The organism is Streptomyces sp. NPDC015127, assembly GCF_043080095.1.
Classification (GTDB): domain Bacteria; phylum Actinomycetota; class Actinomycetes; order Streptomycetales; family Streptomycetaceae; genus Streptomyces.
The window spans coordinates 161,534-389,295 of the sequence record NZ_JBIBVE010000005.1; the positions used below are offsets into that span (position 1 = coordinate 161,534).

General features: G+C 70.7%; 210 protein-coding genes, 11 tRNA genes, 1 other RNA gene, 5 pseudogenes and 1 riboswitch (2 of these 228 running past the window's edge). Of the genes and pseudogenes, 108 read left to right on the forward strand and 119 right to left on the reverse strand.

The window, feature by feature from the left end:
• The 5 genes from pstC to ACF08N_RS11915 form a co-directional block, all read left to right on the forward strand.
• Positions 1-701, forward strand: the 3' portion of a protein-coding gene (pstC, locus tag ACF08N_RS11895) for a phosphate ABC transporter permease subunit PstC (protein WP_392324457.1). Its footprint begins 250 nt before the window's first position; only the last 701 of its 951 coding nucleotides appear in the window; its start codon lies beyond the left edge, outside the window; its stop codon occupies positions 699-701.
• Positions 698-1,612: a phosphate ABC transporter permease PstA gene (gene pstA, locus ACF08N_RS11900; protein ID WP_392324458.1), complete on the forward strand. Its 915-nt coding sequence runs from the start codon at positions 698-700 to the stop codon at positions 1,610-1,612. The genes pstC and pstA overlap by 4 nt, the downstream gene beginning before the upstream one ends.
• 68 nt (positions 1,613-1,680) lie before the next feature.
• Entirely contained in the window at positions 1,681-2,529 is an 849-nt protein-coding gene (pstB, locus tag ACF08N_RS11905; RefSeq protein ID WP_392324459.1) for a phosphate ABC transporter ATP-binding protein PstB, read from the forward strand.
• A 55-nt stretch (positions 2,530-2,584) separates the two neighbouring features.
• Positions 2,585-3,376 carry a response regulator transcription factor gene (locus ACF08N_RS11910; RefSeq protein ID WP_392324460.1) on the forward strand — a complete coding sequence of 264 codons (792 nt, stop codon included), beginning with the start codon at positions 2,585-2,587 and terminating at the stop codon, positions 3,374-3,376.
• 14 nt (positions 3,377-3,390) lie between these two features.
• A complete protein-coding gene (locus ACF08N_RS11915) occupies positions 3,391-3,681 on the forward strand; it encodes a hypothetical protein (protein ID WP_392324461.1) in 291 nt (96 codons plus the stop codon).
• A gap of 188 nt (positions 3,682-3,869) precedes the next feature.
• Here the strand turns inward: ACF08N_RS11915 and ACF08N_RS11920 are convergent, their stop codons facing one another.
• Positions 3,870-4,541 carry a three-helix bundle dimerization domain-containing protein gene (locus ACF08N_RS11920; protein WP_392324462.1) on the reverse strand — a complete coding sequence of 224 codons (672 nt, stop codon included), beginning with the start codon at positions 4,539-4,541 and terminating at the stop codon, positions 3,870-3,872.
• Positions 4,542-4,689: 148 nt separating this feature from the next.
• Here ACF08N_RS11920 and ACF08N_RS11925 point away from each other — a divergent pair, with 148 nt between their 5' ends.
• A complete protein-coding gene (locus ACF08N_RS11925; RefSeq protein WP_392324463.1) occupies positions 4,690-5,061 on the forward strand; it encodes an ArsR/SmtB family transcription factor in 372 nt (123 codons plus the stop codon).
• Between the two features lie 170 nt (positions 5,062-5,231).
• Here ACF08N_RS11925 and trxA (ACF08N_RS11930) read toward each other — a convergent pair whose 3' ends face one another.
• From trxA (ACF08N_RS11930) to ACF08N_RS11940, 3 genes are read right to left on the reverse strand one after another with little or no spacing between them, the layout of a single operon-like run.
• A complete protein-coding gene (trxA, locus tag ACF08N_RS11930) occupies positions 5,232-5,558 on the reverse strand; it encodes a thioredoxin (RefSeq protein WP_392324464.1) in 327 nt (108 codons plus the stop codon).
• A gap of 21 nt (positions 5,559-5,579) precedes the next feature.
• Complete coding sequence (gene trxB / locus ACF08N_RS11935; protein WP_392324465.1) at positions 5,580-6,563, reverse strand: thioredoxin-disulfide reductase; 984 nt, start codon at positions 6,561-6,563, stop codon at positions 5,580-5,582.
• Positions 6,560-6,973 (reverse strand): arsenate reductase ArsC, encoded by a 414-nt coding sequence (locus ACF08N_RS11940; protein WP_392324466.1) that lies wholly within the window; start codon positions 6,971-6,973, stop codon positions 6,560-6,562. The genes trxB (ACF08N_RS11935) and ACF08N_RS11940 overlap by 4 nt, the downstream gene beginning before the upstream one ends.
• A 92-nt stretch (positions 6,974-7,065) precedes the next feature.
• Here ACF08N_RS11940 and ACF08N_RS11945 point away from each other — a divergent pair, with 92 nt between their 5' ends.
• The 3 genes from ACF08N_RS11945 to ACF08N_RS11955 are packed head-to-tail and all read left to right on the forward strand — an operon-like array spanning position 7,066 to position 9,523.
• Positions 7,066-7,374, forward strand: a complete 309-nt coding sequence (locus tag ACF08N_RS11945; RefSeq protein ID WP_392324467.1) for an ArsR/SmtB family transcription factor — start codon at positions 7,066-7,068, stop codon at positions 7,372-7,374.
• The gene (gene arsB / locus ACF08N_RS11950; RefSeq protein WP_392324468.1) at positions 7,371-8,462 is read left to right on the forward strand and encodes an ACR3 family arsenite efflux transporter; all 1,092 of its coding nucleotides are present in this window, start codon (positions 7,371-7,373) and stop codon (positions 8,460-8,462) included. Before ACF08N_RS11945 ends, arsB begins: the two co-directional genes overlap by 4 nt.
• Positions 8,459-9,523, forward strand: coding sequence for an ArsO family NAD(P)H-dependent flavin-containing monooxygenase (locus tag ACF08N_RS11955; protein ID WP_392324469.1), 1,065 nt, complete (start codon positions 8,459-8,461; stop codon positions 9,521-9,523). The genes arsB and ACF08N_RS11955 overlap by 4 nt, the downstream gene beginning before the upstream one ends.
• A 30-nt stretch (positions 9,524-9,553) precedes the next feature.
• Here ACF08N_RS11955 and pstS read toward each other — a convergent pair whose 3' ends face one another.
• The gene (gene pstS, locus ACF08N_RS11960; RefSeq protein ID WP_392324470.1) at positions 9,554-10,672 is read right to left on the reverse strand and encodes a phosphate ABC transporter substrate-binding protein PstS; all 1,119 of its coding nucleotides are present in this window, start codon (positions 10,670-10,672) and stop codon (positions 9,554-9,556) included.
• Between the two features lie 135 nt (positions 10,673-10,807).
• Here pstS and ACF08N_RS11965 point away from each other — a divergent pair.
• Positions 10,808-10,984, forward strand: a pseudogene (locus ACF08N_RS11965) (FAD-dependent monooxygenase); the annotation flags it as partial.
• A gap of 97 nt (positions 10,985-11,081) precedes the next feature.
• Here ACF08N_RS11965 and ACF08N_RS11970 read toward each other — a convergent pair.
• The 6 genes from ACF08N_RS11970 to ACF08N_RS11995 all read right to left on the reverse strand — a co-directional run bounded on the left by ACF08N_RS11970 (position 11,082) and on the right by ACF08N_RS11995 (position 13,866).
• A complete protein-coding gene (locus tag ACF08N_RS11970) occupies positions 11,082-11,396 on the reverse strand; it encodes a hypothetical protein (protein WP_392324700.1) in 315 nt (104 codons plus the stop codon).
• Positions 11,377-11,820 carry a MerR family transcriptional regulator gene (locus ACF08N_RS11975; protein ID WP_392324471.1) on the reverse strand — a complete coding sequence of 148 codons (444 nt, stop codon included), beginning with the start codon at positions 11,818-11,820 and terminating at the stop codon, positions 11,377-11,379. Before ACF08N_RS11975 ends, ACF08N_RS11970 begins: the two co-directional genes overlap by 20 nt.
• Positions 11,820-12,155 (reverse strand): hypothetical protein, encoded by a 336-nt coding sequence (locus ACF08N_RS11980; RefSeq protein ID WP_392324472.1) that lies wholly within the window; start codon positions 12,153-12,155, stop codon positions 11,820-11,822. The genes ACF08N_RS11975 and ACF08N_RS11980 overlap by 1 nt, the downstream gene beginning before the upstream one ends.
• A gap of 296 nt (positions 12,156-12,451) precedes the next feature.
• Positions 12,452-12,811, reverse strand: coding sequence for an ArsR/SmtB family transcription factor (locus ACF08N_RS11985; protein WP_392324473.1), 360 nt, complete (start codon positions 12,809-12,811; stop codon positions 12,452-12,454).
• A 69-nt stretch (positions 12,812-12,880) separates the two neighbouring features.
• Positions 12,881-13,393 carry a hypothetical protein gene (locus tag ACF08N_RS11990; RefSeq protein ID WP_392324474.1) on the reverse strand — a complete coding sequence of 171 codons (513 nt, stop codon included), beginning with the start codon at positions 13,391-13,393 and terminating at the stop codon, positions 12,881-12,883.
• 8 nt (positions 13,394-13,401) lie between these two features.
• Positions 13,402-13,866, reverse strand: coding sequence for an FAD-dependent oxidoreductase (locus ACF08N_RS11995; RefSeq protein WP_392324475.1), 465 nt, complete (start codon positions 13,864-13,866; stop codon positions 13,402-13,404).
• 189 nt (positions 13,867-14,055) lie between these two features.
• Here ACF08N_RS11995 and ACF08N_RS12000 point away from each other — a divergent pair, with 189 nt between their 5' ends.
• The 5 genes from ACF08N_RS12000 to ACF08N_RS12020 all read left to right on the forward strand — a co-directional run bounded on the left by ACF08N_RS12000 (position 14,056) and on the right by ACF08N_RS12020 (position 18,668).
• Positions 14,056-14,229 (forward strand): hypothetical protein, encoded by a 174-nt coding sequence (locus ACF08N_RS12000; protein WP_392324476.1) that lies wholly within the window; start codon positions 14,056-14,058, stop codon positions 14,227-14,229.
• 31 nt (positions 14,230-14,260) lie between these two features.
• The gene (locus tag ACF08N_RS12005) at positions 14,261-15,616 is read left to right on the forward strand and encodes an NAD(P)-binding domain-containing protein (protein ID WP_392324477.1); all 1,356 of its coding nucleotides are present in this window, start codon (positions 14,261-14,263) and stop codon (positions 15,614-15,616) included.
• A 33-nt stretch (positions 15,617-15,649) separates the two neighbouring features.
• Positions 15,650-16,114, forward strand: a complete 465-nt coding sequence (locus tag ACF08N_RS12010; protein WP_392324478.1) for an ArsI/CadI family heavy metal resistance metalloenzyme — start codon at positions 15,650-15,652, stop codon at positions 16,112-16,114.
• Positions 16,115-16,121: 7 nt separating this feature from the next.
• Positions 16,122-17,378 (forward strand): MFS transporter, encoded by a 1,257-nt coding sequence (locus ACF08N_RS12015; protein WP_392324479.1) that lies wholly within the window; start codon positions 16,122-16,124, stop codon positions 17,376-17,378.
• Positions 17,379-18,215: 837 nt separating this feature from the next.
• Positions 18,216-18,668: a hypothetical protein gene (locus ACF08N_RS12020; RefSeq protein ID WP_392324480.1), complete on the forward strand. Its 453-nt coding sequence runs from the start codon at positions 18,216-18,218 to the stop codon at positions 18,666-18,668.
• 259 nt (positions 18,669-18,927) lie between these two features.
• Here the strand turns inward: ACF08N_RS12020 and ACF08N_RS12025 are convergent, their stop codons facing one another.
• Positions 18,928-19,224, reverse strand: coding sequence for a multiprotein-bridging factor 1 family protein (locus ACF08N_RS12025; protein WP_392324481.1), 297 nt, complete (start codon positions 19,222-19,224; stop codon positions 18,928-18,930).
• A gap of 111 nt (positions 19,225-19,335) precedes the next feature.
• On the opposite strand from ACF08N_RS12025, the gene ACF08N_RS12030 reads away from it, so the two are divergent.
• Positions 19,336-20,256, forward strand: coding sequence for a hypothetical protein (locus ACF08N_RS12030; RefSeq protein ID WP_392324482.1), 921 nt, complete (start codon positions 19,336-19,338; stop codon positions 20,254-20,256).
• Positions 20,257-20,315: 59 nt separating this feature from the next.
• The gene (locus ACF08N_RS12035) at positions 20,316-22,067 is read left to right on the forward strand and encodes a hypothetical protein (protein WP_392324483.1); all 1,752 of its coding nucleotides are present in this window, start codon (positions 20,316-20,318) and stop codon (positions 22,065-22,067) included.
• A gap of 199 nt (positions 22,068-22,266) precedes the next feature.
• On the opposite strand, the gene ACF08N_RS12040 is transcribed toward ACF08N_RS12035, so the two are convergent.
• A tRNA-Leu gene (locus tag ACF08N_RS12040) sits at positions 22,267-22,353 on the reverse strand.
• Positions 22,354-22,688: 335 nt separating this feature from the next.
• Here ACF08N_RS12040 and ACF08N_RS12045 point away from each other — a divergent pair.
• The 6 genes from ACF08N_RS12045 (at position 22,689) to pknB (ending at position 30,780) form a co-directional block, all read left to right on the forward strand.
• A complete protein-coding gene (locus tag ACF08N_RS12045; RefSeq protein ID WP_392324484.1) occupies positions 22,689-23,528 on the forward strand; it encodes an FhaA domain-containing protein in 840 nt (279 codons plus the stop codon).
• A 10-nt stretch (positions 23,529-23,538) separates the two neighbouring features.
• On the forward strand, positions 23,539-24,051 hold the full coding sequence (locus tag ACF08N_RS12050) for an FHA domain-containing protein (protein WP_392324485.1): 513 nt from the start codon (positions 23,539-23,541) through the stop codon (positions 24,049-24,051).
• A gap of 141 nt (positions 24,052-24,192) precedes the next feature.
• Positions 24,193-25,683: a Stp1/IreP family PP2C-type Ser/Thr phosphatase gene (locus tag ACF08N_RS12055; protein ID WP_392324486.1), complete on the forward strand. Its 1,491-nt coding sequence runs from the start codon at positions 24,193-24,195 to the stop codon at positions 25,681-25,683.
• Positions 25,684-25,709: 26 nt separating this feature from the next.
• On the forward strand, positions 25,710-27,137 hold the full coding sequence (locus ACF08N_RS12060) for an FtsW/RodA/SpoVE family cell cycle protein (protein WP_392324487.1): 1,428 nt from the start codon (positions 25,710-25,712) through the stop codon (positions 27,135-27,137).
• Complete coding sequence (locus ACF08N_RS12065) at positions 27,134-28,594, forward strand: peptidoglycan D,D-transpeptidase FtsI family protein (protein ID WP_392324488.1); 1,461 nt, start codon at positions 27,134-27,136, stop codon at positions 28,592-28,594. Before ACF08N_RS12060 ends, ACF08N_RS12065 begins: the two co-directional genes overlap by 4 nt.
• Positions 28,595-28,761: 167 nt before the next feature.
• Positions 28,762-30,780, forward strand: a complete 2,019-nt coding sequence (gene pknB / locus ACF08N_RS12070; RefSeq protein WP_392324489.1) for a Stk1 family PASTA domain-containing Ser/Thr kinase — start codon at positions 28,762-28,764, stop codon at positions 30,778-30,780.
• 142 nt (positions 30,781-30,922) lie between these two features.
• On the opposite strand, the gene ACF08N_RS12075 is transcribed toward pknB, so the two are convergent.
• The 6 genes from ACF08N_RS12075 to ACF08N_RS12100 are packed head-to-tail and all read right to left on the reverse strand — an operon-like array spanning position 30,923 to position 35,506.
• On the reverse strand, positions 30,923-31,600 hold the full coding sequence (locus ACF08N_RS12075; RefSeq protein ID WP_392324490.1) for a class E sortase: 678 nt from the start codon (positions 31,598-31,600) through the stop codon (positions 30,923-30,925).
• Positions 31,601-31,639: 39 nt separating this feature from the next.
• Positions 31,640-33,121 (reverse strand): class E sortase, encoded by a 1,482-nt coding sequence (locus tag ACF08N_RS12080; RefSeq protein WP_392324491.1) that lies wholly within the window; start codon positions 33,119-33,121, stop codon positions 31,640-31,642.
• On the reverse strand, positions 33,118-33,756 hold the full coding sequence (locus ACF08N_RS12085) for an aminodeoxychorismate/anthranilate synthase component II (protein WP_392324492.1): 639 nt from the start codon (positions 33,754-33,756) through the stop codon (positions 33,118-33,120). Before ACF08N_RS12085 ends, ACF08N_RS12080 begins: the two co-directional genes overlap by 4 nt.
• On the reverse strand, positions 33,753-33,929 hold the full coding sequence (locus tag ACF08N_RS12090) for a hypothetical protein (RefSeq protein ID WP_392324493.1): 177 nt from the start codon (positions 33,927-33,929) through the stop codon (positions 33,753-33,755). The genes ACF08N_RS12085 and ACF08N_RS12090 overlap by 4 nt, the downstream gene beginning before the upstream one ends.
• Before the next feature lie 56 nt (positions 33,930-33,985).
• Entirely contained in the window at positions 33,986-34,687 is a 702-nt protein-coding gene (locus ACF08N_RS12095) for a class E sortase (protein ID WP_392324684.1), read from the reverse strand.
• Positions 34,688-34,738: 51 nt separating this feature from the next.
• Positions 34,739-35,506 carry a DUF881 domain-containing protein gene (locus ACF08N_RS12100; RefSeq protein WP_392324494.1) on the reverse strand — a complete coding sequence of 256 codons (768 nt, stop codon included), beginning with the start codon at positions 35,504-35,506 and terminating at the stop codon, positions 34,739-34,741.
• 141 nt (positions 35,507-35,647) lie between these two features.
• On the opposite strand from ACF08N_RS12100, the gene crgA reads away from it, so the two are divergent.
• On the forward strand, positions 35,648-35,905 hold the full coding sequence (gene crgA / locus ACF08N_RS12105) for a cell division protein CrgA (RefSeq protein WP_392324495.1): 258 nt from the start codon (positions 35,648-35,650) through the stop codon (positions 35,903-35,905).
• Between the two features lie 263 nt (positions 35,906-36,168).
• On the opposite strand, the gene ACF08N_RS12110 is transcribed toward crgA, so the two are convergent.
• Entirely contained in the window at positions 36,169-37,074 is a 906-nt protein-coding gene (locus ACF08N_RS12110) for a rhomboid family intramembrane serine protease (RefSeq protein ID WP_392324496.1), read from the reverse strand.
• 96 nt (positions 37,075-37,170) lie between these two features.
• Positions 37,171-37,704: a peptidylprolyl isomerase gene (locus ACF08N_RS12115; RefSeq protein ID WP_392324497.1), complete on the reverse strand. Its 534-nt coding sequence runs from the start codon at positions 37,702-37,704 to the stop codon at positions 37,171-37,173.
• A gap of 273 nt (positions 37,705-37,977) precedes the next feature.
• On the opposite strand from ACF08N_RS12115, the gene ACF08N_RS12120 reads away from it, so the two are divergent.
• On the forward strand, positions 37,978-38,658 hold the full coding sequence (locus ACF08N_RS12120; protein ID WP_392324498.1) for a DUF5324 family protein: 681 nt from the start codon (positions 37,978-37,980) through the stop codon (positions 38,656-38,658).
• A 55-nt stretch (positions 38,659-38,713) separates the two neighbouring features.
• On the opposite strand, the gene ACF08N_RS12125 is transcribed toward ACF08N_RS12120, so the two are convergent.
• Complete coding sequence (locus tag ACF08N_RS12125; RefSeq protein ID WP_392324499.1) at positions 38,714-39,223, reverse strand: DUF6344 domain-containing protein; 510 nt, start codon at positions 39,221-39,223, stop codon at positions 38,714-38,716.
• 211 nt (positions 39,224-39,434) lie between these two features.
• On the reverse strand, positions 39,435-40,079 hold the full coding sequence (locus ACF08N_RS12130) for an Lrp/AsnC family transcriptional regulator (RefSeq protein WP_392324500.1): 645 nt from the start codon (positions 40,077-40,079) through the stop codon (positions 39,435-39,437).
• Positions 40,080-40,193: 114 nt separating this feature from the next.
• Between ACF08N_RS12130 and ACF08N_RS12135 the strand changes: the two genes are divergently transcribed.
• Positions 40,194-40,319, forward strand: a complete 126-nt coding sequence (locus tag ACF08N_RS12135) for a hypothetical protein (protein WP_392324501.1) — start codon at positions 40,194-40,196, stop codon at positions 40,317-40,319.
• A gap of 78 nt (positions 40,320-40,397) precedes the next feature.
• Here the strand turns inward: ACF08N_RS12135 and ACF08N_RS12140 are convergent.
• A tRNA-Ala gene (locus ACF08N_RS12140) sits at positions 40,398-40,470 on the reverse strand.
• 189 nt (positions 40,471-40,659) lie between these two features.
• Here ACF08N_RS12140 and ACF08N_RS12145 point away from each other — a divergent pair.
• Both ACF08N_RS12145 and ACF08N_RS12150 read left to right on the forward strand, forming a co-directional pair.
• Positions 40,660-41,208 (forward strand): helix-turn-helix domain-containing protein, encoded by a 549-nt coding sequence (locus tag ACF08N_RS12145; RefSeq protein ID WP_392324502.1) that lies wholly within the window; start codon positions 40,660-40,662, stop codon positions 41,206-41,208.
• A 46-nt stretch (positions 41,209-41,254) separates the two neighbouring features.
• Positions 41,255-42,580: a protein kinase gene (locus ACF08N_RS12150; RefSeq protein WP_392324503.1), complete on the forward strand. Its 1,326-nt coding sequence runs from the start codon at positions 41,255-41,257 to the stop codon at positions 42,578-42,580.
• Between the two features lie 30 nt (positions 42,581-42,610).
• Here ACF08N_RS12150 and ACF08N_RS12155 read toward each other — a convergent pair whose 3' ends face one another.
• From ACF08N_RS12155 to dnaA, 11 genes are all read right to left on the reverse strand, one after another.
• Entirely contained in the window at positions 42,611-44,095 is a 1,485-nt protein-coding gene (locus ACF08N_RS12155; RefSeq protein ID WP_392324504.1) for a hypothetical protein, read from the reverse strand.
• 371 nt (positions 44,096-44,466) lie between these two features.
• Entirely contained in the window at positions 44,467-44,601 is a 135-nt protein-coding gene (locus tag ACF08N_RS12160; protein ID WP_003958712.1) for a DLW-39 family protein, read from the reverse strand.
• A gap of 177 nt (positions 44,602-44,778) precedes the next feature.
• Positions 44,779-44,852: transfer RNA gene (locus ACF08N_RS12165), tRNA-Ile, on the reverse strand.
• An 82-nt stretch (positions 44,853-44,934) separates the two neighbouring features.
• Positions 44,935-45,489, reverse strand: coding sequence for a DUF3566 domain-containing protein (locus ACF08N_RS12170; protein ID WP_392324505.1), 555 nt, complete (start codon positions 45,487-45,489; stop codon positions 44,935-44,937).
• 87 nt (positions 45,490-45,576) lie between these two features.
• The gene (gene gyrA, locus ACF08N_RS12175; RefSeq protein ID WP_392324506.1) at positions 45,577-48,171 is read right to left on the reverse strand and encodes a DNA gyrase subunit A; all 2,595 of its coding nucleotides are present in this window, start codon (positions 48,169-48,171) and stop codon (positions 45,577-45,579) included.
• 44 nt (positions 48,172-48,215) lie between these two features.
• Entirely contained in the window at positions 48,216-50,285 is a 2,070-nt protein-coding gene (gene gyrB / locus ACF08N_RS12180; RefSeq protein ID WP_392324507.1) for a DNA topoisomerase (ATP-hydrolyzing) subunit B, read from the reverse strand.
• Between the two features lie 375 nt (positions 50,286-50,660).
• Positions 50,661-51,206, reverse strand: a complete 546-nt coding sequence (locus ACF08N_RS12185; RefSeq protein WP_392324508.1) for a DUF721 domain-containing protein — start codon at positions 51,204-51,206, stop codon at positions 50,661-50,663.
• Positions 51,203-52,351 (reverse strand): DNA replication/repair protein RecF, encoded by a 1,149-nt coding sequence (gene recF / locus ACF08N_RS12190; protein ID WP_392324509.1) that lies wholly within the window; start codon positions 52,349-52,351, stop codon positions 51,203-51,205. Before recF ends, ACF08N_RS12185 begins: the two co-directional genes overlap by 4 nt.
• A gap of 57 nt (positions 52,352-52,408) precedes the next feature.
• Positions 52,409-53,287: a phosphogluconate dehydrogenase (NAD(+)-dependent, decarboxylating) gene (gene gnd / locus ACF08N_RS12195; protein ID WP_392324510.1), complete on the reverse strand. Its 879-nt coding sequence runs from the start codon at positions 53,285-53,287 to the stop codon at positions 52,409-52,411.
• A gap of 201 nt (positions 53,288-53,488) precedes the next feature.
• Positions 53,489-54,619, reverse strand: coding sequence for a DNA polymerase III subunit beta (gene dnaN, locus ACF08N_RS12200; protein WP_177149470.1), 1,131 nt, complete (start codon positions 54,617-54,619; stop codon positions 53,489-53,491).
• Between the two features lie 891 nt (positions 54,620-55,510).
• Positions 55,511-57,328 (reverse strand): chromosomal replication initiator protein DnaA, encoded by a 1,818-nt coding sequence (gene dnaA / locus ACF08N_RS12205; protein WP_392324511.1) that lies wholly within the window; start codon positions 57,326-57,328, stop codon positions 55,511-55,513.
• 360 nt (positions 57,329-57,688) lie between these two features.
• Here dnaA and rpmH point away from each other — a divergent pair, with 360 nt between their 5' ends.
• The 9 genes from rpmH to ACF08N_RS12250 all read left to right on the forward strand — a co-directional run bounded on the left by rpmH (position 57,689) and on the right by ACF08N_RS12250 (position 64,566).
• Positions 57,689-57,826, forward strand: coding sequence for a 50S ribosomal protein L34 (gene rpmH, locus ACF08N_RS12210; protein ID WP_018846094.1), 138 nt, complete (start codon positions 57,689-57,691; stop codon positions 57,824-57,826).
• Positions 57,827-57,844: 18 nt separating this feature from the next.
• Positions 57,845-58,216 carry a ribonuclease P protein component gene (rnpA, locus tag ACF08N_RS12215; RefSeq protein WP_392324512.1) on the forward strand — a complete coding sequence of 124 codons (372 nt, stop codon included), beginning with the start codon at positions 57,845-57,847 and terminating at the stop codon, positions 58,214-58,216.
• On the forward strand, positions 58,213-58,572 hold the full coding sequence (yidD, locus tag ACF08N_RS12220) for a membrane protein insertion efficiency factor YidD (protein ID WP_392324513.1): 360 nt from the start codon (positions 58,213-58,215) through the stop codon (positions 58,570-58,572). The genes rnpA and yidD overlap by 4 nt, the downstream gene beginning before the upstream one ends.
• Before the next feature lie 3 nt (positions 58,573-58,575).
• Positions 58,576-59,862 carry a membrane protein insertase YidC gene (gene yidC, locus ACF08N_RS12225; RefSeq protein WP_392324514.1) on the forward strand — a complete coding sequence of 429 codons (1,287 nt, stop codon included), beginning with the start codon at positions 58,576-58,578 and terminating at the stop codon, positions 59,860-59,862.
• Between the two features lie 14 nt (positions 59,863-59,876).
• Positions 59,877-60,389: a R3H domain-containing nucleic acid-binding protein gene (locus tag ACF08N_RS12230; RefSeq protein WP_177149321.1), complete on the forward strand. Its 513-nt coding sequence runs from the start codon at positions 59,877-59,879 to the stop codon at positions 60,387-60,389.
• Between the two features lie 112 nt (positions 60,390-60,501).
• On the forward strand, positions 60,502-61,218 hold the full coding sequence (rsmG, locus tag ACF08N_RS12235; protein ID WP_392324515.1) for a 16S rRNA (guanine(527)-N(7))-methyltransferase RsmG: 717 nt from the start codon (positions 60,502-60,504) through the stop codon (positions 61,216-61,218).
• A gap of 251 nt (positions 61,219-61,469) precedes the next feature.
• Positions 61,470-62,543 (forward strand): ParA family protein, encoded by a 1,074-nt coding sequence (locus tag ACF08N_RS12240; RefSeq protein ID WP_392324516.1) that lies wholly within the window; start codon positions 61,470-61,472, stop codon positions 62,541-62,543.
• Positions 62,540-63,640, forward strand: coding sequence for a ParB/RepB/Spo0J family partition protein (locus tag ACF08N_RS12245; RefSeq protein WP_392324517.1), 1,101 nt, complete (start codon positions 62,540-62,542; stop codon positions 63,638-63,640). Before ACF08N_RS12240 ends, ACF08N_RS12245 begins: the two co-directional genes overlap by 4 nt.
• 308 nt (positions 63,641-63,948) lie before the next feature.
• Positions 63,949-64,566 (forward strand): GNAT family N-acetyltransferase, encoded by a 618-nt coding sequence (locus ACF08N_RS12250; protein ID WP_392324518.1) that lies wholly within the window; start codon positions 63,949-63,951, stop codon positions 64,564-64,566.
• Between the two features lie 77 nt (positions 64,567-64,643).
• Here ACF08N_RS12250 and trxA (ACF08N_RS12255) read toward each other — a convergent pair whose 3' ends face one another.
• From trxA (ACF08N_RS12255) to ACF08N_RS12285, 7 genes are all read right to left on the reverse strand, one after another.
• Positions 64,644-64,976: a thioredoxin gene (gene trxA / locus ACF08N_RS12255; RefSeq protein WP_392324519.1), complete on the reverse strand. Its 333-nt coding sequence runs from the start codon at positions 64,974-64,976 to the stop codon at positions 64,644-64,646.
• A 49-nt stretch (positions 64,977-65,025) separates the two neighbouring features.
• A complete protein-coding gene (gene trxB, locus ACF08N_RS12260; RefSeq protein WP_392324520.1) occupies positions 65,026-66,000 on the reverse strand; it encodes a thioredoxin-disulfide reductase in 975 nt (324 codons plus the stop codon).
• Between the two features lie 124 nt (positions 66,001-66,124).
• Positions 66,125-67,024: a zf-HC2 domain-containing protein gene (locus tag ACF08N_RS12265; RefSeq protein WP_392324521.1), complete on the reverse strand. Its 900-nt coding sequence runs from the start codon at positions 67,022-67,024 to the stop codon at positions 66,125-66,127.
• Positions 67,021-67,725: an RNA polymerase sigma factor SigM gene (gene sigM / locus ACF08N_RS12270; RefSeq protein WP_392324522.1), complete on the reverse strand. Its 705-nt coding sequence runs from the start codon at positions 67,723-67,725 to the stop codon at positions 67,021-67,023. The genes ACF08N_RS12265 and sigM overlap by 4 nt, the downstream gene beginning before the upstream one ends.
• A gap of 30 nt (positions 67,726-67,755) precedes the next feature.
• Positions 67,756-69,492 (reverse strand): protein kinase family protein, encoded by a 1,737-nt coding sequence (locus ACF08N_RS12275; protein WP_392324523.1) that lies wholly within the window; start codon positions 69,490-69,492, stop codon positions 67,756-67,758.
• A 120-nt stretch (positions 69,493-69,612) separates the two neighbouring features.
• Positions 69,613-71,766: a murein biosynthesis integral membrane protein MurJ gene (gene murJ, locus ACF08N_RS12280; RefSeq protein WP_392324524.1), complete on the reverse strand. Its 2,154-nt coding sequence runs from the start codon at positions 71,764-71,766 to the stop codon at positions 69,613-69,615.
• Between the two features lie 45 nt (positions 71,767-71,811).
• The gene (locus ACF08N_RS12285; RefSeq protein WP_392324525.1) at positions 71,812-74,211 is read right to left on the reverse strand and encodes a DUF6049 family protein; all 2,400 of its coding nucleotides are present in this window, start codon (positions 74,209-74,211) and stop codon (positions 71,812-71,814) included.
• Positions 74,212-74,393: 182 nt separating this feature from the next.
• Here ACF08N_RS12285 and ACF08N_RS12290 point away from each other — a divergent pair, with 182 nt between their 5' ends.
• On the forward strand, positions 74,394-75,860 hold the full coding sequence (locus tag ACF08N_RS12290; RefSeq protein ID WP_392324526.1) for a CCA tRNA nucleotidyltransferase: 1,467 nt from the start codon (positions 74,394-74,396) through the stop codon (positions 75,858-75,860).
• 97 nt (positions 75,861-75,957) lie between these two features.
• Here ACF08N_RS12290 and ACF08N_RS12295 read toward each other — a convergent pair whose 3' ends face one another.
• The 3 genes from ACF08N_RS12295 to ACF08N_RS12305 all read right to left on the reverse strand — a co-directional run bounded on the left by ACF08N_RS12295 (position 75,958) and on the right by ACF08N_RS12305 (position 79,160).
• Positions 75,958-77,226, reverse strand: coding sequence for an MFS transporter (locus ACF08N_RS12295; protein ID WP_392324527.1), 1,269 nt, complete (start codon positions 77,224-77,226; stop codon positions 75,958-75,960).
• Positions 77,227-77,301: 75 nt separating this feature from the next.
• Positions 77,302-78,384, reverse strand: coding sequence for an inositol-3-phosphate synthase (locus ACF08N_RS12300; RefSeq protein ID WP_392324528.1), 1,083 nt, complete (start codon positions 78,382-78,384; stop codon positions 77,302-77,304).
• 59 nt (positions 78,385-78,443) lie between these two features.
• Entirely contained in the window at positions 78,444-79,160 is a 717-nt protein-coding gene (locus tag ACF08N_RS12305) for a helix-turn-helix transcriptional regulator (protein ID WP_392324529.1), read from the reverse strand.
• A 372-nt stretch (positions 79,161-79,532) separates the two neighbouring features.
• On the opposite strand from ACF08N_RS12305, the gene ACF08N_RS12310 reads away from it, so the two are divergent.
• Positions 79,533-82,211 (forward strand): transglycosylase domain-containing protein, encoded by a 2,679-nt coding sequence (locus tag ACF08N_RS12310; RefSeq protein ID WP_392324530.1) that lies wholly within the window; start codon positions 79,533-79,535, stop codon positions 82,209-82,211.
• A 123-nt stretch (positions 82,212-82,334) separates the two neighbouring features.
• Positions 82,335-83,906 carry a glycosyltransferase family 87 protein gene (locus ACF08N_RS12315; RefSeq protein ID WP_392324531.1) on the forward strand — a complete coding sequence of 524 codons (1,572 nt, stop codon included), beginning with the start codon at positions 82,335-82,337 and terminating at the stop codon, positions 83,904-83,906.
• A 40-nt stretch (positions 83,907-83,946) separates the two neighbouring features.
• Here ACF08N_RS12315 and ACF08N_RS12320 read toward each other — a convergent pair whose 3' ends face one another.
• The 3 genes from ACF08N_RS12320 to ACF08N_RS12330 form a co-directional block, all read right to left on the reverse strand.
• The gene (locus ACF08N_RS12320) at positions 83,947-84,978 is read right to left on the reverse strand and encodes an alanine racemase (RefSeq protein WP_392324532.1); all 1,032 of its coding nucleotides are present in this window, start codon (positions 84,976-84,978) and stop codon (positions 83,947-83,949) included.
• Positions 84,979-85,072: 94 nt separating this feature from the next.
• On the reverse strand, positions 85,073-86,191 hold the full coding sequence (locus tag ACF08N_RS12325; RefSeq protein ID WP_215182361.1) for a peptidoglycan bridge formation glycyltransferase FemA/FemB family protein: 1,119 nt from the start codon (positions 86,189-86,191) through the stop codon (positions 85,073-85,075).
• 142 nt (positions 86,192-86,333) lie between these two features.
• Positions 86,334-86,648 carry a hypothetical protein gene (locus ACF08N_RS12330; RefSeq protein WP_392324533.1) on the reverse strand — a complete coding sequence of 105 codons (315 nt, stop codon included), beginning with the start codon at positions 86,646-86,648 and terminating at the stop codon, positions 86,334-86,336.
• Between the two features lie 271 nt (positions 86,649-86,919).
• On the opposite strand from ACF08N_RS12330, the gene rpsF reads away from it, so the two are divergent.
• The 4 genes from rpsF (at position 86,920) to rplI (ending at position 88,618) form a co-directional block, all read left to right on the forward strand.
• Positions 86,920-87,210, forward strand: coding sequence for a 30S ribosomal protein S6 (gene rpsF / locus ACF08N_RS12335; RefSeq protein WP_004950685.1), 291 nt, complete (start codon positions 86,920-86,922; stop codon positions 87,208-87,210).
• Between the two features lie 75 nt (positions 87,211-87,285).
• Positions 87,286-87,873 (forward strand): single-stranded DNA-binding protein, encoded by a 588-nt coding sequence (locus ACF08N_RS12340; RefSeq protein ID WP_392324534.1) that lies wholly within the window; start codon positions 87,286-87,288, stop codon positions 87,871-87,873.
• A gap of 43 nt (positions 87,874-87,916) precedes the next feature.
• Positions 87,917-88,153 carry a 30S ribosomal protein S18 gene (gene rpsR / locus ACF08N_RS12345; RefSeq protein WP_005315025.1) on the forward strand — a complete coding sequence of 79 codons (237 nt, stop codon included), beginning with the start codon at positions 87,917-87,919 and terminating at the stop codon, positions 88,151-88,153.
• An 18-nt stretch (positions 88,154-88,171) separates the two neighbouring features.
• Positions 88,172-88,618, forward strand: coding sequence for a 50S ribosomal protein L9 (rplI, locus tag ACF08N_RS12350; RefSeq protein ID WP_177149300.1), 447 nt, complete (start codon positions 88,172-88,174; stop codon positions 88,616-88,618).
• 94 nt (positions 88,619-88,712) lie between these two features.
• On the opposite strand, the gene ACF08N_RS12355 is transcribed toward rplI, so the two are convergent.
• Complete coding sequence (locus ACF08N_RS12355; RefSeq protein WP_392324535.1) at positions 88,713-90,050, reverse strand: MATE family efflux transporter; 1,338 nt, start codon at positions 90,048-90,050, stop codon at positions 88,713-88,715.
• A gap of 426 nt (positions 90,051-90,476) precedes the next feature.
• Here ACF08N_RS12355 and dnaB point away from each other — a divergent pair, with 426 nt between their 5' ends.
• Positions 90,477-91,949 carry a replicative DNA helicase gene (gene dnaB, locus ACF08N_RS12360; protein ID WP_392324536.1) on the forward strand — a complete coding sequence of 491 codons (1,473 nt, stop codon included), beginning with the start codon at positions 90,477-90,479 and terminating at the stop codon, positions 91,947-91,949.
• A 305-nt stretch (positions 91,950-92,254) separates the two neighbouring features.
• Here the strand turns inward: dnaB and ACF08N_RS12365 are convergent, their stop codons facing one another.
• On the reverse strand, positions 92,255-92,818 hold the full coding sequence (locus ACF08N_RS12365) for a dihydrofolate reductase family protein (protein ID WP_067385690.1): 564 nt from the start codon (positions 92,816-92,818) through the stop codon (positions 92,255-92,257).
• Between the two features lie 198 nt (positions 92,819-93,016).
• Here ACF08N_RS12365 and ACF08N_RS12370 point away from each other — a divergent pair, with 198 nt between their 5' ends.
• The 3 genes and pseudogenes from ACF08N_RS12370 (at position 93,017) to ACF08N_RS12380 (ending at position 95,144) form a co-directional block, all read left to right on the forward strand.
• Positions 93,017-93,193 carry a hypothetical protein gene (locus tag ACF08N_RS12370; protein WP_392324537.1) on the forward strand — a complete coding sequence of 59 codons (177 nt, stop codon included), beginning with the start codon at positions 93,017-93,019 and terminating at the stop codon, positions 93,191-93,193.
• Between the two features lie 86 nt (positions 93,194-93,279).
• Positions 93,280-93,598, forward strand: a pseudogene (locus tag ACF08N_RS12375) (alpha/beta hydrolase); the annotation flags it as partial.
• Positions 93,599-93,767: 169 nt separating this feature from the next.
• Positions 93,768-95,144, forward strand: a complete 1,377-nt coding sequence (locus tag ACF08N_RS12380; RefSeq protein ID WP_392324538.1) for a serine hydrolase domain-containing protein — start codon at positions 93,768-93,770, stop codon at positions 95,142-95,144.
• Between the two features lie 89 nt (positions 95,145-95,233).
• On the opposite strand, the gene ACF08N_RS12385 is transcribed toward ACF08N_RS12380, so the two are convergent.
• Both ACF08N_RS12385 and ACF08N_RS12390 read right to left on the reverse strand, forming a co-directional pair.
• Complete coding sequence (locus ACF08N_RS12385; protein WP_392324539.1) at positions 95,234-95,686, reverse strand: GNAT family N-acetyltransferase; 453 nt, start codon at positions 95,684-95,686, stop codon at positions 95,234-95,236.
• Between the two features lie 10 nt (positions 95,687-95,696).
• Positions 95,697-96,155 (reverse strand): MarR family winged helix-turn-helix transcriptional regulator, encoded by a 459-nt coding sequence (locus ACF08N_RS12390; protein ID WP_392324540.1) that lies wholly within the window; start codon positions 96,153-96,155, stop codon positions 95,697-95,699.
• Between the two features lie 138 nt (positions 96,156-96,293).
• On the opposite strand from ACF08N_RS12390, the gene ACF08N_RS12395 reads away from it, so the two are divergent.
• A complete protein-coding gene (locus ACF08N_RS12395) occupies positions 96,294-97,511 on the forward strand; it encodes an MFS transporter (protein WP_392324541.1) in 1,218 nt (405 codons plus the stop codon).
• Positions 97,512-97,644: 133 nt separating this feature from the next.
• Here ACF08N_RS12395 and ACF08N_RS12400 read toward each other — a convergent pair whose 3' ends face one another.
• Positions 97,645-98,499 carry a GNAT family N-acetyltransferase gene (locus ACF08N_RS12400; protein WP_392324542.1) on the reverse strand — a complete coding sequence of 285 codons (855 nt, stop codon included), beginning with the start codon at positions 98,497-98,499 and terminating at the stop codon, positions 97,645-97,647.
• A gap of 4 nt (positions 98,500-98,503) precedes the next feature.
• The gene (locus ACF08N_RS12405) at positions 98,504-99,049 is read right to left on the reverse strand and encodes a DUF2269 domain-containing protein (protein ID WP_392324543.1); all 546 of its coding nucleotides are present in this window, start codon (positions 99,047-99,049) and stop codon (positions 98,504-98,506) included.
• Positions 99,050-100,083: 1,034 nt separating this feature from the next.
• On the opposite strand from ACF08N_RS12405, the gene ACF08N_RS12410 reads away from it, so the two are divergent.
• On the forward strand, positions 100,084-101,454 hold the full coding sequence (locus tag ACF08N_RS12410) for a globin domain-containing protein (RefSeq protein ID WP_392324544.1): 1,371 nt from the start codon (positions 100,084-100,086) through the stop codon (positions 101,452-101,454).
• 20 nt (positions 101,455-101,474) lie between these two features.
• Here the strand turns inward: ACF08N_RS12410 and ACF08N_RS12415 are convergent, their stop codons facing one another.
• From ACF08N_RS12415 to ACF08N_RS12430, 4 genes are all read right to left on the reverse strand, one after another.
• On the reverse strand, positions 101,475-101,954 hold the full coding sequence (locus tag ACF08N_RS12415; protein ID WP_392324545.1) for an NUDIX domain-containing protein: 480 nt from the start codon (positions 101,952-101,954) through the stop codon (positions 101,475-101,477).
• Between the two features lie 62 nt (positions 101,955-102,016).
• Positions 102,017-102,907 carry a LysR family transcriptional regulator gene (locus ACF08N_RS12420; protein ID WP_392324546.1) on the reverse strand — a complete coding sequence of 297 codons (891 nt, stop codon included), beginning with the start codon at positions 102,905-102,907 and terminating at the stop codon, positions 102,017-102,019.
• Between the two features lie 240 nt (positions 102,908-103,147).
• Positions 103,148-104,281 carry a cystathionine gamma-lyase gene (locus ACF08N_RS12425; protein WP_392324547.1) on the reverse strand — a complete coding sequence of 378 codons (1,134 nt, stop codon included), beginning with the start codon at positions 104,279-104,281 and terminating at the stop codon, positions 103,148-103,150.
• A 51-nt stretch (positions 104,282-104,332) separates the two neighbouring features.
• Entirely contained in the window at positions 104,333-104,710 is a 378-nt protein-coding gene (locus tag ACF08N_RS12430; protein ID WP_392324548.1) for a phage holin family protein, read from the reverse strand.
• A gap of 47 nt (positions 104,711-104,757) precedes the next feature.
• Here ACF08N_RS12430 and ACF08N_RS12435 point away from each other — a divergent pair, with 47 nt between their 5' ends.
• The 4 genes from ACF08N_RS12435 (at position 104,758) to ACF08N_RS12450 (ending at position 107,214) form a co-directional block, all read left to right on the forward strand.
• Positions 104,758-105,075 carry a cupin domain-containing protein gene (locus ACF08N_RS12435; protein WP_392324549.1) on the forward strand — a complete coding sequence of 106 codons (318 nt, stop codon included), beginning with the start codon at positions 104,758-104,760 and terminating at the stop codon, positions 105,073-105,075.
• Positions 105,076-105,391: 316 nt separating this feature from the next.
• A complete protein-coding gene (locus tag ACF08N_RS12440) occupies positions 105,392-105,613 on the forward strand; it encodes a DUF5326 family protein (RefSeq protein WP_392324550.1) in 222 nt (73 codons plus the stop codon).
• A gap of 254 nt (positions 105,614-105,867) precedes the next feature.
• Positions 105,868-106,638 (forward strand): IclR family transcriptional regulator, encoded by a 771-nt coding sequence (locus ACF08N_RS12445; protein ID WP_392324551.1) that lies wholly within the window; start codon positions 105,868-105,870, stop codon positions 106,636-106,638.
• A gap of 141 nt (positions 106,639-106,779) precedes the next feature.
• Positions 106,780-107,214 (forward strand): SsgA family sporulation/cell division regulator, encoded by a 435-nt coding sequence (locus ACF08N_RS12450; protein ID WP_392324552.1) that lies wholly within the window; start codon positions 106,780-106,782, stop codon positions 107,212-107,214.
• 14 nt (positions 107,215-107,228) lie between these two features.
• Here ACF08N_RS12450 and ACF08N_RS12455 read toward each other — a convergent pair whose 3' ends face one another.
• Positions 107,229-108,557, reverse strand: coding sequence for a YibE/F family protein (locus ACF08N_RS12455; RefSeq protein WP_392324553.1), 1,329 nt, complete (start codon positions 108,555-108,557; stop codon positions 107,229-107,231).
• 71 nt (positions 108,558-108,628) lie between these two features.
• Positions 108,629-108,761, forward strand: a riboswitch (TPP riboswitch).
• Here ACF08N_RS12455 and thiC point away from each other — a divergent pair.
• Both thiC and ACF08N_RS12465 read left to right on the forward strand, forming a co-directional pair.
• A complete protein-coding gene (gene thiC, locus ACF08N_RS12460) occupies positions 108,754-110,529 on the forward strand; it encodes a phosphomethylpyrimidine synthase ThiC (protein WP_392324554.1) in 1,776 nt (591 codons plus the stop codon). (Overlaps the previous riboswitch by 8 nt.)
• Before the next feature lie 117 nt (positions 110,530-110,646).
• Positions 110,647-111,756, forward strand: a complete 1,110-nt coding sequence (locus ACF08N_RS12465; protein WP_392324555.1) for a hypothetical protein — start codon at positions 110,647-110,649, stop codon at positions 111,754-111,756.
• 21 nt (positions 111,757-111,777) lie between these two features.
• On the opposite strand, the gene ACF08N_RS12470 is transcribed toward ACF08N_RS12465, so the two are convergent.
• The 3 genes from ACF08N_RS12470 to ACF08N_RS12480 form a co-directional block, all read right to left on the reverse strand.
• Positions 111,778-112,602 (reverse strand): hypothetical protein, encoded by an 825-nt coding sequence (locus ACF08N_RS12470; RefSeq protein WP_392324556.1) that lies wholly within the window; start codon positions 112,600-112,602, stop codon positions 111,778-111,780.
• A 148-nt stretch (positions 112,603-112,750) separates the two neighbouring features.
• Complete coding sequence (locus ACF08N_RS12475; RefSeq protein WP_392324685.1) at positions 112,751-113,848, reverse strand: metallophosphoesterase; 1,098 nt, start codon at positions 113,846-113,848, stop codon at positions 112,751-112,753.
• 159 nt (positions 113,849-114,007) lie between these two features.
• A complete protein-coding gene (locus ACF08N_RS12480) occupies positions 114,008-115,120 on the reverse strand; it encodes a LacI family DNA-binding transcriptional regulator (RefSeq protein ID WP_392324557.1) in 1,113 nt (370 codons plus the stop codon).
• A 359-nt stretch (positions 115,121-115,479) separates the two neighbouring features.
• Here ACF08N_RS12480 and hisC point away from each other — a divergent pair, with 359 nt between their 5' ends.
• Positions 115,480-116,559, forward strand: a complete 1,080-nt coding sequence (gene hisC, locus ACF08N_RS12485) for a histidinol-phosphate transaminase (protein ID WP_392324558.1) — start codon at positions 115,480-115,482, stop codon at positions 116,557-116,559.
• Between the two features lie 450 nt (positions 116,560-117,009).
• Here the strand turns inward: hisC and ACF08N_RS12490 are convergent, their stop codons facing one another.
• Positions 117,010-117,393, reverse strand: a complete 384-nt coding sequence (locus ACF08N_RS12490; protein ID WP_392324559.1) for a cyclophilin-like fold protein — start codon at positions 117,391-117,393, stop codon at positions 117,010-117,012.
• Between the two features lie 200 nt (positions 117,394-117,593).
• Between ACF08N_RS12490 and ACF08N_RS12495 the strand changes: the two genes are divergently transcribed.
• The 5 genes from ACF08N_RS12495 (at position 117,594) to ACF08N_RS12515 (ending at position 126,830) form a co-directional block, all read left to right on the forward strand.
• Positions 117,594-119,099 carry a cytochrome ubiquinol oxidase subunit I gene (locus ACF08N_RS12495; protein ID WP_392324686.1) on the forward strand — a complete coding sequence of 502 codons (1,506 nt, stop codon included), beginning with the start codon at positions 117,594-117,596 and terminating at the stop codon, positions 119,097-119,099.
• A gap of 21 nt (positions 119,100-119,120) precedes the next feature.
• The gene (gene cydB, locus ACF08N_RS12500) at positions 119,121-120,122 is read left to right on the forward strand and encodes a cytochrome d ubiquinol oxidase subunit II (protein WP_392324560.1); all 1,002 of its coding nucleotides are present in this window, start codon (positions 119,121-119,123) and stop codon (positions 120,120-120,122) included.
• 15 nt (positions 120,123-120,137) lie between these two features.
• The gene (gene cydD / locus ACF08N_RS12505) at positions 120,138-123,692 is read left to right on the forward strand and encodes a thiol reductant ABC exporter subunit CydD (RefSeq protein ID WP_392324561.1); all 3,555 of its coding nucleotides are present in this window, start codon (positions 120,138-120,140) and stop codon (positions 123,690-123,692) included.
• 10 nt (positions 123,693-123,702) lie between these two features.
• Complete coding sequence (locus tag ACF08N_RS12510; RefSeq protein WP_392324562.1) at positions 123,703-125,304, forward strand: GAF domain-containing protein; 1,602 nt, start codon at positions 123,703-123,705, stop codon at positions 125,302-125,304.
• A gap of 146 nt (positions 125,305-125,450) precedes the next feature.
• On the forward strand, positions 125,451-126,830 hold the full coding sequence (locus tag ACF08N_RS12515) for a peptidoglycan DD-metalloendopeptidase family protein (RefSeq protein WP_392324563.1): 1,380 nt from the start codon (positions 125,451-125,453) through the stop codon (positions 126,828-126,830).
• A 36-nt stretch (positions 126,831-126,866) separates the two neighbouring features.
• Here the strand turns inward: ACF08N_RS12515 and ACF08N_RS12520 are convergent, their stop codons facing one another.
• On the reverse strand, positions 126,867-127,730 hold the full coding sequence (locus tag ACF08N_RS12520; RefSeq protein ID WP_392324564.1) for an HAD hydrolase family protein: 864 nt from the start codon (positions 127,728-127,730) through the stop codon (positions 126,867-126,869).
• A 115-nt stretch (positions 127,731-127,845) separates the two neighbouring features.
• Between ACF08N_RS12520 and ACF08N_RS12525 the strand changes: the two genes are divergently transcribed.
• Positions 127,846-128,745, forward strand: a complete 900-nt coding sequence (locus ACF08N_RS12525; protein ID WP_392324565.1) for an LLM class flavin-dependent oxidoreductase — start codon at positions 127,846-127,848, stop codon at positions 128,743-128,745.
• A 112-nt stretch (positions 128,746-128,857) separates the two neighbouring features.
• Here the strand turns inward: ACF08N_RS12525 and ACF08N_RS12530 are convergent, their stop codons facing one another.
• The 3 genes from ACF08N_RS12530 to ACF08N_RS12540 all read right to left on the reverse strand — a co-directional run bounded on the left by ACF08N_RS12530 (position 128,858) and on the right by ACF08N_RS12540 (position 132,371).
• On the reverse strand, positions 128,858-129,430 hold the full coding sequence (locus ACF08N_RS12530; protein ID WP_392324566.1) for an RNA 2'-phosphotransferase: 573 nt from the start codon (positions 129,428-129,430) through the stop codon (positions 128,858-128,860).
• 128 nt (positions 129,431-129,558) lie between these two features.
• Positions 129,559-130,536 (reverse strand): MerR family transcriptional regulator, encoded by a 978-nt coding sequence (locus ACF08N_RS12535; RefSeq protein WP_392324567.1) that lies wholly within the window; start codon positions 130,534-130,536, stop codon positions 129,559-129,561.
• On the reverse strand, positions 130,533-132,371 hold the full coding sequence (locus ACF08N_RS12540) for an SDR family oxidoreductase (RefSeq protein ID WP_392324568.1): 1,839 nt from the start codon (positions 132,369-132,371) through the stop codon (positions 130,533-130,535). Before ACF08N_RS12540 ends, ACF08N_RS12535 begins: the two co-directional genes overlap by 4 nt.
• Before the next feature lie 269 nt (positions 132,372-132,640).
• Here ACF08N_RS12540 and ACF08N_RS12545 point away from each other — a divergent pair, with 269 nt between their 5' ends.
• From ACF08N_RS12545 to ACF08N_RS12565, 5 genes are all read left to right on the forward strand, one after another.
• Positions 132,641-133,606 (forward strand): ABC transporter ATP-binding protein, encoded by a 966-nt coding sequence (locus ACF08N_RS12545; protein ID WP_392324687.1) that lies wholly within the window; start codon positions 132,641-132,643, stop codon positions 133,604-133,606.
• The gene (locus ACF08N_RS12550) at positions 133,603-134,505 is read left to right on the forward strand and encodes an ABC transporter permease (protein WP_392324569.1); all 903 of its coding nucleotides are present in this window, start codon (positions 133,603-133,605) and stop codon (positions 134,503-134,505) included. Before ACF08N_RS12545 ends, ACF08N_RS12550 begins: the two co-directional genes overlap by 4 nt.
• 76 nt (positions 134,506-134,581) lie before the next feature.
• Positions 134,582-135,493 carry an ABC transporter ATP-binding protein gene (locus tag ACF08N_RS12555; protein WP_392324570.1) on the forward strand — a complete coding sequence of 304 codons (912 nt, stop codon included), beginning with the start codon at positions 134,582-134,584 and terminating at the stop codon, positions 135,491-135,493.
• 17 nt (positions 135,494-135,510) lie between these two features.
• Entirely contained in the window at positions 135,511-136,230 is a 720-nt protein-coding gene (locus ACF08N_RS12560) for an ABC transporter permease subunit (protein WP_392324571.1), read from the forward strand.
• A gap of 182 nt (positions 136,231-136,412) precedes the next feature.
• A complete protein-coding gene (locus ACF08N_RS12565; RefSeq protein WP_392324572.1) occupies positions 136,413-137,033 on the forward strand; it encodes an NADPH-dependent F420 reductase in 621 nt (206 codons plus the stop codon).
• Between the two features lie 367 nt (positions 137,034-137,400).
• Here ACF08N_RS12565 and ACF08N_RS12570 read toward each other — a convergent pair whose 3' ends face one another.
• From ACF08N_RS12570 to ACF08N_RS12610, 9 genes are all read right to left on the reverse strand, one after another.
• On the reverse strand, positions 137,401-138,207 hold the full coding sequence (locus ACF08N_RS12570; RefSeq protein WP_392324573.1) for an HAD family hydrolase: 807 nt from the start codon (positions 138,205-138,207) through the stop codon (positions 137,401-137,403).
• Positions 138,204-139,481: a serine--tRNA ligase gene (gene serS / locus ACF08N_RS12575; RefSeq protein ID WP_392324574.1), complete on the reverse strand. Its 1,278-nt coding sequence runs from the start codon at positions 139,479-139,481 to the stop codon at positions 138,204-138,206. The genes ACF08N_RS12570 and serS overlap by 4 nt, the downstream gene beginning before the upstream one ends.
• Positions 139,482-139,962: 481 nt before the next feature.
• Positions 139,963-140,904 carry a prephenate dehydratase gene (gene pheA, locus ACF08N_RS12580; protein WP_392324575.1) on the reverse strand — a complete coding sequence of 314 codons (942 nt, stop codon included), beginning with the start codon at positions 140,902-140,904 and terminating at the stop codon, positions 139,963-139,965.
• 61 nt (positions 140,905-140,965) lie between these two features.
• Positions 140,966-142,195, reverse strand: coding sequence for an iron uptake transporter deferrochelatase/peroxidase subunit (gene efeB / locus ACF08N_RS12585; RefSeq protein ID WP_392324576.1), 1,230 nt, complete (start codon positions 142,193-142,195; stop codon positions 140,966-140,968).
• Between the two features lie 7 nt (positions 142,196-142,202).
• Positions 142,203-144,104 carry a copper resistance protein CopC gene (locus tag ACF08N_RS12590; RefSeq protein WP_392324688.1) on the reverse strand — a complete coding sequence of 634 codons (1,902 nt, stop codon included), beginning with the start codon at positions 144,102-144,104 and terminating at the stop codon, positions 142,203-142,205.
• A 22-nt stretch (positions 144,105-144,126) separates the two neighbouring features.
• On the reverse strand, positions 144,127-144,576 hold the full coding sequence (locus tag ACF08N_RS12595) for a copper chaperone PCu(A)C (protein ID WP_392324577.1): 450 nt from the start codon (positions 144,574-144,576) through the stop codon (positions 144,127-144,129).
• On the reverse strand, positions 144,573-145,232 hold the full coding sequence (locus tag ACF08N_RS12600; RefSeq protein ID WP_392324578.1) for an SCO family protein: 660 nt from the start codon (positions 145,230-145,232) through the stop codon (positions 144,573-144,575). Before ACF08N_RS12600 ends, ACF08N_RS12595 begins: the two co-directional genes overlap by 4 nt.
• Before the next feature lie 33 nt (positions 145,233-145,265).
• Entirely contained in the window at positions 145,266-146,012 is a 747-nt protein-coding gene (locus ACF08N_RS12605; protein ID WP_392324579.1) for a YcnI family protein, read from the reverse strand.
• Positions 146,013-146,107: 95 nt separating this feature from the next.
• Positions 146,108-146,890, reverse strand: coding sequence for a hypothetical protein (locus ACF08N_RS12610; protein ID WP_392324580.1), 783 nt, complete (start codon positions 146,888-146,890; stop codon positions 146,108-146,110).
• A gap of 203 nt (positions 146,891-147,093) precedes the next feature.
• On the opposite strand from ACF08N_RS12610, the gene ACF08N_RS12615 reads away from it, so the two are divergent.
• Entirely contained in the window at positions 147,094-147,546 is a 453-nt protein-coding gene (locus tag ACF08N_RS12615; protein WP_392324581.1) for an ATP-binding protein, read from the forward strand.
• A gap of 42 nt (positions 147,547-147,588) precedes the next feature.
• On the opposite strand, the gene ACF08N_RS12620 is transcribed toward ACF08N_RS12615, so the two are convergent.
• Positions 147,589-149,085: an aminopeptidase P family protein gene (locus tag ACF08N_RS12620; RefSeq protein WP_392324582.1), complete on the reverse strand. Its 1,497-nt coding sequence runs from the start codon at positions 149,083-149,085 to the stop codon at positions 147,589-147,591.
• A gap of 101 nt (positions 149,086-149,186) precedes the next feature.
• Positions 149,187-150,731, reverse strand: a complete 1,545-nt coding sequence (locus tag ACF08N_RS12625; protein WP_392324583.1) for a PP2C family protein-serine/threonine phosphatase — start codon at positions 150,729-150,731, stop codon at positions 149,187-149,189.
• A 496-nt stretch (positions 150,732-151,227) separates the two neighbouring features.
• On the opposite strand from ACF08N_RS12625, the gene ACF08N_RS12630 reads away from it, so the two are divergent.
• Together ACF08N_RS12630 and ACF08N_RS12635 are read left to right on the forward strand one after the other, a co-directional pair.
• Positions 151,228-151,968 (forward strand): bifunctional DNA primase/polymerase, encoded by a 741-nt coding sequence (locus tag ACF08N_RS12630; protein ID WP_392324584.1) that lies wholly within the window; start codon positions 151,228-151,230, stop codon positions 151,966-151,968.
• Positions 151,969-152,341: 373 nt separating this feature from the next.
• Positions 152,342-152,971 carry a hypothetical protein gene (locus ACF08N_RS12635; protein ID WP_392324585.1) on the forward strand — a complete coding sequence of 210 codons (630 nt, stop codon included), beginning with the start codon at positions 152,342-152,344 and terminating at the stop codon, positions 152,969-152,971.
• A 193-nt stretch (positions 152,972-153,164) separates the two neighbouring features.
• On the opposite strand, the gene ACF08N_RS12640 is transcribed toward ACF08N_RS12635, so the two are convergent.
• From ACF08N_RS12640 to ACF08N_RS12650, 3 genes are all read right to left on the reverse strand, one after another.
• Positions 153,165-154,148, reverse strand: coding sequence for a DUF5926 family protein (locus ACF08N_RS12640; protein WP_392324586.1), 984 nt, complete (start codon positions 154,146-154,148; stop codon positions 153,165-153,167).
• A gap of 155 nt (positions 154,149-154,303) precedes the next feature.
• Positions 154,304-154,888, reverse strand: coding sequence for an ATP-binding protein (locus ACF08N_RS12645; RefSeq protein WP_392324689.1), 585 nt, complete (start codon positions 154,886-154,888; stop codon positions 154,304-154,306).
• Positions 154,889-154,956: 68 nt separating this feature from the next.
• Positions 154,957-155,757, reverse strand: coding sequence for a glycerophosphodiester phosphodiesterase (locus ACF08N_RS12650; protein ID WP_392324587.1), 801 nt, complete (start codon positions 155,755-155,757; stop codon positions 154,957-154,959).
• A 247-nt stretch (positions 155,758-156,004) separates the two neighbouring features.
• On the opposite strand from ACF08N_RS12650, the gene ACF08N_RS12655 reads away from it, so the two are divergent.
• Both ACF08N_RS12655 and ACF08N_RS12660 read left to right on the forward strand, forming a co-directional pair.
• On the forward strand, positions 156,005-157,501 hold the full coding sequence (locus ACF08N_RS12655) for a trypsin-like peptidase domain-containing protein (protein WP_392324588.1): 1,497 nt from the start codon (positions 156,005-156,007) through the stop codon (positions 157,499-157,501).
• A 96-nt stretch (positions 157,502-157,597) separates the two neighbouring features.
• Positions 157,598-157,682: transfer RNA gene (locus ACF08N_RS12660), tRNA-Ser, on the forward strand.
• 180 nt (positions 157,683-157,862) lie between these two features.
• Here the strand turns inward: ACF08N_RS12660 and ACF08N_RS12665 are convergent.
• From ACF08N_RS12665 to ACF08N_RS12675, 3 genes are all read right to left on the reverse strand, one after another.
• Positions 157,863-158,234, reverse strand: a complete 372-nt coding sequence (locus ACF08N_RS12665; protein ID WP_392324589.1) for a hypothetical protein — start codon at positions 158,232-158,234, stop codon at positions 157,863-157,865.
• Between the two features lie 88 nt (positions 158,235-158,322).
• Entirely contained in the window at positions 158,323-159,615 is a 1,293-nt protein-coding gene (locus ACF08N_RS12670) for a peptidase (protein ID WP_392324590.1), read from the reverse strand.
• A 241-nt stretch (positions 159,616-159,856) separates the two neighbouring features.
• Positions 159,857-160,759 carry a bifunctional DNA primase/polymerase gene (locus ACF08N_RS12675; protein WP_392324591.1) on the reverse strand — a complete coding sequence of 301 codons (903 nt, stop codon included), beginning with the start codon at positions 160,757-160,759 and terminating at the stop codon, positions 159,857-159,859.
• A 325-nt stretch (positions 160,760-161,084) separates the two neighbouring features.
• Here ACF08N_RS12675 and ACF08N_RS12680 point away from each other — a divergent pair, with 325 nt between their 5' ends.
• From ACF08N_RS12680 to ACF08N_RS12705, 6 genes are all read left to right on the forward strand, one after another.
• Positions 161,085-161,393, forward strand: coding sequence for a hypothetical protein (locus ACF08N_RS12680; protein WP_392324592.1), 309 nt, complete (start codon positions 161,085-161,087; stop codon positions 161,391-161,393).
• Positions 161,394-161,487: 94 nt separating this feature from the next.
• Entirely contained in the window at positions 161,488-162,504 is a 1,017-nt protein-coding gene (locus ACF08N_RS12685) for a bifunctional MaoC family dehydratase N-terminal/OB-fold nucleic acid binding domain-containing protein (RefSeq protein WP_392324593.1), read from the forward strand.
• Complete coding sequence (locus ACF08N_RS12690) at positions 162,501-162,905, forward strand: acyl dehydratase (protein ID WP_392324594.1); 405 nt, start codon at positions 162,501-162,503, stop codon at positions 162,903-162,905. The genes ACF08N_RS12685 and ACF08N_RS12690 overlap by 4 nt, the downstream gene beginning before the upstream one ends.
• The gene (locus tag ACF08N_RS12695; RefSeq protein WP_392324595.1) at positions 162,902-164,071 is read left to right on the forward strand and encodes a lipid-transfer protein; all 1,170 of its coding nucleotides are present in this window, start codon (positions 162,902-162,904) and stop codon (positions 164,069-164,071) included. The genes ACF08N_RS12690 and ACF08N_RS12695 overlap by 4 nt, the downstream gene beginning before the upstream one ends.
• A gap of 319 nt (positions 164,072-164,390) precedes the next feature.
• Positions 164,391-164,945: a SigE family RNA polymerase sigma factor gene (locus ACF08N_RS12700; protein ID WP_392324596.1), complete on the forward strand. Its 555-nt coding sequence runs from the start codon at positions 164,391-164,393 to the stop codon at positions 164,943-164,945.
• A gap of 225 nt (positions 164,946-165,170) precedes the next feature.
• Complete coding sequence (locus ACF08N_RS12705; protein WP_392324690.1) at positions 165,171-166,829, forward strand: long-chain fatty acid--CoA ligase; 1,659 nt, start codon at positions 165,171-165,173, stop codon at positions 166,827-166,829.
• A gap of 87 nt (positions 166,830-166,916) precedes the next feature.
• Here the strand turns inward: ACF08N_RS12705 and ACF08N_RS12710 are convergent, their stop codons facing one another.
• Both ACF08N_RS12710 and ACF08N_RS12715 read right to left on the reverse strand, forming a co-directional pair.
• Entirely contained in the window at positions 166,917-170,978 is a 4,062-nt protein-coding gene (locus ACF08N_RS12710) for a PAS domain-containing protein (RefSeq protein WP_392324597.1), read from the reverse strand.
• A 168-nt stretch (positions 170,979-171,146) separates the two neighbouring features.
• Positions 171,147-171,590, reverse strand: a complete 444-nt coding sequence (locus tag ACF08N_RS12715; protein ID WP_392324598.1) for an SSI family serine proteinase inhibitor — start codon at positions 171,588-171,590, stop codon at positions 171,147-171,149.
• 233 nt (positions 171,591-171,823) lie between these two features.
• On the opposite strand from ACF08N_RS12715, the gene ACF08N_RS12720 reads away from it, so the two are divergent.
• The 9 genes from ACF08N_RS12720 to ACF08N_RS12760 all read left to right on the forward strand — a co-directional run bounded on the left by ACF08N_RS12720 (position 171,824) and on the right by ACF08N_RS12760 (position 179,859).
• Positions 171,824-171,917, forward strand: a tRNA-Ser gene (locus tag ACF08N_RS12720).
• A 230-nt stretch (positions 171,918-172,147) separates the two neighbouring features.
• Positions 172,148-172,220 (forward strand) — tRNA-Arg (locus tag ACF08N_RS12725).
• A gap of 74 nt (positions 172,221-172,294) precedes the next feature.
• Entirely contained in the window at positions 172,295-173,161 is an 867-nt protein-coding gene (locus ACF08N_RS12730; protein WP_392324599.1) for a DUF2797 domain-containing protein, read from the forward strand.
• Between the two features lie 98 nt (positions 173,162-173,259).
• Positions 173,260-173,595 (forward strand): antibiotic biosynthesis monooxygenase family protein, encoded by a 336-nt coding sequence (locus ACF08N_RS12735; protein ID WP_392324600.1) that lies wholly within the window; start codon positions 173,260-173,262, stop codon positions 173,593-173,595.
• A 76-nt stretch (positions 173,596-173,671) separates the two neighbouring features.
• A complete protein-coding gene (locus ACF08N_RS12740; protein ID WP_392324691.1) occupies positions 173,672-174,535 on the forward strand; it encodes an amidohydrolase family protein in 864 nt (287 codons plus the stop codon).
• Between the two features lie 273 nt (positions 174,536-174,808).
• On the forward strand, positions 174,809-175,546 hold the full coding sequence (locus tag ACF08N_RS12745; RefSeq protein WP_392324601.1) for a response regulator transcription factor: 738 nt from the start codon (positions 174,809-174,811) through the stop codon (positions 175,544-175,546).
• On the forward strand, positions 175,539-177,275 hold the full coding sequence (locus ACF08N_RS12750; RefSeq protein ID WP_392324602.1) for a hypothetical protein: 1,737 nt from the start codon (positions 175,539-175,541) through the stop codon (positions 177,273-177,275). The genes ACF08N_RS12745 and ACF08N_RS12750 overlap by 8 nt, the downstream gene beginning before the upstream one ends.
• A gap of 72 nt (positions 177,276-177,347) precedes the next feature.
• On the forward strand, positions 177,348-178,994 hold the full coding sequence (locus ACF08N_RS12755) for an MFS transporter (RefSeq protein WP_392324603.1): 1,647 nt from the start codon (positions 177,348-177,350) through the stop codon (positions 178,992-178,994).
• Positions 178,995-179,073: 79 nt separating this feature from the next.
• Positions 179,074-179,859, forward strand: a complete 786-nt coding sequence (locus ACF08N_RS12760) for a TetR/AcrR family transcriptional regulator (RefSeq protein WP_392324604.1) — start codon at positions 179,074-179,076, stop codon at positions 179,857-179,859.
• 17 nt (positions 179,860-179,876) lie between these two features.
• On the opposite strand, the pseudogene ACF08N_RS12765 reads toward ACF08N_RS12760, so the two are convergent.
• From ACF08N_RS12765 to ACF08N_RS12775, 3 genes and pseudogenes are all read right to left on the reverse strand, one after another.
• Positions 179,877-180,017 (reverse strand): annotated as a pseudogene (locus ACF08N_RS12765) (YceI family protein); the annotation flags it as partial.
• A gap of 74 nt (positions 180,018-180,091) precedes the next feature.
• A pseudogene (locus ACF08N_RS12770) lies at positions 180,092-182,634 on the reverse strand (MFS transporter).
• Positions 182,635-182,642: 8 nt separating this feature from the next.
• Positions 182,643-183,107, reverse strand: coding sequence for a MarR family winged helix-turn-helix transcriptional regulator (locus ACF08N_RS12775; RefSeq protein ID WP_392324605.1), 465 nt, complete (start codon positions 183,105-183,107; stop codon positions 182,643-182,645).
• 203 nt (positions 183,108-183,310) lie between these two features.
• On the opposite strand from ACF08N_RS12775, the gene ACF08N_RS12780 reads away from it, so the two are divergent.
• The gene (locus ACF08N_RS12780) at positions 183,311-183,526 is read left to right on the forward strand and encodes a hypothetical protein (RefSeq protein ID WP_392324606.1); all 216 of its coding nucleotides are present in this window, start codon (positions 183,311-183,313) and stop codon (positions 183,524-183,526) included.
• Positions 183,527-183,543: 17 nt separating this feature from the next.
• Here the strand turns inward: ACF08N_RS12780 and ACF08N_RS12785 are convergent, their stop codons facing one another.
• The 9 genes from ACF08N_RS12785 to ACF08N_RS12825 all read right to left on the reverse strand — a co-directional run bounded on the left by ACF08N_RS12785 (position 183,544) and on the right by ACF08N_RS12825 (position 188,650).
• Positions 183,544-184,242: a hypothetical protein gene (locus tag ACF08N_RS12785; RefSeq protein WP_392324607.1), complete on the reverse strand. Its 699-nt coding sequence runs from the start codon at positions 184,240-184,242 to the stop codon at positions 183,544-183,546.
• Positions 184,243-184,303: 61 nt separating this feature from the next.
• A complete protein-coding gene (locus ACF08N_RS12790) occupies positions 184,304-185,161 on the reverse strand; it encodes an RNA polymerase sigma factor SigF (RefSeq protein ID WP_215186686.1) in 858 nt (285 codons plus the stop codon).
• 234 nt (positions 185,162-185,395) lie between these two features.
• On the reverse strand, positions 185,396-186,268 hold the full coding sequence (locus tag ACF08N_RS12795; protein ID WP_392324608.1) for an RNA polymerase sigma factor SigF: 873 nt from the start codon (positions 186,266-186,268) through the stop codon (positions 185,396-185,398).
• 187 nt (positions 186,269-186,455) lie between these two features.
• Entirely contained in the window at positions 186,456-186,749 is a 294-nt protein-coding gene (locus tag ACF08N_RS12800) for a Dabb family protein (RefSeq protein ID WP_392324609.1), read from the reverse strand.
• 51 nt (positions 186,750-186,800) lie between these two features.
• Positions 186,801-186,962, reverse strand: a complete 162-nt coding sequence (locus tag ACF08N_RS12805) for a hypothetical protein (protein ID WP_215186683.1) — start codon at positions 186,960-186,962, stop codon at positions 186,801-186,803.
• 141 nt (positions 186,963-187,103) lie between these two features.
• A tRNA-Ser gene (locus tag ACF08N_RS12810) sits at positions 187,104-187,188 on the reverse strand.
• Positions 187,189-187,267: 79 nt separating this feature from the next.
• Positions 187,268-187,753, reverse strand: a complete 486-nt coding sequence (gene tadA, locus ACF08N_RS12815; protein WP_392324610.1) for a tRNA adenosine(34) deaminase TadA — start codon at positions 187,751-187,753, stop codon at positions 187,268-187,270.
• A 10-nt stretch (positions 187,754-187,763) separates the two neighbouring features.
• Positions 187,764-188,306 (reverse strand): hypothetical protein, encoded by a 543-nt coding sequence (locus tag ACF08N_RS12820; protein ID WP_392324611.1) that lies wholly within the window; start codon positions 188,304-188,306, stop codon positions 187,764-187,766.
• A gap of 161 nt (positions 188,307-188,467) precedes the next feature.
• Positions 188,468-188,650, reverse strand: coding sequence for a hypothetical protein (locus ACF08N_RS12825; RefSeq protein WP_307714646.1), 183 nt, complete (start codon positions 188,648-188,650; stop codon positions 188,468-188,470).
• A gap of 114 nt (positions 188,651-188,764) precedes the next feature.
• On the opposite strand from ACF08N_RS12825, the gene upp reads away from it, so the two are divergent.
• Positions 188,765-189,400 (forward strand): uracil phosphoribosyltransferase, encoded by a 636-nt coding sequence (upp, locus tag ACF08N_RS12830; protein WP_392324612.1) that lies wholly within the window; start codon positions 188,765-188,767, stop codon positions 189,398-189,400.
• Positions 189,401-189,541: 141 nt separating this feature from the next.
• Here the strand turns inward: upp and ACF08N_RS12835 are convergent, their stop codons facing one another.
• Complete coding sequence (locus tag ACF08N_RS12835; RefSeq protein ID WP_392324613.1) at positions 189,542-190,162, reverse strand: LytR C-terminal domain-containing protein; 621 nt, start codon at positions 190,160-190,162, stop codon at positions 189,542-189,544.
• A 111-nt stretch (positions 190,163-190,273) separates the two neighbouring features.
• Complete coding sequence (locus ACF08N_RS12840; RefSeq protein ID WP_003955420.1) at positions 190,274-190,570, reverse strand: type II toxin-antitoxin system VapB family antitoxin; 297 nt, start codon at positions 190,568-190,570, stop codon at positions 190,274-190,276.
• Between the two features lie 96 nt (positions 190,571-190,666).
• On the opposite strand from ACF08N_RS12840, the gene ACF08N_RS12845 reads away from it, so the two are divergent.
• Entirely contained in the window at positions 190,667-192,280 is a 1,614-nt protein-coding gene (locus ACF08N_RS12845) for a helicase HerA-like domain-containing protein (protein ID WP_392324614.1), read from the forward strand.
• Between the two features lie 37 nt (positions 192,281-192,317).
• Here the strand turns inward: ACF08N_RS12845 and ACF08N_RS12850 are convergent, their stop codons facing one another.
• The 6 genes and pseudogenes from ACF08N_RS12850 to ACF08N_RS12875 form a co-directional block, all read right to left on the reverse strand.
• The gene (locus ACF08N_RS12850; RefSeq protein WP_392324615.1) at positions 192,318-193,877 is read right to left on the reverse strand and encodes a M28 family metallopeptidase; all 1,560 of its coding nucleotides are present in this window, start codon (positions 193,875-193,877) and stop codon (positions 192,318-192,320) included.
• 141 nt (positions 193,878-194,018) lie between these two features.
• A complete protein-coding gene (locus tag ACF08N_RS12855; RefSeq protein ID WP_392324616.1) occupies positions 194,019-194,618 on the reverse strand; it encodes an HhH-GPD-type base excision DNA repair protein in 600 nt (199 codons plus the stop codon).
• A 52-nt stretch (positions 194,619-194,670) separates the two neighbouring features.
• Positions 194,671-195,903 (reverse strand): RNA polymerase sigma factor, encoded by a 1,233-nt coding sequence (locus ACF08N_RS12860; protein ID WP_392324617.1) that lies wholly within the window; start codon positions 195,901-195,903, stop codon positions 194,671-194,673.
• Positions 195,900-196,313: a YciI family protein gene (locus tag ACF08N_RS12865; RefSeq protein WP_392324692.1), complete on the reverse strand. Its 414-nt coding sequence runs from the start codon at positions 196,311-196,313 to the stop codon at positions 195,900-195,902. The genes ACF08N_RS12860 and ACF08N_RS12865 overlap by 4 nt, the downstream gene beginning before the upstream one ends.
• Before the next feature lie 116 nt (positions 196,314-196,429).
• Positions 196,430-196,672, reverse strand: a complete 243-nt coding sequence (locus ACF08N_RS12870) for a hypothetical protein (RefSeq protein ID WP_392324693.1) — start codon at positions 196,670-196,672, stop codon at positions 196,430-196,432.
• A 109-nt stretch (positions 196,673-196,781) separates the two neighbouring features.
• Positions 196,782-197,246, reverse strand: a pseudogene (locus tag ACF08N_RS12875) (ATP-grasp domain-containing protein); the annotation flags it as partial.
• 92 nt (positions 197,247-197,338) lie between these two features.
• Here ACF08N_RS12875 and ACF08N_RS12880 point away from each other — a divergent pair.
• Positions 197,339-198,331, forward strand: a complete 993-nt coding sequence (locus ACF08N_RS12880) for an aldo/keto reductase (RefSeq protein WP_392324694.1) — start codon at positions 197,339-197,341, stop codon at positions 198,329-198,331.
• Positions 198,332-198,340: 9 nt separating this feature from the next.
• Here the strand turns inward: ACF08N_RS12880 and ACF08N_RS12885 are convergent, their stop codons facing one another.
• From ACF08N_RS12885 to ACF08N_RS12910, 6 genes are all read right to left on the reverse strand, one after another.
• On the reverse strand, positions 198,341-199,156 hold the full coding sequence (locus tag ACF08N_RS12885; protein WP_392324618.1) for an SDR family oxidoreductase: 816 nt from the start codon (positions 199,154-199,156) through the stop codon (positions 198,341-198,343).
• The gene (locus ACF08N_RS12890; protein ID WP_392324619.1) at positions 199,153-200,814 is read right to left on the reverse strand and encodes an FAD-binding dehydrogenase; all 1,662 of its coding nucleotides are present in this window, start codon (positions 200,812-200,814) and stop codon (positions 199,153-199,155) included. Before ACF08N_RS12890 ends, ACF08N_RS12885 begins: the two co-directional genes overlap by 4 nt.
• Positions 200,811-201,485 (reverse strand): TetR/AcrR family transcriptional regulator, encoded by a 675-nt coding sequence (locus ACF08N_RS12895; RefSeq protein ID WP_392324620.1) that lies wholly within the window; start codon positions 201,483-201,485, stop codon positions 200,811-200,813. The genes ACF08N_RS12890 and ACF08N_RS12895 overlap by 4 nt, the downstream gene beginning before the upstream one ends.
• Before the next feature lie 97 nt (positions 201,486-201,582).
• Entirely contained in the window at positions 201,583-202,356 is a 774-nt protein-coding gene (locus tag ACF08N_RS12900) for an SDR family NAD(P)-dependent oxidoreductase (protein ID WP_392324621.1), read from the reverse strand.
• A gap of 83 nt (positions 202,357-202,439) precedes the next feature.
• On the reverse strand, positions 202,440-202,985 hold the full coding sequence (locus ACF08N_RS12905; protein ID WP_392324622.1) for a cupin domain-containing protein: 546 nt from the start codon (positions 202,983-202,985) through the stop codon (positions 202,440-202,442).
• A complete protein-coding gene (locus ACF08N_RS12910; RefSeq protein WP_392324623.1) occupies positions 202,982-203,509 on the reverse strand; it encodes a dihydrofolate reductase family protein in 528 nt (175 codons plus the stop codon). Before ACF08N_RS12910 ends, ACF08N_RS12905 begins: the two co-directional genes overlap by 4 nt.
• A 413-nt stretch (positions 203,510-203,922) precedes the next feature.
• On the opposite strand from ACF08N_RS12910, the gene ACF08N_RS12915 reads away from it, so the two are divergent.
• Positions 203,923-204,150 (forward strand): hypothetical protein, encoded by a 228-nt coding sequence (locus tag ACF08N_RS12915; protein ID WP_392324624.1) that lies wholly within the window; start codon positions 203,923-203,925, stop codon positions 204,148-204,150.
• A 166-nt stretch (positions 204,151-204,316) separates the two neighbouring features.
• Here the strand turns inward: ACF08N_RS12915 and ACF08N_RS12920 are convergent, their stop codons facing one another.
• Positions 204,317-205,783, reverse strand: a complete 1,467-nt coding sequence (locus tag ACF08N_RS12920) for an MFS transporter (RefSeq protein WP_392324625.1) — start codon at positions 205,781-205,783, stop codon at positions 204,317-204,319.
• 136 nt (positions 205,784-205,919) lie between these two features.
• Between ACF08N_RS12920 and ACF08N_RS12925 the strand changes: the two genes are divergently transcribed.
• A complete protein-coding gene (locus tag ACF08N_RS12925) occupies positions 205,920-206,813 on the forward strand; it encodes a LysR family transcriptional regulator (protein ID WP_392324626.1) in 894 nt (297 codons plus the stop codon).
• A 7-nt stretch (positions 206,814-206,820) separates the two neighbouring features.
• Here the strand turns inward: ACF08N_RS12925 and ACF08N_RS12930 are convergent, their stop codons facing one another.
• Positions 206,821-207,036, reverse strand: a complete 216-nt coding sequence (locus ACF08N_RS12930) for a DUF5988 family protein (protein ID WP_392324627.1) — start codon at positions 207,034-207,036, stop codon at positions 206,821-206,823.
• A gap of 279 nt (positions 207,037-207,315) precedes the next feature.
• On the opposite strand from ACF08N_RS12930, the gene ACF08N_RS12935 reads away from it, so the two are divergent.
• On the forward strand, positions 207,316-210,252 hold the full coding sequence (locus ACF08N_RS12935) for a SpoIIE family protein phosphatase (RefSeq protein ID WP_392324628.1): 2,937 nt from the start codon (positions 207,316-207,318) through the stop codon (positions 210,250-210,252).
• A gap of 89 nt (positions 210,253-210,341) precedes the next feature.
• Here the strand turns inward: ACF08N_RS12935 and ACF08N_RS12940 are convergent.
• Positions 210,342-210,429, reverse strand: a tRNA-Ser gene (locus ACF08N_RS12940).
• A gap of 98 nt (positions 210,430-210,527) precedes the next feature.
• Between ACF08N_RS12940 and ffs the strand changes: the two genes are divergently transcribed.
• The 6 genes from ffs to ACF08N_RS12970 all read left to right on the forward strand — a co-directional run bounded on the left by ffs (position 210,528) and on the right by ACF08N_RS12970 (position 218,992).
• An RNA gene (gene ffs / locus ACF08N_RS12945) (signal recognition particle sRNA small type) lies at positions 210,528-210,626 on the forward strand.
• Between the two features lie 60 nt (positions 210,627-210,686).
• Complete coding sequence (locus ACF08N_RS12950; RefSeq protein ID WP_392324629.1) at positions 210,687-212,933, forward strand: DNA polymerase III subunit gamma and tau; 2,247 nt, start codon at positions 210,687-210,689, stop codon at positions 212,931-212,933.
• Between the two features lie 60 nt (positions 212,934-212,993).
• On the forward strand, positions 212,994-214,244 hold the full coding sequence (purD, locus tag ACF08N_RS12955; protein WP_392324630.1) for a phosphoribosylamine--glycine ligase: 1,251 nt from the start codon (positions 212,994-212,996) through the stop codon (positions 214,242-214,244).
• A gap of 406 nt (positions 214,245-214,650) precedes the next feature.
• Positions 214,651-216,312, forward strand: a complete 1,662-nt coding sequence (locus ACF08N_RS12960) for a hypothetical protein (protein ID WP_392324631.1) — start codon at positions 214,651-214,653, stop codon at positions 216,310-216,312.
• Positions 216,313-216,537: 225 nt separating this feature from the next.
• On the forward strand, positions 216,538-217,998 hold the full coding sequence (locus ACF08N_RS12965) for a N,N-dimethylformamidase beta subunit family domain-containing protein (protein ID WP_392324632.1): 1,461 nt from the start codon (positions 216,538-216,540) through the stop codon (positions 217,996-217,998).
• Between the two features lie 94 nt (positions 217,999-218,092).
• On the forward strand, positions 218,093-218,992 hold the full coding sequence (locus tag ACF08N_RS12970) for a phosphoribosylaminoimidazolesuccinocarboxamide synthase (protein WP_392324633.1): 900 nt from the start codon (positions 218,093-218,095) through the stop codon (positions 218,990-218,992).
• 64 nt (positions 218,993-219,056) lie between these two features.
• Here ACF08N_RS12970 and ACF08N_RS12975 read toward each other — a convergent pair.
• The 4 genes from ACF08N_RS12975 to ACF08N_RS12990 form a co-directional block, all read right to left on the reverse strand.
• Positions 219,057-219,129 (reverse strand) — tRNA-Gly (locus tag ACF08N_RS12975).
• Between the two features lie 289 nt (positions 219,130-219,418).
• Positions 219,419-219,491, reverse strand: a tRNA-Gly gene (locus tag ACF08N_RS12980).
• A gap of 81 nt (positions 219,492-219,572) precedes the next feature.
• Positions 219,573-219,644: transfer RNA gene (locus tag ACF08N_RS12985), tRNA-Gly, on the reverse strand.
• Positions 219,645-219,781: 137 nt separating this feature from the next.
• Positions 219,782-220,117, reverse strand: coding sequence for an Lsr2 family protein (locus ACF08N_RS12990; RefSeq protein WP_392324634.1), 336 nt, complete (start codon positions 220,115-220,117; stop codon positions 219,782-219,784).
• Between the two features lie 277 nt (positions 220,118-220,394).
• Between ACF08N_RS12990 and purS the strand changes: the two genes are divergently transcribed.
• From purS to purM, 7 genes are all read left to right on the forward strand, one after another.
• The gene (gene purS / locus ACF08N_RS12995; protein ID WP_189887244.1) at positions 220,395-220,640 is read left to right on the forward strand and encodes a phosphoribosylformylglycinamidine synthase subunit PurS; all 246 of its coding nucleotides are present in this window, start codon (positions 220,395-220,397) and stop codon (positions 220,638-220,640) included.
• Positions 220,637-221,317 (forward strand): phosphoribosylformylglycinamidine synthase subunit PurQ, encoded by a 681-nt coding sequence (gene purQ / locus ACF08N_RS13000; RefSeq protein ID WP_392324635.1) that lies wholly within the window; start codon positions 220,637-220,639, stop codon positions 221,315-221,317. Before purS ends, purQ begins: the two co-directional genes overlap by 4 nt.
• Positions 221,314-223,587: a phosphoribosylformylglycinamidine synthase subunit PurL gene (purL, locus tag ACF08N_RS13005; RefSeq protein WP_392324636.1), complete on the forward strand. Its 2,274-nt coding sequence runs from the start codon at positions 221,314-221,316 to the stop codon at positions 223,585-223,587. Before purQ ends, purL begins: the two co-directional genes overlap by 4 nt.
• A 104-nt stretch (positions 223,588-223,691) precedes the next feature.
• A complete protein-coding gene (locus tag ACF08N_RS13010; protein WP_392324637.1) occupies positions 223,692-224,483 on the forward strand; it encodes a sterol carrier family protein in 792 nt (263 codons plus the stop codon).
• Between the two features lie 48 nt (positions 224,484-224,531).
• Positions 224,532-225,332 carry an META domain-containing protein gene (locus ACF08N_RS13015; protein WP_392324638.1) on the forward strand — a complete coding sequence of 267 codons (801 nt, stop codon included), beginning with the start codon at positions 224,532-224,534 and terminating at the stop codon, positions 225,330-225,332.
• 456 nt (positions 225,333-225,788) lie between these two features.
• A complete protein-coding gene (gene purF / locus ACF08N_RS13020; RefSeq protein ID WP_392324639.1) occupies positions 225,789-227,306 on the forward strand; it encodes an amidophosphoribosyltransferase in 1,518 nt (505 codons plus the stop codon).
• Between the two features lie 33 nt (positions 227,307-227,339).
• Positions 227,340-227,762 carry the start of a phosphoribosylformylglycinamidine cyclo-ligase gene (purM, locus tag ACF08N_RS13025; protein WP_392324640.1) on the forward strand. 678 nt of this gene lie beyond the right edge of the window, so the window shows 423 of its 1,101 coding nt (coding positions 1-423); the start codon lies at positions 227,340-227,342; the stop codon falls past the right edge of the window.

Consider the following 227,762-nt stretch of genomic DNA (forward strand, 5'->3'; position numbering starts at 1 on the left):
GCGTCCTGCCGCTCGTCGGCGGCACCCTGATGGTCACCCTGATAGCCCTGCTGGTGGCCGTCCCGCTGGGTCTCGGCGCAGCCGTCTACCTGAGCGAGTACGCCAACCGGCGCGTGCGCAAAGTCTTCAAGCCGCTGCTCGAGGTGCTCGCGGGCATCCCCACCGTCGTCTACGGCTTCTTCGCGCTCAAGGCCATCACCCCGCTGCTTCAGGGAATCTGGCCCGCGGGCGACGGTCCGCAGATCTTCAACGCGCTCGCCGCGGGCTTCGTCATGGGAATCATGATCATCCCGACGATCGCCTCGCTGGCCGAGGACTCCATGAGCGCGGTGCCGCGCGCGCTGCGCGACGGGGCGTTCGCCCTCGGCTCCTCGCGCATGCAGGTCTCGACACGCGTCGTGTTCCCCGCTGCCCTTTCCGGCATCGTCGCCGCCGTCGTGCTGGGCATCTCCCGCGCCCTGGGCGAGACGATGATCGTCGCCATCGCGGCCGGCGGACAGCCGAACCTGTCCTTCAACCCCCTTGAAGGCATGCAGACGATGACCGCGTTCATCGCCGCGGCCGGCATCGGCGACCTCCCCACCGGCTCGACCGGATACCAGACGATCTTCGCCGTGGGCGCGCTGCTGTTCGTGATGACCCTGGTGATGAACCTGCTCAGCATCCGTCTGGTGCGCAAGTACCGCGAGGTGTACGAATGAGTTCCAAAGTCATCGACCGCGATGCCCCCGTACAGAGCATCCCGGACCTGCCTCGCCTCAAGGGGAAGGGCACCCCGCTGCGGGAGCGGTTCTTCCACCTGAGCCTGTGGGCCTCGCTCGCCGTCGCCGTCGTCTTCCTCGTCTCCCTGCTCGCCTACGTGCTCGCCGAGGGCTGGTCGCGGCTGGACCCGCGGCTGTGGATGAACTTCCCCGACTACATCGACCCGACGCAGGGCGGCGCGCAGTCGGCGATCATGGGCACGGTCTGGGTCATCGGCTTCACCGCGCTCTACTGCCTGCCGACCGGCATCCTCACGGCCATCTACCTGGAGGAGTACGCCGACCCCGACCGGTGGTGGAACCGGGCGATCGAGATCAACATCCAGAACCTCGCCGCCGTTCCGTCCATCGTCTACGGCATCCTCGGCCTCGGCATCATCTCCCGCGGCCTGGGCTTCGGGCAGACCGTTCTGACGGCGTCGCTGACGCTGTCGCTGCTGGTGCTGCCCGTGGTGATCATCTCCTCCCGTGAGGCGATCCGCGCCGTGCCGCAGTCGATCCGTCAGGCGTCCCTCGCGCTGGGCGCCACCCAGTGGCAGACCATCTGGCGCCAGGTGCTGCCGGCCGCCGTGCCCGGCATGGCCACCGGCTCGATCCTGGCTCTCTCCCGCGCCATCGGTGAGGCGGCACCACTGCTGCTGCTCGGCGGTCTGACGTTCATCACGTTCAACCCCACCGGCGTGCAGAGCCAGTTCACCGTCCTGCCCATCCAGATCTTCAACTGGATCAGTCAGTCCCGAGCCGAGTTCGTCTCCCTCGCCTCCGCCGCGATCGTCATTCTCCTGGCCATCCTGCTCGCGATGAACTCCCTGGCGATCTGGCTGCGCAACCGCTACTCCCGCACCTGGTGACCGCCATGACCTCCGCGACCGAACACCTCGAACCGTCCGCCGACTCTCCGAATCCGCAGGAGACCGCCATGACCCCTCCCTCCGACGCCGCCGGCGGAACCAGGACCCCGCAAGTCGCCTTCCGTAGCGCCCCGTCCCTGGTCAGCCCTGTCTTCGAAGTCGGCGGCCTGTCCGTCTTCTACGGCGACCACGAGGCCGTCCGCGACGTCAACATGACCATCGGGCACCGCCAGATCACCGCGATGATCGGCCCCTCGGGATGTGGCAAGTCGACCGTTCTGCGCTGCTTCAACCGCATGAACGACCTGGTCCCGACGGCCCGTGTGGAGGGCAAGGTCCACTACCACAACGAGGACCTGTACGGGCGCGACGTCGATCCCATCGAGGTCCGCCGCAGGATCGGCATGGTCTTCCAGAAGCCCAACCCCTTCCCGAAGTCGATCTACGACAACATCGCCTACGGGCCCCGCGTCGGCGGCTTCAAGGGCAACCTCGACGACCTCGTCGAGGAGACGCTGACCCACGCCGCGCTGTGGGACGAGGTCAAGGACAAGCTGAAGACCTCCGCCCTGGCCCTGTCCGGTGGCCAGCAGCAGCGGCTGTGCATCGCCCGCACCATCGCGGTCAAGCCCGAGGTCATCCTGATGGACGAGCCCTGCTCGGCCCTGGACCCGATCGCCACCGCGAAGATCGAGGACCTCATGGAGCACCTCGCCCAGGAGTTCACGATCATCGTCGTCACCCACAACATGCAGCAGGCCGCTCGCGTGTCCGACCGAACCGCCTTCTTCACCGCGGACGTCGACGACCAAGGCGTGCGGCACGGCCGTCTCGTCGAGTACGACGAGACCGAGCGCATCTTCGGCAACCCCTCCGACCAGCGCACCGAGGACTACATCTCGGGCCGCTTCGGCTGACATGCCTCCGTCCACGTCCGTCCCTTTGCGCGCACCACGTGAAGGAGTCACCCGGGTGAACCCCGACGCACAGCGATCACCGCGCACCACCCCCGTCTCGGATGTGGACAGCGCAGAAGAGAGCAAGCAGCCGGCGCTCCTGCTGGCCGAACCCGACGAGAAGCTGGCAGCCAGGGCCATGGCACGCTTCGCGGCTGCCGGCGTCACCGTGATCACCTGTCACGACGGAGCCGAGGCCCTGCTGCACGTCGGGGCCCAGCACCCCTCCGCCGTTCTGCTCGGCGCGCCGCTGCCCGTGGTCGGAGCCGCCGAGGTCACCCGGCTCATCGGACGCCTCAGCCCCGTGCCCGTCATCGTCGGCACCGGTCCGGACGGGGCGGAGGAAGCCACCGCAGCTCTCGCCGCAGGCGCGGTGGCCTCCGTGGCCCGGCCCTACCGCGTCGAGGAGGTGCTCCCGCTCCTCAACAGCCTGACCCGGGGCGACGATTCACAGGACACCCTGGTCGTCGGTGACATCGAGCTTGATCCCGCAGGGTTTCACGTCTACGTCCAAGGACGCTCGCTCCAGTTGCCGGTGCGTGAATTCATGCTCCTGCGCTACCTCATGGAGAACGCCAACCGTCTGGTGTCCAGGAGCGAGCTCACCCGCGCCCTGTGGGGAACCGAGTCGCTCGACAGCAACACGCTCACGGTGCACGTGCGCCGCGTGCGCAATCGCCTGAGGGAAGGCCCGGGCAGCTGCTGCACCATCGACGCGATCCGCGGGATGGGGTACCGCCTGGAGTGCGGCTCCTCGTGCCCCGCGGTGGCACACGCGGAGCCGTCGAGCCCGACGCCCACGGCGTAAGACAGGGGCGGGGCGTGGCTGAGGGGCCGGAGGAGGACTCGTACATCGACCTGCCGGCGTGGGCCACGCGATATCCGCGGTGGGGCGCCGTCCATGGGCGGCACCACATACCCACGGTCGGCACGCTCTTCCACCGCAAGCGCTGGTACTCGGCGAAAGTCCGCGTCCGATTCCAGTCCGCCGGTCAGACGTGCTGGCAGACGTTCACCACCGACTCACGGACTCTGATGGAGATCATCACCGCCCGGACCCTGGCAGAGGCGCGCACGCTGATCTCCCTCTGCCTCACCGACGCGGACTCGTAACGGGTGCGCGTCCCTCAGACGCCGGCCGGCGGGCTGCATGGCGGTGCCCCGCCGGCCGGTCCATTCCCCTGCGGTCCGGGACGCCTGCTCACGGCGTCGTGCGACCCTCAGCCCCCGCCGCGAGCCGGCGCACGGCCTCGTCGATCACAGTTCCGAGGTACCGCGAGGCTTACGTCGCAGACAGCGACTCAGTCGGTCGATTCTTCAGTCGGCACCAGTTCAGCCACCAGTCGCTGCACACGCGCCTCGAGCGTGTCCCGCACGGAGCGCGCGCTTTCGATGTCCAGGCCGCTCAGGTCCGGGAGGTCCCAGTCCAGGTAGCGGCGGCCCGCCCGCACCGGGCAGGCGTCGCCGCAGCCGAGGGTCACCACGACATCCGCGGCGTCAACGGCTTCCGACGTCAGCGGCTTGGGGAACTCCTCGCCGATGTCGAGGCCCTGCTCCGCGAGCAGCCGGAGCACGACGGGTGAGATGTCGGTGACCGGCCCGGACCCTGCCGTCATGGCGACGACCGCTCCGTGGGCGTGGCGGCGCAGCAGCGCACCGGCCAGCTGGGACCGTCCCGCGTTCTCGGTGCAGACGAACAGGACGGCGGGGACGGACTTGGCGGTGATGCCCCGGGCACGCGCCAGAGCGCGCAGTCGGTGGTCCGCGAACCGTTCGATGAGGACGGGCAGGTGCCGGTTCGTACGGGAGCCGCTGTTCAGCAGGGCGGCGCACTCGTTCACGTACTGCGCGACGGTGGCCTGGGAGAAGGCTCGGCTGTGGCGAGCCGCGAGCCGGGCGGCGATGCGTGCGAGCACAGCGCCGGTGTCGCGCAGCGGCGGTGTGGCAGGACCAAGCGATGGATGCTCGTTCATGGCGTACCTTCCCGCAGGCCGAACCCATCATAGGTGTCCATCTATGTTTCGGGATACACGCGCGAGCGAAAGTGAACGGTCGGTGAATTCGGGGTGGTGGGGCCGCTCGGAGCCGGGGGCGGCATCGCTCCGCGCTTAAGGTGAATAGATGGCTATCACTGCATACGAGGCGACGGAGACGGTCCCGGAGGAGGAAGCGGGCACCTGCGGCTCACACCTGTCCTGCCTGCTGATCGACCGCGAAGAAGCCGAGCGCATGGCCGCCACACTCAAGGCCATAGCCGACCCCACCCGGCTGCAAATCCTGCGGCTGATTGAGCGCGCCCCCGCCGGCGAAGCGTGCGTGTGCGACCTGACCGACTGCCTCGGGCTGCGCCAGCCCACGGTCAGCCACCACCTGAAGATCATGACCGATGCGGGCCTGCTCAGCCGTGAGCGGCGAGGGACCTGGGCCTGGTTCTCGGTGAATCACGAGGGTCTCCGGCGGATCCGGGACATCCTCGAGCCCGTGACTGTCTGACCCGGCCGACGCCGTATGCCGAGACGCCATGCGTTCTCGGCGGACCTGCCTCCGCGTGGCCCGGCGCCACTGCCTGGCAGATGAAACCGGCTCCCCGCGCGCTGCCGGTGAACCGCAGCGGCATGGGAGCCGATGATCGCTCGTGGAGGGTCGTTGCCCCGCGGCGCTGTTCAGTTGGTGAGGAATTCCTCGAGCTCGCGCTCCAGGGCCGCCTTGGGCTTGGCGCCGACGATGGTCTGGACGACCTTGCCGCCGACGTAGACGTTCATCGTGGGAATGGACATCACGCCGTAGTTCGCCGCGGTGGCCGGGTTCTCGTCGATGTTCAGTTTGACGATCTCGATCTTCTCGCCGTGTTCGGCAGCGATGGCTTCCAGCGAGGGAGCCAGCTGGCGGCAGGGCCCGCACCATGCTGCCCAGAAGTCGACGAGAACGGGCTTGTCGCTGGTGAGGACGTCCGACTCGAACGAGTCGTCGGTCACGTTCTTGAGGGCCATCGCGGCCTCCTTCCGAGATGCTCAGGCGCTGACGGCGACCGGGGTCTTCTCCGGTTCCGCGTTCTCCTCGTGCGCGAGGGCGGCGAGGTAACGCTCCGCGTCCAGGGCGGCGGCGCAGCCGGACCCGGCGGCGGTGATGGCCTGGCGGTAGGTGTGGTCGACGACATCGCCCGCGCCGAAGACGCCGGGGATGTTCGTGCGGGTCGAGGGGGACTGAACCTTCAGGTAGCCCTCGTCGTCCAGGTCGAGCTGGCCCCGGAAGATCTCGGTGCGCGGGTCGTGGCCGATGGCGATGAACAGGCCGGTGGCGTCGATGTCCCGGGTCTTACCGGTGAGCGTGTCGCGCAGGACGAGGCCGGAGAGCATGCCGCCCTCCTCCTTGATCTCCGCGATCTCGCTGTCGAACGCGAAGGAGATCTTTTCGTCGGCGAACGCCCGGTTCTGCATGACCTGCGAGGCCCGCAGGGTGGAGCGCCGGTGCACGACGGTCACGGAGCGGGCGAAGCGGGTGAGGAAGGTGGCTTCCTCCATCGCGGTGTCGCCGCCGCCGACCACGACGATGTCGCGGTCGCGGAAGAAGAATCCGTCGCACGTGGCGCACCAGGACACGCCCCGCCCGGACAGCTCCTCCTCGTTCGGCAGCCCGAGCTTGCGGTAGCCGGAACCGGTGGCCACGATCACGGCCCTGGCCCGGTGGACGGTGCCGGCCGAGTCGGTGACCTCCTTGATGTCACCGGTGAGGTCGACGGAGACGATGTCGTCCTCCACGATCTCGGCGCCGAACCGCTCGGCCTGCGCCCGCATGTTCTCCATGAGAACCGGGCCGTCGATGCCCTCGGGGAAGCCGGGGAAGTTCTCGACCTCAGTGGTGGTCGTGAGCGAGCCGCCTACGAAGATCGCGCCACCGAAGACCAGGGGTTCGAGCTGGGCGCGAGCCGCGTAGAGCGCGGCGGTGTAGCCGGCAGGTCCGGAGCCTATGACGATGACGTTCCGGATCTCGCTCATGCGGTCTTCTCCGGGGCGATCTCCTCGATCAGGCCCTCGACGAGCTTCTTGATCTCGTCGCGGATCGGGCGGACGGCCTCCACGCCCTGGCCGGCCGGGTCCTCCAGCTGCCAGTCCAGGTAGCGCTTGCCGGGGAAGACGGGGCAGGTGTCGCCGCAGCCCATCGTGATGCAGACGTCCGACTCCTTGACCGCGTCGACGGTGAGGATCTTCGGCGTCTCGGCGGAGATGTCGATGCCGACCTCGCGCATGGCCTCGACCGCGGCCGGGTTGACCTGGTCAGCCGGGGCGGAGCCGGCGGAGCGGACCTCGACACGGTCCCCGGCCAGGTGGGTCAGCCACGCGGCGGCCATCTGGGAGCGGCCGGCGTTGTGGACACAGACGAACAGGACGGAGGGCTTCTCGGACATCAGAGGGTCTCTCTTGTCTCACGACGACATCAGGCACGAATGACTTCAGTACCCGGTGGTGTCATCCACCACTGATGTGAGAGTATCAGTACATGATGACGTCAGTCGACACTGAGCTGATCCGAGTCCTGGGTGATCCCCTGCGGCTCCGGATCGTGACCCTGCTCGCCCGGGAGATGCTCTGCACCACCCACCTCGTGGAGGAGACGGGTGCCAAGCAGACCAATCTCTCCAACCATCTGAGAGTTCTGCGCGAGGCCGGGGTCGTGGAGACCGAGCCGTGCGGCCGCTTCACCTACTACAAGCTGCGCCCCGACGTCATCGCTTCCGTTGCCGGCCAGTTCGCCGACCTGGCCGAGTCCGCCCGTACCGCCGCAGAGAACAAGAGGGCCTGTCCGTGACCCGCACCGAAGCACCCGCGACGACCGAGGAGACCTCGGTCGTCGCGAAGCTTTCGACGCTCGACCGCTTCCTCGCCGTCTGGATCCTGCTCGCCATGGGCCTCGGCCTGGGCCTGGGCCGCCTGATCCCCGGTCTCAACGACGCCCTGGCCAAGGTCGAGATCGGCGGCATCTCGCTCCCGATCGCCGTCGGCCTGCTGATCATGATGTACCCGGTGCTGGCGAAGGTCCGCTACGACAAGCTCGACGCGGTCACCGGCGACAAGAAGCTCATGGTGTCGTCGCTGGTCATCAACTGGGTCCTCGGCCCGGCGGTGATGTTCGCGCTGGCGTGGATCTTCCTGCCGGACCTGCCCGAATACCGCACCGGCCTGATCATCGTCGGTCTCGCCCGCTGCATCGCCATGGTCATCATTTGGAACGACCTCGCGTGCGGCGACCGCGAAGCCGCCGCCGTCCTCGTCGCCCTCAACTCCGTCTTCCAGGTCATCGCCTTTGGTGTCCTCGGGTGGTTCTACCTCGACCTGCTGCCCGGCTGGCTGGGCCTCGGCGACGGCGAGAGCCTCGACATCTCGATGTGGAAGATCGCGCTGAACGTCGTCATCTTCCTGGGCGTGCCGCTGCTGGCCGGCTTCCTGACCCGCCGCATCGGCGAGAAGAAGCTCGGCCGCGAGTCCTACGAGAGCACCTTCCTGCCGAAGATCGGCCCGTGGGCGCTGTACGGCCTGCTCTTCACGATCGTCATCCTCTTCGCTCTGCAGGGGAAGACGATCACCTCGCAGCCGCTCGACGTCGCCCGCATCGCGCTGCCGCTGCTGGTGTACTTCGCGGTCATGTGGTTCGGCACCTTCCTGCTGGGCAAGATGATCGGCCTGAACTACGAGCGCACGACGACACTGGCGTTCACCGCGGCGGGCAACAACTTCGAGCTCGCCATCGCCGTCGCCATCGCCACCTTCGGCGTGACCTCCGGCCAGGCCCTGTCGGGCGTGGTCGGCCCCCTCATCGAGGTCCCCGTCCTCGTGGCGCTGGTCTACGTGTCCCTGGCCTGGCGCAAGAGGTTCACGGCCGCCCGGCTGGGTTCATGACGCAACGCGTCGACGTGGTGGTGGTCGGCGGCGGCCAAGCAGGGCTCGCCGCCGGCTACCACCTGCGCCGCCAGGGCCAGGACTTCGTCGTTCTCGACGCCCAGTCCACGCCCGGCGGCGCCTGGCAGCACACGTGGGACTCGCTGCGCCTGTTCTCCCCGGCCGCGTACTCCTCGCTGCCCGGCCGCCTCATGCACCCGCAGGAGGGCGAGACCTACCCCGACGCGCAGCACGTCGTCGAATACCTCGCCGACTACGAGAAACGCTACGAACTGCCCGTCCAGCACGGTGTCGAGGTGCGGAGCGTCCATCGCGACGGACCGGGTCTGCGGGTCATGACCGACTGCGGCGAGTGGCAGGCCCGCGCAGTCGTCAGCGCCACCGGCAGCTGGTCGCGACCCTTCCTGCCCGCGCTGCCCGGCGGCGACCGGTTCTCCGGCGCACAACTCCACACCGCGGCGTACCGCCGGCCGCAGGACTTCTCCGGTCAGCGGGTGGTCGTGGTCGGCGGGGGCAACTCAGGCGCGCAGATCGCCGCGGACCTCGCGTACGAGGCGGAACTGACCTGGGTGACGCAACGCCCGCCCCGGTACCTCGCCGACGACATCGACGGCCGTGTCCTCTTCGACGTCGCCACCGCACGCCGCCGCGCCCTCGACGAAGGCCGCACCGACGTCGGCGGTGTCGCCTCGCTCGGCGACATCGTCGCCGTACCGCCCGTACGCGGAGCCCGCGACGCCGGTCTGCTCAGGGCCGCGCCCATGTTCGTGCGCCTCACCCAGCGAGGGGTCGAATGGGCGGACGGGACCCGTGCGGAGGCGGACGCGATCATCTGGTGCACCGGCTTCCGCCCCGCGCTCTCGCATCTCGCCCCGCTGGGGCTGAGGGGGACGCGCGGCCGCATCGCCACCGACGGCACCCGCGCCGTGGCCGAGCCCCGCCTGCACCTGCTCGGCTACGGCGACTGGACCGGGCCGGCCTCCGCCACCCTGATCGGCGTCGGCCGCCCCGCCCGCGAAGCAGCACGCGAGATAGCGGCGCTACTCAGCTCGGGGGCGTAACTCCGCAGCCTGGCGATGGCTCTCGGGGGCTCACGAGAGAGTGCTCACCACGTGTCGAACCCTGGCGGCCACCCTGTCCGGCAGCGGGGCGTAGTGGATCCGGGAAAGATCCTTCTGTCCTTCCTCGCTTGCCGTGTAGGTGAGGAAGGACTTGAGCGCGGGCAGGACGTCCGGGCGGTTACCGGTGGCGCAGACGATCTCGTACGTGACGAGCACGATCGGATACGCCCCGGGGGCCTTGGTCCGGTAGTCGAACTCCAGCGTCATGTCCTTGCCGCTGCCGGCGACCTGGGCCGCGGCGATGCCTGCCGACGCGGACTGCGCGGAGACGACCACTGGCTCCGGTGCGCCGGTGTCCAACCTGACGGTCGGGATGTTCTCCGCCTTGGCGAAGGACAGTTCGAAATAGCCGATCGCACCGTCCGTACCGCGCACAGCCGAGACGATCCCGTCGGATCCGGCGGCGGAGTGGCCGCCCTTGGCCTGCCACGCCTTCTCCTTCGGGTACGGCCACTCGGCCGGCGCCGCCTCGGCGAGATAGGCATTGAAGTTCTGCGTGGTGCCCGAGCCGTCGGAGCGGTGCACGGCGGTGATTTCGGTCGCCGGCAGCTGGACGCCGGGATTCAGGCGCTGGATTTCCTCGTCGTTCCACGTGGTGATCTGCGAGTCGAAGATCTTCGCGAGGGTCGGAGCGTCGAGGACCAGGTCCTCCACGCCGTCGAGGTTGTAGCCGATGGCGATCGGGCCGCCGACCATGGGCAGGTCGATGGCCCTCCCACCGGGACACACCTCACGAGTGATCTCGAACTCTTCCTCCGTGAGCGGGGTGTCCGTTCCGCCGATCACCGTCGCTCCCCGCAGGAACTGCGCGACGCCGCCGCCGGACCCGATGGGCACATAGCGGATCTGCACGCCGGGGCAGGCCAGTTGGTACTGCCCGATCCAGTACTTCATCGCGTTCTGCTGCGCGGTCGAACCGGAGGCCGCCAGCTTGCCTTCCTTGGCGCAGGCGATGCCGCTCGACGTGGCGGTGGGCGGCGCGTCGTCCGCTTCGCCACCGATACCGCAGGCCGACACGAGCATGACGCCCGCCGCGGCGGTGGCGCACACGGAAAGCAGACGTCTGCGGTTCGCCCTTTGATGCTGCACCAGTTGGTCCTCTCCGAAAGGCAGGTACATAGATGCTTGCCTATGTACCTGGCTCTGGGGTGACGAACCGACGAACATCTGTTGTCGCCATGTCGCTTGCTGGGCGACCAGCAGCTGACGCGGCACACTGCTGTCATGAGTGCCGAGCCACCGCTCGACGTTCTGGTCGTAGGTGCCGGCCCGACCGGTCTGGCCCTCGCGGCTCAACTGCAGGCGCATGGGGCCAGGTTCCGCATCGTCGACCTGCATCTGGGCCGGGCCAGCGAGTCACGCGCGCTCGCGATCCAACCGCGCACGCTGGAGGCTCTCGCCCCGTTCGGGATCTCGGAGGAGCTGATCCGCCGCGGGAACCCGGCGGTGCAGCTGAGGATGCATCTGCCAGGTCGTAGCGACAACCGTGCAGGCGACCCTATCGGCGGCCGGTGCTGGCGATCTTCACAGGGTTGGTGGACGCCTTGCAGCCGCATCCACCCTCGCCTGCGGTCTTCGGCCCGCAGGAGCAGGAGCGGCGGCGCTGTCCGAGCCACCAGGTCCCGCCGGCGAGCACGGCCAGGACGACGGCGAGGGCAGGCAGCCAGCCCACCACCGCCCCGGCACCGGCGCCCAGAACGCCCGCGGTGATCAGGACGGGCAGTGCGCAGCACGCCACGCAGGCCAGTGCGGCCAGGCCCGCGAGCGCCTTCGGGGTCTTTTGCGGGCGCGGGTCAGCAGCAGGGTCCGGCATGGCGGTTCTCCTCGGCGAGATCGGTGAAGGGGATGGGACAGCAGGCACTGGAGGCACAGACGGTCAGGTCGTCGCAGCCCGCCTCGACAGCCGCGGCAAGCGCGGTGCGGATAGTGGTCAGGTCCGCGATCTTCGCGTCGACCTCGGCGAGCTTGGTGGCCGCGCGCTCCTGCAGCCCGGCCACCGGGCGGCCGTGGCGGTGGCGGCCGGCCTCCAGCAGCTCGGCGACCTCATCCAACGTGAAGCCCAGCCGCTGGGCGGCTTTGATCACGCGCAGCGTGGTCACCGCCTCACCCCCGTACAGGCGGTGACCGCCCAAGCTGCGTTCCGGCTCGGGGAGCAGGCCGCGCCGTTCGTAGTAGCGCAGCGTCTGGATGTTCACCCCGGCCGCCTCGGCGACCTGACCACTACGCAGGCCCGCCATCACCGTGGCTCCCCGGCGAAACCGGTGCGCGCGGCGATGGCCTCCAGAACCGTCTCGTGTGCCGCGTCCACCGAGATGTCCAAGTGGATCCGTTCCTGGCCGGGGGTGATGGTGAAGGTGAAGAACGAGCAGCAGCCGCCCTCGCGCTCCACCAGGTCACGAACCCGGTCCTCGACGCTCGGTCCGTCGGCCAGGTCGAGGCGCAGACGCAGCGGCTGGGGACGGGACAGTGCGGTCAGCCGCTCGGCGAACAGCGCATCCCACTCGGCGACCCGCAGGGGCCGCTCCTCGGTGGGCAGCGTGCAGGACTGCGGCACCCAATCCAGATCGCTCATCGTGCTCACTCCCGTCGTCAGGTCCCCGCTGGTGGGGACATCTCCGACGGTAAACCTGTACCTAGGTACCGGATGCAAGTCGTCCCCCGGGGGTCCCGGCCCTGCTCAGCACACTGCCGGGCCCGGCGGTGCGGCATTGGCCGGGGCCGGGGCCGGGGCGGTGACGATGCTGCAGATTTCGCCCTCGGCGCAGGTGTCTGGGTCGATTGCGGCCGCCCGCTGGGCCAGAGCCCGTAGTGCCGTACGGGTCGCGCGGAGCTCCGCCAGACGCCGGTCGATCGCTCAAGCCCCGACGGTCAGGCGGCGTACCGGCCGAGGATGTGACCCATGGCTGCGAGGACTGACGGCTCCACCCGGTAGTAGACCCAGGTGCCGCGCCGCTCGGAGGTGAGCAGGCCCGCTTCCTTGAGCTTCTTCAGGTGGTGGCTGACAGTGGGCTGCGAGACGCCGACGTCGGAGATGTCGCAGACGCACGCCTCACCGCCCTGGTGCGAGGCGACGGCCGAGAACAGCCGCAGCCGGACCGGGTCGCCCAGCGCCTTGAACATGGCTGCTGTGCGCACCGCCTCGTCCGCAGTGAAGGGCCGCTCGGTCAGCGGCGGGCAGCAGGGCTCGACCTCCGACTCCAGCAGCGGCAACACCTGCGCATTCGACATGTGCCTATGTTGACACATGTCGAATCAATGGGCGAGGGGTGCCTCGACAACCGGGACACCGTCATCGGCTCAGAGTCCGGCCGCGGCCGGGGCCTTCCGGACGAAGGCAGCCAGCGGAGGAATCACGTACTCCGCGTCCCCGGTCACCCCCCGCAGGGTGTTGGAGGCGAATGATCGCTGGAACTCCAGCCCGAGGTAGACCACCCCGGGATGCGTGAGGGAGATCCCGCCGCTGTGGAGGGGCGAACCATCCGGACCGAGGGCGCCGAGCGGCTGCAGGTACCCGAGATTCGGCCGGTAGCCCGTGGCGAGCAACACCACGTCGACGGGCTCCCTGGTGCCGTCGTCCCACACGACAGCATCACCGTCCAGCGCGGTGAACATCGGCCGTCGTTCCAACGAGCCCGTCTCGATGGCGGCCCGGTACCGGCCGTCATCGAGGACGAGCGTGCCGCCGACGAAGTGCACGAGCCACTCAGGAGGCAGGTGGTCGAAGCCCGCACCGGTCAGCCAGTGGTGGATGTCCTTGCCGTCCCGCAGCTGCGGCAGGAACCGGATGGGGGCCCGGCTCGCAAGCGTCACCTCGGCCGTCAGCGCGAGTTCGTAGCCGACCTGGACGGCTGAGTTGCCGCCGCCACGACGACGACACGCTTGCCTGCGTACGCCTTGGGCTCGCGATAGTCGGCGACATGCAGGAGCTCGCCGGTGAACCCCTCCTGCCCGGGGAAGGCGGGCCGCACCGGATTGCCGGAGGCTCCCGTGGCCGCGACGATTCCTACCGAGGTGAGGGTGCGGCCGTCCGCGGTGCGCACGACGAAGGCGCCGTCCGCCTTCTCGACAGCTTCGACCCGTGTGTTGGTACGGATCTCGACGCCCAGCCGCTCCGCGTAGCGGGTCAGATAGTCGACGACCTCGTCCCTGCGCGGGTAGCGGTCGCAGTCGCCGGCGAAGGGTGCATCCGGGAAGGCGCTGAACCGTGCGGGGGAGAACAGGGTGAGGCTGTCGTAGTAGTGCGGCCACGCCCCGGCCAGCTGGTCCGATGCCTCGAGGATCACCGGCTCGATCCCCTGCTCACGCAGGGCTCCTGCCGCGGTGAGCCCCGACTGTCGGCGCCGATCACCGCGACCTCTACGTGCTCCATCGCCATCCCTCCAGATTTGATGAATGTCTATGTTGACGCACATCGAAACAGGTGCCATGCTGATCACACAAGACATCGACAGATCTCAAACCAAGGAGTTCGGATGGCCTCCCTGCTGACTCAGGTGCGTGCCGCTCTGGCCGGCGTCGCGTCCCGGCGTCCCTCCATGGCGGAGTTCTGTGACAGCTGCTCCCAGGTGTGCGACCAGGCCTGCCGCACGGCGGCTCACCGCTCCCGCCTTGAGCAGTCGATGCTCACCGCCGGCTTCCGCGCCTGACTCACCCACGCCAAGAAAGAGGCCCAGACCCATGAACGCGCAGTCCTCCCCGCTTCCCGTCGTCGTCATCGGCTCCGGGCCGATCGGCCTGGCCGCTGCTGCCCACCTCGTCGACCGCGGCATCGAGCCGCTGGTCCTGGAGGCCGGAACGGCCGCGGGCAGCGCGGTGCGCGAGTGGAGCCACGTCCGGCTGTTCTCGACCTGGGCCGAGCTCGTCGACCCGGCGGCCGAGAAGCTCCTCGCTCCCACCGGCTGGACGGCGCCCGACGGGGCCACGTACCCCACGGGGGGTGACTGGGCCGAGCGTTACCTTCAGCCGCTGGCCGACGTCCTCGGCGACAAGGTCCGCTACGGAGCCGAGGTCACGGGTGTTTCCCGTCTCGGCCGTGACCGCATCGTCGACGCGGACCGTGAGCAGCAGCCCTTCGTCGTGCAGGTGCGCAGCGCCGACGGCACCGAGGAGCGCCTCCCCGCCCGCGCGGTCATCGACGCCTCCGGCACCTGGTCCACGCCGAGCCCGCTCGGCGGCAACGGACTTCCCGCACTCGGCGAGCGCACGGCGGCCGACCGGATCTCCTACCGGGTCCCCGACCTCAAGGACCCCGCCGTCCGCGCCCGTTACGCGGGCAAGCGCACCGCCGTCATCGGCTCCGGCGCCTCCGCCTTCACAGCTCTCGCGTACCTCGCGGACCTGGCCAAGGACGAGCCCGGCACCCACGGGGTCTGGATCCTGCGCCGCGGCATCAGCGGCTCCACCTTCGGCGGCGGCGAAGCCGACCAGCTCCCCGCCCGCGGCGCGCTGGGCCTGGCGGCCAAGGCGGCCGTGGACAACGGGTACGCCGACGCGGTCACCGGCTTCCGCACGGCAGCAGTGGAAAAGGACGGCGAACAGCTGGTCCTGGTTGCCGAGGACGGCCGACGCCTCGACGCGGTCGACGAGGTCATCGTCCTCACCGGCTTCCGCCCCGACCTGTCCTTCCTGGACGAGCTGCGTCTCGGCCTCGACGAGCGGCTCCAGGCTCCCGTCGAGCTGGCCCCGCTGATCGACCCCAACCAGCACTCCTGCGGCACGGTGTACCCGCACGGAGTGAACGAGCTCTCCCACCCCGAGCAGGGCGTCTACCTCGTCGGCATGAAGTCCTACGGCCGCGCGCCGACCTTCCTCGCGAGGACCGGCTACGAGCAGGTCCGTTCCATCGCCGCGTCTCTGGCCGGGGACCAGGAGGCCGCCGAGCGCGTCGAGCTGACGCTCCCCGAGACCGGCGTGTGCGGAGGGGCTGGGCTGTTCGACGAGCCCGAGACCGCGCAGGCCGGAGGCGGCTGCTGCGCGGCCCCGGCAACCCTCCAGATCGGCGTCGGCGCCCCGGCCACCTCCGGCGGCTGCTGACGCTCACCCACCCACCCCAGCAGGAGGACCGCCATGTCCCGCATACAGCTCGCCCTGCGCGTCCCCGACCTGGCTGCATCCGTCGCCTTCTACACAAAGCTCTTCGGCACCGAGCCTGCCAAGCTCCGTGACGGCTATGCCAACTTCGCCATCACCGAGCCCCCGCTCAAGCTCGTCCTCATCGAAGGCCAGGGCGAAGACACCCGGATGGACCACCTCGGCGTAGAAGTCGAAAGCACCGAGGCCGTCCACGCGGCCGCCACCCGCCTGAGCGAGGCAGGCCTGGCGACAGCGGAGGAGAACGACACCAGCTGCTGCTACGCCCTCCAGGACAAGGTCTGGGTCCACGGGCCCGGCCAGGAGCCATGGGAGGTGTACGTCGTCAAGGCCGACGCCGACAATCTGACCAAGCAACAGGGCAGCACATGTTGCACCAGCCGGGGGACCACCGCCGACACCGATGCGGGGGCCCCTGTCACCGCCGGCGGCTGCTGCTGAACCTGCGATGACCAGCCTTCGCACCCAAGAGGCCGCGACCGGGACAGGGGACCGGTCGCGGCCTCGCGCTGTCCTGCCCGCGCTCTGCGCCACCCAGATCACCAGTTGGGGAATCGTCTACTACGCCTTCCCGGTCCTCCTGCCGCGCATCACCGCGGAGACCGGATGGTCTGCGGGCGCGACGACCGGTGCCTTCTCCGTGGCCCTGCTGATTTCGGCAGCCGCTGGGATCCCGGTCGGCCGCATCCTCGACCGCCGCGGCCCGCACGCCGTCATGACCGCCGGCTCCGTTCTCGCGACCCTTTCGATCCTGGCCGTCGCCACCGCCTCGAACCTCGCGGTGTTCTTCGCCGCGTGGATCGCAGCCGGTGCCGCCATGGCGGCGACGTTCTACCAACCGGCCTTCGCAGCCGTCACCCGCTGGTGGGGCACCGCCCGGGTACGCGCCCTCACCGTCATCACGCTCGCCGGCGGCCTCGCCAGCACCGTCTTCGCCCCACTCACCGCAGCCCTCGCCGAGCACCTCAGCTGGCGCGCCACCTACGTCGTACTCGCCGCCATCCTGGCCGCCGTAACCATCCCTGCCCACGCCCTCGCGCTGCGCGCCCCGTGGCCGCCGGCACCGACTGCCGCCACCCCGCACATCTCCGACGGCCGGCGCGTGACCCGCACGCGCCCCTTCGGTCTCTTGGCCGCCGCCTTCACCCTCTCCGGCTTCGCCATGAGTGCCGTCGTCTTCGGCCTGGTCCCCCTGCTGACCGAACGCGGCGCAGACGCGACAACTGCCGCCTGGGCCCTGGGCCTCGGCGGCGCCGGACAGACCCTCGGACGGACGCTGTACGCCGCCCTGGCCGGCAGGACCGGCGTTGCCGCACGCACCACTGCCCTGATCGCAGCGGGCGGCGCGACCACTGCGGCCTTCGCCCTGGTCCCCGGGCCGATCCCGCTGCTGATCATCCTCGCCGTGCTGGCCGGAGTCGTACGCGGCAACCTCACCCTCCTCCAGGCGACCGCTGTGTCGGACCGCTGGGGGACCAGCGCATACGGGCATCTCTCCGGCCTTCTCGGCGCACCTGTCATGGTCGCGGCAGCGATCGCACCGTGGGCCGGTGCCGCCGCAGCCGACGCACTCGGCGGCTATCCGACCCTCTTCGCCGGGCTTTCCGCCGTGTCAGGAATGGCTGTCGTCCTTGCACTCGGCACAGGTGTCGGGCGTCCTGGCCGACGTGGTGCCGAGGAGCACGTGGCAATCGATAGCCGCTGAAGTGCGCGGCCCCGACGCCCTTGCCCGGGGCCGGCCGGTCCTCGCCAACCGCGTTGACGCGACAGGCCTGGCAATCCTGGGTAGCTGCATAACCCGAGTTACCCCTGGCTCGTACGGGCTGCGGGGCCATCCCCTGTCTCCCTACGGCGACAAGCCGAGCTTCGTCTGGGCCGCACAGGGCCGCAACAGCCCTGCACCCCGTGCCTGTGCGCACTTACCTCTCCCTTCGCGCCAACTGCAGCCAGGGGGAGAGCCCTTTTCCATCGATCCAGGCGCACTCTGTGCCAGACAGGGCTGTACTCCTGCCTGCCACAGCGAGCAGGGGTCGTGCTGTGCATGCCGCCCACTGTCGAGGCCATCCGCCTGTTACCCGTCCGAGCCATACAAGCGGCAACGGCCTTGCCTCCCCTCCTACACCGGGTAACGGCTCTCTCCCCTCACGGGGGACCGATCGCGGCGTAGGCCCTTAGCGTCCGCCCCCCTATGCCGCACAGGGCTGGCTCGACGCACGGCCACGCGAAGGCACCAGCGCCATCTATGCCGTCCGATGCCCCTGGCTTCCCGCCGGACAACGCCCCCCTTCACACCCCTACATATCAAGGCACGCCTGGAAGACAGCCCGCTGCACGCTCTTGAAATATCCCCGCTTACAGGCCTGCTTTCCACGCATCCCCAGAAAAACGTTCCTCCACAGAGACAGGCCTTTCCTCGAAAAAGACAGCATTCGAATCAGTTCGACTCGCTCGCGACATAGGTAATTGATCATGTCGCTACTTCGAGTGAAGTACCCCTTGCGGGCAAGGCAAGTTATGCCCTCTCATAGGTAGGGTTCTGTAAATGATCGAGACCATTCCTTGGGAAAAATTGGCCGGTGACCCCGAAGAGCAGCTCCGTCTCCTGGAGGAGAGAGAGGTTGAATTGCAGCAGGAGCTCTTCAAGGTGCGACAGGAGGTGAAGCTCATGCGTCAACTGTTGAAGGCCAGGCACACGTTCGAGGAATGGTGCCGCTCCGGCATCCCTGAGCAGCGCAAGTCCCCGGACGACCACCACGCCGACGCCGACTCCGGCTCCACCAGCAGCTTCCAGGCCCCGACCCGCAAGGTCCGCATCCTGGCCCTCCTCGGCCAGGACCCGCAACGCCACTGGAAGGTTTCCGACGTGGCCAGCGCTCTTGACGAAGTAGCGAAGGTCAAGAGTGTGCGGGTGGCCATGGACGAACTGGCCAAGGCCGGCTCCTTGGCCAAGCTTCCGAATGCCTTTTACCAGTACGTGACAAAGCACCAGCCCTGAATCGACAAATGAGAGAGGCCGCCACCAAGGAGTCCAGGCCGAGGTGGCGGCCAACAGTGACGAACCCAACCGAGAACCTTCCAGGGAGCCGGATCAGTTCGCCGTGTTGCATTTTACGAGCGGCCGAGCGCCGCCGGTAGCACGCGACGAAATACGGTCCTGCCCTTCGCTCGAAGGGATGACCCAGCACGTGCTCAGCATCGAACAGCCCTTCCGCGGACCGCTGCCCCTTGCGCACCTCGTCCCCGACCCGCACCTCTTACACGTCGCGCCCCGGCCAGAGGTCGCACTCCAGCGCTTTCTCCAGGTTGGCAATGGTCAGCAGGTCCGGCCACGCCTCACCGGCGAGCGCCTTGGCGATGGTGTAACGACCGACGCCACTGATACGGGCCAGGTGTGCGATCGACCAGCCCTTGTCGTCGACGGCGGCCTTGAGCCGGGCAGCCATGGCCTGGGCGACGCGCGCGCCGTGGTGCTCCGCCATGACGGCCTCAGGCCAGACACCGTCGGCGCAGTAGGCGCGCGGCGGCAGTCGTCGGGCATCTCCTTGAGGCATGAGGTGAAGTCTGACCCATCCGGTCCTCCCCGGTCGCATGCGGTCGCCACTACGGATAGATGTTATTCGAATAGCACCCCGCCTGCTGGGGTGCTGGTCTGGCGGCATGTGATGACTCAGCGGATCAACTCGTATCGACCGGCCGGTTCCCCCGCGGGGTGGAGCCGCGTCGGCGACGAGGTACGCCGTGTCGTCCTGGTCGCCGATCCCCTCGTCCCGTACCAGGCGCGTGAACTTCTCAGCGCTCTGTCCCAGTTGGCGCTCTTCTGCGTGGGCGAGGGCCTGCCGTCGAGTGCGGAGGTGTGGCTGTCGCGAGAGGTCATCGAGCGGTTCATCGCGGTGGGTTGCCCGCAGGCATCCGAAGGCACCCGGGGCAACTACCGTTCCCGGCTCCTGCGTTTGCGCGAGGTCGTCATCGGCCCCGAGTGCCGCACGGGCAAGCCGGCAAAGCTCTCGGCCGCCTCCCCGAACCGGCCCTACACAGCCACGGAGATCGCCGACCTATGGGGCTGGGCCGGCGGCCAGCCCACCGACGAACTCCGCTGGGGATGCCGGACGTTGCTCGCACTGGGTCTCGGTTGCGGCCTTGATTCGCCCGAGGTCATCCCTCTCCGCGTCCACGACGTCCGGCGGCCACCCGGCAGTCAAGGGCCGGTCGTCGTGGCAACCCGGCCGCCGCGCGAGCGCGAGATCCTGACCCGGCGCCGCTGGGAGCCGGTCCTGGCAGCGGCCGCCGAGCGGCTCGAAGCCCCTGGCACGGCCAGTTATCTGTTCCGTCCCGCGTGTCACAGCAGAGGCACCAACACGGTGACGAACTTCCTCGCCCGTACCAAGCCCAGCCAGGGCGTCCCGAAACTGGCGATGGGACGTCTGCGCTCCACCTGGCTCGTCGATCTCTTCAACGCCCGAGTTCCGATCACTGTGATCGTCGCGGCCGCTGGGGTCGACACGTTCCACGGGCTCTCGCGGATTCTGCCGTTCCTCGCCGGTATCCCCGCCGCCGAGGCTGCCGCACTTCTGCGAGGCGACTGATGGCCAGTCCCTGCGCTCCCCCTGCGGCGTCCAACGAGCGCCATGAGCGACTGCTCGCCATGCGAGCGGAGCGTCGGCTCCTCTCGGACGACGATGTCGCGGCCGCTGCTGAGGAGGTCGACAGCAGCGACCTCGTCCCGTTGCTCCAGGAGTTCGTCCACCTCGGCAAGGGGCGCCCCCGCAACCTCGGTCTCCGGACCCTGCTGATCGGCCTCCATCTGTGCACCCAACTGAACGCGGGAAGGATCGTCCTGGAGCGGGTCACCGACATCCTCTTCTTCAGCACCAGTCCGCAAGCCCGCCAGGATCTGGGCGTCCCTCCCTACCCGGACGACGACCGGGGATTCGAGGCCAGTTACGCCGTGGTGCGCCGGCTCTTCCACGCGATGCGTGAGGCCATGGACCCCTCCCCGCTCCCCGCCAACAAGCGCCTGGCCCGCGAGGAGGCACAGCGGCTCACCGCCGCAGCCGACCCACAGACGCTGGCTGCCCGCGAGCACCGCCTCGCCCTGTTCACCGAGTTCGTCCTGGACGCCTCCGTACGCCCCCTGAAGGGCCTTCTCGCCGAGCTGTCCGATGGCTCCCTGGCCGTGGACGCCACACCCATCCGCACCTTCTCCAGAGGCCGCAAGACCAACGGCCCCGAACTCGCCACCGACCCGGACGCGGGCTGGTACGTGCGCGACGGCGACCACCGTGACCCGGACACCATTCCGGTCGCAGACGCCATGCGCGCCCGCGCCAAGAGCGACAAGCAGGCAAAGCGCTCCACCAAGGGGAAGCGCCAATCCCTGAAGAAGCGGGCCAAGTACCTGTTCGGCTTCGACGCCGCGCTGGCCGTGACCCGCGATGCCCGCCATGACCAGGTGCTCTTGAACGACAACACCCCGAACCCGGAGGTACTGCCCGCCCTCGTCCTCGGCGTCTCCCTCGACAAGCCCGGCCACCGCCCCGCCTACAACGGTCTCAAGATCCTCAGCCGCCTCCGCGAGCGGGGATACAAGCCGGGCTTCCTGGCCGGTGACCTCGCGTACAACAACTCCGACCCCGACGAGTGGCAGCTGCCCGTCCGGGCCCTCGGCTTCAAACCGGTCTACGACTACCGCGTTGACCAGCTCGGCAAGCAGGCCGAAACCCAGGGCGCGATCCTCGTCGAGGGCACCTGGTACTGCCCGTCCATGCCCCAGCCCCTGATCGACGCCACCAAGGACCTCTACGACGAGCGCATCGACCGCGAGACCTGGGCCCGGCTGATCGCCGCCCGCAAGTCCTACCGCCTGATGCCCAAGGAGAACGAGGACGCGGAAGGCCATCAGCGCGTGATGTGCCCGGCCGAGGCCGGGAAGGCGCAGTGCCCGATCAAACCGCGCAGCATGGGCCGCGGCATCCATCTTCCGCTCGTGGACCCCGAGCCCAGCCCGGCAGGACCGCTCAAGGTCTGCCGCCAGCGCAGCGTCACTCTCGCTCCGGCCGAAGGCGCCAAGCACTGGCAGGCCCTGGAGTACGGCGACGCGGAATGGCAGAAGGTCTACTTCCGGCTCCGGAACAGCGTCGAGGGCTACAACGGCTACGCGAAGAACCCCCTGGCCGAGGCCATCGAGGCCGCCGGCTCCCGCCGCATCCGCGGCATCGCCGCCCAGACCATCCTCCTGGTCTTCCAGCTCGCCCACGCAAACCGCCGGAAGATCAAGAACTGGGTCGAGACCCTCGCCCTCAACGGAGGGCGCCCCCGCAGGCGCACCCATCACCGACGCCGCACCAAGCCACTGGGCAGCTGGACACCTACCGGCTACCTCGCCCAGACCAGTTAGTGATCAAGGCCGGCCGGACCCACTGAAGATCAAACGAAGATCCGGGCCCGCATCGTGACGCATGCCATGATGTGGGCTCTTTCACGTTGAAATCACGTAAATCGACCCTGCGGCTGGGCCACCCTGCTCCCGGACAACGAGAAACGGGCCCTCACCAGGACTTTCGTCTCTGGTGAGAACCCGTTTCGTCGGTTTCTCATGGTGCGCGAGGGGGGAGTTGAACCCCCACGCCCTTGCGGGCACTGGAACCTGAATCCAGCGCGTCTGCCTATTCCGCCACCCGCGCATTGGGTGTGTCGTCGGGTGCTTCACCGGCTTGGTGCTGCCCCCTGGCGACATGCAGAAGATTAGCACGCTGCACAGGGTGGATTCACATCCGTTGTTTCGGAGCCTCTCGGAGCGAACAGGGAACGAGGCGAGCAGAGAGGGAACGAAGAGCGGCCTGCCCCCACTCCTCCTTGATGCACCCCGGGTGCGGGACACTGTTCTCAGGCCGCCTCTACGATCCGTGTGAGAGGTGACACTCATCGACGGGGCAGACAAGGGGAACCAGCCGATTTCCCGACGCGTGGATACGATCAGTAAGCAGTACCAGGGCGACAATGACGGAGGAGGTGCCCCATGGGAGTCCTGAAGCGTTTCGAGCAGCGTCTCGAAGGTCTGGTCAACGGCACCTTCGCCAAGGTGTTCAAGTCCGAGGTCCAGCCCGTCGAGATCGCGGGCGCCCTCCAGCGCGAGTGCGACAACAACGCGACGATCTGGAACCGCGAGCGGACGGTCGTCCCCAACGACTTCATCGTCGAGCTCAGCGCTCCCGACTTCGAGCGCCTGAGCCCGTACTCGGGCCAGCTCGGCGACGAGCTGTCGGGCCTGGTCCGGGACTACGCCAAGCAGCAGCGCTACACCTTCATGGGCCCGATCAAGGTGCACCTGGAGAAGGCGGACGACCTCGACACCGGTCTGTACCGGGTGCGCAGCCGCACTCTGGCGTCGAGTACGTCACAGAGCTCCCCCGGCCCCGCGGCAGCTCAGCAGGGCGCCCCGCGCGGTGGCTACGGCTACCCGCCGGCGGGCGCCCCGCCCATGCCCGCCGCACCGCCGCCCGGCATGCCCGGCGACCGGCGCCCCGGCCCCGCGGCCGGCCAGCGCGCCCCGGTTCCGGGCGCCCTGCCGAACGCGCACGTACGACGCTGGATCGAGATCAACGGCACACGCCATCAGATCTCCCGCCCGACGCTGGTGCTGGGTCGCAGCACCGACGCCGATGTGCGGATCGACGACCCCGGCGTCTCGCGCCGGCACTGTGAGATCCGGACCGGAACGCCCTCGACGATCCAGGATCTCGGGTCCACCAACGGCATCGTGGTGGACGGGCAGCACACCACCCGCGCTACGCTCCGCGACGGCTCGCGGATCGTCGTGGGCAGCACCACCATCGTTTACCGGCAAGCCGAAGGGTGAAGCGGGGGCAATGTCAGAGCTGACCCTGACGGTCATGCGGCTAGGTTTCCTGGCTGTTCTGTGGCTGTTCGTGATCGTGGCCGTCCAGGTCATCCGCAGCGACCTGTTCGGGACGCGTGTCACGCAGCGCGGCTCACGCCGCACCGCGGACGCCCGTCCCCAGCAGGCGCGCCAGGCTGCGGCGCCGCCGCAGCAGCGCCAGCAGGCGGGCGGCCGCCAGCGCAGGGGGGCGCCCACGAAGCTGGTCGTCTCCGAGGGCACCCTCACGGGCACCACGGTCGCCCTCCAGGGCCAGACGATCACCCTGGGCCGCGCGCACGACTCCACCATCGTGCTGGACGACGACTACGCCTCCAGCAGGCATGCCAGGATCTACCCCGATCGAGACGGCCAGTGGATCGTCGAGGATCTCGGGTCCACCAACGGCACCTATCTCGACCGGACCCGGCTCACCACCCCGACACCGATTCCGCTGGGCGCGCCGATCCGCATCGGCAAGACCGTCATCGAGCTGCGGAAGTAGTACGACAATGAGCGAGCGGAGCGAGCGAGCCGCAGCGGTCCCCACGGGCGACCGGCACGGGCTCCCGACCGGAGGGTGGGCAGTGTGGCTCGAGACCGGCTGGCGCGACAAACGCCTGGCGAGCCGACGGGCGAGGTGCGCATGAGTCTTTCTCTGCGTTTCGCCGCCGGATCGCACAAGGGCATGATCCGCGAGGGCAACGAGGACTCCGGTTACGCCGGCCCGCGCCTGCTCGCCATCGCCGACGGCATGGGCGGCCAGGCCGCCGGTGAGGTCGCCTCCTCCGAGGTCATCTCCACGCTCGTCACGCTCGACGACGACGTTCCGGGCTCCGACATCCTCACCTCGCTCGGCAGCGCCGTGCAGCGCGCGAACGACCAGCTGCGGATGATGGTCGAGGAGGACCCCCAGCTCGAGGGCATGGGCACCACGCTCACCGCGCTGCTGTGGACCGGTCAGCGCCTCGGCCTCGTCCACGTCGGCGACTCGCGCGCGTACCTGCTGCGCGACGGCGTGCTGACCCAGATCACGCAGGACCACACCTGGGTGCAGCGGCTCGTCGACGAGGGCCGCATCACCGAGGAGGAGGCCACCACCCACCCGCAGCGCTCCCTGCTGATGCGCGCGCTGGGCAGCGGCGACCACGTCGAGCCCGACCTCTCCATCCGCGAGGTCCGCGCCGGCGACCGCTACCTGATCTGCTCCGACGGCCTGTCCGGCGTCGTCTCCCACCAGACGATGGAGGAGACGCTCGCCAGCTACCAGGGCCCGCAGGAGACGGTGCAGGACCTGATCCAGCTCGCCCTGCGCGGCGGCGGCCCCGACAACATCACCTGCATCGTCGCCGACGTCCTCGACACCGATTCCGGCGACACGCTCGCCGGGCAGCTGAGCGACACCCCGGTCGTCGTCGGCGCGGTCGCCGAGAACCAGCACCAGCTGAACGACGGCGGTGCCATGCAGACCCCGGCCGGCCGCGCGGCGGGCCTCGGCCGCTCCTCGGCACCGCCGGCCCCCGGCGGCAGCTTCGGCCCGCCCGGCTCCGGCGACGGATACGGCGGCATGCCGCCGGACGGCTCCTTCGGGTCCTTCACGGACGACGACTTCGTCAAGGAGCGCGGCGGCCGCAAGTGGCTGAAGCGATCGTTCTTCGTCGCCCTCGCCCTCGCGGTCGTGGGCGGCGGACTGTACGGCGGCTACCGCTGGACGCAGACCCAGTACTACGTCGGCTCCAACGACGAGCACGTCGCGCTCTACCGGGGCATCAGCCAGGACCTCGCGTGGGTCTCGCTCTCGGATGTGGAGAAGGACCACCCCGAGATCGAACTCAAGTACCTACCGCCCTACCAGCGCAAGCAGGTGGAGGCCACGATCACCGAGGACAGCCTCGGCAAGGCCCGGGCAAAGATCGACGAGCTCGCCCGCCAGGCCACCGCCTGCAAGAAGGACGAGCAGCGCCGCGATGCGGCCGACCGCGCCAGCACCCCGCCGCCCGGTGAGGGCGACGGCGAGGCCGCCGGGACGCCCACCGCCCAGACAGCCAAGACCAAGCCGAACGCAGCCGCTCCCTCTCCGGGTCCCACCCTCTCGGAGGAGGAGCAGAAGCTGGCCTCGAACTGCGGCAAGCAGTAACAGGGCCGTAGGGGGCCTTCTCCACCATGAGCGTTGTCACCAACACGACCACGATCGGTGCGATCGACGCACCGAGCCGACGGAACACCGAGCTGATGCTGCTCGGATTCGCCGTCGCGATTCCGGTGTTCGCGTACCTCAATGCCGGGCTCGCTCTCAACGGCGAGGTGCCCACGGGCACGCTCGGCTACGGGCTCGGCCTCGGTCTGCTCGCAGGCGTCGCCCACCTCGTGGTGCGCAGGTTCGCCAAGTACGCTGACCCGCTGCTCCTGCCGCTGGCGACGCTGCTGAACGGACTCGGCCTGGTGTTGATCTGGCGCCTCGACCAGTCACCGCGGCTCCAGGCCCGTCCCGACTTCTCCGCACAGGCCACCAACCAGCTGATGTACTCGGCCCTCGGTGTCGCCCTGTTCGTCGGCGTGCTCCTGATGCTGAAGGACCACCGCATCCTTCAGCGCTACACCTACATCTCGATGGCGGCGGCGCTCGTCCTGCTGCTGCTTCCGCTCGTTCCGGGTCTCGGCGCGAACGTCTTCGGCGCGAAGATCTGGATCCGCGTCGGCGGCTTCTCGATCCAGCCCGGCGAGTTCGCGAAGATCGTCATCGCGGTCTTCTTCTCCGGCTACCTCATGGTGAAACGGGATGCGCTGGCCCTGGCCAGCCGCCGTTTCATGGGGCTCTACCTGCCACGCGGCCGTGACCTGGGACCGATCCTGACGATCTGGGCCATGAGCCTGCTGGTGCTGGTCTTCGAGAACGACCTCGGTACCTCGCTGCTGTTCTTCGGCATGTTCGTGATCATGCTGTACGTCGCCACCGAGCGGACGAGCTGGATTGTCATGGGTCTGCTGATGTCCGCGGGCGGTGCGGTCGTCGTCTCGCAGTTCGCGAGCCACGTCCAGTCCCGTGTGGCCGCCTGGCTCGACCCCTTCGGGTGCCTGGAGACCGCACCCGCGGGCACCAACATGGCCTACGCCTGTGACCAGATGACACAGGTCCTGATGTCCTTCGGCGCCGGCGGAACACTCGGCACCGGTCTGGGGCAGGGCGACTCCGACCTCATCGGCTTCGCCGCCAACTCCGACTTCATCTTCGCCACCGTCGGCGAGGAGCTCGGTCTCGCCGGCGCCATGGCCTTCCTCCTGCTGTACGGCCTGCTCATCGAGCGGGGTGTCCGCACGGCGCTCGCCGCCCGGGACCCGTTCGGCAAGCTGTTCGCGATCGGCCTGTCCGGCGCGTTCGCGCTCCAGGTGTTCGTCGTCGCCGGCGGTGTGATGGGGCTCATCCCGCTGACCGGCATGACCCTGCCGTTCCTCGCCGCCGGCGGTTCCTCCGTGATCGCCAACTGGGCCCTGATCGGCATCCTGATCCGGATCAGCGACACGGCGCGCCGTCCCGCGCCCGCGCCCGCCCCGTCCCCCGACGCCGAGATGACCCAGGTGGTCCGACCGTGAACAAGCCCCTGCGCCGGATCGCGATCTTCTGCGGGCTGCTCGTCCTCGCCCTGCTGATCCGGGACAACTGGCTCCAGTACGTCCGGGCCGACGAGCTCAACACGCACAAGCTCAACCGCCGTGTCCAGATCGAGCGTTACGCCCACGAGCGCGGCAACATCATCGTCGACGGCAAGGCCATCACCGGTTCCGTCGAGACGGACGACACCGACTTCACGTACAAGCGGACCTACGTCAACGGCCCCATGTGGGCGCCGGTGACCGGGTACGCCTCGCAGGCGTACGACGCCAACCAGCTCGAGAAGCTCGAGGACGGCATCCTCAGCGGCAACTCCGACCAGCTCTTCTTCGACCGGACCATGTCGATGTTCACCGGCGACCAGAAGAAGGGCGGCAACGTCGTCACCACCCTGAACGGCAAGGCCCAGGAGGCCGCCTTCAAGGGACTCGGTGACAAGAAGGGCGCCGTCGCCGCCATCGACCCGAAGACCGGCAAGATCCTCGCCCTCGCCTCCACGCCGTCCTACGACCCCTCCTCCTTCGCCGGCTACTCGGCCAAGGACGAGAAGGCGTGGATCGCGCTGGAGAAGGACAAGGACAAGCCGAAGCTCAACCGCGCGCTGCGCGAGACCTACCCTCCGGGCTCCACGTTCAAGGTGCTCACCGCCGCCGCGGCTCTGGAGTACGGCGCCATCGACGACATCGACGCCCCGACCGACACCCCGGAGCCGTACATCCTGCCGGGCACCCGGACGCCGATGGTCAACCACGCCGGCGGCTGCAAGAACGCCAGCCTGAACGAGGCACTGCGCGTCTCCTGCAACTCCGTCTTCGCCAAGCTCGGCGACGACGTGAGCCGCGACAAGATGGTCGAGATGGCGGAGCGCTTCGGCTTCAACAACCCGGAGATCGACACCCCGGTCCGCGCCGCCGCCTCCGTCTACGACAAGAACATGAGCCGGGACGGCAACGCGCAGTCCTCCATCGGCCAGTTCAACACCGCGGCCACACCGCTCCAGATGGCCATGGTCACGGCGGCCATCGCCAACGACGGCAGGCTGATGAAGCCGTACATGATCGACAAGCTCGTCTCGCCGAACCTGGACACCATCCAGCAGAACGACCCGGAGGAGATGAGCCGCCCGATCTCCGCGGAGAACGCGCAGCTCCTCCAGCAGATGATGGAGAACGTCGTCGAGAACGGCACCGGCGGAAACGCCGCGATCAGCGGCGTGAAGGTCGGCGGCAAGACCGGTACCGCCCAGCACGGCGAGAACAACAGCAAGAACCCCTACGCCTGGTTCATCTCGTACGCCAAGGGCGACAACGGATCACCCGTCGCCGTCGCTGTCGTCGTCGAGGACAGCAACGCACGCCGCGACGACATCTCCGGTGGTGGCCTCGCGGCCCCCATCGCCAAGGCCGTGATGAAGGCGGTACTCGACGAACAGGAGTGACGAGGATCACTCCCGACTCGCATACCTGCACTTTGCGATACCGGTCGGGTATCAGCTGTCGCTCCCGGGCGGATCAAGCAGTACGTGCCCGGTAGCCTTTGCGCGAACAGCACACCGGCGGACCACACAGGGGTGCGGTCGGGACTGACGGAGAGGGCTGGAAGGTTATGGAAGAGCCGCGTCGCCTCGGCGGCCGGTACGAACTGGGCTCGGTGCTCGGCCGTGGTGGCATGGCCGAGGTCTACCTCGCCCACGACACCCGGCTCGGCCGCACCGTCGCCGTGAAGACGCTGCGGGCCGACCTGGCCCGCGACCCGTCCTTCCAGGCCCGGTTCCGCCGTGAGGCCCAGTCGGCCGCCTCGCTCAACCACCCGGCGATCGTCGCTGTCTACGACACCGGCGAGGACATGGTGTACGACGGCGCCCCCGGCGGGGGCGCCGGAGTCTCGATCCCGTACATCGTCATGGAGTACGTCGACGGGTCCACCCTGCGTGAGCTGCTCCACTCGGGCCGCAAGCTGCTGCCCGAGCGCACGCTGGAGATGACGATCGGCATCCTCCAGGCGCTCGAGTACTCGCACCGCAACGGCATCGTCCACCGCGACATCAAGCCGGCGAACGTCATGCTGACGCGCACCGGCCAGGTCAAGGTCATGGACTTCGGCATCGCCCGCGCCATGGGCGACTCCGGCATGACCATGACGCAGACCGCGGCGGTCATCGGCACCGCGCAGTACCTCTCCCCGGAGCAGGCGAAGGGCGAGCAGGTCGACGCCCGCTCCGACCTGTACTCCACCGGTTGCCTCCTCTACGAGCTCCTCACCGTGCGCCCCCCGTTCGTCGGCGACTCCCCTGTGGCCGTGGCGTACCAGCACGTGCGGGAAGAGCCGCAGCCGCCCAGCAACTTCGACCCCGAGATCACGCCCGAGATGGACGCGATCGTGTTGAAGGCCCTGGTCAAGGACCCCGACTACCGCTACCAGTCCGCCGACGAGATGCGCGCCGACATCGAGGCGTGCCTCGACGGTCAGCCGGTCGCGGCGACGGCGGCGATGGGTGCGGTCGGCTACGGCGGCGGCTACGGCCCCGACGACCAGCCGACGACGGCGCTGCGCCAGGCCGACCCGGCCGGCCAGACCTCGATGCTTCCGCCGGTGAACCCCGACGACGGCGGCTACGGCGGTTACGACGACCGCCCCGACCGCCGACGCCAGAAGAAGTCGAACACCTCGACGGTCCTGCTGGTGATCGCGGGCATCCTCGTCCTGATCGGCGCGGTGCTCATCGGCCGGTCGGTCTTCGGCGACAGCGGCGGCAGCAACACCGTGCCGGTGCCCCAACTGGTGGGCATGACGCTGGACGAAGCCCAGAATCGGGCCGACAACGCCAAGGTCGAGGTCCAGCAGTCCGGTACCGAGCGCTGTGACCAGCCCAAGGGCAGGATCTGCAGCCAGGACCCCGAGACCGGCGAGATCCCCGAGGGCAGCACGGTCAACGTGGTCGTCTCGGAGGGCGCGCCCAAGGTCAGGGTCCCCGACGTGGTCGACAAGGACGTCGAGTCGGCGACCGAACTCCTGGAGGAGGACGGCTTCAAGGTCGACGTCAAGGAGGTCGAGTCCGCCGAGGAGGACCCCGGTACGGTCCTCGAGCAGGACCCGGCGGGCCGGTCCATGGTCGAGAAGGGCACCGAGGTCACGCTGACGGTCGCCAAGCAGGCCAAGCAGGACCTGCCGGACGTGGTGGGCCAGCAGTTCGACAACGCGAAGGGGCAGCTGGAGCTCCTCGAGTTCCAGGTGGTCCGGGTCGACGTCGACTCGAACCAGCCCGCGAACCAGGTCGTCGCGCAGGACCCGCCGGCCGGCAAGGTCGCCAAGGGCTCCAAGGTCACCCTGCAGGTGTCCAAGGGGCCGCAGCAGACGCAGGTCCCGGTGCCCGCCGAGATCCTGGGCAAGAAGGTGTCCGAGGCGAAGCAGATCCTGGCGCAGGCCGGCTTCACCAATGTGGTGATCGCCCCGGGCAATCCGCAGGACGACAACGCGATCGTCACCGGCTCGAACCCGTCGCCCGGCACGCCGGCCGATCCGGCCACCACGCAGATCGTGCTCGCCACGTTCGGCGGGGGCGGCGACAACGGCGGTGGCAATGGCGGCGGGGGCGGCTTCATCGGCGGCAACGACGGCGACTGAGGTCCTTCCCGGACCAGCGATCGGCGACTGGTGGCCGGCGACCACCGGCCACCGGCCTCCGGCAGAAAAGCCCCGGCACTCCTGAGAGTGCCGGGGCTTTCCCGTGCCGTGACTCCGTGCGGTGTCCGTCGATGCCGTGGAGCTAGCGCAGCTCCGCCGGAGGCGTCCGCTTGGCGTCCACCTTCTCCGTGCGCTCCAGCTCGCCCCACACGATGTACCGGTAGTCCGACGTGTAGACCGGCGTGCACGTGGTCAGCGTGATGTAGCGGCCGGGCTTCTTCCTGCCCGACTCCTTCGGGACCGGCTGCAGCACGTCCACGTTGTACTTCGAGGTCTTCGGGAGCGTCTTGTAGACCTTGTAGACGTACCAGGTGTCCTTCGTCTCGAAGACGACCGCGTCGCCCTCGCGCAGCTTGTGGATGTTGTGGAACTTGGCGCCGTGACCGTCCCGGTGCGCCGCCAGCGTGAAGTTGCCCTTGGCGTCCCACGGGAGCGCGGACTTGATCGGGTCGGTGTAGTAGCCGGCGACCCCGTTGTTGAGGGCCTTGGTGCTCGTGCCCTTCTTGACCAGCACCTCGCCGTTGTTCATCGCGGGTACGTGCAGGAAGCCGATGCCGTCCTTGGTGTCCAGCTCACCGGGGCCGCTGCCGGCCCAGCCGTCGCGCATCCGGTCGCCCTGCTCGGAGGCCTCGCGATCGGCGAGGACGTTCGTCCACCACAGCGAGTAGACGACGAAGAGCCCCAGCACCACGCCCGCTGTGATCAGCAGCTCCCCGAAGACGCTGATGGCGCCGGCGATCCGGCCTCGTGCACGTGCCACTGCACCTGTTCCTGTCTTGAAGTGTCTCGGCCGACGTCATCAGCCGACGAGTGCGTCGGGTTTTCCCTTGCTACGCGGCCGTTCCTCGACCATCTTGCCCCACACGATCATGCGGTAGGTACTGGTGAACTCCGGCGTGCAGGTCGTCAGCGTGATGTACCGGCCGGGCCTGGTGAACCCCGATCCGGGCGGCACGGGTCCGATCACGCTCACGTTCGACGGCGCGGTCTGCGGCAGGATGCTCGCCATCTCGTACGTGTAGTAGGTGTCCTGCGTCTCGACGACGATCGGGTCGCCGGGCTCCAGGCGGTTGATGTAGCGGAACGGTTCGCCGTGGGTGTTGCGGTGGCCGGCGACCGCGAAGTTGCCCTGCCGGTCCTGGGGCATCGCGGTCTTGAGCTTGCCCTCGCCGTAGTGGCCCACCATGCCGCGGTCCAGCACCTTGTTCTTGTCGATGCCTTCGGCGATGGGGACCACGACGTCCAGCCTGGGGATGTGCATGATGGCGAAGCCCTGGCCCGGTTCGAAGGCACCGGGCTTGCGGCCCTTGGACCAGTCGTCCTGGATCTTGTTCGCCGCCTTGTCGGCCTGCTGTCCCGCCAGCACGTTCGTCCACCACAGCTGATACGTGACGAACAGCAGCATCAGCACGCCGAAGGTGATGAACAGCTCCCCGATGGCGCGGCTCGCGATGACGGCCGGACTGTCCTTCGCCGCCTTGGCCGCGCGCCTCGCCTCGACCCGCGACAGCGGTTTCGCGGGCTCGGCGCCCGTCTCCGCCGCGGCGGCAGCGGGGCGCCTGCGGCCTCTGCCGCCCTTCGCCGCCCTGCGCCGCTCGGCCCTGCCGGGCCCGGGCGGCACCTCGGCCGCACGGCGCGTGTCGGAGGTGCGCAGCGCCACCGTCTCGTCGTCGGGCACGGGAACGGTGGCGGAAACCACGGGCCCGGAGGTCTCGGCCACGGCCTCGGGGGCGAGGGCGTCGAACACGGCGGTCGCGGCGGCCTGCTGGGGCTCGAACCCGGCGCTCTGTGCCCCGGCCTGCCCCGCCTCGAACGCGGCCGTCTGCGCGGCGGCCTGCCCCGTGTCGAACACCGTCGTCTGCGCGGCGGCCTGCCCCGCCTCGAACGCGGTCGTCTGCGCGGCGGCCTGCCTCGTGTCGGGCATGGCCGGCTGCGGTGGCACCGGAGCGCGCGACGGCGCCCCCACCGGGGCCGGGGCCGGCTCCGGTACGGGCTCCTGGCCGTACCAGTCCTGCCGGTACCCCTCCCGGTCGTACCAGTCGACCGGCTCCCCGCCCGGCTCCCCCGTCGGCAATCCGGCCGACGCCCCGGGCGGCGGCTCTGCATACGGCGGGGACGGGACCTCCGGCTCGGCGGGGACGCTCGGCGCGCGGAACCAGGGGGAAGCGTGCTCACCCGGGGGCAGCGGGTCCGTCAGCGGGTCGTAGTCGACCTCTGCCTCGCCCCCGTAACGCCGCCCGTACTCCTGCTCGTGCTCGTGCCCGGGGCGCACGGCGCTCACGCCAGTGCCTTGCCCACCACCGGTGCGAGCCCTGCCGAACGCCCCACGGCTCCGGCGTCGCCGCACTGCTCCAGCCAGTTGGCGAGCATGAGATGTCCGTGCTCGGTCAGGACCGACTCGGGGTGGAACTGCACGCCTTCGACCGGCAGTTCGCGGTGGCGCAGGCCCATGATGATGCCGTCGGCCGTCCGCGCGGTCACCTCCAGCTCGGCCGGCAGGTCGGCGGGCTCGGCGGCCAACGAGTGGTAGCGCGTCGCCGTGAAGGGCGACGGCAGCCCGGTGAAGACGCCCTTGCCCTCATGGGTGACCAGCGAGGTCTTGCCGTGCAGCAGCTCCGGTGCGCGGTCGACCACGCCGCCGTAGGCAACCGCCATCGACTGCATGCCCAGGCAGACACCGAAGACCGGCACGCCCGTGGCCGCGCAGTGGCGGACCATGTCGATGCAGACACCGGCCTGTTCGGGCGCGCCGGGGCCGGGGGAGAGCAGGACGCCGTCGAAGCCGTCCTGCGCGTGCTCCAGGGACACCTCGTCGTTGCGGACCACTTCGCACTCGGCACCGAGCTGGTAGAGGTACTGGACGAGGTTGAAGACGAAGCTGTCGTAGTTGTCGACGACGAGGATGCGCGCGCTCATCGGGCCGCCCCCTCTTCTCCGTCGACCGTCACATCGTTGAACGGGAGCAACGGCTCCGCCCACGGGAAGACGTACTGGAACAGCACGTAGACGACCGCCAGGACCAGCACGAGCGAGATGATTGCCCGCACCCATGCGTTCCCCGGCAGATGCCGCCAGATCCAGCCGTACATGCCGTCCCTTTCCGTTCGGTACGGCACCAGACTAAAGGGCGGCGGGGGCCCGTGGGTCAGCTGTGGAAAGCTCGCGGTTTGCCGTCGGTCACAGGCTGGGTCGCATCCAGGTGCGCCCAGACGACGAGCCGGTGGCTGCTGCCCCACTCCGGCTCGCACGTGGTCAGCGTCAGATAGCGGCCCGGACCGTCGAATCCGGCGGCGCCGGCCTCGACCGGGTCCGGCACGGGGGCGATGACACCGACGTCCGTGGGGAGCGTGCGGTACGGGCTCTTCACGATCCGGTAGGTGAACCAGGTCGTCCCGTCCGTCAGCACGACGGCGTCCCCCGCCCGCAGCCGCGGGAAGTCCTTGAACGGGTCGCCGTACGTGCGGCGGTGGCCGGCGACCGCGAAGTTGCCCGTCTCGCCCAGCGCGGCGGTCCCCGCGTAGTGCCCGAGCCCCTTCTTGAGAACCCCCGTGCCGGTGCCTTCGAGGACCGGCCAGGCCCAGTCCTTCCCGAAGCGCGGGACGTGCATGACCGCGAACGGCTTCCCGGGCTCGTACGCCTCCGGGGCGGGCGGCCTCGTGCGGTCGGGCGCGGGCGCCGGCACGGGCGCGGCGGCCCAGCTGTCCCGGAGCCGGTCGATCTGGCCCTCCGTCGCGCCCTCGGCCTCGATGCCCGTCCAGAACATCACGTACACGACGAACAGCACGATCAAGGTGCCCGCCGTGATGCACAGTTCGCTCAAGGTCCGTACGAGCAGCCGCACCCTCACGTGCACCCCCAGGCTCCACCGACCGGGCGGCACCGCCGGGCGGCCTGAGCACTACCCGGCGGGCTTCGCGTAGTGGAGATCCACTGTGCCCGAGTAGCCGGGAAGAGTCACCCGCTCGTCCTCTTCCACTTTCCAGCCGAGGCCGTAGGCCTCCACGTACAGCTGATAGTTCTGGACCGCGGGTGACTTGGCGAGCGCCTTCTTGAGGGCCTCCTGGTCACCGACAGCGGTGATCTTGTAGGGCGGTGAGTAGACGCGCCCCTGGAGGATCAGCGTGTTGCCCACGCACCGGACGGCGCTGGTGGAGATCAGCCGCTGGTCCATGACCCTGATGCCCTTGGCACCGCCGTGCCACAGCGCGTTGACCACGGCCTGGAGGTCCTGCTGGTGGATGACCAGGTCGTTGGCCTGGGGCTCGGGGTAGCCGGGAGCGGCCTGTGCGTTCGGCGGGGCGTCGTCGAGCGTGACACTCACGGCCCTGCCGCTCAGCTTCTCGGTGCCCGCGGACTCCTCCAGGGCCTTGAGCCTGGCGTCCTCGGCCTCGGTCGAGCCGTCGTCGCGCTGGGCGAGCGCGTCGACGTCCTCCCGTACGGCGGCGGTGGACTCCTCCAGGTCGCCGTTGTCGGCGCTGCGCTGCTTGATCAGGTCGGAGAGCTTCAACAGGGAGCCGTCGGTACGCAGATCGGTGCCCTTTGCGGTGTTGAAGCTCGTCACGAAGATCACACCGGCGAGGGCGAAGACGGCAGCCGTGAGCAGCCGGACAGGCCGCCACCTGGTGCGGCGAACCGGCCCTTGTGGGGAGTCGGCAGAATTGCTCAACGTACCCTTATCTCCTTCGGCACCGCGGAAGCACTACGCTAACGGACGCCCGGGGGAGCCGATGGTCCCCCTCGCGCCGGCCCCGGCGCCAGCCACAGTTACCTGCGCGGTCACGCAAGCGCATCGACAGGAGAGTCCCTCGTGCCGAAGTCACGTATCCGCAAGAAGGCCGACTTCACGCCGCCGCCGGCCTCGAAGCAGACCACGAACATCAAGCTCACCAACCGCAGCTGGGTCGCACCGGTGATGCTCGCGCTGTTCCTGATCGGACTCGCCTGGATCGTCCTGTTCTACGTGACCGAGGGCGACCTGCCGATCAAGAGCTTCGGCAACTGGAACATCGTCGCGGGCTTCGGCTTCATCGCCGCGGGCTTCGGTGTCTCCACGCAGTGGAAGTAGCGCCCCGCACCGTCGGCCGTCAAGCCCTGCCCTGAGGTTATCCACACCGTTGTCCACAGCAGGGGAAAAGGTCAGACGATCTGTGGATAACTCTCCGGACGTTGACGCCGATGTGACTGCTTCGGCCAGGCCGGTGAAGCGACAGGCCCCTCGTCCCGACCAGGAAACCCCAGGTCAGCGACGAGGGGCACGCGTGTTCCCCACAGCGTGCACAAGATCCACCACACGCTGTGGACAACTTTGGGGAAAGATGCCGCGCCAGGTCAGGTGAGCGCGAGGGTCCGCGCCACGACGACCACGAGGGAGACGAGCAGGACGAGCGCGCACACGCCGAACTGAACCGGCGTGCGCTGCCTGCCCTGCGGAGCGTGGACGAGGCCGTAGGCGATGGCCGCGCCGGCGATCAGACCACCGACGTGGGCCTGCCAGGCGATGTCGAAGCCCGGCATAAAGGTGATCACGAGGTTGATCACCAGCAGGGTGACGATCGGGCGCATGTCGTAGCGCAGCCGCCGCATGAGGACAATGGTGGCGCCGAACAGGCCGAAGATCGCGCCGGAGGCGCCCAGCGAACCTTGGTTCGGCGCGGCCAGGAGGTACGTCAGGGCACTGCCCGCCAGCCCAGAGATCAGGTACAGGGCCAGGTAGCGGGCACGGCCGAGAGCCTGCTCCAGCGGCCCGCCGAGCCACCACAGGGCCATCATGTTGAACGCGATGTGCCAGACCTCCTGGTGCAGGAACATCGAGGTCACAAGGCGGTACCACTCGTCTTGGGCCGCTACGCCGACCACGTCGCCCAGGACGGGGTCAGCGGCGCCCGCGATCAGCGTGAGCCGATGGACGAACTGGTCTCCCAGAGCAAACCCCATGACGAACACGGCGACGTTGATCGCCAGCAGCACCTTCGTCACCAGGCGCGGATCCGCCGCCACCGTCCCGCCCGCGATCGTCCGCGGCCGGCTCGCGTCCGGGGCGTGGCCCGTGCCCGATCCGGTGCGCACGCAGTCCGGGCACTGGAAGCCGACGGACGCGCTGATCATGCAGTCCGTGCAGATCGGACGCTCGCAGCGGGTGCAGCGGATGCCCGTATCGCGGCCCGGGTGCCGGTAGCAGCTCGGCAGGCCATGGGTGTCCTGCGGCTCCTGCGGACTGCCTGGCGCCTGGTCCATGAGGTCCCCTCGTCCTTCCGGGCTCGCGCGACATCGCCCTGTCCATCCTTACGGACGGACAGGGCGAAAAGGTTCCCGTACGGGAATCCCGCGGGCTCAGCTCTGGCGCTTCTCCACGACGACCGACTCGATGACGACGTCGTTGAGCGGGCGGTCGGTGCGCGGGTTGGTCTGGGTGGCCGCGATGGCGTCCACGACCTTCTTGCCGGCCTCGTTCGCGACCTCGCCGAAGATGGTGTGCTTGCGCGTCAGCCACGCGGTCGGCGACACGGTGATGAAGAACTGCGAGCCGTTGGTTCCCGGGCCGGCGTTGGCCATGGCCAGCAGGTACGGCCGGTCGAAGGACAGCTCCGGGTGGAACTCGTCGGCGAACTCGTAGCCCGGGCCGCCGGTGCCGTTGCCCAGGGGGTCACCGCCCTGGATCATGAAGCCGCTGATCACGCGGTGGAAGACGGTTCCGTCGTACAGCTTGTCCGTGGACCTCTTGCCGGTGCCCGGGTGGACCCATTCGCGCTCGCCGGTGGCGAGTTCGACGAAGTTCTTCACCGTCTTGGGCGCGTGGTTCGGCAGGAGCCGGATCTCGATGTCGCCTTGGTTGGTCTTGAGGGTGGCGTAAAGCTGCTCGGCCACGGTGTGCCTTCCGTAAGTCTGCTCTGACGTCACCCGATCCTCGCACGGCAAGGCCGCGTACACGGAAAAGCAACCGGGTAGCCGTCGCACGGGCGCGCTGCAGCCCGAACAGTGGCATTGTCGTCCGCAAGCTCCCGAGATGACCCGGATGCCCGCCCCGCATGCCGGGGGAGCGCTCAACAGGCATGATTTTCAATCGGGTGGAAAGGCGGAACTGTGCCCAACTGGGGACAAACCCCAGTCCACCAGAACGCCACCGAGGAGGAGGATCCCGTGACCCGCATGGACAGCGTGCGCGCCGCGACCGGTACGGCGAAGGAGAGCGTGCAGCACGCCGCGGAAGTGGTGGCGCCCTACGCCGGCACGGCCAAGGACCACGCCGCACTCTATGCGCGCGAAGCCCGCGTACGGCTCGCGCCGAAAGTCTCCAAGGCCGCTGCTCAGGCCCGTGTTCAGTACGGCGTCCGCGTGGCGCCGCATGTACCGCCCAAGGTCGACCAGGCCGCGCACCGGGCCGCTGTACAGGCCCGGAAGGCCGCGCGTCAGGCGGCTGACTACACCGTTCCGCGTGTCGAGCACGCGGTGGCCGTCGCCCAGCCCGTGCGGGAGGAGGCCGCGGCCCGTTCTGCTGCCGCTCTGGCCGCGCTGCGCGGACAGATCACGGCGAAGGAGATCCGGAAGCTGGTGAGGAAGCACGAGCGGCGGTCCAGGGCCGGACGTGTCTTCAAGGGTGTTGCAGTGGTCGGCGTACTGGCCGGCGGCGCCTTCGCCGCCTGGAAGTGGTGGGACAAGCAGGCGAACCCCGACTGGCTGGTGGAACCGCCCGCCGCCACGGAGGTCTCCGACCGGGCCCCGCTGACGTCCGTCGACGGCAGCACCAAGGCCGATCTCGATCCCGATGTCCAGGTGAAGCAGGACGAGGCGGACGCTTCGGACCGCGACGAGGGTCGCTGACCGTTTCCCGCCCTCGTGGGTGGTGGCGCCGGGAGAGAAAGACGCTCCCGGCGCCTCACGCCGCTACGGCGTAGGCCGTACGGACCGGGGCGGCGGCCGGGGTGCCGGCGCCGGGGCGCGCGGCGAGCGCCGCACGTGCCGCCCGCGGGGAACCGGTCACGCGGGCCGCAGCGGCGGGGGCGGCGACGGCGGACGAGAGGCTGGGGGCGTCGGCCGGGGCGTCGGCCTCGGTCATGTCGGCGGCGTCGGCCTCGATGGCGGACAGATGCCGGGTGGCCGGGGAGGCTCCGTGTGCTTCGGCGCCGATGCGCTGCTTCATCGTCGGCGGCAGCGACCGGTCCCGGGCCGTGGGGAGCCGGCGTGCCGTGGCCGCCCTCCTGCTCTGCGCCGGCACCACGACGCCCGACGTCTGCGGACGGGCCTTCACCGGCTCGTCGGACGTCCGGGCAGCGGGCTGCGACGCGGCAGCGGCGGCAGTGGCGGTGGTGAGCCCCACCGAGGCAAGCAGTGCGAAGAACGCGGTGACGAACGCGGTCCACAGATTCCTGACCTTGAAGGCGGCCATGACCCCTCGCTTTCGGGTTGAGCGCTTTACATACCTTTCTCATGATGTGTACGCATCTCGAGGAGTGTGGGAGCGACGCCGCTCCCGCGCAGTTCTTCGGATGAACACCACCCGTGTGGCCCATCCCCCGCCGCCCCGGGTCGGCCGCGCACGGGATGCGAGGCCTGCCGCGGTCGTGTAGCGCGTGTCCTCCAGGGGAGGCCTCCCCCGCCTACGGCCCGGTCAGCGAGCCGCGCCACCGCGCCTCTACCAGGGGAGATCGGCCGGACCCCGGTGCGGCGGCCCTCGTCGTCGAGCCGATGCCCCATGCGTTTGACGGTGCGCAGGCCCACGAGCCGGTCGGTGACCGTGAGGCTGGGGACCCGCGCGCAGAGCGCCGTCTCGCGGCGCTGGATGTCGCCATGTCCTGGAACCAGAGCGTGGCGAAGAGGCTGTCGGGCCCCGTGACGGCCGCGACCAGGCGGCACTCGGGCAGCGCCGCGAGCGTGCGGTGGACGGTGGCGATGTCGCGGGCGGGGGCACGGGCGAGGAACGAGACCGGCACGGGGCGTCCCGCCAGCGGGGCAGCGATGCCGCAGCGGAAGGTGAGGACCTCGGCGTCCGTCAGACGGCGCAGCCGGCGGCGGACGGTGGCGGGGCTGCTCCCGTTGCGCTCGGCGAGTTCGGCCCAGCCCATTCGTCCGTCGGTGACGAGTTCGCCGAGCAGGGACCGGTCGACGTCGTCGAGTCCGAGGGTGCGCGCCGGCAGCGCCCTGATTTCGGCCGCCGGCCGCCACCGTGCCTCGGGCAGGCACCGGAACTGCACGAACGCGGTGCACCGGCTGCGCGAGAACTCCCGGCCCGGTGCCGCGTACACCCAGGCGAGCCCGGCACCGGTGAGCCGCTCCCAGCGACGGGCGAGGTGCCCGCGGTGACGCCCAGCGGGGGCGCGAGTTCGGACCAGGACGCCCGGGGGCGCAGCTGGAGGGCGTTGATTAGGGCCAAGTCGAGCGACGGCGCGACGGCCATGGGGCTGGTGGGCGTCGAGCCGGCCGCCTCCGGGGCCCAGCGCCGCCGGCTGCTCGACGGGGTCTCCGGCCGGCGGGCGCGTCCCTGACCCGGCCGGACCCGGCGCACACCACGAAAAACTCCCCTGATCCGCGTTTCCGCAGGTCAGGGGAGTCATGTGATGTTGTGGAGCCTAGGGGAGTCGAACCCCTGACATCTGCCATGCAAAGACAGCGCTCTACCAACTGAGCTAAGGCCCCGGGAAAAGTGACCACGACCGAAAGGCATGGTCTCGGTCACCGTCGCGCACAAGAGTACCGGGTCACCCCCGTGATTCTGCAAAAGGATTGGGACTCCCGATGGGACTCCCCGTCAGCGGACACGCTCCGTAAGATGCACCACGAGGTTCGCAGCAGCGAAGCCGCTTGGGGAAGCGATGGGGAGACGCAATGGACGCAGCGCAGCAGGAGACGACCGCAAGAGCCCGGGAACTGCAGCGCAGCTGGTACGGGGAACCGCTGGGGGCACTGTTCCGCAGGCTCATCGACGACCTGGGCCTCAACCAGGCGAGGCTCGCGGGCGTGCTCGGTCTGTCGGCTCCGATGCTCTCCCAGCTGATGAGCGGCCAGCGCGCCAAGATCGGCAACCCCGCTGTCGTCCAGCGCGTCCAGGCCCTGCAGGAACTGGCGAGCCAGGTGGCCGACGGCAGCGTGAGCGCCGTGGAGGCCACTGACCGGATGGAGGAGATCAAGAAGTCGCAGGGCGGCTCGGTCCTCACCGGCACCAGCCAGTCCGCGGGCACGTCCGGAGCGCCGACCGTGCGTCGCGTCGTGCGGGAGATCCAGTCGCTGCTGCGCTCGGTCTCGGCGGCCGGCGACATCATCGATGCGGCGGACTCCCTCGCCCCGACCCACCCCGAACTGGCAGAGTTCCTCCGGGTGTACGGCGCGGGGCGCACCGCCGACGCGGTCGCCCACTACGAGTCGCACCAGAGCTGAACGAGGCGGACGCCGCCGCGAGGGAACCGGGAGCTGGCGCAGCACAATGGGTGAGGTCTTCGCTGGTCGGTACGAACTGATCGACCCGATCGGACGCGGCGGCGTCGGCGCCGTCTGGCGCGCCTGGGACCACCGGCGCCGCCGCTATGTGGCGGCGAAGGTCCTTCAGCAGAGCGATGCCCACACCCTGCTCCGCTTCGTGCGCGAGCAGGCGCTGCGGATCGATCACCCGCATGTCCTCGCCCCGGCCAGCTGGGCCGCGGACGACGACAAGGTCCTGTTCACCATGGACCTGGTCAGCGGCGGGTCGCTGGCGCACGTCATCGGCGACTACGGTCCGCTGCCCCCGCGTTTCGTCTGCACCCTGCTCGATCAGCTGCTGTCCGGACTTGCCGCGGTGCACGCGGAGGGGGTCGTGCACCGCGACATCAAGCCGGCCAACATCCTGATGGAAGCCACCGGAACGGGCCGGCCCCATCTGCGGGTCTCCGACTTCGGCATCTCCATGCGCAAGGGGGAGCCGCGTCTGACGGAGACCAACTACGTGGTGGGGACGCCCGGTTACTTCGCGCCCGAGCAGATGATGGGCGCCGAGCCGGACTTCCCCGCCGACCTGTTCGCCGTCGGTCTCGTCGGGCTGTACCTCCTGCAGGGCAGGAAGCCCGACTCCCAGGCGCTGGTCGAGCACTTCGCCAACCACGGCACCCCGGGCGCCCCGCAGGGCATTCCCGAGCCCCTGTGGCAGGTGCTCGCCGGGCTGCTCCAGCCGGACCCGCAGGCCCGCTTCCGTACGGCCACGGGTGCGCGCAAGGCGCTCAGCGCGGCCGTGGAGATGCTGCCCGAGCCCGCGGCCGACGAGGAGCCGGTCGAGATCTTCGATCAACTCGGGCCGCTGCCCCCGGGCTTCGGCCCGGCGGGGCCGGAACCGGTCCAGGAGGCGCCCCGGCAGGCGGCGCCCGCCGCCCCTGCCCCGCAGCCCGCCCCCGCTTCGCAGACGGGCAGCTTCCACCTGTCCCCGCCCCCGCAGCAGCCGTCCGCCCAACTGCCGCACGCGGCGCAGCCCGCCACTCCGCCCGCGGTTCCCGTCCAGCCGGAGTCCACGCCGAGCCCGGCACCCGTCTCCGCCCCTCACGCGGCGGTGCCGGATCAGCCCTCCCAGGCCCTCACCGCTCCGGTGCCGTACGAACAGCCTGCCACCCGTGCGTACACCGCCGAGCGCCCGCAGGTTCCCGGCCATGGCGCACTGCATTCCGTGGCGCCCCACATCGCCGCGCAGAAGCGGCCGGGACCGCCCCCGAAGGTGGCGGTCCCGGTTCTCGTCGTCGCGCTGCTGTGCTTCGCCGTGGGCATCTGGGCGCTGACCCAGACCTGAGTCCGTGCCGTCGGCGCCGCCGCCTCCCGCCTACCGGCCGGGCGGCGGTCCGTACTGCCCGTACCCGTAGCCCTGTCCCGGCTGCCCCTGAGGAGCCTGCGGGGCCTGAGGGGCCTGCGCCGGCGGGTAGCCGTACCCGGGCGTCCGGCCGTACACGGCACCCGGCCCGTCCTGCGCACCGGCCGACGGGACCGCCTGCCCCTGTGCCGGGACGGTGGCCGGACCCTGCTGGACACTGCCGCGCCGCCGTGCGAGCAGCGTCCACGCACCCAGGCCCAGCACCAGCACCATCCCCAGGCCGATGCCCGCGGCGGCGACCAACACCATCGTCTCGCTCGTCTCGGCGGCGTCGGCGTTCTTGCCGCTGTCGGCCGCGGCCCGGTCGTCCTCGGTGACCTGGAAGTCGCCCGCCGGACCGTCATAGGCGGGCCCTGCCTCGGCCTGACCGGTCACGTTCACGCGCAGCGTCAGCGGCAGCGGCTTCTCCCCGAACGCCTCGGCCATCTCCGGGCTCAGCGTGACCGAGAGGTAGTACCAGCCGGCGAACCGCATGGCGGCCGCGGTGCTGTCGGAGTCGTGGCGGTTCTCGTAGGCGACCGGTGGAAGCGGGTCCAGGGCCAGGGACTTCTGCTTGCCGTCGTAGTAGACGCCGGTCTCCTCGTCCACGAGCCCGCGGGCCGGGTTGTGCAGAGCGACCGCCATGGCGTTGCCGACGCTCTTCAGACCGTCGCCCGAAGGGCTGTTGCCGATGTCGGCGCTGACGAACAGCTGCTGCCCCCAGTCGACCGGCACTCGGTAGAAGAGGGTCCGGCCGGGGGCGATCTCGTCCAGCCACTCGCCCTGTTCGAGGCTCGTCGCATCGTGGAAGCCGGTGCCTCCGGCGCGCTTCTGCGGACCGCCGCCGGGCACCGCGGGGGAGGCGGACGGCCAGCTCTCCGGTGCAGTCGTGGGCTCGGCCTTCTTCAGCCCGGGCTCGGAGAGGAAACGGATCTCCACGTCCCACGGCTCGGGTGTCGACGTGGCCTCGCTCGTACGCTCCAGGAGCACGTAGTACGCGCCTGCCTCCTGGCAGCTGCTGCTGTCCTGCTCGACCCGCCGGATCGCATAGTCGGCGACCGGACGGGCATACGTCGCCGAGCCGAAGGTGGCCTCGCCGTCGCTGCACTCGGTGCCCGACCGGTCCTCGATGCTCACTTCGAGCTTGTCGGCGTAGGCGACCTTCGTTCCCAGCTTGGGGACGGCCACCGCCGAGACGTAGGCGTTGGACGTGGCGTCGAGGTCGATCCGGTAGTAGCGCTTCTCGCCCGGCTCGATGCTGTCCTTGTAGGTCGAACCGGCGGTGAGTTCGGGGCCGTTGATGTTGACGGGCGTGCCCTGGACGGGCTTCGCCTCGTCGTCGAACGTGTACGGGTTCGGTTCGCCCGCCGCCCGTGCCTGCCCCGGCAGCGCCGCCACGGCGCACATCGCCGCCACCGCGGCCAGCGTCACCCGGCCCCTGCCGCGCTGCCTCTTCACGCGTTTCTCCCTGTGGTCGATGAGTCCGACGAGTCCGCCGCGGGGTCCGGCCGGCCGGACGGGCCGGTCGCCGCCTCGGCGATCGCGACGCCGGACCATCCTGCCCCGCCGGTGGCCGCGCTGTCTGCGCGCGCGGGCGAATCACCCCTCTTGTCCGCCTGTTCGCCGGCACGGCGGCGCAGTCGCGCCCTCACACCCCTCACCTTTGCTGGCGCAAGCCAACAATTTGCGAAGGTGAACTCAAGGGGGTCGCGTCACGGTCCCGCCACACACCGCGGCCGGCCGCCCACGCGGCCCCTGGCACCGGCGCCGGGCAGCACAAAGCCCCGGCCGCTTCCACGACCGGGGCTTCATGATCCAAGGACTGCGTCTCAGACACCCGAACCTGCGGGCACGGAGTCGGTCGCCTCCGTCCACAGATCCTGCTCGGCGCGATCCGCCTGGATCTGGCGGTACACGAGGAGCCCGCCGATGGCGGCCAGTGCGACCAGGAGAAGCTTCTTCACCGCGCGACCTCGTCTTTCCTTGACGTATGAGGACTTCTGGCGCCCGACTATACACACCGACCGATACCGATCGGTGACCTACATGCGCCGCCGGAAACCCCGGAACCGCCTCAACTACCGAACCCGGGAAAGCGATCGGCCCGGACGGATTCTCTCCGTCCGGGCCGATCGTCACTGTGGGGCTAACAGGATTTGAACCTGTGGCCTCATCCTTATCAGGGATGCGCTCTAACCAACTGAGCTATAGCCCCTCCGCGCTGCGCGCTGACCTCTGAAGATTAGCGCACAGGGGGTGCAGCGCCAAAATCGGAATCCGAGGACCCCTCTCCGGCGCTACTCGTCCTCGGCGAGCGTGAGCTCCACACCGCCCACAAAACCGGCGGAGAGGTTGTAGATGAAGGCCCCGAGCGTGGCCAGCGCTGTGGCGAGCACCACATCGATCACCGCGACGACCGAGGTGAAGATGAGCACGCGCGGCAGCGACAGGAACGACTGGAGGTCGAAGCCGTTGCTCTCGTTGGAGCCGGTGGCCTCGCTGATCGTCCCGCCGACCGTCGAGAAGACGCCCATGGCGTCCATGACCATCCACAGCACCGCGGCCGCCACCACGGTGCAGATGCCCAGGGCGATGGACAGCAGGAAGCTGACCTTCATCACCGACCACGGGTCGGCCTTCGCCACCCGCAGCCGCGCCTTGCGCGTACGCGGCGTCGTACGGGCGCCGGTCTTCGGCCGGCGCACCGCCGAGGCGGCCTGCTGACCGCCCTGCGTGCCGTCGGGCGAGGGATACGCCTGCGGCGGGTGGTACGGCTGGCCCGGCTGGGCGTGAGCGGGCTGCTCGCCGCCGAACATCTGGTGAGGGGGCTGAGGCCCCCGGGTGTCCGTCACTGTGGCCCCCTGGGAGTCCGCGGCAGGGCCACGGGCACCATTCGCTCCCGAAGCGGCCGCTCCGGCGCCCGTGGCTCCATTCACGCTCTACTCCTCGTGCTCCCCTGCCGAGGACGGGGTGCCCTCGACTGCCGACTCGGCCGGCTCGGCGTCGGCCGCTTCGGTCCCGTCGACCTCTTCGGCCTCGCGACCTGCCTCGGCGTTGCGAGCGACACCGACCACGGCATCGCGCTTGCCCAGGTTGATCAGTTGGACGCCCATGGTGTCACGGCCCGTCTCCCTGATTTCGTTGACTCGCGTACGAATCACACCGCCACCGAGCGTGATGGCGAGGATCTCGTCGGTCTCCTCGACCACCAGCGCACCCACGAGCGATCCGCGGTCCTCGACGATCTTGGCGGCCTTGATGCCGAGGCCGCCACGCCCCTGGACGCGGTACTCGTCGACGGCGGTCCGCTTCGCGTACCCACCGTCGGTGGCAGTGAACACGAACGTACCGGGCCGGACCACATTCATCGAGAGCAGTTCGTCGCCCTCGCGGAAACTCATGCCCTTGACGCCCGAGGTCGCGCGGCCCATCGGGCGGAGCGCCTCGTCCGTCGCGGTGAACCGGATCGACTGCGCCTTCTTGCTGATGAGCAGCAGATCGTCCTCGGCGGACACCAGCTCCGCGCCGATCAGTTCGTCGTCGGCGCCGCTCTCGGTCTCCCGGAGGTTGATGGCGATGACACCGCCCGACCGCGGGGAGTCGTAGTCCTTCAGCGGCGTCTTCTTCACCAGACCGGCCTTGGTGGCGAGCACCAGGTACGGCACGGCCTCGTAGTCGCGGATCGCCAGGATCTCGGCGATCTGCTCGTCCGGCTGGAAGGCCAGCAGGTTGGCGACGTGCTGGCCGCGCGCGTCCCGGCCGGCGTCCGGCAGCTCGTACGCCTTGGCCCGGTAGACCCGGCCCTTGTTGGTGAAGAACAGCAGCCAGTGGTGGGTGGTGGAGACGAAGAAGTGGTCGACGATGTCGTCTTCCTTGAGCTTCGTACCCCGCACGCCCTTGCCGCCGCGCTTCTGCGAGCGGTAGTCGTCGGTCTTCGTCCGCTTCACATAGCCGCCACGCGTGATGGTGACGACGATGTCCTCCTCGGCGATCAGGTCCTCGATGGACATGTCACCGTCGAAGGGCACCAGCTTGGAGCGGCGGTCGTCGCCGAACTTCTCGACCAGCGCCGCCAGTTCCTCGCTGATGATGCCGCGCTGCTTCTCCGGCGAGGCGAGGATCGCGTTGTACTCGTTGATCTTCGCCTGGAGTTCGTCGTGCTCCTGGACGATCTTCTGGCGCTCCAGGGCGGCGAGCCGGCGCAGCTGCATCTCGAGGATGGCGTTCGCCTGGATCTCGTCGATCTCCAGCAGACCCATCAGGCCCTCGCGCGCCACCTCGACGGTGTCGCTGCGCCGGATCAGCGCGATGACCTCGTCGATCGCGTCCAGCGCCTTGAGCAGACCGCGCAGGATGTGCGCCCGCTCCTCCGCCTTGCGCAGCCGGAACTTGGTGCGCCGGACGATGACCTCGACCTGGTGCGTCACCCAGTGGCGGATGAACGCGTCCAGCGACAGCGTGCGCGGCACGCCGTCGACCAGGGCGAGCATGTTGGCGCCGAAGTTCGTCTGCAGGTCGGTGTGCTTGTACAGGTTGTTCAGCACGACCTTGGCGACCGCGTCGCGCTTCAGCACGATGACCAGGCGCTGACCGGTCCGCGAGGACGTCTCGTCACGGACGTCCGCGATGCCGCCGATCTTGCCGTCCTTCACGAGGTCGGCGATCTTCTGCGCGAGGTTGTCCGGGTTGACCTGGTACGGAAGCTCCGTGACCACCAGGCACTGGCGGTTCTGGATCTCCTCGACCTCGACGACGGCCCGCATGGTGATGGAGCCGCGACCGGTGCGGTACGCCTCCTCGATGCCCTTGCGGCCCACGACCAGGGCGCCGGTCGGGAAGTCAGGGCCCTTGATCCGCTCGATCAGGGCGTCGAGCAGCTCCTCGTGCGTGGCCTCCGGGTGCTCCAGCGCCCACTGGGCGCCGGCCGCGACCTCGCGCAGGTTGTGCGGCGGGATGTTGGTGGCCATGCCGACGGCGATACCGGCGCTGCCGTTGATCAGCAGGTTCGGGAAGCGCGCCGGAAGGACCGTCGGCTCCTGGTTGCGGCCGTCGTAGTTGTCCTGGAAGTCGACGGTCTCCTCGTCGATGTCCCGGAGCATCTCCATGGCCAGCGGCATCATCTTGCACTCGGTGTACCGCATGGCGGCGGCCGGGTCGTTGCCCGGGGAACCGAAGTTGCCGTTGGAGTCCACCAGCGGCATGCGCATCGACCACGGCTGGGCCAGGCGGACCAGGGCGTCGTAGATCGAGGTGTCGCCGTGCGGGTGGTACGTGCCCATGACGTCGCCGACGACGCGGGCGCACTTGTAGAAGCCCTTCTCGGGGCGGTAACCGCCGTCGTACATCGCGTACAGCACGCGGCGGTGGACGGGCTTGAGACCGTCCCGTACGTCCGGCAGCGCACGCGACACGATGACGGACATCGCGTAGTCGAGGTAGGAGCGCTGCATCTCCGTCTCGAGCCCGACGGGCTCGACACGCATGGCGAGAGGCTCTTCTTCTTCGGTGGTGACAGGGATGTTCTCGTCGGCCATTGCTGGTCTTCAGTCCTTTCGTGCGGTACTCAGCTGAGACCGACTCAGATGTCGAGGAAGCGGACGTCCTTGGCGTTGCGCTGGATGAACGAGCGCCGTGCCTCGACGTCCTCGCCCATCAGCACCGAGAACAGGTCGTCCGCCTGCGCCGCGTCGTCCAGCGTGACCTGCCCGAGCACGCGGTGCTCCTGGTCCATGGTGGTGATGCGCAGCTCCTCGGCGTTCATCTCGCCGAGACCCTTGAAGCGCTGGATCGAGTCTTCCCGGATGCGCTTGCCGTTCTGCTTGCCGAGCTCCACCAGCGCGTCGCGCTCGCGGTCCGAGTACGCGTACTCGAAGTCGTCCCGACCCCACTTGATCTTGTACAGCGGCGGGCGGGACAGGAAAACGTGGCCGGCCTCGACCAGGGGCCGCATGAAGCGGAACAGGAAGGTCAGCAGCAGGGTGTTGATGTGCTGGCCGTCGACGTCGGCGTCCGCCATCAGGATGATCTTGTGATAGCGGAGCTTCTCGATGTCGAAGTCCTCGTGGACCCCGGTCCCGAAGGCCGAGATCAGCGCCTGGACCTCGGTGTTCTGGAGGATCTTGTCGATCCGCGCCTTCTCGACGTTCAGGATCTTGCCCCGGATCGGCAGGATCGCCTGGTACATCGGGTTGCGGCCGGACTTGGCCGAGCCGCCTGCGGAGTCACCCTCGACGATGAAGATCTCGCACTTGATGGGGTCGTTGGACTGGCAGTCGCTCAGCTTGCCCGGCAGCGACGCCGACTCCAGCAGGCCCTTGCGGCGGGTCAGGTCGCGCGCCTTGCGGGCCGCGACACGGGCGGTGGCCGCCTGGATCGACTTGCGGACGATGTCCGCGGCCTCGTTCGGGTTGCGGTCGAACCAGTCGGTCAGGTGCTCGTGGACGACCTTCTGCACGAAGGTCTTCGCCTCGGTGTTGCCCAGCTTGGTCTTGGTCTGGCCCTCGAACTGCGGCTCGCCGAGCTTGACCGAGATGATCGCCGTCAGACCCTCGCGGACGTCCTCGCCGGAGAGGTTGTCGTCCTTCTCGCGCAGCAGCTTCTTGTCGCGCGCGTACCGGTTGACCAGGCCCGTCAGAGCGGCCCGGAAGCCCTCCTCGTGGGTACCGCCCTCGTGCGTGTGGATCGTGTTCGCGAAGGAGTACACACCCTCGGTGTACTGCGAGTTCCACTGCATCGCGATCTCGACCGAGAGCATCCGCTCCTTGTCCTCGGCCTCGATGTCGATGACCGTGGGGTGGATCAGGTCGCCCTTGCGCGAGTTGAGGTACTTCACGAAGTCGACGATGCCGCCCTCGTAGTGGTACTTCACCGTGCGGGCCGGCGGCTCCTCGGCCGCCTCCGCGTCCGGGTCGTCGGCGCCGACGGTCGCCTTCGCGGACTCGCGCTCGTCCGTCAGCGACAGGGTGAGGCCCTTGTTGAGGAAGGCCATCTCCTGGAAGCGGCGCGACAGCGTCTCGAAGGAGTACTCGGTGGTCTCGAAGACGTCCGGGTCGGCCCAGAAGGTGACCGTGGTACCGGAGTCGGTGACCTCCTCGTGCTTGGCCAGCGGGGCCGTGGGCACGCCGAGCTTGTAGTCCTGCGTCCAGCGGTAGCCGTCGCGCTTGATCTCGACGGAGACCCGCGAGGACAGCGCGTTGACCACGGAGACGCCGACGCCGTGCAGACCGCCGGAGACCGCGTAACCGCCGCCGCCGAACTTGCCGCCCGCGTGCAGCACGGTGAGCACGACCTCGACGGCCGGCTTCTTCTCCACGGGGTGGATGTCCACCGGGATACCGCGGCCGTTGTCGACGACGCGTACGCCGCCGTCGGCCAGGATCGTGACCTCGATCGTGTCGGCGTGGCCGGCCATGGCCTCGTCGACCGAGTTGTCGACGACTTCCTGCACAAGGTGGTGGAGTCCACGCTCACCGGTCGAGCCGATGTACATGCCGGGGCGCTTGCGGACCGCGTCCAGACCCTCGAGGACGGTGATCGCGCTGGCGTCGTACGAGGCGGTGACCTCGCCGTTTCCACCGGCAGCAGTGGACGGAGTGTTCTCGTTGGGGTTGCCGGAATCGGCCACGAAGCGCCCTTTCTGGCACAGCACAAGCCGCTCTCCGTCACTGCGGGACCGGCTGCGTCGTTCGGCATCTAATCGACGTGTCCCGCGAGAGGCGCGGGATTGTGCACCAGTCTACCGGTACCGGCGACATGAATGGGGGTTTGCCGGTAGCTGAGTCCGCATGTGCCGCCCTGAACCGCCTCCGTCCGACTCCCCATATGTGGGAAGGGGCTCCAAGAGGCTCACACGGGCTTTGAGGGCTTCGGGCTGTCAACCTCCGGCTACCGTGAGGGATACCTCAGACGTACCGCCCGTTTCCCCCTGTCGCTCCTCCGTCGCCGGCCTTGTCCGCGGAGCCGCGCGCCCACGTTGTCGCGGAGTCGTACCCACGTTGTCGCCGAGCCGCTCCGCCGGCCGTGATCAGCCGTACGTGTCCCCCGGGCCCGTGCTGCCCGGGGCCCGCAACGGACCGAACCTGCGCTGCGGGCCGCCGGGGCCCAGCACCTTGATCACGCGGACCGTCCCGTGCCCCAGGTCCTCGTTCAGGCGCGCCACCAGGCGCGGAGCCAGCAGCCGCAGCTGCGTCGCCCACGCCGTCGAGTCGCACTGGACCGTCAGCACGCGCTCGTCGGGGTCCTCGTCGTAGCGCAGGGGTACGCAGTGCTTGGCCAGGTCCTCGCCGACGATCTGCGGCCAGCGGCCCATCACACCGCCCACGGCGGCCGGGGTCTCCCAGCCGCGCTCGGTGATCAGACGGTTGATCGCCGCACCCAGCGGCAGCGGGTCGCGGCCGTCCGCCCGCGCGCCCGAGCGCAGCCCGCCGCCGCGCCTGGCCTGCTTCTTCTGCTGCGCGGCCGCGCCTTTGGCCTTCGCCTGTTCCTTGGCCGCGCGCAGCGCGACGCGTGCCAGGTCGACGCCCGAGGACTCGGGAACCCTGGGCGCAGAGGGGGTCTGGTCCTCGGTCATATGCGCTCCACCTGCCCGTCGGCCACCGTGCACCGGGCGCCTGCCAGCACGTGCGGGACGTCGTCGTCGACCGCGGCCGTCACCAGCACCTGTTCGCCGGGGGCCACCAGTTCGGCGAGGCGCTCCCTGCGGCGCGCGTCCAGCTCGGCGAACACGTCGTCCAGGACGAGCACCGGCTCGTTGCCCTCGGCACGCAGCAGATCGTAGGAGGCCAGCCGCAGCGCCAGCGCGTACGACCAGGACTCGCCGTGGCTGGCGTACCCCTTCGCCGGGAGCTGTCCCAGCTTGAGCACAAGGTCGTCGCGGTGCGGGCCGACCAGGGTCACGCCCCGCTCGATCTCCTGCTTGCGGACCTCGGCCAGCGCGCCCATCAGCTGCTCGTACAGCTCCTCGCGCGTCACGGGACCGGCGTGCTCGGGACCGGCGGGACCGGCGGGACCGGAGGAGGAACGGTACTCCAGGGCGATCGGGCCGCCGCCCGGCGCGAGTGCCTCGTACGCCTTGTCCGCCAGGGGCTGCAGGGCGGTGATCAGGTCGAGCCGTCTGGCCAGCACCTCGGCACCGGCCCGCGCCAGGTGCTGGTCCCATACGTCGAGCGTGGACATGTCCATGGAACGGCCGCCGTGCCGTCGCGCCATCGCGGCCGACTTGAGGAGGGTGTTGCGCTGCTTGAGCACCCGGTCGTAGTCCGAGCGGACCCCGGCCATGCGGGGCGAGCGCGCCGTGACCAGCTCGTCGAGGAAGCGCCGGCGCTCACCGGGATCGCCCTTGACCAGCGCCAGGTCCTCCGGCGCGAACAGCACCGTGCGCACGATGCCGAGCACGTCACGGGGCCTGACCTGCGAGGACCTGTTGATGCGGGCCCGGTTGGCCTTGCCGGGGTTGATTTCGAGCTCGACCAGCTGGGAGCGCTCGCCCTGGGTGACGGCCGCGCGGATCACGGCCCGGTCGGCCCCCATCCGCACCAGCGGCGCGTCCGAGGACACCCGGTGGCTGGACAGCGTCGCCAGATAGCCGACGGCCTCGACGAGATTGGTCTTGCCCTGGCCGTTGGCCCCCACGAAGGCGGTGACGCCCGGATCGAGAGGGACCTCGACCCGGACGTACGAGCGGAAGTCGGCCAGCGACAGATGCGTGACGTGCATGGTGTGGCGCCGACCTTCCCCCGGCGTGGCTGTGCACCGCGGTGCACAGCCTGTGGATTACTTCTTGCTCTCCACCGCGTGGCCGCCGAACTGGTTGCGCAGCGCGGCGATCATCTTCATCTGCGGGGAGTCGTCCTGGCGGGACGCGAACCGGGCGAACAGCGACGCGGTGATCGCCGGCAGCGGCACGGCGTTGTCGATCGCGGCCTCGACGGTCCAGCGGCCCTCGCCCGAGTCCTGCGCGAAGCCGCGCAGGCCCTCGAGGTGCTCGTCCTCGTCCAGGGCGTTGACCGCGAGGTCGAGCAGCCACGAACGGATGACCGTGCCCTCCTGCCAGGAGCGGAAGACCTCGCGCACATCGGTGACGGAGTCGACCTTCTCCAGCAGCTCCCAGCCCTCGGCGTACGCCTGCATCATGGCGTACTCGATGCCGTTGTGGACCATCTTGGCGAAGTGGCCGGCGCCGACCTTGCCCGCGTGGACCGAGCCGAACTCGCCCTCGGGCTTGAGCGCGTCGAAGATCGGCTGGACCTTCGCCACGTGCTCGGCGTCGCCGCCGTACATCAGCGCGTAGCCGTTCTCCAGGCCCCAGACACCGCCGGAGACGCCGCAGTCGACGAAGCCGATGCCCTTGATGCCGAGCTCGACGGCGTGCTTCTCGTCGTCGGTCCAGCGGGAGTTGCCGCCGTCGACGACGATGTCGCCGGGGGACAGCAGCTCCGCCAGCTCGTCGATCGTGGACTGGGTCGCGGCACCCGCCGGGACCATGACCCACACGACACGCGGGCCCTTGAGCTTGCCCACAAGCTCCTCAAGGCTGTGGACATCCGCGAGGTCCGGGTTGCGGTCGTAGCCGATGACGGTGTGGCCTGCGCGGCGAATGCGCTCGCGCATGTTGCCGCCCATCTTGCCGAGGCCGACGAGACCGAGCTCCATCAGAGATTCCTCAATCGTTGTGTGCCGTTTCCTACCCGGGTCCGAGACTACGCCCGCACCCGGGTGCACACCTGTGGGGTCAGGCGCTCAGAAGCCCGCTGATCAGCCGCTCAGGCGCAGCCCGCCTCGGCGTCGTCCCGAGGCGCTCCAGGGGACGACGGACGTCGGCCGAGGTCATCCTGCTCAGCGCACCCTCAGGCCTCAGCCGCTCAGGCGCACCGGCATGATCAGGTACTTGTACGCCTCGTCCGCCTCCGCGTCCACGGCCGGCTTGCCGCTCAGCAGCGCGGGCTTGGTGGAGGTGGTGAAGGACAGCTGGGCGACCGGCGAGTCGATCGCGCTCAGGCCGTCGAGCAGGAAGGTCGGGTTGAACGCGATCGAGATGTCGTCGCCCTCCAGCTGCGCGTCCACACGCTCCACAGCCTGTGCGTCGTCGCTGGAGCCGGCCTCCAGGATCAGCACACCCTGCTCGAAGCTGAGGCGCACCGGGGTGTTCCGCTCGGCGACCAGGGCGACGCGCTTGACGGCCTCGACGAACGGCGCGGTCTCGATGACGGCCACCGAGTTGAACTCGGTCGGGAACAGGGTGCGGTACTTCGGCAGGTCGCCTTCGAGCAGACGGGTCGTGGTCCGCCGCCCGGCGCCCTCGAAACCGATCAGTCCCTCACCTGCGCCGGAGCCGGACAGCGCCAGGGTGACCGTGTCACCGCTGGTCAGCGCCTTGGCGGTGTCGAGCAGCGTCTTGGCGGGCACCAGGGCGACCGCGGAGGCGTCCGGGCTCTCGGGCTTCCACAGGAACTCGCGGACCGCGAAGCGGTAGCGGTCGGTGGAGGCCAGCGTGACGGTGTCGCCCTCGATCTCGATCCGCACACCGGTCAGGACGGGAAGGGTGTCGTCGCGTCCGGCGGCGATGGCGACCTGGGCGGCGGCGGAGGCGAAGACCTCACCGGGCACGGTGCCGGTCGCGGTCGGCATCTGCGGGAGTGCCGGGTACTCCTCCACAGGCAGGGTGTGGAGGGTGAACCGGGAGGATCCGCAGACCACGGTCGCCCGTACACCGTCTGTGGAAATCTCCACCGGACGGTTGGGCAGCGCGCGGCAGATGTCGGCGAGCAGACGGCCGGAGACGAGGACGGTGCCGTCCTCGTCGATCTCCGCTTCCACCGAGACACGGGCCGATACCTCGTAGTCGAAGCTGGAGAAGCTGAGGGCGCCGTCCTCGGCCTTCAGAAGAAGGCCTGCGAGCACGGGCGCCGGCGGACGGGCCGGGAGGCTCCGGGCCACCCAGGCCACCGCCTCCGCGAGTACATCGCGCTCCACCCGGATCTTCACCGGAACCGCCTCCTGCTGTTGCTGGCTCGCCCTGCTGGCCTTCGTCGTCGGCTTGATGCCGGAGACCAGTCTGACGCACAGCACCGACAGCTGGTGCGGGTCGGGGTCAAGTCGCGCCAAGAGGCACCAGGCGCTCCGGGCTCGAGTTGTGCACAGCCCCGTCTTCCAAGCGAATTTCCCGGTAACTCTGAGTGGGAGTAGTAGTAGGGCCTGTGGAAACCGTGGATAACGCCTTCTGCGCAGGTCAGGGCCGGTTTTTTGTCCACCGTGCCTGTGGGCGGGATCCGTGGACAACCGGGTGCTTCTGTGGACACAGGAAAGTTCTGCACACCCGATGCACAGCCCACAGGGACTTCTCCCCAGTGCCGTCCCCAGCTTTACCCACGTTCCCCACAGGCCAACCGACCCCCTTGGTGTGACGGCTTTCACTCGACCCGGTGAGCGGGGGTGTTGCGTTGCCGAACAGTGGACAGGGGTGGGGAAAAGCTGTGGGCAACGGAGTCCTGCCTGTGGGCGGGCGGTGGACAACGTGGATCAAGGTCTGTGGACGGTTCGGCCGTCCACAGACTGTGGAGAGCGTCCGGCCACAAATCCACACCCGGCTGACCTGGCTGGACCGTGTCCTCACAGGCTTCCCTGTGGACCGTATCTGGACAACTTTCCTGTCCTCAGGCTGTGGACGGAAGATCGTCCCCATCGCTGTGGAGAACGGCAGCAGGCCGCCACGTATTCGAACACGACCGTGCCGCGGCGGGCGGCCGGCAGCCTTCCGGAAGGCCGTCCGCGGCCTCTCCAGACCACCGCGGACGCCCGAAAAGGCCGCCGAGACGACGAAAGGCGCCCCGGGATCTCCTCCCGTGGGCGCCTTCGCGGGCCGTGCCGGCGGCTGGGTCAGCCGTTCTTGATGCGGTTGGTGAGCTCGGTGACCTGGTTGTAGATCGACCGCCGCTCCGCCATGAGTGCGCGGATCTTGCGGTCCGCGTGCATCACGGTCGTGTGGTCGCGCCCGCCGAACTGCGCGCCGATCTTCGGCAGCGACAGATCCGTGAGCTCCCTGCACAGGTACATCGCGATCTGGCGCGCCGTCACCAGCACGCGGCTGCGCGAGGATCCGCACAGATCCTCGACCGTGAGACCGAAGTAGTCGGCCGTGGCCGCCATGATCGCCGCGGCGGTGATCTCGGGAGCGGCGTCCTCGCCGCCGGGGATCAGGTCCTTGAGCACGATCTCGGTGAGACCGAGGTCCACCGGCTGGCGGTTGAGGGAGGCGAACGCCGTGACCCGGATCAGCGCGCCCTCGAGCTCCCGGATGTTCCGGGAGATGCGGGACGCGATGAACTCCAGTACCTCCGGCGGGGCGTTGAGCTGCTCCTGCACGGCCTTCTTGCGAAGGATCGCGATACGCGTCTCCAGCTCGGGCGGCTGCACGTCGGTGGTCAGACCCCACTCGAAGCGGTTCCGCAGCCGGTCCTCCAGGGTCATCAGCTGCTTGGGCGGCCGGTCCGAGGACAGCACGATCTGCTTGTTGGCGTTGTGGAGGGTGTTGAAGGTGTGGAAGAACTCCTCCTGCGTCGACTCCTTGCTCGCAAGGAACTGGATGTCGTCGACCAGGAGGATGTCCACGTCGCGGTAGCGCTTGCGGAACGTGTCGCCCTTGCCGTCGCGGATCGAGTTGATGAACTCGTTGGTGAACTCCTCGGAGCTCACGTACCGCACGCGGGTGCCCGGGTAGAGGCTGCGCGCGTAGTGCCCGATCGCGTGCAGCAGGTGCGTCTTGCCGAGGCCCGACTCCCCATAGATGAACAGCGGGTTGTACGCCTTGGCCGGCGCCTCGGCGACCGCGACGGCGGCGGCGTGCGCGAAGCGGTTGGACGCGCCGATGACGAACGTGTCGAAGAGGTACTTGGGGTTCAGGCGGGCGTGCGGTTCGCCCGGGCCGGGCGCCGGTGCGGGCTTGGCCCCGAGCGGTCCCGGAGCGCCCGACGGACCCGTGGGGCCGCCGCGGTGCGGGGCCTGCGGCTCGGGCAGCCGGCGATCGGAACGCGGGTCGTACTGCTGGCGCTCCGGCGGCTGCCGGTAGTCGTGCTGGGGCCGGCCGGTCGGGCCGGAGGCGTACGGGTCGCGCTCCTGGAAGCCGCCGAGGCGCGGCTGTTGCCAGGACAGGTCCTCCTGGGTGCGCGGCCAGGCGCCGGGCTCCGGGCGCTGCTGCTGGTACTCGGGGTACGACGGGCGCACGTCCGGCAGGCCGTCGTCAGCCGAAGGGCGGTGGCCGTAGCCGCCGTCGTAGGGGTCGCTCTGGCGCCCGGTCTCGTACGCGTCGCCGCCCCGGCGTGATCCGTCGTACGCGTCGTTCTGGCGGGGCTCGTCGTGCTGAGGCCCCTGGTACCGCGGCTGCTGCTGGTGCGCCGGCGGTGCCTGAGGAGCCGGCGGCTCGCCCACGGAGTCGTCGACGGTGATCGCGATCCGGATCGGGCGGCCGCACTCACGGCTCAGGGTTTCGCTGATCAGCGGGGCGAGCCGGCCCTCGAGCACTCGCTTGCCCCACTCATTGGGGACGGCGAGGAGCGCGGTGTCGGCGACGAGTGCGAGGGGCTGGCAGCGTTCGATCCACTGCTTGTCCTTGGGCTCGACGCCCTGCTGGCCCTCGTCGAGGAGCTGCTCCAGCACTCGTGGCCACACTGCGGCAAGATCGGCAGGTACGTCAGCCACAAAGCACGCTCTCTCACAGGTCCCACGAATGTGTGGTTCTCGGGACGGGATGGGAAGACAGGCAGGAAAAGAATCCGAGTTCAGCCACGGTAGTCAGGCCGGGCCATGCGGTTCAAGTTGTTGTCCACAGCCTGTGTACAGCGGGGAGCGCCATCGGCCTGGTTTGACCGGATGGCGTAGCCGCGCGTACCGTAACCAGGTCGAGTTGTCGATGGCTGCTGCCGCCTGCCTCCGATGGGCAAAGATCACGGTCTGTGATTGTGAAGCGGTGCACTCGGGCGTAATCGCGAGCTACTCGTGGGCGCACGGTGACAGCCAGGCGATGTCCCGCCACCAACGAATCATTTCTGGAGCCCCCGAGTGAGCAAGCGCACCTTCCAGCCGAACAACCGTCGTCGTGCGAAGACCCACGGTTTCCGCCTGCGCATGCGTACCCGTGCCGGTCGCGCCATCCTGGCGAACCGTCGCAGCAAGGGTCGCGCCAACCTGTCCGCCTGATCGCGTACAGGTCGTGACGTGCTGCCTACCGAGAATCGGCTGAGGCGGCGCGAGGACTTCGCGACTGCGGTACGCCGAGGACGCCGGGCCGGGCGCCCGCTCCTCGTCGTCCATCTACGCAGCGGTGCAACGGACCCGCACGCGCCTGGGGAGAGCGCTCCCCCGACGTGTGCGGGTTTCGTCGTGAGCAAGGCCGTGGGCGGTGCTGTCGTACGCAACAAGGTCAAGCGGAGACTGCGTCACCTCATGCGCGATCGGCTGTCCGAGCTGCCCCCCGGTAGCCTGGTGGTCGTACGGGCGCTGCCCGGTGCGGGCGACGCCGACCATGCACAGCTGGCCCGAGACCTGGACGCCGCTCTGCAGCGGCTGCTGGGAGGGGGCGCGCGATGAAGTACCCACTGCTGGCATTGATCAAGATCTATCAGTGGACGATCAGCCCGCTGCTGGGACCTGTCTGCCGGTACTACCCGTCGTGTTCCCACTATGGATTTACGGCCATCGACCGGCACGGTGCGCTGAAGGGCACGGTCCTGACCGCCTGGCGGATCCTGCGGTGCAACCCGTGGTCGCCGGGCGGTGTGGATCATGTGCCCCCGCGCAAGCGCCCACGGTGGCACGAAATGCTGCGCGATGCCCTGCGCGGCAGCAAGGGCGGGCACTCCGCCGCTGATGTGCCTGCCCCGGGGTCGGCCCCCGGAACCCCGAGCCCGGCCGCAGAGACCTCGCCCAATGCTCAAGGAGCCTGATTAGTGGACACGATTGCCAGTCTCTTCAGTTTTATCACCACACCTGTCTCGTGGATCATCGTCCAGTTCCACAAGCTCTACGGGGCGATCTTCGGCCCGGACACGGGCTGGGCCTGGGGACTGTCCATCGTGTCGCTGGTGATCCTCATCCGGATCTGCCTGATCCCGCTCTTCGTGAAGCAGATCAAGTCGACCCGGAACATGCAGGCGCTCCAGCCGAAGATGAAGGCGATCCAGGAGCGCTACAAGAGCGACCGGCAGCGTCAGTCCGAAGAGATGATGAAGCTGTACAAGGAGACGGGGACCAACCCCCTCTCCTCGTGCCTGCCCATCCTCGCGCAGTCGCCGTTCTTCTTCGCGCTGTACCACGTGCTCAGCAAGATCGCCTCGGGCGACGAGATCGGTGTTCTCAACCAGAACCTCGTGAACAGCGCGCGTGAGGCGCACATCTTCGGCGCTCCGATCGCCGCGAAGTTCATGGACGACCCGAGCAAGGTCGAGGCGCTCAACGCCTCCCTGACGGACGTCCGCATCGTCACCGCGATCATGATCATCCTGATGTCGGCGTCGCAGTTCTACACGCAGCGCCAGCTGATGCAGAAGAACGTCGACCTGACGGTCAAGACGCCGTACATGCAGCAGCAGAAGATGCTCATGTACATCTTCCCGGTGATCTTCGCCGTCATGGGCATCAACTTCCCGGTCGGTGTCCTCGTCTACTGGCTGACCACCAACGTGTGGACCATGGGCCAGCAGATGTACGTCATCAACCAGAACCCGACGCCCGGCAGCAAGGCCCAGGACCACTACCTGCAGCGCCTGCTCAAGAGCGTCGTCGCGCACGGCGAGGTCCGCTCGCGCCGCAAGCGCACCGTCGTCCAGGCGATCGTGGCCAAGGGAACGGACCGCAACGACAACGAGCGCCGGTTCATCACCGGGCTGGCCAAGGCCGGCCTGGCCGCCCAGGCGGACGGCACCGTGAGCAAGAGCGAGACGGCAGTGGCCGAGGCCGAGGGTGGCAGCGCCGCCCAGCGGCGCCAGCAGCCCAAGCGGCAGTCCAAGGCGCGGCGTCAGTCCGCCGTCGGCACCGCGGGTGCGGCCAAGGGCGACGAAGGCCCGGCCGACTCCGTCTCCAAGACGTCGCTGCAGAAGGATGAAGCCGCCGAGGGCACCAAGCCCAAGGCCGGTGGTGGCAAGCCCACCGGATCCCGCCAGGCCAAGCCCGGACAGGCCAAGTCCGGGCAGCGCAAGGGCCAGCAGCGCCCCAAGCACCCGTCGTCCAAGAAGTAAGAAGGAGTCCATCCGTGACGGAAGGCACCATCTCCGCCGCCGCCGAGGGTGGCGACACCCTGACCCGCCTCGAGCAGGAAGGGGAGATCGCGGCTGACTACCTCGAGGGTCTGCTCGACATCGCCGACCTCGACGGCGACATCGACATGGACGTCGAGGCGGACCGCGCCGCGGTCTCGATCATCAGTGACGCCGGCAGCCGGGACCTGCAGAAGCTCGTGGGCCGGGACGGCGAGGTCCTTGAGGCCCTCCAGGAGCTGACGCGCCTGGCCGTGCACCGCGAGACCGGTGACCGCAGCCGTCTCATGCTCGACATCGCCGGATTCCGGGCGAAGAAGCGCACCGAGCTGGCCGAGCTCGGCGCCAAGGCGGCCAACGAGGTCAAGACCACCGGCCAGCCGGTGAAGCTCGACCCCATGACGCCGTTCGAGCGCAAGGTCGTCCACGACGCGGTCGCCGCAGCCGGCCTGCGCAGCGAGTCCGAGGGCGAGGAGCCCCAGCGCTTCGTCGTCGTACTCCCTGCCTGACCTACGTGTTCTGTCGGCCCCGTCTGTTTCGCAGGCGGGGCCGATCTTTGTCAGCCTGATAGTTCAGCCACCACAGCCCTGTGCGGCAGTGCGGTACGGAAGGACGGTTCCCGTGACGGAGGCAGCGGAGCTTCCCCAGGCGCCCGAGGCGGCGCGGACGGTGTTCGGAGAGTTTTTTCCGGAGGCCGTGCGGTATGCGGAGCTGCTCGCGGATGCGGGGGTCAAGCGCGGCCTCATCGGTCCTCGCGAGGTTCCCCGGTTGTGGGAGCGTCACTTGCTGAACTGCGCTGTGCTCTCCGAGGTCGTCCCGGAGGGAGTGACGGTGTGCGACGTCGGGTCGGGCGCCGGGCTCCCCGGCATTCCCCTTGCCCTGGTCCGGCCGGACCTCAAGATCACCCTGCTCGAACCTTTGCTGCGGCGGACGAACTTTCTGCAGGAAGTCGTCGAGCTGCTGGGCCTCGACCATGTGACCGTGATCCGGGGCAGGGCGGAGGAGGTATTCGGCAAGGTACCTCCGGTGCATGTGGTGACCGCACGAGCCGTGGCGCCGCTGGACCGGCTGGCCGGCTGGGGAGTTCCTCTGCTTCGTCCTTACGGTGAGATGCTCGCGCTCAAGGGCGACACCGCCGAGGAGGAGATCCAGAGCGCCCGCGCCGCCCTGAGCAAGCTCGGAGTGGTGGAGACGTCAGTCCTCCATGTCGGCGAAGGAATCGTGGATCCGTTGTCCACGGTCGTGCGCGTCGAGGTGGGTGAGAGCCCGGGCGGTGTGAGGTTCGCCGCGAAGCGTGCGAAGGCCGCCAGGACGAGCCGTACGCGTCGTCGTCGCTGACTCTCTCGGCGCCGCTGAGCCATACAAGCTTCCATACGTACGCATTTCGGAGTGTCGTCCTGGTTCGGTGATGCGGCGCATGCATCGTGTTTCACGTGAAACGTCGCTCACTGCTGCAGGGAATCATCAGCCGCGGCCGTGCGGCCGCTCCGATGAGGGGTCGCAAGCCCCTCGTGCGGGCTACCGAGTTGTCCACAGAGGTGGATTCCTCCACAGAACCACGGGCCTCGCTGGTTCACGACCCCGAAAGCATGGCAGGCTCTCCTCATCGCGAGCCTGAAGTCGAGGAGAGTGAATCCTTGCGGTCCGACGCCAACATCGCGGGACCGATGACCGATCCGGTCCCCGGTCCCCGTACCGAGTCCCCGGGGGAGGATGTTTCACGTGAAACACCTCCCCCCATGGACGACACCCCCATTGGCCGTGCTGCTCAGCTGGCTGTGGAGGCGCTGGGGCGTGCCGGTGAGGGCCTGCCCCGACCTGAGCAGACACGCGTCATGGTTGTCGCCAACCAGAAGGGCGGCGTAGGGAAGACCACCACCACGGTCAACCTGGCCGCCTCGCTCGCCCTACACGGTGCGCGCGTTCTGGTGGTGGACCTCGATCCCCAGGGCAACGCCTCCACGGCGCTGGGGATCGATCACCATGCGGAAGTTCCCTCGATCTATGACGTCCTGGTGGAGAGCAAGCCCCTCGCCGAGGTGGTCCAGCCCGTCCCCGACGTCGAAGGACTCTTCTGCGCTCCCGCCACCATCGATCTCGCCGGTGCGGAGATCGAACTGGTGTCGCTGGTGGCGCGGGAGAGCAGACTTCAGCGCGCCATCCAGGCGTACGAGCAGCCGCTTGACTACATCCTGATCGACTGCCCGCCCTCGCTCGGCCTGCTGACCGTCAACGCACTCGTCGCGGGTGCGGAGGTCCTCATCCCCATCCAGTGCGAGTACTACGCGCTGGAGGGACTGGGCCAGCTGCTGCGGAACGTCGATCTGGTGCGAGGGCACCTGAACCCCTCGCTCCATGTCTCGACGATCCTGCTCACCATGTACGACGGCCGGACGCGGCTCGCCTCACAGGTGGCGGACGAGGTGCGCAGCCACTTCGGGGACGAGGTCCTGCGGACGAGCATTCCCCGGTCGGTGCGCATCTCGGAGGCCCCGAGCTACGGGCAGACGGTCCTCACCTACGATCCGGGTTCCAGCGGAGCCCTGTCGTACCTCGAAGCGGCCCGTGAGATCGCGCTCCGTGGCGTGGGGCTCCACTACGACCCGCAGCAGGCGCACGCGGTTCAGAACAATCAGCAGAATGTGTCGGAGGGGATCCAGTGAGCGAGCGACGTAGAGGATTGGGGCGTGGGCTCGGTGCGCTGATCCCCGCGGCTCCCCAGGAGCAGCAGGTACCCCCGTCGTCGGGTGCCGCGTCCTCTCCGGCGGCGGTTCCGGTGCTGACCGCGGACCGTGGGGTGGCGGCGGCCAAGGTCGCCACGCTCCCCGCGGCCGCGACCTCTCCGGACGCTGTCGCTTCCGCTGTGGATCTCGACGCCGCACCGCGGCCGAGCGAGCCGGCGGGAGCGCACTTCGCGGAGGTGGCGCTCGGTGCGATCACGCCCAATCCGCGACAGCCGCGTGAGGTCTTCGACGAGGACGCTCTCGCCGAGCTGGTCACCTCCATCAAGGAGGTGGGTCTGCTCCAGCCCGTCGTGGTACGTCAGTTGGGGCCGGACCGCTACGAGCTCATCATGGGCGAGCGCCGCTGGCGGGCCTGTCGCGAGGTCGGCCTGGAGCGGATTCCCGCCATCGTCCGGCACACCGAGGACGAGAAGCTTCTGCTGGACGCCCTGCTGGAGAATCTCCACCGAGCCCAGCTGAACCCGCTGGAAGAGGCGGCTGCGTACGACCAGCTGCTCAAGGACTTCAACTGCACCCATGACCAGTTGGCCGACCGCATCGGGCGTTCGCGTCCGCAGGTCTCCAACACGCTGCGTCTTCTCAAGCTTTCCCCGTCCGTACAGCGCAGAGTCGCTGCCGGAGTTCTCTCCGCGGGCCACGCGCGTGCGCTGCTCTCCGTCGACGACTCGGAGGAGCAGGACAGGCTGGCCCATCGCATTGTGGCCGAGGGCTTGTCGGTGCGGGCGGTCGAGGAGATCGTCACTCTGCTCAACTCGGAGCCCAAGAGCACGCCCAAGCCGAAGGGGCCCCGGGCGGGCACCCGGCTGTCCCCGGCGCTCAGCGATCTCGCCTCCCGGCTCTCGGACCGATTCGAGACGCGGGTGAAGGTCGATCTCGGGCAGAAGAAGGGAAAGATCGTCGTCGAGTTCGCGTCGATAGACGATCTGGAGAGGATCCTCGGCACCCTGGCCCCCGGTGAGGGTCGCGTCCTGGAGAAGGGGCTCGGCGAGGAGCCCGCCGAGGACGAGGACGTCTGAGGCCGTCGGTCGCCACTGTTGTCAGGGGCGGGTCGTCTTCCGTTTCACGGGACACGACCCGCCCTTTGCCGTCGTGCGGTATCCGTGTCGGGGCTGGGTGGATACGATGCGTTCTGGTATGACGCATCCACCTTGAGCCATCTCAGAGGGAGGGCGGGGGCCATGCGAGCGGTGAGCCGCAGCCAACTGGTGACAGCAGGCCTGGGACTTGGGGCAGTAGGCGGGTTCGTCAGCAGCCTGCTTCGGGAGAGGAGCGCGCTGGCGGCCGCGCGGAGCGCGGCACATCAGGGAAGTGAGGATGAGCCTCCATGGGGCGTCGACTCGTACCGCTCACGCTGGACAACCTTTCAGACCTTCCCCGGCGCTGTCGTTCGTGCGTCTTCTGGGAACTTGATCCGGTCAGCGGCGAAGCAGCGGTAAAGGCGGGTACGCCGCAGCTCGAGAAGGAGGCCTGGATCTCGGCGGTCCTTCTCGACTGGGGCTCGTGCGGCCGTGTCGTCTACGTCGACGACGCTCCGGTCGGCTTCGTGCTCTACGCGCCGCCGGCCTACGTACCCCGGTCCATGGCCTTTCCCACGAGTCCTGTCTCCGCGGACGCGGTGCAGCTGATCACCGCGTGGGTCATGCCCGGGTATCAGGGGCAGGGTCTGGGCCGGGTGATCATCCAGACCGTAGCCAAGGACCTGTTGCGGCGGGGCTTCCGCGCCATCGAGGCTTTCGGCGACGCTCGGTGGAAAGAGCCGGCCTGCGTTCTGCCCGCCGACCATCTGCTCGCCGTGGGATTCAAGACAGTGCGCCCGCACCCGACGCACCCCCGGCTACGGCTGGAACTCCGTACAACGCTGTCCTGGAAGGAAGACGTGGAGCTGGCGCTGGACCGGTTGTTGGGTGCGGTGCAGAAGGAGCCGGCGCTCCGCCCGCTGTGAGGCCGACATGAGAATGGGCTCATCCCCGCAGAGGGGATGAGCCCATTCGATGTTTCACGTGAAACATCGAGGCGAGATCACTCGCCGATGAAGCTCTCGAGGTCGCGGACGATCGCGGCCTTCGGCTTGGCGCCGACGATGGTCTTGGCGACCTCACCGTTCTGGTAGACGTTCAGCGTCGGGATGGACATGACGCCGTACTTCGCAGCGGTGGCCGGGTTCTCGTCGATGTTGAGCTTCACGACCTGGATCTTGTCGCCGTACTCGTCGGCGATGGCCTGGAGAGACGGTGCGATCTGGCGGCAGGGACCGCACCAGGCGGCCCAGAAGTCCACCAGGACAGGCTTGTCGCTCTTGAGGACGTCCTCTTCGAAGGAGTCGTCGGTCACTTTCTTCAGGTCGCCGGCCACGGCGTCCTCCTTACTTCTCTGCGGGGTGTAGGGGAGTGCGGTGCAGGGGTCAGACCACGGGGGTCTTCTCGGGCTCGGCGACCTTCTCGCTGTCCGCGAGGGCGGCGAGGAAGCGCTCGGCGTCCAGAGCGGCCGAGCAGCCGGTGCCGGCAGCCGTGATGGCCTGACGGTAGGTGTGGTCGACGACATCGCCGGCGGCGAAGACACCCGTCAGGTTGGTGCGTGTGGACGGCGCATCGACCTTGAGGTAGCCCTCGTCGTCGAGCTCGAGCTGACCCTTGAAGAGCTCGGTGCGGGGGTCGTGGCCCACGGCGATGAACAGGCCGGTGACGGCGAGCGGCGAGGTCTCACCCGTCTTGGTGTTGCGCAGGGTCAGCCCGGAGAGCTTCTGGTCGCCGTGGATCTCTGCGACCTCGCTGTCCCAGGCGAAGGAGATCTTCGGGTCGGCGAAGGCGCGCTCCTGCATCGCCTTGGAGGCGCGCAGCGTGTCACGGCGGTGGACGATCGTGACGGACTTGGCGAAGCGCGAGAGGAAGGTGGCCTCCTCCATAGCGGTGTCGCCACCGCCGATGACGGCGATGTCCTGGTCCTTGAAGAAGAACCCGTCACACGTGGCGCACCAGGAGACACCGCGTCCGGAGAGAGCGTCCTCGTTCGGCAGGCCGAGCTTGCGGTGCTGCGAACCGGTGGTGACGATCACGGCCTTGGCGCGGTGCACGGTTCCGGCGGTGTCCGTGACGGTCTTGATCTCGCCCGTGAGGTCGACGGCCACGACGTCGTCCGGGACGAGCTCGGCGCCGAAGCGCTCGGCCTGGGCGCGCATGTTGTCCATCAGGTCCGGACCCATGATGCCGTCGCGGAAGCCGGGGAAGTTCTCCACATCGGTCGTGTTCATCAGCGCGCCACCGGCGGTGACCGCTCCCTCGAACACCAGGGGCTGCAACGATGCGCGCGCGGTGTAGAGCGCGGCCGTGTAGCCCGCGGGCCCGGAGCCGATGATGATCACGTTACGGACGTCGCTCACGGGTTTCTTCCTCGTCTCTGCAGACTGCCTACTGCCTACGGGGGCGGGTTACAAGGTCTCACCCCACCCAACGGATCCTACGGGGCGTGCATTCCCAAGGAGCCGGAGCGGCACAGGCAAGGTCTCAGTTGCGAGGGTAGGACTCCGTGTGGAGGACGGTTCCCGCGCGTTCGGCGGGGTTGCCGACGCATGCCGCGTCGACGACATACGCCTGGACCAGCTTCGCATCGGTGGGGTGCGCCATCACGACGAGGTAGGCGTCGACGCCCGCATAGCGGCCCTGCTCGAAGGCCAGGGGGCGATCGGACCGGCCGGTCCCCTGCTGGATGCACGAGGGCACCGCGGTCTCCGGTGAGCTCTTGGGCGAGACAGGGGTGCTCTCGGTGTCGAGTGACGGCGCCTTCTCGATCCTCGGCTCGGCCTCGGTGTCCGCAGCGAGCAGCGTGTGCACGCGGTCCTGGATCGGCGCCCCGGAGAACTCGCCGGTGTCGGCGCTGACGCTGGCCTCCTTGGTGGAGGAATCGCTCCCGGACTGCGTCTGTACGGTCTGGAGGAGGATGACGCTGACCCCGACGGCAGCAGCGCCGAAAACGGCACCGAGCATGGCCACGCGCCGACGGCGGCCCCGACGGTTCCGGCCCGGGCCGGTAGCGGCACGCGAGTGGCCGGCGGGCCGGTCGGCGGCCGGGGTGGCTGCCTCGGTCGCGGGCGAGGGCGGTGCTGTTTCACGTGAAACATGGGCGGGCTCGGAGGGCGCGCTGGCGTCCAGGAGCGCTTCCGCGGCCAGCGCGGCATCGATCCGGCCGGCGATGTCGGCGGGCATACGGCCGGCACGGGGCAGGGTCCCCAGCAGACCCCGGATCTCCGCGAGTGAGCTGCGGACATCTGCGCACAGGGAGCAGTCGTCGAGATGACGGCGTACCTCGGCTGCACGCGAGGGGGGCAGAAGACCTTCGGTGAGGTCGGAGATCTCCGAGACGTCCGGGTGCTGTGCTGTGCCGGCCCTGTCGGTCGAGGATGTCACGCGCGCCCACCTCCACCCTTCACAGCCGCAGGCCCGTTCGGCCCCGTATCGCTTGCTCCCGACTCCGGTGGGACGGATGTCCCCGGCGTCCGGTTCCTTCCCCCGCTGACGTCGGGGTTATCCCCGCTCTCCGTACGGAGGTGAGTGAGCAGCGGCAGCAGCCGGGCCCGCCCCCGGGCACACCGGCTCTTGATCGTCCCGGTGGGTACGTCGAGGACGCGTGCGGCTTCGGCGACGGGATATCCCTGCATGTCCACCAGGACGAGCGCGGCCCGCTGGTCCGGTGGCAGGGTGGCCAGCGCAGCCAGGAGCTGGCGGTGGAGGTCTTCGCGCTCGGCAGGAGCCTCGGCCGATTCATGAGGCTCCAGCAGCTGTTCCAGCCGCTCGGTGTCGTCGACGGGAGAGGTCTTGCGGGACGCCGCCTTGCGGGCCCGGTCGAGGCAGGCGTTCACGGTGATGCGGTGCAGCCACGTGGTGACGGCGGACTGGCCGCGGAAGGTGTGGGCGGCGCGGAAGGCGGAGACGAGGGCGTCCTGGACGGCGTCCGCGGCCTCCTCCCTGTCCCCCAGCGTGCGCAGCGCCACGGCCCACAGCCGGTCGCGGTGGCGCCGCACGAGCTCACCGAAGGCATCGGGGTCACCGGCGACATGGCGGGCCAGCAGATCCTGGTCGCTCGCGCTGCCGAGTGTGGCGTCGTCCAACGGTGAGCCCCCTCCCCGCTTCGTTCTCCGTCAGCCGGTGAACGTGACGTCCGTGATGCCTTGCTTGTAACCGGTGCCGCTGTACTCGTCCTTCGGCGAGTGCGGCATCGCGGTCATCCAGAGCAGGACATAGCGGCTTGCCACCGGCTTCTTGGCCGTCATCTTCAGTGCCGACCCGCTGGTCTGTCCGGAGGCGATCTGCGTCATGGAGGACACCGGGCCGGACGGAGACAGGGAATCAGCTGCGTAGAGGCTGATCGTGGTGTGATCTCCGCTGTAGCGCAACGCTATGGACGCGCTGGAGACATCCTTTTCCGATCCCAGGTCGAAGACAATGCCCACACCCTGCTTCACCGACGGAGCGAATTCCGGGCCGTCGAAGTAGCTCCTGGTACGCCAGTAGGTGGTGCTGTCGCCGTCGTGCGTGGCGCCGACATTCCCCGCGTTCTGGGGAGCGCCGTCCGGGGCGTACTCCTGGGCCGCCTGAACCCCCAGAGGAATGGGTGGCTTGGGCTTCTCGTCCTCGCCGTCCGTGACGGACGTCTCCGACGTCTTGGGCTCCTGGGATCCCTGATCCCGGCCCAGCAGCTTGTCGGCTACCTGCCAGCTGCCGAGCCCCAGCGCTGCGATGAGGAGCGCGGAGACGGTCCACTTCAGTGCCTTGCCGGTGCGGCTCTCCAGCGGGGCGGGCGGTGTGAGGGACGGCTGAGTGACACCCATGCCCGGCCGGACGGCGGTCCGCCCGTAGTTGCCCTGCTGGTAGGTGGTGCGCTGGTAATCCGGCGGGGCGGTGAAAGCAGGCTCCGGCCGGCGGATGCGCGGCATCGCGGCGACCGCCTTCGCCAGTTCGTCGGGCGTGGTGCACGGCGGCTCCTGGCGGGAGGCGGTGGCACCGTCGTTGACGAGAGCGCGCATGGCCAGTTCGGACAGGCCGCGATGGACGCCGGCCCGCACTTGGTCGGGCGCGACGAGACCGACGCCCTTGGGCAGACCGGAGAGACCGTAGGCATCGTTCTCGTACGGCCAGCGCTGCGTGAGCGCGGCGTACAGAAGGGCGCCGATCGCCTCGGTGTCGGTGCGCTGGGGGCGCTCGGCGGAGATGCCGCGCAGCGCGGCGTTCACCGCGAGACCACGGATGCGGTACTGGCCGGTGGAGGTCCGCAGGACCGCGCCGGGAGTCAGCCGCAGATGGGCGAGCCCTTCGCGGTGGGCCGCGGCCATGGCCAAGGAGACCTGCTCGACGAGCTGGTAGGCGTCGTGCGCTTCAAAAGGCCCGGCGGCCAGCAGCGTGGTCAGCTCGACTGCGTCGGGAAGCCACTCGTGGACGACATAGACCAGGTCGTTCTCCTCGACGGCGTCGAGGACCTGGACGAAGCGCGGATCGCCGAGGAGAGCCGATGAACGGGCGGCAGCGAGAACGGATCGGGCCCTTGGGTGGTCCGCGGGCAGGAGGTGGACGCCGACGGCACGGCGCAGTTTCTCGTCGACGGCACGCCAGCTGCTGAAACCGTCCAGACGGGTGACGCACTCCTCCAGGCGGTAGCGTCTGGCAAGTTTGTGGCCACTGTGCAGTTCAGGCGTCGACAAGGCGAGGTCTTTGCCCTTGGCCCCGGTCTTCCCCTCGCCGTCCTTCTCCGGTGCGGTCGTCTCCGCAGTCTTCTGGGATTGTGCCGCCCCGTCGGTCGTGGCCTTGCCCGCCTGCGCGGTCAGCGGTTCGTCCCCGCCGTTGTCGGCCACGTCGACGGCAGCCGTGCTACGTTCCGCCACCGTCGTTCCTGCCTCCCCATCCGTTGCGCCATATCCAAACGCCAAGCCAATTGTGCCCACAGTCGGACGCTATGCACGACACACGGCGTCCGACGATGGTTGTGCCAGGCCCGGTCCGTCCTAGCGGCCGAGACGGCCTCGGACCATGCCGACCATGGCGTTGAGTTCCTCGATGCGCATCCTCTTCGCCGCGACGAGGAAGACGCCCATCAGCACCGCCCCACCCGCGACCAGCGCCACCAACGAGCCGCCCGCGCCGCTGCCCAGTGCCGTCATGACGCCGAAGGCGGCCGCTCCGCCCGCGATCGCGGCCGGCACCGATGCCATGGAGAGCCGTGCATAGGTCCGCATCACGTGCGAGCCGTCCAGATCGCCGCCGAGGCGCGTCTTGAGCCGCCGCCAGGCGACCCCGACGCCCACCGCGTAGGCGAGACCGTAGGAGGCGCCCATGCCGACAACGGCCCACTGGGCGGGAAGCAACGCGTAACACAGGGCGGAGGCACCGGCATTGACCACCGCGACAATCACCGTGTTGTAGAAGGGCGTCCGGGTGTCCTCGTACGCGTAGAAGCCGCGCAGCACGACGTACTGCACGGAGTACGGGATGAGGCCGAGGCCGAAGGCCATCAGGATGAAGCCCATGCCCCGGGCGGCCTCCTGGCCGGTGGAGGCGAACAGCAGCGTGGACATCGGAACGCCCAGCGCGAGGAACGCGAAGGAGACCGGGACGATGGCGACCGCGGAGTTCCGCAGGCCCTGGGAGATGTCGTCCCGCACGGCGCCCGGATCGTCGTCGTGGGCTGCGCGTGAGATGCGCGGCAGCAGGGCGGCCATCACGGAGACCGTGATGATGGCCTGCGGCATGCCCCAGATGAGCTGGGCGTTGGTGTAGGCGATGAAGCCCGCGCCCTGCTTGCCCGAGGCCGCACCGGCCGCGGTGGCGAGCTGGGTGACGACGAGGACACCGGCCTGGTTCGCGAGGACGAAGAGCACCGTCCACTTGGCCAGCTTCACCGTCTTGCCGAGGCCGTGGCCCTTCCAGTCGAAGCGCGGACGGAAGCGGAAGCCGGTCTCACGCAGGTACGGGATCATCGCCAGTGCCTGGACGACCAGGCCGAGCAGCGTTCCGATGCCGAGCAGGCGGACGCCCTCCGGCGGGATCGTCTGCACGCCCATCTGCGATTCGGCCGAGGTGCCGTACACCCAGATGAAGAGGCCGAACGTGGTGATCATGACGATGTTGTTGAGGACCGGGGTCCACATCATCGCGCCGAACTTGCCGCGGGCGTTGAGGATTTGGCCCATGACCACATGGATGCCCATGAAGAAGATCGTGGGCAGGCAGTAGCGGGCGAAGGTGACGGCGACGCTGTTGGCCGCGGGGTCGCCGGCGATGGTGTCGGACATCAGCTGGATCAGCAGCGGCGCGGCGAACACGGCGCCGACGACGATGGCGCCCAGTGCCACCATCACCAGGGTGAGCAGGCGGTTGGCGTAGGCCTCGCCGCCGTCCTCGTCGTTCTTCATCGCGCGCACCAGCTGCGGCACGAAGACCGAGTTGAGCCCGCCGCCGACGGTGAGGATGTAGATCATCGTCGGCAGGGTGTACGCGACGGTGAACGTGTCACCGAGGAGAGCCGCGCCGAGAGCGGCGGTGATCACCAGACTGCGCACGAAGCCGGTCAGGCGGGAGACGAGCGTGCCGGCCGCCATCACGGCGCTGGACTTCAGCAGGCCGGAGGCCCGTCCCGCCGGCTTCTTCGGTGCGGGCGGCGGCGCAGGGACGGGTTCAGGGGCCGGGGCCGGGCGGCCCGCGGCCTGCTGGTCCCGGAAGAGGTGGGCGAACGCGTCCGGCTCCGGGGCCTCGTCGCCGGCGCGGGTGACCAGGTCGTCGATGCCCGTGAACTCGGTGGTTCCGGCGGCGTCCCCGTACGGCAGGTGGCGCGTGGGCCCTTCCGGCTCGGGCGGAGGCGTCTGGGCCCAGACGCGGGGGTCGGGGGCGTAGTCGGGTGACGGGGGCTGCTGGTAGAGCGGCTGCTGCTGCGGGTAGGTCCCGGGAGCCGGCGGAGGGTGCGCCGACCGGTCGTAGAGCGCCTCGGCCACCGGGTCCTGGGCCGACAGATCCTGGGCCTGGAAGGGGTCGGGGGCGTAGGCGTCCTGGACGTAGGGGTCCTGGGGACGGGGCTCGGGAGCGGGCTGATGCGGCGGCGGGACCTGGCCGGCCGGGTTGCCACCCGACCCCTGGCCACGGTCACCGTCGTACGGCGCGTTCATGACTACCCCACCTCATCGTCCCCGGCCGACCGGCCACGACATCGCTCAACGGTCCACTTTCTCACCAGCGCCCGACGGGTCGCCGCTTTCGGGTCGGGTGTTCGTTCCGGGGTCACTCGCCTGCCCGGGATCCGGGCTGTCGATGTCACCCCGCGTGCTCTCCGCCTCGTCCGCGGCCGAGTCGCCGTCCTTCGACGCCTCCTCGTCCGTCCCGTCCGCGGCCGAGTCGCCGTCCTTCGACGCCTCCTCGGCCTCCGCGGCCGCCGCCTCGCGGGCGGCCGCGCGCTTGCGCTGGGTGTACATCCTGATGCCTGCGAGGACGAGCAGCAGAACGCCGCCCGCGATGACGAGCATGACCGTCGGCGTGATCTCGGAGACCTTCACGGTGAAGTTCATGGCCTTGCCGTACAGCTTGCCGTCCTGGGTGTAGAGCTGCGCGGTCATCTGGACCTGGCCGTTGGCGTTGGCCGAGGCGGGGAACTTCACCGTCTGGCTGTGGCCGCCGTCGATGCGGACCCGCTGCTCGACCATGCCCTTGTCCCCGTCGAGGTTCAGACGCGTGGGGTTGTGGGCCGTGAGCCGGAGCACCAGATGGTCGATGCCCTGGACCAGCTCGTTCTGCACGGTGACCGGGATCGTGGCGCTGCGGCCCGACAGGGTCACGTCCGACTTCTCGATCAGCTGGACTTCTTCGGTCAGGTCCCGCAGGTAGCTCCGCACGCCGGTGCGGTACTGCTGGGCCGCCACGGGGTTGCCCCGCCAGGAGACCGACAGCTCGCGGTCGATCGCCCTGCCGAAGGGCGTGTTCACCCGGTCCGCCTGGGTGAGGATGCCCTCGAACATGTCGAGGGTCTCCTGGGTGCCCCGGACGTCCTGGAACACCTCGACGGGCAGCTCCTGCTGACGGAGCTTGCGCGGGTACTGGGAGGCGCTGGGCACCTCGGTGTTCGCGTCGGTGTCCGGCTTGGCGTGCGCGGCCCCGACGAGGTCGAGGGGCTGGGCCCACCGCTGATTGCCGAGGGCCTGCAGGGCACGCGCCATGGACTGCGCCTGGGCGGCCGTGGGCACACGCTGCGGTGCCACGACGATGCTGCGCTGCTTGTCCGGGGCCTGGTGCGTCACGGCGAGCGACTGGGCGAGGAACTCCTGGACGGCGAGCGTCGAGGTGTCCGACCGCGTCATGTCGCCGCGGAAGGCCTTGGAGAGCCGTGAGTCGGCGACGACCGCGGTCGTGCCGCCACCGATGGGCCGTGCCGCGGTGGGCGTGTACCCCAGGCTGTCCTGGAGGCTGTCACTGCGGGCGATCACGTTGTGCGCACCCGCCGATGTGGCCACATCGACGATCGACGAGTCGATCGCGCCTTCCACGGGCCAGGCGAAGTCGGTCGACGCCTTCACGTGGAGGACCGTCTCCACCGTGATCGCGGCGACCTCGGTGGCCGGCTGGAGATGGCTGAGGGATCCGGAGACGGACTTCCCGCGGTGCGCCAGCGAGGCCAGATCGGGATCGGCGAACGGCAGGGCGACGACCTCGCGGCCCTGGACCGCAGCTTCGAGATCGCTCAGCCAGCGCTTGGCCACGGCCTGGTTCTTGCCCGGGACCGTGGTGTTCCCCTTCTTGACCTGGTAGTCCCGGGTCATGGCGTCCACGGTGGCCAGAAGGTCCGGGTCCATGACCCAGGTGACCGGGAGCCCGTTGCCGAGGGAGACGAGCTGGTCGAGCCGTCCGCCCGGGGACAGCTCGGCCGCCAGCGACTCGTCCTCGAAGACGGGCGTCTGCTGTTCGTCGGAGCCCGTCTCGGAGGTGAGGTGCGTGGAGGAGATCAGCGGCCACAGATACGTGAGCCGCGTCTTCTTCTCCACCGCCTCCGGCTGCCAGGGAAGGAAGGTGCGCTCGATGCCCAGCACCTGGTCGAACGGCACGTTCGCGGTCTGCCCCGAGAGCGAGACGCCGAGCTGGTAGACACCGCCGTCCTCGTCGAGGTCGAGCTCGTCGGCCGGGACGGAGAGCCGAAAGTCGTGGCTGATCCCGGAGGCGAGGCGAGGGATCTCGACCGTGTACTTGTCGTCGACCTCCGGTCCGTCGAGGCCGGGGTCGTAGCCGGTCCGCTCGGCGGCACGGTCGATGGAGGTCCTGCCCGACAGCTTCTGCCCGACCCGCAGATCGACGTGGGCGTCCGTGATCGTCTGCTTGCCCTCGTTGATCACCGTGCCGGAGATGGTGATCGTGTCCTTGCTGCCCGGCGCCGCCGGCGTGAACGTGTCGAGAGACACATCGACGGTCCGGGACCCGGTGGCGTCCTCCGCGGCATGCGCCGCCGGGGCCGCGGGCCCGCACAGCAGCCCGGCCATCAGTGGTGCGCCGGTGAGCAGGGAGGCTGAGCGACGCAGCCACCGGCGGGCAGGAGAAGTACGCATCCCCTGGAAGTCTGCCGCCTCGGCCACGCGCTCGCCCGTCCCTCGTCGTCTGATTGCCGGTGGTGGTTCTCTGGTTCTTGCGTCCACGCATGGTAACGAGGCCGGCTGTGTCGAAGTGCCGCGGTGTGCATCACAAGATCGCAAGCGGCTCAGCGGGCCACCGTAAACCGGGGCGCTCGGGTCGGCCCGGGCACGTACCCTTTTCTGTTGTGCCGAACGCCAATGAAGACAACCCCACTGCCCTGAGCCAGGTGCAACGCCGCGCGGTGAGCGAACTGCTGCGGGTGTCCCCGGTCGCCGACGATCTCGCGCGCCGTTTCCAGGAGGCGGGCTTCAGCCTTGCCCTGGTCGGCGGGTCGGTACGTGACGCACTTCTCGGCCGGCTCGGCAACGACCTCGACTTCACGACGGACGCTCGGCCCGAGGACGTACTGAAGATCATCCGCCCCTGGGCGGACTCGGTCTGGGACGTCGGTATCGCTTTCGGCACGGTCGGCTCCCAGAAGGAGGGCCGGGTCGGGGACGACATGCAGAGCTTCCAGATCGAGGTCACCACGTACCGGTCGGAGTCCTACGACAGGACGTCGCGCAAGCCCGAGGTGTCCTACGGCGACTCCATCGAGGAAGATCTGGTCCGCCGGGACTTCACGGTGAACGCCATGGCCGTCGCTCTTCCCGACAAGGTGTTCATCGACCCGCACGGTGGCCTCGAGGATCTCGCGGCACGTGTGCTGCGGACGCCCGGCACTCCCGAGGAGTCCTTCTCGGACGATCCGCTGCGCATGATGCGCGCCGCCCGGTTCGCGGCCCAGCTCGATTTCGAGGTGGCGCCCGATGTGGTGGCCGCCATGAAGGCGATGGCCCAGCGCATCGAGATCGTCTCCGCCGAACGCGTGCGTGACGAGCTGAACAAGCTGCTGCTGTCGGCGAACCCTCGCAAGGGGCTGGGGCTGCTCGTCGACACCGGGCTGGCCGACTACGTCCTGCCCGAGCTGCCGGCACTCCGCCTGGAGAGCGACGAGCACCATCGGCACAAGGACGTGTACGAGCACTCACTCACCGTGCTCGACCAGGCCATGGACCTCGAGGACGAGGGGCCGGACCTGGTGCTGAGGCTCGCGGCGCTGCTCCATGACATCGGGAAGCCGAGGACGCGGCGGTTCGAGACGGACGGGCGCGTCTCCTTCCACCACCACGAAGTCGTGGGCGCGAAGATGACCAAGAAGCGGATGACCGCGCTCAAGTACTCGAACGAGATGGTCAAGGACGTTGCGCGGCTGGTCGAGCTGCACCTGCGCTTCCACGGCTACGGCACCGGCGAATGGACCGATTCGGCGGTGCGGCGCTATGTGCGGGACGCCGGACCCCTGCTGTCCCGGCTGCACAAGCTGACCCGCTCGGACTGCACGACCCGGAACAAGCGGAAGGCCGCCGCGCTCTCCCGGGCGTACGACGGGCTGGAAGAGCGCATTGCCCAGCTGCAGGAGCAGGAGGAGCTGGACGCGATCCGGCCGGACCTCAACGGCAACCAGATCCAGGAGATCCTGGGCGTCGGGCCGGGGCCGGTGATCGGCAAGGCCTATGCATTCCTGCTCGATCTGCGTCTGGAGAACGGACCTATGGAGCACGATGCCGCTGTTGCCGCCCTCAAGGAGTGGTGGGCGGCTCAGGACTGAGGCGGGAAATGGCGCGATGTTTCACGTGAAACATCGCGCAGGCAAGGGCCGGTTGCGGGGCGGTGTTTCACGTGAAACACCGCCCCGTGCGCTTCCGCTAGGCCATCTCGCCTTTGCGCCTCCAGCGCGCCAGCATCACGGCGACCACTGCATAGATGCCTGCGACCAGGACGACGAGCGGAGTCGACCTGCCATCCGGCGGCAGCATGAGTGCCGCGATGCCGGCCGCTCCGACGAAGCCCACGTTGAACAACATGTCGTACACGGAGAACAGCCGGCCGCGGAAGGCGTCGTCCGTGGCGGTCTGGACGATCGTGTCCGTCGCAATTTTCGCTCCCTGGGTGGCGAGACCCAGAATGAAAGCGGCGACGAGCATTGGCCCAGGAGCGAAGGGCAGGCCCAGCGCCGGTTCCAGGACGGCTGTGGCTCCGGCGCAGCCGACCATCCAGCCGTACCGCCCCAGGCGTCCGATCCCCCAGGGCGACAGCACGGCGGCGGCGAAGAAGCCCGCCCCCGAGACGGCGAGCGCCAGGCCGAGGAGGGCAAGCCCGTCCGATTCGGTGTCGGACCACGCGTAGCGGCAGAGCATGAGCACCATCACGGTGAACGCGCCGTAGCAGAACCGCATGAGGGTCATCGCCGCCAGCGCATGGGCCGCGGGAGGGCGCTGCACCAGATGCCGCAGACCGTCCAGCAGACCTCGTGCCGTGGAGGCGATCGCCGTGAGCAGACGCGGCTGGACGAGTTCGGGATCGGGGCCGAGCAGTTCCCGTCCCATGCGCAGCGATGCCAGGGCGGAGCAGAGGTAGAGCGCTGCTCCGACCAGTACCACCACGGCATCGGAGTCGGCAATGACCAGGCGGACCAGGAAGGCCAGCCCACCGCCCGCGGTGGCGGCGAGCGTCCCCGCGGTAGGCGACACGGAGTTGGCCATGACGAGACGGTCGGCGTCGACCACGCGCGGCAGGGCGGCCGAGAGCCCGGCGAGGACGAACCGGTTGACGGCCGTGACGGACAGCGCGGAGGCGTAGAAGAGCCAGTCCGGTACCGAGGCGACGATGAGCAACGCCGTACCGCCGGCCAGGAGGGCGCGCAGGAGATTGCCGTACAGCAGGACCTGCCGACGCCGCCAGCGATCGAGGAGTACGCCGGCGAACGGGCCGACGAAGGAGTACGGGAGCAGCAGCACGGCCATGGCGGAGGCGATCGCCGCGGGGGAGGTCTCCTTCTCCGGGGAGAACACCACGTATGTGGCGAGTGCGACCTGGTAGACACCGTCGGCCGACTGGGAGAGGAGCCGGACGGTCAGCAGGCGGCGGAAGTCGGGCAGGCGCAGTAGTACGCGCAGATCACGTACAGCGGGCATGCGAGCAAGGGTCACATACGAGGAGGGTCCCCGGGCCGATGACCCGGGGACCTCCTCGATCGGACGGGCGAACGCCTAGCGCTCGATCTCGCCCTTGATGAACTTCTCGACGCTCTCGCGAGCCTGGTCGTCGAAGTACTGGACCGGCGGGGACTTCATGAAGTACGAGGACGCGGAGAGGATCGGGCCGCCGATGCCCCGGTCCTTGGCGATCTTCGCCGCGCGCAGAGCGTCGATGATGACACCCGCGGAGTTCGGGGAGTCCCACACCTCGAGCTTGTACTCGAGGTTCAGCGGGACGTCACCGAAGGCGCGGCCCTCGAGACGCACGTACGCCCACTTGCGGTCGTCCAGCCAGGCCACGTAGTCCGACGGGCCGATGTGGACGTTCTTCTCGCCCATCTCGCGGTCCGGGATCTGCGAGGTGACGGCCTGCGTCTTCGAGATCTTCTTGGACTCCAGGCGCTCGCGCTCGAGCATGTTCTTGAAGTCCATGTTGCCGCCGACGTTCAGCTGCATCGTGCGGTCCAGGATGACGCCGCGGTCCTCGAACAGCTTCGCCATCACACGGTGCGTGATGGTCGCGCCGACCTGGGACTTGATGTCGTCGCCGACGATCGGGACACCGGCCTCGGTGAACTTGTCCGCCCACTCCTTGGTGCCGGCGATGAAGACCGGGAGAGCGTTGACGAACGCGACCTTGGCGTCGATGGCGCACTGCGCGTAGTACTTCGCAGCGTCCTCGGAACCGACGGGCAGGTAGCAGACCAGGACGTCGACCTGCTTGTCCTTGAGGACCTGGACGATGTCGACCGGGGCCTCGGCGGACTCCTCGATGGTCTGGCGGTAGTACTTGCCCAGGCCGTCCAGGGTGTGGCCGCGCTGCACGGTGACGCCGGTCGACGGCACGTCGCAGATCTTGATGGTGTTGTTCTCACTGGCGCCGATGGCGTCCGCGAGGTCGAGGCCGACCTTCTTGGCGTCCACGTCGAAGGCGGCCACGAACTCGACGTCACGAACGTGGTACTCGCCGAACTGGACGTGCATCAGACCCGGCACCTTGCCGGCCGGGTCGGCGTCCTTGTAGTACTCGACGCCCTGCACCAGCGAGGCGGCGCAGTTGCCCACGCCGACGATGGCTACGCGAACCGAACCCATTCCGGTTGCTCCCTGTGTGATCTCGGTATTCCGGATGAAACCCTGCGGAGCGCAGGGCTTCACTTGGCGGTGTCGTCGGACGGATCCGGCGGGGTGGAGCCGTCGGGAGGTGTCCCTCCGGAAGACTCGTCGCCCTGGTGCCGGGGCAGGCCGCCCGTCGCTCCAGATGTGTTGTCCTGCTGAGCGGTGCTCTCGGAGGAGGGCCGTCGCTGATCCCGCCCTGCCCGCTCGCTCTCGATGAGCTCGTTGAGCCAGCGCACTTCGCGCTCCACGGACTCCATGCCGTGCCGCTGCAGTTCGAGCGTGTAGTCGTCGAGGCGCTCGCGGGTGCGGGCGAGAGAGGCGCGCATCTTCTCCAGGCGCTCCTCCAGCCGGCTGCGGCGGCCCTCCAGGACCCGCATCCGTACGTCGCGCTCCGTCTGACCGAAGAAGGCGAAACGGGCTGCGAAGTGCTCGTCCTCCCAGGTGTCGGGGCCGGTGTGCGAGAGCAGTTCCTCGAAGTGCTCCTTACCTTCCGCCGTCAGCCGATAGACGATCTTGGCGCGGCGTCCCGCCAGCGATGCGGCGAGGGCGTCCTCGGGTGCGTTTCCCGGCTCCTCGATCAACCAGCCGTTGGCGACGAGCGTCTTGAGGCAGGGGTAGAGGGTTCCGTAGCTGAAGGCCCGGAAGATTCCCAGCGAGGTGTTGAGCCGCTTGCGCAGCTCGTACCCGTGCATCGGGGCTTCGCGGAGCAGACCGAGAACGGCGAACTCGAGGATGCCTGAGCGTCTGCTCACTGCCGCCTCCCTTGCCGTCGGTGCTCGCTGTGCCGGTCCGATGTGTCGTGCTGATGTATCGACTCGATACATCAGCACGATAGAGCGGCGGTCCGCATGCGACAAGGGGGCCCTTCGTGAGCGGCGTCACATCGTCAATTCGTAGGCGGTGAGTTGCCTGAAATGGGGTGAACTTCAGCCCTCGGTGGGTTTTGACCGTGCGTAGTCTGTGCGGCATGCAGACCACCGGGAACCATGTGACGCCCCCGTGCGTCATCGCCGTGGATGCACAGCGGATGAGCCCTCCTGAGAGCTCGTCCGTATCCATTTCGGGGGGACCGGAACTCAACTGCCGCTTCCAGGCGTCTCGCCTGCCCGAGGAGTAGTCGTTCGATGAGCGAGCACCGACGCAAACCGCCACAGCCGCAGGGTGGCGGACGCGCCGCGGCCCGACGCGCCGCCCAGCCATCCGGCCGCCGCGCAGCCCCCGGGAGGGGTGCCACGTCAGCGTCCCCTTCCGCTCCCCATAGTGAGGAGCGTCCGTACGGCGGCAGGGCCGAGGCCCGGCGCGCCGCCCAGCGGGGTGGTGGCGGACGCCGACGGGCGGACGAGGCGGGAGGGGGCGGCCGGGCCGCCCGCCGCGGAGCGGCCGGTGCCGCAGGTGCGGGAGCCGGGAAGAAGCGGCTGATCGACTACCCGCGCCACAACAAGTACGGATGGCGTCGCTGGATGCCCTCCTGGAAGCTCGTGGCGGGGCTGTGCATCGGCTTCCTCGGTCTGCTGACCGTGGCCACGATCATCGCGTACAGCATGGTCGTCGTCCCGAAGGTCGCCGAGGCGGCCACGGCTCAGAACAACGTGTACTACTGGGCCGACGGTTCCCAGATGGCCGCCACGGGTGGTGAGGTCAACCGCCAGATCATCGGCATCGACCAGATCCCGCGGGCGATGCAGGACGCCGTGATCTCCGCGGAGAACAAGACGTTCGAGAAGGACTCGGGCATCGACCCGATGGGTATCTCGCGCGCCGTGTTCAACATGGCCAGGGGCCAGGAGACCCAGGGTGGCTCCACCATCACCCAGCAGTACGTGAAGAACGCGCGGCTGGATGACCAGAACCAGACCCTGAGCCGCAAGTTCCAGGAACTGTTCATCTCCATCAAGATCGACAGCACGATGGACAAGCCCGACATCATGGCGGGCTACCTGAACACCTCGTACTACGGGCGCGGTGCGTACGGCATCCAGGCCGCGGCCCGGACGTACTACAACAAGGACGCCGAGGAGCTGAACGCGAGCGAGTGCGCCTTCCTCGCCTCTCTCCTGAAGGGCGCGACGTACTACGACCCGGCCGGCGCCACGGAGATCGACCCGAAGGCGACGGCTTCGGCCAACAGGGACCGGGCCGAGAAGCGCTGGCGCTGGATCCTCGACGAGATGGTCAAGGACAAGCGCCTCCCCGCCGAGGAGCGCGCGAAGTACACGGAGTTCCCGACCCCGCAGAAGCCGAAGAAGAACGCGCAGCTGAGCGGGCAGATCGGTTACCTGGTGGACCTGGCCAAGGCCAACTTCCTCAACAAATACGAAGGGATGACGGCGAAGAAGCTGGCGCAGGGGGGCTACGAGATCCACACGACCTTCGACAAGAAGAAGGTCACCGCGCTCGAGGACTCCATCAAGAAGATCTACAAGGAGCACATCGACCCGGAGAAGCGGCCGGAGGAGGACACCCACGTCCAGTTCGGCGGCGCCTCCGTGGAGCCGGAGACCGGGAAGATCGTCGCGATCTACGGCGGTACGGACGCCACGAAGCACTTCACCAACAACGCCGACGCGACCGGTGCCCAGGTCGGATCGACGTTCAAGCCCTTCGTGCTGGCCGCCGCGATGCGGGACGGCGTACGCGACCCCGACGGCGGGATCGAGCAGGGTGCCAGTGAGCGCACCATCGTCGATCCGGACAAGAGCCGGTACAACGGCGCGAACAACCTCAAGATCAAGAACTACGACGGTTCGATCTGGCGCAACGAGGAGGGCAAGGAGTGGCTGCAGGCCAACGACGGTGATGAGTCGTTCAAGAACATCAGCCTGCGCGAGGCCATGATCCACTCGGCCAACTCGCCGTTTGTGCAGCTCGGCATGGACGTCGGCATCCCGCAGGTGCGGCAGGCGGCCGTCGACGCCGGTCTGCTCGAAACCAGCCTGGTCGAGGCGAACGTCCCCTCGTTCTCCCTCGGTATCTCGGACCCCAGCGCCATCCGTATGGCGGGCTCGTACGGCACCTTCGCCGCCAACGGGAAGCAGCGCGACCCGTACTCCGTGACCTCCGTCGAACACGGGGGCCGGACGATCTACAAGCACGAGGAGAAGGTCGAGACGGCCTTCAGCAAGGCTGTCGCCACCAACGTGACGGACGTGCTCCGGGATGTCGTCGAGGACAAGGACGGCACCGGTAAGAACGCGCGCCTTCCCGGCCGTCAGGTCGCAGGCAAGACGGGTACCACCGACGACAACAAGTCCGCGTGGTTCGTCGGCTACACCCCGCAGCTGTCGACCGCCATCGACATGTACCGCCTCGACGACGACGAGAAGAGCGGCAAGAAGCGCGAGTTCCTGCCGATGTACGGCACCGGTGACCGGGACACGATCCACGGTTCGTCGTTCCCGTCCGAGATCTGGCAGACGTACATGTCCCAGGCGCTCAAGGACGCCAAGGTCCTCGAGTTCGACGAGCCGGCCGAGCTCGACGGTGAGGCCGTCTGGGGCGGCGGCGCCGTCAGCCCCAAGCCGACGCCGAGCAGCAAGCCGTCCGCGAGCCCGTCCGAGTCGCCGTCCGCGGACCCGTCGCAGAGCCCTTCGACGAGCCCCGGTCCCTCGCAGTCGTGCAACCCGTGGGAGGACTGGACCTGCCAGCCCACCGGCGGTACCGACGCCGGCACCGACCAGGGCGGCAGCGGCGGGATCACCCCGAGTCCGACGACGTCACCGGGTACCGACACGGGTGGCGGGGGCAACGGCAACGGCGGCGGTAACGGCGGAGGCTTCATCGGAGGCTCCGACGGCACCGAATAGCCGTTCCCAGTTACGGCACCACTTCGAGGGCCGCCGTACCCGGCAAGCGCAGCGCCTTGTTCCTGCCCGCCGGGTACGGCGGCCCTCGTCGTGTCCCTGGCCCCTTGCGGCAGGATGTGCACCATGCCCAGCGCAGAGGAGACGAGCGTGTACGAGGACCGCCGCGGTGCCCTGCCCGCACGGCGGGACAGTCCTGACGTGCGCCCCACACGGCGCGACAGGATCGCCGCGGCCGGCAGCGAGCTGATCGGCGGCCCCGCGGGCCGCTGGGCCCGGCGCGGCGGAAACGGCCCGCTCACCCCCGTACGTGTCATCGCCCTGGTGGCCATCGGCATGTTTGCGCTCGGCATGGTGCAGAAGCTGCCCTGCTACAACTGGGCGTGGTTCAGGGGCACGAGTTCGCAGTACACGCACGCCTGTTACTCGGACATTCCGCATCTGTATCTCGGCCGCGGCTTCTCCGACGGGCGGATTCCGTATTTCGACCGGCTGCCCGGCGACATGGAGTACCTCGAGTACCCGGTGCTGACCGGCCTGTTCATGCAGGTCGCCGCCTGGGTCGCCGACGTCGCCTCCTGGCTCGGGCTGTCGGGTGACGACATGATGCAGCGCGAGCAGCTCTACTGGATGATCAACGCCGGCATGCTGATGGTCTGCGCCGCCGTCATCGCCGTCTGCGTCGCCCGCACGCACCGCCGCCGCCCCTGGGACGCGCTGCTGGTCGCCCTGGCGCCCGCGTTCGCGCTGACCGCCACGATCAACTGGGACCTGCTGGCCGTGGCCCTGACGGCCTCGGCGATGCTGATGTGGTCGCGCAGCCGGGTGCTCGCCGCGGGCATCCTGATCGGACTCGCGACGGCCGCCAAGTTCTATCCGTTCCTGCTCCTCGGGCCGCTGCTGGTGCTGTGCTGGCGTGCGGGCAAGTGGCGCGCGTTCCTCACGGCGACGCTCGGGGCCGTGGCGGCGTGGCTGGTGGTCAACGTCCCGGTCATGCTGCTGGCGCCGGAGGGGTGGAAGAAGTTCTACACCTTCAGCCAGGAGCGGCCGGTCGACTTCGGTTCGTTCTGGCTGGTCATCACCCAGCGCACCGGCCGGCCGATCGAGGCTGAGACGGTCAACACCTGGGCGATGGTGCTGACGGTCCTGGCGTGCGCCGGTATCGCCCTGCTCACCCTCACCGCACCGCGCCGGCCCCGGTTCGCGCAGCTGGCGTTCCTGGTCGTCGCCGTGTTCATCCTCACCAACAAGGTCTACTCACCGCAGTACGTGCTGTGGCTCATCCCGCTCGCCGCGCTCGCGCGCCCGCGCTGGCGAGACTTCCTCGTCTGGCAGGCCTGCGAGGTCATGTACTTCCTCGGCATCTGGATGTACCTCGCGTACACCACCAGCGAGAAGCACCAGGGGCTGCCGCCCGAGGGCTACCAGCTGGCGATCGCCCTCCACCTGCTGGGGACGCTCTACCTGTGTGCCGTGATCGTGCGGGACATCCTCCTGCCCGAACGCGACGGGGTACGGACGGACGGTTCGGACGACCCGTCGGGCGGGGTCCTCGACGGTGCCCGGGACGTGTTCGTCCTGGGCCGCGCCGCCCGGCCGCGACGGCATGCCGCCCAGGCCGTGGAGGGGCCGCGGGTGGCATGGGGGGCGCAGCCGGCCGGAACGGGGCAGGGCGCGGGACCGCAGCCGTCCGCCTGACGGCATCGCGGTACCCGCGCGGGCGCGGGCCGCCCGGGGCCTAGCGGTCGACGATGCGGTCGAACTGCGTGGTCGTGTGGCGCAGGTGGGCGACGAGCTCGTCGCCGACCCTCGGCTCCTCCGCGTCCGCGGGCACGAACAGGATCGACACCTGCATGTGCGGCGGCTCCGCGAACCAGCGCTGCTTGCCCGCCCACACGAACGGCGACAGATTGCGGTTCACCGTCGCCAGACCGGCACGGGCCACACCCTTGGCGCGCGGCATCACGCCGTGCATCGCCTTGGGCGCCTCAAGCCCCACGCCGTGCGACGTGCCGCCGGCGACGACGACCAGCCAGCCGTCGGACGCCGCCTTCTGCTGCCGGTAGCCGAAACGGTCCCCCTTGGACACACGGGTCACGTCCAGAACCGCCCCGCGGTACTCCGTCGCCTCGTGGTCGCCGAGCCACAGCCGGGTGCCGATCCGCGCACGGAACCGGGTCTGCGGGAACTGCTGCTGCAGCCGCGCCTGTTCGTCCGCCCGCAGGTGGCTGACGAACATCGTGTGCAGGGGCAGGCGGGCGGCGCGCAGCCGGTCCATCCAGCCGATGACCTCCTCGACGGCGTCGGAGCCGTCCGTGCGGTCCAGCGGCAGGTGCAGCGCGAAGCCCTCCAGCCGTACGTCCTCGATCGCCGCGTGCAGATGGCCGAGCTCCTGCTCGGTGATGCCGTGGCGCTTCATCGAGCTCATGCACTCGATGACGACCCGCGCCCCCACGAGGGCGTGCACACCGTCCACCGAGGACACCGAACGGATCACCCGGTCGGGCAGCGGCACCGGCTCCTCGCCGCGCCGGAACGGGGTGAGGACCAGCAGGTCGCCGCCGAACCAGTCCTTGATCCGCGCCGCCTCGTACGTCGTGCCGACCGCGAGCATGTCGGCGCCGAAGCGGGCCGCCTCGTCGGAGAGGCGCTCGTGGCCGAAGCCGTAGCCGTTGCCCTTGCAGACCGGTACGAGGCCGGGGAACTGGTCGATCACGGACTTCTGGTGCGCCCGCCAGCGCGCGGTGTCTACGTAGAGGGAGAGCGCCATGACCGGCCCGGAACCTTTCTGGTGGCTGCGGTGTATCGAAGACAGGTACGAGATTACGGAGTCCGTCGCGCCGCCGGAGCGGTCCGCGGTGTCCTCAGCGGCGCGACATGTAGATGTCCAGCGCCTTGTGGAGCAGCTTGTTCAGCGGGAAGTCCCACTCGCCGACGTACTCGACGGCCTCGCCACCGGTGCCGACCTTGAACTGGATCAGGCCGAACAGGTGATCCGTCTCGTCGAGCGAGTCGCTGATGCCCCGGAGGTCGTAGACCGTGGCCCCCATGGCGTAGGCGTCGCGCAGCATCCGCCACTGCATCGCGTTCGAGGGCCGGACCTCGCGCCCGATGTTGTCGGAGGCTCCGTAGGAGTACCAGACGTGCCCGCCGACGACGAGCATGGTCGCCGCCGACAGGTTCACGCCGTTGTGCCGCGCGAAGTACAGCCGCATGCGGTTGGGGTCCTCGTTGTTGAGGACGGTCCACATGCGCTGGAAGTACGACAGCGGGCGCGGCCGGAAGCGGTCGCGCTCGGCGGTGATCTCGTACAGGCGCTGCCATTCGGCGAGGTCCTCGTAGCGGCCCTGGACGACCTCGACACCGGCCTTCTCGGCCTTCTTGATGTTGCGGCGCCACAGCTGGTTGAAGCCCTTGAGGACGTCGTCGAGCGACCGGTTGGCCAGGGGCACCTGATAGACGTACCGGGGCTGCACGTCGCCGAAGCCGGCGCCGCCGTCCTCGCCCTGCTGCCAGCCCATCTTGCGCAACCGGTCGGCGACCTCGAAGGCCCGGGGCTCGATGTGCGTTGCCTCGACGTCACGCAGCCGCTTGACGTCAGGGTCCTGGATGCCGGCCTTGATCGCGGGGGCGTCCCAGCGGCGGATGACGACGGGCGGCCCCATCTTGACGGAGAAGGCGCCCTGATTCTTGAGGTGCGCCAGCATCGGCTGGAGCCAGTCGTCCAGGTTCGGGGCGTACCAGTTGATGACCGGACCCTCGGGGAGGTACGCGAGATACCGCTTGATCTTGGGCAGCTGGCGGTAGAGCACCAGACCGGCGCCGACCAGGTCGCCGTTCTTGTCGAACCAGCCGAGGTTCTCCGAGCGCCACTCGGTCTTCACGTCCGCCCACGCCGGGACCTGGCAGTGACTCGCCGAGGGCAGGCTCTGGATATATGCCAGATGCTGCTCACGGCTGATGGTCCTCAGGGTCAGGCTCATGCGGGGCGCTCCTCGGCAGGTGTGTCCCCATGGGTACAGGGGCTCCGGCTCTCGCGCCGAAGCCTACTGCGCGCAGGAGGCGGCCCGAATGGCCGTACGCAAGAGCGGGCCGCGTGCGGCCCGCTCCCGGTGCGCCAATGTTCTAGCCCAGGACCCCGCCGAAGAGTCCGCCGTGGGCCATGCCGAGGAAGAAGCCGACGGCCGATGCGCCCAGGCCGACGATCAACAGGAAGCGCTCACGCGTGGTCGCCGAGATGAACTGCCCGTATGCGCCCGTGAGGATGCCCACCAGGCCGGTCCATGAGCTCAGCAGGTGGAGGTGGTGGAACATCGCCGAGACGAACGCGATGGCACCGAGGGCCAAGGTGACCGCCATCAGGGTGTCCTGAAGCGGATGAGGCTTGCCGTCCGTGGCGAGGAGAGAGGCGGGGGACTGTCGTCGCATTGCATGTGCCATGAGGCACCTCCTGGCTGTGCCGGAAGGCGGCGCATCGTAGCGCCGCGCGCACCCGATGTGTACAGATTGCGGCCATCCGCCGCCGGATTTCAACCGGAAGCCGGTGTGCGGGTACTCTGTACGGTCTGCACCGGTGTCTGTCCAGGCCAGGACGCGATCTCTGCTCGTCGAGCGGGAATTGTCAGTGGCGGCCGATACCGTTGCTCACGCATCACGACCCTCCTGCCACGGAACGACCGTGGCCGCTGAGTCCAAAGGAGGTGGGTTCCACATGCGTCACTACGAGGTGATGGTCATCCTCGACCCCGATCTCGAGGAGCGCGCTGTCTCCCCGCTGATCGAGAACTTCCTCTCCGTCGTCCGTGAGGGCAACGGAAAGGTGGAGAAGGTCGACACCTGGGGCCGTCGTCGTCTCGCTTACGAGATCAAGAAGAAGCCCGAGGGCATCTACTCGGTCATCGACCTGCAGGCCGAGCCTGCGGTCGTCAAGGAGCTCGACCGCCAGATGAACCTGAACGAGTCGGTCCTCCGGACCAAGGTCCTCCGTCCCGAGACCCACTGAGCAGCTAGCTCAGAGGTCATCGGGTTCGAGTAGCAGCAAGCAGCCAGAAGCAATCCCCGCCGAGAGGTTCCCCCAATGGCAGGCGAGACCGTCATCACGGTCGTCGGCAATCTCGTCGACGACCCCGAGCTGCGCTTCACCCCGTCCGGTGCGGCGGTCGCGAAGTTCCGCGTCGCGTCCACTCCCCGCACCTTCGACCGGCAGACCAATGAGTGGAAGGACGGCGAGAGCCTGTTCCTGACCTGCTCGGTCTGGCGGCAGGCGGCGGAGAACGTCGCCGAGTCGCTCCAGCGCGGCATGCGCGTCGTCGTGCAGGGCCGCCTGAAGCAGCGGTCCTACGAGGACCGCGAGGGCGTCAAGCGCACGGTCTACGAGCTGGACGTCGAGGAAGTCGGCCCCAGCCTCAAGAACGCCACGGCCAAGGTCACCAAGACCACCGGTCGCGGTGGCCAGGGCGGTTACGGAGGCGGCCAGCAGGGCGGCGGCAGCTGGGGCGGCGGCCCCAGCGGTGGTCAGCAGCAGGGCGGCGGCGGTGCACCCGCCGACGACCCCTGGGCCACCAGCGCGCCGGCCGGCGGCGGCCAGCAGGGCGGGGGCGGCGGCGGCTGGGGCGGAAGCTCCGGCGGTTCCGGCGGCGGCTACTCGGACGAGCCTCCCTTCTAGGGCAGCTCGTACCCCCACTTCTTGATCACACAGGAGAATCACCATGGCGAAGCCGCCTGTGCGCAAGCCTAAGAAGAAGGTCTGCGCGTTCTGCAAGGACAAGACCGCGTACGTGGACTACAAGGACACGAACATGCTGCGGAAGTTCATTTCCGACCGTGGCAAGATCCGTGCCCGCCGCGTGACCGGCAACTGCACGCAGCACCAGCGTGACGTCGCCACGGCCGTCAAGAACAGCCGTGAGATGGCGCTGCTGCCCTACACGTCCACCGCGCGATAAGGGAAGGGTGACCGAGATATGAAGATCATCCTCACCCACGAGGTCTCCGGCCTCGGTGCCGCCGGCGACGTCGTCGACGTCAAGGACGGCTACGCTCGCAACTACCTGGTCCCGCGCGGTTTCGCGATCCGCTGGACCAAGGGTGGCGAGAAGGACGTGGCGCAGATCCGCCGCGCCCGCAAGATCCACGAGATCGCGACCATCGAGCAGGCGAACTCCGTCAAGGGTCAGCTCGAGGCCGTGAAGGTGCGCCTGGCCGTTCGCTCCGGCGAGGCCGGCCGCCTGTTCGGTTCCGTCACCCCGGCCGACATCGCCTCGGCGATCAAGGCTGCCGGTGGTCCGGAGGTCGACAAGCGTCGCGTCGAGCTCGGCGCGCCGATCAAGACCCTGGGCTCGCACCAGGTGTCCGTGCGTCTGCACCCCGAGGTTGCCGCGCAGCTCGGCGTCGAGGTCGTCGCCGCCTGAGCAGCGCGCTCGACTGAGCAGTAGGAAGGGCCGCACCCCCTGGGGTGCGGCCCTTCTGTTGGCATGCGCCGTGCCGGATGTTTCACGTGAAACGTCAGCGCGTCGCGCCGGTCACGATCCAGCGTCCGGACCGGGCCCGCCACCACAGCGTCAGCAGCCGCACGGTCATCATCAGGGTCATGGCCCACCACAGCGTGGTCAGCCCGCCGCCGAGGGAGGGCACCAGCAGGGCGACCGGTGCGAACACCGCGAGGGTGACCAGCATGGCCCAGGCGAGATACGGGCCGTCCCCCGCGCCCATCAGTACGCCGTCCAGGACGAAGACGACTCCCGCGATCGGCTGGGACACCGCCACGACCAGAAGTGCGGGAAGCAGCGTGTCCCGCACCGCCTGGTCCCCGGTGAACAAGGGGATGAACAGCGGGCGCGAGACCACCACCAGGATTCCCAGGACCACGCCGGCGGCGATGCCCCACTCCACCATCCGACGGCAGGCCTGCCGCGCTCCCTCGGCATCGTTCGCACCGAGATAGCGTCCGATGATGGCCTGACCCGCGATCGCGATGGCGTCGAGGGCGAAGGCGAGCAGACTCCAGAGCGACAGAACGATCTGGTGTGCCGCGATGTCCGTGTCCCCGAGGCGGGCGGCCACCGCGGTGGCGATCATCAGGACCGCACGCAGCGAAAGCGTGCGGACCAGCAAAGGGACCCCCGCCTGGGCACTCGCCCTGATCCCGGCGGCGTCGGGCCGGAGGGAGGAGCCGTGCTGTCGGGCTCCGCGCACGACGACGACGAGATACGCGACGGCCATGCCGCACTGGGCCGCAACGGTGCCCCATGCGGAGCCGGCGATGCCGAGCCCGGCGCCGTACACCAGTCCTGCGTTGAGTGCGGCGTTGGCCGTGAATCCACCGATCGCCACGTAGAGCGGCGTGCGCGTGTCCTGGAGGCCCCGGAGGACGCCGGTCGCCGCGAGCACGATCAGCATGGCCGGTATGCCGAGGCTGGAGATGCGCAGATACGTGATCGCGTGTGGCGCCGCTGTCTCCGATGCGCCGAAGACGTCCACGAGCCAGGGAGCGGTGGGGAGGGTCACGGCGATGACCGCGATGCCCAGGAAGAGCGCGAGCCAGATGCCGTCCATGCCCTGGCGGATGGCGGACTGGAGGTCGCCCGCGCCGACGCGGCGGGCCACGGCGGCGGTGGTTGCGTAGGCCAGGAACACGAAGACGCTCACGGCCGTCATCAGCAGGGCGGCCGCAACGCCGAGACCGGCCAGCTGGGGCGTGCCGAGGTGGCCGACGACGGCGCTGTCGACCATCACGAACAGGGGCTCGGCGACCAGTGCGCCGAAGGCGGGGACGGCGAGCGCGATGATCTCTCGGTCGTGGCGTCGACGGCGCGCCTTGGGGGTCACGGTGGCCTGGGTCATGGCGTCAATCTAATCTTCCACAGGTAAGAGATGCAACCGCCTTGCGGGCCTTACCTGATGGTGGCTCCGGCACTGCATGCTGTGCGCTTTGTTGTGATCTTGGTCCGGTCGGGAAAGTTTTTCTCCCCCACAGCCGGTGGACGGAAAAGCCGCAGTTCAGAGGGTGGGTGATGGGTCCGGTATGAGTTTGTCCACAGTGCTGTCCCCCGGTCCGTGCACAGGTTCCGGAGAGTTCTCCACAGCATCTGGTCCTTCGTCCACACCGCCTGTGGATAACCAGATTGGCTGACGGTGCCGCCGGGCCTACCGTGGACCGTCGCCCGACGCGCCCCAAGCGGAGTCTGGCGGCTCGTTTTGTCAGTGTCGTGCCGTAGAAAGAGTGCCACGGCAGAGGTCCGCGGAGCGGACGGGAGGAGGTGGCCGCGGGTGAGCATTTCCGAGCCCCTGGACGACCCGTGGGCGGCCGACACACCCGGTGACCGCCTTCCCGCCTCTCGCCGCCGCGGCAGCGACACCCGCCGCGAGGACCAGCACGACCGCGGCCGGGAGAGCACCGGCTGGGACAGCGGTCCCGGCTTCGAGCGGGTGCCTCCGCAGGATCTGGACGCCGAGCAGTCCGTGCTCGGCGGCATGCTGCTGTCGAAGGACGCCATCGCCGATGTCGTCGAGATCATCAAGGGTCACGACTTCTACCGGCCGGCCCACGAGACCGTGTTCCAGGCGATCCTCGACCTCTACGCCAAGGGCGAGCCGGCGGACCCCATCACGGTCGCGGCCGAGCTGGTCAAGCGGGGTGAGATCACCCGCGTCGGCGGCGCCCCGTATCTGCACACGCTGGTCCAGTCCGTGCCGACGGCGGCGAACGCGTCGTACTACGCGGAGATCGTCCACGAGCGGGCGGTGCTGCGCCGTCTCGTGGAGGCCGGCACCAAGATCACGCAGATGGGATACGCCGCGGACGGCGACGTCGACGAGATCGTCAACTCCGCGCAGGCCGAGATCTATGCCGTCACCGAGCAGCGGACCAGTGAGGACTACCTGCCGCTCGGCGACATCATGGAGGGCGCTCTCGACGAGATCGAGGCGATCGGCTCGCGCAGCGGTGAGATGACCGGGGTGCCCACGGGCTTCACCGACTTCGACTCCCTGACCAACGGCCTGCACCCGGGCCAGATGATCGTCATCGCCGCCCGTCCCGCGATGGGCAAGTCGACTCTGGCGCTGGATTTCGCCCGCGCGGCCTCGATCAAGAACAACCTGCCCAGCGTGATCTTCTCCCTGGAAATGGGACGCAACGAGATCGCGATGCGTCTGCTGTCGGCGGAGGCCCGTGTGGCGCTGCACCACATGCGTTCCGGGACGATGACCGACGAGGACTGGACCCGTCTGGCCCGCCGGATGCCCGACGTCTCCCAGGCCCCGCTCTACATCGACGACTCGCCGAACCTGTCGATGATGGAGATCCGCGCCAAGTGCCGTCGCCTGAAGCAGCGCAACGACCTCAAGCTGGTCGTCATCGACTACCTCCAGCTGATGCAGTCGGGCGGCTCCAAGCGCGCCGAGAGCCGCCAGCAGGAGGTCTCGGACATGTCGCGAAACCTCAAGCTCCTGGCGAAGGAGCTGGAGCTTCCGGTCATCGCGCTCTCCCAGCTGAACCGTGGTCCCGAGCAGCGCACGGACAAGAAGCCGATGGTCTCGGACCTGCGTGAATCGGGTTCGATCGAGCAGGACGCCGACATGGTCATCCTGCTGCACCGGGAGGACGCGTACGAGAAGGAGTCCCCGCGCGCGGGTGAGGCGGACCTGATCGTGGCGAAGCACCGTAACGGCCCGACGGCCACGATCACGGTGGCGTTCCAGGGTCACTACTCACGTTTCGTGGACATGGCCCAGACCTGACGCGCGGTCATGTAGGGCTCAGAGTTCGCCGCACAGTCTCATCTCCGATGGCACATCGGCGGCACTTATGCCGTCTTCGTGAGACTCGCTGGTCGGGGTTCTCACCTTTCGGGTGGCGGGGCTCCGGCCCGCGCCGCCCGTCAGTGCCTGGCTGACACCCTTGGCTGTACGGGTCGGATTACATCTTGACCACTGAGCAGGGTCCGGTAGTGGTGGATGTGAAGCCGCACTGCCGGCTGTCCACCCCAGTGGTGGCGTTCACGTTCGCGTGGACCCGGCAGGCGGTCGAGTCGCGTGACGGGCGCTCAGCGCCTCGTCTCGTACCTGGTCAGGATCACGCCGCAGGGAAGCGTCCGCGTCTCCACCAGGTTCAGGTTCACCCAGCTGTCCAGCGCGGTGAAGAACGGCGTGCCGCCGCCCACCAGGACCGGCGCGGTGGCCAGCACGTACTCGTCAATCAGCCCGGCCCGCATGGCCGCCCCGGCGAGTGTCGCGCCGCCGATGTCCATCGGGCCGCCGTCCTCGGCCTTGAGCCGGGTGATCTCGGCGACCGCGTCGCCGGTGACCAGGCGGGTGTTCCAGTCGACCTTGTCGATCGTCGAGGAGAACACCACCTTCGACATGTCCCGCCAGCGGCGCGCGAACTCGATCTCCGCCGGGGTGGCGTTGGGTTGCTGGTCGCCGGTCGGCCAGTAGGAGCTCATCGTCTGCCACAGCTTGCGCCCGTACAGCGACAGGTCGGTCGCCTGCAACTGGTCGGACCAGAACTGGAACAGCTCGTCGCTCGGCACGCTCCAGCCGATGTCGTCGCCGGGCGCGGCGATGTAGCCGTCCAGGGTCAGGTTCATGCCGTAGATCAATTTCCGCATGGCGCCAGCCTTCCGTGAGCCGGTCTCACGCGTACAGACCGGCGCGGCGCGGGAAACTCATCGGTGCGCGCTCTGAGCTCGCATGTAGTCCTCGTGCTCGGTGGCTCAGCCGCAGACTCATCGTTCCGCCGAGGAAATGGCATCGATCTGCAATTCTGAGACTGGGGGTCAGGTCGTGGAGGTGGAAGCGGGCGGCAGGTGGACGGTCATGACCAGGTGGCAGGTCCGGCGAAGTTCAAGTACGACGACCACAAGGCCGTCGAGCACCGCACCGCCGTCGCCGACCACCTCACCGCACGCGGGCAGGGCCTCGACGTTCCCACCGCCCACCAGCAGCGCCGCCGCCTGGACCGCATCGGCCCCTGGGCCCCCTGACCACCCCGCCTCGCCCCGACGCAGGAACGGAAGCCCCAAGCTCATGCCCCCCTTCCGCCTCACCTCCGCAGTCGCGGACGCCTTCCGAGCCGGAGGCCGAGGCCACGCTTCCGCCGCAAACAGCGGCGCGGGCCGGGCGGACGATGGCCAAGCTGCCGTACTTCGTCGGTCGCATCCTGACCAGCTTCATGTCCTATGCCCCGGACATCCATCGGCTGGAAGCGTTGTCGGACCGGCTCGTGCTCGCCTGCGGCCAGGACTCACGCGGCGAGTTGCCGTACCGTCCGTCCGCTTTCCTGGCCGAGCGTCTCGGCACGGAACTCCTGCACTTCCCCGGTGGTCACATCCGACTGACCACGCACCCGGCCGAGTTCGGCGCGCTCCCTGCGGGAGGCCCTCCGCGCCTCGATCCGAATCCCGCTCGCCCCGGCCATGGTCGAGGATCAGGGACGTGCCGGGGCATGGCGTCATGACGTCGGCCATGCGGAGTGAGCACTGACTCCATCCATGCCCCTGTCGACCTCCGCGGCGTAATCAGGTCGACTGAGTGCCCGTGCAGCGATAGACCTGCCCCATGACTTCATCCTGGGAAGAGCTGCTCCCCACCACCCGCAGGGCGCTCCTGCACCGCGTCGCCGTCGCGCAGAGCGAGGGACGTACCCCCTCGTTCGTCGGCGCCGTGCTGAGGGACGGCCATCTGGTGTGGACGGGCGCGCGCAGTTCGGTCGACGGTCATGCACCCGACGCCGATACGCAGTACCGCATCGGCTCGATCACCAAGACCTTCACCGCGGTGCTTGTGATGCGGCTGCGCGACGAGGGGCTGCTCGATCTGAACGACCCGCTGGAGAAGCACCTTCCGGGCACGGGCGTCGGCGAGGTGACCATCGCTCAGCTCCTCGGGCACAGTGCCGGTCTGAGTGCCGAGGCCCCGGCTCCCTGGTGGGAACGGACGCCCGGCGCCCAGCGCCCCGAACTCGCCGATGTCCTGGGCAACAAGGCCCGGATGCACCCTCCCGGCCGGCGGCACCACTACTCCAACCCCGGCTACACCCTGCTCGGTTCACTCATCGAGGCGGTGCGCGGGATTCCGTGGGAGCAGGCCCTCCAGGCGGAGATCCTCGATCCGCTGAAGCTCAACCGGACCAGTGCGCAGCCGCGAGCACCGCACGCGGGTGGCTGGGCGGTGCATCCCTGGGCGGATGCCATGCTTCCCGAGCCCACCGAGGACCTGGGGCTGATGGCTCCCGCTGGACAGCTGTGGTCGACCGCGGCGGACCTCTGCCGGTTCGCCTGGTTCCTCGCGGAGGGCGATGACCAGGTGCTCAGTGCCGCCTCCGTACGCGAGATGCGCACTCCCTCGGTGCCCGCGGAGGCGGGGGACTGGAACAGCGCCTATGGCCTCGGCATGCAGATCGTCCGCAACGACCAGCGCACCCTCGTCGGGCACTCGGGCTCCTTGCCGGGGTTCCTAGCCGGGCTGTGGGTGAGCGTGGAGGACGGTGTCGCCGCGGTGGCGCTGACCAATGCGACGTCAGGGCCGTTCCCGAGTACGGTCGCCGCCGATCTCGTACGCATCGTGGCGGATGCCGAGCCGCGGATTCCCGCGCCATGGCGACCGCTGACCGAGGTCGACCAGGAGCTCCTGGACCTCACCGGGCCCTGGTACTGGGGCACGTACGGGTACGGGTTGCGTCTGGTGGCCGATCGGGGTGTGGAGCTGGAGCCGCTGCGCGATGGCGGGCGGAAGTCGCGCTTCGTGGCCGGTCCCGGGGGCAAGTGGACGGGCCTCGACGGCTACTACGCGGGGGAGACGCTCACGGTGGTGCGCCGCGAGGACGGTTCGGTGAGCCACCTGGACCTGGGGTCGTTCGTGTTCACCCGCGAGCCCTACGAGCAGGGCGATGCTGTGCCCGGAGGCGTGGACGAGGCCGGATGGCGCGGGCTCTGATCCCCCGATGTTTCACGTGAAACGGGCCGGCTCGTCCAAGGACGGGCCGGCCCGTTCGGCGTCGACGGCAGGCGCGGATCCTGCTGGGGTCAGAGAGTCAGCTTGAACCCGACGTGGGAGGGCTGGAAACCGAGACGCTGGTAGAAGCGGTGGGCATCGGTGCGGGTGACGTCGGAGGTGAGCTGCACCAGCTGGCAGCCCAACCGGCGGGACTCCTCCACGGCCCACTCGATGAGGCGACTGCCCAGTCCGCTGCCGCGTTCGTCGGCATGGATCCGGACGGCCTCGATGATCGACCGGGTGGCGCCGCGCCGGGAGAGGCCGGGGACGATCGTCAGCTGGAGTGTGCCGACGACGCGATCGTCCCGTACGGCGACGGTCGGGTGCTGGTGGGGATCAGCGGCCAGTCGCTCGAATGCGGTGAGGTACGGGACGAGGTCGTCGGGCGATTCCCGCTGGGCACCGAGCGGGTCGTCGGCCAGCAGTGCCACGATCGCCGGGATGTCGCCGGCGACCGCGGGGCGTATCTGCAGATCACTCATGATCGGCAGACTACGCGGGCACGCGCAGCCCTTCGACGGTCCTGACGAGCGGAGCGAGCTCGGGGTTCTTGGCGGCCTCGTCGAGTGCCTCGCGCAGCGCGGTGTCATTCGTCGGCCGGGCCTCGGCGAGCAGGGCGAGGCCGGCCTCGGTGACATCGGTATAGATGCCCCTGCGGTCCGTGTCGCAGAGATAGCGGGTCAGCAGCCCGCGATCCTCGAGGCGGGTGACCAGCCGGGTCGTGGCGCTCTGGCTGAGAACGACCGCGTCGGCGACCTGCTTCATCTGCAGGTGCCCACCGGGTCCGCTGTGCTGCCTGCTGAGCACGTCGAGCAGGGAGAACTCGCGCATGCTCAGCCCGTGCCGGGACTCCAGAGCCCGCTCGATGTGCGCCTCGATCTTCCCGTGCAGCAGCGAGAGGGCGCACCAGCCCTGGGCGAGGGCGGTGAGGGCGGGGTCGGTCGCTGTCATGGGTCTCCTCCTCGGTGCCTACGCGGCTCTCTATCAGAGTAGACGATGTGCGCAATATCCAGCGCTTGCAATTAAACGGCGTCTGCAAGTATTGTCGACGCTTGTAAAACGCACTCGCAATCTCTGGAAGGTCTCTCCATGCCTCTCGCGCTTCTTGCTCTTGCGGTCGGAGCCTTCGGTATCGGCACCACCGAATTCGTGATCATGGGGCTGCTGCCCGAGGTCGCCGTCGACTTCGGTGTCACGATCCCGACGGCCGGGCTCCTGGTCACCGGCTATGCCCTGGGCGTGGTGCTGGGCGCCCCGCTCATGACCGCCCTCGGTACCCGTGTGTCGCGCAAGCGGATGCTGATGGTGCTGATGGGCCTCTTCATCGCGGGCAACCTCCTCTCCGCCGTCGCCCCCAGCTTCTCCGTGATGCTGGCGGGACGCGTGGTCGCCTCACTCGCCCACGGCGCGTTCTTCGGCATCGGCTCCGTCGTCGCCGCCGAGCTGGTGGCGCCGGAGAAGAAGGCGGGTGCCATCGCCATGATGTTCACCGGCCTGACCGTCGCCAACGTGGTCGGCGTCCCGCTGGGGACCTTCATCGGTCAGACCGCGGGCTGGCGCGCCACCTTCTTCATCGTCGCGGCCCTGGGAGTCCTGGGTCTGGCCGGCGTGGCCAAGCTGGTGCCCGAGATGCCCAAGCCTCAGGGCGTGCGGCTGCGCCATGAGCTCGCCGCCTTCAAGAACGCCCAGGTCCTGCTGGCGATGGCGATGACCGTGCTCGGCTTCGGCGGCGTGTTCGCGGCGATCACCTACATCACTCCGATGATGACCGAGGTCGCCGGCTTCGCCGACTCCTCCGTGACCTGGCTGCTGGTGCTGTTCGGTGCGGGCATGGTCGGCGGCAACCTGATCGGCGGCCGTTACGCCGACCGGCACCTGATGCCCCTGCTGTACGTCACGCTGACCGCGCTCGCGCTCGTGCTCGCCCTGTTCACCGTCACGGCGCACCACAAGGTCCTGGCGGCGGTGTCGATCGTGCTGATCGGCGCACTGGGCTTCGCCACGGTGCCCCCGCTGCAGAAGCGGGTGCTGGACCACGCCCACGGCGCGCCGACCCTGGCATCCGCCGTCAACATCGGCGCCTTCAACCTCGGCAACGCGCTCGCGGCCTGGCTGGGCGGCATCGTGATCGCCGCCGGCATGGGGCTGACGGCTCCGAACTGGGTCGGCGCTGCCCTCGCGGCCTCGGCGCTGGTGCTGGCCTTCGTCTCCGCCGCCCTCGAACGCCGGGACAAGGACGCGGACCAGGAAGCAGGGGCCGGCACCAAGATCGTGGCCGAGGGCCGGGTGACCCAGCTCGTCCGCTGAAGCCGCTGAAGCCGCTGAAGCGCCCGTCCGCCGGGCCGGACGCCGCCCGGCGCTCCGGCTCCGGCGGTCGGATGTGGACGGATGGACGGATGGACGGATGGACGGCTGTCGCGGTGGGCCGGGGGACGAATCCTCAGCCCGCCGCAACGGTCAGCGGTGCGAACCGGCGGGTCCAGTCGCCGGGCAGCGCGGGGATGGCGTAGGTCATCACCGCATTGAACGCGACCGGCTCCAGGCCCTGTGACTTCACCCAGGTGAGCAGTTCCTCGTGGCGCACGTCGATGTCGGTGCGCAGCGGGCGATCTGTATTCGCTGCCAGTGAGGTGATCAGGGCCTTTGCCGTGTCGGTGTCCTCGGCGATCAGAGGGCCGACGACATGCGTGGCCATGTTCGGCCAGGCGGCCGCGTACCCGGTCAGTACGCCGTCCTGCTCGGCCACCCGGAGCTGATCGGCGAAGGCCGGGAGCCGAGTGATCATGAGGGTGCGGTCCACGCCGAAGACCTCGGCGTCCAGGCGCACCAGGGCAGGCATGTCCTCCGCGGTCGCCGGGCGGGTCGCAACGGTGGTCATCGGGTCGGTGCCGGTGAAGCGGCCCCGGACCATCTCCGCCCGGCCGGCGGTGGCGAAGCCCAATTCCTCGTACAGAGGCTGCCCGTTGGGCGTGGCATGGAGGGTCAGCGGGGTCTCCCCGGCCTCTGCGAGCACATGCTTCATCAGCCGGCGGCCGACGCCCTGCCGTGCGCATCGCTCCGCGACGAGCACCATGCCGATCGCCGCGAGCCCGGGGCCGTACGACGTCACGACGCAGGCAGCCACCAGTCCCTTGCCCGCCGGATCGTCGATCCCGTACCCCGTGCCGGCCGCCAGCAGCAGACCCCATTTGTGATCCTCGCGCGGCCAGCCGCGGTCCTCTGACAGATCGGCACACGAGACGACGTCATCGGTGGTCAGGCGCCTGATGGGAAGCTCGGGGAGCGGAGTCGACATGGGGTCAGGCTGTCTGACGCGCTGATCGCCCGTCCACCTTTTTAGGAGAAGTGACCGAGACCCTCTGACGGCGACCGCGCCGGGTCAGTCCCCACGGCTTGAGCACCGAAATGACGGTCATGAAGAGGTAGGCGGTCAGTGAGACGGCGGGGCCCATGACGAGGTCACGCGGGTCCGCCACCACGACGCCCGAAGCGACGCTGTCGGCAGCCTCGTTGACGCCCGGCCGCAGCGCGAAGACCGTCGCGGTGGTCGTGGCCAGCGTCAGACAGAACTTGATGAAGACCCACCAGTGCCGCGCGAGCCCCCACTTCGTGCCCAGGGACAGGACGAGCCCGCTGAGGAGCGTGAGAAAGGCAACGGGCAGCACCAGCCAGTCCGTGAAGACCTTCATGGAGCGGTAGGAGGCCTCGATCATCGGGACCGAGCCCGTGGTGTAGGCGGTGAGTGCAAGCGCGAGCAGCCCGAGAGTGAGCCCGAGCCAGCCCGCGGATGCGGCGACATGGACGACGAGGATTCCCCGGCGGACGGGGCGCTTGAGTGGTTTCACGTGAAACACAGTGCCGGGCCGGAGCCCGCCGGTCGTCTGACAGCGGGAGTAAGCGGCGGTACGAGCGTCGGCGTACATGCGCGCACACGAGACACTCCCGGCTCACCGGAGACGGTGAAGATCACGGACCGGGTCTGTGCAGAGTTCGGGGTTGGCCTGGACGGGTGTCATGCATACGGTGGTTCCATCTCCGCGAGGCCAGGGAAACGGTCCGGGGGGTGCAGGAGGAGCTCCGGAGGATCCGGATGCGGGGACATGGGGGCATTGGAGCCTAATGGGAAAAGGGGTTCGGCTGCCCGGACTTTCGGCTCTTTGTCCCGATCCGGGGAACTGGCTGCCATGCTGCGACAGCGAGCGTTCGGGCAGAGTTTTTATCGGAGGTAACTCGTCCTGATACAAAGCATGGCCGCGGCGAGGACGAGTACGCGGCAGTGCTGGGACAGCGCAGGTAAGTGCGGCACGTTCCGACTGGTGGACGTGCGTGAACCGACCGAAAGATGTTCGAGGCGAGGCAGACCATGGAAGCTCCGGCCACCACGTCGGCCGACAACGGCGCGTCAGGCGATAACGGCGGAGGCGGTTGGTTCACCCCTCGCAGACAACCGGCCCGGCCCGGTGGGACGACCGGTGCCGAAGGGGCACCGACTCCCTCGGGCCCCGGCCAGGACGGTCGGAAGGAGGAGGGTGACTCCAGCCGGCCCGCGGCCGCCCCGACCCGCCCGGTGACGGCGATACGCCCGGTCGGTTCGGGCTCGTCGCGCCGGAACCGGCCGCAACTGTCGGTCGTACGGGACACCCCGTCGACACCCGCCCCCGAGGCGGCGCATACCGAGCGGCCGACCGCGGCCGCAGAACCGGACGATCCGGCCGCCACATCGGCACCGGATGCCTCGGTCGCTGGGGATGCATCCGCACCCGACGCCGAACCCGAGCACACCGGCCCCGACCGCGGCCGGTCACCCATTCACCGGACCCACGATGCGGGCGACATCCCGGCCCAGCGCGGGCCCCACGGCACTCGCCCGCCGAGTCCCATGTCGGCCTCCGGCCCCCAGAGCGCCACGGGACGAAGCGACTTCGCCGCCCAGGACGCCCCCCGCTCCTCGCCGGCCTTCGGCCCGGCCCGCGGCGCCGCGGAACCGAGCGACGTCCCCGCCCAGCGTGCCCCCTACGGCTCCGGTGACTCCTTCCCCCAGGGCACCCCCGCGTCCGGCCCGTTCCACGCCGAACCCGACCCCGGTCCGCCCAGTGCCCCCGCGCCCGACCCGTCCCCCGCGTCCCCCGCGTCCCCCGACGCGGTGCTGGTCCGGCGGACCATGGCCGAGATCGGGCCCGTGGCCGACCAGGTCACCTCGTATTTCTACGCCCTGCTCTTCGTCCGCCACCCGGAGCTGCGGTCGCTGTTCCCCGTCGCGATGGACTCCCAGCGCGACCGGCTGCTCAAGGCGCTGCTGACCGCGGCCGAGCACATGGACAACGCGGAGGTGCTGACGGACTACCTCCGCAACCTCGGCCGCGGCCACCGCAAGTACGGCACGCAGCCCGCCCACTACCCGGCCGTCGGCGAGGCCCTCATCGGCGCTCTGACCCGGTACGCGACGACCACCTGGGACGCCGAGACCGAGGCCGCCTGGATCCGTACCTACACGACGATCTCGCAGATCATGATCGACGCGGCGGCGGTGGACGAGCAGCAGGCGCCTGCCTGGTGGGACGCCGAGGTCGTGTCGCACGAGTTGCGGACCCAGGACATCGCGATCGTCACGGTCCGTCCCGATCAGCCGTACAAGTTCCTCGCGGGTCAGTACGCGAGCCTGGAGACGCCCTGGTGGCCGAGGATCTGGCGGCACTACTCCTTCGCCGGGGCGCCCCGGCCCGACGGCCTGCTGTCCTTCCACATCAAGGCCGTCCCGGCGGGCTGGGTCTCCAATGCCCTGGTCCACCACGCCCGCCCCGGCGACGTCCTGCGGCTCGGTCCGCCCGCCGGCTCGATGACGGTCGACCACACCACGGACAACGGACTGCTCTGTCTCGGCGGCGGCACCGGCATCGCACCCATCAAGGCGCTCGTCGAGGACGTGGCCACCCACGGCGAGCGGCGCACGGTCGAGGTCTTCTACGGGGCACGCTCCGACCACGACCTCTACGACATCGACACCATGCTCCGGTTGCAGCAGACGCACCCCTGGCTGTCGGTGCGCCCGGTGGTCGACGACCGGGCGCAGTTCCCGTCGGCCGTGCGGGATCTCGGCCGGTACGGACCGTGGCACGGGTTCGACGCGTACCTCTCGGGGCCGCCCGGGATGATCCGCAGTGGTGTGCACGCGCTGCGTGGGGTCGGCATCCCGTTCGACCGGATCCGGCACGACTCCCTCGAGGAGCTCGTGGCGGCGGCCGACCGCTAGGCGCGGCGCCGTCGCGGGCGTCAGCCCAGGTCGGGGGCGTGCATCGCCCGCACGCCCTCGATGTTGCCGTCCAGGTAGTGCCGCAGGGACAGCGGCACCAGGTGGACCGCGGCGATCCCGACCCTGCTGAACGGGACGCGCACGATCTCGTACTCGCCGCAGGGCTCGTCGACCTCGGGGCCGTGGCGCAGCGCCGGGTCCATGGACTCCAGGCGGCAGACGAAGAAGTGCTGCACCTTCACCCCGGTGACGCCGCCGTCGGCGATGTGCTCGACCGTGTCGACGAAGCACGGCACCACATCGGTGATCTTGGCGCCGAGCTCCTCGTGGACCTCACGGTGGAGGGCGTCGACCACGGTGGCGTCCTCCGGCTCGACGCCGCCGCCCGGCGTGAGCCAGTAGGGGTCGACACCGGGCTTGGTGCGCTTGATCAGGACGAGGTCGTTCCCGTCGAGCAGAATGGCGCGTGCGGTGCGCTTGACCACTGGTCGTTCGGTCATGGCAAGAGAGTGGCCCACGGCGCCGCTTCTGAAACTCCCGGGGCCCATCCCCATCCCGCGCCTCACCAGCCCTCCGCGGCACGCAGCAGCTCCTCGTGGGCCCGCGCGACATGGGGAAGGGCCAGTGTCCCGGTGCGTATGACGAGGAAGTACGTGCGCAGCGGGGGCACCGGAGGGTCGAGGAGGGTGACGATCCGGCCCTGTCCGAGCGCGTCCTCGCACAGGTAGCGCGGGAGCACGGAGAGTCCCGCGCCGGAGGCCGTGGCCTCCAGGACGGCGCGCAGATCCGGTGCGATGACGGCGCCGGCGGCGGCCGGAGGCGAGTCGAAGACGGCGTGCCAGTAGCGGGAGACGAGGGGCAGGGACTCGTGCACCTCCACGACCGGCAGCTGCTCGAGAACGACATGGCCGTGGCGGAGCACGTCCGGTCCCAGGTGGGCGGCCCAGCGCGGAGCGGCGACGAGGACGTGCTCCTCGTCGCACAGGGCGGTCGAGGTGAACAGCCGCCCGCGGGGCCGCGCGGTGGCGATGGCCACGTCGTGGTGGCCGGCGGCGAGCCCTGCGAGGGTCTCCTCCGCGTTGCCGAACGAGGTGCGCAGGGCGAGACCCTGGCCGATCAGCGGGGTGAGGGCGGGCAGGGCTCGCAGGGCGGTGAACTCGGGCGGTCCGGCGAGGTGGACCGTACGGATCGCCGACTCGTCGTCGAGTCCGGCCTCGGCGATCTCGACGAGGGCGTCCAGATGCGGGGCGGCCCGGTGGGCGAGCTCGTCGCCGATGGTGGTCGGGGTGACACCGCGGGCCTGGCGCAGGAACAGCGGACGGCCCAGCTGCCGTTCCAGCGTGCGTATCTGACCGGTGACGGCCGGCTGGGACAGGCCCAGCAGTGCAGCGGCGCGGGTGAAGGAGCCGGCCCGGTGCACCGTGACGAATGTGCGCAGCAGGGCCAGATCCATGTCATGTCCCTCCCGGTCCGACGTTGCACCCCGAACCCGGCCAACTATAAATAAGTCGATAGGTTGCTGTCGCTAGCGTGATTGGACACTGACGCAGAGTCAACTAGCCTTGAGCGCACGGTTCTTCGCGCGCAGGAACCGGAACGGTCCGAGCCGCGAGGGGGGAGGCTCGGACCGTTCGCCAGACCTGCCCGGCCGCCTCGGCCGCCCCAGCGGTGCGCGGCGCGCCCGCCAGGGCCGTCAGCCGCCGGCCGCCTCGTCCAGGGCCCGCAGCACGTCGGGCACCAGGTCCTCGGCGTCCTCCGCGCCGACGGAGAAGCGGACGAAACCCTCGGGGACGGCGTCCCCGCCCCAGCGCCCCCGCCGCTCGGCCGTGGAGCGCACCCCGCCGAAGCTGGTGGCGTCGTCGACGAGCCGCAGCCCGTCCAGGAAGCGCTCCGCGTGCGCCCGGTCGGGCAGGACGAAGGAGACCACGCACCCGAAGCGCCGCATCTGCCGGGCCGCGACCGCGTGCGAGGGATCGGTGGGCAGCCCCGGGTAGCGCAGCCCGGTCACCTCCGGTCGTCCGCCCAGAGCCCTCGCGAGCGCCAGGGCGTTCGCGCACTGCCGGTCGGAACGCAGGTGCAGGGTGGCGAGCGAACGGTGGGCGAGCCAGGCCTCCATCGGTCCCGGAATGGCTCCGACGATCTTCCGCCAGCGCCGCACGCCCGCCGCCAGGGCGGCATCGCGGCAGGTCACATGACCGAGCAGGAGGTCGCCGTGCCCCGTCATGCCCTTGGTGTCGCTGGCCACCGAGAAGTCGGCGCCGAGGTCCAGCGGCCGCTGACCGAGCGGGGTGGCGAGCGTGTTGTCGACGGCGACGAGCGCGCCGGCGGCGTGTGCGGCCTCGGCGAGGCGTCGCACGTCGCACACGTCGAGGCCCGGGTTGGACGGTGTCTCGATCCACAGCAGCCGCGCCCCGTCGAGGACGGACAGCTGCGCGTCGCCACCGGTGGGTGCGGTGCGCACCTCGATGCCGTACGCCTCCATCTGTTCGCGCACCAGAGGCAGTGCCTGATAGCCGTCGTCGGGCAGGACGACCGCGTCGCCGGACCGCAGCTGTGACAGGAGAACGGCGGAGACCGCCGCCATCCCCGACGAGAAGGCGACGGTCTCCACGGCCGCCCCCGGCGCCTCCAGCTCGCCGATCGCGCGCTCCAGACGGGTCCAGGTCGGGTTCTCGTCGCGGCCGTAGGTGTAGGGGCCGGTGGGCTCACCCGGCAGGTGGAAGTGGGCCGCGAAGACGGGTCCGGGCAGGGGCGGTTCGTACTTCACCGGTGCGGGCAGTCCCGCCCGTACCGCTCGGGTGCCGTCTCCCCAGGGGGAACCGGTCATGTCGGTCGCTCCTCGGCCACGTCTCGCGCGATGCCGGACCTCACGCCGCGCTCAGTCCTTGTCGGGGAGGACGACGTTCAGCGCCCACGAGACGACGGAGATGATCAGGCCGCCCAGCACGGCGGTCCAGAAGCCCTCGACGTGGAAGTTCAGTTCGAACTGGTCGGCGAGCCACGAGGTCAGCAGCAGCATCAGCGCGTTGATGACGAGCGTGATCAGGCCGAGCGTGAGGATGAACAGCGGCAGCGTGAGCAGCTTCACCACGGGCTTGACGAGGAAGTTCACCAGGCCGAAGATCAGCGCGACCAGGATGAGGGTCCACGCCTTCTTGCCGGTGCTGTCCCCGGTGAGGGTGATGTCCTGCAGGAGCCAGATGGCCACCAGCAGAGCCCCCGCATTGGCGATCGTCTTGACTAGGAAATTCATCATGTGTCTGATCGTGGCAGACGAATCGGGCCAAGTGCAGGGGCGGACGGATGAAGGCATTCCGACTGGACGAGCTGGAAGCGGAACGCGCCGCCAACGACGGCGCGTATCTGCAGTTCCTGCGGGAACGGAACATGTCGGTCGGCCTCTATGCGCTGGACGCCGGACAGATCGACCCGCAACTGCCCCACAACCAGGACGAGGTCTACTTCGTCGTCAGCGGTCGGGCGTCGATCACGGTCGGCACGGAGACGACCCAGGTCGGGCGGGGCAGCGTCGTCTACGTACCGGCGGGGGTGCCGCACAAGTTCCACCACATCAGCGAGGACCTGCGGGTCATGGTGGTCTTCTCTCCCCCCGAGAGCTGACCGGACCCGCACGGTCCCTAGGGCCTGTCTTTCGGATCTTGCCGGGCTCGCGAGCCCTGGCACGCGCATCTGCTGCGTTGTCGTCGGTCGCCAATGTCCCCCGTAGCCCTTCGGGCACGGGAGGTGCCCCCACCGCAGTGGCTCCCTCCTCCGCCTTGCATCTGCACGCACCAGACCTCGCTCCCTGATCCGGCCTGATCCGAAAGACAGGCCCTAGGGGTTCACTCAGGGGACTTCAAGGGATCGCAGGCCCCCGGACACGGCATCCGGCCGCCTAGCATCGAAGGCACGCATTCGGAGAAACGAGGTAGGGACGATGGCCGTGCGGGAGATATTCGCGGGAATGCCCTGGTGGGTGAAGTGGGTCGCGGTGCCTGTCATCGCCCTGGCCGTGTTCGGCGGTCTGATCACGAGCATCATCGGTTTCGTGATCTCCGTGCTCTTCAAGGTGCTGCTCTTCGTCGCCCTGGTCGGTGGACTGATCTTCCTCGTACGGAAGTTCATGGCGTCCTCCGGTTCGTCGCGCGAGGACCGGTGAGCGGAAGCCCGTTAGCCCGGCCGGGGGAACGGGCCGGGCAAAGCCCGCCTCCTGTCCGGTGCTGCCATTAGAGTGGCAGCTCTCTGCCGCCCCTCGGACATCTCTGCACACGCGTGTACGAACCGGCGCACCGCGTCGGCTCGGGGCTGATCGACTGTTCAGGCCGGCTGTTCAGGGCCCGGGGTTGCGGCGGCCGCGCGGGGGCGGCCCCCGCGGGCGGGCGCTCTGCCCGTCACCACGCCTGGGGGTGACCTTTGGCCGGGGCTACGAACGCCGCTGTCCCTACCCTGATCGGCTCGGTGCAGCGTGCGTTGAGGCTGCTGGAGGCGGCGGGCGCGCACGAGGGCGGAGCCCCCGCCAAGCAGCTGGCGCGTGAGGCGGGCATTCCGCTGCCGACCGCCTATCACCTGCTCCGCACCCTGACGCACGAGGACTATCTCCGCCGGGACAAAGGCGTGTTCACGCTCGGGGACGCGGTCGGCCGTCTGGCCGGGAGCGAACGTGTGCAGAATCGTCGCAGCACACTCGAGGACTCCCTGACGCACTGGCGGGACGCGATCGGCGTCGCCGTCTACTTCGCCGTCTACCGCGAGGGCGAGATCGAGCTCGTCGCGGTCGCGGACTCGCCGTACGCCCCGGCCGTCCACGAATGGGCCGACTTCCGCGAGACGGGGCACGCCCACGCCATCGGCCAGTGCCTGCTCAGCCAGCTCGACGACGATGCCCGCCGCGACCACCTCGACCGCCATCCCGTGCAGCCGGTGACCCGCTACTCGGTGCGGGACCGGGCCGCGCTGATGGAGCGGCTCGAGGCCGTCGGGCGCAGGGAACCGGTCGTCGAACGCCAGGAGTACGCGCTGGGCACGGTCTGCGCGGCCATTCCGATCACAGCGGGTGACGTAGCTGCGACGATGGCCATTTCCCTCCCTCTGCAACAAGAGGCCAGGCTGCGACCGGCAGTTGAACAGTTGCAGGCCGGAATCGGGAGCCTGCTGGCGTCACTCGCCTTCTCTATCAGTATCTGAAATATCACTCCTTGTGATCTGCTGCCGCTTCCAGCACGATGGCGTCCACAGGCCAGGAGAGTCGGCAGAGATCGATCCTGGCCGATTTCTTCTTTTCATCAGCACGGTTCATTCATTGCTTCATCTCCTGCGAGGTACGTGATGCGCGAGTCGGTCCAGGCCGAGGTTCTGATGAGTTTTCTCGTCTCCGACGAGCTCTCCTTCCGGATCCCGGTGGAGCTGCGCTACGAGACTTCCGATCCGTACGCGGTGCGGATGACCTTCCACCTGCCCGGTGACGCGCCCGTGACGTGGGCCTTCGGCAGGGAGTTGCTGCTCGACGGGATCAACGCACCCAGTGGCGACGGCGACGTGCACATCGCGCCGACCCGCCCCGAGGTGCTGTCGGACGTCCACATCCGCTTGCGCGTCGGGAGCGACTCCGCGCTGTTCCGTGTCGGAGCCCCGCCGCTCGTCGCGTTCCTCGACCGTACGGACAAGCTAGTGCCGCTCGGTCAGGAGCTGGCGCTCGGTGACTTCGAGGTCAGCCTGGAGGAGGCGCTCGGGCGCATCCTGGCCGAGGAGAACGCCGGCTGACGCCGGCCAGTCGGCTACTTCTTGCGGCGCCGTCCCCTGCCGCCACGCGCCGGCGCGGCCGCCCCGGCGCCGGCGCGGCCCGGGCGGTCCGCGGAGACGACCAGGGCGGCGAGCGCGGTGGTCACCGGCACGGACGCGACGAGGCCGATGGATCCCACCAGGGTCCGTACGATCTCCTCCGCCACCAACTCGCTGTTGGCCACGGTGCCCACGCTGGACTGGGCGATCGAGAAGAGCAGCAGCAAGGGCAGGGCCGCGCCCGCGTAGGCGAGGACGAGCGTGTTGACGACCGAGGCGATGTGGTCGCGGCCGATCCGGATGGCGGAGCGGTAGAGGGCCCGCGGGCCCATGTCCGGGTCGGCCTGGTGCAGTTCCCAGACCGCCGACGTCTGGGTCACCGTGACGTCGTCGAGCACGCCGAGCGAGCCGATGATGACCCCGGCGAGCAGCAGGCCGCTCATGTCGATGTCCGGGTAGAGCCCCTTGATCAGACCGGTGTTGTCGTCGGTGTTGCCGCTGAGGCTGGCCCAGCCGATGAACAGCGAGCCGAGCAGACCGATGAGCAGCAGCGAGATCAGCGTGCCGAGGACGGCCACGGAGGTCCGCGCGGTGATGCCGTGGCACGAGTAGAGCGCGATGAGCATGATCGCGCTCGCCCCGACCACCGCGACGATCAGCGGATTCGAACCCTGGAGGATCGCGGGCAGGATGAACAGGGTCAGCACGGCGAAGGAGACGGCGAGCGCGATCAGCGCCATCACGCCCCGCATCCGCCCGACCAGGACGACCACCAGGGCGAAGATGCCGGCGAGCAGGGCCATCGGGAAGCCGCGGTCCACATCGGTCACCGAGTACTGAAGATCCCTGGGCGCGTCCGGCGCGTACGCCACCACCACGCCCTGGCCCTCCTTCAGCTGCCGCGGCGCGTCGGGCTGGACGATCTCGACGAACCTCCGGCCCTTGTCCTTGCCGGTGGTGACCTCGACGGTGGCCTTTCCGCAGTCGCCCCGTTGCGCGTTGACCGCCTCGCGGCCCTCGGGCGTCGAGGTGTCGCCGGTCGGCGGGACCTGGCCTGCGTTGACGTCCTTGCAGTCGACTCTCTCGACGCTCACCACCTTGCCCTGCTCCGTCTGGCGGTCGAAGCCGACCCCTGTGCGCTCATGGCCGGGCGCCCCGCCCGGCCACAGCACGGCGAGGCCGACGAGAACAGCCGTCGCGAAGGGGATCAGCACCGCGGCGATGACCTTGCGAAGGTGCTGGGAGACGGGCGCTGCGGGCCCGTGACTGTGCACATGGCCGTGATCGTGGCCGTGCTGTTCGGGGTGCTGCGGCGATGAGGTCACAGACAGATCATCGCAAGAACGAGAGGGGCCCTCTGTTCAGCGCGCCAGACATGACGCTAGCGTGGTGGCACCTTTGCACACGCGGGAGCTCGGAGCACCGGGCTGAGAGGGCGCTGACCTTCGTACATCCGTACGGGACAGCTGCGCCGACCGCCGAACCTGTTACCGGGTAATGCCGGCGTAGGGAGTAGGTCTCATGACCGTATCGGACGCACGCACGCCTGCCTCGAACCAGAACGACGAGGCCGGGAAGTCCATCGGATGGCACAAGGGATACCTCGAGGGCTCGCGCCCCGACCTCCGTGTGCCGGTCCGCAAGGTGCACCTCACCAACGGCAAGGACGTGACGCTCTACGACACGTCCGGTCCGTACACCGATCCGAACATCGAGACGGACGTCCGCCGGGGTCTGCCGCCGCTGCGGGAGAACTGGATCGTCGGGCGCGGCGACACCGAGGAGTACGCGGGCCGGCCCGTGCGCCCCGAGGACGACGGGATCAAGCACACGTCCCCGCGCGGGGGGCTGCGCAACCTCGACGCCGTCTTCCCCGGCCGGCCGCGCCAGCCGCGGCGGGGCCGCGACGGCCAGGCGGTGACGCAGCTCGCGTACGCCCGCCGGGGCGAGATCACGCCGGAGATGGAGTACGTCGCCCTCCGCGAGAACGTCTCGCCCGAGGTGGTGCGGGAGGAGATCGCGGCGGGCCGCGCCGTCCTGCCGGCGAACGTCAACCACCCGGAGATCGAGCCGATGATCATCGGCAAGCGGTTCCTGGTGAAGGTCAACGCCAACATCGGCAACTCCGCGGTCACCTCCTCCATCGAGGAGGAGGTCGAGAAGATGACCTGGGCGACCCGCTGGGGCGCCGACACGGTCATGGACCTGTCCACGGGCCGCAACATCCACACCACGCGCGAGTGGGTCCTGCGCAACTCCCCCGTGCCGATCGGCACCGTGCCGCTCTACCAGGCGCTGGAGAAGGTCGACGGCAAGGCCGAGGAGCTGACCTGGGAGATCTACAAGGACACGGTCATCGAGCAGGCCGAGCAGGGCGTCGACTACATGACGGTCCACGCGGGTGTCCGCCTGCCGTACGTGCCGCTCACCGCCAACCGCAAGACCGGCATCGTCTCGCGCGGCGGCTCGATCATGGCGGCGTGGTGCCTGGCGCACCACAAGGAGAGCTTCCTCTACGAGAACTTCGAGGAGCTGTGCGAGATCCTCGCGGCGTACGACGTCACGTACTCGCTCGGCGACGGCCTGCGCCCCGGCTCGATCGCGGACGCCAACGACGAGGCACAGTTCGCGGAGCTCAGGACGCTCGGTGAACTGAACACGATCGCCAAGCGCCACAACGTGCAGACCATGATCGAGGGCCCGGGCCACGTCCCGATGCACAAGATCAAGGAGAACATCGACCTCCAGCAGGAGATCTGCGAGGAGGCGCCGTTCTACACGCTCGGCCCGCTGACCACCGACATCGCGCCGGCGTACGACCACATCACGTCGGGCATCGGTGCGGCGATGATCGCCTGGTGGGGCACCGCGATGCTCTGCTACGTGACGCCCAAGGAGCACCTGGGCCTGCCGAACCGGGACGACGTGAAGACCGGTGTGATCACCTACAAGATCGCGGCGCACGCGGCGGACCTGGCCAAGGGGCACCCCGGCGCCCAGGAGTGGGACGACGCGCTGTCCGACGCCCGCTTCGAGTTCCGCTGGGAGGACCAGTTCAACCTGGCCCTCGACCCGGACACGGCACGCGAGTTCCACGACGAGACGCTTCCCGCCGAGCCGGCGAAGACCGCGCACTTCTGCTCGATGTGCGGTCCGAAGTTCTGCTCGATGAAGATCTCCCAGGACATCCGCCGTCAGCACGGCGGCAACCAGGAGGAGATCGCGGCGGGCATGGCGGAGAAGTCCAAGGAGTTCGCCGCGGCGGGCAACCGGGTCTATCTGCCGATCGCGGACTGATCCGCCGTCATGACCGGGCGCCTTCCCGCCCGTCCGCGGGAGGGCGCCCGCCGCCGGCCGGCAACGGAAGCGGCAAGCGCCTGAAGGGCTTGATCGTTTCCGTCTACGCTCCGGTGCATGGGCGGAATAGACGTGGCCAACGGGATCGTCGGCGCGGTGCTGGGCATCGTGTTCGCGACCCTGTTCCAGCAACCCCTCCAGGACGGGTGGTACCGGATACGCCGGCGCTACTCGAGTGCCGTGCGCAGCCTGCGGACGCGCGGCGAGGAGCCCGCGCCGGCGTCGTGGACGACGTTCTCCCTGGGACCCCTGCACACGTCCGCCCTGATCGTCGAGGGTGACGGCGAGTCGGCCATCGCCGCCGAGGCCGTGCACATCCAGGTGCTCGACGAGGAGGTCGTCCTCCCCGAGGACATGGCCGGCTGGCGGGCGGAGATCGAGGGGGAGAGCGCGCGGCGCGAAGCGGAGAACGGGGCTCCGGTGTGGAACGGGCCGCGCTACGCCGTGGAGTCGCTCGACGTGTCGCGTACGGCTCTGGAAGAACATCCGCTGGTCCACCTCAGGCTCCGGCCGACCGACTACTACACCTTCCTCGCCGCCCAGCAGCTGGACCGCCGGCTGGCCGACGGCACCACCCCGCGCACGCGATACCTCGATCCCGACGACCCGCTGGCGGCGCCGGCCTTCCTGCAGTGCAGCTTCGCGGCCAACGTCGCCGTGGTGACCGCCGACGACATGCTGGTCGTCAGCCGGCGCAGCGACCGCGTGCGCATGGCACCCGGTGTGTGGAACTCCTCGGTGAACGAGGGGCTGTCCCGGCACATCGACTCCTCCGGCAGGAACGCGCCGGACCTGTTCGCGGTGGCGCGCCGGGGCATGCGCGAGGAGCTGGCGCTGGAGCCGCACGAGTACACCCTCGTGCTGCTGGCCTTCGTCCTCGACGCGGACCGGCGCCACTGGAGCGCGCACTTCTCCGCCCGGCTGACGACGCTGACCCGTGACGATCTGCGGGCCCGCATGAGCAGGGGTGTCGCGGACAGATGGGAGCACCAGTCGTTCGACCACGTGCCCTTCCGGCCGGCCGATGTCGCCCGGTACCTGCTGCGCCCGGACCGGGTGCACCGATGGGCTCCGCTGGCGCCGGCCCTGTTCCACCTGGCCCTTGTGCACGAGCACGGGCGGACGTCGGTGGAGCGGGCGGAGGCCCAGGTCGTACGGCGGCTGTGACCGCTGCCGGCGGGATGCCGGTCAGTCCGGCTGGTGCTCCGGACCGCCGAAGTCGGGGCTGGAGAAATCCGGGCTGGTGAAGGTCGGACGCCGGCCGGTGACGCGTCCCTCGGCCGGACTGGAGAAGTCCGGTCCGCTGTAGCCGACCTTCGGGATGCGGCTCGCGCGGGGCGGAGGGTCACCGGGTGACGCCGTGGCGGCGGGATCGGCCAGGGCGGCGCGCAGGAAGGGCACGATGCCCCGCTCCAGCAGGGCCTCGCACCAGGCCTCCTTGGCGATCCGGACCTCGTCCGGCAGCTCGTCGTCCGGCCGCCCGTCCGCGACGTGGCTGGCGCCGTTGCGCAGGGCGGTCAGCAGCAGCGCGACGGCCGCGACCAGGATGGCGGCGGCCATGAGCGCCCCGAAGACCCAGCCGGTGAAGACCAGCGTGTCGGCGAAGGACGGGGTGGGGCTCACCATCTTCAGGACGTAGCCGACGATCAGGAAGATCGCGGCTGCCGTGCCCGCGAGAAGCGGGGCCAGGACGGCGACGACGGCCGCGAATCCGGCTCCGGCCTCGGCCGCCTCGCCGACCGGCGCCGCGAGGACGGAGCCGCGCACGGAAGCGGCGGCGGGCGCGCGCATCTCCGCGCGGACCTTCACATAGTGCTCGTACTCGGCGGCGGCCGAGGTGGTGATCAGCGCCGTCGCGTCCAGGGCCAGGGTGCGCAGCTGTTCGGTGTTCAGGCGCGCTCCCACGGCGGCCGGATCCGGACGTTCGCGGGCGTCGCGCAGTGCGTCGTCGAGGACGCGCTCGTATTCGGCGCGGTCCTCGTTCAGCAGGTGCGGAGCGCTGTTCATGTGCATCCCCCGATGCTCCGTAGGGCCGGATCGCCCGTGCGTGCCGGGCAGTTGGGCGGAAACGGAGGAGAGCCTGCTACGGATAAGCCGATGGTAGAGCGGTTACGGCAGGGCGTGACAGGGGGTTTCCGTAAATCGCCCGCGGCCGGGCGGCTCAGGCCCGCAGGGGGAGTTGCTGGACAAGAAGCTTTCCGGCCATGGTCACTCCTCCGTCCATGGCGATGGCCAGGTTGTCCGCGTACACATGCGGGCCCTCGACGACGGGCCGCTCGCCGTCCTCGGCGTCCTCGGTGCCGACCTCGCCGAGGAGGTACGGGATGGGGCTGTGGCCGTGCACCACGCGCGTGCCGCCGTACGCGGACAGCAGCTCGCGCACGGCCTGCGGGCCGCCTTCGTCGCGGAAGGCGAAGCGCTTGGTGAATTTGCGGAAGAGGTCCCAGCACTCGTCGGCGTCGTTACGGGTGAGGATCGCGTGCACGGCGTCGTTGACGTCCTCGATGGTGGAGCCGTATTCGAGGTAGGCCGTGGTGTCGGAGTGGAGCAGCAGGTGGCTGTCCTCCTCCACGATCGCGTCCAGCCGGGCCATCCACTGCAGGTGGACCTCCTGCAGCCGGTCCATGTCGTACTTCTGGCCGCCGTTGAGCAGCCAGGCCGCCTGGAAGGTGGCCGTGCCCGCGCCGGAGTTGACGGGGGTGTCGCCGAAGCGCTTGGCGCCGATCAGGAGCAGCTCGTGGTTGCCCATGAGCGCCTTGCAGTAGCCGCCGGCGGCCGCGGCCTCGGCGGACAGCCGCATGACGAGGTCGATGACGCCGATCCCGTCGGGGCCGCGGTCGGTGAAGTCACCGAGGAACCAGAGCCGGGCGTTGCCCGCGGACCAGCGGCCCTCGGAGTCGATGAGGCCCTTCTCGGTGAGGGCGGCGACGAGCTCGTCGAGGTAGCCGTGGACATCGCCGACGACGTAGAGCGGGCCGAGGCCGTCCGGCGCCGGGCGGTCGTCCGCCTCGATCTTCACCTGGACGGTGTCACCCGGTCCGCCGCGTGTGATGACGGGCAGGTCGCGCGCGGTGGGGGTGTAGCCCTCCGGCGGCTCGCCCTCGGGGAACGCGTTGCCGGGGTGGCCCGCGTGGCCGGGGTCCACGGACTGCGACTGCACGGGAACCTGCGCGTACGGCGGTACGCGGAAATCGCGCAGCGTCGCCGTCCGCACCACGGGTCCTTGACCGGCCCCCTGAGTCATCGACCCCTCCACCACCGTCGCGCCGCCGTTCACCTCTCGGCCCAGCCTGGTCGGGGTGGTCCGCGGTGTCGTTCGCCCATCATAGGAATGAGCCCGGCGGTGTGTGACGCACCAGGGGTGGTGAATCCTTCGTCACCCCTGGTTCATCGGCCTTTTCGCCCCAATTGGGTTGGTCTAGTCCTTCGCTGGGGACCGTGGCGCGCTCACCGTGGTACGCGGAGGGCGGCGCTGCGAGGACGTCCTGACGATCAGTTCGGTCGGTATCACCTGCTCGACCGGCCGGTCCTCGTCGATCCCCTCGATGGCGTCGATCAGCAGCTGGACCACGGCCGTGCCGATCCGGCGGGGCTTGAGCGACAGCGTCGTGATCGGCGGTTCGGTGGTGGCGTACACGGTCGACTCGCTGCAGCACACGAGCAGCAGGTCGTCGGGGACGCGCAGGCCGTACCGCCGCGCCGCGGCCAGCAGGTCGGTGCCGTTGGGGTCGAAGAGGCCGTAGACCGCGTCGGGCCGGTCCGGGCGGGCGAGCAGCCGGTCGGCGGCGACGGCGCCCGCGCACGGGTCGTGGGCGGGGTAGGACTCGTAGACCGGGTCCTGGCCGACGCGTTCGCACCAGTTGAGGTAGGCGGTGGTCGACAGCCTGGTGTAGGTGTCGGTGGTGGTGCCGGTGAGCAGGCCGATCCGGCGGGCGCCGGCGGCGGCGAGATGGTCGAGCAGGTCGAGGACGGCGGCTTCGTGGTCGTTGTCGACCCAGGCGGTGACCGGGAGTGTGCCGGCCGGGCGGCCGTCGGAGACGACGGGCAGACCCTGGCGCACCAGCTCGGTCACGACGGGGTCGTGGTCGGAGGGGTCGATGACGACGGTGCCGTCGAGGGCGACGTTCGACCAGACGTCATGGCGTGAGGTGGCGGGGAGGATGACGAGGGCATAGCCGCGGGCGAGCGCGGCGGAGGTCGCGGCTCTGGCCATCTCCGCGAAGTACGCGAACTCCGTGAAGGTGAAAGGTTCATCCCCGTACGTCGTCACGGTCAGGCCGATTAAGCCCGATTTTCCGGTTCTCAGTGTGCGGGCCGCGGCGGAAGGGCGGTAGCCCAGCCGGTCGGCGACCTCACGGACGTGCCGGCGGGTGGCGTCCGGGAGCCTGCCCTTGCCGTTGAGCGCGTCGGAGACAGTTGTGATGGAGACTCCGGCTGCGGCGGCAACGTCCCGGATGCCCGCCCGACCTTGCCGGCTGCCCCGGCGGGATGTGTCCGTCCGGCTCACCTGGTGCTTCCCTGCTGCTGTCATGGCGAGCCGATAGTAGGGCGCGCGCGGTGGGTCTGGCCGGTCGCATATGCAGGCGTTGACAGGCACGTTTTTGCATGATCATTAGAACTCAAACTCCATGGATATCAAGGGAGTTGATGGTGCATGGCTGAATGTGTCGGGTATCCGGCCGCATGGGCCTGTCGAAGGCTCCATGTTGCGAAGAGGTCTCAACTCACCACTACGAGGGACGCGCGCCACGGCGTGAGCCACCGGCGCGGGAGAGGGTGTCGCACTCCCCCTTTTCCTCGCCCGCGGCCATTCGCAGCAGCCGGGAATCCTCATAAGGTGAGGAGTATTGGTGAGCGGTACCGAACCTGCATGATCGAGGAGGACCTGCGGTGAGCGAGACGAGCCCCAAGCTGCGCGCCGAGCTGGACGGCATCCCGACGTACAAGCCGGGCAAGCCGGCGGCGGCCGGCGGCCCGGTCGCCTTCAAGCTCTCCTCCAACGAGAACCCGTACCCGCCGCTGCCCGGTGTCATGGAGAGCGCCATTGCCGCGGCGCACGCCTTCAACCGCTACCCCGACATGGCCTGCACCGGCCTGATCCAGGAGCTGTCCGAGCGGTTCGGGGTCCCCGCGACCCACCTGGCGACCGGCACCGGCTCCGTGGGCGTCGCCCAGTCGCTGCTCCAGTCCACCTCGGGCCCCGGCGACGAGGTGATCTACGCCTGGCGCTCCTTCGAGGCGTACCCGATCATCACGCAGATCAGTGGTGCGACGTCGGTGCCGGTCCCGCTGACCGCGGGTGAGGTGCACGACCTGGACGCCATGGCCGACGCGATCACCGACCGGACCCGGCTGATCTTCGTCTGCAACCCCAACAACCCGACCGGCACCGTGGTGCGCCGGGCCGAGCTGGAGCGCTTCCTGGACCGGGTGCCCTCGGACGTGCTGGTGGTGCTGGACGAGGCGTACCGCGAGTTCATCCGGGACGCGGACGTCCCGGACGGCATCGAGATCTACCGCGACCGCCCCAATGTGGCGGTGCTGCGCACCTTCTCCAAGGCGTACGGGCTCGCGGGCCTTCGGGTCGGCTTCGCCATCGCCCATGAGCCGGTGGCCGCCGCCCTGCGCAAGACGGCGGTGCCGTTCGGCGTCTCGCAGCTCGCGCAGGACGCGGCGGTCGCCTCGCTGCGGGCGGAGGACGAGCTGCTGGGGCGGGTCGGCTCGCTGGTGTGCGAGCGCAACCGGGTCCATGAGGCGCTGGTGAAGCAGGGCTGGACGGTCCCGGAGACGCAGGCCAACTTCGTCTGGCTGCGCCTCGGGGAGCGCACGCTCGACTTCGCGGCCGCGTGCGAGAAGGCGGGCGTGGTCGTGCGGCCGTTCGCGGGCGAGGGTGTGCGGGTGACGATCGGCGAGGACGAGGCCAACGACCTGTTCCTGCACACCGCGGAGATCTTCCGCGCGTCGCTGTAGCGCGGGGCCGCGGAATCCGGCCCCGGGGCGGGGCCGGCCTCGTGCCGGCCGTGGATCGGGACCCGTTCCGGTGGGCGGCGCACCGGGTCGGCCTCATGACGGCCGCTGACCGGGACCGGCCTCGCACCGGTCGCGGGGCCGGGACCGTCCGGCTCCGTGGCGGCCGCTGATCGGCTTCGTGCCGACCGCTGACGGGGACTGGCCTCGCACCGGCCGCTGGACCGGGCCGGACTCGCGTCGGCCGTCGGCCGCGGGGGCGGCCCCGCGTCGGCCGTTGATCGGGGCCGGTGCCGTGCCGACGCGAGGACCGGCTTGGTGCCGGCACCTGGCTGAGACCCGCCGTGCCGGCCGTCGGCCGCGGGACCGGCCCCGTGGAGCGGCTTCGTGTCGGCCGTGGACGCCTCCGCGCCGGCCGCCGGATCCGGGGCCGGTCCCGCGGCGCCCGTCGCATCAGGTCCCGTCGGTCGTGAGCCGTTCCACCCGGATCGGGTCGCCGTCGCGGACGGTCGCGAGTCGGCGCGGGTCGCCGTCGATGCTGCCGAGGACGTTGCACGGGCTCGCGAGCCGGCATTCGTCGCCCCGGGAGATGGGCGTCGGGCCGTAGGGAAGGGCCAGGGCGTCGCCGTCGGTCCAGAACGCGACTGTGCCCGGCTCGACGACCTGGCGGGCGTCCGCCTCCGGAGCGGGGGAGACGGGGGTCTCGAAGTAGACCTCCTCGCCCCAGGTCCGCGCCGTTGCGGAGAACGGCAGAACCCCCATGAGCGCCTTGCTCGTGGGGGTTTCGTCGATCGTGGCGGTCAGGTGCCCGGTCGGCCATGAGATGCGTATCTGCATGCCCGGATTCAACAATATGTTGAAAATTTTGGGAAGAGGGGTCCAAGGGGGACCCCCGGTGGCGGCTACGGATTTCGTGTGAGCCATAATTGCTTGTGAATGTGAACGCGTTCACAAGCTCGCCCGTCTTGATCCCGTATGGAACCGAATGGGCGGGCCACCGCGGTGACCACGCCGATGTAAGGAGAGACGACGTGGACCTGAACCTGGCGCTGGCGCCCGAGACCTTGGCGCGCTGGCAGTTCGGCATCACCACCGTCTACCACTTCCTCTTCGTGCCCCTCACGATCTCTCTCGCCGCACTCACGGCCGGACTGCAGACGGCCTGGGTGCGGACGGAGAAGGAGAAGTACCTCAGAGCCACCAAGTTCTGGGGCAAGCTCTTCCTGATCAACATCGCCATGGGCGTGGTGACCGGGATCGTGCAGGAGTTCCAGTTCGGGATGAACTGGTCCGACTACTCGCGCTTCGTCGGCGACGTCTTCGGTGCGCCGCTCGCCTTCGAGGCGCTGATCGCGTTCTTCTTCGAGTCGACGTTCATCGGCCTGTGGATCTTCGGGTGGGACAAGCTGCCCAAGAAGGTCCACCTGGCCTGCATCTGGATGGTCTCGATCGGCACGCTGCTGTCGGCGTACTTCATCCTCGCGGCCAACTCCTGGATGCAGCACCCCGTCGGCTACCGGATCAACGAGGAGAAGGGTCGCGCCGAGCTGACCGACTTCTGGGCGGTTCTGACCCAGAACACCACGCTCAACCAGGTGTTCCACAGCTTCTCGGCGGCCTTCCTGACGGGCGGGGCCTTCATGGTCGGCATCGCCGCCTTCCACCTGATGCGCAGGAAGCACATCCCGGTGATGCGGACCTCGCTCCGCCTCGGCCTGGTCACCCTGGCGGTCGGCGGGCTGCTCACCGCGGTCAGCGGGGACACCCTCGGCAAGGTCATGTACGAGCAGCAGCCGATGAAGATGGCCGCCGCCGAGGCCCTGTGGGACGGCGAGGAGCCGGCGCCCTTCTCCGTGTTCGCCTACGGGGACGTCGACAAGGGGCACAACACGGTCGCCCTGGAGATCCCCGGGCTGCTGTCCTTCCTCGCGCACAGCGACTTCGACTCGTACGTGCCCGGCATCAACGACACCAACAAGGCGCTGCAGGAGAAGTTCGGCCCCGGTGACTACAAGCCCATCGTCCCCGTCGCCTACTGGGGCTTCCGCTGGATGATCGGCTTCGGTATGGCCTCCCTCTCCCTCGGCCTGCTGGGGCTGTGGCTCACGCGGAAGAAGTTCCTGCTGCCGGCCTCCCTGCGAACCGGGGAGGACGAGGTGCCGCACCTGGTACTCCTGCGAAAGCCGCTCGGGACAGGGCTCACCCGGCTGTACTGGCTCCTGGCGGTCTGGACGATGGGCTTCCCGCTGATCGCCAACTCCTGGGGCTGGATCTTCACCGAGATGGGCCGGCAGCCCTGGGTCGTCTACGGCGTGATGCAGACCCGGGACGCGGTCTCCCCCGGTGTGTCCCAGGCGGAAATCATCACCTCGATGACCGTCTTCACCCTGCTCTACGCGGTGCTCGCCGTGATCGAGGTCAAGCTGCTCGTGAAGTACGTCAAGGCGGGACCGCCCGAGCTGACGGAGGCCGACCTCAACCCGCCCACCCGGATCGGCGGCCACGACCGTGACGCCGACCGGCCGATGGCCTTCTCGTACTGAGACAGCTGAGGAGCTTGAGGCATGGAACTCCACAACGTCTGGTTCGTACTCATCGCCGTTCTGTGGATCGGCTACTTCTTCCTGGAGGGCTTCGACTTCGGCGTCGGTGTCCTGACCAAGCTGCTCGCCCGCGACCGGGCCGAGCGGCGGGTACTGATCAACACCATCGGGCCCGTCTGGGACGGCAACGAGGTGTGGCTGCTGACCGCGGCCGGCGCGACCTTCGCGGCCTTCCCCGACTGGTACGCCACGCTCTTCTCCGGCTTCTACCTGCCGTTGCTGCTGATCCTGGTCTGCCTGATCGTGCGCGGTGTCGCCTTCGAGTACCGGCACAAGCGGGACGAGGAGCGCTGGCAGACCAACTGGGAGCACGCGATCTTCTGGACGTCGCTGCTGCCCGCGGTGCTGTGGGGCGTGGCGTTCGGCAACATCGTGCGCGGCGTGAAGATCGACGAGAACAAGGAGTACGTGGGCGGGCTCGTCGACCTGCTCAACCCGTACGCGCTCCTGGGAGGACTCGTCACGCTCGCCCTGTTCACCTTCCACGGCACGGTCTTCGCCGCGCTGAAGACGGTGGGGGACATCCGGGTGCGGGCGAGGGCGCTGGCGCTCAAGCTGGGGCTGGTCACGGCCGCGGTGGCGCTGGTCTTCCTGGCCTGGACGCAGGCTTCCCGCGGTGACGGCGCCAGCCTGGTCGCCATGGTGGTCGCCGTGGCCGCACTGGTCGGCGCGGTCGGGGCCGTCAAGGCCGGGCGCGAGGGCTGGTCGTTCGCGCTGTCGGGAGTGACCATCGCGGCGGCGGTGGCGATGCTGTTCCTGACGCTGTTCCCGAACGTCATGCCCTCCACGCTCGACGACGCCTGGAGCCTCACGGTCACCAACGCCTCGTCGAGCCCGTACACCCTGAAGATCATGACGTGGCTGGCGGCGGTGGCCACACCGCTGGTGCTGCTCTACCAGGGCTGGACGTACTGGGTGTTCCGCAAGCGGATCGGCACCCAGCACCTCGCCGACGCGCACTAGCGAGGGATGTTTCACGTGAAACCGATCGACCCCCGTCTCCTGCGGTACGCCCGTGCCACCCGCCTCTTCCTCGGCGCCGTGGTGGGTCTCGGCCTCGTCGGCGCGGCGCTCGTCATCGCGCAGGCGATGCTCATCGCCGAGGTCGTGGTCGGTGCCTTCCAGCGGGGGCTGACCGTGTCGGGGCTGGTGGTACCGCTGGTGCTGCTGGCGGCCGTCGCGGCCGGCCGTGCCCTTGTCTCCTGGCTGACCAAGCTGGCGGCCCACCGGGCGAGTGCGGCGGTCAAGTCGGAGCTGCGCGGCCGGCTGCTGGCGAGAGCGGCGGAGTCGGGCCCGGGCCGGGTGGCCGGTGCCGGCCCGGCCGGGGGGGACACCGGGGCTCTGGTGGCACTCGCGACGCGCGGCATCGACGCCCTGGACGACTACTTCTCGCGTTACCTTCCGCAGCTGGGACTGGCGGTCGTGGTCCCGGTGGCCGTGCTGGCCCGGATCGTCACCGAGGACTGGGTCTCCGCCGCGATCATCGTGGTGACGCTGCCCCTGATCCCGCTGTTCATGGTGCTCATCGGCTGGGCCACCCAGGCTCGGATGGACCGTCAGTGGCGGTTGCTGTCACGGCTGTCCGGGCACTTCCTGGACGTCGTGGCGGGGTTGCCGACGCTCAAGGTGTTCGGGCGGGCGAAGGCCCAGGCGGAGTCGATCCGCTCGATCACCACGCAGTACCGGCAGGCGACGGTCCGCACGCTGCGGATCGCGTTCCTGTCGTCGTTCGCGCTGGAGCTGCTGTCCACCCTGTCGGTGGCACTGGTGGCCGTCAGCATCGGCATGCGGCTCGTCCACGGCGAACTCGACCTGTACACGGGCCTGATGATCCTGATCCTCGCTCCGGAGGCGTATCTGCCGCTGCGTCAGGTCGGGGCGCAGTACCACGCGGCGGCCGAGGGCCTCGCGGCCGCCGAGGAGATCTTCGAGGTGCTCGACACCGCGCCGCGGCGCACCGGCGGCGGCCCCGTCCCGGACGAACTCCGGCTGGAGTTCGCGTCGGTGACCGTACGCCGCCCCGGACGCGACGAGGCCGCGCCCTGTGCGGCCACCCTGGTGGTGGAACCCGGGGAGACGGTGGCCCTCGTCGGGGAGAGCGGCGTCGGCAAGTCGACGCTGCTGGATGTGCTGATGGGGTTCGTGGCACCCGCCGAGGGGCGGGTGCTGATCGGCGGCACCGACCTCGCCGCCGTCGACCCGGAGCTCTGGCGGCAGCAGATCGCCTGGGTGCCCCAGCGCCCCTACCTCTTCGCCGGCACGATCGCGGAGAACGTGCGGCTGGCCCGCCCGGACGCGGACGACGAGGCGGTGCGCGCCGCCCTGCGGGAGGCGGGGGCGGACGACTTCGTCGCCGCGCTCGCCCAGGGCGCGGACACGCTGCTCGGCGAGGACGGAGCGGGGCTGTCCGCCGGACAGCGCCAACGGCTCGCACTCGCCCGGGCGTTCCTGGCCGACCGGCCGCTGCTGCTGCTCGACGAGCCGACCGCCGCGCTCGACGGCGCGACGGAGGCGGGCATCGTCGAGGCCGTGGGCCGGCTGGCGCAGGGACGCACGGTCCTGCTCGTCGTCCACCGCCCCGCCCTGCTGGCCGTGGCGGACCGGGTGGTCACGCTCACCCGCGCCGGCTCGGGGTCCGCCACGGCGCATGCCTCCACGGTCCCGGCGCGGGCGGCCGCGTCGGTCCCGACGGAGGAGGGAACCGGCCCGGAGCCGTCCGGCGACCCGGCGCCCGCCCCCGGCGGCACGCGGTCCCCGCTGCTGCGGGTCCGCGCGGCGGCGGACGGTCTGCGCGGCCGCCTCGCCCTGGCCCTGCTGCTGGGCAGCTTCGCCCTCGGATCGGCCGTCGGGCTGATGGCCGTCTCCGGATGGCTCATCTCGCGGGCGTCCGAACAACCGCCGGTGCTCTACCTGATGATGGCCGTCACGGCGACCCGTGCCTTCGGCATCGGACGGGCCGTCTTCCGGTACGCGGAGCGGCTCGTCTCCCACGACGCGGTGCTGCGCATGCTCGCCGAGACACGGGTCGCCGTGTACCGGAGGCTGGAGCGCATCGCGCCGGCGGGGCTGCGCCGGACCCGGCGCGGCGACCTCCTCTCGCGGCTGGTCGCCGATGTGGACGCCCTCCAGGACTACTGGCTGCGCTGGATGCTCCCCGCGGGCGCGGCCGTCGTCGTCGGCGCGGCCTCCGTCGGGTTCACCGCCTGGCTGCTGCCCGAAGCGGGAGCCGTCCTCGCCGTCGGCCTGCTGGCCGCGGGCGTCGGCGTGCCGCTGCTCAGCGGATCCGTCGCACGGCGGGCCGAACGGCAGCTCGCGCCGGCGCGCGGTGTGCTCGCGACCACCGTGGCCGACCTGCTGCGCGGAACGGCCGAACTGGCCGTCGCCGGGGCGCTGCCGCGGCGTCTGGCGGCGGCGCGTGACGCGGACCGCAAGCTGACCCGTATCGCCGCGCGCGGAGCGGCCGCCACGGCTCTCGGCGGTGGGCTCTCGTCGCTGATCTGCGGCCTGACCGTGGTGGGGGCCGCGTTCGCCGGCATCCAGGCGGTGTACGACGGCCGGCTCACCGGCGTCTGCCTGGCGGTCGTCGTCCTCACCCCCCTCGCCGCCTTCGAGACGGTCGCCGGACTGCCGCTGGCCGTGCAGTTCCGCCGCCGGGTCGAGCGCAGCGCCGAGCGGGTGCACGAGGTGCTGGACGCGCCCGTAGCCGTGCACGAGCCGCGGCACCCGGCCGCACCGCCGGCCACCCCCTTCCCGCTGGAGCTGCGCGGGGTCGGTGCCCGGCACGCCGGACAGGAGACGGACGCGCTGAGGGGCCTCGACCTGACGCTCACGGCCGGCAGGAGGGTGGCCGTCGTCGGCACGTCCGGGTCCGGCAAGACCACACTCGCCCAGGTACTGCTCCGCTTCCTCGACACCGGCTCCGGGACGTACACCCTCGGCGGGGTGCCGGCCCAGGCGCTGGAGGGCGACGCGGTGCGGCGTTTCGTGGGCCTGTGCGCCCAGGACGCGCACATCTTCGACAGCACTCTGCGGGAGAACCTGCGCCTCGCCCGGCCGGACGCCACGGAGGACGACCTGAGGCGGGCGCTGGCCGAGGCCCGCCTGCTGGACTGGGCCGACGCGCTGCCCGACGGCCTCGACACGCTCGTCGGCGAGCACGGGGCCCGGCTCTCCGGCGGCCAGCGGCAGCGGCTCGCCCTGGCCAGGGCGCTGCTCGCGGACTTTCCGGTGCTCGTCCTGGACGAGCCGGCCGAGCACCTCGACCTGGCGACCGCCGACGCCCTCACGTCCGACCTGCTGGCAGCGGCGGAGAAGCGGAGCGGCGCCGGTCCGGCGACCGTGCTGATCACCCACCGTCTGCGCGGTCTGGAGGCCGTCGACGAGGTCGTGGTGCTGGAGGCGGGACGCGTCGTGCAGCGCGGTCCGTACGACGCGCTCGCCCTGGTGGAGGGGCCGCTGCGGTCGATGCTGGAGCGCGAGAGGGCCGGCGACGCCCACGGCTCCCGACTTTCTGGTGCCGCGTTGCCTCATTAGCCTCGAAGCCATGGCCATGTCCTCGCCGCAGGAGCCGCCCGACGCCGCGGCTCGGGCGACCCGAAGCCTCCAGGGCCCGTCGGGCGAGCTCACCGCCCGGCTGCCGCAACTCCTGGAGGCCATGCGCTCGATCGGTACCGGACTGGAACTGCACTCGACCCTCGAACGGATCTGCCGCACCGCCGCCGAACTGGCCGGTGCCCGTCACGCGGCCATCGCCTTCGCCGAGGGCGAGGGCGGCGGCGAGAGCCAGGGTGTCGGGCCGCCGGACCGCGGTGCGCGTGGGGCGGGCGACGAGGCCGAGAAGCCGGTCGGGCGGTCCTTCGTCAGCGTCCCGATCCGGGTGCAGGGAGAGATCTTCGGCCACCTCTACCTCACCGAGAAGACGGACGGGACCTTCTTCGGCGACGACGACGTCGACATGCTCCGGGTGCTCGCGGCCGAGGCGGGGATCGCCATCGGCAACGCCCGGCTGTACGAGGCGGCCCGACAGCGCGAACGCTGGATCGACGGGTCGGTGGCGGTCACCAACGCCCTGCTGTCCGGCGGCGACGCGGACGACGCCCTCTCCGTCGTCGTGGAACAGGCCCGCCGTCTGGCCGACGCGGCCGCCGGGATCGTCCTGCTGCCCGCCGAGGAGGGTGGACTGGAGGTCGTGGCGGTCTCCTCCGACACCCCGTCCACCTCGCTCGGTGTGGTGATTCCCCCTCAGAGCCCGGTGGCGGCCCGGCTGCTGGCGGGCGAGGCGGTGTTCGTGACCGACGCGGCAGGTGAACCGCGCATGGTCACCAGGCTGGCCGGACAGTACGGCCCCGGCATGCTGCTGCCGCTGAAGAGCGGCGGCCGGGTGCTCGGCGCCCTCGCCATCCCGCGCCTGCCCGGCGCACCGCAGTTCACCGAGGAGGAACGGACCCTGGCGAAGCGGTTCGCCTCCCAGGCGGCCCTGGCCCTGAGGATGGCCGAGGCGCAGCGCGACCGGGAACGCCTCGCGGTCTACGAGGACCGTGACCGGATCGCCCGCGACCTGCACGACCTCGTCATCCAGAGGCTGTTCGCCACCGGGATGATGCTGGAGAGCGGCCGGCGCCGGTCGGCAGTCCCTGCCGTGCGGGAGGGCGTGGGCAGGGCCGTCGACGAACTGGACGTGACCATCCAGGAGATCCGCACCGCCGTCTTCGCGTTGCAGCAGGGCCCCACGGAGGCGCCGTCCGGGCTGCGCGCCCGCGTGCTGCGCGAGATCGCCATGGCGGCGGTTCCGCTCGGCTTTACGCCCGGGCACCGTTTCGTAGGGCCCGTCGACACGGCGGTCGGCGAACCGACGGGCAAGAACCTGATCGCGGCCCTGCGCGAGGCCCTGTCGAACGCGTTCCGGCACGCCCGGGCGTCCCGGATCGAGGTCGTCGTCGACGCCACCGTGAAACTGGCCGACGGGACGGACGGCGTGCGGATGACCGTGGCCGACGACGGCGTGGGCATCCCGCACGGGGGCCGGCGCAGCGGACTGCGCAATCTGGCACGGCGGGCCGAGTCGTTGGGCGGATCGAGCGGCAGCGGGCCGGGGATCGGGGACGGCGGCGCGGGCACGACGGTCTTCTGGGAGGCACCGCTGTAGGTCCGGGGGCCCGTTCGGCGGGCGGCCGTCGCCCGGGCTGCGGTGCCCGCTGGGCCAGGTGGCCGTACGCCACCGCACCATTGCATGCGCCGACGGCGGAGCCGGGTGACGATCGCGACATGTGGTTGAGACACCGTCACAGGCTGTTGATCGCACCAGTGGTGCTGTGCATCCTCCTTGGTGCGCCGGCATCCGCCGCGGCGTCCGCGGAGCGGAGGCCGTCGGCGGTCGCCTCCGAGGAGCCGGAGCCGCCGGCCGACGCGTTCGAGCTCCCCGCGCCCGTGCCCGACCGGCCCCTGTTCCCCCTGCCCGTGCCCGACCAGCTCGCGCCGCTTGCGCCTGTGCCCGACCAGCTCGCGCCGCTTGCGCCTGTGCCCGACCAACTCGCGCCCCTCGCGCCCGTGCCCGACGCCGAGCTGCCCGCACCCGTCCCGGACGCCGAACTCCCCGCGCCCGTGCCCGACGAGCCCGCGCCTCCGGCGTCCGGGCCGGACCAACCAGGGCCCCCCGTCCCCGACCAGCCCGCGCCGCCCCACCCCGACGAGCCCGCGCCTCCCGCGCCCGGGGCGGACCAGCCCGCGGCTCCCACCGCCGTCGAGGTGGCACGGCTGTACGCGGATGCGGCCAAGGCCACCGAGCAGTACGAGCGGAGCAGGCGCGCGGCGGACGCGCAGCGCGTCACGGCCGAGCGGTTCGAGTCCCGGCTTGCGCAGCAGAGGATCCGGCTCGGTGCGATCCACGACTCCATCGGCTCGGTCGCGCGCGAGCAGTACCGCGGCGGCGGCTCGCTCGTCCACACGGCCCGGCTGCTGCTCGCCGACAGCCCCGACACGCTGCTGCGCGGCTACCGCATCGCGGCGCAGGCGGAGCGGGCGGTGAATCGTCTGCTGGAGCGGGCGCGGAAGGCCGAGCGGCAGCTCGCACGGGCCGAGGAGAAGGCACGGGGCGCCTGGGAGGACCTCGCGGCGCGCAACGAACGGCTCGCGGCGGTCAAACAGGGCATCGAGACGAAGCTGGAGACCGCCCAGTGGAAGCTGCAGAGCGAGGCGGACCGCAGCGTGGCGGCGGGCGCCTGCGCGGGCGCCGTACGCCTGGAGCAGCCCGCGCTGCCCGAGGCGGGGCCGGAGTGGGTGACCCCCGTCGAGCGCTACAGCCTGTCCGCCGGGTTCAACAGCGCCGGTGAGCGCTGGGCACGGCGGCACACCGGCCAGGACTTCGCCGTGGACATCGGTGCGCCGGTGCGGGCGATCGGGGCGGGCCGGGTGGTCTCGGTGTCCTGCGGCGGCGGCTTCGGCATCGAGATCGTCGTCGAGCACCCCGGCGGCTACTACTCGCAGTACGCGCATCTGGCCGGGGTGACCGTGGACCAGGGCGAGCAGGTGCGCACCGGGCAGTGGATCGGCCAGGCCGGCACGACGGGCAACTCGACGGGGCCGCACCTGCACTTCGAGGTGCGGCTCACGCCCTATCTGGGGTCGGGGGTCGACCCGGCGGCCTGGCTGCGGGATCACGGGGTCCCGCTGTAGCGGAGCCGTCGGCCCCGCCGAACCGGCGGCCCCCGCTCAGCCCCGCGCCCGAGCGTGCCGGATGAGGATCTGCTCGATGATCACGGCGACGCCGTCCTCGTTGTTGGCGACGGTCCGTCCCGAGGCGGCGGCGACGACGTCCGGATGGGCGTTGCCCATCGCGTACGAGGTGCCGGCCCAGGTCAGCATCTCCACGTCGTTGGGCATGTCCCCGAAGGCCACGACCTCGTCGGCCGAGATGCCGCGCTCCGCGCAGCACAGGGCGAGCGTGCTGGCCTTGCTCACGCCGAGGCCGCTGATCTCCAGCAGCGCGGTCGGGCTGGAACGGGTGACGGAGGCGAGCTCCCCGGTGGTGGACCGGGCCAGCATCAGAAAGCCGTCGGGGGACAGCTCGGGGTGGTGGGCCAGCAGCTTGAGCACGGGGGCGCCCTCGCCGGGCCGGGGCTCGTGGAGCAGCTTCTCCGCCGCGGCGACCGTTGCGCCCGGGTCGAGGTGGAAGGGCGGGTAGCCCGGCTCGTAGTGGATGCCGGTGGCCAGTTCGACGGCGAACGAGGTGCCGGGGGCCGCGGCCCTGAGGGTCGTCACGACGTCGAGGGCGTTCGCCCGCGGCAGGTCACGGACCTTGAGCAGCCGTCCGCCGGCGTGCAGATCCACCACGGCAGCGCCGTTCGCGCAGATCGCCAGGCCATGGCCGTGGACGTGGTCGCTCACGACGTCCATCCAGCGGGCCGGGCGGCCGGTGACGAAGAAGACCTCGATCCCGGCCTCCTCCGCGGCGGCCAGCGCGGCGATTGTCCGCTCGGAAACGGACTTGTCGTCCCGCAGCAGCGTGCCGTCAAGGTCGGTGGCGATCAGCCGGGGAACGGCGGGCAGGTGGCGGGGATCGGTAGCTGAGGTCACCGGGACATTCTCCCGTACCGGGTGCACGGGCGTGCGGGAGGGCGCACATCTGAGGGGGTGCGGGGGCTACGGCAGGGCGGCGGCTCCCGGTCCGGCGCCGCGTACGCTCGACGGCATGCGTCTGAGTACCGTCATCCTTCCCGTCCGGCCCTGGCACGACGGCGGCCGCGACCAGTGGCTGCGCGCCGAGCAGCTCGGCTTCCACGCCGCGTACACGTACGACCACCTGTCGTGGCGGACCTTCCGGGACGGGCCCTGGTACGGCGCCGTGCCGACGCTGACCGCCGCTGCCGCAGCGACCGAGCGGCTGCGGCTGGGGACGCTCGTGACGTCCCCCAACTTCCGGCACCCGGTGACCCTCGCCAAGGAACTCATCTCCCTGGACGACATCTCCGGCGGGCGGATCACGCTCGGCATCGGCGCGGGAGGTGTCGGCTTCGACGCCACGGCGCTCGGGCAGGAGGCGTGGACGCCGCGGGAGCGGGCCGACCGGTTCGCCGAGTTCGTGCCGCTGCTCGACCGGCTGCTGACCGAGGGGGCCGTCACCCACGAGGGGACCTTCTACTCGGCGGTCGAGGCACGCAACATCCCCGGGTGCGTCCAGCGCCCGCGGCTGCCGTTCGCCGTCGCAGCCACCGGACCGCGCGGACTGAGACTGGCGGCCGCGCACGGGCAGGCATGGGTGACGACCGGGGACCCGAAGCTGTTCGAGACGGGGACGCCCGAGCAGTCCCGCGAGGCCATCCGCGCCCAGACGGAGAAGCTGTCCAAGGCATGCGCCGACATCGGCCGGGACGAAGGGCAGCTGGAGAAGATCCTGCTGACCGGGTTCACCCCCGACCGGGGCCGCCCGCTGGAATCGCTCGACGCCTTCGTCGACTTCGCGGGCAGGCACTTCGCGCTCGGCTTCGACGAGCTCGTGATCCACGCGCCCGTCCCCGACTCGGTCTTCGCCGCCGACCAGGACGTCTTCGAGCGGATCGCGACCGAGGCCCTGGCGCAGCTGGGCCGCTGACCGGCTGCCGCGTCAACCCGCCGCGTCGCGCTGTGCCGCCGTACAGGGGGGAGCGCCGGGCGGGCCCCGGCGGCTCCGGGCCGGGCTTCCTGGGAGACCCGGGCGCGGGGCGCTACGCGCCCGGGAAGCGGATGAACTCCGGGGGCACCGAGTCCGTCAGCCATACGCCGTTGGCGCTGACCCGGAAGGCGTGGCCCGCACGGTGCAGCGCGCCGGCGTGCACGGCGAGCACCACGGGCCGGCCCCGGCGGGCGCCGACGAGGGTGGCGGTCTCCCGGTCGGGCGACAGGTGCACGTCGTGGCGGTTCATCGGCCGCAGTCCCTCGGCGCGGATCGCGCCCAGGCTGCGGTCGACGGTGCCGTGGTACAGGTACTCGGGCGGTTCGGACGGCGGGAGCCCGAGATCGACCTCCACCGTGTGGCCCTGGTTGGCGCGGATACGGGCTCCGTCGATGGTGAAGCGCTTCTTGTCGTTGACGGCCACGACGTGGTCGAGCTCGGCGCGGGTGAAGCGGAAGCCGTGCTCCGCCGCCGCGCGGATCAGCTCGTCGATCGGCACCCAGCCGTTCGCGTCGAGGGTGAGACCGATCCGCTCGGGCTGGTGCCGCAGGTGCTTGGAGAGGTACTTCGACACCTTGACTGTGCGCCGGTCCTCCGGGGAGGCGCCGGCTGGGCTTGCTTTCATTCCTTCAGCGTGCCCCCAGGATGTCGCTCACGCCACTGAGAAAATTCTCTGTCCCGGATGTTTGATCCACAACTAACTCCGCTTATCCACAGGCCAGTTGGCGTTTCTGTGGACAAAGCCTGTCGTGTTTACCCCATTTGATCAAATGGTCTTCCTTGGCTGTGTGTTGCCGCGAGCGAATCCAGCGTCCTTGCCTGCACCTCACGTTCAGCGGCAGCGGCGACGAAGGCCGCGGCCTGCTCCTCGCCAACCAGCTTCCGTACGGCGTCCATTGTCCGTGCGGGCAGCAGCACCGGACGCGGTTCCTGCCCGTCGGACGGGCCGTCCGGGGACAGACGCCGCTGGAGGTGGCGTGTGGCGAACGCCCGCATCGCACGGGCCAGTTCGGCGTCCACCGTCTGCTGTGCCAGCGGACGCAGCCGGCGGACCAGCGCGGCCGCCTCAGCCGCTTCGGCGTCCGTCGGCGGCGTGTGCCCCAGGCAGCGGGCGAAGACATGCTCGGCCGTGAACTCCAGGAAGCGCGCGGCGATGTGCTCCACCTGGCCGCGAAGCTCCCTGAGGTGACCGGACATCGCGGACAACGGGACACCGGCGGCATGCAACTCGGCGGCCACCGCCAGTTCTTGCGGACTCGGTACCAGGAACTCGTCCTCGCTCCCGGGGATCCGCTCCAGCACACCGAGCTCCACGGCATCGGCGAACGACTTCTCGTCCGCCGTCCCCCCGAACCTCTCGGCCAGTTCGGCCCGCGTGATGCGCGCCGCCTTCTCGTCGGTCCAGGGCCCCTGCACCTCGGCGACGAGTCCGAGCACGCCGCCCAGACCGCGTCCCGCGTCCCACGCCTCCAGCAACTCCTTGATCGATGCCAGGGTGTAGCCGCGGTCGAGGAGGTCCCCGATCCGGCGCAGCCTGGTCAGGTGCGCCGCGCCGTACACATTGGACCGGCCGCGCCGCTCGGGCCGGGGCAGCAGCCCGCGGTCCTGATAGGCGCGGATGGTGCGCACGGTGGCACCGCTGTGATGCGCCAGGTCCTCGATCCGGTACTCGGCGACCGGCGGTGCGGGCCCGCTCGTCGGCCGGTCGTGCGCCGGCTGCCGCCCGGTCACAGCGGCGGCTCCATCCGGGCGAGCGCGCGCAGCGCCCTCGGGGCGAACCGCGCCATGACCCGGGCGCCGCGTGCCTCCGGCGTCACGGGCACCACCGCCTGGTTCCTCACGACGGCCCGCAGGACGGCCTCGGCCACCTTCTCCGGCGGATAGTTGCGCAGCCCGTAGAGCCGGGCCGCCTTCTTCTGCTTCCGCTTCTGCTCCGCCTCGTCCACCCCGGCGAAGCGAGCCGTGGCCGTGATGCTGGTGTTCACGATGCCGGGGCAGATCACGGAGACGCCGATGTCCCGGCCGGCGAGCTCGGCACGCAGGCACTCGCTGAGCATCAGCACGGCCGCTTTGGACGTGCTGTACGCGGGCAGCGCCCTGGACGGCAGATAGGCCGCGGCGGAGGCGATGTTGACGATGTGGCCGCCCTGACCGCGCTCGGCCATCAGGCCCCCGAAGAGCCGGCAGCCGTGGATGACGCCCCACAGGTTGACGTCGAGGACCTTCCTCCAGTCGTCGGTGCTCGTGTCGAGGAACGGACCCGACAGGCCGATCCCGGCGTTGTTGACGAGGACGTCCACCACTCCGTACTCCGTGGTGACCTTCTCGGCCAGCTTCTCCATCGCCTGCTCGTCGCCGACGTCGACGGTCTCCGCCCACGCCCCGGCCGCGCCCGTCAGCCGCGCCAGCTCCGCGGTCCGGGCGGCGCCCTCCGCGTCCCGGTCCACCGCCACGACGCGTGCGCCGGCCTCGGCGAAGGCGAACGCGGTGGCCCGCCCTATGCCGCTCGCCGCACCCGTCACCAGCACCAGCTGCCCGCCGAACCGCTGCCCGTACGGTCCCCGGGCCGCGGCGGTCACGGGCCCGGGCGGTGCCTGCCCGGACTCCTGGGCCGTGACGAACTCGCTGATCCAGCCCGCCAGTTGGTCCGGCCGCGTGCGCGGCACCCAGTGCTTGGCGGCCAGGGTGCGGCGGGTGAGCCGCGGCACCCAGGTGCCGAGGTCGTCGTAGAGCCGCTGCGACAGGAAGACGTCACCGGTCGGCGTGATCAGCTGGACCGGCGCGTGCGCGTACGCGTCGGGTCGTGGGCGGCGCAGCCGCGCGCGGACGTTGTCCCGGTAGAGCCAGGCTCCGTGCGCCGCGTCCTGCGGCAGCGAGGCCGTCGGATAGTCCCCGGCGGGCACCCCCTCCACGCGCTCCAGCATCCTGGGCCACCGCCTGCCCAGCGGTCCGCGCCAGGCCAGCTCCGGCAGCACGGGCGTGTGCAGCAGGTACACGTACCAGGACTTGGCGCCCTGACCGAGCAGCTGGCCGACGCGACGCGGGGTGGGCCGGCTCATCCGGTGCTTGATCCAGTGCCCGAAGTGGTCCAGGGACGGCCCGGACATCGAGGTGAACGAGGCGATGCGGCCCTCGGTGCGCCGGACGGTGACGAACTCCCAGGACTGCACCGACCCCCAGTCGTGCCCCACGAGATGCACCGGCCGGTCCGGGCTCACCGCGTCCGCGACGGCGAGGAAGTCGTCCGTCAGCTTCTCCAGCGTGAAGCCGCCGCGCAGCGGGACCGGCGTGGTGGAGGCGCCGTGCCCGCGGACGTCGTACAGCACGACGTGGAAGCGGTCGGCCAGCCGGGTCGCGACCTCGGACCAGACCTCCTTGCTGTCGGGATAGCCGTGCACCAGCAGCACGGTCGGCCGCGACGCGTCGCCCAGCTCGGCGACGCACAGCTCGACACCGCCCGTACGGACCCGGCGCTCGCGCGCCCCCTGCAGACCGCTCACCGGATCTCTCCCCTCCGCCCTGGGCCGGCCGTGTGGCGGACCGGCGCCTGCGCGGCGCGAGGCCATGCCACTGTCCGTCCCTCGGGCGGTTACGAGCCGTAACGTGACACCGATGAATGTGACAATGCCCGGCGGCCGCGTCAAGAGGTGCGCGCGGCCTGGGGACAACCCGGCCGGCACCCCCTCGCCGGGGCGCCGTCCGGGCGGCCACCCGGAGCGCAGGTCTTCCTCAGGTCGCATCGCCCCTACGGGTCCGTACCTCTCGAGTCGGATGCACATCGGGCCGCGAGGCTGACGTCGGCTGTGGCGGACGCCACTACCGTCGAAGCGTGACTGTGATCGCGACCGAAAGCCTGAGCAAGCGGTTCCCCCGGGTGACCGCGCTTGACCGGCTCTCGTTGGACATCGGCCCCGGTGTGACCGGCCTGGTGGGCGCCAACGGAGCCGGCAAGTCCACGTTGATCAAGATTCTTCTGGGTCTGTCCCCCGCCACCGAGGGCCGGGCCGCCGTGCTCGGCCTCGACGTGGCCACGAGCGGAGCGCAGATCCGCGAGCGCGTCGGCTACATGCCCGAGCACGACTGCCTGCCGCCCGACGTCTCGGCCACCGAGTTCGTCGTCCACATGGCGCGCATGTCGGGCCTGCCGCCGACGGCCGCCCGCGAGCGCACCGCCGACACCCTGCGCCACGTCGGTCTGTACGAGGAGCGGTACCGCCCCATCGGCGGCTACTCGACCGGTATGAAGCAGCGCGTGAAGCTGGCGCAGGCCCTCGTCCACGATCCGCAGCTCGTCCTCCTCGACGAGCCGACCAACGGACTCGACCCCGTCGGCCGTGACGAGATGCTCGGCCTGATCCGCCGTGTCCACACCGACTTCGGCATCTCGGTCCTGGTCACGTCCCATCTGCTCGGCGAACTGGAGCGCACCTGCGACCACGTCGTCGTCATCGACGGCGGCTCGCTGCTGCGCTCCAGCTCCACCAAGGACTTCACGCAGACCACGGCCACCCTCGCGGTCGAGGTCACCGACTCGGAGGCGCACCCCGACGGCACCGCCGCGCTCCGGGCCGCGCTCGCCGCGGCCGGTGTCGCGCTGCACGAGCGGACGGAGGAGGGCCTGCCCGGAGCCGGTCACATCCTGCTGCTGGAGGCGGCCGGGGAGCAGACGTACGACATCGTCCGGGACACCGTCGCCGACCTCGGCCTCGGTCTGGTCCGGATGGAACAGCGCCGTCACCACATCGCGGAGGTCTTCCGCCCGGAGACGGCCGACCGGCCCATGGAGGTGCAGGCCCGGTGAGCACGCAGACCCCCGGGGCCGCGGAGACCACGCGGATCCACAACATCGGATACCGCAGCTACGACGGCCCCCGCCTCGGCCGCGCCTATGCGCGCCGCTCGCTCTACTCCCAGTCGCTGCGCGGCGCCTACGGCCTCGGCCGCTCGGCCAAGTCCAAGGTGCTGCCGATGATCCTGCTCGGCATCATGTGCCTCGTCGCGGCGATCATGGTGGCGGTCGCGATCTCGGTCCCCACGATGAAGGACCTGCCGGTCGAGTACACCCGCTACGCGATCATCATGCAGGCCCTGATCGCCCTGTTCCTCGCGGCGCAGGCCCCGCAGTCCGTCTCCCGCGACCTGCGCTTCAAATCGGTCCCGCTGTACTTCTCGCGGCCGATCGAGCGCGTAGACTACGTGGTCGCCAAGTTCGCGGCGATGGCCTCGGCACTCTTCGTCCTCACGGGCGCGCCGCTGGTCATCCTGTATCTGGGGGCGCTGCTGGCGAAGTTCGACTTCGCCGACCAGACGAAGGGCTTCGCGCAGGGCATGGTCTCCGTCGCTCTCCTGTCCGTCCTCTTCGGCGGCATCGGCCTGGTGCTCGCGGCCTTCACCCCGCGCCGCGGCTTCGGCGTCGCCGCCGTGATCGCCACGCTCACCATCACGTACGGGGCCGTGTCCACGGTCCAGGCCATCGCCTGGGAGACCGGCTCGGCCGGTGCCGTCCCGTGGCTGGGCCTGTTCTCCCCGGTCACGCTCATCGACGGGGTGCAGACCGCGTTCCTCGGGGCCACCTCCGCCTTCCCGGGCGGCCAGGGCCCGGGGGCCGGTGCCGGCGTCGCCTATCTCCTCGCCGTCCTCGCGCTCGTCGCCGGCTCCTACGCCGTGCTGATGCGCCGCTACCGGAAGGTCGGCCTGTGACCGCCCACCCTCCCCCAGCTACCGCTGGGTGGTACCCCCAGCCCACCACCACCCTTTCAAGGAATGGGCTGCGCCCATGAGCACTCTTCACATCGAGCACGCGTCGCGCTGGTTCGGCAACGTGGTCGCCGTCAACGACGTCACCATGGTGATCGGCCCCGGCGTCACCGGCCTCCTCGGCCCCAACGGCGCCGGGAAGTCGACCCTCATCAACATGATGGGCGGCTTCCTCGCCCCCTCCACCGGCACCGTCACCCTCGACGGCCGCCCGATCTGGCGCAACGAGTCGGTCTACCGGCAGATCGGCATCGTCCCCGAGCGGGAGGCGATGTACGACTTCCTCACCGGCCGCGAGTTCGTCGTCGCCAACGCGGAACTGCACGGTCTCGGCGACCGGGAGGCCGCGCGGGCGCTCGCCACGGTCGAGATGGAGTACGCCCAGGACCGCAAGATCTCGACGTACAGCAAGGGCATGCGCCAGCGCGTGAAGATGGCCTCCGCGCTCGTCCACGAGCCGTCGGTGCTGCTGCTCGACGAGCCGTTCAACGGCATGGACCCGCGCCAGCGCATGCAGCTGATGGACCTGCTGCGGCGCATGGGCGCCGACGGCCGCACCGTGCTGTTCTCCTCGCACATCCTGGAGGAGGTCGAGCAACTGGCCTCCCACATCGAGGTGATCGTCGCCGGACGGCACGCGGCCAGCGGCGACTTCCGCCGGATCCGCCGCCTGATGACGGACCGCCCGCACCGCTACCTCGTCCGCTCCAGCGACGACCGGGCACTCGCCGCCGCCCTGATCGCCGACCCGTCGACGGCCGGCATCGAGGTCGACGTCACCGAGGGGGCGCTGCGCATCCAGGCCGTCGACTTCGGCCGGTTCACCGCGCTGCTGCCGAAGGTCGCCCGGGAGCACGGCATCCGGCTGCTCACGGTCTCGCCGTCCGACGAGTCCCTCGAATCCGTCTTCTCCTACCTCGTAGCGGCCTGAAAGGAGCTGTGACGTCGATGTACGACCCCACAGTCGCCCGGCTCACCTATCGGGCCGTGCTCGGCAGGCGCCGCGCCGCCCTCCTGTTCGTGCTGCCCGCTCTGCTGCTGCTGATCGCCGTCGCCGTACGGGTCCTCAACGGCGCCGACGACCAGGTGGCCGCCGACGTGCTGAGCGGCTTCGGCCTCGCCACGATGGTGCCGCTGATCGGCGTGATCGCGGGCACGGGCGCGATCGGACCCGAGATCGACGACGGTTCGATCGTCTATCTGCTCGCCAAGCCCGTGAAGCGGCCGACGATCATCTTCACCAAACTGATCGTGGCGATCGCCGTGACGATGGCCTTCTCGGCCGTGCCCATGCTGATCGCCGGCTTCATCCTGAACGGCAACGGGCAGCAGATCGCCATCGCCTGCACCGTCGCGGCGCTCGTCGCCTCGATCGCCTACAGCGCCCTGTTCCTGCTGCTCGGCACGGTCAGCCGGCACGCGGTGGTCATCGGGCTCGTCTACGCCCTGGTGTGGGAGACGCTGTTCGGCAGCCTGGTCGCCGGCGCGCGGACGCTCAGCGTCCAGCAGTGGTCGCTCTCGCTCGCCGAGAGGATCGGCGGCGAGGGGCTGCTCGGTTCGGACGTCGGCCTGCCCGCCGCGGTGGCGCTGCTCGCGGGGGTGACCGTGGTGGCGACCTGGTACGCGGGACAGAAGCTGCGCGTCCTGGGGCTCGCCGGCGAGGAGTGACGCGCGGAGCGTGACGCCGGCAGGGGCGGCACGAAGGTGCCGTTCCCCCTGCCGGCGCCCGGAGCGCACGGCCTACGGCCGGTCGGCGGACCCTCGCCCGATGGACCTACGTCGGGAGCCGGTCGGCTTCTGGTTCCCCCGGCCGATACGGGCCGGCAGCCCCTCCGTCTAGCGTCACGCCCATGACCAACATCGCGATCATCGGCACCGGAAACGTCGCACGCACACTCGCCGCCGGGGTGGCCCGTGCCGGGCACGACGTCGTGCTCGGCTCCCGCGACCCGCAGAACAGGAAGGACCTCGACCACCCCGTCGTCACCGTCGCCGAGGCGGCCGCGCACGGGGACATCGTCGTCAACGCCACCCCAGGGAACGCCGAGAGCATCGCCCTCCTGGCCGCCGTACGGCAGCACCTGGCCGGCAAGGTGCTGCTCGACGTCACCGTCGCCCTCACGCCCGCCATGGACCTCGTCCACCACGGCACCAGCGTGGGCGAGCTGCTCCAGCAGGAGCTGCCGGACACCAAGGTGGTCAAGTCCCTGTGCACCATGGACGTCTCGGTCATGGTCCGTCCCGGGCTCCTGACCTCGCCCGGCACGGTGTTCCTCTCCGGGGACGACGCCGGAGCCAAGAAGCGCGTCGGCGAACTGCTGGAGGACTTCGGCTGGCCGGCCGCGTCCCGGCTCGACCTCGGCGGCATCGCCACGGCCCGGGGGCAGGAGCACTTCGCGCTGCTGTTCGTCGGGGTGGCCACCGCGCTCGGTGCGCACGTCTTCAACGTGGAGGTCGTGCGGGCCCGCTGAGGCGAAATCAGGTGGCACGGAACGCCCTTACCGGGCAGAGTGGTTCACGCCGGTACCGCACATCCGTGCGGGGCGCCGGTGCCACCGACCGGGGAGGAGCGCGGCGATAACCGAGAGTTCGAGTCGAAGTCCGTTGTGCTCCCGTCGGGGCGGCACCGGGCAGGCCGCGGAGTAGTCATCACCCTCCGCACGGCCGCCCGGGGCGGCTGCCCAGGGGGCGGCCGCTTCGAGCGCGCATCCGCGCGGGCCGCCCCCTCCCCCGGAGGATCCGCCGACCGGTGAGGCACCGGCGTGCACTGCGTCCCTGCACAGCGGGCGAGGCCGGGGCCCGCGCCCCGCGCGCGTTCGGTCCGCGCATCCTGCGCCGTCAGTCCTGGAGCAGGTGCTCCAGGACCACCGCGATGCCGTCGTTCTCGTTCGACGCCGTGATCTCGTGGGCCACGGCCTTCAGTTCGTCGTGCGCGTTCGCCATCGCCACACCGTGCGCGGCCCAGCCGAACATCGGGATGTCGTTCGGCATGTCGCCGAAGGCGATCGTGTCCGCCGCCCGCAGCCCCAGCCGCCGTGCGGCCAGCGACAGGCCCGTGGCCTTGCTCAGGCCCAGCGGCAGGATCTCCACGACCCCGGCGCCCGCCATCACCACGTCCACGAGGTTGCCGACCATCGCCTTGGCGATGGTGGCGAGCTCGTCGTCGTCCAGGGTCGGGTGCTGGATGTAGACCTTGTTGAGCGGAGCGGCCCACAGGTCGGCCGGCTCCTTCATCGGCACGTACGGCAACGGGCCTTCCAGCACCCGGTACCCCTCGCCGATCAGCACGTCGCCGTCGAGGCCGTCCCGGCTCGCCGCCAGCAGCAGCGGTCCGACCTCCGCCTCGATCTTGGAGAGTGCGAGCCCGGCCAGCTGCCGGTCGAGGGTGACCGACGTCAGCAGCCGGTGCTCGCCCGCGTGGTAGACCTGCGCCCCCTGGCCGCACACGGCCAGGCCGTTGTAGCCGAGGTCGTCCAGGATGTGCCGCGTCCACGGCACCGCGCGCCCGGTGACGACGATGTGCGCGGCGCCCGCCGCGGTGGCCGCGGCGAGCGCGTCGCGGGTGCGCTGCGAGACCGTCTCGTCGGAGCGCAGGAGCGTCCCGTCGAGATCGGTCGCGATCAGCCGGTAGGGGAAGGACGTCACTTGGAGACAGGCTCCAGGACCTCGCGGCCGCCGAGGTAGGGACGGAGCACCTCGGGGACGCGCACCGAGCCGTCGGCCAGCTGGTGGTTCTCCAGGATCGCCACGATGGTGCGCGGAACGGCGCACAGCGTGCCGTTCAGCGTCGCGAGCGGCTGCACCTTCTTGCCGTCGCGCATGCGGACGGACAGGCGGCGCGCCTGGAAGCCGTCGCAGTTCGACGCCGAGGTCAGCTCGCGGTACTTGCCCTGCGTCGGGATCCACGCCTCGCAGTCGTACTTGCGCGAGGCAGAGGCGCCGAGGTCACCGGTGGCGACGTCGATCACCTGGAACGGCAGCTCCAGGCCGGTCAGCCACTGCTTCTCCCACTCCAGCAGCCGCTTGTGCTCGGCCTCGGCGTCCTCCGGGGCGACGTACGAGAACATCTCGACCTTGTCGAACTGGTGGACCCGGAAGATGCCGCGGGTGTCCTTGCCGTACGTGCCGGCCTCGCGGCGGAAGCAGGGCGAGAAGCCCGCGTACCGCAGCGGCAGCTTGTCCCCGTCGATGATCTCGTCCATGTGGTACGCGGCGAGCGGGACCTCGGAGGTGCCGACCAGGTAGTAGTCGTCCTTCTCCAGGTGGTACACGTTCTCCGAGGCCTGGCCGAGGAAGCCGGTGCCCTCCATGGCGCGCGGGCGCACCAGTGCGGGGGTGAGCATCGGGATGAAGCCGGCCTCGGTCGCCTGGGCGATCGCGGCGTTGACCAGGGCGAGCTCCAGGAGGGCGCCGACGCCCGTCAGGTAGTAGAAGCGCGAGCCCGAGACCTTCGCGCCGCGCTCGACGTCGATGGCGCCGAGCGCCTCGCCGAGCTCCAGGTGGTCCTTGGGCTCGAAGCCCTCGGCGGCGAAGTCGCGGATCGTGCCGTGCGTCTCCAGGACGACGAAGTCCTCCTCGCCGCCGACCGGAACGTCCGGGTGGACGATGTTGCCGAGCCCCAGGAGAAGCCGCCTGGTCTCCTCGTCGGCCTCGTTCTGCGCGGCCTCTGCGGCCTTGACGTCGGCCTTGAGCTGCTCGGCCTTCTTCAGCAGCTCGGCGCGCTCCTCGGGAGACGCCTTGGGGATGAGCTTGCCGAGCGACTTCTGCTCGGAGCGCAGTTCGTCGAAGCGGAGGCCCGAGGACCTTCGCCGCTCATCGGCGGAGAGGAGGGCGTCGACGAGCTCGACATCCTCTCCACGGGCGCGCTGGGAGGCGCGAACACGGTCGGGGTCCTCACGGAGCAGGCGAAGGTCAATCACCCCACCAGGCTACCGGTGCCGACTCGGGCCACCCCACCCGATATCGTCTTGCGTGTCACTTTGCCCGAATTGCCGGAATCGATAATGATGCGGGCAATTCCGTGCCGTGCCCACCAATTCCCCCGGGGTCCGGTCCGGATGGTGGACCCCTTGTCCACAGGCGCTGGGGGTCGAAGGTAGTTATCCACAGGCTGTGCGAACGATCTGTGGACTATGGAATTGATCATTCCGAAAGGCGTCGGAGCGTCGAAGGATTCTCTGCTCAAACCACCCCCACACACTCATTCGGGTGGGAATTCCTCGCCCCAAAGAGTTGATCAATGGAATTAGGGTGACAGGCGCCGACCTGCCGCTCTGTGGACGGAAGTGGGTCCATCGGCCGATTTGTCGACGATGCGGCATTGGGTTGTCGACTTGTCCCCAGGTCGAGAAGCGCACCTGTGGATAAGTTCTGTGGACAACGAAAATCTGCAGGTACGACTCAGTCCTGTGTACGGCCGTCCTGGCAGCGCGCCAGCCAGTCGGACGCCGCTGTGAACTCGGCGTCCGACGTCCCCGCGCGCAGCGCGCGCACCTCGTCGGGCGCCACCCCGGCCCTCGGGTACGAGCCGAGGAACCGCACCTGCTGGCAGACCCGCTTCAGGCCCATCAGCGCCTCGCCCACCCGGCGGTCCGAGACATGTCCCTCGGCGTCGATGGCGAAGCAGTAGTTCCCGATCCCCGCGCCGGTCGGCCGCGACTGGAGCAGCATCAGGTTCACGCCGCGCACGGCGAACTCCTGGAGCAGCTCCATCAGCGCACCCGGATGGTCCTCGCGCTGCCAGATCACCACGGACGTCTTGTCCGCGCCCGTCGGGGCAGCCGGCCGGGCCGGCCGTCCCACCAGCACGAACCGCGTCTCGGCGTTCTCGGCGTCGTGGATCTCGGTGACCAGCGCCTCGAGACCGTACGTGGCCGCCGCGAACGCGCCCGCGAAGGCGGCGTCGAACCGGCCCTCCTGCACGAGCCGCGCCCCGTCCGCATTCGACGCGGCCGACTCCCACAGCGCGTCCGGCAGATGCGTGCGCAGCCAGTTGCGCACCTGCGGCTGGGCCACCGGGTGGCCGGTCACCGTCTTGATCTCGGACAGCTTCGTCCCCGGGCGCACCAGCAGCGCGAAGGCGATGGGCAGGACGACCTCGCGGTAGATCATCAGCGGCTCGCCCGACGCCAGTTCGTCGAGGGTGGCCGTGACGCCGCCCTCCACGGAGTTCTCGATGGGCACGAGTGCCGCCGCGGCCTCACCGGCCCGTACGGCGTCGAGTGCGGCGGGTACCGAGACCATCGGGACGAGCTCCCGGGTCGCGGCTTCCGGCAGGGTGCGCAGGGCGGCCTCCGTGAAGGTGCCCTCGGGACCGAGATACGTGTAGCGCGTGGCCGACATACCGTCACCCTAATGCGCCCGGGGGAGCACAGCCGTCCCCTAGCGCCCCCTATGCCCCCGCTCAGCCCTCCAGCAGCCGCTGCCCCACGTACTCGCCCTCCGCCGGCCCGCCCGGCACGGCGAACAGTCCGCTCGCCTCGTGCCTGATGAACGGCGACAGCGCATCGCCCCGGTCGAGCTTGCGCTGCACCGGCACGAAGCCGCGCAGCGGATCGGCCTGCCAGCAGATGAAGAGCAGTCCCGCGTCGGGCGTCCCGTCGGCGCCGATCCCGTCGTGGAAGGAGAAGGGCCGCCGCAGCATCGCGGCGCCGCCGTTCTGCTCGGGCGCGGAGATCCGGGCGTGCGCGTTGCCGGGGATCACGAGCTTTCCGTCGGGACCGGTCTCGTCGAGGGCGAGCTCGGTCGTCTCCGTGCCGCCCGTCAGCGGGGCGCCGTCGGACTTGCGGCGGCCGATGACCTGCTCCTGCTTCCTCAGCGGGAGCTTCTCCCAGTCGTCGAGCAGCATCCTGATACGGCGTACGACGGCGTACGAACCGCCCGCCATCCAGGCGTGCTTCGTCGCCGACGGCACGAAGACGCGCCGGCCGAAGTCCGGTTCGGACGGCTTCGGGTTGCCGGTGCCGTCGACCTGGCCCATCAGGTTGCGCGCGGTCATCGGCTGCGCGGTCGCGCCGGGCGAGCGGTTGAAGCCGTTCATCTGCCAGCGCACCCGCGCCGCTTCGCCGGCCGTCTTCTGGATCGCGCGCAGCGCGTGGAAGGCGACGAGCGCGTCGTCCGCGCCGATCTGGACCCACAGATCGCCGTCGGAGCGCTTCGGATCGAGCCGGTCGGAGGAGAAGGCCGGCAACGGGTCCAGCTCGGCGGGGCGCTCGGCGACCAGGGACGTTCGGTCGAAGAAGGTGCGGCCGAATCCGAAGGTGACGGTCAGCGACGACGGCCCGGCGTCGAGCGCGACGCCCGTGTCGCCCTCCCCGGCCGCCCGCCCCGCCATCAGGTCCGCCGCCAGGGCCGACCAGCGCCGCATCAGCGCGGCCGCCTGGCCGCGCCCCGCCCCGGGCGCCAGGTCGAAGGCGACCAGATGCCCGTGGGCCTGCTGCGGGTCGGTGATCCCCGCCTGGTGCGTGCCGTGGAAGGCGACGCCGGTCGCGCCGACCGAGGTCAGGGGCGTCGGGGCGTCGGCCGAGGCCGCGTAGGCGGCGGCGCCGCCCGCGGCGCCGAGCACCAGCCCGGTCGCGCCCGCGGCACCGGCCGTGCCGAGCAGCCGCCGCCTGGAGATGTCGTTGTCGCTCACGAAGGGTTCAGCCGATCTCGATGTTCTTGTCGACGGTGATCTGGTCGATGTCGGAGGTCCGCACGGTCACCTGGACCTGCCAGCTGCCCGGCATCGGGATCTGGACCGCACTCGCGCTCCAGTGTCCCGCCGCCACCCGGTCGGGCGTGATGGGCAGCGGGCCGATCTCCTTGGCCTCCAGGGTGAAGGCGACCCTCAGCTCGGGGGCGTCCAGCGGCTTGCCGTCCGGCGTCTCGGTCCACACGTGCATCTCGTTCCCGCCGGGCCGCGCGGGGTCGAGACTGAGCCGTACGGTGCCCTTGCCCCGCTCGCCGCCCGTGTCGAAGGGCAGCTCGATCTCGGCGGGTCCGGTGGCCGCAGGAGCGGTCTGCTGCCCGCCGTCGCGCGCGGCCTCCTCGGTGCGTCCCGGCTCGGTCGTCGTGAGTACGGTCGTCACGGCCAGCAGGACGACCGCGACCGCGGTCTCGGCCAGCACGGTACGGCGCAGTCCGGAGCGCTCGGCGTCGGCGTCCCGGGTACGCCTGCGCTCGGCGGTGGCCACGGCCGCCTTCTGGCGGGCCAGTTGAGCGGCCCGGACCGGGTCGGACGGCGTGCCGTCCGTGTCCTCGGCGGACTCCTCCTCCGCCCGCTCCGCCTCGGCGGGTACGGCCGCCGCGACCTCCGACAGGCGCGCGGTCCAGCGCCGCGAGATCCACGCGACGGCGACCAGCACCGCCACGAGGCCGACCTTGAGCAGCAGCAGCTGCCCGTACCGCGTCCCGGTGAGCGCCGACCAGGAGCCGACCTGCCGCCAGGACTGGTAGGTCCCGGTCGCCGCCAGCACGACGACGCTCCAGAACGCGGCCGTGGAGAACCTCCGTACGGCCGCGCGCTCCACGGACGGCGTGCGGTACAGCGCGGTCAGCAGCGTGGCCAGACCGCCGAGCCAGACCGCGACGGCCAGCAGGTGCAGGACGTCCACCGGCATCGCGATCCCCGGCTGGATGCCGGTGGAGGCGTGCTCCGACAGCGCCCACGTCGCGGCGATACCGGCCGCGACGACGGAGCCGCCCATGGCGAGCCCGAAGGTGAGGTCCTTGCGCTCCTGCTCGTCGTCCCTGCGTGAATAGGTTCCGAACAGCACCGCGACGAAGAGCGCGGCCGCGCCGAGCAGCAGCAGCCGGGAGACGAGCGCGGCCCCCGTCTTCGTCTCCAGCACGTCCGCCAGCCCGCCGAGGTCGAGCGCGTCCGCCGGATCGCCCGACCCGGTGTACGGGGAACGCAGCAGCAGCATCGCCAGCGTGGCCGCGGTGAGCGTCACCCAGCCCTGGACGACCAGACGCTGCACGGGCCGCACCGAAGCGCCGCGCCGCCAGCACAGGAGCACGAAGGCCGCGCCGCCCGTGAGCAGCACGAAGCCCGCGTACGCCGCGTACCGCGCGATCCCGTACAGCACGCCGACGACTCCGCCGCCGGCCTCCTGGTCGGGCACCGCGACCGTGGTCTTCGAGGGCGCGCCGATGGAGAAGGTGAAGGCACCGGCGACCGGGTGGCTGTCCGCGGAGACCGCCTGCCAGGCCACGGTGTACGTGCCGTCCGGCAGGCCCGCGTGCAGCGAGACGCCGTACCTGACGGTGCCGCCGGAGCCGAGGTCGCGGATCTCGGCGGTGTCGGCGCGCTTGCCGCTGGGTTCGAGCACGCGGATCGAGTCGTCGCCCATGGCGATCTGCTCGGAGAAGGTGAGCGTGACCTCCTTGGGCGCGGTGGGCACCACCGCCCCGTCCTTCGGGTTGCTCGTGAGCAGCGCGGCGTGCGCCGCGGCGGGGCCCGCACCGGCCAGCAACGCGCCGATGAGGGTGCCGACGAGCACGACCGCGGCGAGCGCCTGCCGCAGGGCGGACGGGCCGAATCGCGGGGCGGTGGCTGTCATCATGCGATCAGTCCCTCACTGGTCAGTGCTGCTGCGGCCGGTAGGTGGTCTCCTTGACGGGGATCTCCACCGTGATCGGGTCCGACTTCTCGAAGTGCAGCTCGATCGCGACCTTGTCGCCCTGCTCCGGCCGCTGCTTGAGCGCCATGAACATGATGTGGTTGCCGCCGCGTTCGAGAGCGAGCGCGCCGTCCGCTGGGATGTCGAACGACGTGACCTCGCGCATCCTCTGGTTCTTCGACTCGTGGATGGTGACGTCGTCCGCGATGTCGCTGGTGACCGAGGTGAGCCGGTCCGCCGTCCCGCCGCTGTTCTCGACGGTGAGGAACCCGGCGGCCATGTCGTCGACGGGCTGCGGCATGAACGCGCCGCTGACGGACAGCTTCGGCCCGTCGTCCGCCGAGCAGCCCGCCAGCGCCAGGCAGGCGCTCACGGCGACGGCGGCGGCGAAGGACGTACCCCGGCGGATCACGGCTTCTCGCCCTTGATCAGCGCGGGCAGGTCCTTCGCCCAGTCGTCGGCCGTGGTGTCCTCGCCGTACAGGACGTAGCCCTTGTCGGTCTTCGGCGAGAAGGCGACGACCTGGGCGCCGTGCATGGAGACGACGGTGCCGTCCTTCTCCTTCTTCGGCGGGTCGATGCCGATGCCGATCCGGCGCGCGCCCGCCTGGATGTCCGCGAAGTCACCGGTCAGCCCGATGAAGGACGGGTCGCCCGCGCTGGGCAGCCACTTGGCCAGCTCGGCGGAGGTGTCCCGCTCCGGGTCGGTGGTGACGAAGACGACCTGGAGCTTGTCCTGGTCGGCCTTGGGGAGCTGCTTCCTGGCGATGGCGATGTTGCTCATCGTCAGCGGGCAGACGTCGGGGCAGTGGGTGTAGCCGAAGTAGATCAGGGTCGGCTTGCCCTTGGTCCGCTCGCGCAGGTCGAACGTCTTGCCGCGGGTGTCGGTCAGGACGAGGTCCGGCTTGGTCTTCGGCTCTTCGAGCACCGTGGCGGCCTCGGTCTTCTTCTGCGCCGAGATGTCGAAGTCGGGCTTGGCCGCCGCTTGTTCGCCACCGGTGGCACAGGCGGACAGGGAGAGCCCGGCGGCCACGACGAGCGCGGCCGCGAGCAGGGTCTTCTTACGCATCGAACAGTTTCCAGACGTGGTGGGGCGGGGGCTTCAGGAGCTGCGGCGGCGGCCGGCCAGCACGCCGAAGGCCACGCCCGCGGCGCCGACGGCGATGCCGACGACGCCCAGGACGCGGGCGGTGGAGTCACTGGTGGTGGTGGAGGAGGCGGCGGACTCGGTGTGCGAGCCCTCCTTGTCGTGCCCGCCGTTCTTGCCGTTCTCGGCGGCGCCCGTCGCGCCGCCCCCGCCGTGGTGGTCGTCCGTCGCCGCGGAGAGCTTCAGCACGGGAGCGGGGGACTCGGGCTCCTCGCCGCCCTCCTTCGGCTCCTCGATCCAGCGCACGACCTCCTTGTTGTCGTACGTCTGGAGGGCCTTGAAGACCAGCCGGTCGGTGTCCTCGGGCAGCTGTCCGAGGGAGAGCGGGAACTGCTGGAAGTGGCCGGGCTCGATCTTCGAGCCGTCCGCGGTCCAGGTGACCTTGGTGACGGCCTCGGTGATCTGCTTGCCGTGCACCTCCAGCGGCTTGTCGAGCTTCGCCCTGGTGACCTCGGCCTTCCAGCCGGGCACGGCCTGCGGCATCACGGACGCCAGCGGGTGCGTGGCGGGCATGCTGACCTCGAGCTTGACGGTCGAGGCGTTGTCGCGCTCGTTGGGGACCTTGAAGTTGACGGTGGCGTAGCCGCCCTTGGCGGCCTCGCCCTGTGGCTGCACGCTGACGTGCGCGAAGGCGGCGCCGGAGAAGACGACGACGGAGGCGGTGGCCACGACGGCAGCGGCGGCAGCGCGGTAGACGTTCATGCTGGCAAGCACTCCACGGTGAGGTGAGACGAGGATGCGCCGGCGCACGGGCGTGCGCGGGCACGGCGGCTCCGCTCCCGTCGAGCGAGCCGCGATCAGGCGACGAGGACGTATACGGGCGGCGGCCCGCGCCTGATCACCGTGTGCTGAAGAACCTCACCGGCCGCCGAAGGAGGCGGCCCTGCCGTGTGCGCCGAGAGGCGGGGCAGGCGCGCGGGCGTGCCGGGCAGACCTGCGTACAGGGCCCGTACGAGCACGACGGCCGCCCGCAGCGCGCCCAGGCGCGCGGCCTCCGCGACCTCGTGGGCCGACTCGGCGGAGAGCAGCATCAGGCGCAGCAGCGCCGCGTCCCCGCGCCGCAGCAGCAGTCCGGTCGCGATCCCGGCCAGCAGGTGTCCGAGCACCATGGCCAGCGAGGGCACCTCGGGCCCCGTGGCGGCCGCCTCGGCGAGATGCGCGTGACCGGCGTGCGCGGCCGGGTCGATGCCGGCCGTGGTGACGATGCGCCGCGCGTCGGCGGGGCTGAGGGAGGCGGCCCCCGCGCCGCAGACCAGCTTGGCGGCCGTCCTGATCAGTACCTCGTCGGCCGTCTGCGCGAGCTGCAGCCGGCTCTGTCCGAGGCCGAAGAGGGAGTGCAGCCCGAGCTGTCCCGCGGTCAGCACGGCTGCGATGACGGGCAGCGAACGCTGCCGCCCCGTGAACGGCAGGACCAGCGCGAAGACCCCGGCGGAGCCGAGCGCGAGCGTCCACAGCGGAACCGCCTCGCAGGCGGCGAGCACATGCCCGGTCCCGGACAGCACGACGCAGACCGCGGTGAACACCGCGGCCCTCAGCAGCCGCAGACCGGCTCCGGCAGGTGCGTGGCGCGTGGACGACATGGCCGGGACATCATCGCACTGCGCAGTTCGCCGCTGTACGGCAGGTCCGGAAGGTCCCGTTTGCGGGCCGGGTCGCCGACATACACCGCGCCGCGCGGCTTCACATCCGCCGAATGAGGGCTGTCACAGCGACCGCGCGCTTACCGAGCGTGCCCGTGGGCAATACGTATCGGTATGTCGAGCCGCGGCCAGGAGGCTGGAGCATGAGCATCTGGTGGTCCCTCCATCTGCGGCGCGAGGCTGCGAGCGTGCCGCTCGCCCGCCGTCTGCTGCTCGGCACCATGGAGACCGCGGGCGTCGACCCCGATATCTCCTACGACCTGTCGGTGGCCCTGACCGAGGCGTGTGCGAACGCCGTGGAGCACGGTGGCGGCGCTGAGGCACGCGGCGCGTCCGCGGGGTACCGGGTGACGGCGTACCTGGACGGCGAGAAGTGCCGTATCGAGGTGGCGGATTCGGGGCCGGGGTTCGTCCCGAGGCGCGGTTCGCTGTGCGGGCACACCGCGCCGTCCACCGCGGAGAGCGGGCGGGGACTCTGCCTGATCGAGCAGCTCGCCGACCATGTCCATGTGCGCAGCAGGCCGGGCCGCGGCGCGGTGGTGAGCTTCGACAAGATCCTCAAATGGCGCGAGGGCGCGCTGCTCGGAGTCTCCTGAGCGGCGCGCCCTCGTGGTCCGTGCGGATCGGCCGGACAGCCCCTAGCGCAGTGAGGCCATCCACGCCTCGACCTCGTCGGCCTGGCGGGGGAGGGCGGCGGAGAGGTTCCGGTTGCCGTCCTCGGTGACGAGGATGTCGTCCTCGATGCGGACGCCGATGCCGCGGTACTCCTCGGGCACGGTGAGGTCGTCGGCCTGGAAGTACAGGCCCGGCTCGACCGTCAGGCACATGCCGGGCTCGAGGGTGCCGTCGACGTAGCTCTCGGTGCGGGCGGCCGCGCAGTCGTGGACGTCCATGCCGAGCATGTGGCCGGTGCCGTGGAGGGTCCAGCGGCGCTGCAGGCCGAGTTCGAGCACCCGCTCCACCGGGCCTTCGACGAGGCCCCACTCGACGAGCTTCTCGGCGAGGACGCGCTGGGCGGCGTCGTGGAAGTCGCGGTACTTGGCACCCGGCCTGACCGCCGCGATGCCCGCCTCCTGGGCCTCGTAGACGGCGTCGTAGATCTTGCGCTGGATGTCGGTGTAGCGGCCGCTGATGGGCAGGGTGCGGGTGACGTCGGCGGTGTAGAGGGTGGTGGTCTCCACGCCCGCGTCGAGCAGGAGCAGGTCGCCCGAGCGGACGGGGCCGTCGTTGCGGACCCAGTGGAGGGTGCAGGCGTGCGGGCCGGCGGCGCAGATGGAGCCGTAACCGACGTCGTTGCCCTCGACGCGGGCACGCAGGAAGAAGGTGCCCTCGATGTAGCGCTCGCTGGTCGCCTCGGCCTTGTCGAGGACCTTGACGACGTCCTCGAAGCCGCGAGTGGTCGCGTCGCACGCCTTCTGCAGCTCGCCGATCTCGAACGCGTCCTTGACCAGGCGCGCCTCGGACAGGAACACGCGCAGTTCCTCGTCGCGCTCGGCGGTGACCTTGTCGGTCAGGGCGGCCTCGACGGCGGCGTCGTGGCCGCGCACGACGCGCACCGGTCCGGTGGCCTCGCGCAGCCGCTCGGGCAGTTCGCGGACGTCGGACGCGGGGATGCCGTACAGCTGCTCGGCCTCGGTCAGCGAGTGGCGGCGGCCGACCCACAGCTCGCCCTGGCCGGACAGCCAGAACTCGCCGTTCTCACGGTTGGAGCGCGGCAGCAGGTAGATCGTCGCCTTGTGCCCGTCGCCCTTGGGCTCCAGGACCAGAACGCCGTCTGCGCTTTCTTCGGGCCGGCCGCCAGTCAGGTACGCGTACTCGGTGGACGGGCGGAAGCTGTACTCGGTGTCGTTCGAGCGGGTCTTCAGGTTGCCGGCCGGGATCACCAGGCGCTCGCCGGGGAACCGAGCCGAGAGCGCCGCACGGCGCTCGGCGGTCTGCGCGGCCTGCGGGACGGGCTCGAGATCACGCAACTCGGTGTCGGCCCAGCCCGTCGTCATGTTCTCGGCCAGCTCATCGGACACGCCGGGGTACAGGCCGTTCTTGCGCTGCTTGATCGGCTGCTCGTCCTCTTCCGGGGTCTCCGGGGTGAGCTCCTCCGCCACGTCTGCCTCCTGGGCACTGTCGGCCTTTGCCATACGACATATGGGGCCCCGGCCGCCGTTCCGGCAGCAGGGGCGTCTCCATCGTATGTGCGAGGGGAAGAGGGACCGGGGCGGTCCTGTGAGATGTGAGGAATTCAGTCGAATCGGGCGGCGAGCAGCACGACGTCCTCGCCGCCGTCCGCCCGGTCGAGCCCCTCCGGCAGCATCGTGTGCAGCACGTGGTCGGCGATCGCCGCCGGATCCCTCCTGGCCGGCCTGGGCACGCTCGCGGCGGCCGAGTGCAGCCGTGCGAACGCCCGGTCCATCGGGTCGCCGGTACGCCGGAGCAGCCCGTCGGTGTACAGCAGCACCGTTTCTCCGGGCTGCGGGGACAGCTCCACGCTGGGGGCCTCCCAGCAGGCGAGCATGCCCAGCGGCGCCGACAGCGAGGTCTCGACGAACTCCGTGCGCAGGTCCCCGACCACCAGCGGCGGCGTGTGCCCGGCCCCGGCCATGACGATCTTGCGGGCGGCCGGCTCGGCGTACGCGAAAAGGGCCGTCGCGGTGCGCGCGGGCTCGGTCAGGCGCAGCAGCAGCTCCAGGTCGGACAGGACCGCCACCGGGTCCTCGCCCTCCATCACGGCGTACGCCCGCAGGGAGGCGCGCAGCCGGCCCATCGCGGCGAGCGCGCTCGGACCCGACCCGCTGACCGAGCCGACCGCGAGGCCGAGCGCGCCTTCGGGCAGCGGCAGCGCGTCGTACCAGTCGCCGCCGCCGCGGGGTCCGCTGCGGTGCCGGGCCGCGAGCCGGACACCGGGGACCCGGGGCAGCCGGCTGGGCAGCAGCTCCTCGGCCACAGTCGCGACGGTGGCCCGGGCGCGCTCCAGCTCCAGGAGGCGGGCGAGGTGCTCGGTGGCGTAGCGCATGTAGAGGCCGACGAGATGGGTCTGGCGCTCGACCGGGCTGGCCGGTTCGTCGTAGAGCCAGACGGCCGCACCGAGCGTGCCCGAATCCTCGGTGGCCAGCGGTGACGTGTAGCTCGCGGCGTAGCCGAGGCGGACGGCGACCTCGCGGTGCAGCGGGTGCAGCGCGTCGTCGGCGAGCAGGTCGGGGTGGGCGACGGGCCGCGGCACCACGGGGGCCGGGTCCCCCGGGTGGCGGCCTTCGAGGATGGAGCCGTACGCCGTGGCCTCGCGCGGCACGGTCTCGATGTGGCCGAGGTCGGCGCGGCTGAGGCCCAGGCCCTTGATGCGGGCGGGGCCGCTGCCGGCGGTGAACGCGCCGTCGCGGGCGGGGTCGCGGGGCGGTTCGAGGACGACCATGCCGCGGCGGGCGCCGACCAGTGCGGCGCCCGCGCGCAGCAGTTCGTCGAGTGCCTCGTCGAGAGAGGCGGTGCGGATGAGGCGCTCGGTGAGTTCGTGGAGGGTGGTGAGGTCGGAGACCCAGCCGGCCAGCCGGTCCTGGATCACCGCGCCCGGAGCGGGTGGTGCGGCGGGGACGGAGGGCAGCGGGGCGGCAGTGTGCGTCGGAGCGGGAACTGTTGAATCGATTCCGGCCACTTTCGGCAGGTGCGGGGCGCTCATGGCTGCCGGCTTTCCGGCAGGTGCGTTTCGCTCAATAGCATCGCAAACCCCCATGTCCATCTGCGCCGCTACCCATGCATCCACATCTACACGCACACGTAAGGTGATGTCCAGCATTGTCCCGGTGGGATTGATGGTGTCTGCGGGACAGTTAACTTGGCTGAAAAAAGCACCCGATGGCCGATGTCTGCGGTCGACTGAGGGCGTTCGGCAGGGGGATCCCGGGGGGCAGACTCCCGGGGAAGCGTCATTGCAAGCGTGCTGGGTACGTGTACGTAAACGGTGATGGCCAGGGGCAGTTGGACCGCCCCCGGAACCTGGCAGCGGGCCCGAGCGTCTCAATGCCAAAGGCCGCGCCCCATCCTCGAGTGGCGGGGAACGTCAGAGCGGGACAGCAAGCGCCAGGCGCGCGCCACCCCTCGCCACGCGTTTAATGGACTACAGCCGACGTTCGGCCCCCGGGCGGCGATCCTGCCGCAGACACGACGGGGGGCGCCCATGCCAGTGGCACGGGCGGTGACGCGCCGACCAGTACGCATTTGTACGCACAGTGAAGTCATGTACACGTGTTGTGATGTGGACCCCGGCGTTCAACGGAAAGGAACGAGCGCTCATGCGCGAGATCCTCGGAAGGCGACGCAGGCTTCGGTACCGGCGCAAAAAGGGGCCTGTCCAGCTCGACGCGGCGCTCACCTGCGCGGTCGAGTGGGGATGGCCCGTACTCCCCGGTGTGGGACTGGCAGCCGCGGGGGGCAACTCCCCGGAGGGCTCCGGAAGAAGCGGCGGTGACCGCGGGCGCGGCTGCGCCTGCCCCGACCCCGAGTGCGTCGTCCCCGGCGCGCACCCCTTCGACCCAGGCATCCTGGCGGCCTCCACCGACGAGCGGATGATCCGCTGGTGGTGGGCCAACCGGCCCACCGCCCCGGTCGTACTGGCCACCGGAGGCCGGGCGCCCTGTGCGCTGAGCCTGCCCGCGGTGGCGGCGGCCCGCGCGCTGGCCGTGCTGGACCGGATGGACATGCGGCTCGGGCCCGTCGTCGCGACGCCCACCCGCTGGTCGCTCCTGGTCGCCCCGTACAGCCTGGAGCAGCTCGGCGAGCTGCTCTTCGTCAAGGACTGTGTGCCCAGTTCGCTGCGCTTCCACGGCGACGGCGGCTATCTGGTGCTGCCTCCGTCGGAGACCGGGGCCGGTCAGGTGCGCTGGGAGCGGGCGCCGCTGCCCGGGTCCGCCGCCCCCTGGCTCCCGGACGTGGAGGCCGTCGTCGACGCGCTGGTCGAGGCGACCGCGAGCACCACTCCCGAAACCGGCCTCTACCCGCCCGAGGCGGGCGGGAGCAACCGGCTCACCTACTAGGGGGTGTCTCGCCGATCATGCCGGGCTCGCGACGCCCTGCGACCCCGTCTCCCGCGTTGTCGTCGGTCGCCATGGCTCCGCCATGTCTCTCCCCCTACGCCTCCGGCGTGGGAGGTACCCCCACCTCCGCCTTGGATCCGGGGCCGCATGACGCCGCTCACTGATCCGGCCTGATCGGCGAGACACCCCCTAGGGCACACCGGCACGGACGGCAGCCCGCCGACGCGGTGCGGCGACCCGCTGTCGTCACTCGTACGGGTAAGAGCTGGGCCGACTTGTCACGGAAATGGGCGTGCACCGTCCAGGCCGTCCGCATTTCGCGGATATCTTCGGGCAACCGTCATGAATTCCCGCGCAGTCGGCAGGTGGCCCCATGAATCTCCGCATGATCGGGCTGGTCGCCGTGGTGGCCGTCGCCGCGCTGGTCCCCCTCGCCGCGTCGGCCGGAACGGCCGGCAGCCCCGGCACCGGATCCTCCACCACCGAGGGGGCGGAGGGCGGCGACGCGAGGAGCGGCGCCGGTGACCTCCTGACCGGCACGGCCGCCGGGGAGCAGGGCGCGGGGCTGCTCCCCGGGCTCGGTGCGTCCGAGGAGCCGGCCGGTGCGGAAGCGGCGCATGGTACTGGAACCGGCGAGCAGGTCCCACCGCACACCTCCGAGCGATGTGGGCCGGAACTCGCCTCCCCCGACGGGGTCGAGGCACAGACGTGTGTCCTTACCGACGGCGGCGAGACCTGGGCGCGTACGTATTACCGCAATGCGACGGGTGAGGAATTGACCTCGGTGCTGACCCTCATGGGCCCCGGCGGGCGCACCTGGCAGACGAACTGTCCGGTCGAGGAGGGCGACGAGCCGGGCACCTGCGAAACCCCCCGGGAACGTTCGCTGGGGGCACCGTCGCACTACTCCGCCGTCGCCGAGTTCGCCGCCGCGTGGGCCGGCGCCGACGCGCCCCTGCTGCTGCGGTCCGGGAGCAACTCCCGTACGGCCACGGGCCGTTGAGGAGCAGAACGCTCCGGAAAATGGAAGCGCCCGGTCGCTGGCGACGGGGGATGCACCAGCGACCGGGCTTCTAGAACGGTAACAAGAGATCTGCGGTTCGCAAATTCGATCTCTGGTATTCGGACAGGGATTTAGCTGCCGAAAGAGCGAGTTGTGACTGGGGTCACCCGGAAGGCCCCGGAATTCGTCACTCTCAGCTGAGGGTGACTTGGCGGTTGGTGAGGCCGCCGCGCGCCCGGCGCTCCTCCGGGGTCAGCGGCGTGTCGCTCTCCAGGGCCCCGGCGAGCCGCTCCGCGAACTCCGCGGCGGGCGTCTCGCACTCCTTGGCCCCCATGGAGCTCGGCAGGTCCCACACCGGGACCATGAGCCCGTGGGCACGGAAGGAACCGACCAGCCGGGTCCCTTCGCCCAGCGAGGACGCACCGGCGGCGTGCAGCCGGGCCAGTGCGTCGAGCAGCTGCTCCTCGGGGTGCGGCATGACCCAGCGCAGGTGGTTCTTCTCCGGCGTCTCGCACCAGTAGGCGGCCTCGACACCGGGCAGCTTCACGGTCGGGATCGCCGCGGCGTTCGCACGCTCCAGGGAGGCGGCCACCTCCGGCGACGCCTGCTCGGCCGAGTCCGGGACCCAGAACTCGAAGCCGGAGTGGACGACCGGCACGAAGGCGGCCTCGGGGTCGAGCAGATCCTGCAGCCGTACGTCGGAGCCGGGGCCGCCCGTCGTGACGGGGGTGCCGGGCTCGGCGGCGAGCGCCCGCCGCAGCGTGCCGGCGAGGTCGCGGCTGAGGTCGCCGGAGGGGGTGTCGTTCTGCAGCGCGAGCAGCACCGAACCGTCGTCACGGCGCAGCGCGGGCCACGCCATCGGCAGGACGGTGGCGAGCGTCACGGACGGCACGCCCTCGGGCAGTCCGTCCTTCAGGGTCAGCTCGGCGGTGGCGGCGGGCACCAGCTCGCGCAGGGCCACCCAGTCGCACTCGCCCGGCAGCCCCTCGAAGGGGCGCTGGACCAGTTCGGTCACGGCGTGCGCGGCGGCCCGGCCGTGACACGCCTTGTAGCGACGGCCCGAACCACAGGGGCAGGGCTCGCGCGCGCCCACGACCGGCACGGGCTCGTCGACGCCTGTGGCCCCGGTCTTGGTCTGAGGCTTCGTCGCCTTCGTCTGGGGGCGCTTCTTGGCCATGGTGTGGCTTTCTCCCGAATGCGGCGTGCTGTGTCGGGCGCGAGCCTAGCCGTATGCCGCGGTCGTGGGGGAGCGCTGCCGCACCACCGCGCCACGGTGTGCCGGAACGAGGGTCTGACGAACCGTCGGAACGGCCACCGCGCAGGGCGCGCCGGTCAGTCCAGATCGTCGAACGAGTCGGCGAAATCGAAGGACGGCCCCGCGACGCGCGTAGCGAAATCCTCGCGGCGATGCCCCTCCGTGACGATCACCCACACGGTGACCTCACCGGACACGCCGTCCCTCACACCCCATTCGTGGGCCAGCGCCGAGATGATGTTCAGCCCGCGGCCTCCGCGTGCGGTGACCGAGGGCGTGGCCGGAACCGGGCGGGTCGGACCGCCCCCGTCCGTCACCTCGACCGTGAGCCTGCCCGCCTTGTCCACACGCCAGGCGGCACGGATGTCGCCGTCGCCCACGTCCGCGCGGCCCAAGGGCCTGCCATGGCGGCACGCATTGCTGAGAAGCTCGGAAAGGATCAGAACTGCATCGTCGACGACCGCTTCGGATACGCCGCTGCGGCTCAGCTGCTCACGCATCCGGTGTCGTGCCTCGCCCACGCCCGCAGGGCCATGGGGTACGGCCATGCTCGACGACGTGGGCACCTCCTGTGCCACCACAAACGCCACCCCCGAGACCTCCTTTGCCCCACGCCACGGTGTGAATGCCCCAATGGACTGGACCGGAAACCGGCCAACCATGGACGAGTGACGCACTCGACACACGCGAATACGCACCGAACGCGCCGGAGCACTCCCTGTAACGGCAGTTACGCGCGGCCCAGTTGGGACAGGACCTGTTTGGGGCGGTTGGTGATGATTGCGTCCACCCCGAGGCGGATGCAGAGTTCGACGTCGTCGGGTTCGTTCACCGTCCACACATGGACACGGTGGCCCGCCTCGTGGAGCCGGGCGACGCTGCCGGGGTGGCTGCGCACGATCCGGATGCCCGGACCCGCGATCCGCGCGCCGCCCGGCAGCCGCCCGTCCCGCAGCCTCGGCGTCATGAACTGCGTGAGGTAGACCGTGGGCAGGGCAGGGGCGCCGGCCGCGATCCGGTGCAGGGAGCGGGCCGAGAAGCTCATCACCCGCACCCGCGACTCGTCGGGCGACGGCGGCGCAGCCAGGCCGAAGCGCCCCAGCAGCTTCAGCAGCCGCTCCTCGACCTGACCCGCCCAGCGGGTGGGGTGCTTGGTCTCGATGGCGAGCTCCACGCGCCGCCCCGAGTCCGAGATCAGTTCCAGCAGCCGTTCCAGGGTGAGCACCGACGTGAGGGACGGGTCCCGCCAGTCCGGGCTCTCGGGGGCGTCCTTCCAGGAACCGAAGTCGAGGGCGGCGAGGTCCGCGAGCTCCAGGGCGGAGACCGCGCCGCGGCCGTTGGAGGTGCGGTTGACGCGGCGGTCGTGGACGCAGACGAGATGGCCGTCGGCGGTGAGCCGCACATCGCACTCGAGGGCGTCCGCGCCGTCCTCGATCGCCTTTCGGTAGGCGGCCAGCGTGTGCTCGGGCGCGTCCTCGGAGGCGCCCCGGTGGGCGACGACCTGGATGTGGTGCTGCCGTGCTTGGGTCACCGCGTCATGGTGTCATCGGGAGCGGGCATACGGATGCAGGAGTACGGCAGAACGTACCGTTCCCGCTGGGCAGCCGGTCGGACGCCGTGGAGATGCGTCCGTTTTGCCGGAAGTAAAGGATGGCCGGGATACGCACAGCTCCTGCTTACAGTGGCCTGACGTGCTGTGGGAAAAGCTGTCTGCGGACGGATCGTGCCGACGAAGCAGAACGAACCGAGACCGACGTGGAATCTGAGGAGACAGAGCTGTGAGCACCGAGAACGAGGGCAACGCGGTTCCGGCCGCCCCGTCCGTACCTCCTCGGCCGGGCACCGCTCCCGAGGGTTCTTCGCCCGGGCCGGGCTCCGGGACCCCCGAGACATCGCAGACACCGGCGGCCCCTGCGGCCCCGGAGGCGTCCCCCGAGCCCCCAGCGGCAGCGTCGGCCTCAGGGTCTTCCGAGGCGGCGACGGAGACCGCTGCGGAGCGGCCCTGGCAGGCCCCCCAGCCGGAGCACTCCCCCGGGCAGCACCCCGGTGCCGCATGGCCGCCGCCCCCGATCCCTTCCTACGCGAGCGGCGGCGGTCCCGCATGGGGAGCGCCGGTCCCGCCGGTCCAGCCCCGGCGCAAGCGCGCGGGCGGGCTCGTCGCCGCGGTGCTCGCCGCGGCTCTGGTCGCGGGCGGCGTCGGCGGCGGCATCGGCTACTGGGCCGCCGAGCGCAACGACGACGCCCCCGGTTCCACCACGGTCTCCGCCGTCTCGCCGCAGGACCTCAAGCGCGAGCCCGGCACGGTGGCCGCGGTCGCGGGCAAGGCGCTGCCGAGCGTGGTGACCATCGAGGCCAAGTCGGGCGCCGGCGGGCTCGACGGCTCCGAAGGCGGCGGCGAGGCCGGTACGGGCACCGGCTTCGTCTACGACAAGGAAGGCCACATCCTCACGAACAACCACGTGGTGGCCTCCGCGGCCGACGGCGGCGCGCTGTCGGTGATCTTCTCCGACGGCAAGAAGTACGACGCCGAGGTCGTCGGCCGGGCCCAGGGCTACGACGTCGCCGTCCTGAAGCTGAAGAACGCCCCCTCCGGTCTTGCCCCGCTGCCCCTCGGCAACTCGGAAAAGGTCGTGGTCGGCGACTCGACCATCGCGATCGGCGCCCCCTTCGGCCTGTCCAACACGGTCACCACGGGCATCATCAGCGCCAAGAACCGCCCGGTGGCGTCCGGCGACGGCTCCAGCGGCAACAACTCCTACATGAGCGCGCTGCAGACCGACGCCTCGATCAACCCCGGCAACTCGGGCGGCCCGCTGCTCGACTCCAGCGGGGCGGTCATCGGCGTCAACTCGGCGATCCAGTCGGCGGGCAACGGCCTCGGCCAGTCGCAGGCCGGTTCGATCGGCCTCGGTTTCGCGATCCCGATCAACCAGGCGAAGACGGTCGCCGAACAGCTGATCAAGACCGGCCGGCCGGTCTACGCGGTGATCGGGGCGACGGTCGACATGGCGGGCGAGGGTACGGGCGCCAAGATCGCCTCCGAGGGCGCGGGCGGCACGGAGGCGGTGATGCCCAACGGCCCCGCGGCGAAGGCGGGTCTGCAGCCGGGCGACGTGATCACCGGCTTCAACGGCAAGACGATCGACAGCGGCCCCACGCTGATCAGCGAGATCTGGAACCACAAGCCGGGCGACAAGGTCACGCTGACGTACGAGCGCGACGGCAAGGAGCGGACGGCCGAGGTGGTCCTCGGCGAACGCGAGGGCGACAGCTGACCGCCCGACCCCCGCTCCCCCCGCGGAACGCTGCTGCACCCGAAGGGCCCCGCCCGGTAGTCTGTAGCCCGCTCCGGCGCAGGTGGCCGGGGCGCTGGTGGGTTGCCCGAGCGGCCTAAGGGAACGGTCTTGAAAACCGTCGTGGCGCGAGTCACCGTGGGTTCAAATCCCACACCCACCGCTCGCAGGTCAGAGAACTTGCAGGTCAGAGGGCGCGTCTCCGAGTCGGAGACGCGCCCTCTGCGTTCACCTTGTCTCACCCCGAGCCGCCCGCATCCGACCTCTGAGCAGGGCGTGCGGCCATCTGTGGGCCAGGACCCCGCTCAATCGCCGCTGCTCGCGGCATGTCCTCCCCTCGCGGCTACGCCGCGGCCGGGACGAAGCCGCCGTGGGCGTGGCCCCGGGTGAGGAGGGTCGGCCAGTCGAGGTCCTCGGGGAGCGTGTCCAGCGACAGCACCACCGCTCCGCCGGTCTGTTCGACCGCCGAGCACCAGGTGGACATCTCCTCGGCCTCGTCCTCCGCCTGGGCGCCCTGGACGAGGCAGCCCGCCTCGCCCGGGCCGTCCACCACCGTCATCGTCAGCCGGGGCATGATCTGCCAGCCGTCGCAGGTCGGCACGCGGCCGTCCGGTGCGTGCAGCGGTGGCAGGGACTCGTGGACCGGGGCGCCGCCGAGCAGGAGCAGCGGGGTGGGACCCAGGACGAAGCGCGCGTGGTGGCGTGGCAGGAACATGGCGTCACGGTTGCACAGACCGTCCGGACGCGGCAGCGCCGCCCCCGCCCCCGAGGGGGCCGAGGCGGCGCTTCGTCAGGACGGGGTGTCAGGAGGCGGAGTCGGCGTTCCGGCGGCGGACGACGAACACCGCGCCTGCGCCGAGCGCGACCGCCGCTCCTGCCGCCGCCGCGAGCTGCGGGAGCGCGGAGGCGGAGCCGGTGTTGGCCAGCGTGCCGTTCGTGCCGCCCTGCGGGACGGCGGCCGGCTTGGTCTTCGACGTCTTGCCGGGCTTGGCGTCGTCCACGGTGCCCGGCTTGCTGCCCGCGGCCAGCACGTCGAACTCGTACTCCGTGAAGAAGTTGCCGCCGCACGTGTCGTCGTCGTTGACGTAGTCACCGGCGATGAAGGCGACGCCGTCGCCGGCGGGCGCCTTGGCGTCGACCTTCAGGCGCAGCTTGACGTCGGCGTGGGCGCCGGCCTTCAGCGGGCTGATGGAGCCCGCGTAGCCGCCGTCCACGACATCGGTCCACTCCGGCGAGGAGTCGGGGGACCACCACTGCAGGTCGAAGTACTCGTCGACGACGTTGTAGCCGCTCTTGTCGGTCGCGTGGAAGTACACGAACGGCAGGACCTTGTCGAGGGTCTTGTCGGTGCCGTTGGTGACCCGGACCGAGAAGTTGACCGTCGAACCGGCGACGATCTTGGAGGGCAGGCCGCTGGCGACGGTGGTCAGCTCGGTCGCGGGGACGCAGGCGGGATCCTCGTCGTCGTCGTCGTCGCCGTCGTCATCGTCGTCCTCCTCGGCCCGGGCGTCGGCGAGGGCCTTGTCGGCCGCCTTCTTCGCCTCGAGCGCCTCGGCCGTGGCCCTCTGCGCGTCGGTCAGCGCCTGCGCGGCGGCGACGCGGGCGTCGTCCGCGGCGTCGGCGGCGGTCTTCGCCTTCTCGTCGGCGGCGGCCTTGGCCGCCTCCGCGGCGGCGGCCGCTTCCTTGGCGCTCGCGACCTTCTCCTCGGCGGCGGCCCTCTCCTCCTCCGTCGCGGTCTCGGGGAGCGCGTCCAGCTCCGCCTCGGCGTCGACGACCGCCTGGTCGGCGGCCTCCTTGGCTGCCTTGGCCGCGGCGGCCTCGTCGGCCGCCGCCTTGGCGGCCACGGCGTGGGGCGCCTGGTCGGAGAAGGCGAGGTCCATGGCCTTCTGCGCCGCCTTCTGCTTGGCGACGGCGTCGTCGTACGCCTTCTGCGCCTCCTCGGCGGCCTTCTCCAACTCCTCGATGGTCGGCTTGTCGTCCGCCGCCTGCTGCGTCGCCGACTGTCCGGCGGTGGGCTGGGTTTCGGCGAACGCGGGAGTGACGGTGAGCAGCACTGCGGGGGTGGTCACTGCCGTGACAACCGCCGTGGCCAGCATGCGGCGAATGTTCAAGAGAGCCCTTTTCTCGGGTCCGATGCGCGGTCAGAACGCAAGCAGAGGGCAGCCGCCGCGGTGGCACTCACGCGGTGCGGCTGCCCGGTGATCGTATGACCGGATATGGGTGAGGAGAAAGGAGGTTACGCAGAAACCGGGGAGGGGCCCGGGGGTTCGCCGGGAAGGCAAAACAGTGGATAAGCCGCAGTTGCCTCTGGCCCGGCGACCTTTTGTGTGATCCATGTCATCCACGGGGCCCCGCGGTGAGCCGGGCGGCGGAGGCGATCGTCGCGCGTGCCTCCCGCTCGGGGAGCCCGGCGCGGACCGCCGCATCGGTCAGCGCGTCCGCCAGCGCGTCGCCGAAGCCGTGCTCGTACGCGCGGCAGGCGGCCCAGAACAGCCGGGTGTTGCGCTGTCCCTCCTGTGCCGCGAGCACGAACTGGACCAGTCCCTGCCCCTGGTGCGTGCCGTCCGCCGTCTCGTCCGGGCGATGTCCGCCGGGAGGGGGCGGCGCGGCGTGGCGGGGGCGCGCCGGCGGCGCGATCAGGCGCAGGAGGGCGCGCGGGCAGGGCGCGGGCGGCAGGTCCGCCGTCCCGGGGGCCAGGCGGTACGCGCCGTGCGCGGTGACGGAGCCGGGCCCGACGAGGTAGCCGCCGGTGCCGCGCACGTCGATGCCGGGCGCGAGGCGGCCCGCGGAGTTGGGGACGACCACGTCGGGCGGGCCGGTGAGCCACAGATGGCGGCCGCCGCTCGGCGTGAGCACGGTGACGGTCTCCGGGATGGTGAACAGATGGCGCAGGGCCAGGTGCCGGAGCTCGGCCACGGAGTCGGTGTGCGACGTGGTGTCGAGATCGATGCCGATGAGCCGGTGCGGCGGGCGTCCGCAGGCGATCCCGTACCCGGTCGCCCAGGGTGCGGCGGCGAACAGGGCGCGCACGGCGGCGGGGTCGGTGGTCGCGTCGTGCACGCCGTGGCCGGGCAGGCCGCACTCGCCGCGGCACAGGGACGGCCGCGGCTCGTCCCGGTGGGGAGAGCGCAGGGCCGGGAGCTTGGTGGGCGACAAGGGGATGACGGGGAGCCCGCGCTCGGCGGCGGTGAGGGCGTGGGCGAGGGCCAGGGTGGCGGTCTGCCGGTCGGTGATGGCCATAGCTCTATGTTCGTACACACGTTCGAAGAAGGGAAGAGGGAGGGATCGGCCGAAAGGGTGGCGTAACGCTTCATCCCGTACGGCGACGGCAGCGGTGTGGCCGGGATGCGGCCGGGTGCGAGCGGCGGTTTCGGGGGCTGCGGGCGCGAAGGGGGTTTATCGACTTGTCATCACGCTTGAGAGCGAATCGTCCGGTCCGAGGTGGTTCGTCGGGGAATCGGTGGGCAACTCTGCTCTCGCGACGTCGTGGAAATGATCCGGATCGGTCGGCCAACCGCCCGGAAACCAAGCGCACTTGAGCAGTTCCGGTTCCTGGAGGAAAGAAATGGAAAGCATCCGTTCCGCCCGCACCCTCGCCGCTGTCGCCGCTCTGCCCCTCGCTCTCGCGCTCTTCACCGGAGTGGCCCAGGCCGACAACGGCGGCTTCGCGGACGACGGATCGAACGCCTCGGTCGCCACGATCATCGGCAGCGGTGTCGCGGGCGGCAACCTGGGCAATTCGACCACCACCCAGCAGGTGGCGACCGGCGCCGGCGCGTCCAACCAGAACAACACCGCGAACGTCATCGGCTCCGGCTTCACCGTCGTCGACCAGGGCGACATCGACATCGACTTCACACACCTGTGGTGGTGACGCCCGGCCCGAGGGGGGTGTGGGGGAAGCAGTGAACGACCGCCTGCGCGACGGTGCTTCGGCGCCGTCGCGCAGGCGCGTCGGTGACCGGTCCATGGCCTTGACAGGCGACAAGTATCTGACGGACAGTCAGATTCTCCGGCCGGAGGGGGACGAGGTGACCGACGAGCTCTACGCACGGCTGAAGAGGTACGAGGGGCGGCCCGCCGCTCGCTCCTGCGAAGGCAAGGACCTCGTCAATGAGCCCATGATCAGGCACTGGTGCGAGGCGATGGGGGACACGAACGCCGCGTACCGGGGGCCGGGCGCCGTCGCGCCGCCGACCATGCTGCAGGCGTGGACGATGGGCGGCCTTTCGGGGCACAGCGGCCGGGTGTCGGCTCAGGACGAGCTCTTCGCCCTGCTCGACGCGGCGGGATTCCGCTCCGTGGTGGCGACCGACTGCGAGCAGGAGTACCTGCGGCAGTTGCGACCCGGCGACCGCATCACGTTCGACACGGTGATCGAGTCGGTCTCCCCGCGCAAGACGACGAAGCTCGGCACCGGGTACTTCATCACCACGCGGACGGACGTGAGGGCCGGCGGCGAGCCGGCGGGCACGCACCGCTTCCGCATCCTCAAGTACGCCCCGGCCCCCGCGCCCCGCCCGGCCCCCGCGCCCCGCCCGCCCGCCGCACTCCGCCCGGTCGCCGAACCGCCCGCCGCCGTGCGCCCGCGCCCGGTGGTCAACAGGGACAACGAGGGCTTCTGGCAGGGCGTGGCCCGCCACCAGCTGCTCATCCAGCGGTGCGGCGGCTGTCGAACGCTGCGCCTGCCCTGGCTGCCGGGCTGCGGCGCGTGCGGTTCGCCCGAGTGGGACACGGTGGCCGCGAGCGGGTCCGGCACCGTCTTCTCGTACGTGGTGATGCACCATCCGCCGTTCCCGGCATTCGACCCGCCCTACGCGGTGGGGCTGATCGAGCTGGCCGAGGGCGTGCGGTTCGTCAGCAACGTCGTCGGTGTGCCGTACGACAAGGTGCGGATCGGGATGCCGGTGGACCTGGTGTTCCTGCGGGTGGACGACGGACTGGAGCTGCCGGTCTTCCGCGCCGCGGCCGGGGAGGGCGTATGACCCCCGTCCCGGCCGTCGGCACGGAGCTGCCCCCGCTCACCGTTCCTGTCACGCGCACGCTGATCGTCGCCGGAGCCATCGCCTCGCGTGACTACCAGGATGTCCATCACGACGCCGAGCTCGCGCGGGAGAAGGGGTCCCCGGACGTCTTCATGAACATCCTGACGACGAACGGCCTGGTCGGGCGGTACATCACCGACTTCTTCGGGGAGCGTGCCGTCCTGCGCAGGGTCGCCGTACGGCTGGGTGTGCCCAACTACCCGCGGGACACTATGGTGTTGACCGGTACGGTCGCCGCCTGCGACGGCCGGACGGCCGAGGTGCGGGTCGTCGGCGTCAACGGCCTGGGCACCCATGTGACGGGCACGGTGACCGTGATCCTCCCGGAGGCGGGCGCATGAGCATCAGGGCGAGGGACGCGCTGGGCGGGAGGGCGGCCGTGGTGGGGATCGGCGCGACCGAGTTCTCCAAGGACTCCGGCCGCAGCGAACTGAAGCTCGCCGTGGAGGCCGTGCGCGCCGCGCTCGACGACGCAGGCCTCTCCCCCGCCGACGTCGACGGCATGGTCACCTTCACCATGGACACCAGCCCGGAGATCACGGTCGCCCAGGCCGCGGGCATCGGCGAGCTGTCCTTCTTCTCGCGCGTCCATTACGGCGGCGGTGCCGCCTGCGCCACCGTGCAGCAGGCGGCGCTGGCCGTCGCGGCGGGCGTCGCCGACGTCGTCGTCTGCTACCGGGCGTTCAACGAGCGCTCGGGCCGCCGCTTCGGCTCCGGAGTACAGCACCGTGAGCCGTCCGCGGAGGGAGCGGCGCTCGGCTGGAGCCTGCCGTTCGGGCTGCTCACCCCGGCCTCCTGGGTGGCGATGGCCGCGCAGCGCTATCTGTACGCGTACGGGCTGACGCCCGAGGCGTTCGGCCACGCCGCCGTGAGCGGCCGGCGGTATGCGGCGGCCAACCCGGCCGCGTACTTCCACGGTCGGCCGATCAGCCTCGCCGACCACGCCGCCTCGCGGTGGATCGCCGAGCCCCTGCGGCTGCTGGACTGCTGCCAGGAGACCGACGGCGGCCAGGCGATCGTCGTCACCGGCGTCGAGCGCGCCCGTGACCTGCGCCGTCCGCCCGCGGTGATCCTCGCCGCGGCGCAGGGCGCCGGGCGCGCCCAGGAGCAGATGACCAGCTTCTACCGCGACGACCTCACCGGACTGCCCGAGATGGGCGTGGTCGCCCGGCAGCTGTGGCGCACCTCGGGGCTCGCTCCCGCCGACATCGACGTGGGGATCCTCTACGACCACTTCACACCGTTCGTGCTGATGCAGCTGGAGGAGTTCGGCTTCTGCGGTCCCGGGGAGGGGGCGGACTTCGTGGCGGCGGACGGGCTGCCGCTGAACACCCACGGGGGCCAGCTGGGGGAGGCGTATCTGCACGGGATGAACGGGATCGCGGAAGCGGTCAGGCAGCTGCGCGGCACGTCGGTGAACCAGGTGCCGGGCGCGTCCAGGGCCCTGGTCACGGCGGGCACCGGGGTCCCCACCTCCGGACTGGTCCTCGGGGCCGACACCCCCTAAGGGGGTGTCTCGCCGATCTTGCCGGGCTCCCAGCGTCTGGCACCGCGCCTCTCCCCCGTAGCCCTTCGGGCACGGGAGGTGCCCCCAGCGTTGTCGTCGGTCGCCGACGCTCCGCGTCGCTTCCCCTCCTCCGCCTTGCGATGCACGGCACCAGACGCCGCTCGCTGATCCGGCCTGATCGACAAGACATCCCCTAGCCCCTGGGGGCACCCTCCACCTTCAGGAGGTGCGGCCCGCGCCGGCCCTCCAACCTGAGGGGGACACCGCTTCGGTCCCTGGGGCCGATCCGCCGCGCCGGGCCCGCTCCTAGCGTGGAGACATGACCACGCCAGTCTGTACGAACGCCTCCCAGGCCGCCGCGCCGGTGCCGTCGTACACGCCGTACACATCGTTCTCGTCGTACGTACGGGCGCGGGGGCCCGTACTGCTGCGGACCGCCAGGTCGCTCACCGCGAACCCCAGCGATGCGGAGGACCTGCTGCAGACCGCGCTCACCAAGACGTACGTCGCGTGGGACCGGATCGAGGACCATCGCGCTCTCGACGGCTATGTGCGCCGGGCCCTGCTCAACACGCGCACGTCGCAGTGGCGCAAGCGCAAGGTGGACGAGTTCGTCTGCGACGAGCTGCCGGAGCAGGAGCCCCTGCCGGCGACGGACCCGGCCGAGCAGCAGGTGCTGCACGACGCGATGTGGCGTGCCGTGACGAAGCTGCCGGACCGGCAGCGGGCGATGGTCGTCCTGCGGTACTACGAGGACCTGAGCGAGGCCCAGACGGCAGAGGTGCTCGGCGTGTCGATCGGCACGGTCAAGAGCGCCGTGTCGCGGGCGCTCGGCAAGCTGCGCGACGACCCCGAGCTGACACCGGTCCGCTGACGGGAGGCCCGGTCGGGCGACCGGAGCACTGGCGCGCTCATCCGCACCGCCGGCCCGCATGCCGGACGCGGACGCCCGCTACCGGCGCGCGTTGTGCGGCCTTGCGCGGGGATGTGCGCTGATGTGCGGGATTCATTACTCCCGGGTAGTGACATACCGCTCGGTATGTGCGCAGAATCTTCCCACTTGCCGCAACGTAGCGCCAGCGCCCACCGGGAGGACGCCGTGCTGAGCACCATGCAGGACGTACCACTGACTGTGACCCGCATCCTTCAGCATGGGATGACGATCCACGGGACATCGCAGATCACCACCTGGACCGGCGAGCCGGAACCGCACCGCCGCAGCTTCGCCGAAGCCGGCCGGCGCGCCACTCAGCTGGCCAACGCCCTGCGGGACGAGCTCGGTATCGACGGCGACCAACGCGTCGCCACCCTCATGTGGAACAACGCCGAGCACGTCGAGGCGTACTTCGCGATCCCCTCCATGGGCGCCGTGCTCCACACGCTGAACCTGCGCCTGCCCGCCGAGCAGCTCGTGTGGATCGTGAACCACGCCGCCGACCGCGCGGTGATCGTCAACGGCTCCCTGCTCCCCCTGCTCGCCCCGCTCCTTCCGCACCTGCCGACCATCGAGCACATCGTGGTCTCCGGTCCCGGCGACCGTTCGCTGCTCGCCGACACCGAGGCGCAGGTCCACGAGTACGAGGAGCTGATCGCGGGCCGGCCCACGACGTACGACTGGCCCGAGCTGGACGAGCGCGCGGCCGCGGCCATGTGCTACACCTCCGGCACCACGGGCGACCCCAAGGGCGTCGTCTACTCCCACCGCTCCATCTACCTGCACTCCATGCAGGTCAACATGACCGAGTCGATGGGCCTGACCGACAAGGACACCACGCTCGTGGTCGTCCCGCAGTTCCACGTGAACGCCTGGGGCCTGCCCCACGCCACCTTCATGACCGGCATCAACATGCTGATGCCCGACCGCTTCCTCCAGCCCGCGCCGCTCGCCGACATGATCGAGCGCGAGAAGCCGACGCACGCCGCGGCCGTTCCCACCATCTGGCAGGGCCTGCTCGCCGAGGTCACGTCCGGTGGTGCCGCGGGCCGTCGCGACCTCAGCTCCATGAAGCAGGTCACCATCGGCGGCGCCGCCTGCCCGCCCTCGCTCATGGAGGCGTACGACAAGCTCGGCGTGCGGCTGTGCCACGCCTGGGGCATGACGGAGACCTCGCCGCTGGGCACCATGGCCCACCCGCCGGCCGGCCTGAGCGCCGAGGACGAATGGCCCTACCGCGTCACGCAGGGCCGGTTCCCGACCGGTGTCGAGGCACGGCTGGTCGGCCCGGGCGGCGAGTTCCTGCCCTGGGACGGCGAGTCGGCCGGTGAGCTGGAGGTGCGCGGCGCCTGGATCGCCGGTGCGTACTACGGCGGAGCGGGCGGCGAGGACTTCCGCCCCGAGGACAAGTTCAGCGAGGACGGCTGGCTGAAGACCGGTGACGTCGGTGTGATCAGCGCGGACGGCTACCTGACCCTGACCGACCGGGCCAAGGACGTCATCAAGTCCGGCGGCGAATGGATCTCCAGCGTCGAGCTGGAGAACGCGCTGATGGCCCACCCCGAGGTCGCCGAGGCGGCAGTCGTCGCCGTCCCGGACGACAAGTGGGGCGAGCGTCCGCTGGCGACGGTCGTGCTGAAGGAGGGATCGACGGCGGACTACGGGACGCTGCGGGACTTCCTGGCGCAGTCGATCGCCAAGTGGCAGCTGCCGGAGCGCTGGGCGATCGTCCCGGCGGTGCCCAAGACCAGCGTGGGCAAGTTCGACAAGAAGGTGATCCGCAGGCAGTACGCCGACGGGGAGCTGGACGTCACCGAGCTGTAGAGACGTCACGCGGCTGCCCGCGGCGGCGACGAGACGACGCAGGGGCTGGCGGTCGTGACCGCCGGCCCCTTCGCGCGAGCACGGGCGTCAGTTGGTGCCGATCTTCGCGAGCAGATCGACGATGCGGGCCTGGACCTCGTTGCTGGTCGAACGCTCGGCGAGGAAGAGCACCGTCTCTCCCGACGACAGGCGCGGCAGCTCGGCCGGGTCGAGGCCCGCCGAGGTGTAGACGACGAGCGGGGTGCGGTTCAACTGCCCGTTCGCGCGCAGCCAGTCGATGATCCCGGCGCGCCGGCGGCGCACCTGCATCAGGTCCATCACCACCAGGTTCGGCCGCATCTGGGTGGCCAGCGTGACCGCGTCCGCGTCGGCGCCCGCCCGGGCCACCTGCATCCCGCGCCGCTCCAGCGTCGCCGTCAGCGCGAGCGCGATCTCCTCGTTCTCCTCGATCAGCAGCACGCGCGAGGGGTGCTGCTCGCTGTCGCGAGGGGCCAGCGCCTTTAGCAGGACGGCCGGATCGGCGCCGTACGCGGCCTCCCGCGTCGCCTGCCCCAGGCCCGCGGTCACCAGCACCGGCACCTCGGCGGCCACGGCGGCCTGCCGCAGCGACTGCAGCGCGGTCCGGGTGATCGGCCCCGTCAGCGGGTCCACGAACAGCGCCGCCGGGAACGCGGCGATCTGCGCGTCGACCTCCTCGCGGGAGTGCACGACGACGGGCCGGTATCCGCGGTCGCTCAGCGCCTGCTGCGTGGAGACGTCCGGCGCGGGCCACACGAGCAGCCTGCGCGGGTTGTCCAGCGGCTCGGGAGGCAGCTCGTCGTCGACGGGCTGCGGCTGGGGCCGGTTGGCGACCTCGACCGCACCGCCGGGACCGTCCAGCGGCTCGGGCCCCTCGGCGCCCTCGTCGGGTGCCCCTATGGCGTACGCGCGGCCTTCTGTGCGGTCGGCGGGCAGCCGTGATGTACCGGGTGCCGGGACGACGGGGGCGGGCGCGGGGCTCGGCGCCGCCTGCGGCTGCGGATGCGGGCGGGCGGCGGCCTCGGGGAGGTCGCTGTCCGGGCGCGTGCCCAGCTTGCGGCGGCGGCCGGAGCCGAGCGTCTGGTTCTGCTGTTGCGTGAGGTGCTGGACGAACGGCACGCCCTGCCCGAGAGTGCGCACGCTGAACGCGCGGCCCTGTGTCGAATCGGCCGTGACCGGCTCCTCGGCGGGCAGCGGCTGGGCGACGCGCGGCGGGGGCACGACGGGGCCGGCCACTCCTGTTGCCGCTCCCGTCCTCGCCGCCGGACCCGCCGCGGCTGTCGTTGCCGCTTCCGCAGCGGGAAGCGCCGGAGGCAGCGGCAGGGACACGGCACCGGTGTCCGTGCCCTGCGCGGGCGTGCTCGCCGGGGCCGCCGGAGCCGGAGCCAGATCCGCCGCGTCCGCGGGGGCCTGTGCCGCGGCCGGGACCGAGCCGGTCCGCCCGTTCTCCGGCGCGCCAGGCATCGGCTGCGCCGCGGGCCAGGTGCCGGACGCGCTGTCCGGGGCGGTCTCCTGCGCGTTCTGCGGCGTCTGCTGCCCGGGCGGAACGGGCTGCGGGACGGACTGCGGGACGGACTGCGGAGCGGCCGGCCGGCCGCCGGTCCCACCGGCACCCCCCGGGGCCGTCTCGACGGCGGCGGCCGGCTGCGCGCCGCGCGCGCGCCTGCGGCCCGTGGGTGCCGGATGCGGCTGCGGCGGCGTGTGGTGCTCGGTGCCGGGGGCCGTGGCCACCGCGTCGTGCTGCTCGGCCGGCTGCGCGGCGGCGGCCTCGGGCTGCACGCGGTCCGCCTCGGCGGGCGGCAGCGCGAACGCGGTCCGCGGGGCGCCCTCCGCCTCGGCCGGTGCGGGGGCGAGTGCCCGCCGGGCCCGACGTCCGGTCGACTGCGCGGCCACCGGCTGTGCGGCGACCGACTGTGCGGCGGGCTGCGCCGGGGACGGCGCTGCGGCCAGCTCTGGCCGCCCGCTCTCCACGGCCCGCCGGGCCCGCCGCCCCGAAGGAGCGCCCGCGAGTCCATGGGCGTCGACCGGCACGCCCTGCGGCGGCACGGTCTCGCCGCGCGCGGCCCGGCCGCTCGCGCCTTCGGCGGCCGTGACCACCGAGCCCTCGGCGGCCTGCGGCGCGGCGGCCGCGGCCTGCTCGGCGGGGCTCGGCCGCCCGCGCCGGCGCCCGGTGCCGCTGCCGTTGCCGCCGTTGCTGCTGTTGCCGTTGAGGCTTCCCTCTCCGGAGGTGTCGCCCGCGTCCTGGGCGGGAACTGGCCCCGCCTGGGCCGCCCGGCGGCGCCCGCTCGGCGGCGCGGCGACCGGGTCCTCCATCGCCACGGGGCTCTCCAGGAAGGCGTCCGTGGAGGCCCGCCGCGCGCGCCGCCGACCGCCGCCGGCCGTTGCCGGGGTGGGCTCGGACGACTGCTGGGCGGGCAGGGCGAGCTCCATGGCCGGCGGCGGGGCCACCGTCCCCGCGCCCTCGCCGAGCGGCACCTCCAGCACGTACGCGCTGCCGCTCATGCCCGGCACCTCGTGGGTCTGGAGCACTCCGCCGTGCGCCCGGACGATGCCGCGGACGATCGGCTCGTGCACCGGGTCCCCGCCGGTGAAGGGGCCCCGCACCTCGATCCGTACGACGTCGCCGCGCTGTGCCGCCGCGACCACGACCGTCGAGTCCACGTAGCCGCCGCCGGGCACGACCCTGGCCTTGCCCGTCGAGTCGACGCCCGCGACGTCCGCGACCAGGTGCGCGAGCGCCGTCGCCAGCCGCGCCCCGTCCACCTCGGCCTCTATCGGCGGCGCGTGAACGGCGAACTGGGCCCGCCCCGGGCCGATCAGCTCGACAGCGCCCTCGACGCCCGTCGCCACGACGGCGTCGAGCAGCACCTTGGACTTGGTCAGCGCCTCCGCGCCCATGTCGAGGCGCTGGTAGCCGAGCACGTTGTCGACCAGCGTCGTCATCCGGGCGTAGCCGGCGGCCAGATGGTGCAGGATCTGGTTCGCCTCGGGCCACAGCTGTCCGGCCGGGTCGTCGGCGAGCATGCCCAGTTCCCGGCGCAGCTCCTCCAGCGGCCCGCGCAGCGACTCGCCGAGCACGGCGGTCAGCTGGGCGTGCCGGGCGGCCAGTTCCCCGTACCGCTCGGCGCCGGCCTCCAGCTCGGAGCTGTACCGCTCGGTCTTGTCGGCCAGTTCGGCCTCGTACTTCTCCGTGGTGGCCGCGAGCTCGGCCGTCAGCCGGTCCTTCGTCCGCGACAGCTCACCGGTCAGCCGCTCCGTCGTCCGTGACAGCTCGGCGGTCAGGCGCTCGGTCGTCTCCGCGAGTTCCGCCGCGTGCTTCTCGGCCAGCTCCTCGAACGGCCGCCGGTCGGTGAACGTCATCACCGCGCCGACCAGCTGGTCCCCGTCGCGCACCGGCGCGGTGGTCAGGTCGACGGAGATCTTGGCGCCGCTCTTGGACCACAGCACCTGGCCCCGCACCCGGTGCTTGCGCCCCGACTTGAGGGTGTCGGCGAGCGGCGACTCCTCGTACGGGAAGGGTTCGCCGTCCGCGCGGGAGTGCAGGATCAGCGGGTGCAGCTCCTGCCCGCCGAGGTCGCTGGCGCGGAAGCCGAGGATCTGCGCGGCGGCCGGGTTGACGAGGACGACCCGCCCCTCGGTGTCGGTGCCGACGACTCCCTCGGCCGCGGCCCGCAGGATCATCTCGGTCTGCCGCTGCGAACGCGCCAGCTCCGCCTCGGTGTCCACGGTTCCCGACAGGTCCCGCACGACCAGCATCAGCAGCTCGTCGCCGGTGTAGCCGCCCGCCGAGTCGTAGGCCTCGCGCCCGTCCAGGCCCGCGCTGGTCACCTCGACCGGGAACTCGCTGCCGTCCGTCCGCCGCGCGATCATCCGGGTGGGCTTGGTGCGCCCGTGCTCGTCGGCCGTGTCGGGCCGGCGCATGGAGCCGGGGATCAGGCGCGAGTCGAACTCGGGAAGCAGGTCGAGCAGACCCCGTCCCACGAGAGCGGTGCCCGGCGCCTCGAAGAGCTCGAGGGCGATGGTGTTGGCGTTGACGACCGTGCCGTTGGCGTTGACGAGAACGAGCCCGTCCGGGAGGGCGTCGAGTATGGCTGCGAGGCGAGCAGCGCCTCGGGATGGCCTGCTGCTCACGACGACGGTTCCTCCCTGACCTACTGCGTATTGCGGACGGCCGGTCCCATCTTGCCCCTCGGGCCTCGGCCTGTCACTGAGGGAGTCTAAGGGCAGCGCTGGGCGCCGGGACGGCGGATGCGGGGGAGCTCTCACCAAGGTTGTGTGCGGATGGCGTACTCCTTCGGCCTATGACCTGGTGTTCGGCAGGAGGGGCTCCAGCATGTGCCAGCGCGAGATCTCGCAGCCGTCGGACCGGTCGAAGGTGGCGTCCACGCGGCGCCCCTGCCAGGTGCCGGTGACCCGCGCGGTGGCCGGGCCGCCGAATTGCTGGGTGCACATCTGTCCCTCGGGCACCGGCGCGAACGGGTCGTGGTTCTGCAGGGCGAACTCGTCGAGCCGCTCGCACGCGGCGCCGGCGGCGGGGTGGGTGCCGCCCGCGGGGGAGCACTCCAGCTCGTAGCGGCCGTCCGTCCGGGTCCCGGTCTCGGAGACGACGACTGTCAGCCGGTCGGGTGAGTCCAGAAGCGTTACGGGCAGCGGCAGGGGCGACGTCACGGCTCCGGCGGCGGGCACTGCACCGGCCAGTGCGGCGGCGGACACGGTGGCGGTGAGGACGAGGCGTCTCAGCATGTAGGGCTCCTGAAGATTCACGGGTCCGTCCGGGGGCGGGTGCCGCTCGGCGGATCTCGACCGGGCAGCGGGAGGGCCCCGGCATCTCTAACGCTGCGGGTGCCGCCGCGTTGCGCAACCGGAGATGCTTTGCCCTGCGGCCCCCGGGGCTAGTACCGTGGACGGCGATTGGTGACAGGCCACCGTGCTGTGTCATCATCTGCACGCACCATCCGCGCCCGCGCGGGTGTGCTGGAGGCGTCGCCTAGTCCGGTCTATGGCGCCGCACTGCTAATGCGGTTTGGGTCTTAAAGCCCATCGAGGGTTCAAATCCCTCCGCCTCCGCCAGTTGATCACCGAAGCCCCGGCCCGACGGCCGGGGCTTCGGTCGTTCCCGCGCCCGGTTCGCACCCGGCCCCGTCCGCCGCCGCCGTGGCCCCACCGCACGTGCGCACTCCGCCCATTCGGGCGTTTATGCAGGTCAGAAGGGGTGCGGCTAATGGATTTCGCGTGACGGCGCAGGTCATGTAATGTTGTTCCCGCAACGCCGACCGGGCAGAAAAGCCCGGGAAGCACAAGCACTCGTAGCTTAACGGATAGAGCATCTGACTACGGATCAGAAGGTTGCAGGTTCGAATCCTGCCGAGTGCACACAGACGAGAGGCCCCGGACGAGAGTCCGGGGCCTCTCGCGTTGTACGGCAGTGGGCGCCCGGAGGTGTCGGCATGGCGTGGCGGTGTGCGGGGGTCGCGTGGCCCGCGGGGGCGCGGGGGGCCGTGCTGCGCTGGGAGGGCGGGCGGGTCAGTCCGCTCGGGGCCGGGCGGGTGATCGGCTTCCGCGCCGAGGGCGAGCGGCGCTGCGTCGGGGCCCGGGGGAACCCCTGTCCGCTGTGCGCCCAGGTCTCCGCGCGGGCCACGCAGGCGCGGTGCGCCGAGTGCGCGCGGCTGGACCGGGTGCACTCCGTGGCCGCCGACGGCGTGCCCGACGATCCCCGGACCTACCGGGTGTACCTGGCCTGGTTCGGGCCCGGGATGGTCAAGGTCGGGATCACCGCCGAGGAGCGCGGGGCGGCCCGGCTGCTGGAGCAGGGGGCCGTGGTCTTCAGCTGGCTCGGGCGCGGGCCGCTGATGGCGGCCCGGCGGACCGAGGAGCTGTTGCGGGCCGCGCTCGGCGTGCCCGACCGGATCCCGTACAGCACGAAGCGGGCGGTGCGGGCGGCGTTGCCGCCGGTCGCCGAGCGGGCCGCCGAGGTCGTGGAGCTGCACGCGCGTGCCGTCGCGCTCGGCGAGTGGGCCGGCTCGCTGGAGCGGATGCCCTGCGAGGTGGTCGATCACGCGGCCGTGTTCGGGCTCGACGGGCTGCCGGCCGCGACCGGGGTCGTGCGCGAGCTGGCCGACCGGGGCGTGGTCGCCGGGCGGCTGCTGGCCGTGGCCGGGCCCGATCTGCATCTGCGGACCGCCGGGGACGCGGTCGTCGTGCTGGACACCCGGCTGATGACCGGATGGTCGCTGCTGGGCGCCGACCCGGGGGCGCCGATCAGCGTCCCGGTGACCGACCTGCGGGCCGGGGGCGCGCAGGACGGACTGTTCTGAGCGGCGGCCCCCCGCAGGGCAAAGGAATGGATCCCTTTCGGATCCCGTACGGCAATGACGGTGGACAGCGACGCCCGCCGGACCGGAGTGTGGCGGTCATGAACATCAAGCCTGTCGCGGGCATAGAACCGCCCTACTACGCCGTCGTCTTCACCTCCGTCCACCGCGACGACCCCGACGGGTACGCCGAGACCGCCGTGCGGATGGAGGAGCTCGTCGGGGACGTGCCCGGCTTCCTGGGGTACGAGTCGGCCAGGACGCCCGGCGGCCTCGGCATCACCGTCGGCTACTTCCGGGACACCGACTCCATCGCGGCCTGGCGGCGGAACCTGGAACACCAGGAGGCGCAGCGGCGCGGGCGGGCCGAGTGGTACGAGAGCTACAGCGTCCACGTCGCCAAGGTCGAGCGGAGCTACGGCTTTGAGCTCGGCTGACGTGGCTGACGCGGCCCGCCCGGACCGCTCGGACCGCTCGACTGAGGGGGGCGGCTCGGCTGACGGCCAGGAGGCGCTGGAGGTACGGGAGTTCTGGGGGCGGCTCGGGCTACCAGGGCTCGTCGACGTCCACACGCACTTCATGCCCGAGCGCGTCCTGCGCAAGGTGTGGGCGTACTTCGACGCGGTGGGGCCTCTCACCGGCCGGGAATGGCCGATCACCTACCGGAGCGCGGAAGACGAACGCGTCGCTGTGCTGCGGTCGTTCGGCGTGCGGACGTTCACCTCCATGCTCTATCCGCACAAGCCGGGCATGGCCGCCTGGCTCAACGGCTGGTCGGCCGGCTTCGCGGCGCGCACACCGGACTGCGCGCACACGGCGACCCTGTTCCCCGAGCAGGGGGTGGCCACGTATGTGAGGGAGGCGGTCGAGGGCGGGGCGCGCGTGTTCAAGGCGCACGTGCAGGTCGGCGCGTACGACCCGGGCGATCCGCTGCTCGACCCCGCGTGGGGGCTGCTCGCCGAGGCCGGGGTGCCGGTCGTCATGCACTGCGGCTCGGGGCCCGCGCCCGGCAAGCACACCGGGCCCGAGCCGGTGGGCCGGCTGCTGGCGCGCCACCCACGCCTGCGGCTGGTCGTCGCGCACATGGGCATGCCCGAGTACACCGACTTCCTCGCCCTCGCCGAGCGGTACGCGCACGTGTACCTCGACACGACGATGGCGTTCACGGACTTCAGCGAGGCCATGGTGCCGTTCCCGGTGCGGGAGCGGGGACGGCTCGCCGGCCTCGGGGACCGGATCGTGCTGGGGACGGACTTCCCCAACATCCCGTACCCGTACGTCCATCAGCTGCGCGCCCTCGAACGGCTGGGGCTCGGGGACGACTGGCTGCGGGCCGTCTGCCACGACAACGGCGCGCGGCTCCTCGCACCGGCCTAGGGGGTGTCTCGCCGATCTTGCCGGGCTCGCGACGCCTGGCACCGCGCCTCGCCGCGTTCTCGTCGGTCGCCGACGCTCCGCGTCGCCTCCCTCCTCCGCCTTGCGATCCACGGCACCAGACCCTCCCCCTACGCCCTGCGGGCGTGGGGGGACCCCCACTCCCTCATCCGGCCTGATCGACAAGACACCCCCTAGCGTCCCTCGGAGGATTTCTCAGGGAATTCACAGCTTCGGCCAAGAGGGCTCTCAGGGCGGGCCCGCACGGTGGCGAGCATGACCACCACCTCGCCCCAGGGGCGCACCGAACTGCTCAGGCCCGACGGCAGTCCCGTACGGGTGCTCGTCGTGGACGACGAGGCGCCGCTGAGCGAGCTGCTGTCGATGGCCCTGCGGTACGAGGGGTGGGAGGTGCGCAGCGCGGGCGACGGCGCGGGCGCGCTGCGCTCGGCGCGCGAGTTCCGGCCGGACGCCGTCGTGCTGGACGTGATGCTGCCCGACATGGGCGGCCTCGCCGTCCTGGGCCGGCTGCGCCGCGAGGTGCCCGACGTGCCCGTGCTCTTCCTCACCGCGAAGGACGCGGTCGAGGACCGGATCGCGGGGCTGACGGCGGGCGGCGACGACTACGTGACCAAGCCGTTCTCGCTGGAGGAGGTCGTGGCCCGGCTGCGCGGCCTGATCCGGCGGTCGAAGGCGGCGGCGGTGCGCAGCGAGTCGCTGCTCGTCGTCGGTGACCTCACGCTCGACGAGGACAGCCACGAGGTGACGCGCGGGGGGCAGTCGATCCATCTCACGGCGACCGAGTTCGAGCTGCTCCGCTACCTCATGCGCAATCCGCGCCGGGTACTGAGCAAGGCGCAGATCCTGGACCGGGTGTGGAACTACGACTTCGGCGGCCAGGCCAACGTGGTCGAGCTGTACATCTCGTACCTCCGCCGGAAGATCGACGCGGGACGGTCGCCGATGATCCACACCCGTCGCGGGGCGGGATACCTGATCAAGCCCGGTGAGTGAGGTGCCGGCCCGCCTGCGCGGGCGGTCGGTGGGAGAAGCGTCGGGGCACCTGCGCAGGCGGCCGGTGCGTGGGGCGCGGGCAGGTCTGCGCGGGCGGGCGGTGCGTGGGGCGCGGGCGGGCCTGCGCCGGCCGCCGTGGTCGCTGCGGACCCGGCTGGTGGTCTCGGCGGTGCTGCTGATCGCCGTGGTGGGCGCGGTGATCGGCACGGTCACGACCGTCGCGTTCCGCACGTATCTGTACGGACAGCTGGACGCGCAGCTCGGCGCCGTGACGATGCGGGCCACCGGGCCGCCGGTCGGCCAACTCGCCCTGGCAGGGCTAGTGATCGTGGTGTCCGGCGGCTGGTGGGTGGCGGTCGTCGAACTGTGGCCCGCGTCCTCGCGCCCGTACGTCGGCGGCTCGCAGACCAACAGCTTCCTGGAGCTGACCTTCGGCTACAACGGCCTCGGCCGGATCAACGGCAACGAGACCGGCAGCGTCGGCGGTGGCGGCGGCCGGAGCGGCGGCGGCTGGGGGGAGACCGGCATCGACCGGCTGTTCGCCGGGAACATCGGCGGCCAGATCGCCTGGCTGCTGCCCGCCGCGCTGGTGCTGCTGGTCGCGGGGCTGGTCCTCACCCGGCGCGCGGGCCGTACGGACACGGCCAGGGCGGCGTTCCTGGTGTGGGGCGGCGCGCTGCTGTCGACCGCGGCGGTCTTCAGCTTCATGGCGGGGATCTTCCACGAGTACTACACGGTGGCGCTCGCCCCGTACATCGCGGCCCTGGTCGGCATGGGCGCCACGATGCTGTGGGAGGAACGGGCGGCCCTCCGGTGGTCGGCGGCGCTCGCCGGTACGGTGGCGCTCACGGCCGGGTGGGCGTACGTCCTGCTGGGCCGGAGCGCGGACTATCTGCCGTGGCTGCGTACGGCGGTGCTGATCGGCGGCCTCGTGGCCGCGGCGGGGCTGCTGCTCGCGGCCCGGGCCGGGCGGAAGCTGGCGCTCGCCGCCGCCGGGCTGGGTCTCGCGGCCTCGCTGGCGGGCCCGGCGGCGTACTCGCTCACGACACTGGGCGACGCCCACGTGGGCTCGATCGTCACGGCGGGGCCCGCGGTGGCGGGCGGCCGCGGCGGCCCGGGCGGCGGACCGGGCGGACCCGGCGGCGCCGAGGGCGCCCTCCGGACGCAGCCGCGCGGTCAGGCGGACGGTCAGACCGGTGGTCAGGCGGACGGCCAGACCGGTGGTCAGGCGGACGGTCAGGCGGACGGCCGGATGCAGCCTCCCGGGCAGCCGGGCGGCCAAGCCGGCGGCCAGGGCCCTGCCCGGAGTCGGGGTCAGGTGCCCGGTGGCGCCCCGTCCCGCGGCGAGGGCGGCCTGGGAGGACTGCTCGGCGGTACGACAGTCGACGCAGAAGCCGCGGCCAGGATCGAGCAGGACGCGGACGACTTCACCTGGGCCGCCGCGGCCGTTGGCTCCCAGAACGCCGCCGGCTACCAACTCGCCACCGGAGAGCCGGTGATGGCGATCGGCGGCTTCAACGGAAGCGACCCCTCCCCGACCCTTGCGCAGTTCAAGCAGTACGTCGCCGACGGGCGGATCCACTGGTTCGTCTCCGCCGGCGACGGCATGCGCGGCGGACCGGGCGGCGGCGCGGACTCCGGTGCGGAGATCGCCGCGTGGGTCGAGGAGAACTTCACCGAGGTCACTGTCGGAGGCACGACCTTCTACGGCCTGACCGCGGCCGTTTAGCGCTATACAGCGTACGAGAGTTTCTTGTACGGTGTACGGGACGACATCCCTTACACCGTACAAGGAGCGTGCATGACGGCAACGACTGCCGAGACCCGTCCGGCCCCCACGGGCCACCCGCAGCGCTGGCTGATCCTCGGCGTCATCTGCCTCGCCCAGCTCACCGTGCTGCTCGACAACACCGTCCTGTCCGTGGCGATCCCCTCCCTCACCCGGGAGCTCGACGCCTCCACGGCGGACATCCAGTGGATGATCAACGCCTATTCCCTGGTCCAGTCGGGCCTGCTGCTCACCGCGGGCAACGCCGCCGACCGGTATGGGCGCAAGAAGATGCTCGTCGCGGGCCTCGCCCTCTTCGGCACCGGCTCCCTCGCCGCCGGTCTCGCCCAGTCCTCGACGCAGCTGATCGCCGCTCGCGCGGGCATGGGCGTCGGCGGCGCGCTGCTGATGACGACGACCCTCGCCGTCGTCGTGCAGATCTTCGACGACGCCGAGCGGGTCAAGGCGATCGGCCTCTGGTCGACCGTCAACTCCCTCGGTTTCGCGGCCGGTCCGCTGATCGGCGGCGTGATGCTCGACCACTTCTGGTGGGGCGCGATCTTCCTGGTCAACATCCCGGTCGCGGCGATCGGCCTGTTCGCCGTCGTCGCACTCGTCCCGGAGTCGAAGAACCCCCAGGGCGACCGGCCCGACCTGCTCGGCGCGCTGCTCTCCACCCTCGGCATGACCGCTGTCGTGTACGCGATCATCTCCGGTCCCGAGCACGGCTGGACGTCCGCGCAGGTGTCGGCGTCCGCGGCCTTCGGCGTCCTCGTCCTCGGCGTGTTCGTGCTGTGGGAGCTGCGCGTCCCGTACCCGATGCTGGACATGCACTTCTTCCGCAACCAGCGCTTCATCGGTGCGGTCGCGGGCGCGGTCCTGGTCGCGTTCGGCATGGGCGGCTCGCTGTTCCTGCTCACCCAGCACCTCCAGTTCGTGCTGGGCTACGGCCCGCTGGACGCCGGTCTGCGCACGGCCCCGCTCGCGCTGACCGTCGTCGCGCTCAACGTCACCGGCGTCGGCGCCCGGCTGCTGCCCAAGCTGGGGACACCCGGGCTGATCGCGGCCGGCATGACTCTGGTGTCGGCCGGTCTGGCGGCGATCGCCCTGCTCGGCGGCGACGGGTACGGGGGCATGCTGCTCGGCCTGGTCGTGATGGGCGCGGGCGTCGCCCTGTCCGCGCCCGCGATGGCCAACGCGATCATGAGCGCGATCCCGCCGGCGAAGGCGGGCGTCGGAGCCGGCATCAACGGCACGCTCGCCGAATTCGGCAACGGCCTCGGCGTCGCCGTCCTCGGCGCCGTACTGAACTCCCGCTTCGCCGCGCTCGTTCCGGCGGTGGTGGGCGCGGCCTCGCTGCCCGCCGCGCTGGCGGCGGCCGACGGGCCGGGCGAACGGGCCAGGATCGCGGACGCCTTCGCCTCCGGCCTGGAGACCAGCCAGCTGGTCGGCGCGGTGGCGGTGCTGGCGGGCGGTCTTCTGGCGGCGCTGCTCCTGCGGCGCGCGGAGAACGCGGCACCGGACAGCACGGATCCGGCCCCCGCGGGCCCCGACGGCACCGAGCACCGGGCCGCCGCGGACCCCGACGGCGGCCAGGAGCCCGACAACGGCCAGGGCACCGAACCCGGCCGGCAGCCGGCCGATCCGCGGAGTGCAGACGCGCCGAAGACGGCGGCATAGCATCGACGCCGGGCGGACCTGCACATTCCGGTCCGCCCGGCCGGCCGGTGGCAGCCGGAGGAACCGAGGAGGGTGCGCAATGGTGAGTGCGGCCGACCGCGCGAAGAGTCCCACGAAGACCAGCGTCTGGCTGGAGAACAAGGCGGAGCGCGGGCGCAGGCCGGGCGCGGGCCAGCCGGACGGACTCGACCGCGACAAGATCATCGATGCCACGGTCCGGCTGCTGGACGCGGAGGGCGCGGCGAAGTTCTCCATGCGCAAGCTCGCCGCCGAGCTGAACGTCACCGCGATGTCCCTGTACTGGTACGTCGACACCAAGGACGACCTGCTGGAGCTCGCGCTCGACTCGGTCTTCGGGACCTTCACGCTGCCAGAGGTGGGCACGGGAGGCGCCGCCGACTGGCGCGACCAGCTGCGCGCACTGGCGAGCGGCTACCGGGCCCTGCTCGTACGCCACCCCTGGGTCTCCGCGCTGATCGGCACCTTCCTGAACATCGGGCCGCACTCGATGGCCTTCTCCCACGCCGTCCAGAAGGTCATCCGCGACACCGGTCTGCCGCCGGACGGCCAGATGGGCGGACTCGCGGCCGTCTTCCAGTTCGTGTACGGATTCGGCACGATCGAGGGCCACTTCGTGCAGCGCTGTGCCTCGGCCGGGCTCAGCCAGGACGAGTACTTCCGCCAGGCCATGGGGACGATCAGCGAACAGCCGGAGTTCAAGAAGGACTTCGAGCACGCCACGGAGCTGATGGAGGCGCGCGGCGGCGAGACGGTCGAGGAGATGCGCGAGCGGGACTTCGCCTTCGCCCTCGACCTCCTCGTGGCCGGCATCGAGGCGATGGTGGAGCGGTCCGCGAGGACCTGACCCCCGGCCCGGTGCCACGGCAGCGAGGCGCCCTGCACCGCCTGGATGTCCAGTTCCACCCGCAGCGTCGTCCCGATGGCCGCGATGCCCGCCTGCACGACCTGGTTGCAGTTCATCGCGAAGTCCTCGCGGCGCGGTTCCGCCGTCGCGCGGATGTTGGGGCGGCAGGCCGTCCCCTGCCTGCCGCCCCGTCCCCGTCGTCTCTCCGCTCGAAGAGCGACCGGGAGACCGACTACTCGCCCGGGTGGGCGAGTTCGATGTCGCCGTCGACCCCGCGGTCGGCCACGGTCAGCACGCCGGCGACTGGGGGCACCTCCCGCGCCGAAGGCAGCGGGGGAGGGCATCCGGCCGCGACGACCGTGTACGCGCCGGCGTCGAGGTCGGCGAAGGCGTACGCGCCGTCGTCGCCGGTCGTCGCCGTGGCGACCACGTTCCCGGCCGCGTCGACGAGGGTCACCCGGGCGTCGGCCATCGGCCGCCGCCCGGCGCCCGCGCGCACGGTCCCGAGGACCTGCGCCCCGGGCTGCAGGACCGCCTCGATCCGGGTCACGCCCGGGCCGCCGATCTCGACGGTCAGCGCCAGCGGGCGGTAGCCGGCGGCGTCGACCGCGACCTCCCCAGCCTTCGGCCTGGGGGCGCCCCCATCCGCACCGGGCACGAGCTCGGTGAACGCGAAGTCGCCCTGTTCCGCGCTCTTCCCGGTGGCCGGCACATCACCGCTGACATCGGTCACGACGACCGTCGCGCCTCGGCGGGGCTCTCTCCGTCGGCGGCCCGCACGGTCCCGGCGAGGCCGCTCGTCCCGGCGAGCAGGATGTCGTGGGCCAGCGACTCGGCGCCGACGACCACCGTGGCGGCCTGCGGCTGGAAGCCGTCGGCCGAGGCGATCAGCACGTACGACCCGGCGCCGGGGGCGTCCAGCGCGTAGGCGCCGTCGGACCGGGCGACCGCGCGGCCGAGCTGACGGCCGGCGGGCGAGCTCAGCGTGACCGCCGCCCGCGGCACCGCCGCGCCCTCACCGCCGCGCACCACCCCGCGTACGGAGACCCCCACGACGCCCACCGGATCGGTGTCCGCGTCGGCGACCGGGTCCGTGCCCGTGGCGGCGGCAGGTTCGGCCGCGACCGCCTGGGCCGGGGCGGGCGCCTCGGCCGCGGCGCCCTCGTCGGTGGTGTTGCTCTTCAGGGCGACCTCCTTGATGAACAGGGTCACGAGGAAGGCGACCAGGGCGAACGGCGTGGAGTAGAGGAAGACGTCCGCCACACCGTGTCCGTACGCCGTCTCCATCACCGTGCGGATGGGGGCGGGCAGCGCGTCCAGGTCGGGGATGGAGCCGCCGCCGGTGCCGCCGTGGTCCATCGCCGCGCCCGGCGGGCCGAGTTCGGCGAGCCCGTCCTTGACGTAGTGGGTGACCCGGTTGGCCATGACCGCGCCGAGCGCCGAGACGCCGACCGCGCCGCCGAGGGAGCGGAAGAAGGTGACGACCGAGCTGGCCGCGCCCAGGTCCACGGGGGCGACCTGGTTCTGCGTGCACAGCACCAGGTTCTGCATCATCATGCCGAGGCCGAGGCCCATGACCGCCATGAAGAGCGCGATCTGCCAGTAGTCCGTGTCGTAGCGGATGGTGCCCAGCAGGCCGAGGCCCGCGGTGAGCAGCACACCGCCGCTCACCAGCCAGGCCTTCCAGCGGCCCGTCTTGGTGATGATCTGGCCGCTCACCGTGGAGGAGAGGAACAGACCGCCGATCATCGGGATCGTCATGACGCCGGACATCGTCGGCGACTTGTCGCGGGCCAGCTGGAAGTACTGGCTGAAGAAGACCGTGCCGGCGAACATCGCGACACCGACGAACAGCGAGGCGAGCGACGCCAGCGTGATGGTGCGGTTGCGGAACAGCCGCAGCGGGATGATCGGCTCGCTCGCCCTGGACTCGACGAGCAGGAACAGCGCGCCGAGAACGACGGAACCGCCGACCATCGCGTACGTCTGCCAGGACAGCCAGCCGTACTTGTCGCCCGCGAAGGTGACCCAGACCAGCAGCAGCGAGACCGCGGCGCTGATGAGGAACGCGCCCGACCAGTCGACCTTCACCTCCCTCCCCTGGCCTTCGGCATGGGGGACCCCAACGACCGGGAGCCTGAGGGTCTTCTGCAGGACGATCAGGGCGATGACCGCGAACGGCACGCCGACGTAGAAGCACCAGCGCCAGCCGAGCCAGTCGGTGTCGGTGACGACGCCGCCGAGCAGCGGGCCGCCGACGGTTGCGACGGCGAACGTGGCGCCGAGGTAGCCGCTGTAGCGGCCGCGCTCGCGCGGGGAGATCATCGCGGCCATCACGATCTGGGCGAGGGCGGACAGGCCGCCGACGCCGATGCCCTGGACCACGCGGCAGGCGATGAGCATGCCCGCGTTCTGCGACAGACCGGCGACCACCGAGCCCAGGACGTAGATGATCAGCGATATCTGGACCAGCAGCTTCTTGGAGAACAGGTCCGCGAGCTTGCCCCACAGCGGTGTGGTCGCGGTCATCGCCAGCAGCGAGGCGGTCACGACCCAGGTGTAGGCGCTCTGTCCGCCGCCGAGATCGCTGATGATCTCCGGCAGGGCGTTGGAGACGATCGTCGACGACAGGATCGCGACGAACATGCCGAGCAGCAGCCCGGACAGTGCCTCCATGATCTGCCGGTGTGTCATCGGCGCGTCGGCGTCGGGGGCCTGCCCGCCGCCGTGCCTGGCGTGGCGGCCCCGCACACCGGTCGGTGTGGTCGTAGCCATGAACTTCCTTACGTCGTCTGTGCGGGTGTACGGGTGGCGTGGGCCCGGCAGTCCCCCACGGATTCCCGGAGGCGGGCCAGCATCGCGTTCAGCTGTCCGACGTCGTCGTCGGACCAGTCCTTCAGGCGGTGGGCGAACAGGTCCGTCGTCCGACGGCCGAGGTCGTCGAGCAGGTCCGCCCCCGCCGGGGTGAGCCGCAGGATGCGCGAGCGCCGGTCGTCCGGGTCGGGCGAGCGCTCCAGCCAGCCGCGTTCCACGACGTGGGCGACGTGCCGGCTGGTCACCGACATGTCGACGGCGAGCAGCTCGGCGAGGCGGCTCATCCGCATCTCTCCGTACCGGTCGACGAGGGCCAGTACGGCGGCGGACCCGGAGGGGCACTCGAGGGGCAGCATCCGCGCGAGGCTCCGCTTCACGGCGCCCATGGCGCTGATCTGCCGGGCCAGCTCCTCGTACTGACTGCGCTCGGCCATGGGCCCTCCGGGACATCTTGTTGCTTAGGGCAACGATAGAAGCGATTGGTTGCTACAGGCAAACGAAAATGGGCTTCAACGGGTAAAGGAACCCAAAAGGCTTTGCATGTGCAGAGTCATGGAACGGTCATCGCGCCGGGAAAGCGCATCGGGCACGCTCCCGGGGTTGGGTGGGACATCCGCGTTCGCTAGGGTCCTGCCCCATGGCACACAACCCCCATGCTCCCCAAGGCCAGGGCCCCGAGGGCACCTACGACCCGGCCGGCAGCACGCAGATGTTCCGCGCGTTCGTCGACGAGGGCGCCCCGCAGGGCCGCGCGGCGGCCCCGGCGCAATCGTCCTCGCGGGTCGGCCTGATCGTCGGCGTGATCGCCGCGGTCGTCGTCCTCGGCGCGGTGGCCTGGCTCGCCCTCGGCTGACCGTTACGGCCCGGGGCTCACGTCCACTCGGCCGTGACGTCCCGCGTCTCGATGTGCATCCCGAGCGGCACCCGCCACGCCTCCACGCACACCGTGTACGCCTTCTTCCGTAGGGCTCCGGGCGCGATCGGCGCGGGCAGCGGCTGGGCCGTCTCGATCGTGGCCCAGTCGATCCCGAGCGCGCCGATGACGTGCGTGGCGAACGTGACCGTGCCCGAAGTCGCCGCTCTTCCCCCGGTGTTGCGGAACTCCACGGTGACCCGCTCGCACCAGCGCTCGTCCAGCGCCTCGCGGACCGGTTCGGTGAGCTGGAGCAGCGCCGGGCCCGCCGGAGGCGCGGGGCTGCTGGGCGGCGGCTGAGGCGACGGCGGCCGGGGCGATGGGGTGCCGGGAGCGCCCGGCGAGGGTGTGTCCGGCGGGCCGCCCGTACCCGTGGCAGGCTGCTCGGCGGCGGGCGGCACCTCGCCCTGAGCGGGCGCCTGCGGGGCCGGCGCGTCACCGCCGGCAGGCGTACGCGGCGATCCGGGCACGTCCGCTTCGTCCAGGGGGACCAGGACGATGCCGCCCTCGGGCGGGACCGCGCCCGTCGGCGCAGGACCGGAGCCCGCGGCCCCGAGCGGTATCCGCCCCTCGCCAGGGGTGCCCGAACACGCGGTCAGCGCCCCGCCCAGGCAGAGCGCCACCGCCACGATCCCAGTCCGTCGACGTCGCCGCATGGCGGTCAGTGTCGCTGACGTACCGTCAATTCAGAAGAGCGCGGGCGCACTTCGTGCCGCCTCAGTCCGCGATGAGTCCCTCCCGCAGCTGCGCCAGCGTGCGCGTCAGCAGCCGGGAGACGTGCATCTGCGAGATGCCGACCTCCTCGCCGATCTGCGACTGCGTCATGTTGGCGAAGAAGCGGAGCATGATGATCTGTCGTTCCCTGGGCGGAAGTTTGGCCAGCAGCGGCTTGAGCGACTCGCGGTACTCGACGCCCTCCAGTGCGCTGTCCTCGTAGCCGAGGCGGTCCGCGAGGGAGCCCTCGCCGCCGTCGTCCTCGGGCGAGGGGGAGTCCAGCGACGAGGCCGTGTACGCGTTGCCCACGGCGAGGCCGTCGACCACGTCCTCCTCCGACACGCCCAGCACCGCGGCCAGTTCGGGCACGGTCGGAGAGCGGTCGAGCTTCTGGGACAGCTCGTCACTGGCCTTGGTGAGCGCGAGCCGCAGCTCCTGGAGCCGGCGCGGCACCCGCACCGACCACGAGGTGTCGCGGAAGAAGCGCTTGATCTCGCCCACGACCGTCGGCATGGCGAACGTCGGGAACTCCACGCCCCGTTCGCAGTCGAACCGGTCGATCGCCTTGATCAGGCCGATCGTGCCGACCTGGACGATGTCCTCCATCGGCTCGTTGCGGCTGCGGAAGCGGGCCGCCGCGTACCGCACGAGGGGCAGGTTGAGCTCGATGAGGGTGTCGCGCACGTAGGTGCGCTCCGGGCTGTCGTCGGCCGCGCCCTCGCTGTCCAGCGCGCGCAGCCGCAGGAACAGGGAGCGGGACAGAGTGCGGGTGTCGATGGCTTCCGAGCTGTCGGACACGACGGGCGCGGGTGCGCCGGGCGCACGCGTGAGCACCTTCGAGCTGCCCTGTTCTGCGGACATGCCACCCCCTTGAGGTCGCGGACGGTCGCGGTGGCCGCGACCGACTGAGGAACGCAGCCTCCACCTGAATACCGGCGGCGGGGCTGCGGCAAACGCGGTTCCCGCAGAATGTCACATGTCGGCAACACGCTGTAGTGACATGTCGACAAGTATCGGGGCGAAATGCCCAGGAAGCCAGGGGTGCAAGGGTTTTGATTCACCCTCAGGAGCTCGGAAGGGGTCTACCCGTTCTGGTTACGCTTCGATCCTGTTTGCGGATCGAAGACGCGCGAAGCTCCGCGCCAGCAGTCGTGACACATGCATCTGCGAGACACCCAGTTCCTGACTGATCTGGGACTGTGTCAGGTTGCTGTAGTAGCGGAGCATCAGGATCCGCTGCTCGCGCTCGGGCAGCTGGACGAGCAGGTGCCGTACGAGGTCGCGGTGTTCGACGCCGGCGAGTGCCGGGTCCTCGTAGCCCAGGCGGTCGAGCAGGCCGGGCATCCCGTCGCCCTCCTGGGCCGCCTCCAGCGACGTGGCGTGGTACGAGCGGCCCGCTTCGATGCAGGCGAGCACCTCGTCCTCGCCGATCTTCAGCCGCTCGGCGATCTCCGCGGTCGTGGGCGAGCGGCCGTGGGCCGTGGTGAGGTCCTCCGTCGCGCCGTTGACCTGGACCCACAGCTCGTGCAGGCGCCGGGGCACGTGCACGGTACGGACGTTGTCGCGGAAGTAGCGCTTGATCTCGCCGACGACCGTCGGCATGGCGAACGTCGGGAACTGCACGCCCCGGTCCGGGTCGAACCGGTCGATCGCGTTGATCAGCCCGATCGTGCCGACCTGGACGACGTCCTCCATCGGCTCGTTCCGGGAGCGGAAGCGGGCGGCGGCGTACCGCACCAGCGGCAGGTTGGCCTCGATGAGCGCCGAGCGCACCCGGGCGTGCTCCTTGCTGCCCGGCTCCAGCGTCTTGAGGCGGCCGAAGAGGACCTGGGTGAGGGCCCTGGTGTCGGCGCCCCGGCTCTGCGGCCTGGCGGCGACGGCGGGGGGCCCCGGCCTGACGGTGACGGCTGGGGTCTCGTCCGGCCTCTCGTTCTGAGGTGGCACCTGAGGCGCAGTACTGGCCGGCACGGTCACGCCACCCCTTTGCGGTCGATTTCGGTCAACTCATCCGTCAAAAGCGGTCATAGCATCACAAGACATGTCCACTGTGTGCAAGCACCCGATAACGCCGTGTTGACGGCGGGTTGGCATCCGATGAGCCGCAAAACACAAGAACCCCTCGCCGTGACGGCGAGGGGTACGGGGTGCGGAGCGCTCAGAACTCGTAGTCGGCGATCACCCAGGTGGCGAACTCACGCCACTGCGCGGCGGCCGCCTGGTGGGCCGGGTGCTCGATGTAGCGCTTCAGGGCGTCGGTGTCGGCCACGGCGGAGTTGACGGCGAAGTCGTACGCGATGGGCCGGTCGGTGATGTTCCAGGCGCACTCCCAGAACTCCAGCTCCGGGACGACTCCGTCCAGCTCCTGGAAGGCCTTCACGCCGGCGGTCACGCGCGGCTCGTCGCGCTCGACGCCGTCGTTGAGCTTGAAGAGGACCAGATGGCGGATCAAGGGGCACTCCTGGGGGACTGGGGGGCGGGGCTGAACGGGATGCCTGCCGGTCTAGTTGACGAGCTCGGTCATGAACTGTCCGACACCTTGCGCGGCGTCCGAAATGCCCTCGAACCCTATCCCGACGAGATCGGCGGCCTTCTCGGGGGAGGTGATGATCGTGTACAGGACAAAGACGACGACTATGTAAAGAGCGACTTTCTTCGCTTCCACCCTCGGCCCCTGTCTCCCCTGCCCTGCCTGCCCTGCCCGTGCGTCGCGTGAGTCTAACCGAGCGGTTTTTTCCGGCCACCCCGGCCGTGGGGCATGCACGAAGGGCCCCGGCGCGACTGCACCGGGGCCCTTCGACAAGAGCGGTAGCGGAGGGATTTGAACCCTCGGTGACTTGCGCCACACTCGCTTTCGAGGCGAGCTCCTTCGGCCGCTCGGACACGCTACCGGGAGAGAGCTTAGCCCAAGGTGGCCCGTACGCCGAAATCGGTATCCGTGCCGCCGCCGAAGAGGGGGCGGCACGCGTGTCAGCCGGCCGCGGGGCGGTCTCGGAAGAAGGCCGTCAGCTGGCTCGAGCACTCGCGTTCCAGCACACCGAGCACCACCTCGGGCCGGTGGTTGAGCCTGCGGTCCCGTACGACGTCCCACAGCGAACCGGCCGCGCCCGCCTTCTCGTCGCGTGCGCCGTAGATCACGCGGTCCACGCGGGACTGCACGATCGCGCCGGCGCACATCGTGCACGGTTCCAGCGTGACGACGAGCGTGCAGCCGGTCAGCCGCCACGCGCCGAGACGGGCGGCCGCACGGCGGATCGCCAGCACCTCGGCGTGCGCCGTCGGATCGCCCGTCGCCTCTCGTTCGTTGTGGCCCGTGGCCAGGATCGTGCCGTCCGCGGCCAGGACGACGGCGCCGACCGGTACGTCACCGGCCCGCGCCGCGCGCTCGGCCTCCTCGATCGCCAGGCGCATGGGCGCCTGCCAGGGGCCGCGTACGGGGTCGTTCGGATCTTCCATCACGTGATCGTCAGCGCACGGTCTCCAGGACCTCGCCCGCGCCGAGCGCCTCGGCGATCTCCAGCAGCGCGTCCGTGTCCAGCGCCAGCAGCTCCTTCTCCGACAGTCCGAGGTCCATCAGGATCTCGCGGTCGCCGACCGGCCCGGACGGTACGGTCTCGCCGCTCTCCAGAGCGCCGCCGTCCGCCGTGTCCTCGTCGTCGTCCGCTTGCGTCTCCCCGTCCTCGGTGCCGTCGAGGTCCAGGGCGTCCAGGTCGTCGGCCGGGTCGTCATCGTCCCCGCCGAGCAGTTCGTTGGTCAGGATCTCCCCATACGAGGAGCGTGCGGCCGCGGCCGCGTCCGAGACGAAGATACGAGGGTCCTCCTCGCCCTCGACGCGGACGATGCCGAACCAGGCGTCCTCCTGCTCGATGAAGACGAGCACCGTGTCCTCGTCCACCGAGGCATCGCGGGCCAGGTCGGTCAGATCCGACAGCGTCTCCACATCGTCGAGCTCTGTGTCGCTCGCTTCCCACCCGTCTTGAGTGCGCGCGAGCAGTGCGGCGAAGTACACCGTGACTCTCCCACTGATCAGAGGTGTGACGACCGGCGGTGCGCTGATGTCTGCCCCGCCCACTCGGAATCGTGGCAGAAACATCCGCGTTGCGAGAGGTCTTCCGTCGTTGCGTCGGCCACCAGTTCTGCGGGGGCCGGCTCCTGGGGAACCCCGCGGGGTCACCAGCGAAACGTCCGCATCCGCATCTGCTGGCGCATCCGGGCCGCGCGGGCCCGTCGTGGCTGCACCCGGTCGCGCAGTGCCTTCGCCTCGTTGAGCTCGCGGAGGAACTGGGCGCGTCGCCTGCGGCGCTCCGCGTCGGTCTCCGGCTCCTCGTCGCGCTCCGGCTCGGACTCCGCCATCGGTCACACCACCCCACGAGTGCTCCGTATGCCCTCGTGCCTGCAGCCCGGGGGTACCCCACCACCTTCCCTCCGATACCCCTGTTGATGCGAGTGCGGGCTACTGTTGGCGCCATGCGGATCCACGTCGTCGACCACCCGCTGGTGGCGCACAAACTCACCACACTGCGCGACCGGCGCACCGACTCCCCGACCTTCCGGCGCCTCGCCGACGAGCTGGTCACCCTGCTCGCGTACGAGGCCACCCGGGACGTGCGCACCGAGCAGGTCGACATCCAGACACCGGTGACGGGCACGACCGGCGTCAAGCTCTCGCACCCGCGCCCTCTCGTCGTACCGATCCTGCGGGCCGGTCTCGGCATGCTCGACGGCATGGTGCGGCTGCTGCCGACCGCCGAGGTGGGCTTCCTCGGGATGATCCGCAACGAGGAGACGCTGGAGGCGTCGACGTACGCGACGCGTATGCCGGAGGACCTGTCCGGCCGCCAGGTCTACGTGCTGGACCCGATGCTGGCCACCGGCGGCACGCTGGTCGCCGCGATCCGCGAGCTGATCAAGCGCGGCGCGGACGACGTGACCGCGGTCGTGCTGCTGGCGGCGCCGGAGGGCGTCGAGGTGATGGAGCGCGAACTGGCGGGCACGCCGGTGACGGTGGTGACGGCGTCGGTCGACGAGCGCCTGAACGAACACGGCTACATCGTCCCGGGCCTGGGTGACGCGGGCGACCGCATGTACGGGACTGCTGATTAATTGGGGCTCGGTCCAATGAGGGCTCGGTTCTCCCCCTGGCTTCGCCGGGGGGACCCCCACGGGGCGCTTTAAGCGGGTGTCGACGGTCGACCGTGCTCGACCCACGCCCACGTGCCAGGCGCCCCGAGGAGCGGACGACCTCTAACAAGAAGCCGACGGCTTCGGGGCCGGGGCGGCCAGCGCCGCCAGCGCCGCGTCCGCGTTCGGCTTCGGTTCCAGGGCCTTGAAGGCCGTACCGATGATCAGGTCGATGTCCGCCGTCTTGCGGGTGTCGGTCTTCAGCTGGGTGCCGACGAGCTGCGTGCCCAGTACGCGGAAGTACCCCTCGTGGGCCGTCGGACCGCCGAGCAGCACCGCGGTCCCGCGGACCTTCTTGTCGTACTCCGGCGTCGCGTTGCCCACCTTGCCGATCGTGAAGCCGCGCTTCTTCAGCTCGTCGGCCGCCGCCTTCGCCAGACCGCTGCGCGGGGTGGCGTTGTAGACGTTCACCGTGACGTGGCGGGGCTTCGGCGGCAGGGGCGCCGCGGAGGGGGTGGGGACCGGCTCGCAGTCGCGCTTGGCGCCCGCCGTGGACTTCTTGCCTCCGCCGGTGAAGGCGTCCACGAGCTGCACCGTGCCCCAGCCGGCGAGCCCGAGGGCGATCACCGCCGCCACCACCGCAAAGACGATTCTGCGGCGGTTCCGGGGGCGTCGCATGCGGGGGTATGTGTTGCCCGTGATGCGGTACTTTCCGCCCATGCCGGGGGGAGTGAGCATGCTCATGGGCGCAGCGTAGTGCGGCCCGGTCGCCGTGCCTACTAAACGATCAGCTGATTGCGTCCGTACGGTGCCGAAAGACCCCGAAAGGGTCAGCAGCCGGCCGTGCCGCGGGGCTCAGCCCAGCTCGAGCACGCGGGCGTGCAGCACCTGGCGCTGCTGCAGTGCGGCGCGCACGGCGCGGTGGAGCCCGTCCTCCAGGTAGAGGTCGCCCTGCCATTTCACGACGTGGGCGAAGAGGTCGCCGTAGAAGGTCGAGTCCTCGGCGAGCAGCGTTTCCAGGTCCAGCTGGCCCTTGGTCGTCACGAGCTGATCGAGGCGGACCGGGCGCGGCGCGACATCCGCCCACTGTCGGGTGCTTTCCCGGCCGTGGTCGGGATACGGCCGCCCGTTGCCGATGCGCTTGAAGATCACACGGAAAGCCTACCGGCCAAGGGGCACCGGGCGCAGCCGCGGAACCGCAGTGCGATCCTGTGAAAAAGTACGCAAAACGGAAAACGGGGGTCTCTCATGACAGCTCAGGAGCCAGTGCGACAGGGCGCCGTCGAAGAGATCGGGTCCGCCGTGGCGCTTCCGAAGCCCGCCGTGGAGATCGCGTCGGCCTACTCCTTCACCGGTTCCGCGCTCGATCTGGGTGCCCTGCTGTGGGACGGGCAGTGCCTGCCCGGGGCGCAGATCCGCGTCCCGCTGTCGATGCTCAACCGGCACGGTCTGGTCGCCGGCGCGACCGGCACCGGCAAGACGAAGACGCTCCAGCTGATCGCCGAACAGCTCTCGGCGAACGGCGTCCCGGTCTTCCTCGCCGACATCAAGGGCGACGTGTCGGGGATCTCCGCCCCGGGGCAGGGCGGCGGGCGGGTCGAGGAGCGGGCCGGGCAGGTCGGCCAGCGGTGGTCGGCGGCGGGTTTCCCGTGCGAGTTCTACGGGCTCGGCGGCATCGGGCCGGGCATTCCGGTGCGCGCCACGGTCACCGACTTCGGTCCGCTGCTGCTGGCGAAGGTGCTCCGGCTCAACCCGACGCAGGAGCAGTCCCTCGGACTGATCTTCCACTACGCCGACAGCAAGGGCCTTGAGCTGATCGACCTCAAGGACCTGCGGGCCGTCGTCGCCTTCCTGGTGTCGGACGAGGGCCGGGCGGAGCTGAAGACGATCGGGGGCCTGTCCCCCGCGACGGCCGGGGTGATCCTCCGCTCCCTCACGGCCTTCGAGCAGCAGGGCGCGTCCGGCTTCTTCGGCGAACCCGCCTTCGACACGGCCGACCTTCTGCGCACGGCGGCCGACGGGCGCGGGCTCGTGTCCGTGCTGGAGCTGCCGGCCGTGCAGGACAAGCCGCAGCTGTTCTCGACGTTCCTGATGTGGCTGCTCGCGGACCTCTTCCACGATCTGCCGGAGGTCGGCGACCTGGACCGGCCGAAGCTGGTCTTCTTCTTCGACGAGGCGCATCTGCTGTTCAGCGAGGCGTCGAAGGCGTTCCTGGAGTCGATCACACAGACCGTGCGGCTGATTCGCTCGAAAGGGGTCGGGATCTTCTTCGTCACGCAGACCCCGAAGGACGTGCCCGGCGATGTGCTCGCACAGCTCGGCAACCGGGTGCAGCACGCGCTGCGCGCCTTCACGCCCGAGGACGCCAAGGCCCTCAAGGCCACGGTGCGGACCTTCCCGAAGTCCCCGTACGACCTGGAGGAGGTCCTGACCGGGCTGGGGACGGGCGAGGCGGTGGTCACCGTGCTGAGCGACACGGGCGCGCCCACGCCGGTCGCCGTCACCCGGCTGCGCGCGCCGCAGTCCCTGATGGGTCCGGTCGATGCGGCCGCGCTGGACGCGGCGGTCGAGGGATCTCCGTTGTACGGGCGCTATGCCGAGGCTGTCGACCGCGAGTCGGCGTACGAGCGGCTGACGGCCGAGCAGCGGGCGGCGGAGGCGGCGGCCGAGGAGGCGGCGCGGAAGGCCGAGCGCGGGGCCGAGCCTGAGCCCGCGCGGCGGACCGGGGAGAGGCGGGAGGAGTCGCTCGCCGAGCAGGTCATGGGCAGCGGCGTCTTCCGGTCGCTGGCGCGCTCGGTCGGTACGCAGCTCGGCCGGGAGATCACGCGCTCCCTGTTCGGAACGGCGCGCCGCAGGAGGTGATCCCGCGGCGCGCCGATGTGTGATTCCGCGTGTGCCGTTACTCGGTGACCTCGTGGTCGTGTCCGTCGTGCAGGCCGCCGCCGCTGCCCGCGTCACCGTCCGTCGGGACGCTGACGACCGGCTTGCGCAGCGAGCTCAGGTCGTGGGCGTAGGTGCCCACGGCGTTGGCGATGACGCCGATGTTCACGGCGAAGGCGTCCATGTCGATGTTCTCGATGGTGTCGCCCTTGGCGTGGTAGTTCGGGTCGTACGCGACACCCGCCGTGCCGCCGAACTTCTTCGCCTGTGCCTCGGTCTTGATGCCCTCGGCACCCGTGAACGTGCCGCCGGACGGGATGCCGACCTCGATGAACGGGCCGTAGTCGGAACGGCCGGTGAAGTCGGTGCCCTCGTGCGGGTGGCCCTGCCGGTCGAGGAACTCGTTGATGTCGCGCTCCAGTTGCGCCGAACCGGCGGGGCCGGGGCCCGCGCCCACGCGGTCGGAGTCGTCGCCGTCGTAGACGAAGAGCCCGTAGTTCGGCGAGGCGATCATGTCGAAGTTCAGGTAGAGCTTGATCTCCTTCTTGCCGAGGTCGCTCAGGTGCGCGACGTAGTGCTCGGAGCCGAGGAGTCCGTTCTCCTCGGCCGACCACCAGGCGAAGCGCACCTTGTTGGCGGGCCGCGGCTCCTTCTTGGCCAGTTCCTGGGCGACTTCGAGCAGACCGGCCGAGCCGGAGCCGTTGTCGTTGATGCCCGGGCCCTCGGTGACCGAGTCGAGGTGCGCGCCGAGCATCACGGTGTTGGCCGCGTTGCCGTGGCGGGTCTCGGCGATCACGTTGTTGGTGGAGCGCTTCTCCTGGAGCTGGCGGATCTCGAAGGAGACGTTCACCGGCCCCTTGGCCAGGTCGGCGGCGAGCTTCTCGCCGTCGGCCTTGGCGATGCCGCCGGTCGGGATCTTCCCCGCGCCGGCCTCGCCGAGGGTGCCGGAGAGCACGCCCTCGGTGTTGTTGTAGACGATGGCGCCGACCGCACCGGCGCCGGCCGCGGCGGCCTGCTTCTCGGCGAACGTGCAGCCACCGCGCTTGATCAGCGCGATCTTGCCGGTGAACGCCGACGAGGCGTAGTCACCGGCCGTGCAGCCGGTCGTGTCGTCCACCGGCACGGCGGCCAGCGCGGCGCGGACGCCGCCCACCGGGGTGGACGTGGTGAACGTCATCGCCTTGATGGTGAGGTCGGCCGGCGACGGCGAGAGAACCGACAGCTTCTCCGCCAGCGTCTGCGTGTAGACGAACTCGAACTTCTCGTACGAGACGTCGTACCCGTACTTCTTCATCTGCTGGTACACATACGCGGCCGACGCGTCGTGGCCGAGCGATCCGGCGGCGCGGTGGCCGCCGGACGAGTCCGCTATCTGCTGGAACTTCTCGAGGTGCTCGAAGGCGTCGTCGGCCGACGCACGGTCGACCAGCTTCCCGGCCAGCTTCGCCGCGTCCTTCGCCGCGCGATCCGCGGGGTCGGGACGGTGGGCTGCGGAAGGGGAAGCGGATGCCAGCAGGAGCGGGGTCGCGAGTGCGGCTGCGGCCAGGGTGGCCGCGGCTCTGCGAGGGGTTGCGTTCACAGAGGTCCTTCCCGGTGCGAACGTGGGTTGAAGGGAAGCTAGCGATCTGCCGGGGGTTCTGGGAACACCTGTGCCACAACTGACGGCGCATTTCATCCTCCTGACACCCGGACGGGTTGCTTCCACGTCCATGTGCCGCCATCAGGGGTTTTTCGGGGCCGTCTTCTTCGCCTTGGCGGCCGCCTTCTTCTCCTGCTTGTACGCCCGCACCCGGGCCAGCGTCTCGGGGCCGGTGATGTCGGCCGCCGAACGGTAGGAGTCCTTCTCGCCGTACGCCCCGGCCGCTTCGCGCCACCCCTCGGGCGTGACGCCGTACTGCTTGCCCAGCAGCGCCAGGAAGATCTGCGCCTTCTGATCGCCGTAGCCGGGCAGTGCCTTCAGCCGGGCCAGCAGTTCGGCGCCGCTCGCCACGTCCCGCCACACGGCGCTCGCGTCGCCGTCGTACTCGTCGACGAGGAACTGGCACAGCTCCTGCACCCGCTTGGCCATCGACGCCGGGTAGCGGTGCACGGCCGGCTTCTGGCGGAGCAGCTCGCCGAAGGCGTCCGGGTCGTACGCCGCGATCTGCGCGGCGTCCAGGTCGTCGGTGCCCAGGCGCTGGGCGATCGTGTAGGGGCCGGTGAACGCCCACTCCATGGGGATCTGCTGGTCGAGCAGCATGCCGACGAGGGCGGCGAGCGGGCTGCGGCCGAGGAGCGCGTCGGCGTCGGGCTGCTGGGCGAGGTGAATCGTGGCGTCCATGCCCCGATGATCGCCCGGCGGCGTACGGGCCGCCAGCGCCGTGGCCCGCGCGTCAGGACGTGAGCCGGGCCGCCCGCATCTGGAGGTAGCGGGCCTCGGGCAGGCTGAGCGTGTGCCGTGCCGCCGACTGGTAGGCGGCGAGAGCGCCTTCCCTGTCACCCGCACGCTCCAGCAGATGCGCCCGTACGGCGTCCAGCCGGTGATGGCCCTGCAACCGGTCCTCGAGCCGCGCCACTTCGCCGAGCCCGGCTCGCGGGCCGTGCACCATCGCCACCGCCACGGCGCGGCCGAGCTCGGCCATCGGCTCGGGGAAGCCGTCGACGAGGAGGTCGTACAGGGCGAGGATCTGCGGCCAGTCGGTGTCCTCGGGACGCGTCGCCTCGTCGTGGAGGGCCGCGATGGCCGCCTGGAGCTGGTAGGCGCCGATCGGGCCCCCGGTCAGGGCCTCCTCCACCAGGGCGGTGCCCTCGGCGATGGCGTCCCGGTCCCAGAGGGCGCGGTCCTGCTCGTCGAGCGGGACCAGCTCGCCGTGCGGTCCCGTACGGGCCGGCGTGCGCCCCTCGGTGAGCAGCATCAGCGCCAGCAGCCCGGTCACCGCGCCCTCGCGCGGCAGCAGACGGCGCACCTCGCGGGTCAGCCGGATCGCCTCCCGTGCCAGGTCGGCGCGGTGCAGGGCGGCGCCGGACGTGGCCGTGTACCCCTCGTTGAAGATCAGGTAGAGCACCTGGAGGACGACGGCGAGACGGGCGTCGCGGTCCAGGGGGCCCGGCTGGCGGAAGGGCAGCCCCGCGATCTTCTGCTTGGCCCGGCTGATCCTCTGGGCCATCGTCGCCTCCGGCACCAGATGCGCGCGGGCGATCTCGGCGGTCGTCAGGCCGCCCACGGCCCGCAGCGTGAGCGCCACCTGTGCGGCCGGGGACAGCGCGGGGTGGCTGCACAGGAAGAGCAGGGTGAGGGTGTCGTCCTCGGAAGGGGCGCGGCTCTCACCGGGCGGCGGCGCGCGGAAGGCGTCCGTCGGGGCGAGACGCGCGGCCGTCTCCTCCCGCCGCCGCCGTGCCTCCTCGGCGCGCAGCAGGTCCGTGAGCCTGCGGGAGGCGACGCGGATCAGCCAGCCCCGCGGATTGTCCGGCACCCCGCCGACGGGCCACTGCTCCGCCGCCGACAGCAGGGCCTCCTGCACCGCGTCCTCGGCCAGGTCGAAGTGGCCGTAGCGCCGCACGAGCGCGCCGAGGACCTGCGGCGCGTGGCGGCGCAGCAGGTCCTCGGTCCCGGGCGCGCGGTTCACACATCGCCTCCGCCGTCCAGGATGGGCCGGATCACGACCGGATACTCGGTGCTGCCCTCCGGGACCGGGCACTGCGTGATCCGCGCGGCGATCTCCGTGACCCGCTCCAGGTTCTCGCAGTCCAGGATCCAGAAACCGGCGAGGACTTCCTTGGTCTCGCCGTACGGTCCGTCGGTGATCACCGGCCGGCCGTCCTTCCCGGAGGTCACGTGCCGGGCGAGCGCGGGCTCGGCGAGGCCCTGCCCCTCGACGTACTCGCCGGACTCGGACAGGTCGTCGTTGACGGACTGCATGAACGCGTACATCGCCTGCAGTTCCTTCTCGCTCCACGCGGGCGCTCCCGGCGACGCCTTGCCGCGCATCGCCTCGTAGTCGGCCTGCGTGCCCTGAATCATCACCAGATACTTCACGGTCTCGCTCCTTGGTCCCGGGGCGTTGGCCCCTCGCTGCCGCCCCTTGCGGGCAACTCTCACAGGGGACGTCGGAGCCGCCGGCGGATTCTCGACGGGCGCGCCGGACTTTTTTCTCAGGCGGGCGCGGCGGCGGCCCGGACGAAGCCGAGATCGTGCGAGGAGACCAGGTCGCGGGGGCCGGCGGCGCGCAGGACGACATCGAGCACCCGGCCGGGATCCGCGCAGTAGCTGTGCGAGAACCAGGGCATGTTGGCCTCGACCACGGCCCACTGCTCCGCACCCGTGTCGGGGTCCTGTGCGAGTCCGACGTCGACGGTGACGGCGCTCGGCAGGGTCCCGGCGACCGCGCCCAGCAGTCGCCGGGCGAAGCGGAGCGCGTCCGTGTCCCTCGTGCCCGTCGCCGAGGGGTGCCGTGTCGAGGCGGCCGTGCACGGCGTACCTGCTCGCCGCCACGACCTCGCCGTCCAGCACGAAGAGCCGGTACTCGGCGGCGAATGTCACCACCTCCGACACCAGCACGGCCGTGCCGGGCCCGATTCCGTCGCCGCCGCGCGGCAGCCGCGATCCGTCGGCGTAGACGGCGGCGGGCAGCGTCTTGTCGCGCGGCGGCTTCACGAACACCGGGTGCCGGGCGGCCCATGCCTCGGACAGCGTGGTCAGCTCGACGCGCCGCCGGGTGTACTCCCGCGGCAGCCGTACGAGCCAGTCGTCGGCGGGCTCCAGCAGCGCGAAGCCGGCCCGGCCGGCGGCGCGCGCCGCTGCCAGCGGACCGCCGTACCAGTGCACGGCCCGCCCCGCCACGGCGTCGACGGCCGCCGGGCCGGTCAGGACCGCGACGTGCATGCCCCGTCCGGCGGCCGCCCGCGCCAGCAGCGCGGTCGTGGACGTCTCCTGCGCGGAGGTGAGCAGCACCCGCGGATCCCCGGCCATCGTTTCCCCCTGCGTTCGGCCGGATCACCGTACCGGCAGGAAGGGTTGACCTCGCGTGCACTCCAGCGAGCAGACTCCGCGCCATGACCCGCATGAGATACCGCACGCTCGGCACCGAACCGGCGACCCGGCGGCAGGTGAGCGTCCTCAGCCTCGGTGCGATGCTCTTCGGCACCGCCACCGACGAGGCCACGTCGTACGCCATCCTCGACCGGTACGCGGAGGCCGGCGGCACCTTCGTCGACACCTCCGACAACTACGCGTTCTGGGTGAACGGCACCCGGGGCGGCGAGAGCGAGAGCCTGATCGGCCGCTGGCGGCGCAGCCGGGGCGTCGGCGACGAGATCACCGTCGCCACCAAGGTCGGGGGGCGGCCCCTCGCGCCGAGCACCGGCTTCTCGCGGCACATCGAGGGCCTGTCGGCGGAGGTGATCCGCGAGGCCGCCGACCGCAGCCGGGAACGGCTGGGTGTGGACCGGCTCGACCTGTACTACGCGCATGTGGAGGACCGGTCGGTGCCCCTGGAGGAGACCGTCGGAGCGTTCGGCTCCCTGGTCGAGGACGGCACGGTCGGCCTGCTCGGGGTGAGCAACCACTGGGCGTGGCGGGTGGAGCGGGCGAGGAACCTGGCCGCGGCGGCCGGGCTGCCCGGATACGAGGTGCTGCAGTACCAGCACAGCTACGTGCGGCAGCGCACCGACATGCCGACGCTGCGCTCCCCGGACGGGCAGATCGGCGTCGTGGGCGGCGACCTGCTGTCCTACGTTCGCGCCGAGCCGGACCTCGCGCTCGTTGCCTACTCGCCGCTGCTCGGCGGCGGCTACGTACGCGACGACAAGCCGCTCGGGCCCGCCTTCGACCACTCCGGCACCCCCGCCCGGCTCGCCGCCCTGCGCGAGGTCGCGAAGGAGACCGGGGCGAGCCCGAACCAGGTGGTCCTGGCCTGGCTGATCGGCGGTGAGATCCCGGTGATCCCGCTGGTCGGCGCCTCCTCGGTGGCGCAGCTCGACGAGAGCCTCGCCGCCGTGGACCTGGAGCTGTCGCCCGAGCAGCGGGCGCGGCTCGACGCGGCACACGGTGTCTGACGCCGCGCGTCACACCGGGTGCCGCCGGCGCAGCCCGTGCCTGCGGGCCACCATGCGCTCGACGGCCGCTCTCGGCAGCAGCCTGCGCAGCGCGAACACCACGGGCGCGTTGCTGCCCACCGCGTAGAGCGGCTTCGGCCGCGGCGCCTCTATCGCCCGCACCACGGTGGAGGCGACGCGTGCGGCCGGGATGCCCTTCGCCTCGTTGGCGTTGAGCGCGGCGAGCATCGTGCGGTACTCCGTCAGGAACGGCGAGTCATCGGCCACGTACTGCGTGCGGCGCTCGCTGATACCCGTGTTGATCGACCCCGGCTCGACGGTCGTGATGCCGACGCCGTACGGGGCGACCTCGCGCCGCGCCGCGTTCGCGAAGCCCTTGATCGCCGCCTTGGAGGCGACGTACGAGGAGCGGTACGCGAGCGGGAAGCTGGCCAGCATGGAGCCGACCATGACCACCCGGCCGCGCCGGCGGGCCCGCATGCCGGGCAGCAGGAGCTGGGTGAGCCGTACGGCCCCGAGCACGTTGACGCGGAACAGCCGTTCCAGCGCCTCCATGGGCAGCTCCTCCAGCGGCCCGTTCTGGCTCTCGCCCGCGTTGTTGACCAGGACGTCCACCGCGCCGGCCGCCGCGGCGCACGCCTCGACGGACGCGTCGTCGGAGAGGTCGAGGGCCAGGTACTCGACGCCGGGGACCGGGTCGGCGACCGACGCAGGGTCGCGGCTCGTGCCGTAGACGCGGTAGCCGCGCCCAACAAGCGCCGCGGCCACGGCGGCGCCGATCCCCGACGACGCGCCCGTCACCAGGGCCGTGCCCCGGCTCGTCACGCGAGCCGCCGGGCGATCGCGAGGCCGGCGGCACGGCCGGAGAAGACGCAGCCGCCGAGGAAGGTGCCCTCCAGTGCGTTGTAGCCGTGCACCCCGCCGCCGCCGAACCCGGCGACCTCACCGGCCGCGTACAGGCCGTCGAAGACGGATCCGTCGGGGCGGACCACCTGCGAGTTCAGTGTCGTCTCCAGGCCGCCGAGCGTCTTGCGGGTCAGCAGGTGCAGCCGTACGGCGATGAGCGGGCCCTGGTCGGGGTCGAGGAGGCGGTGGGGCTTGGCGACCCGGGTCAGCCGGTCGGGCCAGTACGCGCGGGCGTTGACGACGGACATGAGCTGGACGTCCTTGGTGTACGCGTTGTCCACCGCGCGGTCGCGTGCCAGGACCTCCCGCTCGACCTGGGCGAAGTCGAGCGGGCAGTCGGGCGTGAGGTCGTTCATGCCCTTGACGAGCTCCGCCAGGGTCGGCCGTACGACGAAGTCCTCGCCGTGGTCGAGGAACGCCTGCACGGGCCCGGGGGCGCCCTTCTTCGCCCGGGACAGCACCAGCTTCAGGTTCTTGCCGGTGATGTCGGGGTTCTGCTCGGAGCCGGAGAGCGCGAACTCCTTCTCCACGATCGCCCGCGTCAGCACGAACCATGTGTGGTCGTGGCCGGTGCCCACGATGTGCTTCAGCGTGGAGAGCGTGTCGTGGCCGGGGAACAGCGGCACCGGGAGCCTGCGCCCGGTCGCGTCCAGCCACAGGGAGGAGGGACCGGGGATGATGCGGATGGCGTGGTCGGGCCAGATCGGGTCCCAGTTCCTGATGCCCTCGGTGTAGTGCCACATCCGGTCGCGGTTGACGATCGAGCCGCCCGCGCGCTCGGTGATCTCCAGCATCCGGCCGTCGACGTACGCGGGAACGCCGGTGATCATCGACCGGGGCGCGGGGCCGAGCCGGTCGGCGGGCCAGTTCTCGCGGACCAGCTCCTGGTTGCCGCCGATGCCGCCCGAGGTCACGACGACGGCCTGCGCGCGCAGCTCGAACTCGCCCGCGGGCTCCCGGGAGGAGGCGACCCCGCGCGGCCGGTCCGACGCCTCCAGTACGGTGCCGCGCACACCGACCGCCGCCCCGTTCTCGACGATCAGCCCGTCGACGCGGTGCCGGTGACGGAAGGTCACCAGCCCGCGGGCGGCCGCCGCGAGCACGGGCTCGCGGAAGACCCGCACCACCTCGGGGCCGGTGCCCCAGGTGATGTGGAACCGCGGAACCGAGTTTCCGTGCCCGGCCGCCGTACCGTCGCCGCGCTCGGCCCAGCCGACCGTCGGCATCACGCGCAGCCCGAGCCGCTGGAGATAGTTGCGCTTCTCGCCGGCGGCGAAGTGCACATACGCCTCGGCCCACTCGCGCGGCCGGCGGTCCTCGCGCTCCCGGTCGAAACCGGCCGAGCCCAGCCAGTCGGACAGGGCCAGTTCGACGGAGTCCTTGATGCCCATCCGGCGCTGCTCGGGGCTGTCGACGAGGAACAGACCGCCGAGCGACCAGAACGCCTGGCCGCCGAGATTGGCCTCGTTCTCCTGGTCGACGACCACCACCCGCCGCCCGGCACGGGTCAGTTCGTACGTCGCGACGAGACCGGCCAGTCCCGCGCCCACGACGATGACGTCGGCGTCCTCGCTCACGCTGCCTCCTCGGTGCCGGGCGTGCTGTACGCCTGCAGGACGTTCAGGAACAGTTCCTCACGGCGCCTCTGCGGCACCTCGCTGCCCGGTTCGAGCAGCACCTGCACCGCGGTGCCGTCGTGCACGGCGACCAGGGCCTGTCCGAGGGCGACCACATCGGGGACGCGCCGCCCGGTCCGCCCGAGCGCGTCGACGACGACCGGCAGGATCGTGTCGAGGATCGCCTGCTCGCGGGCCGCCATGACGCGCCGCAGGGACGGATTGCGCAGTGCGTGCGCGGTGAACTCGGCCGTCACCCTGTACCAGGCGTCGTCCACGGGAATCGCGCGGAGCGCGGACCGCAGCGCCTCCTCGGGGGCCGCGACGGAGACCTCGGTCAGCGCCGCGCGCAGATCGGCGAGCATGCGCTGCGAGCGCTCCTCCCACATGGCGAGGAACAGTTCGTCGAGGGAGGAGAAGTTGGAGTAGAAGGCGCCGCGCGTGTAGCCGGCCCGTTCGCAGATCTGCTCCACGGTCGAGCGGCCGAAGCCCTCGTCGGCGAACACCTGGAGGGCTGCGTCGAGCATGCGCCGCCGGGTTTGGGCGCGGCGTGCGGTGACGCGCTTGGGCGCGGACGCGGATGCGGGCCGCGGTTCGGTGGTGGCCGCGGATGCGGATGCGGTGGCGGGCATGGCCGCTCCCCTCGTTCGATGCGCGAACGTATCCGATGCATTCGCGTATCGGCAAGGGGTGTGCACGGGCACGGGCCCGTGCGGTGCCGCGGCTCCGCTACCAGGTCGGGCGCGCGCTGACGCCGCCGTCCACCACCAGGTCGTGACCGCTGATCCAGGCCGCGGCGTCCGAGGCGAGGAACACGCACGCGTTGCCGACGTCCTCGGGGCGGCCCAGCCGGGTCAGGGGCGCGGACCGGGTCCAGCGGCGGACGCCGTCGGGCCATGCCTCGTCGATGCCGTCCCGGTGGATCAGGCCGGGGGAGACGGTGTTGACCCGGATACCGCGCGGGCCGTACTCCAGCGCCGCGGCACGGGCGAACATGATCAGAGCGGCCTTGGCGGCGCTGTAGTGCGCATGCCCGGGCGCCGGATGGCTGCCCTCGATCGAGGCGATGTGCGTGACCGTGCCGCCGCCCTGGGCCGACATCACGGCGGCGGCCGCCTGTGTGCAGCAGAAGGCGCTGGTCACGTTGGTGTCCGACATGCGACGCCAGTCTTCGGTGGTCATGTCCGTGAGGTCCTGGACCGGCTGGATCCCGGCGCTGTGGACCAGCGCGTCCAGCCGGCCACGCCAGGCGGCCGCCGCCTCGACCAGCCGGTGGCAGTCGCGCTCGTCCGTCAGGTCCGCCTCGACCGGCCGCGCCGCGCCGCCCATGGCCTCGACCGCGTCCGCGAGGTCCGCGACCGGCCGTCCGCCCGGCCGGTGGTGGAGGACCACGGCGGCACCGGCCTGCGCGAACCGCCGCGCGATGCCCGCGCCGACGAGTCCTCCGGCTCCGGTCACCAGCGCGACGGCACCCGTGAGCCGGGGCAGCGAGGGGTCGGTCATCGGCGGTCTCCTCTTGGTTCACGTGCCTCGTGGTTCGACGCGCTCCGTCGTCGCGCGCCTCGCTGTCCGATGCGTTTCGTCGTTCACGCGCCGGGGTCGTCCATGCGCAGGGGCGCGTGGGGACGGCACAACGCCCGGATACGGTCCGCCTCCTGCGGGTACCGGCCGACGAGTTCGCCGGCGTCCCCGCCCTCGTAGTCGGAGGCGACGAAGCCGGGGGCCATCGTCGTACCGCACAGGGACCATGCCCCGCCCGGTGCGACGCGCGCACCCATCCATGTGCCCGCGGGCACCACGGTCTGCACCCGTCCGCCGGAGCCCGGGGCGGCCATCAGCTCGACCCGGCTGCCGCCGCCGGGGGCGAGGAGCAGAAGCTCCAGCGGGTCGCCGCCGTAGAAGTGCCACACCTCGTCGGCCGGCAGCCGGTGCATGGCCGAGAAGCCGTCGTCGTCGGCGGTGAGCAGCACGATGATCGCCGAACCGGCCGGGCGGCCCGTGGCGTCCGGGGGCCCCGCCCAGGTCCGGCGGAACAACCCGCCCTCCACGGCGAGCCGTTCCAGCCCGTAGAGCGCGGTCAGTTCGGTGACCGCCTGCGCGACGTCCGCCCGTTGGTCCGCGTCGTCCGTCACCGCGCCCGGTCCCCTTCGACGGCGTAGCGGACCAGCACGAGCCCGGAGCCGTCCCAGGTGGGGGTGCCGAGCAGGCGCAGAGGCAACGGCGGCCCGCTCTCGAAGGCGCGGGTGCCCGCGCCCACCACACCGGGCCCGATCATGAAGTGCAGCTCGTCGACGAGTCCGTGGGCCGGCAGGTCGTTCCACAGGATGTGGCTGCCGAGGACGATGACGTCGCGGCCCGGGCCGTTCCTGAGTTCGGCGATCCGCGTGTCCGACACGACGACCTTGTCGACGTCGTCGATGCGGCGCGAGATCTCCCGCTCCAGCGGCGGGGCGTCGGGGTCGTCGGCGATCGCCGGCCAGTGGCTCAGGAACCCTTCGTACGACCTGCGGCCGAGCAGCAGGGTGTCGGCGGCCCGCAGCCGCTCGGCGTTGTACTCGGAGAACCCGTGGTCGAACGGCAGGGACATGACGTCACCGCCAGGGCGCTCGACGTAGCCGTCGAGCGACATGGTGTTGCAGACCATCAGCTTGCGCATGGTCGACATCCCTTCCGGGCCTGCGCCCTCGGTATGCGGCCCCGCAGGGGGAACGGGTCCGTGTCGTGAAGTCATCGGGCACGGTGAATTTCGACTCATCTGTACCCCGATGCGTCCCGGAAATAGACATGTGGCGACATCTCGCCCCGAATGGCAGGTGGGCGGATTCGTCCCCGGTCGGTGTGGCAAAAGTGCACGTCAGTTGACGTTGTCGTGAAGAAGTATTCACGGTCAAAACCGGAGGGTAGGTTGTCAGTTGGTCTGTTGACGTGATCTCATCCTGTCGTGCGGTAGTCGTGATCATGGATACCCGTTCCGGGCGTCAGGCGACCGTTTGCGTCGGCCTTTTTCCTTTGATGCGAATTCGGTCGGTGTCAATTCAGGAATCCCCCAGTATGGAAAAGGGAGAGAAAGTGCGTAACGACTTCACCCCGGTTGAGACTGCCGAGATCTCCGACAGCGAGCTGGACGGCATTTCCGGCGGTATCGCCAGCGCCCACGCCGGTGTCAACGGCTACGGCGCTGCCGTGAACGTCGGTGACGTCGTCGGGGCTGCCCAGTCCGTCGCTTCCGTCGTGCCGGTCGCCGCCGTCACCGGCGCGGTCAACGGTCTCGTCCAGGTGCAGACCACCGGCATCTGAGAACGACCTCACGGTCTTCTCAGCCACGAGCATTGCTCACCCCGCTCGCACCCGCGCGTGCGGCGAGGGTGGGACGGGGCCCCGGAATATCCAGTTCCGGGGCCCTTGCGCATGTCCGTACACCGAAGTCTGCGGCGTTGTCGTATCGGCACCTGTCGCGGAAGGATCAGTGAGCGGCGGGTATTTCGGGGCGGGCCGCGGAATCGGAACCCGTGACGACCGCGCCGCCCTGCCGGGAACGCAGCCCGAATGCGCTGACGGCGGCGGCGAGCAGTGCCGCGGCGAGGGGAACGACGAGTCCGGCACGGTAGCCGTCGAGCATGTCCGCGGGCGAGCCCGAGTCGGTGGCGGCGACGTTGACCGCCGTGACGGCGGCCAGGCCCACGGCGGCGCCGAACTGGAACGAGGTGTAGAGCAGCGCGCCCGCCAGCCCCTGCTCCTCCTCCGCCACGCCCTCCGTGGCGACGATGGTGAGCGGACCGTACGCGAGGGCGAAGGCGAGACCCAGGACGATCAGGCTCGGGAACATCGCGGCGTACGTCCAGTCGGCGCCGACGGGCAGGAACAGGGCGTACGAGAGTGCCGCGAGGAGCAGCCCGGCGAAGATGACCCGGGCGTTGCCGAAGCGCTTCACCAGCCGGGGCGTGAGGGTGGGCGACAGGACCGCGTCGACACCGATGACGATCATCGCGAGGCTGGTCTGCAGCGTCGACCAGTGGCGCAGCTCCTGGAGGTAGAGCACCACCAGGAACTGGAAGCCGAAGAACCCGGCGGCGAAGAGCAGCCCGGCGAGATTGGCCCGCGTCAGCGGTGCGGAGCGGAAGATCCCCAGGCGCACCAGCGGGGCGGACGAGCGCCGTTCGACGGCGACGAACGCGGCCAGCAGGACCAGGCCGGCGCCCAGCGTGCCGAGGGTCCAGCCGATTGTTGTGTGCGTGGCGCGCTCGACGCCGAGGACGAGCAGCACGATCGCGGCGGTGATGGTGACGGCGCCCGCGACGTCCACGCTCTGCCCGCCGCGGCCGGGGCGGGGCGTCCTCGGTACGAGAACGAGTGTGGCGACGAGGACCACGGCGGACAGGGCGACCGGTGCGAAGAACACCCACCGCCAGTCGGCGGCGGTCAGCAGGCCGCCCACGACCAGGCCGGTCGAGAAACCGCCCGCGGCCGTACCGGAGTAGACGAGCAGCGCCTTGTTGCGCTCGGGCCCCTCGGCGAAGCTCGTCGTGATGATCGACAGCCCTGCCGGCGTCATGAACGCGGCGGCGACTCCGGTCACGAACCGCGCGGTGATCAGCGTCCAGCCCTCGGTGGCGAATCCGCCGAGACCGGAGAAGAGCAGGAAGACGGTCAGCCACAGAACGAACATCTGCCGGCGCCCGAAGAGGTCGGCGGCCCGCCCGCCCAGCAGCATGAAGCCGCCGTAACCGAGGACGTAGGCACTCATGACCCACTGCAACTGACCGGTGTCCAGGCCGAGATCGGCCCGGATGGACGGCAGGGCCACATTGAGCATGGCCACGTCGATGCCTTCCAGGAAGATCGCGCCGCACAGGACGAACAGCACGCCCCAGCGTCGCGGGCCGAGCGGTGAGCCGTGCTTCTGTGTCTGCGCACCCGTGTGCGTACTCATACGAAAGCCCCGAAGAGAGAAGGAAGTTGTCGGCTCAACCACCTTCGAGCAGCCGTGAGGAAGGAACAACGGCGAAGAAGGCAACGTTCGTTCAGTCACGCTTACCGATCGCCGGCCGCAGACGCGAGGGGTGCCAGTGGAGCGCGACGAACTCGAGTGCTTTCTGATCCTGGCCGAGGAACTGCACTTCGGACGCACGGCCGACCGCATGCGCCTGTCCAGGGCGCGCGTCAGCCAGCTCGTCCAGCGGCTGGAACGGCGCGTCGGGGCAGCCCTGTTCATCCGCACGAGCCGCCGCGTCGCCCTCACCGCACTCGGCAGGCAGCTCCGCGACGACCTCGAACCGCACCACCGGGGGATCGAGGCCGCCGTCGCGCGCGCCGCCCGGGCCGCGCGCGGCGTCGCCGGAGTGCTGCACGTCGGATTCTCCAGCCCGCCCGCGGGGGAGATCGTGCTGCGGACGGCGGAGGCGCTGCGGGCCCGCCACCCCGAGCTGGACGTGGAGATCTGCGAGGTGCCGCTCGCCGATCCGTACGGGCCGCTGCGCAAGGGCGAGTTCGACGTCCAGCTCACCGAGCTGCCGGTGCGCGAGGAGGACCTGGGGGAGGGCCCTGCCCTGCTCACGGAGGGCCGGGTGCTGGCCATCGCCGGCGGGCATCCCCTCGCCGCGCGGGAGGCGGTGTCGCTGGAGGACCTGGCCGGTCTGCCGCTGCTCACGATCGCCGGGAACGTCCCCGATCACTGGCTGGAGCACCGCCTCCCGGCCCGCACGCCGGGCGGCCGCCCGATCGGCCGCGGCCCGGCCGTCACCAACATGCAGGAGGCCCTGATGCTGGTCGCGGGCGGCAAGGGCGCCCTGCTTCCGGCCGCGCACTCCGCCACGTACCACGCGCGGCCCGGCGTGGCCTACGTCCCGTTCGTCGACACCGACCCCATCGGCTACGGCCTGGTCTGGCGCGCCGGCGACGACACGGGCGCTGTCCGCGCCTTCGTCCGCACGGCGCACGAGGTGGCGGGCGCGACGGCGTGAGCGGCGCTCAGCCCGGGAGCTCCGTGCGCTCCCACCACTCGTAGACGGGCAACGCCCCTTCGGCGGTCTCCTGCCGCCGTGACGTGGCCTTGAAGTGCTCGTACCCGCCGCGGAACGGGATCTTGAGGTCGCCCCCGGGCGAGACGGGCTCGGAGAGGGAGACGACCCGCTCGGGAAGATCGGCGGGGCCGCCCTCGAGGACTGCTTTGGTTGCGTCGGTCATGACGGAAAGTCTCCCCAAAGGCCCGCACCCGCAGGTCCGTGACGCGCCGGTGACCCCGTCCCCGCGCACCCGGAGTCGGGCGCGACCTGCGGGCTCACCCCGGCCATCGCCGGGCCTGGGCCTTTCCACCTGCGCATTCAGGAAGGATGACGCTCAATGCCTCAGGATGCCGGAGACTTCTATGGGGGTGGGATGATACGGACACGGCGCCTATTCGACCTGTATAGGCGCGAGTAGGGTAAATGTCGCCCCGCCCGGTGGACGGCGAGTGTGATCCATATGGCCCCAAATGAACAGCTCGGTCAGGCTCCGCCGACGACAACGGAGGCGCCGGAAGCCGCCCGACTGCGCGTGCTCAGGAACTCGGGCGACGGGCAGACCCAGGCAGAGGTGATGCAGCTCGCGCTGCATCACGCCGTGGCCGCTCTCGGTGGGCTCGGTGGCATGGTGCACCTGCGCATACCCGGTGACAGCCGGCCGTTGCACCTGGCGGCGACGGGCGGACTGCCCCGGGAATTCGCCCAGAAGTGGGAGACCCTCGGCCGGCAGGACGAGACCGCACCGGTCCGGGCCCTGCGGGACAGGACGCTCGTGTGGCTGCCCACGACCGGCACGCAGACCTACGCCCTTCCAGCCGACACCGGGATCGTGGCTGTCCCGCTGCTCGCCGCGGAGGGCAGCCCGCTCGGAGTGCTCTCCGTCGTGACCGTGTGCGGGGTTCCCTCGGTCGCGCAGCGTGACTTTCTCGAGGCGCTCGCGCGGTGGGTGTGCGAGCGTCTGGCACATCCCGCTCCTGCCACCGGCAGCCTCGGCCCCGCCTGGTGGAACGTGGAGCAGCTGGCCGGGCCCCGGCTCCGGCAAGCGCGCGAGGCGGTCCGCGTCGGCAGGTGGGAGCAGGACCTCCGCACCGGCGACGTGGTCTATGACGAGACGACGATGGCCATACTCGGCATCGACCCGGAGACCTTCGACGGACGGGTCGACACCGTTGTGGGGCTCGTCCACCCGGACGATCTGCCGCGCGTCGTGGCCGCCGTGGAGCAGGCCGTCCGGCAGCGCGGCGAGTACGCGGCGGAGTACCGGCTGTGCCGGCCGGACGGCACTGTCGTCTGGATAGAGGCCCGCGCCCAGGTCGTCCTCGGCGACGACGGCGAACCGGCTCGCTTCATGGGCACCGTGTGGGACACGACCCAGAAGCGGACGGCGCTGGACTCGGTCGCCCATTCCTTGCTGCACATGAGCGACGGCTTCCTCATGGTGGATGCCGACTGGCGGATCGCGTTCGTCAACCTCCACGCCGAGCGCCTCCTCGGCCCCTCGCAGCAACTGTTCGGCCGCGTGCTGTGGGACGTTCCCGGTGCCGAAGTGCCCGATCTGGAGGACCGCTGCCGGCAGGCCGCAGCCGCGGGCACTCCGACCGGCTTCGATGTCGAGTGGCCGACGAACCGGCGCTGGTACCACCTGCGTCTGGTCCCTTCGCCGGACGGTGTGACGGTGTACCTCACCGACGTGACCGAGAAGCGGCTGGCGGACGAGCAGCGCGAGGCGGCACAGCGCGCCGCCGCCCAGCGCACCACGTACATCGGGCACCTCAACGCGGCGCTGGCCGAGGCGGTCGCGGTGAGCGACGTCGTGGAAACCGTCGCAGAACGTGCCCTGCCCCTCTTCGGTGCCAGCGGCCTTTTCGTGCAGCTCGTGGACGGCGAGAGCCTCCGGGTGGCAGGAAGCGCCGGGTACTCGCAGGAGTTTCTGGACGACTTCCCCGAGAGGATGAGCCTGGCGGATCACACCCCGGTCAGTGACGCCGTCCACCACGGCGCCCCGCAATACGTCCTCTCCAGGCAGGAGTTCCGCGAACGCTATCCGGATGTCGCCGACCTCGCCTTCTCGGGAGGGAAGCATGCCTGGGCGTACCTGCCCTTGATCGTCTCCGGCCGTCCCGTCGGCTGCCTGATCATCTCCTTCTCGCAGCCGCGCCGTTTCAGCGAGGAGGACCAGGCCCTGCTGACCGCGCTCGGCGGGCTGGTCGCCCAAGCCCTTGAACGCGCCCGCCTGTACGACGCCGAGCACACCCGCGCCCAGGAGCTGCAGCGCGGCCTGCTCCCGCTCGTCCTGCCCTCCCTGCCGGCCGTCACCAGCGCGGCCCACTACGTGCCGGCCACCGAGGGCCTGGAGGTCGGCGGCGACTGGTACGACGTCATCCCGCTGTCCGCCGAACGAGTCGCGCTCGTCATCGGCGACGTCATGGGCCACGGACTGTCCGAAGCCGCCACCATGGGGCGCCTGCGCACCGCCGTCCACACACTCGTGGGACTCGAACTGCCCCCCGACGAGCTGCTCTCGCACCTCAACGACCTGGTCAGCGACCTCGGCGACGACTTCTACGCCACTTGTCTGTACGCGGTCTACGACCCCGTCAACCAGGTGTGCACCCTCGTCCGGGCCGGGCACCCCCCACCCGCCCTCGTCCAGCCCGACGGCACCGTCCACTTCCCGCAGCTGCCCCAGAACCCGCCGCTCGGCGCGGCCACGCCGCCCTTCGAGACGGTGGAGCTGACGGTGCCCGAGGGAAGCCTGCTCGTGCTCTACACCGACGGCCTGGTGGAGTCCTCGTTCCGTGACATCGACAGCGGCATGGCCCAACTGGCCACCGCGCTCACCGACGCCCACATGTCCGACGGGCTGTCCGACGGGCGCGATCCGGGCGCCACGGCCGCCGACCGGGATGCCGACGCCCGGTGCCTCGACCGGCTGTGCACCGAGCTCACGTCCGCTCTCCTCCCCGCCAAGGAACAGACCAGCGACGACACAGCGGTGCTGGTGGCCCGCACCCACGCTCTCGCCGCCGGGGACGTGGCGTGCTGGGAGCTTCCCGAGGACCCGATCGCCGCGGGCCAGGCCCGCGACCACATACGACACCAGCTCACCGACTGGGATCTGGACGACCTCATGTGGACCACGGAACTGATAGCCAGCGAGCTCGTCGGCAATGTCATCCGTCACGCGAGCGGTCCCAGCCGGCTGCGCCTCATCCGCAGCCGCTCGCTCATCTGCGAGGTCACCGACGGCAGCCTGACCACCCCCCACATTCGCCGCGCGCTGGAGACCGACGAGGGCGGCCGCGGCCTGCAGCTGATCGCCGCACTCTCACAGCGCTGGGGGACCCGCTACACCTCCCACGGCAAATGCATCTGGACCGAGCAGCTCCTGCCGTAGTCGGTCGGCGATCGCCGACCGGGGCGGGCAACGCCGAAGGGCCCCACCGCAAGCGGTGGGGCCCTTCGACATCGTGCCCGGTGAGGCACTGGCGGAGGATACGAGATTCGAACTCGTGAGGGGTTGCCCCCAACACGCTTTCCAAGCGTGCGCCCTAGGCCTCTAGGCGAATCCTCCGCCGGAAACATTACATGACGTCGAGGAGTGCTCGCGAACCCGTTCGCACCGCCTCGGAACCGGGGGCCCGAGCACCCCCCTGCATCGGGTAACCTGGGCGCAGCCCCTCACGTGGCGCTATCTGACTGAACTCCCCCAGGGCCGGAAGGCAGCAAGGGTAGGTCGGCTCTGGCGGGTGCGTGAGGGGCGCTTGCGTGTGCGGGCCCAGGGCCTCGGGGCGGCGTCGATTGTCGGCGGGCCCCGATAACCTCGTAAGCGTGTCGTCCCTTGCGCTGTACCGCCGCTATCGCCCCGAGTCGTTCGCCGAGGTCATCGGGCAGGAGCATGTCACCGACCCGCTGCAGCAGGCCCTGCGGAACAACCGGGTCAATCACGCGTACCTGTTCAGCGGGCCGCGCGGCTGCGGCAAGACGACCAGTGCCCGCATCCTCGCCCGCTGTCTGAACTGCGAGAAGGGCCCGACGCCGACGCCCTGCGGCGAGTGCCGCTCCTGCCGCGACCTCGCGCGCAACGGGCCGGGGTCGATCGATGTCATCGAGATCGACGCCGCCTCGCACGGTGGCGTGGACGACGCCCGTGACCTGCGCGAAAAGGCGTTCTTCGGGCCGGCGGGCAGCCGCTACAAGATCTACATCATCGACGAGGCCCACATGGTCACGTCGGCGGGCTTCAACGCTCTGCTGAAGGTCGTCGAGGAGCCCCCGGAGCACCTGAAGTTCATCTTCGCGACCACCGAGCCCGAGAAGGTCATCGGGACCATCCGGTCCAGGACGCACCACTATCCGTTCCGTCTCGTGCCGCCGGGCACGCTCAGGGAGTACCTGGCGGAGGTCTGCGGCCGCGAGGGCATCCCCGTCGAGGACGGGGTGCTGCCGCTCGTCGTGCGCGCCGGGGCCGGGTCCGTGCGTGACTCCATGTCCGTCATGGACCAGCTGCTGGCGGGCGCCGCCGAGGACGGTGTGACGTATGCCATGGCGACCGCCCTCCTCGGATACACGGACGGGTCGCTGCTCGACTCGATCGTGGACGCCTTCGCCTCCGGGGACGGCGCCGCGGCCTTCGAGGTCGTCGACCGCGTCATCGAGGGCGGGAACGACCCGCGCAGGTTCGTCGCCGATCTCCTGGAGCGGCTGCGGGACCTGGTGATCCTGGCCGCCGTCCCGGACGCGGGGACGAAGGGCCTGATCGACGCGCCCGCCGACGTGGTGGAGCGGATGCAGGCGCAGGCGTCCGTCTTCGGAGCGGCCGAGCTGAGCCGCGCGGCCGACCTGGTGAACACCGGTCTGACCGAGATGCGCGGCGCCACGTCGCCGCGGCTCCAGCTGGAGCTGATCTGCGCCCGTGTGCTCCTGCCCGCCGCCTTCGACGACGAGCGTTCCGTGCAGGCCCGGCTCGACCGGCTGGAGCGCGGCGCGACGTTCTCGGCGGGCGGGCCGGTGCCCGCGATGGGGTACGTCCCCGGTCCCGAGGCCCAGGCGCACGCGCCCGCGCCCGTGCCGCCGGGGGGCGGTCCGGCGGTGGCACGCGCCGCCGTACGGCCCGATGCGGCCCCGCCCGCACCCGCACCCGCACCGGCCCTGGCCACACCGGCCCCGGCCACACCGGCTCCCGTCGCTCCGGTGGCAGCACCCGCCCCGGAGCCCGCGCCCGCCCGACCAGGTGCCTGGCCGGGTGCCACCGGTGCCGGCGGAGCGCCGGAGGCTCCCCGCCGTCCCGGCGGCTGGCCCACCGCCTCGGCCCCCGGCCAGGGTGCGCCGCCCGCCGCCCCGCAGACGCCCCAGCCGCCACGCACCCCGGAGCCCGCGCCCGCCGGCCCCGCCGCTCCCGCACCGGCCCCCGTCATGTCCCAGGGCGCCGGCCAGGTGCGGAACATGTGGCCGGACATCCTGGAGGCCGTGAAGAACCGCCGCCGCTTCACCTGGATCCTCCTCAGCCAGAACGCGCAGGTCGCGGGCTTCGACGGCACCACCCTCCAGCTCGGCTTCATCAATGCGGGTGCCCGGGACAACTTCGCGAGCAGCGGCAGCGAGGACGTCCTGAAGCAGGCGCTCGCCGAGCAGTTCAATGTGCAGTGGAAGGTCGAGGCGATCGTCGACCCGTCCGGCGGCGTGGGCGGCAGCCCGGGCGGAGGCCAGCCCTCCGGCGGCTCCGGAGGCTACGGCGGCCAGAGCGGTCCCGGTGGCTACGGCGGCCAGTCCGCTCCCTCCGGCCACGGCCAGAGCAGGCCGCCCGCCGCCCCGGCCCCGCCCGCCCCGTCGGCCCCCGCACCCCGGCCTGCTCCGGCCGCGCCGCCCGCGCCTCAGCAGGCGGCCGCGCAGCGGTCCGCCCCGGAGCCGGCCCGTCCGGCGGAGACGTACAGCCCCCCGTCGCCCCCGCCGGTCTCGCTCGAGGACGACGTCCCGGAGGAGGACGACCCCGACCTCGTCGACTCGGCGCTCTCCGGGCACGACCTGATCGTGCGCGAGCTCGGCGCCACGGTCGTGGAGGAATATACGAACGAGTAGCGGGCCCGCCCTCGGAGGCCCGTACGACACCGTCCGGTGTTCGGCGGTTAGGCTTGCGCCGTGAAGGTCCTCGTCATCGGCGGCGGCGCCCGCGAACACGCCCTGTGCCGCTCTCTGTCCCTCGATCCCGACGTCACCGCTCTGCACTGCGCGCCCGGAAACGCCGGTATCGGCGAGGTCGCCGAACTGCACCCGGTCGACCAGCTGGACGGTCCGGCCGTCGCGCGCCTCGCCACCGTCCTCGGCGCCGACCTCGTCGTCGTCGGCCCCGAGGCCCCGCTGGTCGCCGGTGTCGCCGACCACGTCCGCGCGGCGGGGATCCCGTGCTTCGGTCCCTCGGCGGCCGCGGCGCAGCTGGAGGGCTCCAAGGCCTTCGCCAAGGACGTGATGGCCGCGGCCGGAGTTCCCACGGCTCGTAGCTACGTCTGCACGACCCCGGAGGAGATCGACGAGGCGCTCGACGCCTTCGGCGCTCCGTACGTGGTCAAGGACGACGGGCTCGCCGCGGGCAAGGGCGTCGTCGTCACCGGTGACCTGGCGCAGGCCCGCGAGCACGCGCTGGCGTGCGGCCGGGTCGTCATCGAGGAGTACCTCGACGGCCCCGAGGTCTCCCTCTTCGCCGTCACCGACGGCGAGACGGTCGTGCCGCTGAGGCCCGCGCAGGACTTCAAGCGCGCGCTCGACGGCGACGAGGGCCCGAACACCGGCGGCATGGGCGCGTACTCCCCCCTGCCGTGGGCCGACCCCAAGCTGGTCGACGAGGTCATGGAGAGCGTCCTGCAGCCGACGGTCGACGAGCTGCGCCGCCGAGGCACGCCCTTCTCCGGGCTGCTGTACGCGGGTCTCGCGATCACGTCGCGCGGTGTGCGGGTGATCGAGTTCAACGCGCGCTTCGGCGACCCCGAGACGCAGGTCGTGCTCGCCCGGCTGAAGACGCCGCTGGCCGGTGTCCTGCTCGCCGCGGCGAACGGCACGCTGGACACGCTCCCGCCGCTCAACTGGCGTGACGACGCGGCCGTGACCGTCGTCGTCGCCTCCCACAACTACCCGGGCACGCCGCGCACCGGCGACCCGATCGAGGGGCTCGACGAGGTCGCCGCCGAGGACGCGCCCCACGCGTACGTCCTGCACGCCGGTACGAAGCGCGACGGCGACGCGGTCGTCAGCGCCGGCGGCCGGGTGCTGTCGGTGACGGCGACGGGCAAGGACCTGGCCGAGGCGCGCGAGCGCGCCTACCGGGCGGTGTCGCGGATCCGCCTGTCGGGCTCCCAGCACCGCACCGACATCGCGCGCGCCGCCGCGGAGGGCTGACCGGCCGCGGGCCCCTGTGGCTCCCGCATGCGAGCACCTTCTTCCGGACGGGGCCCGGCGCACACCGCGCCGGGCCCCGTCCGCATGCCGGACCGGTCGAACCGCCCGGCTCCGAGCCACCGCCGCGTGGCGGGAGTCGCAGACCCGGCCCGTACGCCGGGTAACCCGGGCCCGACCTGCCCTTTCGCGACCTGGGTCATCGCTCGTCCGGCCGGTTCGATCCTTTGCCCAAAGCCATTCCATCGAGTGATGCCTGAGCCATCCGGATGACGGTCGCCGAAGCCCCAACTAGGGTGCCGCGCAGGCATTCCGGCACTTGGCCCACCGGCATTGCGATGTCAGTGGGCGGTGCCACAGTGGGGGAGTGACCAACACCGTCGCAGGGCAAAGGGGGTGACGTCCGGTCGTGTCCGGTACCGCTATCGGGGAGTCGGTGGGCGCTCGAGGCGCCCGATCCAAGGCCCTCGCCGTGCTGCGCGTCCGCGGCTGGGCGACCGCCGTGGCGCTGCTCCCCGCGGCCGCCGCCGTGATCCTGCTGGCCGGCGGCGCGATGGGGCGGATGAACGGCGGTGGCTGGGACGCCGCGCGCTGGACGCTGACGGTGTGCGCCGTGGTCGTGCTGCTCGCCGCCGCGGCCGTCGCCGCCGTAATCGCCCGGGCGACTCCCGCACTCAGCCCCACGGTGGAGCTCCCGGAGCGCTCGGCCCCCGATCTCTACCGGCTGGTCCACGACCTGGCGGACCGCCTCGACGTGCCCGCACCCTCCGCGCTCGCGCTCACCCCTGACTGCGACAGCTGGCTCGAGGACCGTACGCATCCGGCCCATGCGATAGCCAGGACCAGGCGGCGCTCGGGCGAGGCGCCGGTCCTGGTCATCGGTTCCCCGTTCCTCTGGTGGATGCGCGTCGCCGAGCTGCGGGCCGTGCTCGGCCCGGTCGTCGCGGGCACCGGTCTCGCCGCCGATCCCGACATAGCCGCCGCCCGCCGCTTCGTCCGGGGCCTGGACGCGGCCGTCGCCGACGCGGCCGGCCCGGGGAAGCAGTCCATAGGCAGGCCGCTGTCCCTCCTGACCGGCCGGATCGCCCGAGTCCTGCTGCGCGGCTGTCAGCTGCACGCCGCCGAGATGGAGCGCTGGGTCGCGGCGGCCGCGTCCGAGCGTGCACAGGCTGTGGACTACGGCCTGCGGATCGTCGCCCAGGAGCAGGTGGGCCTGGCCTACGCGGGCTGGGACCGGCTGCTGACAAGGGTCGCCCTGCCCGCCTGGCGCATGGGCCGCTGGCCCTCCCGGCTGGACGCGGGCGTCGTGTCGGCGCTCACCGAGCTGTCCCGGCGTGACCGTCTCGCCGAGGGCTTCACCTCGCGCCTCGGGGAGCGTCCCGCCTGCGACCTGCTGGAGGAGCCCGGAGTCGTGGACGAGGCGGCGTCGCTGCTGGCGGCGCGGTTGTTCCACGGGGGCCCCGCCGAGGGCGGCCCCGACTGGTCCCCGGTGGACTGGCAGCGTTATCCGGACGAGGTCGTGGACCGTAAGTGGCGTTCGGAGGCGTCCCGTATCCACCAGGTCCTCGACGAGCTGGGGGTACCGGCCGCGACCGGGCCCGAGGGGCCGACCCTGGCCCGGCTGATGGAGCACCTGTCGCAGCGGCCCGGAGGGGCGGCGAGCGAGGACCTGGCGGCCGCGCTCACGGCCCGTACGGCCCGTGAGGAGGCGGGGAGCGAGCCCACTGGAGCCGCCGGCCCCGCACCCGCCGGGCGGGACGGCGCGGGCGAGGTGCTGGCCCTGTGGGGCGGGGACCCGCTGCCGCTCTTCCCGCTCCAGCCGCCGCGCACCGGCCGCGAGCTGCTCGCGGACCACGTCGTCGCGATGGTGTGCTGCACGGCGATCGACACCGTGGGGGCGGCGCCCGGCCTGGACTGGCTGGACGGCCCGGCCCTGCTGATCGACGGCGAGCGGCGGGCGGACCTCATGGCGCCGGTGCTGAGCCTCGTCGAGGACGGCGACGCCCAGCCTCTGCGTATCTGGCTCGGTTCCCTGGGTGTGCGGCCGGAGAAGCCCGTCCGCCTCGTCTGAGCGGATGCGCCTGCCGTACGCCGCCGACGGCCCCGCGCCCGCCCCACGACGCGTTCTGCCCGCGCCCGCGCCCACGCCCCGCCGCATCCGGAACGATCTCTTCCCCTTCACGTCAATTCGCGACGAACGGTGACGAAGTGAGTGCGTTATGTGATGTGCTGGAGACCGGCGCTGAACAGGTCGGCGCATCACCGATGTCCCGGGGGCACCGAGGGAGGGCGCAGCATGGGGGCGGAGCAGATCCGGCGATGGGAATCGGGCGCCCTCGCCCACGCCGTCAGCGATCCCTTCGGTCAGGGCCCGCTGCCGTGGCTGCGCGGTGGTGAGCACTACTTCGGCGACACCGGGCAGGTCGTCCCCTGGTACGCCGACCCGGCCCTGGCCCGCGGCGGTTCCGGCGGCCCACGCACCGCCGACGACGTGCGCCGCCAGATCAAGGGCTTCGTGTCGCCCGGAGCGGCCGCGCCCGGCGAGGCGATCGATTTCCACATCACCGTGGACCCGCCCCAGCAGTTCTCGGTCGACATCTACCGCATCGGTCACTACGGGGGCGACGGCGCCGCCAAGATCACCACGAGCCCGCGGCTGTCCGGCATCGTCCAGCCGCCCCCGCTCACCGCCGACCGCACGGTCTCGTGCCACCACTGGTGGCTCTCGTGGCGGCTGCAGATCCCCTCGTACTGGTCGATCGGCGCGTACGTCGCCGTGCTGACCACGCTCGACGGCTACCGCTCCCACATCCCGTTCACGGTCCGCGACGACCACCCGGCCGATCTGCTGCTGCTCCTGCCCGACGTGACCTGGCAGGCGTACAACCTCTATCCGGAGGACGGCCGCACCGGGGCGAGTCTGTACCACGCGTGGGACGAGAACGGCCGTCTCCTCGGCGAGGAGGACGCCGCCGTCACGGTCTCCTTCGACCGCCCCTACGCGGGCGCCGGCCTGCCCCTGCACGTCGGCCACGCCTACGACTTCATCCGCTGGGCCGAGCGCTACGGCTACGACCTCGCCTACGCCGACACCCGCGACCTGCATGCGGGCCGCATCGACCCCGCGCGCTACCGCGGCCTGGTCTTCCCCGGCCACGACGAGTACTGGTCGGCGCCCATGCGCCATGCCGCCGAGACCGCCCGCGACCGGGGCACCTCGCTGGTCTTCCTCTCCGCCAACACCATGTACTGGCAGGTCGAGCTCGCCCCCTCCCCTTCGGGGATGCCAGAGCGCCTGCTGACCTGCCGCAAACGCCGCGGCCCCGGCAAACCGGCCCTGTGGCGCGAGGTGGACCGGTCCGAGCAGCAACTGCTGGGCATCCAGTACACGGGCCGCGTCCCGGAGCCCTCCCCCCTCGTGGTGCGCAACGCGGACCACTGGCTGTGGGAGGCGACCGGCGCGGGCGAGGGCGACGAGCTGCCCGGTCTGGTCGCGGGCGAGGCCGACCGCTACTTCCCGCGCACCGCGCTCCCGGAGCACGTCAGCCGCATCCTGCTCGCGCACTCGCCGTACCTGGACGGCGACGGCGTGGTGCGCCACCAGGAGACGTCCCTGTACCGGGCCCCGTCCGGCGCGCTGGTCTTCGCCTCGGGGACCTTCGCCTGGTCCCCGGCCCTGGACCGGCCCGGCCACGTGGATCCGCGCATCCAGCGCGCGACGGCCAACCTCCTCGACCGCATCTGCAAACGCGACTAGGCGACGATCCGGCGCGTCCGGCACCCCTGCCCAGGAGAGTCCCGTCCGTATACGGGACAATCAGAGCTGTTGTACGTAACCACGGGGAGGAACCGTGTCCGGATTCGTCGAAAAGCCCGAGCCGATCCAGGTGCCCGGCCTGGTGCACCTGCACACCGGCAAGGTGCGCGACCTGTACCGGAACGAGGCGGGCGACCTCGTGATGGTCGCGAGTGACCGCATGTCCGCCTACGACTGGGTACTGCCCACCGAGATCCCGGACAAGGGCCGGGTCCTCACCCGCCTGTCGCTGTGGTGGTTCGAGCAGTTGCAGGACCTCGTCCCGAATCATGTGCTGTCCACCGACCTGCCCGCCGGCGCGCCCGCCGACTGGGAGGGCCGCACCCTGATCTGCAGGTCGCTGAACATGGTCCCGGTCGAATGCGTCGCCCGCGGCTATCTGACCGGCTCCGGCCTCGCCGAGTACGAGCAGACCCGTACGGTCTGCGGCCTGGCGCTCCCGGAGGGCCTGGTCAACGGCTCCGAGCTGCCCGCTCCGATCTTCACGCCGGCCACCAAGGCGGCCGTCGGCGACCACGACGAGAACGTCAGCTACGAGGAGGTCGCCCGCCAGGTCGGCGCGGAGACCGCCGCCCACCTGCGCCGCACGACGCTCGACGTGTACGCCCGCGCCCGCGACATCGCCCGGGAGCGCGGCATCATCCTGGCCGACACGAAGTTCGAGTTCGGCTTCGACGGGGACACCCTCGTCATCGCGGACGAGGTGCTGACCCCGGATTCCTCCCGCTTCTGGCCCGCCGCCACCTGGGAGCCGGGACGCGCCCAGCCCTCGTACGACAAGCAGTACGTACGCGACTGGCTGACGTCCCCGGCCTCCGGCTGGGACCGCGCCAGCGAGCAGCCGCCGCCCGCGCTCCCGCAGGACGTCGTGGACGCGACCCGGGCGAAGTATCTGGAGGCGTACGAGCTGCTGACCGGGACGGCCTGGCAGTAACCGGTCAGCAGTAACGGCACACGAAGAAGCCCCCGGCGAGATCACCGGGGGCTTCTTTTATCTGAGCGGACGACGAGATTCGAACTCGCGACCCTCACCTTGGCAAGGTGATGCTCTACCAACTGAGCCACGTCCGCATGCGCCGTAGCGCGGAGACCACTATACCCAATCTCCCGGCCGGAAGAGACACGCGGCCGTACGGATCTCCGTCCAGGCGTCGGAAGGCCGGTCCGGAGGTGCCGGACCGGTCCGCGCCGCTCTGGCCCGCAGGGCCCCAATCGCCTGTTGCCGATGGGCCGGAGAGGGCAGCGGCCCGCCACGGACGGAAGCACCGCATACCCGGATTTCTGTGGCACTCGTCACACGAGGAAGTCGCGGACATACGACGAAGGCCCTGCTCTTATCGACCAGGGCCTTCGCTCTCTGAGCGGACGACGAGATTCGAACTCGCGACCCTCACCTTGGCAAGGTGATGCTCTACCAACTGAGCCACGTCCGCATTGCTGCCGCTCGGCTCTCACCGGGCGGTGCGTTCACCACTGTACCTGATCCACATCGGTGGACGGTAATAGCGATGCAGAGCGGGTGACAGGAATTGCACACTGCGCCTTCCCCCTGGAAGGGGGATGTTCTGCTACTGAACTACACCCGCATGCTCGGTGGACCGGGCCTTTCGGCCTTGCCCCTCGGCGTGCTCCAGACTCTAGCCGATCACCAGGGGTGCAGTGCAACTCGGTGCGCCGCCGCCCGCGTGCGCGGACCGCGCGCCGGCCCCGGAGGGCCGGCCGCTCAACTGGCCTCGCGGAACGCCTCGTAGACGTGCTTGGGGATGCGGCCCCGGGCAGGCACGTCCATCTTGCGCGACTGCGCCCAGGCGCGGACCGCGGCCGGGGACGGTTCGAGCGAGGTGTGCTTGTACGAGATGCGCGACTTGTCGCGCTTGCCGGCGCCTGTCTGCTTTCGAGCCGCGGCCACGTACGGGGCCAGGGCCTTGCGCAGTTTCTTTGCATTGGACGTATTGAGGTCGATCTCGTACGACTTCCCGTCGAGGCCGAACATCACCGTTTCCGCCGCTTCTCCTCCGTCGATGTCGTCGGAGAGCGTGACCACTACGCGCTGAGCCACGGATATCGGTCCTTTCCCTGCGGTATCACCGGTTCTGACATGCGGTGATACCGGCTTTACGGCCGTCGAGGGGCAATGCTGCTTTCCTCTGTATTCCTTTGTACAGCGCACGACCGCGCATTGTGAAGCCCTGCCAATTTTCTGCGCGTGTCCGCGGCAAAGGCGGTGGGATTCTTATCCGGGATTTAAGGGGTGCCCGACCGATATCTACTCGCGTAGATTTTCGGGGCGGGTACGCTGAGGGAACCGCCCTCGCAACACACCACCGGGAGTGCCCGTGGCTCGCGTCGTAGTCGACGTCATGCTCAAGCCCGAGATCCTCGACCCCCAGGGACAGGCGGTGCAGCGTGCACTGCCTCGACTGGGATTCGCCGGGATCGCGGACGTCCGTCAGGGAAAGCGCTTCGAACTGGAAGTGGACGGGCCGGTCGATGATGCCGCCCTTGCCCGCATCCATGAGATGGCCGAAACGTTCCTCGCCAACACCGTCATTGAGGACTTCGTCGTGAAGGTGGAGTCGTGACCGCTCGTATCGGCGTCGTCACCTTCCCCGGAACGCTGGACGACCGGGACGCGCTGCGTGCCGCCCGCCTCGCCGGTGCGGAGCCGGTGGCGCTGTGGCACCGGGACAAGGACCTCAAGCAGGTCGACGCGGTCGTCCTCGCCGGCGGCTTCTCCTACGGCGACTATCTGCGCGCCGGGGCGATCTCCCGGTTCTCGCCCGTGATGGAGACGATCATCGAGCAGGCGAAGGCCGGCATGCCGGTCCTCGGTATCTGCAACGGCTTCCAGGTCCTCACGGAGTCGCACCTGCTGCCCGGTGCGATGCTGCGGAACAACCACCTGCACTTCATCTGCCGCGACCAGAAGCTCCGCGTGGAGAACGCGGACACCGCCTGGACCGCCGACTACGAAGCCGGCCAGGAGATCTCCGTACCGCTGAAGAACATCGACGGCCGGTACGTCGCCGACGAGCGGGTCCTCGACGAGCTGGAGGCCGAGGGGCGGGTCGCCTTCCGCTACCTGGACGGCAACCCGAACGGTTCGCTGCGGGACATCGCCGGCATCACCAACGCCGCGGGCAACGTGGTCGGCCTGATGCCGCACCCGGAGCACGCCGTGGAGCCGCTGGTCGGTACGGGCCGTACCGACGGGCTCGGATTCTTCACTTCGATCTTGAAGAAGTTGGTCAGCGCATGACTCTCGACACCGTCAAGCACGCGGGCGAGACCCCGGACGCCGAGCAGCCCTGGAAGGAACTCGGCCTCAAGCAGGACGAGTACGACCGCATCCGGGAGATCCTGGGCCGCCGCCCGACCGGCGCCGAGCTCGCGATGTACTCCGTCATGTGGTCGGAGCACTGCTCGTACAAGAGCAGCAAGGTCCACCTGAAGCAGTTCGGCGAGAAGGTCCCCGAGAACGACGCGATGCTCGTCGGGATCGGCGAGAACGCGGGCGTCGTCGACGTCGGCCAGGGCTATGCGGTGACCTTCAAGGTCGAGTCGCACAACCACCCCTCCTACATCGAGCCCTACCAGGGCGCGGCCACCGGTGTCGGCGGCATCGTCCGCGACATCCTCGCGATGGGCGCGCGCCCGGTCGCGGTGGTGGACCCGCTGCGGTTCGGCGCGGCCGACCACCCCGACACCAAGCGCGTCCTGCCGGGCGTCGTCGCGGGCATCGGCGGCTACGGCAACTGCCTGGGGCTGCCGAACATCGGCGGAGAGGTCGTCTTCGACGCCTGCTACCAGGGCAACCCGCTGGTCAACGCCGGCTGCATCGGCGTGATGAAGCACGAGGACATCCACCTCGCCAAGGCGTCCGGCCCCGGCAACAAGGTCATCCTCTACGGCGCCCGCACCGGCGGCGACGGCATCGGCGGCGTCTCGGTCCTCGCGTCCGAGACCTTCGACGCTGCGTCCGACAGCGCCTCCGGCACGGGCAAGCCGAAGAAGCGGCCCGCGGTCCAGGTCGGTGACCCGTTCCAGGAGAAGCTCCTGATCGAGTGCACCCTGGAGATCTTCCGGGAGAAGCTCGTCGCCGGCATCCAGGACCTCGGCGGCGCGGGCCTGTCCTGCGCGACGAGCGAGCTGGCCTCCGCCGGATCCGGTGGCATGCGCGTCGAGCTGGACACGGTGCCGCTGCGAGATGCGACGCTCTCGCCGGAGGAGATCCTCATGAGCGAGTCGCAGGAGCGGATGTGCGCGATCGTCGAGCCGCAGTACGTCGAGCGGTTCATGGAGATCTGCGAGAAGTGGGACGTCATCGCCACCGTGATCGGTGAGGTCACCGACGGCGACCACTTGGAGATCTTCTGGCACGGTGAGCTGATCGTGGACGTGCCGCCGGGCACCGTCGCCCACGAGGGCCCCACCTACCACCGCCCCTACGCGCGCCCCGCCTGGCAGGACGCGCTGCAGGCCGACGACGCGAACAAGCTGCCCCGCCCGCAGACGGCGGCCGAGCTGCGCGAGCAGGTCCTGAAGCTGGTCGCGTCCCCGAACCAGGCGTCGAAGGCGTGGATCACGGACCAGTACGACCGGTTCGTGCAGGGCAACACGGTCCTGGCCCAGCCCGAGGACGCGGGCATGGTCCGCATCGACGAGGAGTCGAACCTGGGCGTGGCCCTGGCGACGGACGGCAACGGCCGGTACGCCAAGCTCGACCCCTACACCGGTGCGCAGCTCGCGCTGGCGGAGGCGTACCGCAACGTCGCCGCCTCCGGCGCCAAGCCGCTGGCGATCTCCGACTGCCTCAACTTCGGCTCGCCGGAGGACCCGGATGTGATGTGGCAGTTCGCGGAGGCCACCCGTGGTCTCGCGGACGGCTGCCTGCAGCTGGGCACCCCGGTCACCGGCGGCAACGTCTCGCTGTACAACCAGACCGGTGAGACGGCGATCCACCCCACGCCGGTCGTCGCCGTCCTGGGCGTGATCGACGACGTGACCCGGCGTACCCCGATCGCGTTCGCCGAGGAGGGCCAGCTGCTCTACCTGCTGGGCGACACGCGGGAGGAGTTCGGCGGCTCGGCCTGGTCCCAGGTCGTGCACGACCACCTCGGCGGCCTGCCCCCGCGGGTCGACCTCGACCGGGAGAAGCTGCTCGGCGAGATCCTGATCTCCGCCTCCCGTGACGGCATGATCGACGCCGCGCACGACCTGTCCGACGGCGGCCTGGTCCAGGCCGTGGTCGAGTCCTGCCTGCGCGGCGGCCACGGTGCCCGCCTCGTCGTGCCGGACGGACTGGACGCGTTCACGTTCCTGCTCAGCGAGTCGGCCGGCCGCGCGGTCGTCGCCGTCCCGCGCAGCGAGGAGCTCCGCTTCACCGACATGTGCGGCGCACGCGGCCTGCCGGCGACCCGTATCGGTGTCGTCGACGGCGACGCGGTGGACGTGCAGGGCGAGTTCAGCATCCCGCTCGACGAACTCCGCACCGCCCACGAGGAGACCATTCCGGGTCTGCTCGTCTGACGGAGTCCTGGCACCGAGGACGGCCCCGCCCCCTTCCGGGGGGCGGGGCCGTTCTTGTGCCGGTGCCGGGTCCGTTGTCGTACCCAGGCCGTAGGGTCGGCGTCATGCCGCCCGCCAGGAAGCGTCTTCGCGTCTACGACCCCGCCAGGACCCGTGCCGCCGTGCTCGCGCAGTTCGAGCTGGTGCGCGCCGCCGTGGGCGGCCTGACGCAGGAGCAGCTCGCCCTGCCGACGCGGCTCGGGGAGTGGACCGTGCGCGAGCTGGCCGCGCACCTCGCCATGGCGGTCGCGGCCGTCCCCCGGTATCTCGCCCTGCCCGAGCCGGCCCGGCAGGAGGTCGCGCTGCTCGACTGGCCCTTCGCGACCGTCACGGCCGCCGGGCAGGTCGACGAGGACACGCGGGAGTTCGCCGCGAGCGCCGGACTCGACGAGCTGTTCGCGCGCACGGCCGAGCGCGTCGGAGAGCTGCTGCCGCTGGTGCCGGACGAGCGGCTGGTGCCGACGCGGTTCGGGGCCATGCGGCTCGGGGACTTCCTCGTCACCCGCACCGTCGAGCTGGTCGTCCACACCGACGACCTGGCGGCCGCGACCGGCGAGGACATCCCGTACGACCGGCAGGCGCTCGCCGCCTGCACCCGGCTGCTCGCCGACGCGCTCGCGGTCAAGGCGCCCGGGGCGTCGACGGAGGTGCGGATTCCGCCGTTCGCCGTCGTCCAGTGCGTGGAGGGGCCCCGGCACACGCGGGGCACGCCGCCCAATGTCGTCGAGACCGATCCGCTGACCTGGATCCGGCTCGCCACCGGCCGTACGGGCTGGCGGGAGGCGCTGGAAGCCGGGAAGGTCAGCGCCGGAGGGGAGCGCGCGGACCTGGGCCCGCTGCTGCCGATCCTCGGCTGAGCCGCGACCTGGGGGGAACCGCCTGCGGGGCCGTCCCGTCCCAGGGATATGCGCTACCAGCTGAGCATTCCTGTCACCGCCCTGGCCCTCCTGGCCCTGTCCGCCTGCGGTACGGAGCAGGGAGGCGGGTCCGGCGACTCCGTGACACCGGACGTTCCTCTGACCGGCGTGCGCTGGACGGTGGAGAGCGTCAGCGTCGACGGCACCAAGACCGCCTCCCCGTCCGACGCGTACGTCGAGATCACCGACAAGGGCCGGGCGCAGGGCAACTACGGCTGCAACCACTTCGGCGCCGACATCACGGTCGAGGGCGACACCATTACGGTCGGCCCCGGCGAGATGACCGAGATGGCCTGCGACAAGAAGATCCAGGGCTTCGAGGACACGCTGCGCGCCGCCTTCTCCGGCAAGCTCAAGGCGAAGCTGACCGACGGCAGGCTCACCCTCACCAGCGAAAAGGGCGACGCGATCGCGCTGAACGCCGAGCGGCCCGCCCCGCTGGTCGGCACCCGGTGGACCGTGGATTCCCTGGTGTCCGGCGGGACCGCCACCTCGCTGCCCGCGGGCAGCGAGGGCAAGGCGCATCTGACCATCGCCAAGGACGGGACCGTCGGCGGCAGCCTCGGCTGCAACCGCTTCTCCAGCACCGCGAAGGTCTCCGGCGACTCGATCACCTTCGGCCGCCTCGCCTCCACCCGGAAGCTGTGCCCCGGCCCTGAGATGGATCTGGAGCGCGAGATGGTCAAGGTGCTGGAGCAGGGGACGGTGAAGTACGAGGTGAAACACCGCGCCCTGACCCTCACCGCGTCGAACGGCAAGGGGCTGGCGGCCTTCGCGGACATGCGCTGACCGGGAGATGGCCGACCGGGACACAACCGTTGTAACCGGGCGAGAGTGAGCGCAGGCCAGGACGCGGAAGAGGGCCGCCAGGTGCCCGGAATGTCCGGGAATGCGCCCCCTGTCGACGGAACCCGGATGTGAACTAGCGCACGCGGCCGCAGACGGCGCCCGCGACCCCGGCCGGGTCGACGCGGCGGCGCCCCACGAGGGTGACCGCACCGTCACCCGGCGGCCGCTCGGCACACGAGCTCGCCCGGGCCCGGCCAGGTGTGTGACCGATCGTCCCGGCATGCGGACGCTGCCATGGACACCTTGTCGATCTCCGGCGGTCGCTCCCGCTGCCGTACGGGCACCGGTGATTCGGGTCCCCGGCACGACGCGGCGGCCGCCCGACGGGCCCCCGAGACCCGGTTGCGAGGCATCCCCAATTCGGACCAGTGGTCGATCTCGCCTACACTCGGTGGCGTGCCACGTGGTGACGGACGACTCAACCACGACCTGCTCCCCGGCGAGAAGGGCCCCCAGGACGCTTGCGGCGTCTTCGGTGTCTGGGCTCCGGGTGAAGAGGTCGCGAAGCTCACTTACTTCGGGCTCTACGCCCTCCAACATCGAGGCCAGGAATCCGCGGGAATCGCGGTCAGCAACGGCTCTCAGATCCTCGTCTTCAAGGACATGGGCCTCGTGTCCCAGGTCTTCGACGAGACCTCTCTCGGCTCCCTGACCGGTCACATCGCGGTCGGTCACGCCCGCTACTCGACCACGGGCGCCTCCGTGTGGGAGAACGCGCAGCCGACCTTCCGGGCCACGGCCCACGGCTCGATCGCGCTCGGCCACAACGGAAACCTGGTCAACACGGCGCAGCTGGCCGAGATGGTCGCCGAGCTCCCCAAGGAGAACGGCCGCGCCACCCAGGTCGCCGCGACCAACGACACCGATCTGGTCACCGCTCTGCTCGCCGGACAGGTGGACGACGACGGCAAGCCGCTGACGATCGAGGAAGCGGCCGCCAAGGTCCTCCCCGACGTCCGGGGCGCCTTCTCGCTCGTCTTCATGGACGAGCACACCCTCTACGCGGCCCGTGACCCGCAGGGCATCCGCCCGCTGGTCCTCGGCCGTCTCGACCGCGGCTGGGTCGTCGCCTCCGAGAGCGCCGCTCTCGACATCTGCGGCGCGAGCTTCGTCCGCGAGATCGAGCCCGGCGAGCTCATCGCCATCGACGAGAACGGCATCCGTACCTCTCGCTTCGCAGAAGCGAAGCCCAAGGGCTGTGTCTTCGAGTACGTCTACCTGGCGCGTCCCGACACCGACATCGCCGGCCGGAACGTCTACCTCTCCCGGGTCGAGATGGGCCGGAAACTGGCCAAGGAAGCCCCGGTCGACGCCGACCTCGTCATAGCGACGCCGGAGTCCGGTACGCCCGCCGCGATCGGCTACGCCGAGGCCAGCGGCATCCCGTACGGCTCCGGCCTGGTGAAGAACGCCTACGTCGGCCGCACCTTCATCCAGCCCTCGCAGACCATCCGCCAGCTGGGCATCCGCCTGAAGCTGAACCCGCTGAAGGAAGTCATCCGCGGCAAGCGGCTGGTCGTCGTGGACGACTCGATCGTCCGCGGCAACACCCAGCGGGCCCTGGTCAAGATGCTCCGCGAGGCCGGTGCCGCCGAGGTCCACATCCGGATCTCGTCCCCGCCGGTGAAGTGGCCCTGCTTCTTCGGCATCGACTTCGCGACACGCGCCGAGCTCATCGCCAACGGCATGTCGATCGACGAGATCGGCAAGTCCCTGGGCGCCGACTCCCTCGCGTACATCTCCATCGACGGCATGATCGAGGCGACCACCATCGCCAAGCCGAACCTGTGCCGCGCCTGCTTCGACGGCGAGTACCCGATGGAGCTGCCCGACCCCGAGCTGCTCGGCAAGCAGCTTCTGGAGACCGAGCTTGCGGGCGGCGCCGACGCCGCCGACGCGCTCCGTCGCCCGTGATCCCTGCAGTACGACACGAAAGCTCTCGACCTCATGACTTCTGAGTCGTTTGAGCCTGCTCCGCAGGCGGGCACCGGTGCCAGCTACGCGGCTGCGGGCGTCGACATCGATGCGGGTGACCGCGCTGTCGAGCTGATGAAGCAGTGGGTGAAGAAGACGCAGCGCGCTGAAGTCGCGGGCCTTGGCGGCCTCGGCGGCTTCGCCGGCCTCTTCGACGCCTCCGCCCTCAAGCGCTACGAGCGCCCGCTGCTCGCCTCCGCGACCGACGGCGTCGGTACGAAGGTCGACATCGCCCGCCGGATGGGTGTGTACGACACCATCGGCCACGACCTGGTCGCGATGGTCATGGACGACATCGTCGTCTGCGGCGCCGAGCCGCTGTTCATGACCGACTACATCTGTGTCGGCAAGGTCCACCCGGAGCGGGTGGCCGGGATCGTCAAGGGCATCGCCGAG

Bases quoted from the DNA above. Each gene is read 5' to 3' on its own strand.
- pstA (WP_392324458.1), top strand. From the start codon at position 698: ATGAGTTCCAAAGTCATCGACCGCGATGCCCCCGTACAGAGCATCCCG.
- pstB (WP_392324459.1), top strand. From the start codon at position 1,681: ATGACCCCTCCCTCCGACGCCGCCGGCGGAACCAGGACCCCGCAAGTC.
- ACF08N_RS11920 (WP_392324462.1), bottom strand. From the start codon at position 4,541: ATGAACGAGCATCCATCGCTTGGTCCTGCCACACCGCCGCTGCGCGAC.
- ACF08N_RS11925 (WP_392324463.1), top strand. From the start codon at position 4,690: ATGGCTATCACTGCATACGAGGCGACGGAGACGGTCCCGGAGGAGGAA.
- trxA (WP_392324464.1), bottom strand. From the start codon at position 5,558: ATGGCCCTCAAGAACGTGACCGACGACTCGTTCGAGTCGGACGTCCTC.
- trxB (WP_392324465.1), bottom strand. From the start codon at position 6,563: ATGAGCGAGATCCGGAACGTCATCGTCATAGGCTCCGGACCTGCCGGC.
- ACF08N_RS11940 (WP_392324466.1), bottom strand. From the start codon at position 6,973: ATGTCCGAGAAGCCCTCCGTCCTGTTCGTCTGTGTCCACAACGCCGGC.
- ACF08N_RS11945 (WP_392324467.1), top strand. From the start codon at position 7,066: ATGATGACGTCAGTCGACACTGAGCTGATCCGAGTCCTGGGTGATCCC.
- ACF08N_RS11955 (WP_392324469.1), top strand. From the start codon at position 8,459: ATGACGCAACGCGTCGACGTGGTGGTGGTCGGCGGCGGCCAAGCAGGG.
- ACF08N_RS11970 (WP_392324700.1), bottom strand. From the start codon at position 11,396: ATGCCGGACCCTGCTGCTGACCCGCGCCCGCAAAAGACCCCGAAGGCG.
- ACF08N_RS11975 (WP_392324471.1), bottom strand. From the start codon at position 11,820: ATGGCGGGCCTGCGTAGTGGTCAGGTCGCCGAGGCGGCCGGGGTGAAC.
- ACF08N_RS11980 (WP_392324472.1), bottom strand. From the start codon at position 12,155: ATGAGCGATCTGGATTGGGTGCCGCAGTCCTGCACGCTGCCCACCGAG.
- ACF08N_RS11985 (WP_392324473.1), bottom strand. From the start codon at position 12,811: ATGTCGAATGCGCAGGTGTTGCCGCTGCTGGAGTCGGAGGTCGAGCCC.
- ACF08N_RS12000 (WP_392324476.1), top strand. From the start codon at position 14,056: ATGGCCTCCCTGCTGACTCAGGTGCGTGCCGCTCTGGCCGGCGTCGCG.
- ACF08N_RS12005 (WP_392324477.1), top strand. From the start codon at position 14,261: ATGAACGCGCAGTCCTCCCCGCTTCCCGTCGTCGTCATCGGCTCCGGG.
- ACF08N_RS12010 (WP_392324478.1), top strand. From the start codon at position 15,650: ATGTCCCGCATACAGCTCGCCCTGCGCGTCCCCGACCTGGCTGCATCC.
- ACF08N_RS12015 (WP_392324479.1), top strand. From the start codon at position 16,122: ATGACCAGCCTTCGCACCCAAGAGGCCGCGACCGGGACAGGGGACCGG.
- ACF08N_RS12020 (WP_392324480.1), top strand. From the start codon at position 18,216: ATGATCGAGACCATTCCTTGGGAAAAATTGGCCGGTGACCCCGAAGAG.
- ACF08N_RS12025 (WP_392324481.1), bottom strand. From the start codon at position 19,224: ATGCCTCAAGGAGATGCCCGACGACTGCCGCCGCGCGCCTACTGCGCC.
- ACF08N_RS12030 (WP_392324482.1), top strand. From the start codon at position 19,336: ATGACTCAGCGGATCAACTCGTATCGACCGGCCGGTTCCCCCGCGGGG.
- ACF08N_RS12035 (WP_392324483.1), top strand. From the start codon at position 20,316: ATGCGAGCGGAGCGTCGGCTCCTCTCGGACGACGATGTCGCGGCCGCT.
- ACF08N_RS12045 (WP_392324484.1), top strand. From the start codon at position 22,689: ATGGGAGTCCTGAAGCGTTTCGAGCAGCGTCTCGAAGGTCTGGTCAAC.
- ACF08N_RS12050 (WP_392324485.1), top strand. From the start codon at position 23,539: ATGTCAGAGCTGACCCTGACGGTCATGCGGCTAGGTTTCCTGGCTGTT.
- ACF08N_RS12055 (WP_392324486.1), top strand. From the start codon at position 24,193: ATGAGTCTTTCTCTGCGTTTCGCCGCCGGATCGCACAAGGGCATGATC.
- ACF08N_RS12060 (WP_392324487.1), top strand. From the start codon at position 25,710: ATGAGCGTTGTCACCAACACGACCACGATCGGTGCGATCGACGCACCG.
- pknB (WP_392324489.1), top strand. From the start codon at position 28,762: ATGGAAGAGCCGCGTCGCCTCGGCGGCCGGTACGAACTGGGCTCGGTG.
- ACF08N_RS12085 (WP_392324492.1), bottom strand. From the start codon at position 33,756: ATGAGCGCGCGCATCCTCGTCGTCGACAACTACGACAGCTTCGTCTTC.
- ACF08N_RS12090 (WP_392324493.1), bottom strand. From the start codon at position 33,929: ATGTACGGCTGGATCTGGCGGCATCTGCCGGGGAACGCATGGGTGCGG.
- ACF08N_RS12110 (WP_392324496.1), bottom strand. From the start codon at position 37,074: ATGGACCAGGCGCCAGGCAGTCCGCAGGAGCCGCAGGACACCCATGGC.
- ACF08N_RS12125 (WP_392324499.1), bottom strand. From the start codon at position 39,223: ATGGCCGCCTTCAAGGTCAGGAATCTGTGGACCGCGTTCGTCACCGCG.
- ACF08N_RS12145 (WP_392324502.1), top strand. From the start codon at position 40,660: ATGGACGCAGCGCAGCAGGAGACGACCGCAAGAGCCCGGGAACTGCAG.
- ACF08N_RS12150 (WP_392324503.1), top strand. From the start codon at position 41,255: ATGGGTGAGGTCTTCGCTGGTCGGTACGAACTGATCGACCCGATCGGA.
- gyrA (WP_392324506.1), bottom strand. From the start codon at position 48,171: ATGGCCGACGAGAACATCCCTGTCACCACCGAAGAAGAAGAGCCTCTC.
- ACF08N_RS12185 (WP_392324508.1), bottom strand. From the start codon at position 51,206: ATGACCGAGGACCAGACCCCCTCTGCGCCCAGGGTTCCCGAGTCCTCG.
- recF (WP_392324509.1), bottom strand. From the start codon at position 52,351: ATGCACGTCACGCATCTGTCGCTGGCCGACTTCCGCTCGTACGTCCGG.
- gnd (WP_392324510.1), bottom strand. From the start codon at position 53,287: ATGGAGCTCGGTCTCGTCGGCCTCGGCAAGATGGGCGGCAACATGCGC.
- yidD (WP_392324513.1), top strand. From the start codon at position 58,213: ATGAAGTACCCACTGCTGGCATTGATCAAGATCTATCAGTGGACGATC.
- ACF08N_RS12240 (WP_392324516.1), top strand. From the start codon at position 61,470: ATGGCAGGCTCTCCTCATCGCGAGCCTGAAGTCGAGGAGAGTGAATCC.
- ACF08N_RS12250 (WP_392324518.1), top strand. From the start codon at position 63,949: ATGGGGCGTCGACTCGTACCGCTCACGCTGGACAACCTTTCAGACCTT.
- murJ (WP_392324524.1), bottom strand. From the start codon at position 71,766: ATGAACGCGCCGTACGACGGTGACCGTGGCCAGGGGTCGGGTGGCAAC.
- ACF08N_RS12295 (WP_392324527.1), bottom strand. From the start codon at position 77,226: ATGCCCGCTGTACGTGATCTGCGCGTACTACTGCGCCTGCCCGACTTC.
- ACF08N_RS12300 (WP_392324528.1), bottom strand. From the start codon at position 78,384: ATGGGTTCGGTTCGCGTAGCCATCGTCGGCGTGGGCAACTGCGCCGCC.
- ACF08N_RS12310 (WP_392324530.1), top strand. From the start codon at position 79,533: ATGAGCGAGCACCGACGCAAACCGCCACAGCCGCAGGGTGGCGGACGC.
- ACF08N_RS12315 (WP_392324531.1), top strand. From the start codon at position 82,335: ATGCCCAGCGCAGAGGAGACGAGCGTGTACGAGGACCGCCGCGGTGCC.
- ACF08N_RS12320 (WP_392324532.1), bottom strand. From the start codon at position 84,978: ATGGCGCTCTCCCTCTACGTAGACACCGCGCGCTGGCGGGCGCACCAG.
- ACF08N_RS12325 (WP_215182361.1), bottom strand. From the start codon at position 86,191: ATGAGCCTGACCCTGAGGACCATCAGCCGTGAGCAGCATCTGGCATAT.
- ACF08N_RS12330 (WP_392324533.1), bottom strand. From the start codon at position 86,648: ATGGCACATGCAATGCGACGACAGTCCCCCGCCTCTCTCCTCGCCACG.
- rpsF (WP_004950685.1), top strand. From the start codon at position 86,920: ATGCGTCACTACGAGGTGATGGTCATCCTCGACCCCGATCTCGAGGAG.
- ACF08N_RS12340 (WP_392324534.1), top strand. From the start codon at position 87,286: ATGGCAGGCGAGACCGTCATCACGGTCGTCGGCAATCTCGTCGACGAC.
- rpsR (WP_005315025.1), top strand. From the start codon at position 87,917: ATGGCGAAGCCGCCTGTGCGCAAGCCTAAGAAGAAGGTCTGCGCGTTC.
- rplI (WP_177149300.1), top strand. From the start codon at position 88,172: ATGAAGATCATCCTCACCCACGAGGTCTCCGGCCTCGGTGCCGCCGGC.
- ACF08N_RS12355 (WP_392324535.1), bottom strand. From the start codon at position 90,050: ATGACCCAGGCCACCGTGACCCCCAAGGCGCGCCGTCGACGCCACGAC.
- ACF08N_RS12365 (WP_067385690.1), bottom strand. From the start codon at position 92,818: ATGCGGAAATTGATCTACGGCATGAACCTGACCCTGGACGGCTACATC.
- ACF08N_RS12380 (WP_392324538.1), top strand. From the start codon at position 93,768: ATGACTTCATCCTGGGAAGAGCTGCTCCCCACCACCCGCAGGGCGCTC.
- ACF08N_RS12385 (WP_392324539.1), bottom strand. From the start codon at position 95,686: ATGAGTGATCTGCAGATACGCCCCGCGGTCGCCGGCGACATCCCGGCG.
- ACF08N_RS12390 (WP_392324540.1), bottom strand. From the start codon at position 96,155: ATGACAGCGACCGACCCCGCCCTCACCGCCCTCGCCCAGGGCTGGTGC.
- ACF08N_RS12395 (WP_392324541.1), top strand. From the start codon at position 96,294: ATGCCTCTCGCGCTTCTTGCTCTTGCGGTCGGAGCCTTCGGTATCGGC.
- ACF08N_RS12400 (WP_392324542.1), bottom strand. From the start codon at position 98,499: ATGTCGACTCCGCTCCCCGAGCTTCCCATCAGGCGCCTGACCACCGAT.
- ACF08N_RS12410 (WP_392324544.1), top strand. From the start codon at position 100,084: ATGTCGGCCTCCGGCCCCCAGAGCGCCACGGGACGAAGCGACTTCGCC.
- ACF08N_RS12415 (WP_392324545.1), bottom strand. From the start codon at position 101,954: ATGACCGAACGACCAGTGGTCAAGCGCACCGCACGCGCCATTCTGCTC.
- ACF08N_RS12420 (WP_392324546.1), bottom strand. From the start codon at position 102,907: ATGGATCTGGCCCTGCTGCGCACATTCGTCACGGTGCACCGGGCCGGC.
- ACF08N_RS12425 (WP_392324547.1), bottom strand. From the start codon at position 104,281: ATGACCGGTTCCCCCTGGGGAGACGGCACCCGAGCGGTACGGGCGGGA.
- ACF08N_RS12430 (WP_392324548.1), bottom strand. From the start codon at position 104,710: ATGATGAATTTCCTAGTCAAGACGATCGCCAATGCGGGGGCTCTGCTG.
- ACF08N_RS12435 (WP_392324549.1), top strand. From the start codon at position 104,758: ATGAAGGCATTCCGACTGGACGAGCTGGAAGCGGAACGCGCCGCCAAC.
- ACF08N_RS12440 (WP_392324550.1), top strand. From the start codon at position 105,392: ATGGCCGTGCGGGAGATATTCGCGGGAATGCCCTGGTGGGTGAAGTGG.
- ACF08N_RS12450 (WP_392324552.1), top strand. From the start codon at position 106,780: ATGCGCGAGTCGGTCCAGGCCGAGGTTCTGATGAGTTTTCTCGTCTCC.
- thiC (WP_392324554.1), top strand. From the start codon at position 108,754: ATGACCGTATCGGACGCACGCACGCCTGCCTCGAACCAGAACGACGAG.
- ACF08N_RS12465 (WP_392324555.1), top strand. From the start codon at position 110,647: ATGGGCGGAATAGACGTGGCCAACGGGATCGTCGGCGCGGTGCTGGGC.
- ACF08N_RS12470 (WP_392324556.1), bottom strand. From the start codon at position 112,602: ATGCACATGAACAGCGCTCCGCACCTGCTGAACGAGGACCGCGCCGAA.
- ACF08N_RS12480 (WP_392324557.1), bottom strand. From the start codon at position 115,120: ATGACAGCAGCAGGGAAGCACCAGGTGAGCCGGACGGACACATCCCGC.
- ACF08N_RS12490 (WP_392324559.1), bottom strand. From the start codon at position 117,393: ATGCAGATACGCATCTCATGGCCGACCGGGCACCTGACCGCCACGATC.
- cydB (WP_392324560.1), top strand. From the start codon at position 119,121: ATGGAACTCCACAACGTCTGGTTCGTACTCATCGCCGTTCTGTGGATC.
- ACF08N_RS12510 (WP_392324562.1), top strand. From the start codon at position 123,703: ATGGCCATGTCCTCGCCGCAGGAGCCGCCCGACGCCGCGGCTCGGGCG.
- ACF08N_RS12525 (WP_392324565.1), top strand. From the start codon at position 127,846: ATGCGTCTGAGTACCGTCATCCTTCCCGTCCGGCCCTGGCACGACGGC.
- ACF08N_RS12530 (WP_392324566.1), bottom strand. From the start codon at position 129,430: ATGAAAGCAAGCCCAGCCGGCGCCTCCCCGGAGGACCGGCGCACAGTC.
- ACF08N_RS12540 (WP_392324568.1), bottom strand. From the start codon at position 132,371: ATGGCCTCGCGCCGCGCAGGCGCCGGTCCGCCACACGGCCGGCCCAGG.
- ACF08N_RS12555 (WP_392324570.1), top strand. From the start codon at position 134,582: ATGAGCACTCTTCACATCGAGCACGCGTCGCGCTGGTTCGGCAACGTG.
- ACF08N_RS12560 (WP_392324571.1), top strand. From the start codon at position 135,511: ATGTACGACCCCACAGTCGCCCGGCTCACCTATCGGGCCGTGCTCGGC.
- ACF08N_RS12565 (WP_392324572.1), top strand. From the start codon at position 136,413: ATGACCAACATCGCGATCATCGGCACCGGAAACGTCGCACGCACACTC.
- pheA (WP_392324575.1), bottom strand. From the start codon at position 140,904: ATGTCGGCCACGCGCTACACGTATCTCGGTCCCGAGGGCACCTTCACG.
- ACF08N_RS12590 (WP_392324688.1), bottom strand. From the start codon at position 144,104: ATGACAGCCACCGCCCCGCGATTCGGCCCGTCCGCCCTGCGGCAGGCG.
- ACF08N_RS12600 (WP_392324578.1), bottom strand. From the start codon at position 145,232: ATGCGTAAGAAGACCCTGCTCGCGGCCGCGCTCGTCGTGGCCGCCGGG.
- ACF08N_RS12605 (WP_392324579.1), bottom strand. From the start codon at position 146,012: ATGAACGTCTACCGCGCTGCCGCCGCTGCCGTCGTGGCCACCGCCTCC.
- ACF08N_RS12610 (WP_392324580.1), bottom strand. From the start codon at position 146,890: ATGTCGTCCACGCGCCACGCACCTGCCGGAGCCGGTCTGCGGCTGCTG.
- ACF08N_RS12615 (WP_392324581.1), top strand. From the start codon at position 147,094: ATGAGCATCTGGTGGTCCCTCCATCTGCGGCGCGAGGCTGCGAGCGTG.
- ACF08N_RS12620 (WP_392324582.1), bottom strand. From the start codon at position 149,085: ATGGCAAAGGCCGACAGTGCCCAGGAGGCAGACGTGGCGGAGGAGCTC.
- ACF08N_RS12625 (WP_392324583.1), bottom strand. From the start codon at position 150,731: ATGCTGGACATCACCTTACGTGTGCGTGTAGATGTGGATGCATGGGTA.
- ACF08N_RS12630 (WP_392324584.1), top strand. From the start codon at position 151,228: ATGCGCGAGATCCTCGGAAGGCGACGCAGGCTTCGGTACCGGCGCAAA.
- ACF08N_RS12635 (WP_392324585.1), top strand. From the start codon at position 152,342: ATGAATCTCCGCATGATCGGGCTGGTCGCCGTGGTGGCCGTCGCCGCG.
- ACF08N_RS12640 (WP_392324586.1), bottom strand. From the start codon at position 154,148: ATGGCCAAGAAGCGCCCCCAGACGAAGGCGACGAAGCCTCAGACCAAG.
- ACF08N_RS12645 (WP_392324689.1), bottom strand. From the start codon at position 154,888: ATGGTTGGCCGGTTTCCGGTCCAGTCCATTGGGGCATTCACACCGTGG.
- ACF08N_RS12665 (WP_392324589.1), bottom strand. From the start codon at position 158,234: ATGTTCCTGCCACGCCACCACGCGCGCTTCGTCCTGGGTCCCACCCCG.
- ACF08N_RS12670 (WP_392324590.1), bottom strand. From the start codon at position 159,615: ATGCTGGCCACGGCGGTTGTCACGGCAGTGACCACCCCCGCAGTGCTG.
- ACF08N_RS12675 (WP_392324591.1), bottom strand. From the start codon at position 160,759: ATGGCCATCACCGACCGGCAGACCGCCACCCTGGCCCTCGCCCACGCC.
- ACF08N_RS12680 (WP_392324592.1), top strand. From the start codon at position 161,085: ATGGAAAGCATCCGTTCCGCCCGCACCCTCGCCGCTGTCGCCGCTCTG.
- ACF08N_RS12685 (WP_392324593.1), top strand. From the start codon at position 161,488: ATGGCCTTGACAGGCGACAAGTATCTGACGGACAGTCAGATTCTCCGG.
- ACF08N_RS12690 (WP_392324594.1), top strand. From the start codon at position 162,501: ATGACCCCCGTCCCGGCCGTCGGCACGGAGCTGCCCCCGCTCACCGTT.
- ACF08N_RS12695 (WP_392324595.1), top strand. From the start codon at position 162,902: ATGAGCATCAGGGCGAGGGACGCGCTGGGCGGGAGGGCGGCCGTGGTG.
- ACF08N_RS12700 (WP_392324596.1), top strand. From the start codon at position 164,391: ATGACCACGCCAGTCTGTACGAACGCCTCCCAGGCCGCCGCGCCGGTG.
- ACF08N_RS12715 (WP_392324598.1), bottom strand. From the start codon at position 171,590: ATGCTGAGACGCCTCGTCCTCACCGCCACCGTGTCCGCCGCCGCACTG.
- ACF08N_RS12730 (WP_392324599.1), top strand. From the start codon at position 172,295: ATGGCGTGGCGGTGTGCGGGGGTCGCGTGGCCCGCGGGGGCGCGGGGG.
- ACF08N_RS12735 (WP_392324600.1), top strand. From the start codon at position 173,260: ATGAACATCAAGCCTGTCGCGGGCATAGAACCGCCCTACTACGCCGTC.
- ACF08N_RS12745 (WP_392324601.1), top strand. From the start codon at position 174,809: ATGACCACCACCTCGCCCCAGGGGCGCACCGAACTGCTCAGGCCCGAC.
- ACF08N_RS12755 (WP_392324603.1), top strand. From the start codon at position 177,348: ATGACGGCAACGACTGCCGAGACCCGTCCGGCCCCCACGGGCCACCCG.
- ACF08N_RS12760 (WP_392324604.1), top strand. From the start codon at position 179,074: ATGGTGAGTGCGGCCGACCGCGCGAAGAGTCCCACGAAGACCAGCGTC.
- ACF08N_RS12775 (WP_392324605.1), bottom strand. From the start codon at position 183,107: ATGGCCGAGCGCAGTCAGTACGAGGAGCTGGCCCGGCAGATCAGCGCC.
- ACF08N_RS12780 (WP_392324606.1), top strand. From the start codon at position 183,311: ATGGCACACAACCCCCATGCTCCCCAAGGCCAGGGCCCCGAGGGCACC.
- ACF08N_RS12785 (WP_392324607.1), bottom strand. From the start codon at position 184,242: ATGCGGCGACGTCGACGGACTGGGATCGTGGCGGTGGCGCTCTGCCTG.
- ACF08N_RS12790 (WP_215186686.1), bottom strand. From the start codon at position 185,161: ATGTCCGCAGAACAGGGCAGCTCGAAGGTGCTCACGCGTGCGCCCGGC.
- tadA (WP_392324610.1), bottom strand. From the start codon at position 187,753: ATGGAAGATCCGAACGACCCCGTACGCGGCCCCTGGCAGGCGCCCATG.
- ACF08N_RS12825 (WP_307714646.1), bottom strand. From the start codon at position 188,650: ATGGCGGAGTCCGAGCCGGAGCGCGACGAGGAGCCGGAGACCGACGCG.
- upp (WP_392324612.1), top strand. From the start codon at position 188,765: ATGCGGATCCACGTCGTCGACCACCCGCTGGTGGCGCACAAACTCACC.
- ACF08N_RS12835 (WP_392324613.1), bottom strand. From the start codon at position 190,162: ATGAGCATGCTCACTCCCCCCGGCATGGGCGGAAAGTACCGCATCACG.
- ACF08N_RS12845 (WP_392324614.1), top strand. From the start codon at position 190,667: ATGACAGCTCAGGAGCCAGTGCGACAGGGCGCCGTCGAAGAGATCGGG.
- ACF08N_RS12855 (WP_392324616.1), bottom strand. From the start codon at position 194,618: ATGGACGCCACGATTCACCTCGCCCAGCAGCCCGACGCCGACGCGCTC.
- ACF08N_RS12880 (WP_392324694.1), top strand. From the start codon at position 197,339: ATGAGATACCGCACGCTCGGCACCGAACCGGCGACCCGGCGGCAGGTG.
- ACF08N_RS12895 (WP_392324620.1), bottom strand. From the start codon at position 201,485: ATGCCCGCCACCGCATCCGCATCCGCGGCCACCACCGAACCGCGGCCC.
- ACF08N_RS12900 (WP_392324621.1), bottom strand. From the start codon at position 202,356: ATGACCGACCCCTCGCTGCCCCGGCTCACGGGTGCCGTCGCGCTGGTG.
- ACF08N_RS12910 (WP_392324623.1), bottom strand. From the start codon at position 203,509: ATGCGCAAGCTGATGGTCTGCAACACCATGTCGCTCGACGGCTACGTC.
- ACF08N_RS12920 (WP_392324625.1), bottom strand. From the start codon at position 205,783: ATGAGTACGCACACGGGTGCGCAGACACAGAAGCACGGCTCACCGCTC.
- ACF08N_RS12930 (WP_392324627.1), bottom strand. From the start codon at position 207,036: ATGACCGACGCAACCAAAGCAGTCCTCGAGGGCGGCCCCGCCGATCTT.
- ACF08N_RS12935 (WP_392324628.1), top strand. From the start codon at position 207,316: ATGGCCCCAAATGAACAGCTCGGTCAGGCTCCGCCGACGACAACGGAG.
- ACF08N_RS12965 (WP_392324632.1), top strand. From the start codon at position 216,538: ATGGGGGCGGAGCAGATCCGGCGATGGGAATCGGGCGCCCTCGCCCAC.
- purL (WP_392324636.1), top strand. From the start codon at position 221,314: ATGACTCTCGACACCGTCAAGCACGCGGGCGAGACCCCGGACGCCGAG.
- ACF08N_RS13010 (WP_392324637.1), top strand. From the start codon at position 223,692: ATGCCGCCCGCCAGGAAGCGTCTTCGCGTCTACGACCCCGCCAGGACC.
- ACF08N_RS13015 (WP_392324638.1), top strand. From the start codon at position 224,532: ATGCGCTACCAGCTGAGCATTCCTGTCACCGCCCTGGCCCTCCTGGCC.